A 230,686-nucleotide genomic window follows, 5' to 3' on the forward strand; every position below is an offset into this window, starting at 1 on the left:
GCCATACTTTCAGCATGAGTATTCGGCCGTTGGATGGAGTGCGGGTTCTCGAGCTCGGGAATTATGTCGCCGCGCCCACAGCTGGACGTATTCTGGGCGACTTCGGTGCCGAGGTGATCAAGGTGGAGCGGCCGGGGACCGGGGACGAGCTGCGGAATTGGCGGTTGTACGGGGGTGATACCTCGATGCTGTATCGCACCGTCAACCGCAACAAGAAGTCGATCGTGCTGGATCTGCGGACCGAGGCGGGGCGGGCGGTGGTCCTGGAGCTGGTGAAGCAGTGCGATGTGCTGTTGGAGAATTTCCGGCCGGGGATGTTGGAGAAGTGGGGTTTGGGGCCGGAGGTGCTCGAGGCCGCCAAGCCGGGGTTGGTGATCACGCGGATCTCCGCGTACGGGCAGACGGGGCCGATGGCGGCGCGTCCGGGGTTCGCGGCGGTGGCCGAGGCCGTGGGTGGGTTGCGGGAGCTGGTGGGTGACCCGGATCGGCCGCCGGTGCGGGTGGGGGTCTCGATCGGTGATTCGATCGCGGGTATCTACGCCGCGTTCGGCACGGTGATGGCGTTGTTCCAGCGGGAGCGGGTGAGTGGGGCGGTGCCGCAGGCCGAGCGGATCATCGATGTGGCGCTCAACGAGTCGATCCTGTCGGTGATGGAGTCGCTGGTTCCGGATCATCTCGCCTACGGGATCACCCGGGAGCGGGTGGGCGGTCGGATGGAGGGGATCGCGCCGAGCAACGCCTATCCGACCAGCGACGGGTACAGCATCATCATCGGCGGCAACGGTGACGCCATCTTCCAGCGCTATATGAAGGTCATCGATCGGCCCGATCTGGCGACCGATCCGGAGCTGGCCGACAACGCGGGTCGGTGGCGTCATCGCGAGCGGCTGGACGCCTCGATCGCGGAGTGGACCGTCCGACACACCCGCGAGGAGGCGCTGAAGCTGCTCGACGCTGCGGCCATCCCGTGCGGGCCCATCTACACCGCCGCCGACATCGTGGCCGACGAGCAGTACCGCGCACGCAATATGATCCAGACGTTCCCCGTGGACGTGGGCGAGCCCGAACCCAAGCAGGTGGGGTTTCCCGGCATCGTCCCGGTCATCGGGGACGAGTCGCTGCCGATCCGGAATGTCGGCCCCGACCTCGGCGAGCACACCAGAGAGGTGCTCGGCGGGTTGCTCGGAATGACCGAGGACCAGATCGACGCGCTGGAGGCATCGTGACGAGACGAGTACACGGCAGACGCCGCCCACCGGTGCGCAGCAAGTGGGAACCGCGCGGCCCGGGCCATGTGCGTCCGACCGTGCATCCGACCCCGGCCAGTGTCGGTGACAAACCCTGCGGCGGGGTCATGTGTGTGCCGCATCAGGAGCCGGAGCAGCGGCGATGACGGCGCCGCTGCTGCGCGATGTCACCCTGCGTGACGGGTTGCAGCTCACCGGCAAGGTGTTGCCGACCGAGCACAAGGTCGAGGTGGTCCGGCGGCTGTTGGCGGCCGGGGTGCCCGCGCTCGAGATCGGTTCGATGGCGCGGCCGGATCTGGTGCCGCCGATGGCCAACTCGCTCGAGCTGATCGCCGCGCTCACCCCCGAGGAACTGGCGAAGTGCTGGGTCTGGGTGGCCACGCCACGCCATGTGGAGAAGGCCGCCGAGGCGGGCGCGCGCAATTTCCAGTACTGCTTCTCGGTCTCCGACGCGCACAACAAGGCCAATATCGGCCGCGACACCGAGACCTCGGTGGCCGCGATGCCCGACGCGATCCGCCTCGCCGAGCAGGTGGGCGGCCAGCTCCAGCTGTGTCTGGCGACCGCGTTCACCTGCCCGTTCGACGGCCCGGTCGACCCGGAGCGGGTGCTGGCCATCGCCCGCGACCCACGCACCGAGGGCGCGGCCGACATCGTGCTGGCCGACACCCTCGGCCAGGCCCATCCCGGCCAGGTGAGCGCGCTGGTCACCGCCGTGCGCGAGCAGACCCCGCCGCGTCGCATCGTCTTCCACGGTCACGACACCTGGGGGATGGGCGTGGCCAACACACTGGCCGCCGTCGCGGCGGGCGCGGGCATGGTCGACGGCGCGCTCGGTGGGCTGGGCGGCTGCCCGTTCGCCCCGGGTGCCAGCGGCAACACCGCTTCCGAGGACATCCTCTTCGCCACCCGCCCGGACTGGTTCACCCCCGAGCGGCTGGCGAGCCTGGTCGGTCTCACCGAGGAACTGCTCGGCGAACTGGGCGAACCGAACCGTTCCCGTGCCGCCCAGGGCGCGCGCTCGGAGGCGGCGGCGTTCGAGTGGGTCATCCGGTAGGTCTCGGGGGAAATCCGGATGGCGCGGTGCGGCACCGCCCGCCAGACTGGACACCATGACTTCACACCCCATGGGGACCGAGGCCGTCGACCCGGCGGCCGTCACCGAGCCCGCGGCCGCAGCGCTGGATCTGGTGAAGCTGTACGGCACGGGAGATACACAGGTCAAGGCGCTGGACGGGGTGTCGGCGGAGTTCGCCAGGGGCGAGTTCACCGCGATCATGGGCCCGTCCGGCTCGGGCAAGTCCACCCTGATGCACTGCCTGGCCGGGCTCGACAGCGCCAGCTCCGGCGAGGTCCGCATCGGGGACACCGCGCTGACCGGGCTGTCCGACAAGCAGATGACCGCGCTGCGTCGCGACCGGATCGGCTTCGTGTTCCAGGCGTTCAACCTCGTCCCCACGCTGACCGCGCTGGAGAACATCACCCTGCCGCTGGACATCGCGGGCCGCAAGGCCGACCAGGACTGGCTCGACACGGTGGTCAAGCGGCTCGGTCTCGGCGACCGCCTCGACCACCGGCCCTCGGAGCTGTCCGGCGGCCAGCAGCAGCGCGTGGCCTGCGCCCGCGCGCTGGTCGGCAAGCCGGAGATCATCTTCGGTGACGAGCCGACCGGCAACCTGGACTCGCACTCCTCCGGCGAGGTCCTCTCCATTCTGCGCGCCTCGGTCGACGAGTTCGGCCAGACCGTCGTCATCGTCACCCACGACCCGCGCGCGGCCTCCTACGCCGACCGGGTGGTCTTCCTGGCCGACGGCCGCATCGTCGACGAGCTGCGCGATCCCACCCAGGACTCGGTGCTGGACCGGATGAAGGCGCTGGAGACCAAGTGAGCACCGATGTCACGCGCGGCGGGGGCAACCCCATGCGCAAGGTCGCGCTGCGCAATCTCGCCGCGCACAAAGTGCGCCTGGCGCTGACCCTGCTCTCGGTGGTGCTGGGCACTGCCTTCATCTCCGGCTCGTTCGTCTTCACCGACACCCTGCAGCGCACCTTCGACAGCATCTTCGAGGGCCAGGCCCAGGGTGTCGACGTGCGTGTCGGGCCCGAGGCGCAGCAGTCGCTGGGCGTGCCGACCAATATCGTCGCCGCGCTGGCCAAGACCGAGGGCGTCGCGCGGGTGGCACCGGCGGTCAACGGCCCGGTCGTGCTGCTCGAACCCGACGGCAAGAAGGCCGTGCAGACCGGGGGAGCGCCGAGTTTCGGCCTGTCCTACCTGCCGCCGGAGAAATCCGTCGAGGACCCGCAGACCTTCGTCGCGGGCGCACCGCCCGCCCGGCCGGGGGAGATCGCGCTCAACACCACCGGCGCGGAGAAGGCCGGGTTGCAGGTCGGCGACAAGACCAAGGTGCTCATCCCGTCCAAGGGCGACCCGTTCGAGGTGACCCTGAGCGGCATCTACGAGATGCCCGGCACCGAGGGCGGCGGCGTGCTGGCGGTGATGTTCACCGAGGCGCAGGGCGTCGAGCTGTTCACCGACGGCACCCACGTCGCCTATGCCGATATCGCCGCCGCGCCGGGCACCTCGCCCGACGAACTGCGCGACCGCCTGGCCGCCGGACTGCCCGACTACAAGGTGCAGAACGCCGACGAGGTCCGCGCGGACATGAAGAAGCAGATCTCCGAGGCGCTCACCTTCATCAACTACTTCCTGCTCGCCTTCGGCGCGATCGCGCTGATCGTGGGCACCTTCATCATCTACAACACCTTCTCGATGATCGTGGCCCAGCGCCTGCGCGAACTGGCCCTGCTGCGCGCGATCGGCGCGAGCCGGGCACAGGTCGGGCGCTCGGTGGTGTCGGAGGCCGTGGTGATCGGCCTGATCGGCAGCGCGCTGGGGCTGGCCGCCGGTATCGGGTTGGCCTTCGGGCTCTCGGCGCTGCTCAACGCCTTCGATCTGGGCCTGCCCACCGGTTCGCTGACGGTGCTGCCGCGCACCGCGATCGTGGCGCTGCTGGTCGGCTTGATCGTCACCGTGGCCAGCGCCTACGCCCCCGCCCGCCGCGCCGCGAAGGTGCCGCCGGTGGAGGCCATGCGTTCGGAATTCGCCAGCGCGGGCGACTCGCTGCGGCTGCGGACCGTGCTGGGCGCGGTGCTGGCGGTGGTCGGTGGCGTGCTCGTCTACGTGGGCGCGCAGGGCACGGGCAAGGGTGCCGCGGTGACGGTCGGCCTCGGCGCGCTGGGGCTCATCCTGGCCGTGCTGCTCGCCGCTCCGGCGCTGTCGCGGCCGATGGTGCTGGTGCTCGGCGTGCTCACCCGGCCGTTCGGCGCGATCGGTCAGATGGCACGCAACAATGCCGTGCGCAACCCGCGCCGCACCGCCGCCACCGCCTTCGCCCTGACCCTCGGGCTCATGCTGGTCTCGGCGATCGGCATCCTCGGCGCCTCGGCCAAGACGAGCGTCGGCGTGCTCATCGACAAGGGCGTGAAGGCCGAGTACGTGCTGGCCGGACCGCAGATGATCGGTGCCCCGATCGGCGCGGTGGACGCGGTGCGCACCGAGGTGCCCGGGATCAGCGATGTGACCGGCATCCGGGTGGTCGCGTTCAAGGTCGACGGCGATCAGGTCGGCGCCACCTCGCTGGACGGCCCGATCGACCCGGTGATGGACGTCGACATGGTCGGTGGCAGTTCCACCGTGGCCGAACGCGGCGTGCTGGTCGGGCAGACCGAGGCCGACGATCGCGGCTGGAAACTGGGCGACAAGGTCGAGATCACCAGCCTCGACAACAAGAAGCTCGAGCTCACCGTCGGCGGGATCTACGCCGACAACCCGCTGCTCGGGCCGATGGTCGTCGACCCGGGCGTCTACGAACAGCTGATGCCGCCGAGCCTGCGCACCAATATCTTCGTGCTGGTCAAGGCGCAGCCCGGCACCGATCTCACCGCCATGCGGACGAATCTGGAGAAGGCCACCGAGCCGTTCGTGGTGGTGCAGGTGCAGGATCACGAGGAGTTCAAGGGCGCGCAGGGCAAGCAGATCAACACCCTGCTCGCCATCCTCTACGGCCTGCTCGCGCTGGCCGTGGTGATCGCGGTGCTCGGCATCATCAACACCCTCGCGCTGTCGGTGGTGGAGCGCCGTCGCGAGATCGGCATGCTGCGCGCGGTCGGCACCCAGCGCGCGCAGGTGCGCCGCACGATCTACCTGGAGTCCATGCTGATCGCCATCTTCGGCGCCATCGTCGGCCTGGTCCTCGGCATCGCGCTGGGCGTCGGGTTCCTGCGCACCCTGCGCGATCTGGGCATCGACCAGATCACCATCCCGTGGTCGCAACTGGTGACGGTGCTGATCGCCTCGGCGGTGGTGGGTGTGCTGGCGGCGGTATGGCCGGGTATCCGGGCCGCGCGGACGCCTCCGTTGGCGGCCATCGCGGATCTGTAGACGGGAAGCCCTTCGCCCCGCACTGCCAGCCGGTGCGGGGCGAAGCGCGTATCCGGTGCCCGCGTGCGTGAGGAGGCGCCCGGCGTGCGTGAGGAGGCGCCCGGCGTGCGTGAGGAGGCGCCCGGCGCCGAGCTGGTCGGCAGGCTGTGGCGGCGGTGGCCGATGGTGTGCGAACGCGGGCCGAACCGCCGGAGTTCGTGTGCCGTCGGTCAGGCGGGGTAGCGGTCGATCCAGGTGTTGGGTGGGCGGCCGTGGTCGTCCTTGGGTGGGTTGAGGCCGAATTCGGTGCAGTAGTCGGTGGCGAGGCGGTGCAGGACCGGTCCCGCGTCGACGGTGTTCGACCAGCGACGTGGCAGCGTGGGGCGGCCGTAGCGGGCGCCGAGGAGGCTGCCCGCCAGGGAACCGGTGGCGTCGCTGTCACCGGAGTGGTTGATCGACAACAGCAATCCGGTGCGGACGATCTCGTGGGCGGGGCCGCCGAGCGTCTCGGCGGCGAGGATGGCGAAGACGGCGATGGCGAGTGCCTCCGGGCCGATCCAGCCCTGGCCGAGGGTTTCCAGATCCTCCGGTGTCGGCGCCCGGCCCGCCCTGGCCAGACGCGCCGCCAGCCCGCTGGCCGCCTCGAGCGCGGCGGAGGTCTCCTCGTGACCGGGGTAGCCCGCGAGTTCACCGCGCGCCCGGTCGAGCGCGGTGGCGGTGTCGGCACCACGCGTGAGCTGGTAGATCAGCGCGGCCAGCGTGCCCGCCGGTAACCACCCGCTCGGATGACCGTGCGTGAGCGCGGCGGTGTCACAGCCCAATTCGAAGATGGCGCTCAGCGCCGCCCCGCTCCGGTCGGCCGCGTACCCGAATCCGCACGGCGCCGCCCGCATCACCGCGCCACTGCCCTTGGAACCGTTGACGGGCCGCTCCCTGGTGCCGAGCGGATCGGTCGGCGCCCCGCGCTCGGCGGCCCGCCGCAGCGCCGTGTACACCGAATTCGCCAGTCCCCGTTGCTCGACCAGCTCGACATGCCTGCTCAAGGTGCTGAACAGCGGCACCGGCTGCTCCGGCACCTCCTCGACCTGCCCGCGCAACCACACCAGCATCCCCTGCTGCAACAACCCCAGCGTCGCCCCGCCGACCCCATCGGCCCTGGCCCGCACCGATCCCCGGATCAGCGCCTCGACCGTGAACGCCGTCAACTGCGTCTCCTCCGAGATCCGCAGCACCGCGGGGTCGGTCAGCCCGGCCGCGCCGTACTCGCCCCGGATCTGCCGCAGCGACCGGTTCTCCACCGGCGCACCGAGCGCGTCACCGACCGCCCCACCCAACAGACACCCGTGCACGGCATCGAGCCAGGCCGGAGCCGCGTCACGATACCGATGCGCCGCCCGCGCGAAACGGTGTTCGCCACTCCCCGAGGAGGTGCCGACCGCCGCGGGCCGCGGGGTGGGTGTCGCGGGCCCGCCAGCGGTCGAGCGGGCGGTGGCCGCGTTGGCGGGCCTGGCGTTCGAGTCGTGGGTGGCCGCGCCCGTGGGCCGCATGTCGGCGTCTTCGGTGCCCGCGTTGGCGGGCTGGGCGTTCGGGTCTCGCCCGGCCGCGCCGGTGGACCGAGGGTTGGGGTCGCGAGTGGCCTCGTTGGTGGGGCGGGCGTTGGGGGCGTGGGTGGCCTCGTTGGTGGGGCGGGCGTTGGGGGCGTGGGTGGCCGCGCCGGTGGAATGGGCGTTGGGGGCGTGGGTGGTCGCGCTCGGGGCGGTGGTGGCCAGGCGGGCGTGGTCGTGGGGGGTGGGTCGGAGGTCGGGGTGGGGGCTGGGGCGGGTGCGTAGGGCGGTGGTGAGGGCCGTGGCGAAGTCGGTGCAGGTGGGGAAGCGGTGGGTGGGGTTCTTGGCCATGGCCTTGGCCAGGACGGCGTCGACCGCGGTGGGCAGGGTGGCGCGATGGGTGCTGGCCGGGGGCGGCGGGGCGTTGAGGTGGCCGAGCATGACCGTGGCGGGGTTGGGGGCGTCGAAGGGGCCGGTGCCGGTGAGCAGGCGGAAGACGGTGCAGGCCAGGGAGTATTGGTCGCCGCGGCCGTCGAGCGGTGCGCTGCTGAGCTGTTCGGGGGAGGCGTAGGCGATGGTGGCGGTGAACTGGCCGGTGCGGGTCAGGCCGCCGGTGTCGTCGAGGAGTTTGGCGATGCCGAAATCGGTGAGCAGCACCCGCTCGTCGAAACCGGCGCCCACACCGGCGGTGCGCGAGAGCAGGATGTTGGCGGGCTTCACATCCCGGTGCAGCACGCCCTGGCGGTGCGCGTAGTCCAGCGCGCTCGCGGTCTGGGCGACGATCTGCGCGATCCGCTCGGCCCCGAACTCCCGCACCGGCACCGCCGCCGCGTCGACCCCGTCGACGAACTGCATGGCGATCCACAACCGGTCCTCGTCCATCCCGCGGTCGTAGACGGTGATGATGTTGGGATGGTCGAGCTGGGCCACCAGATCGGCTTCCCGCTCGAACCGCGCCCGGATCTCGAAGTCGGTGAACAGATCCCGGTGCATGAGCTTGAGCGCGGTCAGCCGAGGCAGCCGCCGGTCGCGGGCCGCGTACACCGCGCCCATCCCGCCGCGTCCCAGCTCCCGCTCGATGACGAACCCGGCGAACACCTCCCCGTGCCGCAACATCGCCTCACCCCGTTCACCGAACTCGATCGTTCGCAGCCTAGTTGGCCACGGCCGGGAACGCTCCCGAGTCCGGTGCGAACCGATCAGACCGCCGGGGCGTGGGTGTCGGCCCAGCGGGTGATGTCGCCGCGATCGAGCGCGGTGGCCAGCAGATCCGGGAATTTGTCCGGGGTGCAGGCGAAAGCCGGGATGCCGAGGGCGGCCAGCGCCGCCGCGTTGTCGCGGTCGTAGGCCGGGGCGCCCTCGTCGGAGAGCGCGAGCAGCACCACCACCTGCACGCCCGCCTCCTTCATCGCGTTCATCCGCCGCAGCATCTCCTCGCGCACCCCACCCTCGTAGAGGTCGGAAATCAGCACGAACAGGCTGTCGGTGGGGCGGGTGATCAGCGACTGCGAGTAGGCGATGGCGCGATTGATGTCGGTGCCGCCGCCGAGTTGGGTGCCGAACAGCACGTCCACCGGATCGCTGAGTTGCTCGGTGAGATCGACGATCTCGGTGTCGAACACCACCAGCGAGGTCTTCAACGACCGCATCGAGGCCAGCACCGCCCCGAACACCGACGCGTAGACCACACTGGCCGCCATCGACCCCGATTGGTCGATCGCCAGCACCACATCACGCTGGATCGCCTGCGCCTTGCGGCCGTAGCCGACCAGCCGCTCGGGGACCACGGTGCGCTGCTCGGGCAGGTAGTTCGCGAGATTCTTGCGGATGGTGCGGTCGAAGTCGATGTCGCGCAGCTTGGGCCGATGCGTGCGCGCGGCCCGGTTGATCGCCCCCGACACCGCCGCCACCGTCTTGGCCGCGATGCGCCGCTCGATCTCGCGTACCACCTTCTCCACCACCATCCGGGCGGTGGCCTTGGTGGTCTCGGGCATCACCCGGTTGAGCCCGAGCAGCGTGCCCACCAGGTGCACATCGGGTTCCACCGATTCCAGCAGTTCGGGTTCGAGCAGCAGTTGGGTGAGGTGCAGCCGCTCGACCGCGTCGCGCTGCATCACCTCGACCACGGTCGCCGGGAAGTAGGTGCGGATATCACCGAGCCAGCGCGCGACCCTCGGTGCCGAACCGCCCAGGCCGCCGGACCTCTTCTGCGATCCGGTGGACTCACCGGTGTTGTAGAGCGCGGCCAGTGCCTGATCCATCGCCTGGTCGGCGCCGCCGGACAGGCCGCCGAGCTGTTCCTCGGCAGCGGTGCCGAGCACGAGACGCCAACGGCGCGACTGGGTTTCGTCGAGATCGGTCATGCGTGGTGCTCCTGGTCGTCGAGCGGGAAGCGGTGCGGAGGAGGCGCGCCGGGGCCCGGGCGTCGCCGGGTCTCAGGTCCGCGCGGGACCGGTGTCGGGGCGGTCATCCGGCGGCACCCAGGATCGCGGTCGCGGCGTGCAGCGCGAGTCGGCCGCGAGCCGGGTCGAGGGAGGTGGTGTTCTGCGGGGTGGCTGCGGTGGTGCCGGTGTCGCGCAGGGCCTGGCCGATGGCGCGACGTTCGCCGGATTCGAACGAGCCGAAGGTGCGGCGCAGCAGCGGGAGGGTGGCGACGAACTGGTCCTCGGCCAGGTCACGGAGCCATTCATCGATGCGCCGCAGCAGTTCCCGGTCGTGTACCAGCAGCAAGCCGCGGCCGCCGAGGAAGCCGTCGATCCAGGCGGCCTTGGCGGCAGGGGTGTTGCCGACGGACAGGGCCGCGGCCAGGCGGCGCGCGGAATCGGCGTCGTCGATGCGTTCGGCGTCGCACAGCAGGCGGACCGCGCGGCCCGCGATGGCGCCGTGCACGTCGTCGCGGTCGGCGACGCGGTGCAGTGTCGCCAGCCATTCGGTGCTGGCATGCTCGTCGTCGCGGGTGCTGATCGCGGTGTGCGCGGCGTCGATCTGGGCGCGCAGGGCCTCGGCGGCGTCGGTGTCGAGGCCGGTCACCGCGCCGGGTAGACCGGCGCAGATGCGTACCAGCAGCCCGTCGGCCACATGGGCCAGGGCCTTGGTGTCGGTGCCGCGCACATCGCCGTAGCGCAGGGTCCGGGTGAGGCCGGGCAGGGCGGTGAGCAGGTGGGTGACGTCGTGGTCGAGGGCGGCGGCGGCCTCGAGCCGGGTGATCAGTCCGTCGGTGGCGCCGCCGAGATCGGCCAGCAGCGCCAGCTCGAGTGCTTCGGCCAGCGCCGAGACGGTGACGTCGTCGCGGGCGGCGGTGTCGAGGATCTTGGCCTCGGCGGCCGTGCGCAGCGTCGTGCCCCAGACCGCGGCCTCCACGATCCGGACCTCGAACTCCGGTTCCCAGCGCAGCGCCCAGGTCTCCCGGAAGGTGCCGGTGTTGCGGGTCTCGCCGACTGTCGGTGTGCCCCAGTCGATCCCGAGCAGCCGCAGCCGGTGCAGCAGGTGCGAGCGTTCCACGTCGCGGTCCTTGCGCAGGTCCAGGTCGACGGTGCGCGCCAACGCTTCCTGCTTGAGGCGCAGCGTCTTGATCCGGGCCCGCAGGTCCGCGGCCAGCGGCACGGTGGGGGTGTCCTCGGGGACGCCACCGAGGGTTTCGCCGACCACCAGTTCGTCGATCACCAGACGCAGCATGGTCTCGTCGCCGCCGCACATCACCGAGCGCACGGCCTCGGTGACCTCGGACAGGCCCGCCAGCGGCCGCCCGCGCAGCGCCGCGAGGGTGTCGGCCAGCCGCACCGCTTCGATGATGTGCGCGCTCGACACCGGCAGATCGTGGGCCCGCAGCACCCCGGCGACCTTGGTGAGCCACCGCGCCACCGGCCGCTCGGTCTCGCTGAACAGGTGGTGGTACCAACCCGGCGAGGTGACGCCCGCGCCGTAGCCCGACCCTGCGGCCAGGCGCGAATGCGTCCACGGCACCCAGGTCAGCGCGGCCTTGGTCTTGGGCAGCCCCTTGAGCAGCCGGGTGTCCGGTGCCGCCGGTCCCAGCGGCCCGGTGAGCGCGGGCGCGTGCCACGCACCGCACACCACCGCCAGCCGCTGGGCTCCACCCTTGAGCACCTGCCGCATGGTCTGGCGCATGTGCGCTTCGCGTCGCAGGGTGTGCTGGTCGACGACCAGTGGCGCGAATTCCCTTGTCGCCGCAGCCTGTCCCGCCTCGATCGCAACGCTCGGGTCGGCGTCGGCCACTTCCGGCGGTTCGACGGCCGACGGCTCGGCGACGGTGGGGTCCGCCTCCGGGGAGACCGGGGCGTCCTCGCGCAGGGCGGCCATCGCCTCGGTGATGGCGTCGAACGCGGTGCTGTCGGGGACGGATTCGACCACCGAGTCCCACCAGCGTTCGGCGTCGTCGTAGCCCGCGGCGGCGGCCAGGGTGCCCAGCGGGTCGGTGCGGTCGCCGCGCTCGGCATCGTCGGCGGCGAGTACCTGGGACGCGGGCAGGTCGCAGAAGCGGACCGGGACGCCGTGCTCGACGCCGTAGCGCAGGGCCTGCCACTCCGGGGAGAACACCGCGAACGGCCAGAAGGCCGCGCGGGCGGGCGAATCCGGGACGTAGGCCAGCAGCGCGACCGGCGGGGCCATCGTGTCGGCGGCGACGAACCCGACCAGCGGATCGGCATCGGACGGCCCCTCGATGAGGATCGCGTCCGGGCCGAACTCCTCGAGCGCGTGGCGCAGGGAGCGGGCCGAGCCGGGACCGTGATGCCGGATGCCGAACACCCGTGTCACCGGTGTGTCGTGCGGCGGTTTGGTGGTGCCGTCGTCTGTCTGTTCACTCATCGAAACCCCATCGGTGCTGTGCGTCCGTCCTTCCCTGCGGTGTGCGGGGTCAGCTGGCGATCTCGCGGCAGGCGCGGTAGAAGTCGGCCCAGTCGGGACGCTCGCGGACCACGGCTTCGAGGTATTCGGTCCAGATCACCGAGTCGGCGACCGGGTCCTTGATCACCGAGCCGAGCACGGCGCCCGCGATATCGGAGGCGCGCAGCACCCCGTCGCCGAAGTGCGCGGACAGCGCCAGACCGTTGGTGATCACCGAGATCGCCTCGGCCGTGGAGAGCGTGCCCGAGGGCGACTTGAGCTTGGTGCGGCCGTCGGCGGTGATGCCCGAGCGCAACTCGCGGAAGACCCGGACCACGCGCCGCACCTCCTCGGCGGCGGCGCGCACGGTCGGCAGCTCCAGCGCGGCGCCGAGCTGCTCGACCCGGCGGCTCACGATGGCCACCTCGGAGTCCTCGTCGGCGGGCAGCGGCAGCACCACGGTGTTGAACCGGCGGCGCAGCGCCGAGGACAGATCGTTGACGCCCCGGTCACGGTCGTTGGCCGTGGCGATCACATTGAAGCCCTTGGCCGCCTGCACTTCCGCGCCGAGCTCGGGCACCGGCAGGGTCTTCTCCGAGAGCACCGTGATGAGCGCGTCCTGCACATCGGAGGGGATGCGGGTGAGTTCTTCGATGCGGGCGATGGCGCCGGTGCGCATGGCCGTCATCACCGGCGACGGCACCAGCGCGGCGTCGCTGGGCCCCTCGGCCAGCAGGCGCGCGTAGTTCCAGCCGTAGCGGATGGCCTCCTCGGCGGTGCCGGAGGTGCCCTGCACGAGCAGCGTGGACTCCCCGCTGACCGCGGCCGAGAGATGTTCCGACACCCAGGTTTTCGCGGTACCGGGCACCCCGAGCAGCAGCAGCGCGCGATCGGTGGCCAGGGTCGCGACGGCGACCTCCATGAGCCTGCGCGGGCCGACGTACTTGGGTGTGATCACCGTGCCGTCGTCGAGGGTGCCACCCAGGACATAGGTGACCACCGCCCACGGCGACAGCTTCCACGACGGCGGCCGGGGCCGGTCGTCGACGCGGGCCAGGGCGGCCAGCTCGTCGGCGAAAGCCTGTTCGGCGTGCGGGCGCAGCAGGGTGGTGGTGGCTTCGGCAGTGGTCATCGGAGCTCCTCGAGCATGGTCGCGCGATCGGTGAGATCGTGGGCGAGTCGGTGGAAGGCCTGTTGCCAGGCGGGGTCGTCGGTGGTGTCGGCCAGCGCGGTGACCCGGCTGGCCAGGGCGACGGGCAGGTGCACGCCCGCCGCGGTGAGCAGGGCGCGATCGGCGTAGACGCCCGCGTTCGCGTGAGGTTGCCGGGCGGTGGTGCGGGCCCGTTCGCCGAGCAGTCGGAGCACGTGCGCCGCGACCCGCTCCGGCCACGGGTGCGCGAGGCCGGGCAGGATCGCGTGCAGCTCGGTGAGCTGATGGGCGTCGAGATCGAGGATGTGCGCGATCCGGTCGTCCTGGCCGAGCAGGGTGAACAGTTCGCGGCGGCGCAACACGGCCTGTTCGGTCGGTGTCGCGCGCCCGAACAGTTCCCGCGCCCAGACGTCGTCGCCCGCGGCCAGCGCGGCATCGACCCAGCCGTCGACGATCACCTTGGCGTAGCGCGCGGGCAGCGTGGTCGACAGGGCGGCGGCCGCCGTCTCGGCGGTGGTGCCGGTGCCGAGGATGCCCGCCCACGCGGACAGCGGCGTCGCGGCGATCACCTGGTGCAGCGTCTTCTGGGTGGCGTCGCCGCTGTCCCAGCGCAGGGTGGGCTGGTCGGTGCCGTCGGTGATGCCGTCGCGGCGGGCGCGCGCGTCGACCTCGGTGGGGACCTCGACGACCAGCGCGCCGTCCTCGCCCACCCGGACCCACGCTGTCAGTCGCGCCGTCATCCGCGCGCCGAAGGCCGCATTCGGCAGTCGCGCCAGCAACCCGGTCGCCGTCCGCCGCACGTCGCCGCGTCGGTCGTCGAGCGCGCGTTCGAGCAGCGCCTCGTCGGCCGGGCTCAGCTCGATCCCCACCAGCTCGAGCAGCTCGGCCTTGACCGGGCCCGATTCCTTCGACCACGCGGCGGTGAGCACCTCGAGCGCCGTGGCGGCGTCGGTGCGACGCAATTCCCGGAACCAGTCCTTGCGCTCGCCCGCCGTCCCGAACAACCAGATGTCGTGCCCCGCCGGAGCCTGGTCGTCCGAGTCGGATCGGCCGGTGCCGATCGCGGTGGTGCCGAGCGCCGAGTCGAGGATCTCACGGTCGACGGGGAACTCGTCGACCAGCTTGGCCCACGCGGGGTTACGGGCGGCGAGCCAGCGGCCCCGCCTGCCCGCGAGCCGCAGCAGGTTGCCACGCAGGCTCGTGTCGGCGGCGGCCGCCGACAGCGCCTGGACACACAGCACATCGGGCAGTCGGAAGTCGGAAGGAGCTGCCGCGGCGAACCATTCGGGCAGGAACGGCGACTTCTCGGTGAGCAATCGACTCAGTCGGGCCGCAGCGCGCGACGGCAGCAGTGCACGCGGATCGTCCTGGGCGGGAGCGGGTTTGGCGGCAGCGCCCGGCACCCGGCCCGCGCGCAGGTAGAGGTCTTGCAGCGCGGCCGTGTCGAGCAGGCGCGTCGCGGGCTCACCGGAGTGCTGGGGGAGCGCGGTGGACACCGCCGCGTCGAGGCGCAGCCCGTCGACCCCGCGCCGGGCGGTGCCCATCAGCGCCACCGAAACCAGTTCGGCCAGTGCGGGAGTCGCGGTGGTGACGCGGGGGAACTCGGTCTCCAGGTCGCTCACCTCACCGGCGCTGAGCACCGAGATCGGATCGAAGCCCTCGGCACCCCATTCACCGGTCACCGTTACCGGATGACCACCCGCCACCGCGACCAGCCGCCACGGGTGCGTGCCCGGGGGCAACGGCAACGCCACTCCGTCGGTGTCGACCAGCTGCCAGCCGTGCTCGTCGAGCACGGGGACCACGTCGGCGAGCACGGCGGGCCAGGACCGCAGCCACGGATCCCGACCCAGCGCGGCGGCGTAGGCGTCGAGCGCGGCGTCGATCGACGTGCCACCGACGGCGGGCACGGTGGTGAACGGTTCCGGCACGCCGTGACGGGTACCGAAGTGCGCGCGCAGCGGCGCCGGACCGGGATAGAAGTGCAGGTCGGCGTCGACCTCACAGCCCGGGGCGGGCACCTCGCCGGGGAAAGTCGGGGTGCCGAAGGAATGCTCCACCAGCAGGGCCCAGCGGCCACTGGTCCGGCCGCGCAGCCAGGTGCGGCGGGTGTGGAGACGTTCCTCCTCGCCGACCCGCATCCCGAGCACCGACCAGCGGTCCCGCACGGCGGGTTCGGCCAGCACCGACTCCGCCTGCACGGGATAGCCGACCTGGGTGCGCACACCGGCCTGGAGAGGTTCGGGCAGGGCGTCGAGCGAGCGATGCGCCCGCACCAGCAGGTGCAGGCGGGCGTACTCGCGCAGCAGCACCTCCGGCCAGTGCTCGGTGGTGACGGTCGCGGTGGGCAGCCTGCGCAGGGCCTCGGCGACGCGCGGTGCCTGCGCGTCCACCATGCGGGCCGCGATGGTCTCGAAGGCCGCGTAGGAGCGGTCGGACTGGGCCAGGCCGGTGCGGATCTGGTCGGTGAGCCACACCTCCAGCTCGGTGAGACCCGCCGACACCCGGCCGCGCCGTTGCTCGATGGTCGCCTGCGACGGCACCTTCGCCGCCTTGGGCGCGGCGGGCGCGGCCGCCTTGGCCGCCCGCCCGGCCAGCCACTGCGCCGCGAAATCGGCGGGTTCGGTCGCCGCGGGCACCGTGCCGCCCGCCCAGGCGAGCAACAGCGACAGTGCGTGCTTGCAGGGGAACTTGCGGCTCGGGCACGAGCACTTGTACGCCGGACCGGCCAGATCCACGATCGTCTGATATGGCTTGGCGCCGCTGCCCTGGCACAGGCCCCACACCGCACCGGCCGCGGTGCCGGTCTCGCGCCAGCGACCGGCCAGCTTGCGAGCGGCAGTCAGCGAGCTCGCGTCGGGTGCCAGCGCGCGGACCTGATCCTCGGTCCACGGCGTCTGCGCTTCGGTCATCGGTTCCCCCGTTCTGTGTCGCCGAAATATCTACCGGAGCACACTGACAATTTCCGGTCCCCGCGGAGAACCGCCTGGAAAACGTTGGTGCGACGGCAGATTCACGCGCTCGGACTTGCCGTGAACAGTGATGTCTGGCATTCTGACCTGTTCGGCTCGCCCGGACCGCCCACGCCGCTCGACGGAGCGTATCGCGGGTGTGAGCACCTCATCGAGCTGCCCGCCGGGGTGGGCGAGGGGTGGACATCGAGGGCCCGCCGAGGTTCCGCGATGGCCATTCCACTCCCGCGGGCAGATTCGCTGGGGCCCAAGGCATCCCCTGGGCGAACGCCCGGCGATCGGGTAGCGTTCCTGGCAGGGTCACGGCGCCCGGGCAACCTGGTCGCCGCATTGCGCGCGGGCGCGAAGGGGGTTGTCGGTAGTGTGCTCCGATCGGATCGCCGAGGTGGTCGCGCGCGAGCTCGCCGCCGATCCGGCTGTGGAGGACCGGGTCGCCGAATGCGTGCTCGCCGCGCTCACCGAACGCGACGGCGCGGCGCACCCCGCGGAGGCGGGCGACACCGGCGTGTTCCTGCGCGCGATCACGGTGCACGGCTTCCGTGGCATCGGCCCGACCGCCACGCTGCGCCTGAATCCCGGTCCCGGTCTCACGCTGGTCGTCGGCCGCAACGGTAGCGGCAAGTCCAGTTTCGCCGAGGCCGCCGAATTCGCGCTGACCGGGGGAAACCGCCGCTGGGACGGTCGGTCCACCGCCTGGCGGGAAGGCTGGCGCAACCTGCACGAGCCTGATCTGGCGCGGATCGAGGTGGATCTGCTCACCGCGGGCGACGAACCCGACCGCACCATCGCGACGTACTGGGCACCCGGCTCCGATCTATCCGAGGCGCGCTGGACCGAACGTCGGGGCGAGGCCGCGCCGGTACCCATCGACCCGCGCGGTAGACGCAGGCATCTCGAGCTGTACCGCCCGTTCCTGTCCTACAGCGAGCTCGGCGCCCTGGTCGACGGCAAGCCGAGCGACCTGTTCGACGCCCTGCACCGCCTGCTCGGCCTGGACGACCTGGCCGCGGCCGCCGAACGCATCCGCCTGCGCAAGCTGGAACTCGAACGCGCCGTGAAGGATTCGCGGCAGTCCCGCACCGACCTGCTCGCCGACCTCGCCGAGGTCGACGACGATCGTGCCCGCCGCGTCGCCGAACTCCTGCGCGCCCCCGAAGCGGATCTCGACGCGGTGGCCGCCGAGGTCTCCGGCTCCGCGCTGGGCGCCGACGAGCTGCGCGCGCTGCTGCGGCTGACCCTGCCCGACCCGGCCCTGGTCGCCGCCGCCACCGACCGGCTCGCCGAGGCCACCGCCGACCTGGCCCGCCACGCCACCACCGACGCCGAAGCCGACCTGCGCGTCCTCGACCTGCTCACCCGCGCCCGCGACCACGCCACCGCGAGCGGCGCGTGCCCGTGTCCGGTCTGCGGACGGGGCGATCTCGACACCGCCTGGCTCACCGCCGTCGACGACGAGATCACCCATCGCGGCCGGGAACTCACCGCGCTGCGTGCGGCGCGCACGGAATTCGACGACGCCCTCACCGCCGTCCGCGTCCACCCGACACCGGTTCCGCTGGAACTGACGGTCGCGGAGACGACCGCCGACCGGGCTGTGGCGCCGCGCGAACCAGTGTCCGCGGCGGCATCGTCGGCCATGGTCCCAGGCCCGTCGCACCGGGACGAGTCCACCGCGACGGGTGCCCTCGAAGCCCGTGCCGAGGTGGTGCGGCGGAGGTGGTCGGCGTGGGCGGCGCTGGCGGCGGCGGACCCCGGAGACGACCTCGCCGCGCGGGTACGCGACACCTACACCGCACTCGTCACGGAACTGGCGGCGTTGCACGAGCACGCGCGGGAAGAACTGGAGCGTCTCGATGCGGTGTGGTCGCCGCTGGTGCCCCGGATTCTCGCCTGGCTCGATCCCGCGCGGGCGGTCTCGGCCGACGCGGGGGAACTGCGGGTGGTGAAGAAGGCCGCCGACTGGCTCAAGTCGGCGACCGCGACCATCCGGGGCGAGCGGATGCGGCCGCTGGAGAGCACCGCGCGCTGGGTGTGGAGCACGCTGCGGCAGCAGAGCAATGTGGAGTTGGGCGCGATCCGGTTGCAGGGCAGCGCGGGCACGGCGCGACGGGTGCTGCTGGATGTGACCGTGGACGAGGTGGACGGTGCGGCGCTGGGGGTGATGAGCCAGGGTGAGCTGCACGCGCTGGGGCTCTCGCTGTTCCTGCCGCGAGCCACGGTGGCGCACAGCCCCTTCCGCTTCGTGATGATCGACGACCCGGTGCAGGCGATGGACCCCGCCAAGGTCGACGGACTCGCCCGCGTGCTCGCCGAGGTGGCGGCGACCCGGCAGGTGGTGGTCTTCACCCACGACGAACGCCTCGCCGAGGCGGTACGCCGCATGCAGCTCGACGCCACCGTGCTCGAGGTGCAGCGCCGGGACCGCTCGCTGGTGGAGGTGCGGGTCACCGGTGACCCGGTGCGCCGCTATCTCGACGATGCCCGCTCGCTCGTGCGCACCCCCCAGTTGCCGCCCGCCATCGCCGACGAACTGGTCGCCACCTGCTGTCGCTCGGCCATCGAGGCGGCCGGGCTGGCCAAGGCCCGCCACGAACTGCTCGCCCGCGGCCTCGACCATGCCGAGGTCGAACGGCGCGTGCGCAATGCCCACACCACCCGCGCCATGATCACCCTGGCGATCATGGGCCCCGGTGCCCGCGTCGACGACCTGAACAAGCACCTGTCCGCCGTCGGCGGCCGCTGGCTGGTCGGCGTCCTGCGCGACGCCACCGCGGGCGCCCACGTCCCCATCGACCGCCCGATGCGCGAATTGATCAGCGACACCGAACGTTTCATCACCTGGCTCCGCGCCCACGAACCCACCCTCACCCGCTCATGAACAGCGACAACGGCCCGCGCGCGCTCGTGTCCGGTGGCGGGCAGCATGCACCGGTGTCCGGCGGTGATGACCCGCGTGCGTCTGCGTTCGGCGGCCCTCGCGTCGAGTCCGTGGCGCGACGCGTACGCGCTGGTGGCGAGGGTGGAGTCGCGTGAATCGGCGGGGCAGGCCGACCCGGGCGAAGTTCGTTCGGCGGCCGTCGGTGGGGGAGCGGCTCGACGCGGCGGAACACCTGTTGGCGGGGGCTGTGCCGGATGCGGGGGGTGTGTGGTCGCGGGCGGTGGCGTGGATTCTGCGGTTGGCGCTCGAGCAGGCCGTCGACGAATTGTGGGCGCAGATCGCGCCGGAACTCATGCGGTGTCCGATGCGCGCCCAGTTGCTCGCGCTGCGCGTGTACGCCGGACCGGAGACCGCGGGGCAGGTCGGGGCGCTGTGGGCGGCGCTGTCGCGGGCAGCCCACCACCTCGACTACGAGATGGCGCCCAGCGTCACCGATCTGAGCCGCTGGCGCGACCAGACCGCCGACCTGGCCTCGGCCCTCGCGCTCGTCCCGCTGGCCCACCAGCCGTTCGGCTGAGACAGCGGGCCGGGTCCCCCAACGAGCTGCCCCGGTGTTCCGGCAGGATGGGCCCGTGGCTGATCCGAAACCGTGTCCGTGCCGTCGCGGCGAACCGTTCGACCAGTGCTGCGGCCCGATCCTGGCCGGGGAGCGGGCGGCCGCGACCGCCGAGACCCTGATGCGCTCGCGCTACACCGCGTTCGTGGTCGGCGACGTGGACTACCTGCGGCGATCGTGGCATCCGAAGACCCGGCCCGCCGCCCTCGCACTCGACGCCGACCAGCGGTGGCTGTTCCTGGAGATCGTCCGGACCGAGCGCGGCGGCCCCTTCGACGACAACGGCACCGTGGAATTCGTCGCCCACTACCGGCTCGACGGGACGCGCGAGTCCCTGCACGAGGTCAGCACCTTCGTCCGCGTCGACGGGGCGTGGGTGTACCTGGACGGCACGTTCCAGGACTGACGAGGGGGATACTGCACCCATGCCCCGCATCGCGATCGAATACTGCACCCAATGCCGCTGGCTGTTGCGCGCGAGCTGGATGGCGCAGGAGCTGCTGAGCACCTTCACCACCGAGCTCGGTGAGGTCGCGCTGATCCCCGGGGAGGGCGGGATCTTCCGTATCACCCTCGACGGGGAACAGCTGTGGGAACGCAAGGCCGACGGCGGTTTTCCCGAGATCGCGGTCCTCAAGCAGCGCGTGCGCGACCGCATCGCCCCCGACCGCGACCTCGGCCACAGCGACCGGCGCGACTGAGACCGGGCCTCAGCAGCACCCGCCGCCACCGCAGCAGCCGCCCCCGGCGGGACGCGGTGCCGGGGCGGGCGCGGGGGCCGAACCACGACCGACCGCCGCGAAGGTGGTGAGCAGTTTGACCGTGTCGTCGTGACCCGCCGGACACGACGCCGGATCGGACGACCGCGCCATCGGACGGCTGACCTCGAACGTGTCGCCGCAGGAGCGGCACCGGAAGCTGTAGTTCGGCATCGGCCCAGTGTAGGCACGGGGTTGGGATCACCGTGCGCTGAAGCCTTCGCCGCGACCGGCGCGCTCCGTACCGTGATCGGTCAGTAGTGACGGCGAGGTGTGTGGCACATGACGAACAGCAGTGCGGGGGCGGTCTTACAGGCGGTGCTCGCACTGGGCTCGGCGCCGCGCAGCATCGTGGCCAAACGGGCGGGGGTGTCCCCGGCGACGGTGACCTGCCAGAGTCGCGCCCTGCTCGACGCGGGGCTGCTGGTGGAACTGCCCGAGACCTCGGGACCCGGCGGCGTCGGCCGCCCGCACAGCCCGATCGCGCTCGACAGCGCGGGCAATGTGGTGCTGGCGGTGCACATCGCGGCCGCGCAGAGCACCGTCGCGGTGGTCGACATCGCGGGCACCGTGCTGCACAGCGAACAACTCCCGCATCGCACGCTGGCCCCCTACGACATCCTCGACACCGCCATCGAGCGGGTGAACGCGGTGGCCGACGGCCTCGACGACAGCGTGCGCGTCCGTGGCCTCGGCGTGGCCATCGGCGGCCGCGTCGACACCACCACCGGCTCGGTCATCGACCACTCCTACCTGCGCTGGCGCGACATCCCCGTGCGCGAGTACTTCGCTGCCCGCACCGGGCTGGCGGTGAGCGTGGACAGCCACACCCGCGCGCTCATGCACGCCGAACAGCTCTACGGGCATCTGCGCGAGACGGCCAGTTCGATCGTGCTGTTCGTGGGCAATGTCATCGACGCCGCCTTCGCCGTGCACGGCCGGGTGCACTACGGCCCGCACTCCGGGGCCGGGTCGGTCGCCCGCCTGCTCAGCGCCACCGCCGGTCCCACCACCGACCTGGCCGACCTGGGCGATCAGGCGCTGCTCACCAGGGCGGGCGGGCAGCACGCGACCGTTCCCGACCTGGTCGAGGCCGCGGCGGCGGGCGGACCCGAACAAGCGTGCTTCCTCGAACGCGCCGAGGCCATGGGCGCGGTCGCGGCGGCCCTGATCGACCTGCTCGACCCGGAGGCGCTGGTCCTGGTGGACCGCGGTCTCGGTCGCGTGCCCGGCCTGCGCGACGCCTACGACGACGCGGTACGCGCGCATTCGGTGATCGGCGGGAACCCGGCCGAGGTGATCGTGGAATCGGCGTTTCCCGGCCAGGTACTGATGATGTCGGCCGCCGGGGTGGTGCTGCACGAGCTGTTCCGCGACCCCTTGGCGCCGGTGGCCGCGCAGGCGGTTTGATTCGTGGTTATTTTAAGGCGGTCGAATATTGACCGGAATGGCCTCGGAAAGCGACAGTTGTCGGCATGAACAGAATGCACACCGGCGACGTCCGGGAAATTCCGGGCGCGCGGTGTTGTCGCGGTTCGAATTCTCAGCGCACTATTCCGACGATTCGATCCGAGAAATCATCATGCGTAAAACTATTCGACGAATAGCTCTGCTCGCCGCCGCCACTTCGCTGCTGGCCGTTTCCTGCGCCACGGGCGACGAGGACAATTCCGCGCTCACCGCGCCGCTGCCCACCACCGTGCCGCCGGGTGTCTCGCTCGCCGTCGCCGCCAATACCGCCAAGGTGGCGCTGACCGCCTCCGGCGAGCTGGGCAAGCTGCCGTTCACGGTGTCGTCGTGGCCCGCGGTCCAGGCGGGTCCGGACGTGATCCAGGCGTTCCGCGGCGGTTCGGTCGACCTGGCCACCAACGCGGGCATCCCGCCGATCCACGCCCACGCCACCGGGCTCGATGCCAAGATCGTCGGCGTCAAGGTGCGCACGACGCCGCTGTACAAGCTGGCCACCGCGCCCGGGTCCAACATCAACTCCGTCGCCGACCTGCGCGGCAAGAAGATCGGTTTCTCCCCGGGCCAGGCACAGGGGCTGGTGGTGCTGCGCACGCTCAAGGCCGCGGGCATCCGCACCGACGAGGTGCAGCTCGTCGAGCTGTCGAGCACCAAGTTCCTCACCGCGTTGCAGGCCAAGGAACTCGACGTCGCCCCGCTCGGCGAGCCGTCGCTGACCAAGTACCTCGACAAGTACGCCAGCGAGGGCGCGACCGGCGTCGAGACGACGGCGGTCGACGCGCTGAGCGTGCTGTGGGCCCCGACCGCGGTACTGCGCGACGAGAACAAGGCCGCCGCCGTCGCCGAATTCGTGAAATTCTGGGCGCGTGGCGAAGTGTGGGCGTGGGAACACCCCGACGAATGGATCGACGCGTACTACGTGAAGGACCAGTCGGTGTCGGTGGCCGACGGTAAACGCATTCTGACCACCGTCGAACAGCCGTATTTCCCGGAGAATTGGGACGAGGCGATCTCCTGGGAACAGGAAACGATCGATCTGGTGACCAGCGCCGGATTCTTCGGTAAGTCGTTCGACGCCGAGGAGCTGTTCGATCGGCGCTTCGAGAAGATCGCCTACGAGGCGGTCGCGGCGCCGTACCGCAACAAGGGGGCGTGATGACCATCGCCCTGCCCCGTGCCGCCGCCACGGTCGGCACCCCCACCGACGACGGCTTCGTCGAACGCCGCACCCTGCGCAGGCTGGGTCTGCGCAAGGCCGTGCCCGCCGCCCGCCTGCTCGGCGTGGTGCTGATCCTGGCCGCCTGGGCCGGTGGCGCGGTGTTCGGACTGATCGACCCGCGCAAGCTCTCCGCGCCGTGGACCGTCCTGCAGACCGGCTGGGATCTGACGGTGAACGGCTCGCTGTTGGAGAACCTCGGCGTCTCGCTGCAACGTGCCATGCTCGGCCTGGTCATCGGCGTGCTCATCGGCACCACCCTCGCGGTGATCGCCGGACTTTCGCGCCTGGGTGAATCGATCATCGACGGCCCGGTGCAGATCAAGCGCGCCATCCCGACCCTGGGCCTGATCCCGCTGATGATCCTGTGGCTGGGCATCGGTGAGGAGTTCAAGGTCGTGCTCATCACGCTCGGCGTGATCGTGCACATGTACATCCAGACCCACGCCTCGCTCACCACGATCGACCAGAAACTGGTGGAACTGTCCGAGGTCCAGGGGGTGTCGCGGGCGGAGTTCATCCGCAGCGTGGTGATCCCCGGCTCGCTGCCCGGCTTCTTCCTGGGTCTGCGGCTCTCGGTGACCAGCGCGTGGCTGGTGCTGATCGTGGTCGAGACGGTCAACGCGACCGACGGTCTCGGCAAGATGATGACCAACGCCCAGAACTACGGACAGGCCGATGTGATCCTGGTCGGCCTGGTGGTCTACGGCGCGTTCGGCCTGATCTCCGACTCGGCGATCCGGCTGCTGGAACGAAAGGTGCTGTCATGGCGACGCACGATCGCGGGCTGAGCGAGGCGAAGGTCGCCGGTGTGGCGGTGCGCGGGCTGACGCGCCGCTTCGGTGAGCGCACCGTCCTGGACTCGATCGACCTGACCATTCCGGCGGGCCAGTTCGTGGCCCTGCTCGGCCGCAGCGGTTCGGGCAAGAGCACGCTGCTGCGGGCCCTGGCCGGACTCGACTACGACGTCGACGGCAGCGGCACCCTGCGGGTTCCGGCGAAGACCTCGGTGGTGTTCCAGGATTCGCGGCTGCTGCCCTGGCAGCGGGTGCTGGCCAATGTGCTCTACGGCCAGCCGCGCACCCGGCGCACCGCCGCCGAACAGGTCCTGGCCGAGGTCGGCCTGGCCGGACGCGAACGGGCCTGGCCCAGCGAACTGTCCGGTGGTGAGCAGCAGCGGGTCTCGCTGGCCCGCTCACTGGTCGGCGAGCCCGATCTGCTGCTGGCCGACGAGCCCTTCGGCGCGCTCGACGCGCTCACCCGCATCAAGATGCACGCGCTGCTGCGCGACCTGATCGCCCGGCACCGGCCGACCGTCCTGCTGGTCACCCACGATGTCGACGAGGCGGTCGCCCTGGCCGACCGGGTGCTCGTGCTCGACGAGGGAAAGCTGTCCGTGGACACCCTCGTCGATCTGCCCGGCGGCCGCGACGCCAGCCTGCCCGCCTTCCAGCGCGTCCGACGCACCCTGCTCACCGCGCTCGGTGTCGCCGACGACGTCATCCTCGAACCCGCCACCGTCGCCTGATCCTTCGACGGCGCGGCCCGAAAGGCACATCCATGTCCGAGAAACACCTGCACCTCAACGCGTTCCTGATGTCGGTGGGTCACCACGAGGCGGCCTGGCGGCTGCCCGAGAGCGACCCGCACGCGCACACCGACATCGACTACTACGTCAAGCTCGCGCAGACCGCCGAGCGCGGCAAGCTCGACTCGATCTTCTTCGCCGACAGCCCCGTGCTGATGGGCGATCCGGGCCGCAGGCCCAGCGGCAAGCTCGAGCCCACGGTGATCCTGACGGCCGTGGCCGTGCAGACCAGCCGCATCGGTCTCATCGCCACCGCGTCCACCAGCTACAACGACCCCTACAACCTGGCCCGCCGGTTCTCCTCGGTGGACTGGGCCAGCAACGGGCGGGCCGGGTGGAACATCGTCACCACCGCCGGTGGCGACGCCGCGCGCAACTTCGGCCTCGACGACACCCCCGAGCACAAGCTGCGCTACGAGAAGGCCGCCGAGTTCGTCGAGGTCGCCACGAAACTGTGGGACAGCTGGGACGACGACGCCGTGCTGGCCGACAAGGAACTCGGCATCCACACCGACGCGTCCAAGGTGCGCAAGATCCTGCACCACGGCGAACACTTCCGGGTCGACGGTCCGCTGAACGTGCCGCGCTCCCCGCAGGGCTATCCGCTGCTGGTGCAGGCGGGGTCCTCGGAGGACGGCAAGGAGTTCGCCGCCCGCTACGCCGAGGCCGTGTTCACCGCGCAGCAGACCCTCGAGGACGCCAAGGCGTTCTACACCGATCTCAAGGCGCGCACCGTCGCCGCGGGGCGCGATCCGGAGACCATCAAGATCCTGCCCGGCATCGTCCCGATCATCGGCGACACCGAGGAGGAGGCCAAGGCCCTGGATGCCGAACTGGCCCGGCTGATCTCGCCGGAGTACGCGCGCAAGCAGCTCGCCGACCGGTTCAAGCTGCCCATCGACGAGCTCGACCTCGACGCCGAGCTGCCCGAGGATCTGCCCACCGAGGACGACATCGAGGGCGCCAAGAGCCGCTTCACCCTCATCGTGAATCTGGCTCGCCGCGAACGGCTCACCCTGCGCGAACTGATCGCGCGCCTGGGCGGCGGTCGTGGTCACCGCACCTTCGCGGGCACCGCGGTGCAGGTCGCCGACGCCATCGAGGACTGGTTCCGGCAGGGCGCGGCCGACGGGTTCAACATCATGCCCGCCGTGCTGCCCTCGGGCCTGGAGCGTTTCGTCGACGAGGTCGTCCCGATCCTGCAGGAGCGTGGCCTGTTCCGCACCGAGTACACCGAGACCACCCTGCGCGGCCACTACGGCCTCGCCCGGCCCGCCAACCAATTCGACACCGCGGACGCGCTCGTGGCCGCCCGATGAGATCGGATTGGATCCGCTACCTGGTCGGTCGCTGTCTCGAGCACCGGCGGCTGGTGATCATCAGTTACGCCGGTGCGCTGGCGGCGGCGCTGCTCACCGCGGCGCTGCCGCTGGTGGTGCGGCACGTGGTCGACACCCTCAGCGCCACCGCCGCCTCGGTGGCGCCGTGGGTGGTGCTGCTGCTGGTGCTCGGCGGGGCGCGGTTCGCCGCGTCCTACGCGCGGCGGGTGGCGTCCTCGGAACTGTCGCTCGGGGTGCAGCACGACCTGCGCCGTGACCTGTTCGCGGCGCTGCTGCGCTTGGACGGACGCGAGCAGGCCCAGCTGCGCACCGGGCAGGTGGTCAGCCGGGCCATCACCGATGTGACGCTGATCCAGATGTTCCTGCAGCTCATCCCGATGATCGCGGGCAATGTGGCGCTGCTGGCGGCGGTGCTGGTGCTGATGACGGTGATGTCACCGGCGCTCACGGTGATCGCGCTGCTGGTGCTGCCGGTGCTGTGGATCGTCACCCGGCGCAGCCAGCGTCAACTCTTCCCGGCCAACTGGGACGCCCAGGCCCGCGCGGCCGAGGTCGCCATGCGGGTCGAGGCGGCGGTGGCGGGCGTGCGTGTGGTGAAGGGGTTCGGACAGGAACGCTACGAGCTCGACCAGCTCGGTGACAGCGCCCGCACGCTGTACCGGTCGCGGCTGCGGGTCGCCCGGATCACCAGCCGGTTCACCCCGCTCGTGCAGGCGATCCCGGCCGCCGGGCAGGCGCTGGTTCTCATCGTCGGCGGGCTGTTGGCGTTGCGGCAGGCCGTCACGCTGGGCACCTTCCTCGCGTTCATGACCTACCTGAGCGCCTTCGTCGGGCCGGTGCGGCAGTTCTCGATGCTGCTCACCGTGAGTCAGCAGGGCAAGGCGTCGCTGGACCGGGTGCGCGAGGTGATCGAGGCGCCGGGCGACGAGGTACGCGCCGCGCCCTCGCCCGCGACTGCCGCGTCCGGCACCGCGCCGCCGCCGACGATCGAATTCGACGGGGTCCGTTTCGGTTTCGACGACACCCCGATCCTCGACGGGCTCGACCTGCGGATCGGCTCCGGCGAGACCGTCGCGATCGCCGGTGGCGCGGGCAGCGGCAAGACCATCCTGGTGTCGCTGGTGCCCGCCCTGCTCGACCCGGACGCCGGTGCCGTGCGCTTCGACGGCGTCGACCTGCGCGCGCTGCCCGATCCACGCGCCCAGGTGGCGATGGTCTTCGAGGACACCCACCTGATGGCCGACTCGATCCGGGCCAATGTCGCCTACGGCAAGCCCGAGGCCACCGACGAGCAGGTCTGGCACGCGCTGTACCTGGCCGCGGCCGACGGCTTCGTCCGGGCCCTGCCCGAGGGCCTCGACACCACCATCGGCGAACGCGGGCAACGGCTCTCGGGCGGGCAGCGTCAGCGCATCGCGCTGGCCCGCGCCCTGCTCACCGACGCGCCGGTGCTGGTCCTCGACGACGCCACCTCCGCCATCGACGCCCAGGTCGAGGAACTGATCTACCAGCGCGTCGGCGCCGAACTGCGCCAGCGCACCACCATCGTGGTCGCGCACCGCATCTCCACGCTGGCACTGGCCGACCGGGTGGCCGTGCTCGACGGCGGCCGCGTCGCCGAACTGGGCACTCTGCGCGAACTGCAGCACTCCGGGGAGCTGTTCCGCGCGCTGTTCACCCCGCCCGAGGTGGTGGGGATCGGCGCCGATCCGCAGCGTGAGACCGACCGGGTGGCCACCGCGGAACTGTGGGTGGCCCCCGAGGTCGACGAGGACGACGACCGGACCATGGAACACCTGGCCAAGGCGTTCGCCCGACGCTCGGCGGGCGCACCGGCCGGTCCCGGCGCGGCGGGCGGCGGCGGCATGATGGCCAGCGCGCCACCCAGCGGTGACATCGTCGCCCTGCTGGAGAAGCTGCCGCCGGTCTCCGGCGAACCCGAGGTCGACGAGTCGTTCTCGCACACCCCCGACACCGCCTTCTCGCTGCCCCGGCTGCTGCGCCCGTTCACCTGGCCGCTGCTGGCCGGGCTGGGGCTGGTCGGGCTGGACGCCATCGCCCAGGTGCTGATCCCGTTCCTGGTGCGCTACGGCATCGACCACGGCGTGCTGGCCGGGGCGCGGGACGTGGTGCTCGGCGCGGCGGCGCTGGCGATCGCGGTGGTGGTGATCGACTGGGCGATCAGTGTGGCCCAGGTGCGCGTCACCGGGCGGGCGGGCGAACGCCTGCTCTACGGGTTGCGCGTGAAGACCTTCGCCCACCTGCAACGACTCGGCCTGCAGTACTACGAGCGCGAGCTCGGCGGCCGGATCATGACCAGGATGACCACCGACGTGGACGGTCTGTCGGCCTTCCTGCAGACCGGCCTGGCCACCGCGCTGACCAGCACCGTCACCATCGCGGGCGTGGTCGCCGCGCTGCTGGTGATCGATGCCGGGTTGGCCGTGGTGGTGCTGGCGTTGCTGCCCGTGCTCGCGGTGGCCACCGTGGCCTTCCGGCGCGCCTCGATCCCGGCCTACAACCTGGCCAGGGAACGGGTCAGCGCGGTCAACGCCTACCTGCAGGAGAACGTCGACAACATCACCGTCACCCAGGCGTTCCGGCGCGAGGCGGTCAACCAGACCGAGTTCGAGCGCCGCTCCTGGGCCTATCGCACGGCCCGGCTGCGCTCGCAGGTGCTGATGGCGGTGTTCTTCCCGTGCATCGAGCTGATGTCGGTGATCGCCACCGCCGCCGTGCTCGCCGTGGGCGTGCACCAGGTGCGCGACGACCTGCTCACCGCGGGCACGCTCATCGCGTTCCTGCTCTACATCGAGCTGCTGTTCGCGCCGATCCAGCAGCTCTCGCAGGTCTTCGACAGCTACCAGCAGGCCGTGGTCGGCGTCGACCGGATCGGGGAGCTGCTGCGCACCCCCGTCGACACCCCCGAGGCCGACGATCCGCTGCCGGTCACCCGCCTCGACGGCGCGATCGAGCTGCGCGCGGTGAGCTTCGCCTACGCCACCCGCGCGGAGACCGTGCTCGACGGGCTCGACCTGCGGATCGAGCCGGGACAGAAGGTCGCGCTGGTCGGCGAGACGGGCGCGGGCAAGTCCACGCTGGTCAAGCTGCTCGCGCGGTACTACGACCCGACCGAGGGCGCGGTGCTGGTCGACGGTGTCGACATCCGCCGGTTCCGGCTGCGCGACTTCCGCAAACGGCTCGGCGTGGTGCCGCAGGAACCGTTCCTGTTCGGTGACACCGTGCGCGAGGCCATCGCCTACGGGCGGCCGGAGGCCGAACCCGCCGAGATCGAGTGGGCCGCGCGGGCGGTGGGCGCGCACGAGATGATCGCCGCGCTCGAACACGGCTACTACCAGTCCATCGGCGCGCACGGGCGCAGCCTGTCGGCCGGGCAGCGCCAGCTGCTCGCGCTGGCCAGGGCCCAGCTCATCGACCCGGACATCCTCATCCTGGACGAGGCCACCGCGTCGCTGGACCTGGCGACCGAGGCCAGGGTGCGCGCCGCCGTCGACGTGCTGACCGCCGGTCGCACCACCCTGGTGGTGGCGCACCGGCTGGCCACCGCCGCCGACGCGGATCTGATCGCGGTGGTCGGGTCGGGGGCGCTGGTGCAGGTCGGTACGCACGCCGAGCTGCTCGCGGTGGACGGCCCGTATCGGCGATTGTGGGCCGCCTACGTGGGCGACGAGCCGCAGCGTATTTCCAGCTAACCGGCGTGGGGTCGGCTGCCGTCCGGAGGGGGTGCTCCGGACGGCAGCCGTTTTTGTGGGAACGGGGGTGGAAAACCGTCGGTCTACCGGTTGAATCGGGTTTCTCCAGTGTTGCGTGGAGTAACAGTTACCTGCGGGATTGTCGCGTTGCGGGCACGTTCGGGGTCGGCGCACGTACGCTAGTAGTGAGTCACCAGGTGCTGTGACCCACGGAGCTAATCCACAGGCACCCGTGCGGTCGCACCGGCTAGGAGGTGTGCGATGAGCATTTCGCCCGAGATCGAGCCCGCGGTGCGGGCGCCCGAGGCCGAACCGGTGGCGCACACGCAGGACGGAACCGTCAGCGGAATCTGGGACGGGCCGGTCGCGGTGTGGCGCAGCATCCCCTACGCCGCCCCACCCGTCGGACCGCACCGCTTCGCGCCCCCGCGCCCGCCCGAACCCTGGGACGGCGTGCGCGACTGCGCGGTCTTCGGCGAGATCGCGCCGCAGGCCATGGGCGCGATGGTGCCCGTCGACTCGGATCTGCGGATGGGCGAGGACTGTCTGTGGGTCAATGTCTGGTCGCCGCGTCCCGAACCCAGTGAGGACGAACCGCGCCCGGTGATGGTGTGGCTGCACGGCGGCGCCTACTGCCTCGGCACCGCCGCGCAGACCATCTACGACGGTCGCAAGCTCGCCGAGGCCGGTGACGTGGTGGTGGTCTCGGTGAACTACCGGCTCGGGGTGTTCGGCTTCCTCGATCTGTCCTCGTTCGGTGAGCGGTTCACCGCCAATCTCGGGCTGCGCGACCAGTTGGCCGCGCTGGCCTGGGTTCGCGACAACATCGCCGCCTTCGGGGGTGATCCGGGCAATGTGACCGTCTTCGGGGAGTCCTCCGGCGCGGGGTGCGTCACCGCGCTGCTCACCTCGCCCGCCGCGTCCGGGTTGTTCCACAAGGCGATCGCCCAGAGTCCGCCCGCCACCACGGTCTTCGGACAGGAACGCGCGGCCGTGGTCGCCCAGCGCTACCTCGAACTGCTCGAACTCGGGGCGGGCGAGGCCGATCGACTGCTGGAACTGCCGCTCGAGCGGCTCGTCGAGGTCGGCGCGGTGCTGTTGGACGAGGTGCCCACCCGGGAACCGGGCAGGCTCGCGGCCGCGCCGGTGGTCGACGGGGATCTGCTGCCCGGCTATCCGATCGACCGCTTCCAACAGGGACGTTCGCATCGGGTGCCGCTGCTGATCGGCACCAATCGCGACGAGGCCTCGCTGTTCCGGGTGCTGCGCTCACCGATCATGCCGGTGACGCCGGACACGGTGAACGCCATGCTGCGCGATGTGGCCGCCTCGCATCCGGAGATGTCACCGGAGCGGATCGCCGAGATCACCTCCGCCTACCCGCACCTGGCGAAAACCCGGGGCGCGCTGGCCATGTCGACCGACGCGGCGTTCCGGATGCCCGCGGCCTGGGTGGCCGAGGCGCACGCGCAACACTCACCGACCTGGATGTACCGCTTCGACTACGCCACCCCGATGCTCAAGGCGGCCCGCGTCGGCGCCGGTCACGCCACCGAATTGCCGTACGTCTTCGGCAATTTCGGCACCCTCAACCACGACCCGACCTTCTGGCTGGGCGGCCGCAAGGCCTCGGTCGCCGTCTCGGGCCGCATGCAACGCCGCTGGCTCGCCTTCGCCGAACACGGCGTCCCCGCCGCCCTCGACGGCTCCAAACACTGGCCGCACTACCGCCCCGCCGCCCGCACCACCCTGCTCATCGACACCATCGACCGCGTCGTCGACAACCCCGACGCCGACCTCCACTCCGCCTGGGGCGACCAAGCCGTCGGCTTCAGCTAGCCGCTCAGACGTCGGTGGAGAAGCGGATGCCGCCGTCGGGGATTTCCACGCCGGGCCAGACGCGGGCGCCGCGCAGGAGTTCGCAGCGGGCGCCGACCTGGGCGCCGTCGCCGATGACGCCGTCGCGGACCAGGGCGCGGGGGCCGATGCGGGCGCCGAAGCCGACGATGGAGCGTTCGACGGTGGCACCGGCTTCGACGACGGCGCCGTCGAAGATGACCGCGCCGTCGAGGCGGGCACCGGCGCCGATCTCGGCCCCCCGGCCGACCACGGTGCCGCCGATGAGCAGGGCGCCCGGCGCGACACCCGCTCCCGGATGCACCAGGGACTCGCCCCGCTGACCCGGCAGGGCCGGGGAGGGGGCGATACCGCGGACCAGGTCGGCCGAGCCGCGCACGAAGTCCTCGGGAGTGCCCATGTCGCGCCAGTAGGAGGCGTCGACGTGGCCCTGCACCCGGGCGCCCTCGGCCAGCAGCGCGGGGAAGACCTCGCGTTCCACCGACACCGGGCGACCAGACGGGATCTTCTCGATGTACTCGCGCCGGAACACGTAGCAGCCCGCGTTGATCTGGTCGGTCGGCGGATCCTGGGTCTTCTCCAGGAACGCGGTGACCCGGCCGTCGGCGTCGGTCGGCACACAGCCGAAGGCGCGCGGGTCGCTGACCCGGACCAGATGCAGGGTGACGTCGGCGTTGGACTTCTCGTGGGTGTCGAGGATCGCGCCCAGATCGGTGCCGCCGAGGACGTCACCGTTGAAGACCATCACATTGTCCGCGCGCAGCTTGGGCAGCACATTGCGGATGCCGCCGCCGGTGCCGAGGGGCTCGGTCTCGGTGACGTACTCGATCTCGAGCCCGAGCTCGGCGCCGTCACCGAAGTGCTCCTCGAAGACCTCGGCCTTGAACGAGGTGCCCAGCACCACGTGGGTGATCCCGGCCTCGGCGATGCGGGCCAGCAGGTGGGTCAGGAAGGGCAGCCCGGCCGTCGGCAGCATCGGCTTGGGCGCCGAGAGGGTGAGCGGACGCAGCCGCGTGCCCTGTCCGCCGACGAGGATGACCGCGTCGGTGCCTGAGTTGCCTGCCATCGAGTTTCCCCTGTTCACAGTGAACGGCGTCTCGCTCAGACGCCAGCTTCATTTTTGCCTGCCTCGACGCCCTACGTGGTTACGCAGGCTGCCGCCTCCGGGCGCTGACGAGTCAGGCAGTGCGCGCTTTCTCGCGCAGCGCCGATCGAACCGCAATCCTGGAGCGAACCGCAAGTCCGGCCCGCAACGCGCCCCGCAACGGGGCCTGCCACCAGTGCGGATGCCGGTCGGCCTGGAAGCGGTAGGCGCTGGCGTGATGCGCCGGGAGCATGATCTCCGGGTGCTTGCCCGCGGCGTGGCCCTTGGCGTGGGTCACCTCGGCGTCCGGGACGAACACATTGTGCCAGCCCGCCTTGCCCATGCGGTCACCGAAGTCCACGTCCTCCATGTACATGAAGTAGCGCGAGTCGAAGCCGTCGATGGTGTCGAAGGCGGCCCGGCGCACCAGCAGGCACGAACCCGACAGCCAGCCCACGATCCGCTCGGAGACCTGCTCGTTCTCCTGGCGATACCGCACCGACCAGGGGTTCTTCGGCCAGATGCTGCCCAGGATCGCGTGACCGGCACCGTCGGCGAGGCCGGGGACCCGGCGCGCGGACGGGTAGACGCTGCCGTCGGGCTCGCGCACCATCGGGCCGATCGCGCCCGCGCGCGGCCAGCGCTGGGCGGCCGCGAGCATGATGTCGATGGAATCGACGCCCCACCGGATGTCCGGGTTGGCCAGGATGACGAACTCGACCGATGGATCGATCTCGGCCACGGCCCGGTTGATGGCACCGCCGTAGCCGATGTTGCCGCCGGTGCGCAGCAGCCGCACGTGCGCGTTGGCCTCGGCGACCAGTTCGGGCACACCGTCGGTGGACCCGTTGTCGGCCAGGATCACCTGCGGCTTCTCGCTGGTGGCGTCGGCCAGGGTGGTGATGAAGTGCTCGAGGTGCTCGCCCGGTGAATAGGTCACCGTGACGACCGCGAGGCTCGCGGGGGCTGGAGAATCGGCTGCGTCGGCTGCGTTCACGACTGCGGAGCCTAGTCGGACAACGCGCGCAGTGTGGCGGTGAGTGCGGAACGCCAGGGCCGCAGCGGGGTGAGCCCGGCCGCGTTCCAGGCCGCCGGGGACAGCACCGAATAGGGCGGGCGCGGTGCGGGTCTGGGGAAGGCCGCGGAGTCGCACGGCAGGACCCGGGCGGGGTCGGCGCCGAGCTCGGTGAACACGGCGACGGCCAGGTCGAACCAGGTGGCGGCCCCGGCATTGGTGGCGTGCGACACACGCGGAGCGTCCGGCCGGGTGCTCAGTTCCAGCAGGGCGGCGGCCAGGTCGGCGGCGCTGGTGGGGGAGCCGAGCTGGTCGTTCACCACGCTGACGGTCTCGCGTTCGCGTTCCAGCCTGCGCATGGTCGCGACGAAATCCCCCTCGACACCGGAGTACACCCACGCCGTGCGCACCACCTGCGTGCCCGGATACGCGAGCGCGGCCCGCTCGCCCGCCAGCTTGGAGGCGCCGTAGACGGTGGCGGGGCCGGTGGGGTCGTCGGGTTCGTAAGGGGTGTCGGCGGTGCCGGGGAAGACGTAGTCGGTGGAGACGTGGATGAGCCGGGCGCCCGCGTCGGCGCAGGCCGCGGCCAGGACGGCGGGGCCGGTGGCGTTGACGGCGAAGGCGGCCTCGCGATCGGTCTCGGCGGCGTCGACGGCGGTGTAGGCCGCGCAGTTGAGCACCACCGCGCCGGGGGTGAGCACGGCGTCGACGGCGGCCCGGTCGGTGATGTCGAGTTCGGCGCGGCCCAAGCCACGCGCCGCCGGTGCCAGTCGCAGGATTTCTCGCCCCAGCAGACCACGCGCGCCGGTTACGATCAGGCGGGCGGGGTCGGGGAAATCGACGTTCACGCGGCAAGTCTGGCACGCCGGGACACCTGCGGTTCGGCCCGACTGTGGTAACTGTTGGTTAGCCTGTGATGGCTGCCGGGCGAAGGGGTTGTGCGGGGAGTTCGTCGAGAGGATGCGCGAGTGCGAGAGTCGACACGGCCGCCAGCGGTCAGCACCCCGATGGGGACGGTGGGTCCGGCCAAACTCATGGTCGCGATCTCGGCCGTGCTGGTGCTGGCGCTCACCGGATTCGCCTGGCGCAGTGTCGACAACCTCATCGCCAACATCGATCGCATCGGCGGGCTCGGCCTGGGCGGCGAACGCGACGGCGCGGTCGACATCCTTCTCGTCGGCGTCGACAGCCGCACCGACGCGCACGGCAACCCGCTGACCACCGCCGAGCGCAACATGCTGCACGCGGGCGACGAGGTGGGCACCAACACCGACACCATCGTGCTGGTCCGCGTCCCCAACGACGGCCGCTCGGCCACCGCCATCTCCATTCCGCGCGACTCCTACGTCGACGTGCCGGGCCAGGGCAAGGCCAAGATCAACTCCGCCTACGGCGCCACCAAGGAGACCGAACGCGCGAAACTGCTGTCCAAGGGCAGTTCCGAGGCCGAGGCCGAACGGGAGTCGACCAAGGCGGGTCGGCAGGCGCTGATCAAATCGGTGGCCACCCTCACCGGCATCACCGTCGACCACTACGCCGAGGTCAGTCTGCTGGGCTTCGTGCTGCTCACCGATGCCGTGGGCGGCGTCGAGGTGTGTCTGAACGAGGCGGTCGACGAACCGATGTCGGGTGCCGACTTCCCCGCCGGGCAGCAGCGTCTCGACGGTCAGCAGGCCCTGAGCTTCGTGCGGCAGCGACACGGATTGCAGCGCGGTGACATCGATCGCATCGTGCGTCAGCAGGTGTTCATGGCCCAGCTGGTCGGGCAGCTGCTCAATGCCAAGGTGCTGGCCAATCCGGGCAAACTCAGCGATATCAGCGAGGCGGTCGGGCGCACGGTGGTGCTCGACGACGACTGGGACGTGCTGGCGTTCCTGCAGCAGCTCAAGGACCTCTCCGGCGGCAAGGTGGAGTTCGAGACCATCCCGGTGGCCGATCTCAACAGCATGACCCAGGCGGGCGAATCGGTCGTGCGGGTGGAACCGAAGAAGGTCCAGGCGTATGTGAGCGGGCTGGTCGGCGAGGAGCCCGAACCCGCCGACCAGACCCCGAAGGTGGACCCGTCGACGGTGACGGTCAGCGTCTACAACGCGGGCGGCGCCACCGGCCTGGCGGCAAAGGTCTCGACCGCGCTCACCGGCAAGGGTTTCACCGAGGGCACCGTGGGTAACTACACCGGTGGCAGCGTGAGCTCGAGCCGAGTCCTCGCCGCCGATACCGCCGATCCGAAGGCCGCCGCGGTGGCCGAGGCGCTCGGTGGTCTCACCGTCGTCGCGGATTCGTCGCTGTCGGCGGATACGGTGAGCGTTGTCCTGGCGAGCGACTACTCTGGTCCCGGCTCGAGCGCGGCGAGCATGTTCGACATCGACTCCTCGTCCTCCACGGCGACCGCGACGCCGGTACCGCCCGCCCCGCCGATCGACGCTGGCCAGAACGGACCGAAATGTGTGAATTGATCCATGCGTGAGCCGAATTCGACGCTGACCGACATTCTCCTCGACCCGATCCTCGAGCGTGACCCCGCTGGCCCCCGCGTCACCTGGTACGACGACGCGAGCGGCGCCAGGATCGAGTTGTCCGGTCTCACGTTGGCCAACTGGGCGGCCAAGACCGCCAACCTGCTGCGCGACGAGTTCGCGCTCAGCCCCGGTGCCAGGGTCGCGGTGCTGCTGCCCGCGCACTGGCAGACCGCCGCGGTGCTGCTCGGTTGCTGGTGGGCCGGTACCGAAGTGGTGCTCACCCCCGATCCCGACGCGGACCTCGCGCTGGTCACCCCTGACCGGCTCGACGACGCCGACGGGGTCGGCGAGGTGGCGGTGCTGTCGCTGGACGCCATGGGCACGCCGGTGCGCGACCTGCCGCCCGGTGTCACCGATTTCGCGACCGCGGTGCGGGTGCACGGTGATCAGTTCCGGCCCGGCGGTTTCCGCGCGGCGCTGGACGGGCTCTCGGTCGGCGAGGTGCTCGACGCGGCCAGGAAGTCGGCGCAGTCGCAGGGCATCGCCGCCGGGGACCGGGTGCTGTCGAGTACGCCGTGGGAGACGGTCGAGGAACTGGTCGACGGTTATCTCGCCGTGCTGTACGCGGGGGCGTCGCTGGTGCAGGTGGTCAATCCCGATCCCGCCGCGGTGGCCCATCGCGTCTCGACCGAGCGGGTCACGGTGCAGCGCTGACCCGTCCGGCCGCCCGTCGCCCCGGTAGGTACCCGCCCCGCACCGGCTTCCCCGCTCCTTCCCGGACCGGCGCCCTCCCTCCTACCCAGGTATAGGCCGGGCTCCTTCCCTGGGACGTGTCGTGTGTCACAGGCTGTCGGTACCGTGGATGACACGTTCGACACGAAGGGGTGGCGATGATTCCGCGGTACTGGTGGCGATGGTCGGCCGAGCACGGGGCGCCCCGTGCGATTCTGCGGTGGCGTACGTGGCGCCGCGATCCCTTCGCGATCCTGCTCAGCGGCGAGCGGGGCCTGAATGATCCCTATCCGCTGATCGACGAGCTGCGTGCCGAGGGCGGTCTGCGCCGCACGCCGCTCGCGTACGTCACCTTCGAGCACGCCCAGGTGCGAGCCATCCTGCGCGACAACCGCTTCGGGGTGCGTCCGGCGATCACCCAGGACGTCCCGGCGCCGTGGCGCCGCCGCGCCGACGCCGCGGCGGTGCCGCCGAACCCGGTCGAGCCGCCCTCGATGCTGGTGATCGACCCGCCCGAGCACACCCGGATGCGCAAGCCGGTGGCCTCGGCGTTCACCCCGCGCGCCATCGCCCGGCTACGGGACCGGGTGGAGGTGGTGACCGCCGAACTGCTCGACGCCATGCCCGCACACGGCTCGGTCGACCTGATCACCGATTTCGCGGCCAGGGTGCCCATCGCGATCATCGCCGAGATGCTCGGGTTCCCGGCCGCCGACCGCGAACTGTTCCTGCGCTGGGGCGACCGGGTCACCCCGCTGCTCGACATCGGCACCTCCTGGCGCACCTATCGCGCCGCGCTGGCGGCCATCGAGTCCATGGACGACTACCTCGCCGCCCACATCGCCAAGCTGCGCGAGGAGCCCGGCGAGGACATCCTGTCCACCCTGGTCACCTCGGGCGAGCTGAGCCTGCCCGAGTTGCAGGCCAGCGCCAGCCTGCTCATGGGGGCGGGCTTCGAGACCACGGTGAACCTCATCGGCAATGCCATCGCGGCGCTGTCGGCCAATCCCGACCAGCTCGCCCTGGCCCAGGCCGATCCCGACCTCTGGCCCGCCGTGGTGGAGGAGACGCTGCGCTTCGACCCACCCGTGCAGACCACAGCCCGCCAGACCCTCGAGGATGTCGAGATCGATGGCGTCCGCGTCCGCGCCGACAGCACGGTCATCCTGTCGCTGGCCGGGGCCAACCGCGACCCGGCGGTCTTCGCCGACCCGCACCGCTTCGACATCACCCGACCCAACGCCAAGGACCACGTGGCCTTCAGCAGCGGCATCCACTCCTGCCTCGGCGCCAGCCTGGCCCGCATGGAAGCCGTGCACGCCCTGCGCGCCCTCTACGAGCGCTACCCGAATCTGCGCCTGCGCGGCGAGCCCACCCGGCGCAACCTGTTCACCCTGCACGGTTACGAACACATGCCGGTCGACCTGGGCCCCATCGCCCGCACGTCGGCTCCGGACGACTTGGCGGGAGTCGCGCGGCGAGGGTGAGCGCCGGGCCCGAGCGCTAGGCTCCCGCGCGCCAGCGGTAGCGGGTCTTGGGCCTGCCCGCGCGGCCGTAGTCGGCGCGACGCTCGGCCAGGCCATCGTCGGCGAGCTTCTCCAGATACCGCCAGGCGGTGATCCGGGAGACGCCCACGACCGCGGCCGCGTCGGTGGCGGTGATCCCCGACTCGGCCGAGCGCACCGCGCGCGACACCTCTTCGAGGGTGTGCTGCACGACGCCCTTGGGCGCCCCGGCGCGCTGGTCGGCGGTGCGCAGGGCGCCCAGCGCGCGGTCGATGTCGTACTGCGACAGCGCCGCCTCGCCCGCGGGCAGGGCGGTGTCGAAATCGCGGTAGCGTTCGAGCTTTTCGCGGAAGGCGGCGAAGGTGAACGGCTTGAGCAGATACAGCACCACGCCGTGCGCCACCGCGTTGCGCACCATGGTCAGCTCGCGCGCGGAGGTGATGGCGATGACGTCGGGGCGCGGTTCCAGGGCGTTGAGCGCCGCGGCGACCTCGAGGCCGCTGATGTCGGGCAGCCCGATGTCCATGAGCACCAGGTGGAACGGCTTGTCCGCGTCGATGGCCTCGGCGGCCAGGGCCAGCGCGTCGCGTCCGGTGTGCGCGACCCCGCCGGTGACGAAACCGTCGAGCCGTTCCAGATAGGCCCGGTGGGCCTGCGCGATCAACGGCTCGTCCTCGACGATCAGGACGCGGATCATGGCTTCTCCCTCAGCGGAATACGAACGATGACCGCGCTGTGTGGTGCGGCCGTGGTGGTGATGGCACCGCCGTGCCGGTCGACGAGGCGGTGCACCAGCGCCAGGCCCAGCCCGGCGTGGTCGGATTTCGTGGTGTAGCCGCGTTCGGCGGCGCGCACGAACATCTGGGCCGACATCCCCGGTCCGCTGTCGGCGACGCGGACCACCAGGTCACCGTCGCGGTGGCGTACCGACACCTCGACCCGCTTGTCCACGGTGCCCGCGGCGGCGTCGATGGCGTTGTCGACCAGATTGCCGACCAGGGTGACGGTCTCCTGCGCGGAGAGCGGATCGGTGGAGTCCAGCGCGGTGTCCTCGGTGATGGCCAGGCCCACCCCACGTTCGGCGGCCTGGTCGACCTTGCCGAGCAGCAGCGCGGCCAGCGCCGCGTCCCCGACGGCGGCCAGCAGCCGGTCGATGAGGACCTGGGAGAGTTTGAGCTCCGCGGTGGCGAAGGCGACGGCTTCCTCGGGCTTGCCCAGTTCCACCATGGTGACCACGGTGTGCAGCCGGTTGGCCGACTCGTGGGCCTGCGCGCGCAGCGATTCGGCGAAGCCGCGCACCGAGTCGAGTTCGCCGAGTACCGCGCGCAGTTCGGTCTGGTCGCGGATGGTGAGCACGGTGCCGATCTCCTCGCCCTCCCAGGTGACCACGTCCTGGTTCACCAGCAGTACCCGGTCGGTGGTCACGTGGGTCTCGTCGCGCACCACACCCCAGCGCATCTGCTGTAGCGAGATGGGCAGGTTGCTGCGGTGTACGGGGCCGTCGGGCAGGTCGAGCAGGGTGCGGGCCTGGTCGTTGACCACCTCGGCGGGCCCGGCGTCCGCGCCGAAGACCACCAGCCCCTCGTGCACCGAGTGCAGCACCGCGTCGTGGTGCTCGTAGAGCGCGCGCAGTTCCTCGGGCGCCAGGCCGTGGGTCTGGCGTCGCAATCGGCGGCTGAGCAGGAACGAGGAGAAGGCCGCCAGCGCGAGCCCGGCCGCGGAGACCCCGAGGATCACCGGCACCTGCGAGGCCACCTGGGTGCCGATCTTGGCGCGGGTCACCCCGGCCGAGACCAGCGCCACCACCTTGCCGTTGTCCAGTACCGGGGTGACCGCGCGGATGGAGGGGCCCAGCGTGCCGGTGAAGGTCTCGGTGAAGGTCTGCCCGGCCAGCGCCTTGTCGATATTGCCGACGAAGGGTCGGCCGATCATCTCGGGGGTGGTGTGGGTGAAGCGGGTGCGGTCCGGGGCCATCACCACGATGAAGTCCATGCCGGTGTCGGCGCGGATGCGTTCGGTGGTCGGTTGCAGCAGCCCGCTCGGGTAGGGCGAGTTCACCGCGGCCAGCGTGGAGGGGGAGCGGGCGACGGTCACCGCCACGTCGCGGACCTGCAGGGTGGTCGCCACATCGTGGTCGTGGCGCGCGTCGAGCACCGCCAGCACGGTTCCCGTGCCGATCATCAGTGCCAGCACCACCAGCTGCCAGACGAAGGCCTGCCCAGCGAGCGACAGCCGTCCTCGTCGCATCGTGTGTCCGACCTCGTTCCTCGATGTTCCAGAAACGCGACCCTACCGACTGGTTGTGTTGCGCGGCGACCTTCGCCCCGATAACGACCTCCGACCCCGGACACGCCGCGGGCCCCGCGACGCTCGCGGGGCCCGGCGCTACCTCGGTGACACGGCCTCACGCGGCCGCCGCGACCGCCCGCCGCGCGGTGACGGTGCGGTGCTCGAGCAGCAGCAGGCCGCCGGTGATCGCGACCAGCAGCGCGGTGAACCCGTGCACGCCGAAGGCGGTGGCGGCCGAGCCGTGCCGGGCCAGCACGGTGAGCATGTCGCCGACCGGGACCAGCGCGATGACCAGCGTCACCAGACCGAGCGCGAAACGCTGCCGCGCCACCAGCAGGGTGATGATGAGCAGCCCGGAGACGATGTCGCGCACGCCCTTGAGGTTCAGGAAGGCGGTGGCCTCGCCCTCGGGCCAGGTGGGCAGGCCGAAGCCGGGCGCGATGGTCTCGGGGGTGATCACGTAGTTCAGGCCGACGTAGAGGATGAAGGCGGCGCCGATCAGGGACAGGACGGTGGCGATGCGCGAGACGTTCATGGGGTGCTCCTGCAGTTCAGTACGTCGCTCGAAAATCTAGCGGCGCTAGGTGATGAGAAGAACGATAGCGCGGCTACCGCCTCTTGTCTAGCATTGCTAGAATTTCGAGCATGAGTACTCAGACGCGCAAGGAACGGGAACGCGCCGATCGTCGTCAGCGCATCGTCGACGCGGCCAGGGAACTGTCCTCGGCCGACGGCTGGGACGCGGTGACCATCCGCAAGCTCGCCGACCGGATCGAGTACAGCCAGCCGGTGCTCTACAGCCACTTCGCGGGGAAGGCCGCCATCGTCGGCGCCGTCGCCCTGGAGGGCTGCGTCGAACTCACCGCCGCGCTGCGCCGCGCCCACGACGCCGCGCGCACCCCGCGCGAGGTGATCGACAACATCGCCCGCGCCTATCTCGATTTCGCCGACGCCGACCCCGCCCGCTACGACGCCATGTTTGTGCTCAACACCGACCTCACCTTCGGCCTGGACGCCCCTCAGCCGCTGCGCGACGCCTTCGCCGCGCTGGAGGCGATGTTCCGCGGCACCGCCGAGGGCGACGAACTCGGCGCCCGCACCGAGGACGCCTGGAGCGCCCTGCACGGCCTGGTCACCCTCGACCGCAGCGGCCGACTGCGCCCCGAACTGCGCGAACGGCGCATCGAACTGCTCGTCGACATGTGGGCCACACTGCACTGAGCCCTCAGCCGGTGACCACTGTCTCGTCGGCGGTCCCGCGCGGTCCGCGTAGGTTGGAGACAGCAACTGGATCCGTCGAGCTGGGAGGACGCCGATGGCGGAGGTCGTAGTAGTCGGCTCCGGCCCGAACGGCTTGGCCGCCGCGGTGATCGCGGCCAGGGCGGGGCTGTCGGTGCGGGTGCTCGAGGCCCAGCAACAGCCGGGCGGCGGCTCCCGCACCGCCGAACTCACCCTGCCCGGCTTCCACCACGACGTCTGCGCGGGCGCGCACCCGATGGCCCTGGCGTCCCCGTTCTTCCGCGCCTTCGATCTGGCCGCGCACGGCGTGGAACTGCTCGCGCCCACCGTCTCCTACGCCCATCCGCTCGACGGCGGCGTCGCCGGACTGGCCTGGCGCAATCTCGAATCCACGGTGGCCGATCTCGGCCGCGACGGCCCGGCCTGGCGCTCGCTGTTCGCCCCGCTGGTCGAGCACTGGCCCGACGTGGTCGAGCTGGCCATGTCGGACCTGCGGCATCCGCCGCTGCGGATTCCCACCGGCGTGCGCTTCGGGCTGCGGCTGCTGGAACAGGGATCGCCGCTGTGGAACAACCGCTTTCACGACGACATCGCGCCCGCGCTGCTGACCGGAGTGGCCGCCCACGCCATCACCGTGCCGCGCGCGCTGCCCGCCGTGGGCGCCGCGCTGCTGCTGGGCACCCTCGCGCACGCGGGCGGCTGGGCGATCCCGCGCGGGGGCAGCCAGGCGATCCCGGACGCGCTCATCACGGAACTGGAAAGCCTCGGCGGCGAGGTGGTCACCGGCCATCGCGTCGACGACTTCGCCGAACTCGCCACGGCGCGCGCGGTCCTGTTCGACACCTCACCCGCCGAATTCCTGCGCATCGCGGGCGACCGTCTGCCCGAGCGATACCGTCACCGCCTCAACCACTTCCGCTACGGCGGCGCCGCCTGCAAGGTCGATTTCGCGCTGTCGGGTCCGGTGCCGTGGGCCGCGCCCGGCGCCGACCTCGCGGGCACTCTGCACCTGGTCGGCACCCGCGCGGAGGCGATGACAGCCGAACGGCAGGTCGCCGCGGGACGATTCGCCGAGCGCCCGTACGTCCTGGCCATCCAGCCCGGCGTGGTCGACGACACCAGGGCCCCGGCCGGTCAGCACACCTTCTACACCTACGCCCACGTCCCCAACGGTTCCGATCGCGATATCAGCGAGACCGTCATCGCCCAGGTCGAGCGGTTCGCCCCCGGTTTCCGCGATCTCATCCTGGACACCCACGTGCGGCCCGCCGCGTTCATGCCCGCCCACAATGCCAACTACGTCGGCGGCGACATCTCCGCGGGCGCGATGACCCTGCGCCAGACCGCCTTCCGCCCGCTGGCCCGCTGGAACCCCTACGCCACCCCGATTCCCGGCAGCTACCTGTGCTCGTCGTCGACTCCGCCCGGTCCCGGCGTGCACGGGATGTGCGGCCTGCACGCCGCCGGGCACATGCTGCGCACCAGGTTCGGGGTCCGCACCGACCCGCTGGACCTGCTGCGCGGCGCGTCCCCGTCCTACCGCCGCACCGGCTGATCGCGGCCCGCCCCCGATCCGAACGCGCTCGCGCTGATCAGGCCAGGTCGGGGTGGCTGCCCGGCCGGATCATGTCCGGCTCCAGGTAGACCGTGCCGGTATTCGGCGCCACCTGGTGGATCCGCTCGTCGGCGGCGTCGATGGCGGCGCCGACTTCGGCGATATCGAGCCCCGGCCGCAGGGCGATCTTGGCGTTGACCAGCACATCGCTGGGCCCGAGGTACTGGGTCTGCATCCGGATGACCCGCACGATCCTCGGGTCCGCGAGCAGCGCGGCGCGGATCGCCTCGTTCTCGGTGGCCGTCACGCCCTCACCGATGAGCAGGCTCTTGGTCTCGATGATCAGCACGATGGCATTGCAGCCCAGCAGCAGACCGATGCACAGGGTGCCCACGCCGTCCCACACCGGATTGTCGGTGAGCATCGTCAAGCCGACCCCGCACAGCGCGAACACCAGACCCAGCAGCGCGCCCGCGTCCTCGAGCAGCACCACCGGCAGTTCCGGATTGCGGGTGTGGCGGATGAAATGCCACCACGAGTGCTTGCCCTTGAGCGGGGCCGACTGTTTGCGCGCGGTCCGGAAACTGGCGCCCTCCAGCACCATCGACACCAGCAGGATCACGATCGCCACCGTCGGCGATTCCAACTGCTCCGGGAAACGGATCTTGTGGATGGCCTCGTTCACCGCGAACAGGCAGCCCATGGTGAACAGCACCAGCGCCACCACGAACGAATAGAAGTACCTGTTGCGCGAATACCCGAACGGGTGCAGCGCGTCGGCGGGCTGACCCGCCCGCTTGCGCCCCACCAGCAGCAGCGCCTCGTTGCCGGTGTCGGCCACCGAGTGCACCGCCTCGGCCAGCATCGACGACGAACCGGTGATGAACGCCCCGACGAACTTCGCGATCATGATCCCGGTGTTCGCCCCGAGCGCCGCGAGAATCGCGATCGCGCTGTCTTCGCCCTCGGCCGCCATACCCGGCGACGCTACCCGCCGACCCACGCCCGCCCGCCTACCTCAGGCGCTGTGTCGACCGATCGCAGTTCTCGGTTAAGGGCCGAGAACCGCGGCGCCAGCCGCAAATGTCACTGCGTCCGGTAGAGGTCCGGCTCCAGGTAGATCAGGCGGGCGGTCGGGACCGCCGTGCGCACCCGCATCTCCGCCGCGTCGATCGCCTCGGCCACCCCGGCGATGTCCAGCCCCGGCGCGATCGCCACCTTGGCCGCCACCAGCATCTCCTCCGGCCCCAGGTACTCCGACTTCAGGTGGATCACCGAGGTGATCAGCGTGCCGTCGACCAGGTTGTCGCGGATGGCGCGGTCCTGTTCCGGGGTGGCGCCCTCGCCGATGAGCAGGCTCTTCATCTCCACGATCAGCACGATCGCGATGAGGCCGAGCAGCACACCGATGGCCAGGGTGCCGATGCCGTCGTAGATGGGGTCGTCGGTGACCACGGTCAGGCCGACGGCGGCGAAGGCGATGACCAGACCGATCAGCGCGCCGGTGTCCTCGAGCAGCACCACCGGCAGCTCGGGACTGCGCGAGTTGCGGATGAACCGCCACCAGCTCGCGGAACCCTTGAGCGGCTTGGACTCCCGCACCGCGGTGAGGAAACTGAAGGTCTCCAGGCCGATCGCGATACCGAGGATGACGATCGCCACGATCGGCTGACTCAGTTCTTCGGGATGCTGGATCTTGTGGATGCCCTCGTAGATCGCGTACACCGAGCCGAGGGTGAACAGCACCAGCGCCACGACGAAGGAATAGAAGTACCGGTTGCGTCCGTAGCCGAACTGGTGCAGTTCGTCGGCGTCCTTGGCCGCGGCGCGCTGCCCGAACAGCAGCAGACCCTGGTTGGCCGTATCGGCCACCGAGTGCACCGCCTCGGCCATCATCGACGCCGATCCGGTGATCGCCGCGCCGACGAACTTCGACACCGCGATCCCCGCGTTGGCCGTCAACGCGGCGATGATCGCCTTCTTACCACCACCAGCCGACATTTCCGCCCGCCCTTCCGCTCCGCTGAACACGTTCGTGCCCGCAACAGCCTAGGCGGCGCGCGGCGATCCGCGCGCTCCGGCTCAGTGGCCGGTGCCCACGCAGGCGTTGAACAGCTGGGCGGGTCCGCGCACCGCGCGAGCGCGGATGTCGGTGTCGGCGGCCGAGATCCAGGCCGCGCTGCCCCGCTCGACGGTGAGCGTGCGCCCGTTCTGGGAGAGTTCGACGGTGCCCGCGGTGCACAGCACGATGCCGGGACCGGCGTCGGCGAGCATCACCGCGTCACCGTCGGCGGGCAGATCGAAGCGGCACAGCGCGAATTCCGGTGCGGGCGTGCGATACCGCACCCCACCGTCGGGGCCCGGCTCCGGCTCGATCACCGGCAGGTCCACGGGCTCGAAATCCAGGACCCGCAGCAGTTCCGGCACGTCGACGTGCTTGGGGGTGAGTCCGCCGCGCAGCACATTGTCGGAGTTGGCCATGATCTCCACGCCGACCCCGCGCAGGTAGGCGTGCAGGTTCCCGGCGTCGAGGAACAGGCCCTGGCCGGGTTCGAGGGTGAGCCGGTTGAGCAGCAGCGCGGCCAGCACACCCGCGTCGCCGGGATATACCTCGGCCAGCTCCAGCGCCGTGCGCACCTCGGCCGCGAACGGTCGCGGACCCCGCACCGACAGATAGCGCACACAGCCCTCGAGCACCGCGGGCAGCAGCGTCGACAGCGCCGCGGCGGGCAGGGTGATCCAGGTGGTGAACAGGGTGCGCAGCCCGGCCGAATCGGGCTGGGCGGCGAGCAGTTCGGCGTAGACCGACAGGCCGGGCACGTCGAGCGCGCGCAGCAGGTCGACGGTGCGGCGCGGATCGCGGAACCCGGCCAGCGCCTCGAAGCGGTCCAGCGCGACGACCAGTTCCGGTTTGTGGCTGTCGTCGCGGTAGTTGCGCATGGGCGAGTCCAACGGCACGCCGGTGCGGTTCTCCCGCTCGAACCCGGCTTTGGCCTGCGCCGAGCTGGGGTGGGCCTGTAGCGACAGCGGTTCCTCGGCGGCCAGGATCTTCAGCAGGAACGGCAGCCGGGTGCCGAAGGTGTCCGCGGCCGGGCCGAGTTCGCGGATCGGGTCGGCCGAGACCACCTCGAGCAGCGAGTGCTTGCCGTCGACGGTCTTGACGTGGGCGGGGTCGGCCGGGTGCGCCCCGAACCAGAGTTCGGCCTCGGGATGGGCCGAGGGCACCGGGCGGCCGCACAGCTGAGCGAGCGCGGTGCGCGATCCCCAAGCGTAAGAACGCAGCGCACCAACGAGTTCCTGCACTAGTAGCGTCCCCCGTCGTGGAATCGGTCCGGGTCGGGCGCGGTCGCGCCGCGCGCCTCCAGGAGTCGGAGATAGGCCGCCGCCATGTCCAGGCGTAGTGCCAGCACGGCCAGCTGCTCGATCTCGCTGCCGTGCCCGCCGCCCGCCGCGGAGGTGGCCGCGGCGCTCTCCGGGGTCGGGGTCTTGCCGGGCTCGGCGAGATGGGACTGCAGCACGTCGACATCGGCGTGCACCAGATCAGCGTCGACCAGGCCAGCGCCAGCGCCGTCGAAGACCGCCAGTTTGCGGCGCGCGGCGGCCTGGTCGGGGTGCACGCTCAGCGCGAGGACGCGCACCCGGTCGACCGGGGCGGGTCCGTCGAGTTCCTCGTCGTGGAACAGCGGATCGAAGCCGGGCGCGGTGCTGCCCGCGGCCTCGGTGAGCCTGCCGATCGAGGCGACGGCGTCGGCCAGGTCGGCGGCCGCGGCCAGTGTGCCCGCCGACTGCAACAGCACCTCGGCGCCGTGCCCGGCCAGCTCGACGGCGGCGGGGGAGTCACCGGCCAGCACGACGCCGACCCCGTGCATCCGCGCGGCCAGCGTCTTGGCCGGATTGTGGAAGACCTCGTTGTGCGGGCCGTCGCGCAGCGCCTCGGCGTCGAGCATGTCGGCCAGTTCGGTGAGATCGGGCGTGGCGGGCACGCTGCGTTGGGCGTCGACGGCGCGCAGCACCGCGATGCCGATCGCGAGGAAACGCAGCAGGCGGTTGTGACCGAGCACCGGAACCCGCGGTTCCAGCACGATCGCGCGACCGGCGGCGACCGCGCGCAGCGGTCCCTCGTTGGGCGCGGCCACGATCACCTCGGCGCTGCGGCGCAGGGCGCGGTCCACGGCGTCGATCAGACGCGGGTCGCCCGCGTCGTCACCCGCGACGAGCACCACGTCGAGCGGACCCACCCAGGGCGGCAGCGCGGTGACCGACACGATCGGCAGCCCGGCCCGGTCGCCCAGGGTGGCCACCAGCAGGCCAGCGGCCCTGGCGGCCCGGCCCGACCCGGTGACCAGCACCAGGCTGCGCGGACGCAGATCGGCCAGGCGTTCGGTGAGCGCGGTCTCGGCGACCGCGGCCGCCGTCGCCCGCACCTGGGCGCCGCCCGAGGCCGCCGAGCGCAGGGCACCGCCGGTGTCGGCCGCCTCCAGCGATGCGGCATCGTCGAGGTCGAATACCGGTGTTCCAGCGATCATCGCCGAGTCCACCTCCCCTCATCGCACCGTGTCGTCTGTGATTCCACTATTCCAGTCAGGCGCGGACGATGGTGAGATTCCCGGGACCGACCATGCGATTCCACCTGCACTGGTTTCATCTTCCCGCATCAAGCGCGGACGATGCCCAGGATCTCGGTCACGATGGCGTTTACTTCGGCCTGCGATCCGGCCTCGACATTGAGCCGCAGCAGCGGTTCGGTGTTCGACGCGCGCAGATTGAACCAGGCGTGCCCGCCCAGGTCGACGGTCACGCCGTCGAGCCGGTCCACCGATTCGGTGCGGTCGGCGAAGGCGGCCAGCACGGCCTCGGTGCGCTCAGCGGCGTCGGCGACGGTGGAGTTGATCTCCCCGGAGGCCGCGTAGACGTCGTAGGCGGCCATCAGCTCCGAGACCGGACGCTGCCCCTCGCCGAGGGCGGCCAACACGTGCAGCGCGGCCAGCATGCCCGAGTCGGCACCCCAGAAGTCGCGGAAGTAGTAGTGCGCGGAGTGCTCACCGCCGAAGACCGCGCCGGTGGCCGCCATCTCCTGCTTGATGAACGAGTGTCCGACGCGGGTGCGCACCGGCTTGCCGCCCAGTTCCTCGACCAGCTCGGGCACCGCGCGCGAGGTGATCAGATTGTGGATGACGGTGGCGCCGGGCTCCTTGGCCAGCTCGCGCTGGGCCACCAGCGCGGTGATCGCCGAGGGCGAGACCGGCTCGCCGCGCTCGTCGACCACGAAGCAGCGGTCGGCGTCGCCGTCGAAGGCCAGGCCGATGTCGGCGCCGCTGCTGCGCACCAGCGCCTGCAGGTCGACGAGGTTCTTCGGGTCGAGGGGGTTGGCCTCGTGGTTGGGGAAGGAACCGTCGAGCTCGAAGTACAGCGGCACGATGGTGACCGGGCCCAGGGTGCCCAGCACGGCCGGGACGGTGTGGCCGCCCATGCCGTTGCCCGCGTCCACGGCGATGGTCAGCGGGCGGATGTCGTCGAGATCGACCAGTTCGCGCAGGAAGCTCGCGTAGTCGGCCAGCAGATCGGTGCTGGTGGCGGTGCCGGGGGCGCCGTCGTAGGCGGGCACGCCCGCGACGACCTCGGCGGCGATGGTGGCCAGCCCGGTGTCCTGACCCACCGGCAGCGCGTTGGCGCGGCACAGCTTGATGCCGTTGTAGCGGGCCGGGTTGTGACTGGCGGTGAACATCGCGCCGGGACAGCCGAGCTTGCCGGAGGCGAAGTAGAGCTGGTCGGTGGAGGCCAGGCCGATGTGCACCACATCCAGGCCCTGGGCCAGCACGCCGTCGGCGAAGGCCCGCGACAGCTCCGGCGACGACTCGCGCATGTCGTGACCGATCACGATCCGGGTGGCGCCCTCGGCGCGCATCAGCCGGGCGAACGAGGCGCCCACATCGGCGACGAACTCCGCGTCGATCTGTTCGCCCACCACCCCGCGGACGTCATAAGCCTTGATCACGGCGTTCACGAGTTCGCCAGAGCGCGCGACAGTCGTCATGACACCTACCCTAAACGGCGCAGTGACCTGATAGTGACCAGGCACCCACCCGAGCGCATTTCGCGCGAGCCCGGCCTACGGATCGGGCAGGACGCGTAGATGCCCGCGGCGGCCGGTGCGGCCCGTGCGCGGGGGTGACGACTCGGCGTAGCCCGGCTGGTCCGGGTCGGCGGGGCGGCGGCGTAGGCCCGCCTCGCGGACGGCCTCGGCCAGGGCGGTGAGATCGTCGTCGTCGGGGGAGCTCGAGGAGAAGCCGCCTTCGTGGCGCACCAGTTCCCAGCCCTTGGGGGCGGTGATGCGGCAGGCGTGGGTTTCGCACAGATCCCAGGAGTGCGGTTCGGCGACGGTGGCCAGCGGTCCGACGACGGCGGTCGAGTCGGAGTACACATACGTCAGCGTCGCTACAGCCGGGTTCTTGCAGCCGGGTCGGCAGCAACGACGCATGGGGATCACGATGTCGAGGTTAACCCTCCGGCTCGCAAAAGGGGATACGGACACGCCCTCATTCGGGTTCCGGATCGATCAGATCGGGGTCCACACCGAGGTAGGTGGCGATCTGTTGGACGAGCACCTCGCGCAGCAGTTCGACCAGATCGTCGGGGTCGGCCGCGCGCAGTTCGAGCGGTTTGCGGAACAGCACCACCCTGGCGCGGGTGGCCGCGCCGTGCCGGTCGACACCGGCGGGAATCAGCCGCGACAGCGGCACCGGGCCGTCGGCGACCACCTCGTCCGGCCAGGTGACCGAATCAGGGTGCAGCGGGCGGATTTTCGGAACATCGTCGACGGCGATGTCGAGTTTGGTGAGCCGGTCGTGCCAGCGGGTGTCCAGCGGTGCGAAGGCCTCGAGCACCAGCCGGTCGAACTTCTGCCCCCTGGTGCGCCAGGCCGGTACCGTCGGCGGGAGCATGGGGCCTCGGACACCACGGCCGCGGCGGGTCACCGATCGTGCGGTGGGCGCCGGGAAATGACGCCGGGAGCGTGCCATCGTCTTCTCCGCCTCTCTCGCGTGTACTGGGTGGTACCCGCGTCGGCGCCGAAGACCTGCGACGCGACTACTGGGCGTTCGCCCGGAGACACCGACGTACTGCGCCTGCGTGTGCTCCGGGCCAGGCCTCAGAGTCTACTTTCGAACTATTCTCTAACCGATTCCGCGCTTCAGCCTGCGGCGCTCTCGTTCCGAGAGACCTCCCCAGATGCCGAAGCGTTCGTCGTGCGCCAGTGCGTATTCCAGGCACTGGTCACGTACTTCACAGCCCATGCAGATGCGCTTGGCCTCACGCGTCGAGCCGCCCTTCTCGGGGAAGAACGCCTCGGGATCGGTCTGAGCGCACAACGCGCGTTCCTGCCACTGCTCTTCGATGGATTCGAACATCTCGTCGAAGCCCGTCACGACCAGACTCAGCCGGGGCGCCGCGACTTCGGTGACCACGTCCGGTTCCTGCCAGCTCACCTCGGCGCAGACAGCATGAGCTGCGCCTGCTGTGGAATCGGTCGGCGAGACCATATCTTCGGTCATCGTTCCGCCTCCTCACTATGTGTTAGCGCAGAATGATTCTTTCCGTCGGAGGGATTCGAATCCCGACGGCACAACACCGCGACGTCGTCTCGCGGGCTTCCCCGAACCTGTCCTCCGGCGAGCCAACACCCTCTCGCAAACGCCCCCGCGCTATGCCTTCTCGCGGTGACCGGAATGACATGTCTGTGATTAGACACGCCGCACTTACGCGTGGTCAACCCGCCGTCACCCTTCCGTTACACTCCGGACCCGCCTTTCGTGTTGATCTTGTTATGTGCTGTGGCAAATGACCAGCAACTTCCCTCTTCCTCGGCGCCGGAGCACCCCCGTGTCACCACTCACTAGGCTGTGATCTCGTGACTGCACAACACACGGTGCGCGAGCCCGAGATCGTCGTTCTGGTCGGCGGCGTCGGCGGTGCCCGGTTCCTCCAGGGCGTCCGGCGACTGCTGCCCGACGCCGACATCTCGGCGATCGTCAATGTCGGTGACGACGTGTGGATGCACGGCCTGCGGATCTGTCCCGACCTCGATACCTGCATGTACACCCTCGGTGGTGGCATCGATCCCGAGCGTGGCTGGGGCCACGCGAACGAGACCTGGCACGCCAAGGAGGAGTTGGCCAAGTACAACGCCCAGCCCGATTGGTTCGGTCTGGGCGATCGCGACATCGCCACCCATCTCATCCGCACCGAGATGCTGCGCGCCGGATACCCGCTGTCCGCGGTCACCGAGGCGCTGTGCAACCGCTGGCAGCCGGGCGTGAAGCTCATCCCGGCCACCGACGATCGGTGCGAAACCCACGTCGTCGTCAGCGATCCCGACAACTCCGGCGAACGTCGCGCGATCCACTTCCAGGAGTGGTGGGTGCGCTACCGCGCGGCGCTGCCGAGTCATGGTTTTGCCTCGATCGGTGCCGAACAAGCCTCTCCGGCACCGAATGTGACCGAAATCATAGCCTCCGCCGACGCGGTGTTGCTGGCCCCCTCCAACCCCGTCGTGAGCATCGGCGCGATCCTCGCGGTGCCCGGTATCCGGGGCGCGCTGCGCACCACCGAGGCCAAGGTCGTTGGCCTGGCGCCGGTGATCGACGGAAAGCCGTTGCGCGGCATGGCCGACCAGTGTCTGTCGGTGATCGGCGTGGAATCCACCGCCGAGGGCATCGGCCGCCACTACGGCGCCCGCTCGGCCACCGGCATCCTCGACGGCTGGCTGGTGCACTCCACCGACACCGCCGACGTGCCCGGGGTGGAGGTGCGCAGCGTGCCGCTGCTGATGAGCGATCCCGACGCGACGGCCGAAATGGCCCGCGCCGCACTGGAACTGGCGGGAGTGAAGGTATGAGCGCGCCGTCCGACCACGCCGCGGGGGAGTTGCGGATCCTGCCGGTCACCGGATTGCCGGAGTTCCGGCCGGGCGACGACATCGCCGAACACCTTGCGGCACAAGCGCCGTGGCTCGCCGACGGTGACGTCGTGGTGGTCACCAGCAAGATCGTGTCCAAGGCCGAGGGCCGCATCGTCACCGCGCCGACCGACCCCGAGGAACGCGACGCCGCCCGCCGCGTGCTGGTCGACCAGGAGGCGGTGCGGGTGCTCGCGCGCAAGGGCCGCACCCTGATCACCGAGAATCGGATCGGCATCGTACAGGCCGCCTCCGGGGTGGACGGCTCCAATGTCGCCGAGGGCGAACTGGTCCTGCTGCCCACCGACCCCGACGCCAGCGCCAAGGCGCTGCGGGCCGCGCTGGCGACCCGCCTCGGCGTGGACGTGGCGGTGGTCGTCACCGACACCATGGGCCGGGCCTGGCGCAACGGCCAGATCGACGCGGCCATCGGCGCCGCGGGCCTGCGGGTGCTGCACGACTACGCGGGCGCGGTCGACGGACAGGGCAACGAACTGTTCGTCACCCAGGTGGCGATCGCCGACGAGCTGGCCGCCGCGGCCGACCTGGTGAAGGGCAAGCTCGGCGGGGTCCCGGTGGCTGTGGTGCGCGGGCTGCCGATCGACGACGACGGTTCGAGCGCGGCGGCCCTGCTGCGCGGCGGTGTCGACGACCTGTTCTGGCTCGGGACCGCCGAGTCGATCGAGATGGGCCGCAAAGAGGCTGTGCCACTGCGTCGTTCGGTGCGCGCCTTCGCCGCCGAGCCGGTGGACCCGGAGCGGATCAGGGCCGCCGTCGCGGTCGGTCTGACCGCGCCCGCCCCGCATCACACCCACCCGGTGCGCTTCGTCTGGCTGCGTGACCCGGCCAAGCGCGCCGCGCTGCTCGAGGCGATGGCCGACAATTGGCGGGCCGATCTCACCGCCGACGGACTCGACCCCGAGCGGGTGGAGCGTCGGGTGGCGCGTGGGCGGATCCTGTTCGACGCGCCGGAGGTGATCATCCCGTTCTGCGTGCCCGACGGCGCGCACGACTACCCCGACGCGCGCCGCCAGGCCGCCGAGCGCACGATGTTCACCGTCGCGGTCGGCGCGGCCGTGCAGGGCCTGCTGGTGGCCCTGGCCGCCGACGGCCTGGGCAGCTGCTGGATCGGCTCGACGATCTTCGCCCCGGAACTCACCCGCGAGGTCCTGGATCTGCCCGCCGACTGGAACCCGTTGGGCGCCATCGCCATCGGGCATCCGCTCGAGGAACCCACGCCCCGCACCGTCGGCGCGCCCGGCTCGGGCCTGGTGGAGCTGTGAGCGCGGAGTCACTGCACGCCTCGGCCACCGAGCTGCTCACCGCGTGGAAACCCGAAGCGCGCCAGGATCATTCGCTGCGCGAGGCGATGCTCGCCTTCCTCGGCTCGGCCCCGAACGGCTGCCTGCGCGAACACGCGCCCGGCCACATCACCGCCTCGGCGATCGTGCTCTCCCACGACCGCCGCGAGGTACTGCTGACGCTGCATCCGCGCGTGGGCCGGTGGATCCAATTGGGCGGGCACTGCGAACCCGGCGACGAGACCGTCGCCGATGCCGCGCTGCGCGAGGCGGTCGAGGAATCCGGCATTCCGGACCTGGTCCTCACCCCCGGCCTCTACGCCGCGCAGGCCCATCCGATCACCTGCTCACTCGGCGTGCCGACGCGGCATCTGGACCTGCTCTTCGAGATCGTCGCCCCGCCCGGCGCGGTACCCGTCCGGAGTGCCGAATCGACGGATCTGCGCTGGTGGCCGGTGTCCGGGCTACCACCCGGCGCGGACGTTCTGCTGGTGTCATAACCGGTCTCTGACCGGACTCGAAAGACGGTCGCGCCCACCCGGGCGTGACCGTCTTTTCGTTATCTGGCCGTTGCAACTTTACAAATCTGCGGATTTGTCTAGACGCCGGACAATTCGGGCCCTATCGTCTGTGACAGAGAGTTACGCACATCACAGCTGTGAGATGTGCCTCAGAAGGAGACGACGATGTCGACCGATGCCAACACGTCCGAGCAGCGGGTCGCGCCGCCGCAGTGGCGTGATTCCAAGCGTTATCTCTGGCTGTGGGGATTGTTCGCCCCGACCGGCCTGTTCACGATCGCGATCCCGCTGATCTGGGGTCTCAACCAGCTCGGCTGGCACCGGCTGGCCGAGGTGCCGTTCTGGCTGGGCCCGGTGCTGGTCTACCTGGTGATCCCGCTGGCCGACCTGTTCTTCGGCCCCGACGGCGACAACCCGCCCGACGAGGTGATGGAGTACCTGGAGAACGACAAGTACTACCGCTATCTGACCTACCTGTACCTGCCGTTCCAGTACGCCTCGCTGATCTTCGCCTGCTACATCATCACCGCCGACAACCTGCACTGGCTCGGGTTCCCCGGCGGGGCCAATGTGGTCGACAAGATCGGCATCGCCATCAGTGTGGGCATGATCGGCGGCATCGGCATCAACACCGCGCACGAGCTCGGCCACAAGAAGGTCGACCTGGAGCGCTGGCTGGCCCGCATCGCGCTGGCCCAGTCGTTTTACGGGCACTTCTACATCGAGCACAACCGCGGCCACCACGTGCGCGTCGCGACCCCGGAGGACCCGGCCAGCTCGCGCATCGGCGAGAGCTTCTGGGCGTTCTGGCCGCGCACGGTCTGGGGCAGCCTGCGCTCGGCCTGGCATCTGGAGAAGGACCGGCTGGCGCGGCTGGACAAGAGCCCGTGGACGTGGCGCAACGACGTGCTCAACGCCTGGGCCATGTCGGTGGTGCTGTGGCTGGGCCTGATCGCGGTCTTCGGCATCGAGGTGCTGCCGTATCTGATCCTGCAGGCGGTGATCGGCTTCAGCCTGCTCGAGTCGGTGAACTACCTCGAGCACTACGGTCTGGTCCGGCAGAAGACGCCCAGCGGGCGCTACGAGCGGCCCGCGCCCACGCACAGCTGGAACAGCGACCACATCGTCACCAACATCTTCCTCTACCACCTGCAGCGCCACAGCGACCATCACGCCTACCCGACCCGGCGCTACCAGACCCTGCGCAGCTGGGACGGCGCGCCCAACCTGCCCAGCGGCTACGCCAGCATGATCCTGATCGGCTATTTCCCGCCCATCTGGCGCCGGGTCATGGACAAGCGGGTGCTGGCGCACTACGACGGTGACGTCACGCGCGCGAACATCGAACCCAAGCATCGCGACAAGGTGCTGGCGCGGTACGGAACGGAGAATCCCGCATGAGTTCTTATCGGTGCCCGGTCTGTGATTATGTCTACGACGAAACGAAAGGTGCCCCGCGCGAAGGTTTTCCGGCAGGCACGCCATGGGCCTCGGTGCCCGACGACTGGTGCTGTCCGGACTGCGGGGTCCGGGAGAAGATCGACTTCGAGGCAGTAGGAGTTCCGCAGTGACCCCGTACAAGCTCTACCAGTGTGCCCAGTGTGGTTTCGAGTACGACGAGGCGCAGGGCTGGCCCGACGACGGCATCGCCCCCGGCACCCGCTGGGACGACATCCCCGAGGACTGGACCTGCCCGGACTGCGGCGCCCGCAAATCCGACTTCTTCATGGTCGAGATCGAACGTTCGTGAACGTGGCGGGAACGCCGCGCGCGGGTCAGCGCGTCCCGTACCAGGAGGCGCCGCGCGAACTGCTGCGCACCTCGGTGCTGGACGGCATGCGCGACCTGCTCACCGAACGGGACTGGTCCAAGATCACCCTCGGTGACGTCGCGGCGCGGGCCGGAGTCAGCAGGCAGACGCTCTACAACGAGTTCGGCTCGCGCTCCGGCCTGTCCCAGTCCTACGCCCTGCGGCTGGCCGACGAACTCGTCGACCACGTCCGCGAGGCGCTCGACGCCCACGTCGGCGACGCCCGCGCCGCCATCCGGGTCGGCATGACCGGCTTCTTCCTGGCCGCGGGCGCCGACCCGCTGGTGCGTTCGCTGCTGGCCGGGGAGATGAAGCCGGACCTGCTGCGCCTGATCACCCTGGACGCGGGCCCGCTGCTCGAACACGCCACCGCGCGGCTGGCCGAGGTCTTCCAGCACAGCTGGGTCGACGCCACCGACACCGAGGCCGACGTGCTCGCGCACGCGCTGGTGCGCATCGCCCTCAGCTACATTCCCAATCCGCCGGTCCCCGAGCGCGACGCCCCCGCCGAGATGAGCGCGCTGCTGGGTCCCTACGTGGAGGCGATCGTGCAGGTACGCGGCATCCGGGACCCAAACGGTGAGCGGAATCACTGAGACATCTCACGGGCTCTGATTCGCCACTGTGTAACCGTCACCACGTTTAGGAAGCTGCGGCTGTGTAACGCGCCTACGGTCTGTCACTATTTCACTCGGTCGGCGAATGGTCTTTTTTACAGCGGAGCGGGTGTGCAAACGGTTGGCAAACCGGGGGGTTTTCGTGATCCCAAACGGTATCTCTGGGCTCTAGGGTTGATCGCTCCGGCGTGCGCGCTGTTGCCTTCCCAGCTCGTGTACCGCACCGGTGCCGAGGTGTTCTGGTGGATCGGGCCGGTCATCGTGCTCATCGCCATTCCGGTGCTGGACTGGATCGTGGGCGAGGACGGCAACAATCCGCGCGACGAGGACTACGAGGCGCTCTCCGCCGACCGGTACTACCGGTGGTGCACCTACCTGTTCCTGCCGATCCAGCTGATCGGTCTCGGCATCGCCTGCGCGATGTGGGCCGGGGACGATCTCGACGTCGTCGACAAGCTCGGTCTGGCCGCCACGGTCGGTTTCGTGAGCGGCATCGGCATCAACGCGGCCCACGAATTGGGGCATCGCGTGGAGCGTGCTGAAAGATTGCTGTCGAAGATCGCGCTCGCCCAGTCGGCCTACGGGCACTTCTTCGTCGAGCACAATCGGGGCCATCACGCCCGGGTCGCCACGCCGGAGGACCCGGCCAGCGCGCGGCTGGGGGAGTCGCTGTGGGAGTTCTTGCCGCGCAGCGTGATCGGTGGCTTCCGCTCGGCGGTCGAACTCGAGGGCGCGCGCCTGCGCAGACAGCGCCGCCGCTGGTGGAGCCCGCGCAACAACATCCTGCAGGCGTGGGCGATGAGCGCGGTGCTGTTCGGTTCGCTGACGCTGGCCTTCGGTCCGTCGATCCTGCCGTGGCTGGCGCTGCAGGCCGTCGTCGGTGTGGGTCTGCTCGAGACCGTGAACTACGTCGAGCACTACGGACTGCTGCGCGCCCGCAAGCCCAACGGCCGCTGGGAACGCTGCTCCCCGCGCGACAGCTGGAACTCCGATCGCCTGGTCACCAACATCTTCCTGTTCCATCTGCAGCGCCACAGCGACCACCACGCCAACCCCGGCAGGCGCTACCAGACGCTGCGCAGCACCAGTGAATCGCCGCAGCTGCCCGCGGGCTACGCCACGATGATCCTGCTCGCCGCCGTCCCGCCGCTGTGGCGGGCGGTGATGGACCCCAAGGTGGCCGCCCACTACGGCGGCGACCTGACCCTGGCCAATGTCGCGCCCACCAAGCCGCGGCGTTTGCTGGCCCGATACCGCGCCGCGGCCTGACCGGCGCCCGCACGGGACCGGGGAACAGGCACGCGGTCAGGCGGTAGCCTTGCCTCGGTACTGACTACCAGGAGAGGCTGATGACGACCTCAGAACTTCCCGCGCGCACCGAGCTCACCGCTGACGTCCGCAACGGCATCGATTACAAGGTGGCAGATCTCTCGTTGGCCGAATTCGGCCGCAAGGAGATCCGCCTCGCCGAGCACGAGATGCCCGGCCTGATGGCGCTGCGCCGCGAATACCACGATGTGCAGCCGTTGCAGGGTGCCCGGATCTCGGGTTCGCTGCACATGACGGTGCAGACCGCCGTCCTGATCGAAACGCTCGTCGCGCTGGGCGCGGACGTGCGCTGGGCCTCGTGCAACATCTTCTCCACCCAGGACCACGCCGCGGCCGCGGTCGTCGTCGGCCCGCACGGCACCGTCGACGCGCCCGAGGGCACTCCTGTCTTCGCCTGGAAGGGCGAGACCCTGGAGGAGTACTGGTGGGCGGCCGAGCAGATGCTCACCTGGCCGAACGAGCCCGCCAACATGATCCTCGACGACGGTGGCGACGCGACCATGCTGGTGCTGCGCGGCGCGCAGTTCGAGCAGTCCGGTGTGGTGCCGCCCGCCGACGAGGAGCACTCGGCCGAGTACACGGTCTTCCTGAACCTGCTGCGTGAGCGGTTCGAGACCGACAAGGGCAAGTGGTCGGCGATCGCGGAGTCGGTCAAGGGCGTCACCGAGGAGACCACCACCGGCGTGCTGCGGCTCTACCAGTTCGCCGCGGCGGGCGAGCTGGTGTTCCCGGCGATCAACGTCAACGACTCGGTCACCAAGTCCAAGTTCGACAACAAGTACGGCACCCGCCACTCGCTCATCGACGGCATCAACCGGGGCACCGATGTGCTCATCGGTGGCAAGAAGGTGCTGATCTGCGGCTACGGCGATGTCGGCAAGGGCTGCGCGGAGTCGCTGGCGGGCCAGGGCGCGCGCGTGCAGGTCACCGAGATCGACCCGATCAACGCGCTGCAGGCGCTGATGGACGGCTACGACGTGGTCACCGTCGAGCAGGCGATCGGCGAGGCCGACATCGTCATCACCTCGACCGGTAACAAGGACATCATCACCCTGGACCACATCCGGGCGATGAAGGACCACGCGATCCTGGGCAACATCGGCCACTTCGACAACGAGATCGACATGGCCGCGCTGGAGCGTTCGGGCGCGACCCGGGTCAACATCAAGCCGCAGGTCGACGAGTGGACCTTCGGTGACACGGGCAAGTCGCTGGTCGTGCTGTCGGAGGGCCGTCTGCTCAACCTGGGCAACGCCACCGGCCACCCCTCGTTCGTGATGTCGAACAGCTTCTCCAACCAGGTCATCGCGCAGATCGAGCTGTGGACCAAGCCGGAGCAGTACGACAACGAGGTCTACCGCCTGCCCAAGCACCTCGACGAGAAGGTCGCCAAGATCCACGTCGAGGCCCTGGGCGGCACGCTGACCAAGCTCACCAAGGACCAGGCCGAGTACATCGGCGTGGACGTGGAGGGCCCGTACAAGCCCGAGCACTACCGCTACTGAGTTATCGGAGCGCTGGCGCGCTCGAGTTCGCGGCCCCTTGCGTCCCGCCGATCAGGCACCGTTGCTTGCTCCTTCGTCGCCTACACAACGGCACCTGATCGGCGGGACGGCCGCGAACAGGCCGACTTCGTCGGCCTGCCCCTCCTCGAGGTCGGGGTATGCGCGGGGCGGCTGCCGGGTAGTCTCACCGTTCATGGGCGTACTGATTGCGGTCGAAGGGCTCGACGGGGCCGGTAAACGGACGCTGATCGACGGGCTGGTCGCCGAGCTGTCGGCGAAGGGCCTGCGGGTCGGCAGCCTGGCCTTCCCGCAGTACGGCCGGTCGGTGCACGCCGACCTGGCCGCCGAGGCGCTGCGCGGCGGCAACGGCGACCTGGCGGGCTCGATCAACGCCATGGCCATCCTGTTCGCGCTGGACCGCTCGGCCGCCTCGGCGGAGCTGTCGAACCTGTTGGACGCCAACGACATCGTCGTCCTGGACCGCTGGGTGGCCTCCAACGCCGCCTATTCGGCCGCCCGCGCCGACCAGGACGCCGACGGCGAAATCGTCGCGTGGGTCGGCGATCTGGAGTTCGGCAGGCTGGCCCTGCCCCCGGCCGACCTCACCGTGCTGCTCGACGTGCCCATCGAGGTCGCCGCCGAACGTGCCCGTCGCCGTGGTGAACTCGACGACGCCCGCGCCCTGGACGCCTACGAACGCGACGGCGGCCTGCAGCGGCGCACCGGCGCGGTCTATCGTGAGCTGGCCGACCGCGATTGGTACGGCCGGTGGTGGACATACCGATCCGATGACGACAGGCCCGCACTGCTCACCCTCTGCACGGAAATCTTTGCCGGATAAGGTTGGATACGGCGACGGGTTCACACCATTAATGGCGTGGCGGCCCGATCCTGGCCTGGGAGATGACAACATAGGACTATGAAGCCCAAGATTCTGGTCGTCGACGACGATATGGCACTCGCTGAGATGCTGACCATCGTCTTGCGCGGGGAAGGGTTCGACCCGCACGTGGTCGGCGACGGCACGCAGGCCCTGTCGGCGGTGCGGGAGATCCGCCCCGACCTGGTGTTGCTGGACCTGATGCTGCCCGGCATGAACGGCATCGACGTATGCCGCGTGCTACGGGCCGATTCCGGTGTCCCGATCGTGATGCTCACCGCCAAGACCGACACGGTCGACGTGGTGCTCGGTCTGGAGTCCGGCGCCGACGATTACATCGTCAAGCCGTTCAAGCCGAAGGAACTCGTCGCCCGCGTGCGCGCGCGTCTGCGTCGCACCGAGGACGAGCCCGCCGAGCTGCTCTCCATCGCCGACATCGTCATCGACGTGCCCGCGCACAAGGTGACCCGCGGCGGCGCGCAGATCTCGCTCACCCCGCTCGAGTTCGACCTGCTGGTCGCGCTGGCGCGCAAGCCGCGTCAGGTGTTCACCCGCGAGGTCCTGCTCGAACAGGTGTGGGGATACCGGCACGCCGCCGACACCCGCCTGGTGAACGTGCACGTGCAGCGACTACGCGCCAAGGTCGAGAAGGACCCGGAGAACCCGGAGATCGTGCTGACCGTCCGCGGCGTGGGTTACAAGGCCGGACCGCCGTGATCGGTCGCTGTGAGGCGCCCCGGTGACCGAGAGTTCCCCGCCGCGCCTACCAGCGGACGATCCGGACCGGGGCGGACGGGTGCAGTCCGCCGTCGCCCAGGTGCGGCAGTGGGTGGACCCAGTGCTGGCGTGGTTCCAGACCATCGGGACCGCCCTCGGTCATCTGTGGCGACGCTCGCTGCAGCTGCGCGTCATCGTGTCCACGCTGACGCTGTCGCTGATCGTCATCACGATCCTCGGGGTCGTGCTCACCGGTCAGATCACCGACCGGCTGCTCGAGGCCAAGATCAACGCGGCCGTCGAGGAGATGGATCGTGCCCGCAGCACGATCGAGAACATGCTCTCCGGCGTGCACGACGCGAACAGCCAGCAGCAACAGCTGGCCGACGCGCGCGCGGCACTGTCGAGTCGGGGCGGGACCGGCCAGTCGACCGGTGCCGCGGGTAGCTTCGACACCGCGCTGGCCATGGTCGGCGGCACCCCGCCGCAGGAGATCACCACCGCCCTCATCACCGAGGTGCCGCCGGAACTGCGCCGCTTCGTGCAGCGCAACCAGGTCTCCTACCAGTTCACCACCGTCGCCGACCCGGACGGCTATCGCGGGCGGGCGCTGATCATCGGCAGCCCCAGCGCCGAGGTGGCGACCCTGGAGATCTACCTGATCTTCCCGCTGGCCAGCGAGGAGTCGAGCCTGTCGCTGATGCGCGGCACCATGCTCATCGGTGGTGTGGTGCTGCTGGTGCTGCTGGCCGCCATCACCGCGCTGGTGACCAGGCAGGTGGTGCTGCCGATCCGGTCGGCGGCACGGATCGCGGGCCGCTTCGCCGACGGCAGGCTCAAGGAACGCATGCTCGTGCGCGGCGAGGACGACATGGCCCGGCTGGCGCAGGCGTTCAACGAGATGGCCGAGAGTCTGTCCAACCAGATCACCCAGCTCGAGGAATTCGGCAATCTCCAACGCCGGTTCACCTCCGACGTCAGCCACGAGCTGCGCACCCCGCTGACCACGGTGCGCATGGCCGCCGACCTCATCCACGGCTCCAGCGACGATCTCGATCCGGCGCTGGCCCGCAGCTCCGAACTGCTGGTCAACGAGCTGGACCGGTTCGAGGGCCTGCTCAACGACCTGCTCGAGATCTCCCGCCACGACGCCGGTGTGGCCGAGCTGCAGGTGGAATCGTTGGACGTGCGCATGTGCGCGCGGGCGGCGATCTCCACGGTGCGGCATCTGGCCAAGGAGGCCGGGGTCGAGGTCGTCATCGATCTGCCCGAGGACCCGGTGGTCGCCGAGGTCGACCCGCGCCGCGTCGAGCGCGTGCTGCGCAATCTGCTCGCCAACGCGATCGACCACAGCGAGGGCAAACCGGTGCTCATCCGGATGCGCGGGGACGCCGAGTCCAACGCGGTCGCCACCGTGGTGCGCGACCAGGGCGTCGGCCTGCGACCGGGCGAGGAGAAGCTGGTGTTCAACCGGTTCTGGCGCTCGGACCCCTCGCGGGTGCGCCGCTCCGGTGGTACCGGCCTGGGCCTGTCGATCAGCGTCGAGGACGCCAACCTGCACGAAGGCAGGCTCGAGGCGTGGGGCGACCCGGGCGTCGGTGCCAGCTTCCGGCTGCTGTTGCCGATGGTGCGTGGTCGTAAACTCGGGCCGAGCCCGCTCGCGCTGGAGCCGATGCTGCGCAAGGTCCCCGCGCTGCCCGAGGCCGAACCCGACGAACCCGACGCGGCGATCCCCGAACCCGGCGAGCGGCCGGGCGCACCGGCCGACGGGCAGACCGACGCCGAGCCCGGCGGGCCCGACGCCGACCCGACCTCGACCGAGACCGGAGACCGACAGACATGACGAAGGCGCGTGGTGTGTTCGCGGCGGCCCTGGCCGGGCTGCTGATCCTCACGGGCTGCGCGAGTCTGCCGGAGTCCTCCGCGCCGCAGGCACTGGGCACCATCAACCGGGCCCCCACCTCGGCGGGCCCGCCGCCGCCCACCCCCGGCCGCGACCCCGACCTGCTGGTGGGCGATTTCCTCACCGCCAGCGCCGACCCGGCCAACCGACACGGCGCGGCCCGGCAGTACATGACGACCGAGACCGCCAGCGAGTGGAACGACGAGGCGAGCATCACCATCGTCGACCGGCCCGACATCCTGCGCGAATCGCGGTCGGCGGACAAGGCCGGGTACGTCATCCGCGCCCGCAAGGTCGGTGAGCTCGGCAGCGACGGCAGCTATCGCGCCGTCGAGGGCATCCTCGAGAACAAGATCGAGATGAGCAAGCTCGAGGGGGAGTGGCGCATCACCGACCTGCCCGACGGCGTGGTCACCGATTCGAACTCCTTCGACAAGTCCTACCGCCGCTACGTGCTCAACTACATCGAACCGGGCAACTCCGCGCTGGTCCCGGACCCGCGCTGGCTCTCGGCCTCGCGCGGCGAACTCACCGAGCGGCTGATCGGCCTGCTCGGCGCGGGCCCGCAGGCCGCGATCGCCCCGGTGGTGCGCAACGAGCTCGCCCCACCGGTGGCGGTGAAGGGCCCGATCACCAAGGCCGACAACGAACCGGGCGAGGTCGGCGTCGGCATCGGCGGGGTGCGCGTCGACTTCAGCGGGGTCGGCAATCTGGGCCAGCGGGAACGCGAACTGTTCGCGGCCCAGGTGGTGATGACCCTCGCGGGCGCCGACATCCTCGGCCCGTACGTGCTGCTGGCCGACGGCAAACCCCTCGACGAGCGATTCCCCGACGGCTGGTCGGTCGCCGATGTCGACCAGTACAGCGCCAGCGCGCCCGGGCAGAGCCGGGTCGGGCTGCACGCGGTGCGCAACGGCACCCTCGTGCAGGTGACGCCCGACGGCATCATCACCCCGAGCGGTTCCTTCGGGGAGGCCACCAACCTGCAGTCGGTCGGCATCTCCGCCGACGGCCAGTTCGTCGCCGCGGTCGCCGACACCGGCAGGCCCGAGTCCGAACCGGGCCGCACCCTGCTGATCGGCAACTACGGCGCCAAGGCGTTCGGCGTGGCCGAGGGCATGAGCATCGCGCGGCCGTCCTGGACCGCCGACGGCGGCGCGGCCTGGACGGTGATCGACGGCGAGCGGGTCATCCGCGCGGTCACCGATCGCGCCACCGGCAATGTCTCGGTGGAACCGGTGGAGACCGCGGGGCTGCTCGAGGGCACCGGCGCGCCGCGACTGCCGATCACCGAGGTCGCGATCTCGCGCACGGGGGTGCGGGCGGCGCTGATCGCCGACGGCAAGGTCTACGTGGCGGTCGTCGAGCGCCGCCCCGACGGCAAGTACGCGCTGACCTCCCCGGTCCCCGTGGCGGTCGGCCTGAGCACCAAGGTGGTCTCGCTGAGCTGGATCACCGGCGACACCCTCATGGTGGCCCGTGAGGGCAATGTCGACCCGGTGCTCACCGTCTCCATCGACGGCTCCCAGCTCACCCCGATGACACCGCAGAACCTCACCCCGCCGGTCCGGGTGGTGACCGCGGCGCCCACCACCCAGTACGTCGCGGACTCGCGCGCGGTGCTGCAACTGCAGACCGCCGACCCCGCCCGCAACGACCGCTTCTGGCGCGAGGTGCCCGGCCTCACCGGCGACAACGTCGTCCCCGTGCTGCCCAACTGAAACCTGTCGGACCCCACGGTCATACTCGCTCGCTATGAGAGCGCTGCTGGATTTGGTGTTGCCCGCCTGCTGCGGCGGCTGCGGTCTGCCGGGGTCGTCCTGGTGCGTCGACTGCGCGGCCACCCTCGCTCGCGCGCCGGTGCGGGTCCGACCACGCACCGACCCCGGTGTGCCGTGCTGGACCCTCGGCCCGTACGCGGGGCCGGGGCGGCGCGCGGTACTGGCCGCCAAGGAGCGTGGTCGCCGCGATCTGGCCGAACCCCTCGGCGCGGCGCTGGCCCACGCCCTGGCCCGGCTGCGCGCCCCGGACCGACCCCTGATCCTCGTGCCCGCCCCCACCAGAGCCGCCGCCGCCCGGCGTCGTGGCGGCGATCCGGTGGCCCGCGCGACGGCGGTCGCGGCGGGTTGGCTCATCGATTGCCGGAGCGTGCCGCTGCTGCGGTTCGGGCGTGGTGTGCGTGACTCGGTCGGTTTGACCCGGCAGGAACGGGCACACAATCTGTACGGCCGGATCATCGCCGCTCCGGTCGCCGCCCCAGCAGCCCCGATCGGCGCGAATGCCGAGGTAGTTCTGGTCGACGACGTGTTGACCACCGGGGCCACCGCCCGCGAGTCGGTGCGCGTTCTTGGCCGAATCGGGGTAGTTCCGCGTGCCGTTTTGGTGACGTGTGCGGCTTGACGGGGCGAAATTTGCGTGAACAGTGGCGCGCTTGCTCATGTCGGACTAGCGTCGCGATCACACACCGATCCACTAGCTCGGGAGGTGGGGCCGCGGAAATCTGGTGCCGGGCGATTCCCGATCGGCACAGCTCAATCTCGCCGCACACGAGCGTTTGCGTGCGGCCATTATCCGGGAGGTACGCGTGACGACTTCTGCACGGACATCAGTGCGAGATGCTGACCCTACGGCACTGCTGGACGGTGCCAACGACACGACCGGATCCGAAACCCCACACGCTGAAGTGGTGGTCTCCGGTCGCAACGTCGAAATCCCCGACCACTATCGAATTCACGTCGCGGAGAAGCTCGCTCGCCTCGAGCGCTTCGACCCGTCGATCTTCCTGTTCGATGTGGAACTCTTCCATGAACGCAACCGTCGTCAACGCAAGGCCTGTCAGCGAGTGGAGATCACCGCGCGCGGGCGTGGACCGATCGTGCGCGCCGAGGCGTGCGCCGACAGCTTCTACGCCGCGCTCGAATCGGCCACCCAGAAGATCGAGAGCAGGCTGCGCCGCGCCAAGGACAAGCGGCGCGTCGTGCACTACGGCGACAAGACGCCGGTCTCGGTCGCGCAGGCCACCGCGACGCTGGTGGACGATTCCCTGTTCACCGCGCCCAACGGCGCCGAGGCCCATGCCCACGGCGAGGATGTCGAGGACCAGACCGGTCCCGGACACATCGTCCGCACCAAGGTGCACGCCGCGACGCCGATGTCGGTCGACGACGCGCTCTACCAGATGGAGCTGGTGGGGCACGACTTCTTCCTGTTCCACGACCGTGAGACCGACCGTCCCTCGGTCGTCTACCGCAGACACGCCTTCGACTACGGCCTGATCCGGCTGGCCTAGGTTCGACGCGCGATTCCGGGCACCCGTCACCGCGGGTGCCTGGTCCGTGTTCAGCCGAAGGTCTCGTAGTGCACGGCCTCGGTGAGCGCGCGGCCGCATCGCCAGCCGAATCGTTCCAGGTCGGGTACCCGCTGGAACTCCCGCACCGGCCCCACGCACAGCCACGCCACCGGCCTGATCCCGGCGGGCAGCGCGACCAGCTCGGCCAGGAATTCCGGATCGTAGAACGACACCCAGCCCACGCCCACCCGCTCGGCGGTCGCCGCCAGCCACAGATTCTGGATCGCGAGCACGGTCGAGTACACCCCGGTCTCGGGCACGGTCGCCCGGCCCAGCACCTGCGGTCCGCCGCGCCGGTCGTCGTGGGTGACCACGATGCCGGTGCCGCTCTCGACGACGCCCTCGATCTTGATCGGGTCGAAGGTCTCGGCCCGCTCGGCGGGCAGCGCGTCGCGGAACTCGACCCGCTTGTCGGCGACGTGATCGGCGAAGCGCCGCAGGGTCTCGGCGCGGCGCACCACCACGAAGTCCCACGGCTGCGAATTGCCGACACTGGGCGCGCGGTGGGCGGCGTCGAGGATCCGCCAGAGCGTGTCGTCGTCCACCGGCTCCCCGGTGAACTCGGCCCGGACATCACGACGCAGACGGATCGCGTCGTAGACGCTCAGCTGATCGGCAGACACGCCGATCAGTGAACCTCGAGCCGTCAGGCCATCGACCGGCGGGCCAGCTTGCGCCCGGCGGCCAGCGCGGTGCGCAGCCCGCGGCGACGCCCGGTCACCGGGTCGACGGTGGCCACGGTGTTGCCGCCGAAGAAGCGCTCCGACTTGGTCTCCGGCGCGTCGTCGGAGGTGTGGCGCAGGTACTTGTTGGGCAGTGACAGCTTGAGGATCGTGCGCCAGGACTTGAAGTACTGCACCGGCAGCGACCCGGTGGTGTAGGGCAGGTCGTACTTGTCGGCCAGCTCGCGTACCCGCACCGCGATGTCGGCGTAGTGGTTGCTCGGCAGGTCGGGGAACAGGTGGTGCTCGATCTGGTGGCTGAGGTTGCCGGTCATGAAGTGCATGACCGGGCCGCCGGTGATGTTGGCGCTACCGAGCATCTGCCGCAGGTACCACTCACCCTGGGTCTCGTTCTCGATGTCCTCCTTGGTGAACTTCTCCGCGCCGTCGGGGAAGTGGCCGCAGAAGATCACCGCGTTGGTCCACACATTGCGCACCACGTTGGCGGCGAAGTTGGCCGTGAGGGTGGAGAAGAACGAGGGGCCGGTGAGCAGCGGGAAGATCAGGTAGTCCTTGGCGGCCTGCTTGCCGATCTTCTTGAGCACCAGCTTGCGGTCGGCGTCGAACTGCTGCCACTCCGGGGAGTCCTTGGTCCACTTCTTCTTGGCGACCTTGCCCAGCTCGAGGTGCTGGATCGCGACGCCGTACTCGAACAGCGCCTGCAGCAGGAAGTTGTAGATCGGGTTGCCCAGGTAGAACGGCATCCAACGCTGGTCGCGGGTGACGCGCAGCAGGCCGTAGCCGATGTCGTCGTCCATGCCCAGGACGTTGGTGTACTTGTGGTGCAGGAAGTTGTGGGTGATCTTCCAGTGCGCCGAGGGGCCCGCGTTGTCCCATTCCCACGAGGTGGAGTGGATCTCCGGATCGTTCATCCAGTCCCACTGCCCGTGCATGACGTTGTGCCCGATCTCCATGTTCTCGATGATCTTGGCGGTGCCGAGCAGGGCGACTCCGGCCAGCCAGGCCGGGGGCAGGAAGCTGGCGAACAGCACCGTGCGGCCGCTGATCTCCAGCGCGCGTTGTAGCCGGATGACATTGCGGATATACCGCGCGTCCGACGCACCCCGGGAGGATTCGATCTCCCGGCGGATCGCGTCGAATTCCGCACCGAGTGCTTCGACATCCGCCGCGGTGAGGTGCGCGTATTCCTTGACATCCGAGATCGCCATGGCGGTTACAGTACCGTAAGTTACGAGAGCGTAGGTTGGCGAATTCTGGCCCGGATTGTGTGATAAGTCCTATTGAAAAATCGAGATGGAGATGTTATCTCGCCCGGCCGAGTCGCTGAGCGAGCTTGTGCCGCAACGCGACCCGCTCCCCACGCGCCCGCTCACCCAGCGCCCGCTGTGCCTCGCGCAAGGCCAGCTTCTCCTGCCGCGCCCGCGCCTTGAGTGCCGTCTTGGCCTCGCGCAGCACCTCCTTCTCGTGCCGCGCCTTCACCTCGAGGGTCACCTTGGCGTCGTGCAGCGCCGAACGCAGACCGAACCGCTTGCCGGTCTCGGGATCCACCCGCAGCGCCTCCGGCAGCGTGATCCCGGCGAACTTGCGCTCCGAGGAGGTCTCCGGGGCGTCGTCGGCCGTCCGCTTCAGGAAACGGTCCGGCAGCGCCAGCTTGTGGATGGTGCGGAACGCCAGCAGATACTGCTTGCCCAGCGAACCGGTGGTGTAGGGCAGGTCGTACTTGTCGCACAGCTCGCGCACCCGCACCGCGACCTCCGGATACCGATTGCTCGGCAGATCCGGGAACAGGTGGTGCTCGATCTGGTAGCAGAGATTGCCGCTCATGAAGGCCATCACCGGACCGGCCTTGAAATTGGCGCTGCCCAGCATCTGGCGCAGATACCACTCACCCTGGGTCTCGCCGTCGAGCTGCTCGATGGTGAACTTCTCCGCGCCGTCGGGGAAGTGCCCGCAGAAGATCACCGCGTAGGCCCACAGATTGCGGATCAGATTGGCGGTGGTGTTCGCCTTCAGCGTCGACTTCCAGGCCGGGCCGGTGATCGCCGGATACAGGACGAAGTCCTTGACCACCTGACGGCCCGCCTTGCGCGCGAAGTCCTTGTTCGGCTCCGAGAGCAGCTGCGTCGGCGGCACGCCCGCCAGCTGCTTCTCGATGCTCAGATCGTGCAGCGCGATCCCCCACTCGAAGGTGGCCGCGAGCAGCAGATTCGCCGCGGGCTGCACCAGGTGCTTGGGATGCCAGGTCTCGTCACGGGTCATCCGCAGGATGCCGAAACCGAGATCCTCGTCCTTGCCCAGCACATTGGTGTAGGTGTGATGGGAGTAGTTGTGCGCCCGACGCCACTGCGCCGAGGTCCCGGTCATATCCCACTCCCAGCTGGTGGAATGGATCTCCGGATCGTTCATCCAGTCCCACTGGCCGTGGCTCACATTGTGGCCGAGCTCCATGTTCTCGATGATCTTGGCCACCGACATCAGCGCGGTGCCGCTCAGCCAGGCCCAGCGATTACGGCTGCCGAACAGGATCGCGCGGCCCGCCACCTCGAGACCGCGCTGGGCGGCGATGGTGCGACGGATGTAGCGCGCGTCGCGCTCACCGCGGGAGGTCTCCACCGAGCGGCGGATGGAGTCGAGTTCTTTCCCCAGGGTCTCGATGTCGGCCGCCGTCAAATGGGCGAAAGCCTGAATATCGGTGATGGCCACCGAGGTCCTCTCTGTCGGTCGGCGGCTGGTGCCGCGTGTTCTCGGCCCTGGCGGGCCTCGATTCTTCCCTCCCGCCGGGTACTCCTTCGTCGCACCCTCTGGTCAGTCCAGAATCGAGGCGGGCCGAGAACCGGCGGCTACGCCGCTGTTCTCGGCCCGATGTCACACGCATGGCGCACGGTAGGCCCAGCCCAGCCACTGTCGGCCGTCATCGGCCGATGCATGCTTCGAGGGTACCTGGTCACCAGCGAGAAGGGGATCGCTCAGATGTCGAGGGTGCAGTCTCCCGCCGCCGCGGAGATGCACGTCTGCACCTTGTCGCCCGGCTGACGTTCGTCGCCGTTGCGCAGGTCGCGGGCGTGTCCCGCCGAGAGGGTGACCACGCAGGTCTGGCAGATGCCCATGCGGCAGCCGAAGGGCAGTTGCACGCCCACCGACTCGCCCGCCTCGAGCAGGCTGGTGGCGCCGTCGACGGTGAGGGTGCGCCCGGTGGTGCCGAAGGTGACGGTGCCGCCCTCGCCGATGGCGGAGCGTTCCACCTCGAAGCGTTCGATGTGCAGCTTCTCGCCGATTCCGGCGGCCTTCCAGTGCGTTTCGATGGCGTCGAGCATCGGGGCGGGGCCGCACGCCCAGGTCTCGCGCTCGCGCCAGTCGGGGTAGAGCTCGTCCAGGCTGGCCAGCGAGAACAGGCCGTGGGAGTCGGTGAGCTGCAGGTGCGAGACGAAGCTGGGGTGCTTGTCGTGCAGCGCGCGCAGCTCGGCGCCGAACATCACATCGGCGTCGGTGGGGGCGGAGTGCACGTGCACCACATCGGTGACGCCGTCGCGGCGGTCCATCGTGCGCAGCATCGACATCACGGGGGTGATGCCGCTGCCCGCGGTGAGGAACAACACCTTGGCCGGGGGCGGCTCGGGGAGCACGAACCCGCCCTGGGGCGCGGCCAGGCGCACGATGGTGCCCGCGGCCACGCCGTTGACCAGATGACCGGAGAGCTTGCCCTCGGGCATGGCCTTCACGGCGATGGAGATCAGCCGCTTGCTGCCCTCACCGGTCCAGTCCGGCGGACAGGTCAGCGAGTAGGAACGCCAGTTCCAGCGGCCGTCGATCAGGATGCCGATGCCGATGTACTGGCCCGGCTGGTAGCGGAAGTCGAAGCCCCAGCCCGGCTTGATCACCAGGGTCGCCGAGTCGGCGGTCTCCTTCTGCACCTCGACGATGCGCCCGCGCAGCTCACGCGCCGACCACAGCGGGTTGGCCAGGTGCAGGTAGTCGTCGGGCAGCAAGGGGGTGGTCACCCGGGCGACCGCGCCACGCAGCACGTTCAGCTTGCCGCCGCGATCGGCGACCTGCGCGGCCGGTGCTTCGAGCCATTCCCGGAACTTGTTCATGACCATGCTTGCCGTGTTCTCCCTGTGCGCCTGGCGAGCTTCGGTGGGGCAGCTCGCTCGAGGCCAGGTTACGGCATCGTAGGTTTCCCGGCAGTGGCGCCGGGGCACGAGCGCGACGGTCAGTGGGATGTCACAGCAAATCGAGCAGGAAAGGCAGTTCCTGAGTCGCGTACCAGGCCAGCTGATGGTCCTCGGCGTCCCCGAGGACGAACTCCGCGTCGGGATCGCCCAGGTCGGCGGCGTCGATCACGTCCACGGCCTTGGCGACCTGGGGTTCGGCCTCGGCCAGGTCGACATGCACCGAGGCCACCTTGTCGTAGGTCACCGGACCGGCCAGCTTCACCACCGCGTCGTCCAGATCGGGCCGCAGTTTCGCGCCGGTGACATCGGCGGCGATCACCGCGCGCCGGTAGATCGGGCTGCCCGGGTCGGTGGCGGCGGACTCGTCGTCGGGGTCGGCGTCGCCGTCGCGTTCGGCGGCGAGCAGGCGCAGCGAAGCGCGGGCGGCCTCCTGCATCGCCACCTCGGCGAGCTCGTCGTCGTCGCCCGCGGCGTAGGCCTCGCGCAGGGCGGGGGTCACCGCGAAGGCGGTCGCGCCCAGCGGGAAGATCTCGCGCTCGTCGACCAGCGCGCGCAGCATCGGGATCGTCGCCGGGATATAGACGCGCATCTTGCCGTTCTCAGAGACAGGCACCGAGCAACTCCTCCATCGATTCGTGCACCGAGGCCGCGAGGACGTCGATGTCGGCCATGGCGTCGCGGTCGGCGTTGAGTCCGTAGAAGACCTGACCGTCGTACGAGGTGAGTCCGAAACTCAACGTCTGATTGCGCAGCAGCGGCGATACCGGATACATCTCCAGCATGCGCGCCCCACCGATGTACATGGCGGTCTGTGGTCCCGGCGCGTTGGTGATCACCAGGTTGAACGTGTTGTCGGCGAAGGTACTCGCCGCCCGCACACTCATCGCGTGCAGGCTCGCCGGAGCGAACCCGGCCAGATGCACCAGCGTGCGCGCCCGCACCCGCTTGCGCGCGCGACCCGCGGCGTCGGTGGCGTGGGAGATGTGCGACAGGCGCATCGTCGGATTCGGTTCGCCCACCGGCAGATCGATGAGGAACGAGGACACCTCGCTGGCCGGGGTCAGCTGGTTGTCACCGTCGACGTAGACCGACATCGGCACCACCGCGCGCAGATTCGTCGACTCCACCAGCGCCTCGTTGCGCGAGAGCAACCAGTTGCGCAGCGCCCCGGTCACCACCGCCAGCACGGTGTCATTGATCGAGCAGTCGAAGTGGCGCCGGATCTTGCGGTAGTCCTCGAGGTCGGTGCGCACCACGTCGAAGCGGCGGCTGCGCGAGGTGCGCGCGTTGAGCGGGCTGTCCGGGGCGCCGGAGGTGGCCGCGCGTACCGCGTTGGCCGCGGCCTGCATCGCCATCCGGGTCCCGCGGACCACGCCGAACGCGCTCGAACCGGCGTCGCGCATCACCTCGTAGGCCTCGCGTGGCTGCGCGGCCAGCTGCGAGAGCGCCCCAGCCAGCAGTTCCACGTCGGTGGGTTCGCGCGGCGCGCGCCAGGCGTCGTCGGCCAGTTCGCGGGGCAGCGGGCTGTTGTCGAGGATCACGTGCCCGATCTCGAGCGCGGTGTCACCGTCGACCAGCGCCGAATGCGACTTGGTGAACACCGCGCTGCGCCCGTCGGACAGACCCTCGATCAGATACATCTCCCACAGCGGACGGCCCTGGTCCAGCGGGCGCGAGGCCAGCCGGGCGACCAGGTCGTAGAGCTGTTCGTCGCTGCCGGGACCGGGCAGCGCGGAGCGGCGGATGTGATAGCTGATGTCGAAGCGGCTGTCCTCCACCCACACCGGCCTGCCCATGGCCAGCGGGATCTCGCGCACCTTGCGGCGGTAGCGGGGGACCAGCGGCAGCCGGGATTCCACCAGGTCGATGAGGCGTTCGTAGTCCAGGGCCGGGCCGCTGACCCCGGGCGCGGTGTTCCGCAGGATCGCTAGAGAGCCGATGTGGATCGGGTTGCTGCTCGATTCGAGCCGGTAGAACGACGCGTCCTGCGGCGTCAATCTCGTGATCACGCGCTCCGCTGCTCCTTCCGGCGCCGTATCCGCAGATCGGGCACGCGCTACATCCTACGTCACACCAGGTGAATCGCGGTGCCCGGCAATGCGGCTCGGCGGGCGCCGTGACCTGGGCCGATGACAGCGCCTGGTACACCGGGCACCGGTGCACCCTGCCGGGTACGGTGGTCTGCGGACTACCATGGCCCACAACACTGTGGCTCACCAGCCGACCCACACTTCGACCAGAGGACTGACGAGACCCGTGCCTGCGCTGACACTGACGAGGTTGCTACGGATTGGTGAAGGCCGCATGGTCAAGCGGCTGTCGAACCTCGCCGACGAGGTCATCGCGTACGGCGAGGAGATCGAACAGCTCACCGACGACGAGCTGCGCGCCAAGACCGACGAGTTCAAGCAGCGCTACACCGACGGCGAAACCCTCGACGACCTGCTGCTCGAGGCGTTCGCGGTGGCTCGGGAGGCGTCCTGGCGGGTGCTCAACCAGAAGCACTACAAGGTCCAGATCATGGGTGGCGCCTCGCTGCACCTGGGCAACATCTCGGAGATGAAGACCGGTGAGGGCAAGACCCTGACCTGTGTGCTGCCCGCGTACCTCAACGCGATCTCCGGCGAGGGCGTGCACGTCGTCACCGTCAACGACTACCTGGCCAAGCGTGACGCGGAGTGGATGGGCCGCGTGCACCGCTTCCTCGGCCTCGAGGTCGGCGTCATCCTGGGCGGCATGACCCCGGCCGAGCGTCGCGTGGCCTACCACGCCGATGTCACCTACGGCACGAACAACGAGTTCGGCTTCGACTACCTGCGCGACAACATGACCCACTCCCTGGACGATCTGGTCCAGCGCGGGCACAACTTCGCCGTGGTCGACGAGGTCGACTCCATCCTCATCGACGAGGCCCGCACCCCGCTGATCATCTCGGGCCCGGCCGATGCCTCGTCCAAGTGGTACGCCGAGTTCGCGCGCATCGCGCCGCTGCTGAAGAAGGACGTCCACTACGAGGTGGACATCAAGAAGCGCACCATCGGTGTGCACGAGGCGGGCGTGGAGTTCGTCGAGGACCAGCTCGGCATCGACAACCTCTACGAGGCCGCCAACTCGCCGCTGGTGAGCTACCTGAACAACGCCATCAAGGCCAAGGAGCTCTACACCCGCGACAAGGACTACATCGTCCGCGACGGTGAGGTCATCATCGTCGACGAGTTCACCGGCCGCATCCTGGTCGGGCGCCGCTACAACGAGGGCATGCACCAGGCGATCGAGGCCAAGGAGAAGGTCGAGATCCAGCCGGAGAACCAGACCCTGGCCACGATCACCCTGCAGAACTACTTCCGCCTCTACAACAAGCTCTCCGGCATGACCGGTACGGCCGAGACCGAGGCCGCCGAGCTGCACTCGATCTACTCGCTCGGTGTCGTCCCGATCCCGACCAACAAGCCGATGGTCCGCAAGGACCAGGCCGACCTGATCTACAAGTCGGAAGAGGCCAAGTTCAACGCCGTCGTCGACGACGTGGTCGAGCGTCACGAGAAGGGCCAGCCGGTCCTGATCGGTACCACCAGCGTCGAGCGCTCGGAGTACCTGTCCAAGCAGTTCACCAAGCGCGGCGTGGCCCACTCGGTGCTCAACGCGAAGTTCCACGAGCAGGAAGCCCAGATCATCGCCGAGGCCGGTCGGCCCGGCGCGGTCACCGTCGCCACCAACATGGCCGGTCGTGGTACCGACATCGTGCTCGGCGGCAACGCCGACATCATCGCCGACATCCTGCTGCGCAAGCAGGGCCTGGACCCGGTGAACACCCCCGACGAGTACGAGGCCGCCTGGCATTCGGCGCTCGAGCAGGTCAAGAAGCAGACCGAGGACGACGCGGAGAAGGTGCGCGAGGCCGGTGGCCTCTACGTGCTGGGCACCGAGCGGCACGAGTCGCGTCGTATCGACAACCAGCTGCGTGGTCGCTCCGGCCGTCAGGGCGACCCGGGCGAGTCCCGCTTCTACCTGTCGCTGGGTGACGAGCTGATGCGCCGCTTCAACGGTGCCGCGCTCGAGGCCATCATGACCCGCCTGAACCTGCCCGACGACGTGCCGATCGAGGCCAAGATGGTCTCCAAGGCCATCAAGAGCGCGCAGACCCAGGTCGAGCAGCAGAACTTCGAGATCCGCAAGAACGTCTTGAAGTACGACGAGGTGATGAACCAGCAGCGCACCGTCATCTACGGCGAGCGCAACCGGATTCTGCGTGGCGAGGACATGGAGGGCCAGGTCCAGAACATGATCACCGACGTGGTCACCGCCTACGTCGACGGCGCCACCGCCGAGGGTTATGTCGAGGACTGGGATCTGGACAAGCTGTGGGGCGCGCTCAAGACGCTGTACCCGGTGAGCCTGGACGCCAAGGAACTCGCGGGCGAGACCGCCACCGGTGACGCCGGTGAGCTCACCCGCGACGAACTGCGCGAGGCCCTGCTCGACGACGCGCACACCGCCTACGAAAAGCGCGAGCAGGAGATCGACGGTCTCGCGGGCGAGGGCGCGATGCGCAACCTCGAACGCCAGGTCCTGCTCTCGGTCCTGGACCGCAAGTGGCGCGAGCACCTCTACGAGATGGACTACCTCAAGGAGGGCATCGGCCTGCGCGCGATGGCCCAGCGCGACCCGCTGGTCGAGTACCAGCGCGAGGGCTTCGACATGTTCGCCGCGATGCTAGAGGGTCTGAAGGAGGAGTCGGTCGGCTTCCTGTTCAACCTCCAGGTCGAGGTCCAGCAGCCCCAGCCCGAAGGCGTCTCCATCGACAAGGGCCTGCGCTCCCCGGTCGGCGCCCGCCCCCAGGACGCGGCCCCCACCCCCCAGGCCCCGCCCGCCCTGCGCGCCAAGGGCATCGACGAGTCCACCCCCCGCGGCCTGAACTACTCGGGCCCCGCCGAGGACGGCCGCGCCGAATCCCACTCCGACGCCCAGGAATACGGCGGCCGCCAACAGGCCCCCCGCCGCTCCCGCCGCGAAGCCGCCCGCGCCGAATCCAAGGGCAAGCGCCGCCGCTGAACTAGTTCCCTGACGAAGGCCCCCACCCCGGTGGGGGCCTTCGCTCGTTCCACCCACCCCGCCATACACGCGCCATGCATGTGTTCCTACATGCATGGCGCATGTACTATTGCATGCATGGTTGCCCTGCAGATCCGCGACGTTCCGGAGCCCCTGCGTGACCAGTTGGTCGCGCTGGCGCAGCGTCGCGGCCAGTCCCTTCAAGCTTTCCTGTTCGACCTCATCCGCGACGAGGCCCGCCGCCAGGACAATCTCGCCGTGCTCAAACAGTTCAGCCCCGCCACCTGGGATATCGCCTTCCCCGCCCACGACATCCAGGTCGCCCTGGATGCCGAACGCGCCGAACGCGATTCGGCCCTGACCGATCAGGAGGCCGCCGAGTGATCGTGGTCGACGCCTCGGTCTTCGCCCACGCCCTCCTGAACCCCGGCCCCCTGGGCGAACACTGCCGCACCGCCCTCGAAGCCGACAACCGCTGGATCGCCCCCCAACATTGGACCATCGAGGTCCTCTCGGTGATCCGCTGCTTCACCCGAGCGGGCACCCTCACCCCCGACCAAGCCACCCATGCCGTCACCGCCTTGGAAAAGCTCGACCCCGAAGTCCCCATAACCCGAGTCCTGGTCCCCAGAATCTGGCAACTCCGCGACAACCTGACCGCCTACGACGCCGCCTACGTAGCCGCCGCCGAAGCCTACGGCTGCGAACTACTCACCACCGACACCCGATTGGCCAACGCCCCGGGAATCACCTGCCCAGTACGCGTCCTGCGCTCCGAAGACTGATCCGCACCCGCCGCGAAGCCGCCCGCCCTACGGGCGGTGCAGCGCGTCGAGGGTGATCGCCAAGGTGACCGGACTGTCCAGGACCAGCGCGGTGCGGTGGACGCGGTGCGGCATGTACCGCATCCCGGACCAGTCGAGCCGGTACTCCTCGATCCGGTCGATGAGTTCCCAGCTCTTGTCGAAGTGGACGATCAGGTAGACCGGAATGCCCGCTCGGGCGTAGAGCTGATGCTTGACCCCGATGTCACTGTCGACCGTTGCCCGCGAAGCGACTTCAGCGACCAGAACGATGTGCTCGCGCACCGTGTTGACGTCGTACGGCTCGCAATCCCGGACGAAGACATCGGGATACCGGTATTGAGTCGGTGGTCCGCGGATTCGTCCTCCGCATCGGCGAATCGGACGGCGACATCGGACCCGACCCGCAGACAGGGACCGGCCGGATCACGCGCGTCTTCGAGTGCGGAGGCCAGGCGACGCACCACCCGACCGTGGGCGTCGGTCTGCGCCATCGCGCGCACGACGAGCCCATCGACCACCTCGAAGTCGCCGAAGGCGCTGCTGAGCGCCTCGTCGTCGCGGGCGGGCTCGAGCCTACCCGCAACCGGACGGCCCACCACGGCGCTACCGGTGTGGTAGATGTCGAGCGTGATCGAACGGTGGCGGGGGATCGTCCTTCTGGTGTGTGTCGGTGTGGTGTTGAGCGGGTGTTCGCTCCAGCGGGCATCACCGTTCGATGAACGGGTGGAGGTGTTCGCCGACCTGCCGGAGACATGTGCCGGGATCGATGCCACCGTGGCGGACAGCCTGCGGCTCTTCGGCGGCGGACTACCCAGTCCGGAGCGTGGGCTCACCGGAGACCCGCGATCGGACGGCAGCACCGGGCAGTCCCTGCGCTGCGTGCGAACCTTCGAGAATCCGGTCCCCGCCGGTACGGCGATGCCGTCGCGGGGTGCGATGCGGCGATCGGTGGTCGTCTCGTTGTGGCGGAGCCCGTCGGCACTCCGGGTCGGGGAAACCACGAGACCGATCGCGCCCGACACCGCGAGTTCGGAGATCGTCGTCGCCCCCACCGCATTGCCCGGTGTCGGCCATGACGCGATCACATGGGTGGAACGCATAGGCGACGGCATCGTCGCGGCACGTGCCGAGGCGACGATCGACAATCTCACCATCGACATCGAGACCCGGGGCGCAGACTGGTCGAGTTCGTTCCCGGTCAGCGACTCACCTGAGCTGCGTACCGATCTGCTCGCCGGAGCCGCCGCTCTCGTGACCGCGATGGCGGCAGCGCTACCGACACAGCTGTCACGCACCACGATCGGCGCCTATGCGTGGCTCCCCACGCCCTCGACCACGCGAGCGGCCGTCGCCGCGGAACCGTCGATCGACGCTTGGGATCCCTGTAGCCTGGCCGGTCCGGCCGCCGCAGCCGGTGTCACCGGCGCGGCTGAGCGGTCCGGCAGGCCCGATTCCCGCCACTGCTCGTGGGAGACCGACTGGGGAACTCTCGAGATCGACTCGGCAGCAGCTCTTTTCGAGCGCACTGTCTATTCTCCCAGCCGCTACGCCGAGCCGGAACCGGTCGCGTTCGGCACGCGGAACGCGATCCGCGTGGTGTGGGAGTCCCGGAGCCCATACTTCTGCGTCCTCGCCTTCGACACCCCGTTCGCGACTACCGCGGGGCGCTCGGTGGGTGTCGTCACCTTGCAGATCACCGATAACCGCTCCACCTCACCCCGGCAGGCTTGCGACAGGCTCACGTCCATCACCACCACTCTGGCTTCCCACCTTCCGTCCCCGCGCTGATCTGCTACCGCGGGGATATGCTGTCGCGCCGCGGAATCCGGCTCTGCGAGGGCCAGGCCGGGGTCGGTGTGGTAGAAGACGTACGGGTGGAGGTCTTTTCGGCTGTGCGCCTGGATGTGATGTGGTGGAGAAGGCGGTGGAGGCCTCACTGCGAACGGTCGGTGCGGCGGTGTTCGATCCCGAGGCGCATCTGCAGGTCGCCTCGGGAGGTGGGAGTCATGATCTGCAGTGTGGGGTGACGTTCGAGGATCCGATTCCCGCCGGTGATCTCTCCGCGGGGAGCCCGATGTCGCGCTCGGTGACGATTCGTCTCGCGGTGAACAAGACCGGCAAGCCCGTGGACGAACAGAAGGCGCTGGTCGACTACGACCATCTCACCGCGGATGCTGTCGTAGGCCCGGAATCCGTGGCCGGAGTCGGTCAGGATTCGATGGTCTGGACCGAGGCCGAGGACGGTGTGGCGTCGGTTCTCACCAAGACCAGGATCGACAACCTGTGGATCGATGTCGAGGCCTCGGGGCGGAACTGGCAGGGCGACAACGCCTTTCCCTCCGAAGACTCACCACAGCTGCGCGCCGACCTGCGCGCCGCGGCCGATGCGCTCACCCCGGCCCTCGCCACGACGCTGCCGCCGTCGCTCCCGCGCACCGAACTCGGTCGACGGGAGCAGTTGCCGGATCCGACGATTCCCGCCACCGCGCCACCGCCGGATTTCGCGAGCTGGGACCCTTGCGCGCTCGCCGGAGCGCGCGCCGAAGCGGCGGGCCTTCCGGCAGAGCCTCACGACCGGAGCCCTGACGACTCCCGGTGTAGTTGGCGCACGACAGAGTTCGATCTGATGGTCGAAGCGGACCACCAGGGATTCGTGCGCAGGTACTTCGATCCCGGTCACTATCGTGACCCACGTCGAATCTCCCTCGCGGGTCGCGACGCGCTGCGGTTGCTCTGGAAAGACAGCGAATACCACTGCCTGCTGGCGTTCGACACCCCGTTCGGCATTCGCGACGACGGTCTACGCATGGGTTCGGTGAAGATCGAGATCTCCGTCCGGGACCCGAAGTCCACGGACCAGAACTGCGCCACCCTGACCCGCGTAGCGGAATCCCTGGTGCCGTCGCTCCCCGCCGACCGCTGAGCTACGACGCCCGGTGGATGGGGTGGACGCGGGACAGGGCGCGTTTGGCTTCGGCGAGGGAGATGAGTTGGTCTTCGTCGTCGATTTCGGCGACGGCCGCTTCGGCCCATTCGCGTAGGAGGGTGGAGACGCCGACGCGGCGTTCGTCGGCGAGGTCTTTGAGGCGGGAGTGCAGGCCGAGGGGTAACCGGATGGAGGTGGTCACCATGATGTCCTCGTTGGCGGGGAGGCGGGGTGGGGCGTCGGCGGGCGTGTCGGAGAAGCTCAGCCGGTCCATGAAATCGGCGAGCTCTTCCTTGCTGGACGGATAGTCCTGATCGCTCATGATCGATTCCCACTTTCCCACTGCTCGAATTGCGCCAGTTCCTCGGCGCGCATCGCGCGTGCGCCGATGATCACCCACGTCCAGTCGTCGCGCTGCCGTGTGACCACGATCAGCGGGCGTCCGGCCGTGGTGCGCCCCCACACCGTCAGTACGGCCACCCGACCGTCGAAGGCCGGGCGTGGCCACCGTTGTGACGCTGCGAGGACCTGCCGAACCTCGCGGGGTTCGATGCCGATCAGGTGAGCGATCGCCCAATCAGGCCACTCGAAACCCATCAGTCCATAATACGCATGTAGTACCACCGGGCGGAAGCGCCACCGGCGCACGCGCGGTTACGCTCGCGGGAGCCGGTTGCCGAGGAAGGGGAGGCCGCGAAGGTGCCTACCGAGGTGGTTCGCCCGCTGTCGGCCTCGGAACGGTGGTTCTGGCTCGTCGATCAGCTCTCCCCGGCCAACTGTGTGGTCCGGTTGCGGGTGCGCGGGGCGATCGGCCCGTATCGCCTGGAGGACGCGGCCGCGGCGGTGGTCGCGGAGTTCCCGCTGCTGCGCACGGTCGTCGCCGACGGCCCGTGTTTCGTTCCCTCGACCGACCCGCACCTGCCGGTCCTGCACCGCGTCGTCGCCGACCCCGACGACTGGCACGCGGTCTTCGACGAGCAACTCGCCGAACCGGTCGACCTCACCACCTCGCCGGGCCGCGTCATCGACTTGGCGTGGCGCCCGGGCACTTCCGAGGAACAGCACGACCTGATCCTGGTGCTCTCGCACGTGTTGCTCGACGGCCGATCGATGGCCGCGCTGGGCTGGCGGCTGCTCGCCCACACCTTCGGCGCGCGACCTCCGGCTGCCTCGCGACCGCCGATCCCGCCGCCCGACGACCTGATCCCGCGCCTCCACACCCGCCCGCTGCGCTGCCTGCGCACCAACCTCACCGGTCAACTCACCGCGCTGGCCCGTCGCGCGGTCGGCCTGCCCGGCACCGCGCCGCCGCTGCCGGTGCGTCGCACCCGCACGGTGCCGCGCACGATCGACCGCGACGACCTGCGCGCCCTGCGGGCCCGGTGTCGCGAATCGGGCGTCACCGTCAACGCGGCCCTCGCGGCGGCGCTGGCCCACGCGCTGGGGGAACTGAGCTCGCGCGCTGCCGGGGTGGCCGGGATCGGCATTCCGGTGGACGTGCGGTCTCGGCTGGAACCGCCCCCGGACGACGACGAACCGGGCATGTTCACCGCCGTGGTCCCCACCTTCGTCCCGTTCGGCCCGCCGCACTCGGTCTGGGACGCCGCCCGCGCGGCGAAGACCCAGCTGACCCGCCGCCTCGACCGCCACGCCGACCTCACCGCGCTGGCCGCCATTCGCTACGGCTGCCCCCGTTCCCTCGAATCCGGCAGGCGCACCATAGAACTCATCGACCGCCGCGCCCCCTGGAACGTCACCCTCAGCAACCTCGGCCGACTCACCCCGCCGCCCACCCCCGAACCGATGGACCTCACCGCCCTCACCGTCGCGGGCACCAACTCCTGCGCCAGCGCCCTGACCGTCGCCGTCGCCACGCTCGACGACACCCTGTCGATCACGTTCTGCTACGTCGAGGACATGCTCCCCCACACCACCATCGAAACCCTGGCCACGAACACCCTCCACCTACTCACCACCGAGGTGGTCCACCCTTGATCGGCCGTGACCCGGATGCCGGAAGGGGTGCCCTCGATCGACCATCGCTCGGACAACCGGGAATGTGGCACCCGATCGGCCGTAGCCCGGAGGCCGGGAGTGGTCGGGCTGTGGCCTGGACGCGGGAGGGGGCGTGCCCGGACTTCCCAGCGGCCCACTCGGGCACGGTGGCCCACTCGGGCCCGGCGGGGCGGCCCACTCACGCGAGCAACGCCCGCACCATCTCCCGCAGCGCCCCCCGATCGGGCTTGTTCGTCCGCCCGCTGACCGGAATCCGGTCGACCACCACGATGTCGTCGGGCACCGCGGACACGTCGATGATCTGCGGCAACCGGGCACGCAGCAGCTCGGCCAGATCGCCCGCGTCCGGTTCGGCGACCACGGCCAGCACGATGCGTTCGTCGCCGACCTCGTCGGCCAGCCCGACCATGATCGCCTCGCGCACCCCCGCGATCGCGGTGATCACCGGTTCGTAGAGCCCGGGGTAGATATTGGTCTTGCCGCGGATCATCATGTCTTTCTTGCGGCCGGTGAGCACGAGTTGGTCGCCGTCGAAGCGGGCCAGGTCACCGGTGGCGACCTCGCGCAGCGGCTCGTGGCCGAGGTAGCCGCGGCACAGGTTCGGACCGGCCAGCACGAGTTCGCCGTCCTCGGCGATCCGCGCGTCCACGCCGCGCACCGGGGTGCCGAGCAGGTCGCCGTCGTGGGCGAGCTTGGCCGCGCCGGTGGCGACGGCGACCGGCAGGATCTCGGTCATGCCGTAGATGGCGAGGAACTCGGTGTCGGGCAACGACTTCTGGGCGCGACGCAGCAGGGCGGTGGTGACCGGCGCGCCCCCGAGAGCGACCTGTCGCAGGTGTGGTGGCGTGCTGAGGTCCCCGGCCTCGAGGGCGTCCAGGGCGACGGCCAGGTCGGCGGGGGTGTAGAAGGCGTGGGTGGCGCTGCGCAACTGGGCGGTGAAACGCACCGGATCGATGTGGGTGCCCAGGCGCGGATACCGGGGCAGGGCCCAGCGCGCACCGGCCATGAGCGCGGGCAGGCCCATCATGAGCTGCTCGGTGTGCAGGAACGCGCCCGGCGCCAGGCTGGTGCGTCCACCCATCGCGGCGAGCCCGGCGCTCAGCGAGGCGCGGGTGTGCACCACGGCTTTGGGCTCGTCGGTGGTGCCGGAGGTGAACACGATGAGCGCGTCGGCCTCGGGATCGATCGGTGGCAGGGCGGGTTCCTCGCCGCCACCGGTGAAGCGGCGCAAGGGTTTCGAGCCCAGGGGGGTTCCCGGTAACCAGGGACCGCTGTGCAGGTGACGCACCGGCAGCGCGCCGAAACGGGGGAGCGAGAGCCCGCGCCTGCGGCCGAGCCCCGCCAGCGGACCGCTCACCGCGTACAGCAGCGATTCCGTTGCGGCCCAGGTCGGTTCGACCAGGGACACCCGAGAGGCGAACAGTTCCGGGCCGACACCCGGGTCGACGAAGACGATGGTGCCGCCCGCCGCGATCGTCCCGAAGATCAACAGCACCGACGACACCCCGGGCCGGATCGAGAACAGCATCCGATCGCCGGGCCGGAACCCGGCCACCCGCAGATTGTGCGCCACCCGCCCGACGGTCTCGACCAGTTCGCGATAGGTGAGCGCGCGCTTGCCCACGGTCCCGATCGCCGAGGCGTCGGGGAACCGGTCGGCGTGCGCGGCCAGCCGGGCCAGGAAATCGGTGGTCACGTCACATTCCCCCTCGGTCCTGCCGTCTCACCGGATATCGACGACGTCGGGACGATAGCGGTGATCGGCGTACCAGGCCAGTGTCTTACGGATTCCCCAGGCGCGCACCCGCCGATTCGAGCCGTGCACGCGCACGTCCCTGCGCAGGCCGTAGTCGGTGGTGATGGTGCGCACGGCATTGACCAGGGCGCGATCCTCGTGCAGGTCCTCGATGGCGGTGCGCGGGAAACCGCCTGCGGCCGTGTACAACTCGGCGGTGATCGCCATATTGCAGCCCGGCGTCATCACGTACGGACCGAGATACTTCGGGTCCCGGTTCCCCGAGCGCACCTTGCCGAAGGCGGAGGCGACCTCGAGGGCGACCCGGATGATCGTGCGGTCCAGCCAGGACACCCCCTCGTCGGTACGCGGGATCAGCTGGCCGCTCACCAGGCGCAGGCCGGAGGCGAAACCGGCCCTGATCCGCGCGGTCCAGTCGGGTGCGGGCAGGCAGTCGGCGTCGGTGCGGGCCAGCAGGGTGGCGCCCTGGGCGATGGCGTAGCGCATGCCGGTGTCGGCGGCGGCGCCGGTGCCCTTCTGTGCCTCGGAGATCACCTCGATGCGCGGCACCGGATGGATCGCGGCGAATTTCTCGACGATCTCGACGGTGCGGTCGGTGGAGTTGTTGTCCACCACGACCACCGTGAAATCGGTGTCACGTTGGGCGGCAACGGCTTCCAGTGTCGCGGTGATGCCACGTTCTTCGTCGAAGGCGGGGATCACCACCCAGAGTTCGGTCATGGTGGGCCCTCCAGCAGTCGATCGAGTCCGCCGGTCTCCTCGACCCAGGCGTGGAAACGGTCCAGGCCGGTGGGGAAGGTGATCTCCGGTCGGAAACCCAGCTCGCGTTCGGCGCGCGAGAGGTCGTAGGTGGCCGAGCGGGTGACCAGCGCGACCGCGTAGCGCGACAGCGGCGGCGTCCACCGCTGGGCGACCGCCGGAATCCGCCAGACCGTCTCGATCGCGGCCAGCGCGCCACCGAGTACGGGCGCGGGCAGGGCGATGCTCGGCGCGGCCAATCCGAAGCGCTCGGCCACCGCGTCCAGCGTCGGCCACACCGGCACCGGCTCGGCGTCGGCGACGAAATACGCACGGCCACCGATGTTCTCCGCCGTCAGCGCCAGCGCCACCGCCTGCACGAGATGGTCGATGTAGCACAGCGACGCCCATACCTCACGGCCACCGGACAGGTCAGGCAGCCGACCGGCCCGCAGTTTCGCCAGCAGGTGGATGACGGGGCCGCTGCGGTCACCCGGACCCCACACCGCGCGCGGACGCAGGGAGCAGGTGGTGAACTCCGGGGTATCGGCGGCGAGCACCAATTGCTCGGCGACGGCCTTGGTCTCGCAGTAGCTGTTGAGGAACTTCGTCGGATACGGGACCGTCTCGTCGATGTCGAGCTGATCGCCGCCGTCCGGTGCCATCAGCGCGCTCGGGCTGCCGAGGAACACGAACCGCGCGACCCCGGCCGCCGCGGCCTCCTGCATCAGCCGATCCGTCCCGGCCACATTCACCGCGAAGAACTCCGCGGGCCGCCCGAACTCCCCGAGCAGCGCCGCCGCGTGCACCACCGCCTGGACCCCGGAGACCGCGCGGGCCAGCGCCGCCGCGTCCCCGAGATCGGCCACCGCCACCTCGACCCCCTCGGGCGCGCTCGCGCGATCCCGCACCATCGCCCGCACCGGCACCCCACGCGCCACCAGCCCGCGCACGACCGCCCCACCGACGAACCCGCTCGCCCCCGTCACCAGCACCGTCATCGCGCCACCCTACGACGACACCCCGACAGGATCGCCGACCCCCGGCGTCGGCCAGCGCGAGCCGACGACATCCCCTCGGCGCGCGAGCGCCCAGTGGTGTCGCGCGAGCCCGGCCGGGTGCTCATCGGGGGTCGAGGGTCTTCCACCAGGTCGCGCCGAGCAGCATGGTCATGGCGGTGGCCCGGCCGGGGGTGATGCCGCGCTCGGCGGCCTCGCGGCGGGCGGCGGGCACCTGGGCGGCGTGCACGACGACGCTCAGGAACGCATCGATCCAGAAGATCACCCGCAGCGGGCGGGAGCGGAACGGGCGGAGCACGCCGACGGCCAGGAAGATCCAGCCGATGATCGGGATCGAGCGCAGCGCGAGCACCAGGGTGCGGTCGGGCACCTGCGCGCGATGCCGGGCGGCCCCGGTGCGCGCGGGCCGCACCGTCCAGGTGTCGTCGTCGACCAGGTCGGGAACGGCATGCATCGGTCGGCTCGGCTTGGTCACTGCACTCCCAGTCCTCGGTAGGTCACGGCCGCCGCGGTCGGTCCGCCGTCGGCGGCCACGAACAGCAACGGCCGCTCGGTCGCTCCGGCGTCCCTGGCCGCGACGAACGCGGCGGTGAGCGCGGAAGTGTGGGCGTCACCGGCGAAATCGTCGGTGATCACGGTGTCGATGCCCAGCTCGGCGGCCAGCGACGCGGCGAAATCCGGGGTCGGCTTGCCGCACAGCAGCACCACCCGCGCGGGGTCGATGTCGTCGGCGGCCAGCGCCTCGCGGGCCGCGGCGGCCGCGTGCTCGACGAGTTCGGCTGTGCCGGTGGCGAGTTCGACGGTGAGCGAGGATCGACCCTCGGCGCCCATGGCCGAGAGTGTGACGTAGCCCTGCGGATCAGGCAGCGTGTCACCGGCGCTCACGTGCACGCCGCCGAAACCAACTGCGTCGCTGTGGTTCTCGAGCACGAGTGCCGCACCTACCGGCTCGAAGGCGAAATCCGCGTCGGCCCGCTGGGACGGGTGCGCGTCACCACTGACCACGACCACGTGGCCGGTGGGCAGATCGGCCAGCAGCGAGGACGCCACCCCGACCGCGTTGACCAGCCCGCACGCGCCGTTCATCAGGTCGAACGACAGGCACGGCAGCTCTCCGGCGCGATAGTCCAGCCCGATCCCGGCGGCCTGCTGGATCAGCGCCGCCACCGCCGGTTCCACGAGGTTCGCGTCGCGGTACACCCCGACATTGATGAGCGCGTCGACCTGCTCGGTGGTACAGCCCGCGCCGGTCAGCGCGGCACGCGCGGCCTCGGCCGCCTGACCCACCGAGCTGACGCCGCCGGACTGCGTGACGGCCGAAGAAATGATGATTCCCATACTGTCCTATACCCGAAGTTCGCCGATTGTCACCGACAGGAACCCGGCGACCACCCCGGAGGCGGCGGGCACCAGCAGCACCCTGGACCCCGGCGCGATCAGTCCCTGGCGCAGCGCGTCGTGCAGCACCACGAAATGCGAAGTGGAGGCGGTGTTTCCGTACCGGTCGAGCACGGCCAGCTTGGGCGGCATCACCGCGTCGAACTCGCGCTCGGCGATCTTGTCGATCAATTCGACGGCGGGACCGCTGAATTGGTGATGGATCAGGTAGTCGTAGCCCTCGTCGGCGAAGCGGGAGCCGCGCGCGGCGAGGAACTCGCGCTGGCGCGTGGTCCACAGCAGGTAGCGCGATTCGTTGTGCATGGCACGGTTGTCGGTGTAGAGCGCGACGCCGGGGCCCTGATCGCTCGGCATGCCCAGGCACAGTTTCGCGAAGGCGGCACTGGTGTTGAGCTCCACGTAGTCCAGGCCGGGCCCGTCGGTGCCGTCGAGCACCACGGCCGCGCCCGCGTCACCGACGGTGAGCGAGGCGAACTGCGGGTCGTACTTCTGCGAGATCTCGCGCACCGCGGTGTCGGAGATCGGGGTGATGCACTCACCCGAGACCACCAGGCCCCGTCGTACCGCGCCGGAGCGAATCATCCTGTCCAGCACCAGGACTCCGGTCATCATCCCGGCACAGGCATTGGAGACGTCGAAGTGGATCGCGCGTCGGGCACCGAGCGCGTTGCGCAGCATGAGCGCGAAGGAGGGCTCCAGGCAGAAGTCCTCGCCGCGAGTGCGGGTGATCGAGCAGGAGATGATCACATCCAGGTCGGCGGCCTCGTAGCGGGAGTTCGCCAGTGCGCCGCGCGCCGCCGCCAGCGCGATGGTGAAGGAGTCCTCGTCTTCGGCGCGTACTCGCCGCGCGCTGACGCCGCTGACCTTCTCCAGATCCAGCGGCGCGTCGACAGCGAGCTGGCGCATCAGCTCCGCGGTGGTCACTTCCCGAGTCGGCAGATACGCACCGACAGCTTCGATTGTCGAGTTCACCATGGCATTCACACTTCTCCGATATCGCGCGAGGGACAGCCCGCCCTCCGCGCATCCCGCCGATCCTAGTCACAGATCTTCACTATTCGGTCACGGTCGGCTAGATTCTGCCGGGGTGTGGAGTGCCGCTCGTCGTCAGGAACTCGTTCTTCTCGCCGCAGGTCAGCCGTGGCTACCGGGGTTACTGCTGCTGGGCCGGGTGGCGCGGCCGATCCGTAAGGTCCCTGGACTGGGCTGGTTCGTCGCCGATCCGCTCGTCGCCCGCCAGATCTACAACGACAGCACCCACTTCAGCATCGTCTCCGAGGGCGCGGCCGGGCACTGGTGGGCCCAGGTCATCGGGGAGTGGGTCGAGGACCTGTTCGAGGGGCCCGGTCACACCGCGCTGCGGGCCAAGGTGCGCGACCTGTTCACCCTCACCCACACCGATGCCCTGGTCCGCCGGGTGATCGGGCCCGATCTCGACGATCTGCGCGACCGGCTGGCCGCGGGCGAGACCGTCGACATCGCCACCCGCGCGCAGATCCTGGTCGGACGCAGCGTCTCGGACCTGGTCGGTATGCGCCCGGTCGACATCGCCGCGGCCATCGGCGGTGACCCCGACGCCGATCAGGACGCGCTGTTCCTGCGGCTGTTCCACCATGTCGAAGAGCTGGTCAACCTGGGTTTCGGCACCATGGCCTCGACCACACTCGACCCCGTCGCGGTGGCGCGGGCCAGGGAACTGGCCACCCAGCTGGCCGTCAATGTGCCCGACGCCTACGCCCGCGCCGACCCCGACACCACGCTGGGCCGCTGCCGGGAACTCGGGCTCGAGGTCGAGCACGCGGCGGGCCTGGCCATTCTCATGGCGGTGGCGGGCACCGACACCCTGGCCAGCGCCATGACCCGGATGGTCGCGATCCTGCACGACACCGACCAGCACCGCGCGCTGCTCGCCGCGCCGGACCGGATCGGCGACACGGTGCGCGAGACGCTGCGGGTTACCAGTCCGGCCTATCTGGTCGGGCGCTCGGTGACCGCCGATGTGCGCGTCGCCGACCGGGATCTGCGGGCGGGCGAGCACGTCAAGATCCTCACCTGGACGATCAACAACGCGGTCGGCGAGTTCCGGGTGGACCGCGACTACGTCCCCGAGACCCGTCAGCTCTGGTTCGGCGGCGGCAGGCACCTGTGCCTGGGCGCCCAGCTCGTGCATTCGGAACTGACCGCGCTGCTCGAAGCGCTCACCGCGGCGGGTCGGCCGTGGGAGATCGTCGAACGGAAGTACCGCCGCAAGGTCTTCATCCCCACCTACCGGACACTGCGCATCCGGCTGACCTGACACGGCGAAAACCCCGCCCACCAGGGTGGACGGGGTCTTGCCAGCGCGCGGGACTACTGGTTCTCGGGCGCGTTGATGCGGTTGTTGAAGCCGATGCCGACCACGATCGCGGCGGGCACCCCGGTCAGCACCAGACCGGCGGCGGCACCCAGCGGGATGCCGATGGCCGCACCGGCGAGGCACCCGGCCAGACCGGTGGCGCCACCGAGATCGAGCACCGGGATGCCCAGCACCAGGCCGCCGATACCGCCGATGACGCAGCCCGCGCCACCGCCGACCAGCGTGCCCACCAGGGTGCCGATCGAGGTGATGATGCCGAACTGGGTGGCCGCGGCGGAGACGGCGTCGTCGAAGGCGTCCTGGCGCACGACGGGCTTGACCGCGGCCGGGCGGGCCGCGGCGGCCTCGGTGCGCGGGGTCAGCAGCGCGCGGGTGCCGTCGATGGCGGCGTCGATCGGGTACTCGAGATCGTCGATGGTGTAGGCCAGCGGCAGCGCGGCGACGACATTGCCCTGGTCGTCGCGGACCTGGAACTGGTTGTTCTCGGTGGTGAGCGAGCCCGCGTCGGTCTCGACGAACACCGCGTCGCCCTCGATGCCGGTCTTCCAGTTGATGCCGGGCAGCACCTGGTTGACGCCCTGCTGCACGCCGTCGAGGAAGGCGGGGATCGGGGCGGGCGCCGGAGCGGCGTGCGAGGTGCCGGTGGCGACACCGAGCGCGGCGATGACAAGTGCGGAGGTTGCGGCAACCTTGCTGAACTTCATGAATGCAGTCTTTCCCTCAATGGCGGTGCTCCGGGAGGAGCGCAGGCCCTCGATCGAGCACCCATGAGCAAGTGTCCAACTGAATGTTGCCGAAAAGTAACTTAAAATGTCCTGAGAGGCCGAAACGGACAGTGATCTGCGTCATCGCCGGTGAAATTCATGTGCCGGGAATGGCTTTCGGGCGAATTTTCCGGATCGTGATCTAGGGCACGTCAGGATTCGGTCAGGTGGAGTCGCCGGGACAGATCCGAGGCGAACACCTGTTCGGGATCGACCGCGGCACGGACCCGTCGCCATTGCTCGAGCCGGGGATACATGGCCGCGATCATGGCGGGCGAGGTGCGCGAGTCCTTGGCGAAATAGAGTCGCCCGCCCGCGCTCAGCACCCGCTCGTCCAGGTCGGCGCACATCCGGTCCAGACCGTCGGCGAGGGCGAAGTCCAAGCTCAGCATGTATCCGGGGTGCGGCCAGGACAGCGGCGCCGGGTTGCTCGCGCCCATCCGCTTGAACACGTTGAGGAAGGAGTGGTGGCCGGATTCGGCGACGAACCGCACGGCGTCGGCGAGCTGGCGCTCGGCGCCGAACGGCATCGAGAACTGGTACTGCAACCACCCGCGACGCCCGTAGGCGCGGTTCCATTCCCCGAGCAGATCCAGCGGGTGATAGAACTGCGTCAGATTCTGGATTCGGCCACGGGCGCGGCGCGGGAACAGTCGATGCGCCGCCTCGGCCGCGATCCGCGTGGTGACGCTGTTGACCATTCCGTTGGGGAAGATATCGGGCACGGTGAACAATTGCGGCGCATCGAAATTCAACGGTCGGTGTCGCAAATTCACCGGCAATTGATCCACGGTGGCCAGCGAACCCCGGCTGAATCCGGCGCGACCGAGTTTCGGTCCGGTGGAAATGGTGTCGGGCACCGACATCGAATAGTCGTAGCCGTCGTCGGAGCCGTTGGTGAGCAGTTCCATCGTCTCGTCCAGATCGCGGGTGCGGTCGTTGTCGACGAGGAAGTACGCGGTCTCGGTGTGCTTCAGGCGGATTCGCGCGCCGGTGACGATGCCGGTGAGGCCCATGCCGCCGACCGTGGCCCAGAACAGGGCGGCGTCGGGGCCTTCGGGGGTGAGCGTGCGCAGCGAGCCGTCGGCGGTGAGCAGGTCCAAGGAGACGACGTGGTTGCCGAAGCTGCCCTGCGAATGATGGTTCTTGCCATGGATATCCGAGGCGATCGCGCCATCGATGGTGACCTGCCGGGTGCCGGGCAGCACCGGCACCCACAGCCCGTGCGGCAGCGCCCGGCGCATGAGGGTGTCCAGGCTGACGCCCGCGTCGAGGTCGACGATGCCGCTGTCGGGGTCGATGTGGTGGATGCGGTCCAGCGCGGTCATGTCGACCACCAGGCCGCCCGCGTTCTGCGCGGGATCGCCGTAGCTGCGGCCGAGTCCGCGCGCGATCACCCCGCGCGGTCCGGCGGTGCGGACCCGTTCGGCGATCACCGCGAGGTCGGGGGTGCGCAGCACCTCGGCCACGGTCGGCGCGGTCCGGCACCAGCCGGTCAGGCTGCGTCGGGTGGTGCGGGATTCCTGCGGCGCGAAAGTCACAGGGGCTCACGCTAAGAGCGTTTCCTGAGACCTACCTGAGGTTATCGTGCGGTTTCTGCGGAGATGCACTCAGTGTTTCCGCACCCGTCTCGGTCACTCGCGAGCAGACGACGTCCGATGCACTCAGTGTTCCCGCGCCCGTCTCCGTCACTCGCGAGCAGGCGACGTCCGATTCGCTCAGTGTTTCCGCCCGCATGTCGGTCACCCAGGTGCAGGCGATGTCGAGGAGGGCGTGGTCGTGGCTGATCAGGACGACGCCGAGGCCGGTGGTGGCGCGGTCCATGATCAGGCGGATGACGGTGGCGGTGGTGGCGGCGTCGAGCATGGCGGTGGCCTCGTCGAGGATGAGGTAGCGCGGGCGTTGGGCCAGGGCGCGGGCGACGCAGGCGCGTTGGAGTTGGCCGTCGCTGAGGGCGTGGGGGCGGCGGTCGAGCAGGTCGGGGGTGAGGCCGACCTCGGCGGCCAGGGCGGGCAGGTCGGGGGTGGGGCCGCCGCGGATGACCGCGGGTTCGGCGATGATCCGGGCCAGGGTGAGCTGGGGATTGGTGGCGGCGCGCGGTGATTGGAAGACCATGGCGACCGCGCCGCGCTGGTGGCGCGGGGGCTTCCCGTCGCAGGTGATCCGGCCCGCGGTGGGGGTGAGCAGTCCGGCGAGCGCGCGGGCCAGGGTGGTCTTGCCCGAGCCGGAATCGCCGGTGATACCGACGATTTCGCCGGGAGCGACGCGCAGGTCGACCTCGCGCACGACCGGGGTGGCCGGGTCGTAGCCCACGGTGACGGCGTCGGCAGCGAGCATCATGGCCTCGGTTCGCGGATCAGGCGCTGGTCGCGGCGGGCCAGGGCGGTGGGTGTGCCCGCGTAGGGGCACAGCTCGGACAGGTTCGTCAGCGGGCGCGGTGGGTGGGGCAGGGGGCGCAGGCCGCGTTCGGGGAGGGCGGCGAGCAGGTCGCGGGTGTAGTCGTGCCAGGGGTCGTCGAGGACCTGGGTGGCGGGGCCGACCTCCATCAGCCGGGAGGCGTACATGATGGCGAGGGTGTCGGCGATCCCGGCGCGCAGCAGGTGCGCGAGGTCGTGGGTGATCAGCAGGACCGCCGCGCCCTGGTCGGCGCAGTCGCGCAGCAGGGCGCCGATCTGGTCGGTGCGGGCGCGGTCGAGACCGGCGGTGGGTTCGTCGGCGACGATGACCGCCGGGTCACCGGCCAGGGCCGCCGCCACGGCCGCCCGCTGGGCCATGCCGCCGGACAGCTCGTGCGGGAACTTCCCGAGGGCGGTGGGTTCGAGTCCGGCCCTGGTCAGCAGGTCGGCGGGATCGTGCCCGGTGCCGAGCGCGGCGATGGTCTCGGTGAGCTGGGAGCCGATCGTGCGCACCGGGGTGAAGTGGGTGCCCGGTGACTGCGGGACCAGCGCGATGTGGCGGCCCCGATACGGCTCCCGGTCGGCGAGGATGTCCAGGCTCCGGTCGGCCAGCTCGAGGCGGACCGACCCGGTGGTGACGGCCCTCGGGGGCAGCACGCCCAGGATCGTGCTCGCGACGATCGACTTGCCGCACCCGGATTCGCCCGCGAGCGCGGTCACCGTGCCCGCTGGGATCTCCAGGCAGACCTCGGTGACGGCGTGCACCACCTCACCCGGTCGGACGGGAATCCGCACGGTCAGGTCTTCGATGGTCAGTCCGGTCATCGCGGCATCCTCGACGGTGTCGGCGGCAGCAGCAGGGTGCGTAGCGAGGACCCGGCCACGGCCACCGCCACCGTGGTCAGCACCAGGAATCCGGCCGGGAACAGCAGCGTCCACCAGCCGCCCAGCAGTAGTGAGGTGCGTGCCTCGGCGAGCAGGGTGCCCAGGCTCGGTTCGTGCGGGGGTAGGCCGAAACCCAGGAACGACAGGGTCGATTCGTGCCAGATGGCATGGGGCAGCAGCAATACCACCGCGATCAGGGCCTGCGGAGCGACGGCGGGCAGCAGGTGCGTGCGCAGCAGGTGGGTGCGGCGCGCGCCCGCCAGCACGGCCGCGGCGACGTAGTCGCGTTCGCGCAGGCTCAGGCTCTCGGCCCGCACGATGCGCGCCACCTGCACCCAGTGGGTGAGCCCGATCGACAACACCACCGCCGCCACATTCCCCCGGAACAGCGCCACGATGACGATGCCCAGCAGCAGATGCGGCAGCGCGTTGGCGGTGTCGGCGCAACGCATGATCACCCGGTCCACCCGGCCACCGGCCAGCGCCGACACCGCACCGACCAGCACGCCCAGCAGGGTCGACAGCGCCGCCGCGCACGCGGCGACGATCAGTGAGGTGCGCAGGGCCGCCGCGATCCGGACGAACAGGGATCGCCCGGCGGCATCGGTGCCGAACCACCACTGTCCCGACGGGGCCTGGCGGGCGGTGGCGAAATCGGTCAGCCGTTCGTCGACTCCGGCCAGCCACGGCACCAGCACCGCGTAGGCCACCACCGCCAGCAGCACCGTGAGCGCGGCGTAGAGCCGCCGCCGCTCAGCCATCGGCCCGCACCCGGGGATCCAGCAGCACCACCGCGACATCGGCGAGCAGCGACCCGAGCATGACCGCGCAGGTGATGCCGACGGTGAGCACGGCCAGCAGCGCCATGTCCAGATCCTGGGCCGAGCGCACGAACGCCCCGGCGATGCCCGGCCACGAGAAGATCTCCTCCACCAGCACCGCACCCACCACCACCTCGGGCAGCCGGACGCCGAGAATGGTCACGAACGGCGCCAGCGAGGTGGGCAGGATGTGCCCGCGGGTGATGGTCGCGGTGTCGATACCCCGGGTCGCGGCACCGACCACGAAATCCTCGGCGCGGTTGCCCGACACCGATTCACGCACCGCCAGCAGCAGCCACGGCAGTTGCGACAGGGCCAGCGCGGCGGCGGGCAGCACCAGATGTCGCAGCACCTGGGCGAGATCCGGATCGGCGCCCGCGTCGGTGAGTCCGGCGGGCGGAAGCCAGCCCAGCCCCACCGCGAACAGCGCGATCGCGGCCAGCGACACCACGAACGGCGGCAGCCCCTGCAACATCACGCAGACCGCCGCGACCGCCTTGTCGACCGGCCCGCCCCGGTGCATTCCCGCCCACGCGCCCACACTCAGCGCCAGCACGACGGCCACGGTCATCGCGACGACCACCAGCAGCATCGTCCACGGAAGTCGTTGGGCGAGTAGGCCACCCACCGGCTGGGAGAATCCGCGCGAGACGCCGAGGTCGCCGTGGATCAGGTCGGCGAGCCAGCGCCCGTAGAGCTGGTACCAGGGGGCGTCCAGGCCCAGCTGCTCGGTGAGCAGGGTCCGGTCGGCCGCGCTGGTCGACTCGTAGCGCGAACCCAGATAGCCCACCAGCGGATCGAACGGCGACACCGCCGCCGCCGCGAACAGCGCCGCCGACACCGCGATCAACACGGGCACCAGCACGAGTACCCGCCTGCCGACCATGGCCGCGATCCCGCGCCCGCGCCATCGGCCGCGTGTCACCGGCGCGACCAGGTCTGCAACGACCACCACGGACCCCAGGTGACGCCGTGCGCGTGCGGTTCCAGAATCGGGCCCGAGGTGTTCCAGTCGGCGTCCTTCAGCACATAGGTGTGGTCCAGATGCACCAGGAACACGTGGCTCGGGTCCTGGATGTAGCGGTTCTGCACCGCCCGGTACGCGCTTGACCGCACCGCCGGATCGCTACTGCGGCGGGCGATGTCGAGCTGGGCGTCGATCACCGGATCGTCGGTGCGGCTGGCGTTGTCGTACGGGCTGCCGAGGTCGGCCGAGGGGGAGTGCAGGGTGTTGTAGACCTGGGTGTCGGGGTCGTAGGGCTCGTCACCGCCGCCGAGCAGGATGCCGTCGCGGGTGATGCGTGGCTCGATCCGATCCCACGACAGCGCCGCCAGATCCACCTCGACCCCCACCTTGCGCGCGTCGGAGACGAAGGCCAGCGCGAGATCGCGACGCAGGGTGTCGGTGGAGTTGTACATCACCGTGAACCGTGCGCGCACACCGTCTTTCGCGCGCACACCGTCGGCCCCCGCGCGCCATCCGGCGGTGTCGAGAATCTGCTCGGCGCGGGCGCGATCGAAGGCGAACACGGCGGTCGGGTCGTGCGCGTCGCCGTAGACCTCGGGCAGCGGTGTGTAGGCGGGTCTGCCGTGGCCGCCGAGGATGTTGTCGATCATCGCTTGCCGGTCGACCGCGTGATTGAGCGCCAGCCGGATGGCCGGATCGCCCGCCACCGGGTCGGCGGCGGGCATCGACACCCCGCGCCAGTCGGCGGAAGTGTTGGACCGCACCGACATTCCCGCGCGCCCGTCGAAGGTGGCCGCCAGAAGTGGAGGCAGTGAGGTGCCGTCGAGTTCGCCCGCCGCCATGCGTTGGGCGCGGGTGTTGTCGTCGGGGACGTAGAGCAACGTCAGGCGTTTGACCGAAGGCGCTCCGCCCCAATAGTTCTCGTTCGCCTCGAAGATCGCTCGGGTCGGTTCCAGCGTGGTGAGCCGGTAGGGGCCGGTGCCGATCGGGGCGGCGTTGAGCGGGGATTCGGTGGCCGGGCCCGGCGTCGCGACCGATTCCGACGGCACGATCCCGATCAGCAGTTTGGTCGGGAACGCGGCGTAGGGGTGACGCAGGGTGAACCGCACCGCGTGCGGGTCGAGGGCCTCGACCTCCTCGATCATCGAGTACGAGGACCGCACCTCCGAGGCCGACGCGGGGTCCAGGATCGCCCGGTAGGTCGCCACCACGTCGGCGGCGTCGAACTCCGAACCGTCGCTGAAGCGCACGCCCCGGCGCAGCGGCGCGGTCCACACCGTGGCATCGGCGTTCGGTGTCGGCGCCTCGGTGGCCAGCGCGGGGGTGAAGCCGGGCAGGCCGGTGCCGCCGCTCAGGCGCAGCAGGCCGTCGTAGACCTTCGCCTCCCCGGCCGCGCCGTACCCGGCCACCGGGTTGTAGCCACCCAGCTCGTAAGCGTCGGCCAGCACGATCGCGTCGGGCGACCCATTCTGCGGCGCCCCGCAGGCGGACAGTGAGATCGCCAGCGCGAGCGCCGCTCCCAGCGTGCACAGCGGCCTGACCCCGAACATTCCCACGCGCCCAACTCCTGTTTATCTGAACAGATGGACAGATGATAGGGGAGCTACACTGAACCCCGCCATGGGAGAGCCACGCACGCTGGACGGATCGCCGGTCGAACTCGGCCGCCGGGCGATCGGTGACGTCGAGATCCGGGCCTGGGCGCAGCGCTTCGACCTGCTGTCGGACCCCAGCCGCCTGGAGATCCTGCTGTGCCTGCACCGGGCGCCGGGCATCAGTGTGGGGGAGCTGGCGGCCGCGCTCGGCCGCAACGAGAACGCGATCTCCCAGGCGTTGCGGGTGCTGCGTCAGGAGGGCTGTGTCGTGTCCACCCGGTCGGGTCGCACGGTGACCAACCGGCTCGCCGATCCGGTCATCCACGAGATCCTGCACACCATCGGCGCCCAGCACGCCTGAGAGTCGGTGCGGCTCAGTCCGATCCGGGACGCACGATCATCAACACCACCACGGCGGTCCACAGCAGGTTGTAGATCCCGGCCAGCATGGACAGCTGACGCAGGCGCGTGCCGTCGTCGGGTTCGGCGAGGGCGAGCCGCTGGAGCGGGTGGATCTGCACGGCGAGCAGTCCACCGGCGATCGCGGTGGTGATCATGGCGGTGGTGATCCAGATTTCGTTCATCCGGCCCTGGATGGTCGCCAACACGATGCCGATCACCGGAACGATGATCGCGAGTTTGGCGTAGTTGCCGGTGATGCGGTGCATCGCGACCGCCACCGACCGGGAGCGCACCGACTCCGGGTCCGGCGCCGCGTCGGTGACCGGCGCGTAGCGCGGGAAGAGGCTGGTCGCGACCGCCGACCCGCCCACGAAGACGATGCCAGCCACCACGTGCACCGACAACAACAGATGTTCCACCGACCTGCTCCCTCCGACCTTCAATGTGATTGAAGCCTAGCTCGAGCTTCAGGGATGTTGAAGGTCGGATCGGTTATCGGTCTCGGGGATCGGGTGGGGCCGCGCCGGTGAAGGCGGCGATCAGGGCCGCGCCGACCTCGCGCTGGATGGGGTCCGCGTCCGGGCCGAACATCCGGGTATCGACCTCGGTCACCACCGTGCGGGCCCGGCCGAGCAGCCGGGTGCCCTGGGGCGTCAGTTCGATCACCGAGGCCGATCCCGCCCGTGCCGTCCGGTCCCGGACCAGACCCGCCGCGACCAGCGCCTTCACCGCGGTGTGCACACTCTGCACGCTGGTCCCGGACATGCGCGCCAGCTCGCTGAACGAGGCTCCCGGCAATCCGTTGATGTGCCCCAGCAGTCCCAGCCGCGCCACCGTCAGGTCCAGTGGCGCCAGGGCCGCCGCCAGCTCGCCCTCCACCCGCCTGCACAGGGTGATCACCAGAATCGTCGGGCTCAACAAGGGTCCGGATCGCGCGTCGTCGGTGCTCACCGCCTCATTTTCCCGCACGGGTGGGGTGGTGCTCGCCCCGGCGCGGCACAACGACCGTGGGGCCCAGCGGCGCACGCTGGGCCCCACGGTCGTCGCGGGTCTACTTCAAGGCGACGCGGACGCCGTTGGAGAAGGCCGAGTCGTGGAATTCGACGGCGGCGGGAACGGTGCCGGTGGGGACGTCGAAGACCAGAACCATGGAGACCTTGTTGCCGGGGTTGATCTCGGCGGTCAGCTGGTCGTTGACATTGATCTCGGCGGTGGTGTCGTTGGCGAACTCGCGGCCCTGGTCGTCGATCAGCTTCTGGTTGGAGCCGAAGTACTGCTGGGCGACGTTCGAGGTGTTGGCGACATCGACGTAGACCAGGATGAACTCCCCCTGGGCGGTCTTCTGCAGGAACTGGTTGTCACCGACGGTGGTGACCGGCGGGTCCACCTTGGTGACGGTGAAGCTGAACTTGCCGTCGCGGACCTCGGTGCCCGCGGGAGCGGCCGAGGTGCGGCTCTGCTCGTTCTTGGCGACCTCCTCGGCGGCACTGCCGATCAGCGCTGCGCAGCCGCCGAACAGCGCCAGGACGACGAGGACGAAGCCGCCGAGTACCCACGGCCAGACCCGCCGCTTGCGCGGGGGCTGCGGGTAGTAGGGCTGCTGCGGGGCGGCGGGGTACTGGGGGTTGGACATGACGTTCTCCTTGTGCGGGGGCACGGCTGATCGCGACCGCTGTGGGCCGTCGACCGCGGGGTGCTCGATAACGGGAATGGATGACGAAAGAAGTTGATGCACAACATCTTTCGAGCCTGTTGACTGCGCTGGCCGGTGGTTGCCGCGCCGTTGAGAAGGACGCTACACCGCCCGTCATGAGAACGCAACAGGAGAACAATGTTTTCAGCGTGAATGGTGAAAACATGTGTACTGGATCCTGGGGAAGTCAATGAAGGTGTGTATCGTCAACCTCGACACGAGGAGACCCATGCCAGACTCGACGCCCACCGTCGCCGCCGCCGAGATCTCCCGGCTGGCCGGTGTCACCCGCGCGACCGTCAGCAACTGGCGGCGCAGGCACGCCGATTTCCCCGCCCCCGTGCCGGGCGGCTCCGAATCCCGGCCGCTGTTCGACCTCGCCGAGGTGCGGCAGTGGCTGCGCGGACACGGGGTGACCGCCGCCGACTCACCGGTGCAGCGGCTACGCACCCTGCTGCGCGCCGAGGTCGCGCCCGAGGACGTCGCCGCGCTCATGACCTTCGTCGCCGATCCCGCCGACCCGGCGGGAGACGCGGTGCGCGCGGCGGTGCGGGACGCGATCGGTGAGGTCGGGGTGCGACAGACGCTGGCGGTGCTGGCCGAACGCGGGCTCGACGGGCCGAGCACCGGTGTGTACCCCACCGACCAACCGGTGGCGGCGCTCATGGCCGCACTACTCGCCGTCACCGGCACACCCGAGTCCGTCCTCGACCCGGCCTGCGGTGGTGGCGCGTTGCTGCTCGAGGCGGCCGGGGTCGGCGCGACCCGGCTGGCGGGGCAGGACATCCTGCCCGTGCAGGCAGCCCGCGCCGCCGCGCTGCTCGCCACCCTGGCACCGGAGGCCGCCGCCGACATCCGCGCGGGGGACGCCCTGCTCGCCGACGCGTTCCCCGATCTCGAGGTCGACGGTGTGCTGGCCAATCCGCCCTATACGCAACGGGATTGGGGTGCCGACGAGCTGGCCCTGGACCCGCGCTGGGCGTACTCGGTGCCCCCGCGTGGGGAGTCCGAACTGGCCTGGGTCCAGCACGCGCTCGCGCACCTGCGCGCGGGCGGGACCGCGGTGCTGCTGTTGCCGCCCGCCGTGGCGGCGCGGTCGTCGGGGCGGCGGATTCGCATGGAGCTGTTGCGCGGGGGCGCCCTGCGCGCGGTGATCGCGCTGCCGCCGGGGGCCTCGACGCCACGTCAGGTGGGTCTGCAACTGTGGGTGCTGCGCAGGCCCGAAGCGGGGCACGTCACCGACACGCTGCTGTTCGCCGACACCACGCGGCTGCCGAATCCCGGTGGTGAGCAATCGAATTGGCAGCTGATCAGCGAGACCGTCGTCGCGTCGCTGGGTGCGTTCGAGCGCGGTGACGACCAGGCGGCCACGGTCGCCGACGTGACCGCCGTGGTCCGGGTGATGGATCTGCTCGACGACGATGTCGACCTGACGCCCGCGCGGCAGGTGCGCGCCGCCGTCGACCCGGACAACGCGGCCGCCGCCGCGCACACCGCCATCGCGCTGCTCGGGGAGAACCTGACCGGCCTGCGGGAGGTCGCCGAGACGGTGCGGGACTGGACCTCCGCGCCGGGCACGGTGTGGCGGCACGTGGCCGTCGGCAATCTCGTCGCGGGCAAAGCGGTGCGCATCGTCGCCGGAGCCGCCGAGGGCGCCGCCGACCCCGGGCGCCCGGTGCTGACCGGACACGATCTGCTCGACAGCCGCCCACCCTCCGGTCTCACCACGCCCGGCGCCCCGGCGGGGGAGCCGATCGAAGCCGGGGACGTGCTGGTCTCGCGTCTGCGCGACGACCACGGCGCGGCTCAGGGCGCTCGCGTCGCCGAGGACGCCGATGTCGGCGCCGTCCCCGGTCCGGGCGTGCTGGTCTTCCGCACCGATCCCGACCGCGTCGACCCCTGGTTCTTCGCCGGTTTCATCGGCAGCCCCGACAATGCCACCGCCACCTACGGCACCACCACCATCCGCCTCGACCCCGCCCGCCTGCGCATTCCCCTGCTCCCGCTGGCCGACCAGCGCCGCTACGGTGCCGCCTTCCGCCGCCTGCACCAGCTCCGCGTCGCCGCCCGCACCACCGCCGACGCCGCCCGCGTCGCCGCCGACCACCTCGCCACCGGCCTCACCGCCGGTGCGCTGGAACCACCCGTCGGCTGACTCCCGCCTCGCGGCATCAGGATTCGCTGCGCGGGGTCGGCTGGAGGCGCGTCCGCCCTCGGAGTTGTCGCGTGTGCGCGGGTGGATCGGCGGCGGCTCGGTGGGGGCGAGGCAGTATCGTGCTCTGGTCCGTAGCAAGCGTCGGTCCGGGGGTAGCTGGGTGCGCGAGATCATCGACGACCGGTACGAGATCACCGGCGCGCTCGGGGCCGGGGGCATGGGACAGGTGCTGCTCGGCTACGACACGGTGCTGGACCGGGCGGTGGCGGTGAAGCGGATCGCGGTGCGCCAGTTCGCCTCCCGCGACGATCTGGCCGCCGAGTTCGTGGCGCGGTTCCGGCGCGAGGCCAGGGTCACCGCGCGCATCCGGCACCACGGCGTGCCGCAGGTCTACGACGCGGTGCTCGACGCCAGGGCCGACAGCGTCTACCTGGTGCTCGAACACATCGACGGGACGACACTGCGCGACTACCTCGCCGGGCTCGGGGCTGCCCTGCCGGTGGAGGTCGCGGTGGCCATCGGGGCGCAGATCGCGACGGTGCTGTCCTACGCGCACGCGTTGCCGGTGGTGCATCGCGACCTCAAACCGGCCAATGTGCTGCTCACCCGTGACGGAGTGGTGAAGGTGATCGACTTCGGGATCGCCGCGCTGCTCGACGGGAGCACCAGTCGGATCACCCGCACCGGCTCGGTACTCGGGACGGCGGCGTACATGTCACCGGAGCTGGTGAACGGGCAGGAGGTGGGGCCGCGCGCCGACCTGTACGCGCTCGGTTGTGTGCTGCACGAGATGTGCAGTGGGCGCAGGGTATTCGAGGCCCGCTCGGATTTCGACGCCTACAACCGGCACCTCACCGACACTCCGACCCCACTGCGCGCCCTGCGCCCCGAGATCCCCGCCGCGCTCGAGGAAATGGTCCTCGACCTGCTCGCCAAGGACCCGTCCGAACGGCCCGCCTCCGCCCAGGAGGTCTACCGGCGGTTGCTGCCGTTCCTGCCCGCGCCCGGCGCGCCCGCCGCCGCGCTGCCACCCGGTCAGCCGGACCCCACCCGGATCTACCGATGCCCCAACCCGCCCGCCGATCTCGAATCCCCGGCTCCGGCGCCCACGCATCGCGCGGCGCGGCAGGCGATGACCGAGGCGGGCCACCTCGGTGACGCCGCCGCCCGCTACCGCGAACTGTGCGCCCTCGGCCGCTACGCGCAGGCCGCCGAGGCGCTGCTCGCCGTGGTCGACGAGGTCGCCCGCCGCTACGGCCCCGACGGCACCGAAGCCGGTGACCTGCACCGCGATATCGCGCTCGCGCTCGCGCAGAGCGGGGAACAGCGCCGCGCGCTGGCCGAATGGGAGCGGGTGGAAGCCATCGAACTGCGCGTGGGCGGACCCAAGAGCGCGCGGCTGCGGCGGGCCCGCGTCGCCGCCGTGGGCTGTCGGGCCGTGCTCGGCGAGCTGTCCGCCTCGGCCGCCGTCGACGAGCTGTACCGCCTCTTCGGCGAGATCCGGGGCACCGACGCCGAATTCGGCGAGGACGGTATCCGCCTGCGCCTGGCCATCGCCGAATGGCTGCCCGCCGCCGGTGACCGCACCCGCGCCGAACGCTTCCTCACCCAGCTGCGCACCGACCTCGAGATGCTGCGCCCCGCCGACGACCCGGTCCGCCGCCGCGTCGAGGAACTGTCCGCCGAACTCCGCCGGTGACCGCGATCCATCCGTGGCAGGGGCGGTCCGGTGGGGTCGCTATCGGCGCCCGCCGAGCATAGTTCGGGCTACGGGCAGTGTCGGTGGGTCGGAGTAAACTCCTCGCATTCGCCGACGGGGGAGCGCGTCGGCCATCGGGTGCGCCTCGCGCGGGTGCGCGGAAGTGGAGTGCGTGCGGTGCGGTGGATGGGCAAATTCGGCTGGCTGGTCGGGTTGCTGGTGGGGCTGTTCTTCGTGCTCTTGGGCACGGTCGGCTACTTCACCGGGATCGGCAACGGCGACGCCGTCGAGATCACCCTGGCTGTCGGCTTCTTCGTGTTCGGCACCGGTGTATCGCTCACCACCATCTGGCAGCTCGCGCTCGGCGACCGCCGCAACAGGCGAACCTTCGCGCCCCATCCGAGCCGGTCCGTGCCCCCGCAGCCCGACCGTGCGCCGCAGCCGTACACGCCGCCCGACCACGCGCAGCAGCCCTACCCGTCCACTTCGCAGCCCGAGATCGCGCAGCATCGGTACCCGTCCGCGTCGCCGCCCGATCCCGTGTGGCAGCCGTACCCGGCGACCTCGCAGCCCGATCTTGTGCCGCAGCCCTATCCGCCCGCGCCGCACGAGTATCCGCAGCGTCCGGAAGCGGCGTCATCCCGACCGCAGGACGCGCCGGTCACTCCGGCTCGGCCCATTCCGCAGGCGCACTACGCCCCGCCTCCGGCACCGCTCGGCGCGGCGACCGTCGCGCAGACTCCGGACTGGGTGCTGCGTACGCGCAGCGCCCAGCACTGGCTGCCCAGTGGCATCCCGTACGCGAGCGCGCCGACCGGAGCGCTCGGTGCCCCGGTCGATCTGGATCGCGACAGCGCCGCCACCATTCCGGTGCGCATCCGTGAGGCGGTGCGCGAGACCATCGCGATCGAGGGGCCGATCGAGCGGGGGGTGCTGGTGGCGCGGGTCGCGCAGCGGTTCGGGGTGCGCGCGCCCTCGGACAAGCAGCAGATCCGGGTGCTCGGCGAGGTACCCGAGAGCCTGATGCGCGCCACCTCGCTGGGCGTGTTCGTCTGGCCCTCCGACCTGGACCCGGGCAGTTGGCGGGGCTTCCGGTTCACTCCGCCCACGGTGTCGCGACCGATCGAGACCATCTGCGCCGAGGAGATCGTCAACGCGATCACCCATGTGGCGCAACGGGATCGACACAGCTTCGACGACATCGTGTGGGCCACCCTCACCCAGTTCGGGCACGACCGCACCGGGGCGGCCGAGGACCGGATCGAGGCGTGCTTGAACCTGGCCGTGCGCCGCGGCCGTCTGGCGTGCGATGCCGACGGCCGCTATCGCGCGCTGGTTTAGGCGGGCAGGGCGGGGCGGGTGCGGGCGTGCACGACCTCGGGCGAGACGGTGACGATGTCGCACACGGCGAGCAGCCGCTCGGGCAGGTCGTGGTCGAAGTGGGCCAGGCCCGCGGTCACCACGGCGGCGGCCTCGGTGCTGGCGACCACCTCGAGCAGTTTGCCCAGGGGGTCGAGGGTGCGCTCGCTGAAGACCACGGTCTTGGTACAGCGGTAGCCCATGCGCTCGGCTAGCGAACGGATCTGCGTTTCGTCCCAGGATTGGGCGACACCCGAGATGTCGCGGCGCAGATAACCGATCGCCGGTGGCTTCATGGGCATGACGGTACCGGCGCGCGGTGTCCTCATCGTGAACGCGAGCGAACGCGAGTCGAATTCGCAATCTGACCAATGCTCATTTCTGAATTTGATCCGGTGGGGTGCCCGCGCGTGATCTACTGCTGCCACCTCGGGCGGATCGACGCCTCGACGACGTGGTCGAGGGCGCCCGAAGCTATCTGGAGACAACGATGGTGAACACAACAGTGCAGCGTGCGGCCGGATCGCTGGCCGCCTTCGCGGTGGCGGCGGGTTTCGCGGTGGCCGTGATGCCGGGGACCGCCGCGGCCGCGCCCGGCTCGATCAGCTGGAGCGACGGCAACAGCAAATTCACCAGGACGGTGTCGAACACCAATCCCGTCGTCGGTGACACGGTGACGGTGACGACCAAGTTCGAGCGCACCGGCATCCCGGTCGAGTACATCTACTCGATCAAGGACCTGCACCCGGCCTGTCTGACCCCGGTGCCGGGCTCGGCCAAGATGTCGGGCGACGCGGTGTCCATCGACACCTCGTCCTCGGACTGGATCCGCGCGGAGTTCGGGATCACCAAATACCCGGTGTACCCGAACATCTCGCCGAAGTCGCAGACCTTCGAGATCCAGTACACCGTGGGCGTGAACTGTGCCCGCGACACCCCGCTGCCGACCTCCATGCACTACGGCGGCTCGCTCGGTGACGGCACCTACCAGGGCAAGGGCCCGGCCATCACGGTGTCCAGCGACGCGGTGTCGAGCACCTCGATCACCGACGTGACCGGCGCCCAGGTGGGCAAGGCGGTGACGCTGGAGGCCAGCGTGTCCCCGGCCGCGGCGGGCGGGACGGTGCAGTTCAAGGCGGGCGACAACGTCCTGGGTGACATCCCGGTCGGCGCCAACGGCAAGGCGTCGATCGTCTGGACCCCGGGCGCGCCCGGCGCGTACACGATCGGGGCGACCTTCTCCGGTCGCAGCGGCGTGGCCAGCTCCTCGACCACCAAGGTGGTCACCGTGGCCGAGCTGCCGACCGATCCCGACCCGGGTGACGGCGGCGGCACCGGCACCGGTTCGTTCGGCTTCTAGGCCGACGCCCCGGCACGGAACCGGTTGCTACCAGGTCTCGTTGGAGATCAGCGCGGTGAGCAGTTGGCGGATCGCGGCGACGCGACGTTCCGTGCCGGGGAGGCGGTCCAGGGCGCACTCGGGGTCCGCGGGTGGGCCCAGGTGGGTGCAGCCGCGGGGGCAGTCCTCGATGGCGTCGGCCAGGTCGGTGAACGAGGCGATCACGTCGTCGGGGGTGATGTGGGCCAGGCCGAACGAGCGCACGCCGGGGGTGTCGATCACCCAGCCGCCCTCGGGCAGCGGCAGCGCCACCGACTGGGTGGAGGTGTGCTTGCCCTTGCCCACTCCCGAGACCTCGCCCACGGCCCGATAGGCATCGGGGACAAGACGATTCACCATCGTCGACTTGCCGACACCGGAGTGCCCGATGAGCGCGGAGAGTCGGTCCTCGAGGATCTCGCGGACCGGCTCGATCGGGTCGTCGATCCCGGCGTAGATGATCTTCAGATCCAGACCTTCGAAGGCCGCGGCGAACGCGGACTCCGCCACCAGATCACGCTTGGTGAGCACCAGGATCGGTTCCAGCCCACCGGCGTACGCGGCGACCATCGCCCGCTCCACGAAACCGGTGCGCGGCGGGGGATCGGCGAGGGCGACCACGATGAACAGCTGTTCGGCGTTGGCGACGACGATGCGTTCGAACGGGTCGGTGTCGTCGGCGGTGCGGCGCAGCACGGTGCTCCGGTCGGCCACGCGCACGATCCGGGCCAGAGTGTCGGGCTTGCCGGTCAGGTCGCCCACCACGTCGACCTGATCGCCGACCACGATCGGGGTGCGGCCCAGTTCCCTGGCGCGCATGGCGACGATACGGCGCTCGGCGTCACCGTCGAGCACACAGCCCCAGCGGCCGCGATCCACCGAGACCACCATGGCGGCCTCGGCGTCGCTGTGCTGCGGGCGGGTCTTGGTGCGGGGGCGCGAGGCTTTGCCCGGACGCACCCGGACGTCGGATTCGTCGTAGCTGGCTGCGCTGCGGCCGCGGCGGCTCAGCGCACCGCTCCCTCACCCGATAACGCGGAGGACAGCATCTGCTCCCACAGCGCCACGAAGGTCGGCAGGGTCTTGGCGGTGGTGCCGATGTCCTCGATCTCCACACCCGGCACGCGCAGGCCCAGAATCGCGCCCGCGGTGGCCATCCGGTGGTCGGCGTAGGAGTGCCACCGGCCGCCGTGCAGGGGCGCGGGGACGATCTCGAGCCCGTCCTCGGTCTCGGTGACATCGCCGCCGAGCTTGTTGATCTCGGTGGACAGCGCGGCCAGCCGGTCGGTCTCGTGCCCGCGCAGGTGCGCGATGCCGCGCAGGTAGGACGGCGAATCGGCCAGCGCCGCCAGCGCGGCGACGGTGGGGGTGAGCTCGCCGACGTCGTGCAGGTCGATGTCGATGCCCGCCAGGCGTTCCGGGCCGCGCACGGTGAGCACATTGTCGAACACGCGCGCCTCGGCACCCATCCGGACCAGGATCTCGCGGATCACGTCACCGGGCTGGGTGGTGCCGCGCGGCCACATCGGCACGCTCACCTCACCGCCGGTCACCGCGGCCGCGGCCAGGAACGGGGTGGCGTTGGACAGGTCGGGCTCGATCTCCCAGTCCACCGCGCGGATCGGGCCGGGCGAGACGCTCCAGGTCTGCGCGCTGCGCGAGTCGGCCGGGGTGGACACCGCCACGTCGGCGCGGCGCAGCATCTCCACCGTCATCTCGATGTGCGGCATCGAGGGCAGCTGCTTGCCGTCGTGGTGCACGGTGATGCCCTGCTCGAAGCGCGCGGCCGAGAGCAGCAGGCCGGAGACGAACTGCGAGGAACCCGAGGCGTCGATGGTGACGGTGCCGCCGCGCAGGCTGCCGGTGCCGTGCACGACGAACGGCAGGGCGTCGCCGTCGACGTCGAGGCCGAGGGCGCGCAGGGCGTCGAGGATGGTGGACAGCGGGCGGTGGCGGGCCTGTTCGTCACCGAAGAAGGCGACGTCGCCGGTGGCCAGGGCCGCGGCGGGCGGCAGGAACCGCATGATGGTGCCCGCCAGACCGCAGTCCACGGCCGCGCTGCGCAGCGGCGCGGGGGTGACCTCGAGGGTCTCCGCGTCACCGGTGATGCCGGTGCCCAGCGCGCGCAGGGCACCGATCATCAGGTCGGTGTCGCGGCTGCGCAGCGCGCCGGTGAGGGTGGAGGGCCCGTCGGCGAGCGCGGCCAGGATGAGCGCGCGGTTGGTGATGGATTTCGAACCGGGCAGGGTCACGGTCGCGTGGACGGGGACCTCGATATGGGGCGCTGGCCAGAAACTCACCCGCCCATCCTCTCTCATGTGCGGTCCGGATACACCAGTGGCGGGCAAATCGGCGTGGTCGGGTGCTGTGCGTCACCCGGAGTTGTCGGTGTCCGGTGCCAAGATGGGGATATGTGTGGACGATATGCGACGACCACCAATCCGGCCCGGCTCGCCGCGGACCTCGACGCCGTCGACGAGACCGGCCTCGACTCCGCGCAGCCCGACGCGGGCGTCAGCTACAACGTCGCCCCGACCAGCCAGGTGCTCACCGTGGTCGAGCGCCACGAGCACGGGGAGCCCGACGACGATCCCCGCTTACGTCTCCGGCGGATGCGCTGGGGCCTGATCCCGTCGTGGACCAAGGCCGCGGAACCGGGCGTGCCCGCCAAGGGCAGGCCGTTGTTCAACGCCAGGGCCGACAAGGCCACCACCTCGCCCTCGTTCCGCGACGCCGCCAAGCACAAGCGCTGCCTGGTGCCGATGGACGGCTGGTACGAGTGGCTGGTGGAATCCGCGCCCGCCGAGAAGGGCAAAGCGGTCAAGCGCCCCTTCTACATGTCGCACGCCGACGGCTCGCCGCTCTACATGGCGGGACTGTGGTCGGTGTGGCGCGACCGCGACCAGCCCGACGCCGATCCACTGCTGTCGTGCACGATCCTGACCACCGACGCCGTGGGCGAGCTGGCCGAGATCCACGACCGCATGCCGCTGCCCATGCCGCGCGAACACTGGGACGCCTGGCTCGACCCCGATCACCCGGCCCCGGCCGAACTGCTGCTGCCGCCGTCGGCGGCCGAGGTCGCGACCATCACGGCGCGCCCGGTCTCCACGCTGGTCAACAATGTCCGCAACAACGGGCCCGAACTGTTGGCACCGGAGTCCGGCGACGGGGGCCGCCTCGCCCGATGAGCCCGCTCACCGCGCGCCGATTCGCGATCGATCTGGAACCGCTGCGGACCAGTCCCGCGTTCCGCACCCTGTTCGTGGCCCGCACGATCTCGGTGTTCGGCATCGGATTCCTGGTGGTGGCGTTGCCGATCCAGGTGTATCAGCTCACCGGGTCCACCGCGACCGTCGCGGCGGTGGCGACCGTCATCGGGGTCTCGGCCTTTCTCGGCACCCTCGTCGGCGGGACCGCCGCCGATCACTTCGACCGGCGCACCGTGATCGTGGCCTCGCGCGCCGGGGCGACCCTGGGGTTCGCCGCGCTCGCGGTGAACGCGATGTTGCCCGAACCCCGGCTGTGGGTGATCCTGCTGTGCGCCGTCGTCGACGGGTTGACCGGCGGCATCTCCGAGACCGCGCTGGTCGCGGCGATGCCCGGACTGATCCCGGCCGACAAACTGGCCGCGGGCGCGGCACTCATGGCCCTGACCGCCGACCTCGGCTCGATGGCCGCGCCCGCGCTGGCCGGGGTGCTCATCGCCTGGCTCGATGTCGCCGCCAACTATTGGCTCGCGGCCGCCGCGAGCCTGGTCACGACGGTGCTCATCGCCCGGCTCGGGCGGATGATCGCCGAGCGCGGGCACGACGAGTCACCGCTGCGGGCGATGCTGTCGGGCTTCCGGTTCGTGCTCGGGCACCGGATCGTCGGGGCCGTGCTGCTCACCGGGTGCGTCAGGATGCTGCTCTCGGGCTGGACGGTGCTGGTCCCGGCCTATGTGCACGAGGTGCTGCACGGGGGAGAGGCGACAGTGGGTCTGCTGTTCGCGGCCCCGGCGGTCGGCGCGGTACTGGGTTCGCTCACCTCGGGGTGGACCGGGTCCATCCGTCGGGGCGGTCAGGTGATCTTCGTGGCGACGTTCGTCTCGGCGGCGGGCATCCTCGGCGCGGGGCTGGCCGGGGCGACCGCGGTGGTGTTCGCTGGGCTGCTCGCGCACGGCGCGGGCCGGGTGGTCAGCGACATCACCCGCTTCGCGGTGGTGCAGAGCGAGACCCCCGACGCGTTCCGTGGCCGGGTCTCCGGTCTGTGGACCGCCCAGCTGACCATCGCGCTGTCACTGGGCGCGGTGCTGGCCGGGCTCATCGCCGAGGCCGTGCCCACCCGCGCGGTCTTCCTGGTCTACGGCGCGGGCGGCTGCGCGCTGACGCTGCTGCTGTGGTGCCTGCTCGCCACGCTGCGCGGGCACCACAGCCACGCGGTGATCAGCGCGCCGCGGTGATCGCCGACAGCTGCGGGGTGATCCGCTCCAGCGCCAAGGCCAGCGACTTCGGGGTGCCCGCCGACAACGCCAGGATGGCCGGATCGTTCTCCGGCAGCATCAGCGCCCGTCCGTCGCGCACCACCGCCAGCGAGTTGATCAGGGTGTCGTTCTCCAGATCGGTGAACGGCAGGGTGATGGTGGTGAACAGCGCGGCCTGGGCGTCGAGATCGCCGACCCGCTCCACCGGCACCTGCGCGAAGAACCCGGAGCTCTGCAAGCGGGTGACCGCGGGATTGGGCACGAAGCCGAGCTCGGCGAAGAAGTCGAAGCGGGCGTCACCGGGCAGGTAGGCGCCGTAGGCGGTGCCGAACTTCGCCGCGTAGACGAAGGTCTTGCCCTCGAACTCCGGATGACCCGCCCGCACGGCCTGCTGCGCGGTGGTGGTCTCGAGCACGAGCTTGTCGGCCTCGGCGCGCTTGCCCAGCGCGGCACCGATCAGCCGGGCCTGGGTCTGCCAGTTGACCGCGTAGTCGCCGGTGTCGTCGGGCGCGGTGACCACGGGGGCGATCTTGCTCAGGTTCGTGGTGATGTCGTCGTCGGCCTTGGCCCGCACGTTCAGGATGAGATCGGGTTTCAGTTCCTCGATCTGCTGCATGTTGAACTCACCGGCGCTCTGCGAGGACAGCAGTTCCGGGCTGGCGGTTCCCATGGCCGCCACGTCCCACTCGCCGACGCCCTTGGTATCGGCGCCGAAGTTCATCCAGTCGTAGATCGCGACCGGCGGCACCCCCAGCTCCGCGGCGACCGCGCCGTCGGACCAGCCCAGCGCGACCACCCGCGGCTGCGCGGGCAGCGAGAAGCCCGGGGTACCGTCCGGGTCGTTGAACACCTCGTGGGTGTCGTTGTCGGATTTCACGCACGCGGTCGAGGTCAGGATCATGCTCGCCAGTACCGCGACGATCACGCTGATACGCCGTTTCGACATGGATCTCCTTCTTCCCGGTTGAGTGCCCGGCCCGGACACGTCAGCTCTGCTCGACCCGGACCGCACCCTGGGCCAGGGGCACCACCAGCGGGGTTCCGGTCTGCGGATCGGCGATGACCTGCGAATACACGCCGAACACCTGGTCGACCAGGTCGGCGGTGATGATCTCGCCCGGCGGCCCGACGGCGAGGATCTCCCCGGCCCGCATGGCGATGATGTGGGAGGCGTAGCGCGCGGCCTGGTTGAGGTCGTGCAGCACGGCCACCAGGGTGGTGCCGCGGCGATTGAGTTCGGTGCACAGTTCGAGCACCTCTATCTGGTGGCCGAGGTCCAGGTAGGTGGTGGGCTCGTCGAGCAGCAGGATCGGGGTCTGCTGGGCCAGCGCCATCGCGATCCACACCCGCTGTCGCTGCCCGCCCGAGAGCGCTTCGACCCGACGCGTGGACAGCTCGGTCAGCCGGGTGACCTGCAAGGCGAAATCGACCGCGTGCTGATCGGCGTCGGTCCACTGCCGGAACATCGTCTGGTACGGGAACCGCCCGCGCGAGACCAGATCGATGATGGTGATCCCCTCCGGCGCGATGGACTGCTGCGGCAGCAGACCCACCTCCCTGGCGAACTCCTTGCCGCCGAACCCGGCGACCGCGCGTCCGTCGAGCAGCACCGTGCCGTGCTCGGGGCGCAGCAGCCGCGACAGGGTGCGCAGCAACGTCGACTTGCCGCAGGCATTGGGCCCGACGATGACGGTGAACGACCCGTCGGGCACCACCACATCCAGATCGGCGATGACGGTGCGGTCGCCGTAGCCCACCCGCAGTCCGCTGCCGGTGAGCCGCCCGTCGGTGGTCGTCGTGTCGGTCACGGCCGTGCCTTTCGGGACTGGGCGAGCAGGAGGAACAGCAGGTAGAGCCCGCCGAGCGAGGTGGTCACCACACCGACCGGCAGCTGGGTCTCGGGCGCGAGGATTGTGCGGGCCACCGCCTCGCTGGAGACCAGCAGCGTCGCCCCGACCGCCGCCGAGGTGACCAGCGGAATGCCCGCGCTGGGCGTGATCCGCGCCGCCATCTGCGGGGCGACCAGCGCGACGAAGGCGATCGGCCCGGCGATGGCGGTGGTGGCCGCGGCGAACCCGACGCCGATCACCAGCAGCAGCACCTGGGTGCGCGCGGTGTCGACGCCCTTGCTCGCGGCAGAGTCGGTGCCCAGCTCGAACATCCGCATGCGCGGGGCCACCACGATCAGCGCGGGCACCAGCACCGCCAGCGTGACGAACACCGGGATGGTGTCGGTCATCGTGAGATTGCGCAGGTTGCCCATGCCCCAGGCGGCCGCCACGCCCGCGTTCTGCACGTCGGAGGTGGCGATGAGATAGCCGTTGAACGACAGCAGCATCGCCGAGACACCGATGCCCACGATGATGAACCGGTAGTTGCCGGTGCCGCCGCGCATGCCGAGGAAGTACACCACCACCGCGGTCGCCAGACAGCCCAGCAGCGCGCCGATCGTCGCCCCGCCGGAGCCGAGCCCGAGCACCAGCATGGCCACCAGCGCACCGGTATTGGCGCCGGTGGTGAAGCCGATGATGTCCGGGCTGCCCAGCGGATTGCGGGTGATGGTCTGGAAGATCGCCCCCGACAGCGCGAGCGAGGCGCCGCCGAGGATCGCGGTGACGACCACCGGCAGCCAGGTGGCGACATGATTGGCCGGGGCGCCGGAGACCTGCCCGGTCAGCACCCGCAGCACCTCGACGAAGCCGAGTCCGGGCGTGCGGGTGGTGCTCGCGCCCAACGACCAGACCCCGACCACGGCGGTGACCAGCACCAACGCCACGGTGATCAGCACCGCGACCAGGTCCACCCGCAGACTCAGTCCGAGCCGGGGCACGCGCAGGAACCGCACCCGGCTCGGCCAGCGGGCCCGGGTCGGGGTGTTCGCGGTGGTCACCATTGCGAGCCCTTCTCCTTGCGCGCCAACCAGATCAGCACGGGCGCGCCGAGGAACGCCGTCACCATGCCGACCGGTAGTTCGCTCGCGGTGGCCACGCGGGCCAGCAGATCCGAGCCGACCAGCACGATCGGCCCGACCACCAGGCACAGCGGGATCATCCAGCGATGGTCCGGACCGACCACCATGCGCACCGCGTGCGGCACCATCAGCCCGACGAAGGTGATCGGCCCGACCGCCGCCGTGGCCGCCCCGCACAGCACCGTGATCACCACGAACCCGGCCGCGCGCACCGCCGTCACCGGCACGCCGAGGGCGTTGGCGCGATCGTCACCGAGGGCCAGGGCGTTGAGATAGCCGGTCAGCGCCACCGCGCCGACCAGTCCGAGCAGCACCAGCAGCCAGGTGGCCGACAGTTGCGGCCAGCCGCGTCCGTCGAGGGTGCCGATGAGCAGGCCGCGGATGGCGTCGAAGGTGCGCGGATGGATCATGGTGAGCGCGAACGCGAGTCCGCTGAGCATGGAGGCGATGGCGACACCGGTGAGCACGAGTTTGGCCGGACTGGCCCCGCCCACCCCGCGCGAACCGACGAAATAGACCAGCACCGAGGCCGCGAAGGCGCCGCCGAGCGCCCACCACAGGTAGTCGGTGCCCGAGGCCCCGACCAGCACCGAGCCCAGCACCATGGCGAAGTACGCGCCGGAGTTGACGCCGAGGATGCCCGGGTCGGCCAGCGGATTGCGGGTGAGCCCTTGCATCACGGCCCCCGCCACCCCCAGCGCGGCGCCGACCAGCGCGGCCAGCAGTGTGCGGGGTATTCGCTGCTCCCGGATCACCCCGAGGGTGGTCGGCGTGCCCTCGTCGAACAGCGCCGACCACGCCTCGCGCACGGTGAAATCGCCACTGCCGACGAACAACCCACCGGCCAGCAGCACGATCAGCACCGCTACCAGCAGGATCAGGGCCGCGGACCGGGACAGCGTAGTCCGCGGGGCGGTGGGGGTGGCTCGGGACACAGCGATGGATCCTCGCTTCGCAACGCTCGCCGATGGTGGCCGGGAACGTTGCTGCCACCGCTCGCAGTTAGTTTAGCCTCAGATTAACTGGCGAGGGCGCAACCACGCGGGAATTCACAGCGTGCAGGGCACCGAATCGGTGGCGATGTTCAAGCCGCACTTGATGATGCCGGTGGCCAGGTCGATGAGTTCGGTGGCCACACCGCCGCCGAGCTTCTCGGCCTTGTCGGCCTGTTCGTTCTCCTCGGGGTGGGCCTGCGGCGAATTCTTCGGGGAGCCTTGGCCGTTGAGCGGGTAGTCGCCCGGCTCGGTGGGCGCGGACGGGGCCACCGGTGGAATGGCGGTGGCGGGCGCCGCGAAGGCGACGGCGCCGAAGGTGAGGACAAGAGCACCGGACAGGGTGGCGATCGTCGAACGAGTGGACATTTCTCGCATCACATCCTCGGGTCGAATCGGTCGTACCGGGCAGGGAATGCGTCCCGAGGAGATTCGGAACCGACCCCCCGCGCGGATGGTCAGCCGGTGATGTCGGCCGTCACCGCGCCGCTCGCACGCACCAGATCGGCGGGGGCGAGCTCGATTTCCAGACCGCGCCGACCCGCGCTGCACAGCACCCGATCCCAGCCCAGCGCCGACGCGTCGAGCACCGTCGCCAACCGCTTGCGTTGGCCCAGCGGCGAGACCCCGCCCAGCACATAGCCGGTGGTGCGCTCGGCCTTGGTCTTGTCGGCCATCGCGGCCTTCGGCGCGCCCAGTGCCGCGGCGGCCGCCTTCAGCGCGAGCTTGGCGGGCACCGGCAGCACCGCGACGGCCAGCGCGCCGGTGGACAGCTCGATCACCAGGGTCTTGAAGATCTGCTCGGGCCGCACGCCCAGCGCGTCACCGAGCGCGTCCACGGCCTCGGCGCCGAAGGACGCCGCGCGCGGGTCGTGGGTGTAGGCGTGCACCCGGTGGACGATGCCCGCGGCGGTGAGTGCCTTGATCGCAGGAGTGGACGCGGCTGCCATGACTGCTCAGCCTAGTGGCGCACGCAACCGGAAATCGCTCCCGAACGGGAACACCCGCGCGGGACCATCGGTTGCACTCTGGTGACGAGCCCACCCGCCGAGCGATGCGAAGGAGAGATAGTGACAGTGCTGCTCGAGGAGCGTCCCATCGCCGCGCGGGGTGCGCGATTGCCTTCCGATTCCACCGAGCCGGTAGATTCGGCTACTACGGCGATCGAAGGGATTGGTGTGACGAGCGACGACGACGTGGAGTCCGGCGCAGAAGTCGACGAAGCCGAGCTGGCGGCGCGGTTCGAGCGCGACGCGCTCCCGATGCTGGACCAGCTCTACGGCGCCGCCCTGCGGATGACCAGGAACCCGGCCGACGCCGAGGACCTGGTGCAGGAGACGTACGTCAAGGCCTTCCAGGGGTTCAAGTCCTTCAAGGAGGGCACCAACCTGCGGGCCTGGCTGTACCGCATCCTCACCAACACCTACATCAACTCCTACCGCAAGAAGCAGCGTCAGCCCGCGCAGTACCCGACCGACGAGATCACCGACTGGCAGCTCGCGGCCACCGCCGAGCACTCCTCGACCGGCCTGCGCTCGGCCGAGGTGGAGGCCCTCGACGCCCTGCCCGACGACGAGATCAAGGCCGCGCTGCAGCAGCTGCCCGAGGAATTCCGGATGGCGGTGTACTACGCCGACGTCGAGGGCTTCCCGTACAAGGAAATCGCCGACATCATGGGCACCCCGATCGGTACCGTGATGTCGCGGCTGCATCGCGGCCGTAAGCAACTCAAGGGTTTGCTCGCCGACGTGGCGCGCGAGCGTGGATTCGACCGTGGGGAACGCCAGGAGGTTACGAAATGAGCGACCCCGATATGGAGATGGACTGCACCGCCGTACTCGCGGACGTGTGGCTCATGCTCGACGGCGAATGCGATCAGGCCACCCGCGAGCGCCTGCAGCAGCACATGGACCACTGCGGTCCGTGCATCGAGGCCTACGGCATCGAGGAGAAGATCAAGGGTCTGCTCAGCCGCAAGTGCGGTGGTGAGCACGCTCCCAAGGGGCTGCGCGACCGGCTCAAGCTCGAGATCCACCGGTCGATCACGGTCACCAGGATCGAGACCACCGAGGGCTGAGACCCACGGCACACCGACACAGAAAAGGGGCACCCGAGGGTGCCCCTTTTCCTATCCGAACCAAGCTCAGGCGTTGGGCCGCTTGCCGTGGTTGGCTGCGTTGCCCTTGCGGCTGCGCTTCTTACGTCCACGCTTACCCATCGGTAGCTCCCTTCTGTGGGTCCTCCCCGCCGGAGCGCGGAGCACAATCTGATCGACAGCCATTGTTTCATGTGTGATCGGCGGGACGTCGCGCAGCGTCCGCCTTGACGACGGAGGCGGCGCCTCGGAAGGTGAGATGTTGAGATGTTGAGGTGTCATTCGTGGCCTCGACCGCAGTGAAGCGGGCCTACCGGTACCGGTTCTATCCCACTCGCGAGCAAGAGCAACAGCTCGCTCGAACATTCGGCTGCGTCCGTTATGTCTACAACCGGGCGCTCGCCGAGCGTTCTCGCGCGTGGATGCACGAGCATCGGCGGGTCGACTATGTGGAAACGAGCAAGATGCTCACCGCGTGGAAACGCGAGCCAGGTACCGAGTGGCTCGCCGAGCCGTCGAAGGGGCCGTTGCAGGCTGCCTTGCAGAACCTGCAAGGTGCGTTCGACAAGTTCTGGCGTCAGCAGACGGGATACCCGAAGTTCAAGCGAAAAGGGCGGTCGACCGAGTCGGCCACCTACTTCGCGAACTGCTTCACCTACCGTGACGGGCGCATCAAGCTGGCCAAACAGGCCGATCCGTTGTCTGTCGTGTGGTCACGCCCGTTGCCGGAGGGCGCCCGACCATCACAAGTCACCGTGTCGAAGGACGCTGCGGGTCGCTATCACGTGTCGATTCTGGTCGAGGAACTCGTAGCCGACCTTCCCGGCTCCCCTGAGGCGATCGGCGTGGATGCCGGGATCAGTAGCCTCTATACGTTCTCAACAGGGGAGAAGGTACCCAACCCCCGGTACGGGGAGCGGGATCGTGCGCGGTTGGCCAAGGCGCAGCGCGCGTTGTCGCGCAAGCGGAAGGGGTCCAGCAATCGGGCGAAGGCCCAGCTGAGGGTGGCCAGGATCCATGCCCGCATCGCCGACTGTCGGCGTGACCACCTGCACAAACTCTCCACTCGATTGGTGCGCGAAAACCAAGTGATCGCCATCGAGGACCTGAGTGTGCGTAACATGGCCCGCAATCGTCGTCTGGCGCGTTCCATTTCGGATACCGGCTGGTCACAGTTCCGGGCGATCGTGGAGTACAAGGCGCACTGGTACGGGCGGACTGTGGTCGCTGTCGACCGGTTCTATCCCTCGTCCAAGTCGTGTTCAGGGTGTGGAGGGATCGTCGACGAGTTGCCCTTGCGCATACGCGAGTGGAAATGCGGGTGCGGTCTGGTCCATGATCGGGATATCAACGCCGCGAAGAACATACGTGCCGTCGGGCTGGCGGCGCTCGCCTGTGGAGATGGTGTGAGACCGTCCCGCAGCTGATGCGGGGAGGCGACTGTCGATGAAACAGGAACGGCCTGTCGTGAGACAGGCAATCACGGCCCTCCGGGGCCGGGAGGAAGCCAATGGCTGTAGCTTCGGCACAGACATACTGCCATCGCCTGCCGACGATGGCTCAACAGACTAACGAACGGGGTGTCATGCCTGAAGAAGTGCGCGCGGAGATGGTCTCGACCGTGCTCGCTGTCGAGGTGGCGGTGGGTGAGCATGTCCAGGTCGATCAGACGCTGGTGCTGCTCGAGTCGATGAAGATGGAGATCCCGGTGCTCACCGAGATCGAGGGTGACATCACCTCGGTCGACGTCGCGCCGGGTCAGGTCCTACAGGCGGGCGACCTGATCGCCACGATCGCCTAGGCCTGGCGAAGGGAACAAGCGGTAGATCCCCGTGGCAACACTGAGCGAGCTCCTGGCCGAACACACCGACCTTCCCGGCATGGCCGTGGACCATCTGCAACGGGTGGTGGGCGATTGGCAGTTGCTCGCCGACCTCTCGTTCTCGGATCTGCTGCTCTGGGTGGGGGCGGGTCCGGTCGCCGAGGGCGCCGACGTGGTGTGTGTCGCCCAGATCCGGCCGACGACGGCGCCCACCGTCCATCTCGACGACAAGGTGGGCACCACCGCCTCGCGCACCGATTTCCCGCAGGTGTTCGACGCGCTGCTGGCCGGTGAGCCGGTGCGCACCGACACCGAGGTCGAGGTGAGCGGGGTCTATCACCCCAGCCCGATGCACGCGGTGCGCGAGGCCATCCCGGTGCGCTGCGGCGAGGACGTGATCGCGGTGCTCAGCCGCGACTCGGACCTGCAGCGCTCGCGGGTGCGCAGCACCCTGGAGACCGCCTACGTCTCCTGCGCCGACGACCTGTGCCGGATGATCGCCGACGGCAGTTTCCCCACCCCGGAGGATCGGGCCGCCACGCACTCCAGCCCGCGCGCGGGCGACGGCTTCATCCGGCTCGACACCGACGGCATCGTGGTCTACGCCAGCCCCAACGCGCTGTCGGCCTATCACCGGATGGGGATGCAGGCCGATCTGGTCGGCCAGGATCTGGCCGTCACCACCCGCTCGCTGATCACCGACCCGTTCGACGCGCAGGAAGTCGTCGCCGACATCCAGGCCGCGCTGGCCGGGCGCACCGGCAGGCGCATGGAGGTCGAGGCGCGCGGCGCGACGGTGCTGCTGCGCACGCTGGTGATGCGGCCCGGTGGCGAGCTGGCCGGGCCCGCGGTGCTGGTGCGTGATGTCACCGAGGTGAAGCGGCGCGACCGCGCGCTGCTCAGCAAGGACGCCACCATCCGCGAGATCCACCACCGGGTGAAGAACAATCTGCAGACCGTCGCGGCCCTGCTGCGCCTACAGGCGCGCCGCACCGAGAACCCGGAAGCCCAAGTGGCGCTGACGGAATCGGTACGCCGGGTCACCTCCATCGCCTCGGTGCACGAGATGCTGTCGATGTCGGTGGACGAAGAGGTCGATCTCGACGAGGTCGTCGACCGGCTGCTGCCGATCATGGCCGACGTGGCCACCGTGCACACCGCGCGGATCAAGGTGCGCCGCGCGGGTTCGCTCGGGGTGTTCTCGGCCGAACGGGCGACGCCGCTGGTGATGGTGCTGACCGAGCTGGTGCAGAACGCCATCGAGCACGCCTTCGACGCGGGCCAGAACGGCACCGTGACGATTCGTTCGGAGCGCTCCGCGCGCTGGCTCGACGTGATCATCAGCGACGACGGCCGGGGCCTGCCCTCCGGCTTCAGCCTGGAGAGCTCCGACCGGTTGGGGCTGCAGATCGTGCGCACGCTGGTCACCTCGGAACTGGGCGGCTCGATCGGGTTGCATCCCGGGGCCGAGGTGGGGACCGACGCGGTGCTGCGGGTGCCGCTGGGCCGTCGGTCGGCGCGCTGAAAAACGCTGTAGGGCAACAATAAACCCGGCACCGCGAGGTGCCGGGTTCTCAACATGCGTTACCGGGCCGGGGCTGGATGGCCCGGCAACGCCTCCCGCGTCGACTAGACGGAGGTTCGCGTACGGGTGCGCGCGTTGCGCCGCTTGAGCGCGCGACGCTCGTCTTCGCTCATTCCACCCCACACGCCCGCGTCCTGTCCGGACTTCAGGGCCCACGACAGGCAATCGGCAGTGACGGGGCAGCGGGCGCAGACCAGCTTGGCATCGGCAATCTGCGCGAGCGCAGGACCACTGTTACCCACCGGGAAGAACAGCTCGGGGTCCTCATCGCGACAGATGGCCTTGTGGCGCCAGTCCATTCCTCTGCTCCTTTGCGCGGGCACCCCAAAGGGCACCTCTGGTTAGTGGATCGTTCACTTGTGCGACTCGAATGTTTCCGCACGGTTGCTTGTGAATGCTTTCACGAACACCGTAGATGTCAATAGGTGTCCGGCGCACCGTGGGGGAGATCACGCTCTAGCGGACCCACAAGGGGGACCTGCCCGGTCCTTTGTACTCGCGTCCGCGGATTTTCGCAGCGCAACCGGGAGATTTTTCTAGGTCCGCGCAGGCGGAGCGGGTTCGGGAGCAACCACATCCAGCACCCCGGGTACCGATGTGAAATGCACCATCTTGCGTTTTCCGATGTAGTCGCCATCGATTTGCAGGCCGATCTCGGAGCCGGTGTCGATACGCACCGACGGCACGTCGTCGGCCCGAAAGAGCACGGGAGACTGCGGATTTCCGTGCTCGGCCAGCAACTGCCGAGCAAGCAGCAGAGTTCGGGGCACACTCATCGACCGCACCGCGAACACCCCGAGCCCGGATTCGAACGTCGTCGTGGGATTGGTACGGACCGGACGGTCCTCCAGATAGGTCCACGGGCTCGAATTCGTGACGAAGGCGTAATACACCCGCTCGATCGGATCATGACCGGGCACCTCGACGACCACTTCCGGCTCACGCCGCCGCGCGCGGAAGAACTGACGCACCGTTGTCCGCAGATAGCGCGCGGGCGTGGCCGTGCGACCCTTCGCCCGCGCCGCGTCGATCGCCTCGCACACATCGGCGTCCAGACCCACGCCCGCGCTGAACGTGAACCAGCGATCATCGGCCAGACCCAACCCGATACTGCGATCGGCGTCACGACCCAGCAGATCGATGAGCTGATTGGTCGCCGTCACCGGATCGGGGGAGATACCCAACGCACGGGCGAACACATTGGCCGAACCACCCGGAATGATGCCCAGGCGCGGCCGCCACACCTGATCGTCGGCCACCTGCGGCAGCGGCAGGAACCCGTTGATGGTCTCGTTGACCGTCCCATCGCCGCCGTGCACGACGATCAGGTCCATTTCCTGGGTCGATGCCCACTGCGCCAATTCCGCCGCGTGACCGCGATGCTGGGTGTGCGCAACCGTCAGCTGCGTTCGGCTCTCCAGCGCGTGCGCGAGCAGATCGCGCGTGGCGGGAGTGGTCGAAGTGGCATTCGGATTGACGATGAGCAGCGTCCGCACTGTGTTTATCTTGCCGCGCCTGCGGCGCGGCGGGTTCGCGGCCCCCTTGGCCGGGCCGCGAACGGCCCCTCCCTAGGGGTCGGGGGTGCGGGGTGCGTTCGTTGTGAGGGGTTGGGGGTCCGGGGGTGCGTTCGTTGTTGTGAGGGGTGGGAGGTGGTGGGGGTGTTCGTCGTAGGGTGGGGGGGTGGTTGAGCCGGAGATGACCAAGGGTGACGAGCAGCGCGGTGGCGAGCGGGTTCCGGGTGGTATTCCGGGGACCGTGCGGGCGGCGGGGGTGCTGGTCACGCTGGAGGGGTTGCTCGGGGTCGGGACGGCGATCGTGTTGATCGTGCGGGCGGCGACGGGGCACGATCAGTCGGTCGCCAGTGGCATCGGGACCGCGATCTGGTTCGGGGTGCTCTTCGGTGGGGTACTGGCGGCGGGTATCGGGTTGCTGCGGGGCAAGCGGTGGGGGCGGGCCATCGCGGTCATCGCGCAGGTGCTCATGCTGCCGGTCGCGTGGTCGTTGCTGACCGACTCGCATCAGCCGCTGTGGGGCAGCCTGCTCGCGGTGGTGGTGCTCGGCGCGCTCGGCGCGCTTTTCGCCCCTGCTACGAGTCGCTTCATGGCTCTCGATTACGGCGAACTTCCGGAGGAAGACGAGCACCGTCGCTGATCAGGTCGTGGCCGCTCGCAGCGCCTGACGGCACAGGTGGTCGGCTCGGCGGGTGGTCTCGGGCTGGCGGAACCCCTGGGTGAGCGCCAGGACCTGCGCGCAGGCGGTGTCGAGGTCGATGAGATGACCGACCGAGACGAACAGCGGTTTCACCTCGTCCCTGGTGCGCAGGGCGCGCCCGACGATCTCTCCGTCCAGGAGCACGTCGGCGGTATCGCCCCGACGGGGCCCGGGATCGGTGTACTCACCCCACACCGATTTGGCCACGCCGATGGTCGGAATGCCGGTCAGCAACCCGACATGACAGGCCAATCCGAAGCGGCGGGGATGCGCCAGGCCCTGGGCGTCGCACACGAGCAGATCGGGGATAGCGGTGAGCATTTCCAGGGCGGCGACGGTGGCCGGGAGTTCCCGGAAGGCGAGCAGTCCGGGCACATAGGGAAATGTCGAAATTCCGTGCGCGACGGCCGATTCCACTGTTTCCCCGGTGACCATATCGAGAATGACGGCAGCGGTCGCGACGGTGCCGTCTTCGTGATATGCCGAATCAATTCCGGCGGCGGTCCGGAATTGCGGTGGCGCGGGATTCTCCGCGCGCACCCGCGGGCGCAGCGCGTCCTGCAGGGCGACGGCCTGCGCCGCGGTGCGCGGCCAGACGCCCGGTGACTCGATCCGCATCTCAGTTCGCCGTCGCCGCCAGCGCCGCCAGTTCGGGCCCGGCCAGCCGGTAGCCGATCCACTCGTCCTGTGCCGCGGCGCCGAGGGCTTCGTAGAAGGCGATCGACGGGGTGTTCCAGGTGAGCACCGACCAGGACACCCGGCTGTAGCCGTGACGCACGGCCTCGGCGGCCAGCGCCGCCACCAGCGCGCGGCCGAGGCCGCTGCCGCGCGCCGCCGGGCGGACGTAGAGGTCCTCCAGGTAGATCCCGTGCACGCCGTCCCAGGTCGAGTAGTTCAGGAACCAGATCGCGCAGCCCACCACCGCGCCCTCGTGCTCGGCGACGTGCGCGAACAGCGCGGGACGCGTTCCGAACAGGGCCGTGCGCAGCTGGTCGGTGGTCAGGGTGCACTGCTCGGGCGCCTTCTCGTAGGCGGCCAGTTCGTGCACGAGCTCGACCATCGCCGCCACATCGGCGGGTGTGGCGCGGCGCACGCTCATCGGGTGCCCTCCTCTAGCGGTTCGGTGCGGGCGGTCAGGTTGTGGCCCCAGATGCTGCGGGCGTCGTGGTCGAAACCGAGCACGCTCAGCGCGCCGGTGGACAGGGCGAAGCGGCGGCCCTCGGTGACGGCGAACTCGGCCCAGCGCGCGATCAGCACCCGCGAGAAGTGCCCGTGCCCGACGAACACCACATCGCGCTCGGCCAGGATCGGTTCGGCCCGCGCGAGCGCCCGGTCGGCCCTGGCGCCCACCTGCTCGGCGGTCTCGCCGCCGGGGACGGGATGGGTCCACACGGTCCAACCGGGGACGGTCTCGCGGATCTGGGCCGTCGTGATGCCCTCGTAGTCGCCGTAGTCCCACTCGACCAGATCGTCGTCGACGTGCGCGGGCGACAGCCCGGCCAGTTCGGCGGTCTGCCTGGCGCGCAGCCGGGGGCTGGTGAACACCAGCGGATCACGCAGCTCCAGCGATTTCAGCACCGGTGCGGCGGCGCGGGCCTGCGCCTCCCCGGCGGGGGTCAGCGGCAGATCGGTGTGGCTGGTGTGGCGTCGCTGACGCGACCAGGTGGTTTCGCCGTGGCGCAGCAGGACCAGTCGGGCCTCGGGTACGGACATGGGTCCATCATGGCAGGCCGCCGAGCGCTCAGCCGAGCGCGTAGAGGGCACCGCCGCGTCGCTCGAACACCGTCGGGCCCAGCACCGCGGTGGAGATGGTGCCCCCGGCATAGTCGGTGCGCTGGACCGGAATCCGCTCCACGGTCTCGCCGGTACCCACGTCCACGGCCAGCACGGCGTCGGGCACGGGGACGAGCAGCCTGCCCGCCATCAGCGCGGGCGTGCCGAGCGCGTCGGGGACGGTCCACACCGGTTGCAAGGTGCTGGTGTTCAACGCCGTCAGGCTGGTGCCGGTGAACACGTAGACGGCCGAACCGATCCGGGTCAGCGTGGTCTGGTCGGTCCACGGCGCGGCCAGCGGATAGGACGCGATCTCGTTGCCGTTGCCGTCGTGCACGGCCAGCCGGGCGGGCAGCCCGAGGCCGGTGGCGGTGGGTTCGGTGGGCGGGTAGTAGACGGCGACCTTGTTGTCCGACACCGCGACCACCCGCACCTCGGGGGCGTCGGCGCCGGGCGCGGTGAGCACGTGCGAGCCGTACTCCTCCGGGTCGGTCGCCTCCTTGGGCGCCGGATTGAGCACGGTCAGCCGCTCGGTGGCGTCACCGGGGCAGCGTTCGAGCACCGCCAGCCGCGAGGAACTCGACGCCGCCGAATGCAACGCGCAGCCCGAACGCGGCTGGGTATTGGGGTTCACCGGGGCGTCGACATAGCCGTACTCGAGGGTGCGGACCAGATCCGAACGCCACATCTCCAGCCGCTCCGAGCCCAGCGCGAGCAGGTAGGTGCCGTCCCCGGTGACGCGGATGTCGTCGTCCATGTAACTGCTGCGGGCCACCCTGCGCTGCCCGGTGTCGGCCTCGAGCATCACGCTCTGACTGCATCCGCGCTGGTCACGATAGGTGGCGATGACCGCGCCGTACTGCGACTGCACCGCGCACAGCGGCATGTCCCGGCGATACCACCACAGCTGCTCCCCGGTACGCGGATCGCGTCCGCTCACGGTGCCGTCGTCCCCGGTCACCGCCACATTCCCCGAGACCAGCGCGCGACTGCTGGAACTGTCGGCCGCGTGCCAGAGTTCGCGCAGCCCGGTGGGCAGGGTGGTCGCGGCGGTCACCGACGGCGCCGCGGCCGTGGCCACCACGGAATCGGTCCCGGTGGCATCGGCCCGGGCCCAGACCACGATCGCCGCCACCAAGACGGTGACGGCGATCGCAACTGCGGCAAAGATATCGGCGCGCGTCCGCCGCTCAGGTGCGAGCACGAGCTGAGTTTATTGGAGCGCTGGCGCGCTCGAGGTCGCGGCCCCTGGGGGCCGGGTTTGTTGGAGCGCTGGCGCGCTCGAGGTCGCGGCCCCTGGGGGGCCGCCGGTCAGGCACCGTTGCTTGCTCCTTCGTCGCCTACGCAACGGCGCCTGACCGGCGGCCCGGCCGCGACCGGCCACTGCGTGGCCGCCGCTCCTCGGGGTCGCGGGTGCGGGGCTGGGAGTGCGGTCATGGCGGGTTCTCCCAGCAGGGTGTGGTGTTGTTCAGGCGTCGACGGTGGCGGCCGTGTCGGCCGTGGTGTTCGCCTCGGTGGGCTTGCGGCGGCGTCGGCGGCGGGCGGGCTTGGGCTCGGTGGCCTCGGCGTTGGCTGGGGTGGACGTGGTGTCCGCCGGTGTGGGGTCGGCCGCGTCGGTGGTGGCTGTGTCGCCGGTGGTCGTCTCGCCCGACTGGTCGGTGGGCTTGCGGCGGCGACGGCGCCTGCGGGCGGGCTTGTCGCCCTCGGTGGTGTCCTCGGCGGGGGTGTCGGTCGTGGCCTCGGTGCCCTCGGTCGCGGGGGCGTCGGCCTTGCCGCCGCGGGTGCGGCGGCGGGTGCGGGTCGACTTGGGGCGCTCGGGGCGCTCCTCGACGACGTCGTCGTCCTCGCGGACCGGCTTGGGCTTGCGGATCACGCCGGTGACGCCCTCGGGGATGCCGAGGTCGGAGTACAGGTGCGGGGAGCGGGAGTAGGTCTCGGCGGGCTCGGGGATGCCGAGGCCGAGAGCCTTGTCGATGGACGCCCAGCGGTGCAGTTCGTCCCAGTCGATCAGGGTGATCGCGACGCCGGTGCGTCCGGCGCGGCCGGTGCGGCCGATCCGGTGCACGTAGGTCTTCTCGTCCTCGGGGCACTGGTAGTTGATGACGTGGGTGACGTCGTCGATGTCGATACCGCGCGCGGCGACATCGGTGGCCACCAGCACGTCGATGGTGCCCTTGCGGAACTTGGTCAGCGCCTTCTCGCGGGCGATCTGGCCCAGGTCGCCGTGCACCGCGCCGACCGCGAAACCGCGCTCGGCCAGGTCGTCGGCCACCTTCTGCGCGGTGCGCTTGGTGCGGGTGAAGATCATCGTGGCGCCGCGGGACTCGGCCTGCAGCACGCGCGCGACCAGCTCGCTCTTGTCCAGCGCGTGCGCGCGGTAGACGAACTGCTCGGTCCGGTCGTGCACCGCGGAATCGTTGGCCAGCTCGGCGCGGATGTGCGTCGGCCTGGTCAGGAACGTGCGGGCCAGGGTGATGATCGGGCCCGGCATGGTGGCCGAGAACAGCATCGTCTGACGCTTGTCGGGGACCATCGACAGGATGCGCTCGATATCGGGCAGGAAGCCCAGATCCAGCATCTCGTCGGCCTCGTCGAGCACCAGCACGCCGATCTTGCCGAGGATCAGGTGGTTCTGGTTGGCCAGGTCCAGTAGTCGGCCGGGGGTACCGACCACCACGTCGACGCCCTCGCGCAGCGCGGCGATCTGGGTGTCGTAGGGGCGGCCACCGTAGATGGCGGCGACCTTCAGCGAACCCTGGTGGTTGGACAGGTACTTGCTCGCGTTCTCCAGATCCTTGGTCACCTGGATGCACAGCTCGCGCGTCGGCACGATGACCAGCGCGCGCGGGGTGCCGTCGAGCGGGGTGGTGCCGGTGTCGGCGGTGGCGATGCGGTGCAGCAGCGGCACACCGAAACCGAAGGTCTTGCCCATACCGGTGCGGGCCTGACCGATGAGATCCTCACCGGCCAGCGCCAGCGGCAGGGTGAGTTCCTGAATCGCGAAGGTGCGTTCGATACCGATCTCGCCGAGCGCGCGCACGATTTCTTCGCGCACGCCCAATTCGGCGAAACTCGGGGGTACGTGGGTGTTGTCCAGTTCGGCCGTCAGGAGGGTGTCGGTGAGACCGGGTTCCTGTTCGACAGTGATCTTGCTCAGGGTTCGTGCCTTCCTCGTCATCGCATCTCGCACGCACGAGGTGGGGCGGGCCGGTCGGCCCGCGACGACCACATATCCGCCTGTGATACTCGCCGGGCCCTCGCCGATCGCGGATTGCGTCATCGGCGCGGCACATCGGCGATGCGGATTCGGTGCGCGCACATTTTCTGTGGACATCGCCGCTGCCCACCGCGCTGTGGCCGGTGGCGCGCCGCGCCCGTGGAGTGCGCCGGGGCGGCGGAATTAGCGTTGTCCACGGAGATTGTAGCGTGATAATGTGCGCAATCCGAATTTCGACGTGGCTGAATGCCGCGTGAAAACAGCGTGCGCGCAGGTGGAACCCGGTGGCGATGGTGTGTCACAGCGCAATTCACCCGACGCGGATTTCGCGCGTGTCTCCCGTTGTAATGGAGCTCACTTGGTACCGCCGGTACCGGGTGTGAGACATTTCGAGGCGTGAGCATCACCGACACCGTCACCACGGCCGCCCGCAACGCGTGGGCACTGAGCTTCGGCTCCGGCATCGAGCCCGTCGACCCGGCGCCCTCGACCGTGCTGTGGGACGAGCCGCATCGCCTGCTGCGTCGATACGACACCGAATTCCAGTCCGCCGCAAGTGATTCCGCCGTGCTGCTGGTGCCACCGCTGGCCGCCCCCGCCACCTGTTTCGATCTGCGCCGCGACCAGAGCCTGGCGCGCTACCTGGTGGAGACCGGCCGCGCGCCCTACCTGATCGACTACGGCGACATCACCTTCGCCGACCGTCGCATGGGCTTCGAGGACTGGATTCTCGACATCCTGCCCGAGGCGATCCTGCGCACCAGCGCCGATCGCGGGGGCGCCCCCGTCGATCTCGTCGGGTGGTCGGTCGGCGGCATGTTCTCTGTGCTCGCCGCCGCGGCGAACACCGCGCTGCCGATCCGCTCGATCACCGCCGTCGGCGCCCCGCTGGATTACGACAAGATGCTGGGCATTCCGCAGCTGCGCGCGGTCGCGAACCTGACCGGTGGCCGGGCCACGACTGCCTTCGTTCGGGCCGCGGGCGGTATTCCGGCCCCGCTCACTCGCATCGGCTACCGCCTGGCCGCCTTCGAACGCGAATTGCAGCGCCCGATGTTCATCGCGGGCAATATCGCGCGCACCGAGACGCTGGCCAAGATGGAATCCATCGACCGCTTCCAGTCGTCGATGCCCGGCTACCCCGGCCGCTTCTACAACCAGCTGTGGGGCCGGATGATGCTGGCCAACGACATCGGCAACGGCAAGCTCGAACTGCGCGACCGCACCGTCGAGCTGTCGCGGGTGCAGGTGCCGGTGCTGCTGATCGGCGGCACGTCCGACGTGATCACGCCCAAGGCCGCCGTCGAGGCCGGATTGCGCACGCTCAGCGGCGCACCCTCGGTGACCTACGAGGTTTGCCCGGGCAGCCACCTGGGCATCCTGACGGGTCCCGACGCGCGCGAGAGCACCTGGGCGCACCTGGACAAGTTCCTGGCCGAACGCGATTGAGCGCCGATCGGGACTAAGGTTGGACCCATGGGAGCCCAGACCTCTGCCGCGCCGGATGTTGCCTCGACCGAACCGCTCGCCGCGGACCACCAGGGGGTGACCGAGCTGTTCGCGGTCCTCGCCTACGGTGAGATCTCCGCGTTCTACCGCCTCGCCGAGGAGGCCAAGCTCGCACCGAGCCTGCGTGGCCGGGTGGCCGTGGCCAAGATGGCCGCCGCCGAGCTCGCGCACTTCGAGACGCTCGAGGCCGCGCTGAGCGCTCGCGGCGCCGATCCGGAGACCGCCATGCGCCAGTACGAGGGCGCGCTGGACTCCTACCACGCCTCCACCGACCCCTCGACCTGGCTCGAGTCGATGGTGAAGTTCTATGTCGGCGACGGTCTGGCCGCCGACTTCTACACCGAGATCGCCGGGGCGCTGCCCGCTGAGGTCGCCGAGGTGGTCCGCGATGTGCTGGCCGAGACCGGGCATTCGCAGTTCGTCGTCGACGAGGTGCGCGGTGCCGTGGCCGCCAGCCGCTCCGAGCGCGACCGCCTCACCCTGTGGGGCCGCCGCCTGCTCGGCGAGGCGATCACCCAGGCGCAGTACGTGATGGCCCAGCGCGACGAGTTGGCCGAGCTGGTGCTGGCCGCCACCGGCGACCTCAACGGCATCGCCACCCTGTTCGACCGCATGCAGGAACGTCACGCGGCCCGGATGGCCGAACTCGGGCTGTAGGGTCGGGGCGGGTTCTGGGCGTGCCCGGTGAGTTACCCGTGTTCGCGCGAGATCAGGCGATCGTTGTCAGCCGCACGGGTGGGGACGAGGCGGAGATCCGGGGTGCGGGCCGCGGCGGTTCGCGGTAGCCAGATCACGACTTCCTGATCGAGGTCGGCGGACAGGGTCTGCACCGTGAAGGTCAGGGTGCCGAGGGTGGGGTGTTCGACACCGAGCAGGGTCGGGATGTCCTCGGCCAACCGGTGCGGCTGCCAGCGCCGGGCGAATTCCGGTTCGGCGCACAGGGTTTCGATGACCGAGGCGACGCGTTCGTCGTCGGGACGGCGCAGTCGGGTGCGGGCCAGGTCGTCGGCGAGGCGGTCGGCGAGCTGGGGCCAGTCGGTGACGGTGGTGCGCGCCAGCGGATGCCGGAAGGTCCACACCGCCAGATTCACCTCGTCGGGATCGTCGAGCAGGCCCAGTGGCGCGGCCAGTTCGGCCCACGCGCTGTTCCAGGCCAGCACCGCCGCGCGCGGGCCGAGTACGAACGCCGGGGTGGGGGCGAGCGCGTCGATGACCCCGCGCAGCGCGGTGGGTACCTGGTCCAGGGCCGGGTCGAAAGCGGTGCTCGGGCAGCGGTTCTCGCGGCCCGCGGTCACCGCCAGCCAGCTGAAGTGGCCGCGTTCGGTGTCGTTGAAGCGCAGCGCGGTGGCCAGCGCGTCGACCACGGCCATCGAGGGGTTGGTGTCGCGGCCCTGCTCGAGCCGGGCCAGATAGTCCGCGCTCACCCCGGCCAGCACCGCGACCTCCTCGCGACGCAGCCCCGGGGTGCGGCGGCGGCCGCCCGCGGGCAGGCCGACGTCCTCGGGACGCAACTCCCCGCGCCGGGCCACCAGCAGTTCGGCGAAGGGGGAGCGGCCGGGCTGTTCGGTCATGTGTGCGTCCGCCATCTCTCGATCGTGCCCGGTCCCCGGGCCGCTAGCCACGCCCTGCCAGGTCCAGGATAACGGCGGTGTGGTTAGCGGACCGTGGTCCGTTCAGGCTGGGGAGCATGACTTCCTCGACACAGACCCAGCAGCTGAAGACCGGATCCTGGGCCCTGGACGCCCACCACTCCTCGGTCGCGTTCACCATCCGCCACCTCGGCATCGCCAAGGTGCGCGGCGGCTTCACCCGCTTCGAGACCGAGTTCGTCGTCGACGAATCCGGCGCGGCCACCCTGGCAGCCACCATCGAACTGGACTCCTTCGACACCGGCAACCCCGACCGCGACGCCCACATCCGCACCGCCGACTTCCTCGACGTCGCCAACCGACCCACCCTCAGCTTCCGCTCCACCCAGCCGGTGCGCGTGGCCGAGAACTTCACCGTGGTCGGCGAGGCCACCCTCGGCGCTGTCACCCAGCCGCTGACCCTCGACGTCGAGTGGGGCGGGCTGGCCGATTTCGCCGACGGCACCCGGCACGCGGGCTTCTCGGCCACCGGCACGATCAAGCGCACCGATTTCGGGGTCGGCGCACCGCTGCCGGGCATGCTCGCCGACAAGGTCGCGATCGAACTCGAGATCCAGCTGATCGAACCCGCCTGACCCGTTCGCTCACAGCGCAGATAGGCGTGTCACCGGCCCGGCCTCCCTGCATTAGCCTGGAACCCGACAACACAGGACTCTTACGTTCGGAGGTTGGCCGTGGAGGTCAAGATCGGTATTTCGGATAGCCCGCGCGAGCTCGTCATCAACAGCGCGCAGAGCCCTGACGAGATCGAGGCGCTGGTGTCCGAGGCGCTCGGCGGCGGGAGCGGTGTCGTCTCGCTCACCGACGAGAAGGGCCGCAAGTTCCTGATCCAGTCCGCGAAGGTCGCCTACGTGGAGATCGGCTCGCCCGCCGCGCCCCGCGTCGGCTTCGCCACGGTCTAGCGTTCCACCGAAAAGCCCCGCGCCGGTTCCGGTCGCGGGGCTTTTCGGTGTCGAGGGGTGTTACTGGATCGGGTGCAGCGGCACATGCTTGAGGCCGCCCCAGGCCAGCGCGACGGTGGTGTCGACGGCCTCGTCCTTGGGGATCGGGCGGTCGGCCTCGAGCCAGTAGCGGGCGGTGAACTGGCTGGCGCCGACCAGGCCGACGGCCAGGATGCGGGCCCGGTACGGGTCGAGGCCGGAGTCGTGGGCGACCAGGTCGAAGACCGCGTCCACGCATGCCTCGGTGGCCTGCTCGACGCGGCGCTGCACCTGCGGCTCGGAGGTGAGGTCGGACTCGAAGACCAGGCGGAAACCCTGCATCTCGTTGTCCACGAAATCGAAGTACGCGGCGACGGCGGCCCGCACGCGCTGCTTGTTGTCGGTGGTGGAGCGCAGCGCCTGGCGCACGCTCGACACCAGGATGTCGACGTAGTTCTGCAGCACCGCCAGGTACAGCTCCAGCTTGCTGGCGAAGTGCTGGTAGAGCACCGGCTTGCTGACACCGGCCACCTGGGAGATCTCGTCCATACCGGCGGCGTGATAGCCCCGCTGCACGAAGACCTCGCTGGCCGCCAGCAGCAGCTGCTGACGCCGTTCGTCCCTGGGCATACGGGTGCCGCGCTTGGACGGGACCGTCTCCGGCACCGATCGGCGCGAGGTCATGCGGTCCACGAGGTCAGTCATCTCGGCTCTCTTTGTCGTTGCCCCCGGGCCGAGGGTGTGCGGTCCAGGTTTCCCACGAACGATACTCGCCCGGTGTTCCCACGGAGTTTCGCCCTGGAAATGTAGTACCAGCCCACGCCGTTCGCCGGGCCGTAACCGGCCGATCTGGTCCGGCCGCCCGACGGGCGGGGTTGCGGGCTGTGAGAATCTGGTGTGGTGACCGACCGACCGGAACGACCATCCGGCGGCGGGCGCGATGTCGCTCGCCCCCCGCAACCCACCGAGTCCGGTTCCGAGACGTCGGCGTCTGAGGGGCGGGAACTGCAGGTCTACGACCCGCTCGGGCTGTATCAGCCCGCCGACCGATCCCGTCAGCCGCTGCGGGCCCGCTGGGATCCCACCCAGCCCGACAACGGCAGGCCCCGCAGTCCGCAACGCGACGCCAAGAAGCAGAGCGCGATCGGTCGGTTCGTCTCCACCTACGGCTGGCGCGCCTACGCGCTGCCGGTGCTGCTGGCGGTGACCGTGCTGGTGATCGTCGACGCCGTGCGCGCGGTGCCGATGCCAGCCCCCGCCGACCCCGGTTTCGGTGCGCTGAGTCCGAATCGGGCCGAGTCCGGCATCATCGGCGCCCCGCCGGGCGGGGACGGGAAGTTCCCCGCGGATCTGCCGCTGGGCGCGCTGCCCGAGGGCGGCGCCTATGTCGAACGGGCGGCGGGCACCTGGCGCGTCGTGCCCGGCACCAGTCCCCAGGTCGGGGCCGGGACCGAACGGGTCTTCCGCTACACCGTCGAGGTCGAGGACGGCATCGACACCGCGCCCTTCGGCGGCGACGCCGCGGTGGCCACCATGGTCGAGACCACCCTGGCCAACCCCAAGAGCTGGACCCACGACACCCGCTTCGGCTTCCAGCGCATCGACGCGGGCGAGCCCGATTTCCGGCTCTCGCTCACCTCTCGCGACACCACCCGCAACGCCTGCGGCTTCGAGATCCCGATCGACTCCTCCTGCTACAACGCGGGCCTGGACCGCGTGGTGCTCTCCGAGGTGCGCTGGGTGCGCGGCGCGCTGGCCTTCGACGGCGACATCGGTTCCTACCGGCAGTACCAGATCAACCACGAGGTCGGCCACGCCATCGGCTACCACAGCCACCAGCCGTGTGAGAGCGACGGTGGGCTGGCGCCGATCATGATGCAGCAGACCTTCGGCACCAAGAACAACGACATCGCGCTGCTCGACCCGCACGGTGTGGTCCCCGCCGACGGCAAGACCTGCCGGTTCAACCCCTGGCCGTACCCGAGGGGCTGACATCGCGACCGATACGTCACCATGGTTGGGGAAGAACAGGACGGTCGGCGACGTTGTCACCACTGCCAACCCCCACGGTTTTCGGCCGCCTCGCCGCCGAGGGCCGAGTCGTAACGGCGAAGCCGGAGAATCGGTCCTCGGCGGCGAGGTTACGAGGCCGAAAACCCGCGGCGCCAGCCGCAAAAAAACACAGGAGCTTGTGACGTGTCTACAAACGGGTCTCTCCCGCCGCTGGTCGAACCGGCCGCGGAGCTGACCAAGGACGAGGTCGCCCGCTACAGCCGTCACCTGATCATTCCCGATCTCGGTGTCGACGGGCAGAAGCGGCTCAAGAACGCCAAGGTCCTGGTGATCGGTGCGGGCGGACTCGGTTCCCCGGCGCTGCTGTACCTGGCCGCGGCCGGTGTCGGCACCCTGGGCATCGTCGAATTCGACGAGGTCGACATGTCGAACCTGCAGCGCCAGGTCATCCACGGCGAATCCGATATCGGCCGCTCCAAGGCCGACAGCGCCCGCGACTCCATCCTCGAGATCAACTCCGGGATCGACGTGCGCCTGCACAAGATCCGCCTGGAACCCGACAACGCGGTCGAACTGTTCGCCGAGTACGACCTGATCGTCGACGGCACCGACAACTTCGCCACCCGCTACCTGGTCAACGACGCCGCCGTGCTGGCCCACAAGCCGTACGTGTGGGGCTCGATCTACCGTTTCGAGGGCCAGGTCTCGGTGTTCTGGGAGGACGCCCCCGACGGTCGCGGCATCAACTACCGCGACCTGTACCCGGAGGCCCCGCCGCCGGGCATGGTCCCCTCCTGCGCCGAGGGCGGCGTGCTGGGCGTGCTGTGCGCCTCGATCGGCTCGGTGATGGTGACCGAGGCGATCAAGCTGATCACCGGCATCGGTGAGACGCTGCTGGGCCGTCTGATGGTCTACGACGCCCTGGACATGAACTACCGCACCATCAAGCTGCGCCGCGATCCGGAACGGCAGCCGATCACCGAACTGATCGACTACGAGGCGTTCTGCGGGGTGGTCTCCGACGAGGGCATGGCCGCCGCGGCCGGGTCGACGATCACCGCCGCCGAGCTGAAGGATCTGCTCGACGCCGACAAGGTCGAGCTGATCGACGTGCGCGAGCCGGTCGAGTGGGACATCGTGCACATCGAGGGCGCGACCCTGATCCCCAAGGACCGCATCCTCTCCGGTGAGGCGCTCTCGGAGCTGCCCCAGCACAAGCCGATCGTGCTGCACTGCAAGACCGGTATCCGCTCGGCGGAGGCTCTCGCGGCGCTCAAGCGCGCCGGTTTCGCCGATGCCACACATTTGCAGGGCGGGGTCGTGGCCTGGGCCAAACAGGTCGATCCCTCGCTGCCGGTCTACTGATCCACCGCTCGACCTCGCCGTTGATTGCGGCGAGGTCGCAAAGTGGGGTGGGCCAGCGTGGCTTCGGGTATCCCGGGCGAACCCGGGGTTACGGTACGGCCGTGACCACAGTCGAACCTCCCGATCATGTGCGCGCCACATTCGGACTTCGCGAAGTGACACCCGTCCCGCTCGGGGACTGGGACGGTGGCTGGCGATTCGGTGACGTGGTGCTGAGCCCGGTGGCCGATCACGCGCGCGCCGCGTGGTCGGCGAAGGTGCGCGAGACGCTCGCGGTCGACGGTCTGCGGGTGGCGCGCCCGGTGCGGGCCACCGACGGCCGGTACGTGGTGTCGGGCTGGCGGGCCGACACCCATGTCGACGGGGCGCCCGAACCGCGCCACGACGAGGTCGTCTCGGTCTCGCTGCGCCTGCACAAGGCCACCGCCGAGCTGGATCGTCCCCGGTTCCTGGTGCAGCCGCCGGTCGCGCCGTGGGTCGATGTGGACGTGTTCGTCGCCGCCGACCGTGCGGCCTGGGAGACCGTCCCGCTGCGCAGTCTGCGCGCGGGTGGTGTGCCGATCGCCGCGACGCCCGACGGGCAGCGCAGCCTCGAACTCATCGGTCAGCTGGCGACGCTGCGCAAGCCGATCCGCACCCCGAATCAGCTGGTGCACGGCGACCTGTTCGGCACCGTGCTGTTCGCCGGGGCGCACACCCCCGGCCTCACCGACATCACCCCGTACTGGCGCCCCGCCGCGTGGGCCGCGGGTGTGGTGGTGGTCGACGCGCTGGCCTGGGGCGGGGGTGACGACGGCCTGCTCGACCGCTGGTCGACGCTGCCGGAATGGCCGCAGATGCTGTTGCGCGCCTTGATGTTCCGCCTCGCCGTGCACGCCCTGCACCCGCGCTCCACCCCGGAGGCGTTTCCGGGCCTGGCCCGCACCGCCGACATGGTCCGTTTGGCGCTGTAAGGGCGAAATGCGCGCATCGTGACCGATGGGTCAGATGTTGTTTCAAAACCGTTGAGACCCAACGTTTCCTGCGCCCGCGCGTGCTATCTTCATCGAGCATCGCCGCCATGTGTCCTGCGCTGGACCGGGGGACCCGCGCGGCCCGTCACGAGCGGTGAGGATTGCTGCGGGTGAGAATCCAGCCCAGACAACAGATTCTGGACATTTGGAGCGCCATGCTCTCGGCCTGCTACCGGGACGGCACCTGGCACTGGGACGGCGTCCTCGGCGCGAACTCGATCAGCGATTCCGAACAGCTGCTGTGCCTGCTCTATCCGGCCACCGAGATCGAGAGCTTCGCGCTGGACCGGCCGGAATCGATGTCGGACGACGTGCGCGAGGTGCTCGGCGCCTTCGGCGGCCCGGCGCGGATCGGTATCACCATGATCGGCCTGCTCGAGGAATACCTGCACCGCAACACCGACGCCGACGGCACCCCGCGCTTCGACGCGGGCAGCTATCTGCGCCCCGCCGGTGGCGCCGAGCCCACCGACGCGCAGCTGGCCATCGAAGTGGTGGACAGCTATTCGATGGCGGTGACGCTGTGCCTGGCCGGACTCGGCTTCGCGCGGGTGTTCGACCGCTGGGCCGACACCGAGCGCCGCACCGACATCAACGACCGCCTCGAGGTGCTCGCTGCCGGGCTCTCGGACCGGCTCACCCTCGCGATGACCGGCCTGATCCGCAGTTTCGTGGTCAACACCGTCTCGGTGCGCTCGTCCTCGGGGCGGGCCATGCTCGCCATGCTCAATCAGTCCGGCGCGCCGGAACGCACCGTCCTCGAGGCGGCGCGGGTCAGCCTGGACCGGGTGCGCTCGCGGCTGCGCACCGACGTGAAGCTGGGCCGCACACCGCACACCGACTTCGCCGACGACGATCAGCTCTTCGAATGCGGCTGGAGTTGGGGTGTGGTGCAGGACGCCGACCCGGTGGCCTTCGACGATCGCGAGGTCGCGCAGGTCACCGGCATCGCCGATCCGCGCCCCTACCTGTACTTCACCGTCGTTGCCCTCGACGGCATCAACGACATCCTGTCCCAGCGCACCAGAGAACTCGACCTGCTCAACCCCGAGCAGCAGCGTCTGGCCGAGGCGCTGCGCCTGCGCTGGGACCTCACCCAGCGCTACTGGTCCACGGTGGCGCGCTTCGGTTCCGGGCGTTGGCCGCTCGAGGACATCCCGTGGCGCACCTCCGACGGCGAGGAGTCCGACTACTTCTCGCTCATCGTCTCGGCGGTGCTCATCCAGGAACTCATCGCCCGCACCGCCTCCGACGACGACCTCACCCGCGCGGTCGCCATCTTCGACGAGCTCTCGCGGCGCGGCCGGATCAAGAGCAGGCCCACCAAGGCCGACCCGGCGGTGGCCCTGCACGACCCCGGCGTGCGGATGGTGCTGCGCGGCACCGAGAAGGTCGACGGCGGTGGGCCGCAACTGGAATGGATCGTCTCCGACTTCGCCACCGTGCTGCTCAAGCGCGCGCTGCAGGCCGCCCAGCTCTCCGGCAACATCGCCGCGCGCGATCAGCTGATGGAACTGGCCAAGACCGTGATGGACCACCTCGACCGCCGGGTGATCGCCGAGGGCGAGGCGCGCGGACTCTGGGACGACCCGGCGGTGATCTTCGGTGGCACCCACCGCGAACGGCCGTCCTGGTATCTCACCGAGCGCATGGTGGAGTGCCTGGTGGCCGCCGACCGCACCTTCCGCGAGACGCCGCTGCGCTCGACCGCGATGGTCAACCGCGCCGTCGAGATCCTCAACGAGGCCGAGCATCTGCTCAATCAGGAGATGCTCGAGGTGAGCATCTCCGACTCCTCGGCCAACCGGCTCTCGCTGGACCGGATCGAGCAGCAGCTCGCCAGGGCCCGCGCGCTGATCAACACCCAGCCGGGCACCTCGTTCACGCTGGCCTCGGCGGCCCTGATCGAGCTGGACCGCCTGGCCTTCGCGCGCTCCGACGCGATGAGGAGTATCTGAGCCGATGATCGTGTTCGCCACGTCCGACAAGGGCGGGACCGGCCGTTCGGTCACCAGCTGCAATCTGGCCTACCGGCTGGGGATGCGCGGGATGAGCACCGCGTACGTGGATTTCGACTTCGGCTCGCCCACGGCGGGCGCGCTGTTCGAGATCAGCGCCGTGGAGCGCGGCGCCACCCAGGGCCGGGGCCTGCACGCGTATCTGCGCGGCGAGATCAGCGATCCGCAGCGTCTGGACGTGCGCGCCAGCACCGACCGCGACGCGCTGCGCAGTCAGCGCTCGCGCGGCGGCAAGCTGGTGCTGCTGCCCGGCGACGAGGGCGGCGGCGAGGCCATGGAGGCCAACAATCCGGCCGTCGTGCGCCGCTGTGTGGACCTGCTGCTCGAACTCGACGCGGCGTTCAAGGTGGTGATCGTCGACCTGAGTTCGGGGCGTTCGGTGGCCATGCAGATCGCGCTCGAGGCCACCTCGCCCAAGTACATGCCCGACAAGCAGGTGTGCTGGCTGCTGTTCCATCGCTGGACGCGTCAGCACATCGTGGCCGCGCACGGTCTGGTGCGCGGGCCCAAGGGTCTGCTGCGCACCGCGACCACCGATCTGGGCGGCCGTCCGCTCTACACCGAGGACGAACTGCTGCAACGCATCCGGTTCGTGCGCACGGCGGTGCCCTCGCTGCTGGACCAGTCCGCGGCGGCCAGCGGACCGCAGGCCGCCTGGCTGCTGCGACAGGACGCGGCGCTGCGCTCGCTGGCCGCCGAATACCGGCTGGGCCAGGGTTCGCTGCTCGGCGACACCCCGGTCGAGCCGGTGCTGCAGTGGCGCGAGCAGATCGTCCTCGACGCCGATGTCAGCGCGGGCATCGCCAACCGCGAGACCGTGGACGCGTTCGAGGGGCTGGCCAGGAAACTGGTCGACCCCGACACCTGGGTGCCGATCGACAGGCGGATCTGAGGCCATGGACTCGTTGTTCCAGGAGGCGACGGCGGTCACCCGGGTGGAATCGGTGGCCATGTCGCATGTCTCGCTCGAGGTCGGGCACTTCTCGATGGACGAGCTGGCCAACCGGCCCGCCGCCATCCGCGCCCAGTTCCAGCGGGTCGCGCCGCTGGTGAACGCGTTCACCGAGATCGCCCGCGACGAGTTCGCCGAGCGCGCGGGCGGACGCTCGCGGGTGCGGGTGAGCACCTGTTTCCTCGTCGACGACTACTTCCGCGGCGGCACCGACCCGCGCGAGATCCTGCCCGCCTTCCTCGACACCGCCGAGGAGTGCGGCATCCGGATCGACTACCTGGGCCGGGAATCCGGGTGCGCGACGGTGCCGCGCCGCGACGGCAGCGGCGGCGCGATCGACCTCGCCCAGGTGGTCGCCGACATGGTGGTCGCCGAACCGCTCGAGGACTACACCGGCCGCAGGCCACCCACCAGCGAACTCGGCTGGCTGGCCAACGGCCGCCGTTCCAGCGACGACGAACGCCGCGACGCCATGGACCTGCGCGATTACGAACCGCCCCAGGAACTGAGCAGGCGCAACCACTCGATCTTCCTGGATGTGGAGATGTGGCGGCGCGAGCCCGAGACCGGCGACCCGTACTGGTCGTGCCCGTTCCTCGCCTCGGTCTGGCAGCTGCTGCGGCTGGGCATGGTGCGCTTCGAGGGCCGCCGGGTCGCCGAGCCCGCCGACTTCCGCGACTGGCGCGCCCAGGAGTGGCCCGACACCTGGGCGCTGCTGCCCTCGGTCATGCAACTGCGTGACGCGGCGCCGTTCGCGGCCTTCCGCTCGGTGTCGGTGCTGCCGAAACGCTATCTGGGCATCGAACATTCGGTGCAGCAGATCCTGGACCACCTCGATATCGACGCCGGGGTCGCCGCCGTCTACGCCCAGCGCGCGCAGGAGAACCGGATCACCCCCACCGACCGGATCAGCGAACGGCTCGCGCACTATTTCCTCTGCGCCGAGTGACCGGCCGGTACGCTGCGACGATGGAACCGCACCCTCCGGTCTCGGCGGTGCTCGGCGAGGTTCGCACCGCCCTGCTGCCCGAATCCGCGGCGCTGAGCCGTGGTTCGGCGGCCGAGCTGATGGCGCTGGTGCACGGGCGGCCGGTGCGCTCGCGGGAGCGGCCGGTCATCTGGGCGCAGTCGCCGGTGGTGGTGGAGGGCATCGACTGTCGCTTCGCCACCCCGGATCAGCGCCGCGTCAGGGCGGTGGGCACCGTCGCCGCGCGGGCCTCGGTGGTGGGCGGGCGGATCATGCAGAGTTCGGCGGCGAGCACGGTGGTGCCCGCCGCGTCGGATCGGCGGCGGCAGTGGGTGCACTATCTGAGCAGACCCGGCGTGGCCGAGGTGCTCACCCGGGTACCCGCGAGCCTCGGCGCGGAACTGGCGGCGGGCTTTCTCGTGGTGCGGGATTCGGCCACCGACACCTTCGACCCCGGCGCGGTCGCCGCCCGGCTGGCCACCCGGGTCCGACGCAACCCGATGCTCGACCAGAACCCGCCGCTGCACACCCCCACCACCCGGCTGCGCTGGGCGGCGCGGGTGCGCGAGGGCAGCGGCGCCACCATGACCATGACCCTGCACCCCGGCGAACTGCGCACCGCCGATTTCGTCGTCGGTGATCTCGCCGAACTGGCTGCCGTGCAAGCCTTCTGCGATGATCTGGCCCTGCACGACTGGCTGCTCACAGTGCTCACCGAGGTGATCGACGAGGCCGAGATGTACGAACTCTCGCGCACCCCCGTCGACCAGGTGATCAGCCCGCTGCTCGAGCATCTGGTCCACCTGTGGATGCCCGGCGCGGCCACCCCGCCACCCCTGCGCGGGCTGTGGGACATGCTCGAGGCCGACCCCGGCTTCAGCAGGCAGTGGCACGCCCGCGTCGGGCAGCTGCGCGACCGGCTCGCCGTGGCCACCCTGGCCGCGCTGAACCGGGTGAGCACTGTCTGGTGATCACAGCCGGAACAGCTGACGCACCAGCAACGCGAAGAACACCGAGATCGACACGATGCCGGTGTAGGCCTCCACGGTGAGGATCACCCGCGCCACGGTGCCGGTGGTCTCGACGTCCTGGTAGCCCAGCGGGTTGAGGAAACTGATGAACCCGAGGTACATCGCGATCCCCACACTGGTCTGCGAGGTCGCCACCACCGCGAGGGTGAACACCGCGATCTGCGCGGCGATCCAGCCCAGCAGCCGGAACGGGCGATAGCCGTAGCCGCACAGCAGATCCGAGGTGCGGCCCATGATCCGGCCGCGCCGGGTGGGATCGGCCAGTGTGCGGGCCCTGGCCTGGCTCAGTCCGCAGCGGTCCTGGCCACGGAAGTCCTCGGTCGCCGTGTGCAGGCGGTAGCCCTGACGGAAGGCCAGGGCCGCGTGCGCGGGTAGCCGGGCGCGCAGCAGATGTTCGCCGATCTCCTCGTAGACCTCGGCGAGCAGGGTGTCCTGGGTGCGGCTCAGGCGCAGCGGTCCGCGCGTCTCGACCTCGGCGGCGAACAGGGCGCTCAGGGTGGTGGTCAGTTGCAGGTCCTCGCCCGCGGTGCGCAGCCGGGCCGGATCGGCGGCGCCGTAGAGGTGGTCGAAGACCAGGCTGTCCCCGGCGCGGCGGCTGGTCGGCGGGGTGTAGCTGAGCAGGATGGATTCGACCTGGTGGTTGAAGTCGTCGAGCAGTGCGTGTTCGTCGGTCGCGCCCGCGCCGCGCCGGAACTCGGCGATCTCGGCCGCGAAGGCGTCGGCGTGGCGGTGGATCAGGTTCGTCTTGGCGGCGACGAAATCACTGAGTTGCCGCTGTTCGGCGTATTCCATGCTCTTCCCCCGATTCTCGCCGCGTCAGCCGCCGGGCGGCGCGTGGCCGCCCTTGCGCCAGCGCGGATCCCAGCGATCCATCGGCGGCCAGCGATCCGGGGCGGGCGCGAGCCAGTGCACCAGCAGCTCACGGGGTTCCCCCGCCCCGAAGTACTGGTCCTCGTAACCGGCCCAGGTGAACCCCGATTCCTTGTACAGATTCGCCGCGGGCGCGTTGGACGGGCGCACGGTGATGAACACCGCGTCCACCTCGTCGGCCCGGCAGCCCGCCACCGCGCGGTCCAGCAGCAGCCGCCCCAGACCACGACCCCGGCAGTGCGCCGCCACCGCCAACCCGATCAACCACGCGCTGCGCGCGGGCCCGACCGCCACCAGGGCGTATCCGCACACCTGACCACCCAGATCTGCCACCACCCAGTGCGATCCGTGCACGTCGAACAGCTGCCGCAGCGCGAAGTACGGGTAGGCGAGCGGCTCGAATTCGCTGGATTCCAGCTCGGCGATGGCGGGCAGGTCGTCGACGACGGCAGACCGGAACACCGGTTCGGTCACCCTGTCCGAGATGTCCAATGACCCGCTCACCTCTGCCGCCCCGATGCGATGTTCACCTCCCAGGGTAAGGGCAGCGTCGGTGACGAGGCCACAAACCAGTGCGAAAAGCGTTGGTACACAGCGTCGTACTGCTGCGGACAGCCGAAAGCCACGTCCGGCGAGGAGGTTCCGGACGTGGCTTTCGGGGAAGGGGATCAGACTCCGGCGTAGGCCAGCGAGGGCACCCGGTCGGTGGCGAAGCTGGTGCGCAGGTAGCACCACCAGGTCACCGCGGCCATCACCAGGAACACCGCGGCGTAGGCCCAGAAGGCGGGAGCCATGGTCTTCAGGTGCACATTCGACAGGCGCAGTGCCTGCTGGAGTACGAAGCCACCCGCGGCGCCGACCGCGCCGATGACGCCGATCGCCGCACCGGCCTGGCGCTTGGCCGAGATGGTGGCCTCGGCGATGTCCATGCCGTGTTCGGAGGCGTACTTCTTGGCGGTGGCGCTGAAGATCGACGGGATCATCCGGTAGGTGGAGCCGTTGCCGATGCCGGTCAGCACGAACAGCACCAGGAACGCGCCCAGGTAGAGCGGGAAGCTCTTCAGGTCGACGGCGAGCACGATGAACGCGACCGCGACCGCCATGCCGCCGAAGACCAACGCGGTGATCTTGGCGCCACCGCCGATCTTGTCGGCCACCCAGCCACCGAACGGACGGCTGAACGAACCCACCAGCGCGCCGAGGAAGGCCAGATTGCCCAGCGTGGTGATCCAGCCGATCGAGGCCAGCTCGGGGAAGGTGGCCTTGATCAGGGTGGGGAAGGCGAAGGAGAAGCCGATGAACGAACCGAACGTGCCGATGTAGAGGAAGGCCATGATCCAGGTGTGGCGGTTGGTCAGGGCCAGCTTGTAGGACTTGCCGTCGGACTTCGCCGCGGTGATGGAGTCCATGAAGTACAGCGCACCCACGGTGGCGACCGCGATGAACGGCAGCCAGAACAGCACCGCCAGGGTGATGCCGAAGCGGTAGCCGCCCGCGTCCTTGGCCATGATGTGGGTGCCCAGGGTGATCAGCAGCGGCACGATCAGCTGGGTCTGCGCGACACCGAGATTGCCGCCCGCGGCGTTGAGGCCCAGCGCGGCGCCCTTCTTGCCTTCGGGGAAGAAGAACGAGATGTTGGCCATCGACGAGGAGAAGTTGCCGCCGCCGACACCGGCCAGCGAGGCCAGCACGAGGAACACCCACAGCGGCGTGCTCGGCTGGTTGACGAAGTACAGGATGCCCAGGGTGGGGATGAACAGCATCGCCGCGCTGAACACGGTGAACGCGCGCCCGCCGAACCTCGGGACGGCGAAGGTGTAGGGGACCCGCAGGGTGGCGCCGACCAGGGTGGGCACCGAGGTCAGCAGCAGGGCATTGCTCACCGCGGTCGGGTTGCCCTTGCCCAGTCCCTCCAGGAACACGAACCCGGCCGAGCCCATGGCGGTGACGATGGAACCCCAGATCACCCAGATGCTGAAGCCCAGATTCTCGGCGAACACCGAGAACCACAGGTTCTTGCGGGCGGTCTGTTTCCCGCCCGCCTCCCAGAACGCCGGGTCGTCGGGATTCCACTGGGTCAGCCAGCGGCCCTTGCGCTGATAGTCGAACGACGGGGCTTCCGTCTGCTGGCCGGTGGCGGCGATCGCGGTCATCGGCTTCCTCTCGATCGGGCTCGACAGCGCCACATCGCTTTTCGAAGGAGTGCGACGCGCTGTCTGCGGGGTCGAGACAAACGGTAGAAGCCGGTTGTTGCGTACCCGTGGCCGCAGGTGACGTTCCCGCCAACTCGACCTCACCGCGCGATTCGCGCGCGGTGACCGATCGGTTACCTGTCGGGATACTCGGCCAGCAGCGACCCGAGGAAGCAGCGGGTGGCCTGCATGGCGCGCTCGGCGTCGCCGTCGATGACGGCCTGCACCAGTTCGGCGTGCTCGGTGTCGTAGGCGTCGTCGGAACGCGCGGTGCGCGCGTGGATGGCCTGCTCGATGATGGGCAGCAGCGAGTCGTAGAACTCCAGATACACCGCGTTGTGGCTGGCGACCACGATCGCGCGATGCAGCTCCACGTCGGCGGCGATGGCCACCGGGTCGGGTTCGGCCCAGTCGCGGTCGCTGCGCTGCGCCAGCAGCCGCCGCAGGGTGGCGATGTCGGTGTCGTCGCGGCGGCGCGCGGCCAGCCCGGCGGCGGTGGTGTCGAGGGCCTGGCGCAGTTCGAGGATGTCGCGTTCCTGGGCGTCGGCGAAATACTTGGCCAGGGTGCCCCCCACCTCGGAGGTGGCGATCACATAGGTTCCCGAGCCCTGGCGTCGTTCGAGCATGCCCGCGTGCACGAGCGCCTGCACGGCCTCGCGCACGGTGTTGCGCCCGGTCCCGGTGAGCTCGGTGAGCTCCGGTTCGGTGGGAATTCGTTGACCCACGGGCCAACGGCCGGAACGGATTTCGGTCCGAAGCTGTTCGGTGACCTGGGCGATGAGGCTGGTTCGCCGGACGGGTTGCACGTGAGCAAGGGTACTTGGCCGCCTCGGCGCGTTCTCGGTGCCGGACTCCGGGGCGGGGAGATTGCTCACAGTCGCTTGGCTCTGGTCATCGGGTCATCCTATGATTTCTCGGTGCCGCCACTCCATGAATCCGCTACCGCCCCGCAGCTGCGTGACCTCGAGCCGGAGGTCGTCGTCGACGAGGGGCGGATCAGTCGTCGATCGTTGATCGAGGGGCGGCTGCTGGTGCTCGCGGCGATCGTCATGTCCGCGCTCACCCTGCGTGCCGCCGTCACCGCGTTCAGTCCGTTGGCCGAGAGCATCGGCGCCGATGTCGGGTACGGGACCGCGGTCGTCGGGGTGTTCGGCATGTTGCCGACCGTCATGTTCGGCTTCGCGGGGCTGCTCACGCCGGTGCTGGTGCGGCGTTTCGGGCTCGAGCGCACGGTGCTGCTGGCCATGGTGCTGGCCGGGACCGGGTCGCTGGTGCGCGCCTTCGCCCACGGCACGGGGGAGCTGCTGGCCTTCTCCGCGGTGGTGCTGCTGGGCATGGGTATCGGCAATGTGGTGATCCCGCCGCTGGTCAAGCGCTATTTCGCCGACCGGCTCGCCGCGATCAGCTCGCTCTACATCGTCATGGTGCAGTTGAGCACCGTCATTCCCGCGTTCGTCGCGGTGCCGCTCGAGCAGGCGCACGGCTGGCGCATCTCCCTGGGCGTGTGGGCCCTGGTCGGCTTCGCCGCCGCGGTGCCGTGGCTGTTCGTGCTGCGCGACCGGGAGGGCCGCGACAAGCACGACGTCACCGCGCTGCCCGCCGAATCCTCCGCCGCCACCACCGCGATCTGGCGTTCGCCGCTGGCCTGGGGCATGGCCGCCATGTTCGGCATGACCTCGCTGACCACCTACGCCATCTTCGCCTGGCTGCCCAAGATCCTGTCCGACGCGGGCGCCAGCGCCGGTTTCGGCGGCAGCATGGTCGGGCTGTTCGCGCTCATGGGTCTGATCCCGGCGCTGGGCGCGCCGACCGTGGTCTCGCGGATGCGCAATCCGTTCCCGGTGGTCGTGGGCTGTGTGGTGCTGTTCGTCGCCGCCTTCGCCGGGCTGTTGATCGCGCCGATGGGCGCGCCGGTGCTGTGGGTGATCCTGCTGGGTCTGGGCCCGAGCACCTTCCCGATGGCACTGACCCTGATCAATCTGCGCACCCGCACCCCGCAGGGCTCGGCCGCGCTGTCGGGTTTCACCCAGGGCGTCGGCTACGCGCTGGCCAGTGTGGGCCCGCTGCTGTTCGGCATGCTGCACAGCTGGACCGGCGGCTGGCTGATCCCGTTCGAGATGCTCGGCGTCGCGCTGGTGATCCTGCTGATCGGCGCCTGGCAGGCGTGCAAGCCACGCATGCTCGAGGACTGCCCGCCGTTGCGTTTCGGCGCGCGCGCGAGGTAACCCACCACAATCCGGCGACTCACGTTTAGAGTTGCCGGATTGTGCGTTGCGGGTAATGCTGTGTAGATCACACCCTCACGGGGGGGTTCGCGCGAATTCCGCCGCTTCCTTACCTGCGGAAATCGTTGTGTCACATGCCGGAAACAAACGACTCGATCTCACCCCGACAATCCGCGAATGGTGAGAAACCGTTGATTCGCGCGACATTTCCCGCAGCATTTCGGCAATACCGATTTCCTACCGTTGGGCCATCGCACTTTTGGGAGGCCCAACTTGAGCACGCTGAAGCGTAACCACGACATCGAGGTATGGGATGCCGAAGATGTCGCGGCCTGGGAGGCCGGTGGCAAGGACATCGCCAAGCGCAACCTGATCTGGTCGGTGATCGCCGAGCACGTCGGGTTCTCGGTGTGGTCGATCTGGTCGGTGATGGTGCTGTTCATGCCGACCGACAAGTTCGGCATCGACGCCGCGGGCAAGTTCTTCCTCGTCGCCATGCCGACGCTGGTCGGCGGGTTCCTGCGGATTCCCTACACCGTGGCCACCGCCCGCTTCGGCGGCCGCAACTGGACGATCTTCAGCGCGCTGCTGCTGCTGGTGCCGCTGCTGCTGACCCTGTACTTCGTCACCCAGCCGGGCACCTCGTACACGACCTTCCTGATCGTGGCCGCCTTCGCCGGTGTCGGTGGTGGCAACTTCGCCTCGTCGATGACCAATATCAACGCCTTCTACCCGCAGCGGCTCAAGGGCTGGGCGCTGGGCATGAACGCGGGCGGCGGCAATATCGGCGTGCCGGTCATCCAGCTGCTCGGTCTGCTGGTGCTGGTCACCCTCGGCGGCGACTACGCCTACCTCATCTGCGCGATCTACCTGGTCTTCGTCGGACTCACCGCCGTCGGCGCCGCGCTGTACATGGACAACCTCACCAACCAGAAGGCCGACCTGTCCTACATGGGCAAGGCCCTGCGGGTGCCGCAGTCGTGGGTGATCGCGTTCCTCTACATCGGCACCTTCGGTTCGTTCATCGGCTACAGCTTCGCCTTCGGCCAGATCCTGCAGATCAGCTTCAAGGCCGGTGGTGACACCGCCGCCCAGGCCGCCATCCACGCCGCCTCGATCGCGTTCATCGGTCCGCTGCTCGGTTCGCTGGCCCGCCCCTACGGCGGCAAGATGGCCGACCGGGTCGGGGGCAGCAAGGTCGCGCTGGGCACCTTCGGCGCCATGATGGCCGCCACGCTGATCGTCATCGCCGCCTCGACCATGGCCGACCGCAACAACGGGGTCGCCTCCGGCGCCACCATGACCGTGCTGGTCATCGGCTTCATCGCGCTGTTCGTGCTGTCCGGTTTCGGCAACGGTGCCGTCACCAAGATCATCCCGTCGGTGTTCGAGGCCAAGTCCAAGAGCCTGCCGCTCCCGCGTGCCGAGCAGGCGGCCTGGTCGCAGAACACCGGTGGCGCCCTGATCGGCTTCGTCGGCGCGATCGGCTCGCTCGGTGGCGTCGGGATCAACATGGTGCTGCGCAGCTCGTATGCGAGCACCGCCTCGGCCACCACCGCGTTCTGGGTGTTCCTGGCCTTCTACGTGGTCTGCGCGATCGTCACCTGGACGGTGTTCCTGCGCCGTCCCCGCCCGTCCTCCGACTCCGATGTGGTGGTCGAGGCCGAGTCCCTGGTCCTCGAGGCCGAAAACACCGCTTCGTCGGCCACTTCGTCGGCTCGCCGCTGACAACCGACCATCACAAGGAGGTCCCTCCCATGAACAGCACTCGCAAAACAGTCGTCGTGGTCGGCCACGGCATGGTCGGACACCGTTTCGTCGAGGCCCTGCGCGCCCGCGACGAGGCCGGACAGTGGCAGGTCGTGATCCTCTCCGAGGAGAAGCTGCCCGCCTACGACCGCGTCGGCCTGTCCTACTACGTCGGTGCCTGGGACCCCTCGGCGCTGGCGCTGCCCGGCAACGAGTACGTCGGCGACGACCTGGTCGACCTGCGACTGGGCCAGCGCGGCGCCGCGATCGACCGCGCGGCCAAGACCGTCACCACCTCCACCGGTGAGGTCGTCGCCTACGACGCGCTGGTCATGGCCACCGGCTCCTACGCCTTCGTGCCGCCGGTCCCCGGCCACGACCTGCCGGAATGTTTCGTCTACCGCACCATCGAGGACCTCGACGGCATCCGGGCCGCGGCCGAGGCCGCCGGGCCCGGCGCGCACGGCGTGGTCGTCGGCGGTGGTCTGCTCGGGCTGGAGGCGGCCAACGCGCTGCGCCTGATGGGCATGACCCCGCACGTGGTGGAGTTCGCGCCCCGCCTGATGCCTGCCCAGATCGACGACGGCGGCAGCTCGGTGCTGGAGAAGCTCGTCGCCGACCTCGGCCTGAACGTGCACACCGGTGTGGGCACCGCCAATATCGAGCAGGCCGACGGCGGGTTGAAGGTGACCCTGTCCGACGAGTCCGTCATCGACGCCTCGCTGCTGGTGTTCTCCGCCGGTGTCCGCCCGCACGACGCGGTCGCCCGGGAAGCGGGCCTCGAGCTCGGCGCGCGCGGCGGCATCCTCACCGACCTGTCCATGGTCACCTCCGACCCCGACATCTACGCCGTCGGCGAGTGCGCGGCCATCGAGGGCGTCTGCTACGGCCTGGTGGCCCCCGGCTACACCACCGCCGAGATCGTCGCCGACCGCCTGCTCGGCGGCGAGGGCGAGTTCCCCGGCGCCGACATGTCCACCAAGCTCAAGCTGATGGGCGTCGACGTGGCCTCCTTCGGTGACGCGCACGCCACCACCGAGGGCGCGCTCTCGGTCGTGCTGCACGACGCCGCCAAGGGCACCTACGCCAAGCTGGTCGTCTCCGACGACGCGCAGACCCTGCTCGGCGGCATCCTGGTCGGCGACGCCACCGCCTACGCGGCGCTGCGCCCGCTGGTCGGCCGCCCGCTGCCCGCCGACCCGGCCTCGCTGATCTCCCCGGCCGGTGCCGAACTCGGCGCCGACGCGCTGCCCGACGACGCCCAGATCTGCTCGTGCAACAACGTCGACAAGGGTTCGATCTGCGGCGCGATCGCCGAGGGCGCCTGCGATATCGCCCAGGTCAAGAGCTGCACCAACGCCGGTACCTCCTGCGGTGGCTGTGTGCCGATGATCAAGAAGCTGCTCGAGCAGTCGGGCGTGGCGATGTCCAAGGCGCTGTGCGAGCACTTCGAGCAGTCGCGCGCCGAGCTGTTCGACATCGTCGCCGTCACCGGCATCCGCACCTTCTCCGACCTGATCGCCAAGCACGGCAAGGGCACCGGCTGCGACATCTGCAAGCCGACCGTCGCCTCCATCCTGGCCTCCACCTCGAGCGACCACATCCTCGAGGGCGAGCAGGCCGCGCTGCAGGACACCAACGACCACTTCCTGGCCAACCTGCAGAAGAACGGCACCTACTCGGTGGTGCCGCGCATGCCCGGTGGCGAGGTGACCGCCGAGCAGCTCATCGTGATCGGCGAGGTCGCCAAGGAGTTCGGGCTCTACGTCAAGGTCACCGGTGGTCAGCGCATCGACCTGTTCGGCGCCACCGTCGACCAGCTGCCCCCGATCTGGCAGCGCCTGGTCGACGCGGGCATGGAGTCCGGCCACGCCTACGGCAAGTCGCTGCGCACGGTGAAGAGCTGCGTCGGCTCCACCTGGTGCCGCTACGGTCAGCAGGACTCGGTCGGCATGGCCGTGCTGCTGGAGAAGCGCTACCGCGGCCTGCGCTCGCCGCACAAGCTCAAGCTGGCCGTGTCGGGGTGTGCCCGCGAATGCGCCGAGGCGCGCGGCAAGGACGTCGGCGTGATCGCCACCGAGAACGGCTGGAACCTCTACGTCGGCGGCAACGGCGGCCTGACCCCCAAGCACGCGGTGCTGCTGGCCGGTGAGCTCGACGACGAGACGCTGATCCGCTACATCGACCGCTACCTGATGTTCTACATCCGCACCGCCGACCGCCTGCAGCGCACCGCGCCCTGGCAGGAGGCCCTCGAGGGCGGCATGGACTACCTCAAGGCCGTCGTGTGCGACGACAGCCTCGGCATCGCCGCCGATCTCGAGGCCGCCATGGCCAAGCACGTCGACGGCTACAAGGACGAGTGGGCCGCGGTGCTCGAGGACGAGAACAAGCTCTCGCGCTTCGTCTCGTTCGTCAATGCCCCTGACGAAACCGACCCCACGATCTCGTTCGACGACAGCGGCGAGCGCAAGGTTCCCGTGCTCCTGGGCCTTCCCCCCATGCCGGTGGGTGTCGGGTCCGACACAGCAGCAGCCGGGAAATAAGCGCTTAACCCTGCGGAAACAGGGCGCCTGTACCAATGGGTAAGGCGTTCGGAGGAGGAACCCGATGACCGTAATCGACACACCCACCATCTCCACGGAGACGACCACCGGCTGGACCCAGGCCTGCCGACTCGACTTCCTGATCCCGGGCCGCGGCGTTGCTGTCCTGCTGAAGGGTGGCAAGCAGGCTGCCCTGTTCCTGCTCCCCGACGGCACCCTCGCCGCGGTCGGCAACATCGATCCGTTCGGTCGGGCCGCGGTCATGTCGCGCGGCATCGTCGGCGATCGCGGCGGCCAGCCCGTCGTCGCCTCGCCGCTGCTCAAGCAGGCGTTCTCGCTGATCGACGGCCACTGCCTCGACGACGCCACCCAGTCGCTGCCCGTGTACGCGGTGCGCCTCGACGGTGGCGTGGTGTCGGTGTCGAACGAACCGGTGACTTCATGACCTCTCCGATCGACAGCGGCCCCTGCCTGGCCGGGTTCACCATCGGCGTCACCGCCGCCCGCCGGGCCGAGGAGTTCGGCACCCTGCTCACCCGTAAGGGCGCGACCGTGGTCTCCGCCCCCGCCATCCGCATCATCCCGCTGGCCGACGACACCGAGCTCGAGCGCGTCACCGAACAGCTCATCGCCGATCCGCCGCAGATCACCGTCGCCACCACCGGCATCGGTTTCCGCGGCTGGATGGAGGCGGCCGAGGGGTGGGGTCTGGCCGAGGTCCTGCGCGACACGCTGTCCTCGACCCGCATGCTGGCCCGCGGCCCCAAGGCCAAGGGCGCCATCCGCGCCGCCGAACTGCGCGAGGAATGGTCGCCCGCCTCGGAGTCCTCGGCCGAGGTGCTCGACCATCTGCTCGCCGAGGGCGTGGAGGGTGTGCGCATCGCGGTGCAGCTGCACGGCGCGACCACCGAGTGGGAGCCGGTGCCCGACTTCTGCGAGGTGCTGCGCTGCGCGGGCGCCGATGTGGTTCCGGTCCCGGTGTACCGGTGGGAACCGCCCGCCGACCGCGGGCCGATGGACACCATGATCGAGTCGATCGTGGCGGGCAGCCTGGACTGCGTCACCTTCACCAGCGCGCCCGCGGTGGCCTCGATGCTCATGCGGGCCAAGGAGACCGGCCTGCTCGAGTCGGTGCTGCACGCGCTGCGCGGTCGGGTGCTGGCCGCCTGCGTCGGCCCGATCACCGCCGCGCCGCTCGAGGAACTCGGTGTGCCGACCACCATGCCGGGCCGCGCCCGGCTCGGTGCGTTGGCCCGGCATGTGGCAGAGGAACTGCCGCGTCGCGCCAACCGCATCTACGCGGCCGGTCATCTGATCAGCGTGCGCGGTGGCTGCGTCGTCGTCGACGGTGAGGTGCGCTCGCTGGCACCCGCGCCGATGGCGCTGATGCGCTCGCTGGCCCGTCAGCCCGGCCGGGTCGTCTCCCGCGAGGACCTGCTGGCCGCCCTGCCCGGCGGCGGGGACGACACGCACGCCGTGGAAACCGCCATCGCCCGGCTGCGCGCCGGACTCGGCACCCCCAAGGCCATCCAGACCGTCGTCAAGCGCGGCTACCGGCTGGCCCTCGACGCCGCCGACTGCGCCGACACCCCCGTGCGTCCGCCGGTCCAGCCGCCGCACGCGGCGGGGATCGGCACCCCCGCCCGGTCACCGCGCGCGGTGCAGCCGATCGGAGTGTGGTGAGTACCGCGCGGCCGGGAGATCCGGCCCTGGTGCTCGTCGCGCACGGCACCCGCAGCACACGCGGGGTGGAGATGATCGCCGCGCTCGCCGAGGCGGTCGCCGTGGAACTGGGCGCCCAGGCCGACGGCGGGGCACCGAACGCGGCCCTGCGCACGGCCTTCGTCGACGTGCTCGGCCCGTCGCCCTCGGAGGTGCTGCGCGATCTCGACGGTCCCGCCGTGGTGGTCCCGGCCTTCCTGGCCTCGGGATACCACGTCTACCAGGATGTTCCGCGCGAGGTCGCCGAGAGCGGGCACTGCTCGGTCGCGGTGACCGCCGCGATGGGCCCCGACCCGGCCCTGGCCTCGATCATGGGTGTGCGGTTGCGCGCGGCGGGCTGGCAGCCGGGCGACGCGGTGGTCTTCGCGGCCGCCGGGTCCTCGGATTCGCGGGCGCGCCAGGACGTTCGGCGCGCGGCGGGCATGCTCGCCGAACAACTCGGCACGCCGGTCCGCATCGCCTACGTGGCCACCGGCTCGCCCCGGGTGCCCGAAGTCGTCGCCTCGCTGCGGGAATCGGGCGCGCGCAAGGTCTTCATCGCGTCGTATCTGTTGGCGCACGGCCTGTTCCACCAGCGCCTGCACGACGCGGGCGCCGACGGCGTCGCCGAGCCGATCGGCGTGCACCCCGCGGTGGTCCGGCTCATCGCCGACCGCTACCGCAGCGCCGCCCGCGAGCTGGTCCGCGCCCGCGTGCGCTGACCGCGTCCCGTCCGCCGGGTGGACGTCCGGGTCACGGGTCGGCCGGTGTCGGTCCCGGCCGATAGAGTGGGCCCGGACTTCACCAGGAGGGGACAGATATCGTGCCGGATTCGTCGGCGGACCACACGCATCCACAGCCCGAGGATGAGCTGACGTCGTACCCCGACGCGATCCCGGCACCGGCACCGCCGTCTTCGTCCGACGGTGCGCCAGCCCCCGGGCTGGTGAAGCCCTCAGCTGATGGTGCGCCAGCGCCGTACGCGAGTTCGCCTGCGGCCCAGCCGTACTCACCTGACGGTGCGCCGGTGCCTCATCCGGGCACGCCCGCGTCGCCGTACGCACCGGCAGCGCCGCCCTACCCGGCCGCGTACCCCGCCGGGATGGCGGCGCCCTACGCACCGGGCGTCCCGTACCCCGGACAGGTCGGCGGGCCCCTCGATCCGACCATTCCCCGCGAGCTGCCGTCGAACGTGCAGAACGCCTTCTACCTGATGCTGGCGGGCGCGGTCGTCACCCTGCTGGGCCTGGTCTACTCGTTCACCGTCATGGACCAGACCCGCGGTGAGGTCATGGACGCCTCCGGCGGCGTGCTGCGCGGGTCCGATCTGGACCTGGTCATGTCCGTGACCATGGGGGTCGGGGTGGGGACCTCGCTCATCACCGCGGGCCTGTGGGTCTGGATGGCCTTCGCCTGCCGGGCGGGCAAGAACTGGGCCAGGATCACCGGCACCACCTTCTTCGGGATCAACCTGGCGACATTCCTGTTCGGCATCCTGGCCGGGGCACTGACCGGCAGCCTCACCCTCGCGCACCTGTTCGGTGGCGTCGGCATCGCCATCGGCCTGGCCACGGTGATCCTGCTGTGGACCGGCCCGGCGAAGCCGTATTTCGCCCCCGCCCCGTCCTTCGGCTACCAGCCCTACCCGGGCCACCCCGCTCCCGGACCGTGGTGACGTCCGCCCGACACCTCGCCGGAAAAAACTTCGGAGAACTCCGAGGGATGTGTCGAGAGCGCAGAATCAGCTCCGACCGAAGGGTGACAGTCAAACCCGCACTCATCCCCAGGAGCACATCATGTCCGTCACGACCTTCCTCTGGTTCGACGCCGACGCCGAAGCGGCGGCCCAGCTCTACACCGCCACCGTGCCGAACTCGCGCGTCACCGAGACCACCCGGCAGGCCGACGGTTCGGCCTTCGTGATCGAACTCGATCTCGACGGCCACGCCGTCACCCTGATGAACGGCGGTCCGGGTCATCCGCACAGCGACGCCGCCTCGCTGCAGGTCATCGTGGATTCCCAGGCCGAGATCGACCGGATCTGGGACGCGCTCACCGAGGGCGGCGAGCCGGGCCCGTGCGGCTGGCTCACCGACCGCTTCGGTGTCGCCTGGCAGGTCGTGCCCGCGGTCCTGCCGAAGCTGATGGCCGGGGAACCCGCGCGCGTCATCGCTGTCGGCACCGCCCTGCGCACCATGTCCAAGCTCGACATCGCCGCCCTGCAGGAGGCGCACGACCGGGCCTGACCCCGGAAACGACGACGGCCGCCGCGGATCGGTAGTTCCGCGGCGGCCGGGTCGGCGGGGGAGGGGAGTCAGCCCGCCGAGCCGGTCAGCAGTCCGCCCAGATCGGCCGAACCGGTCCCGCCGCCGCCACCGGGCGTGGTCGGCTTGGCCGAGACCTCGACGGTCACCGTCTTGGAGCTGATCAGCTCCTGCACGGCCTTGATCTCGTGCGACCCGGTGGTGGTCGGGGTCCAGGTGATGGTGGCCTTGCCGTCGGAGACCGAGACCGGTTCGCCGATCTGGGTGCCGTTGTCGGTGAAGGTCACCTTGAACAGGAACGAGGTCGCGGTGACGTCGGCGGTCACGGTGTAGGCCGTGCCCACGTAGTGGGTGCTGCCGCTGACCGTGATGCCCTGGACGAGGGCCGAGGCCTGCGGTGCGGTGAGGATCGCCGCCGCGGCGACCGCGGTGAATGCCGTGAGGCCGAAACCGGCCCGGCGCGCCTGATAGGTCTTCATTGTCGTTCTCCTGTTCGCGCTGACCACTGCTGTGGTGTCGCGACAGTAGCGAGCCGTTTCCCCCGCCGTCCCGGAAACAGAAAAACGCATGTTTAAAAATATTTCCGGCCGGGCAGGCGCAGGTGACACCCGATTTCACCCGGAGGGGGTGAGGTGCGCGATCGGACCGGCGCCGACACTGGGTGACATGTCGACGTCCGGACCTCTCCGCTACCAGTTCGTCGTCGAGGGCGAACTCACCGAGCGCGTCCTCGCGGCATTCCCGGAGCTGCGCCGAAGTTCGCATTCGGCCACCGGAACCACCACCCTCTACGGCGTCGTCCCCGACGCCACGGCCATGCGCGGCGTCCTCGCCCGCCTCGACACCTTCGGCCTCACCCTGCTCGGGATGTCCCAGCTGCCCGACTGACCAGCGCCCCGCGTCGATGGCGTCGATCTGATAACGAGCCAGCGCACGGGCCCGGACGGGCAAACACGCAGCCTCCGATTCGCCTACCGTCGAGCTCGGCGACCACCCGCGCGCGGCGCGGTGAACAGCGAGTTCAGGAGGGTGCGGATGACCATGTCGTCGGATTCGCTGGAACTTCGCGGTGGCAGCCCGGCGGTAGCTGTGAGCGGCGCGACCATCCCGGAACTGTCCTTCGCGCCGGTGCGCTGCCCGGCCGCCTGCGCCCGCCTCGACCGCGCGCTGGCCGCCCCCGGACACACCGTCCTGCTGTGCGGCCCGGCCGGGAGCGGCAAGACCGTGACCCTGGTCGACTGGGTGACCCGCGCGCCGCGCGCCCGCGCCGTGCCGGTGGCCTGGCTGTCGGTCCTCGACCATCCCGACGACCTGCTCGCCGCCCTGGCCGGACTGCTCGACCGCACCCTGGTCCCCGACGGCGGCCTGCGCACCCCGATCGAACGCGCCGCCGATCTCGTCGCGATCCTGGCGGCGAACGCGCCGACGGTGCTGGTCATCGACGACGCCCACCTGCTCACCGACCCGCTGGAACTGGCCGGACTGGAATACCTGCTCGCGCACCTGCCCGCCCACGTCACCGCCCTGGTCGCGGGCCGTTTCGACCCGCCGCTGCGCTGGCACACCCTCGACCTGGCCGGACGACTCACCCGCATCGGCGGCGCGGAACTGGCGCTGTCCCCGCAGCGGGTCGCACAGCTGCTGGCCCAGCACGGCTGCCGCCTCGACGACGCCGAACTCGCCGTGGTGCACACCCTCACCCGGGGCTGGGCCGCGCTGGTCCGCATCGCCGCGATCTACCTCTCGGCCAATGCCGAGGACCGCGACACCGCGCTGACCGCCCTGGCCCGCCCCTCGCACGCGGTGGCCGACTTCCTCGTCGCCGAACTGCTCGGCTCGCTGCCACCGGCCACCCTCGAGTTCCTGCTCGCCACCGCGATCCCCACCCAGTTCTGTCTGCCCCTGGCCGAGGACCTGGTCGGCGAGGACGCGGCGCGCATCCTCGACGACCTGCTGCGCGCGAACTTCCCGCTGCACACCGTCGCCCACGGCGGCGAACTCTGGCACACCTACCACCCGCTGCTGCGCGCCTACCTGCTCGCCGAGGGCGCGCACACCCGCCCGGAACGCGCATCGGCCCTGCATCGTCGGGTGGCCGAGTGGTTCGCCGCGGCCGCCATGCCCGCCCCGGCCCTCGAACACGTCCTCGCCGAACCCGGCGCGCCCGGCCTGGTCGACTTCCTGCGCGAATGGGGCCTGCGGATGGTGCTCGACGGCACCGGTCAGCTGGTGCTCGCCGCCGTCGACCACCTGCCGGAACTGGCCGAGGACACCTATCTGCGCCTGCTGCGGGCCGCCGTCGCGGTGGAGGCGGGCGACATCGCCACCGCCGAGGTGTATCTGGAGGCCGCGCACATCGGCGCCGGACCCGCGTCGCGGATCGTCCCGCCCGGGTGGATCGACGCGCTCGATCTCGCGGTGAGCGCGGGAGTCGCGGTGCTGGTGGGTGATTCGTCGTCCGCGCGCTGGCCGCTGCCCGGCGCGACCGGTCAACCCGACCTCGACTGCTACGCGGGCCTGCACTGCGGCACCGCCCAGATCAGCGCCCGCGAGCTCGACAGCGGCACCGCCGCGCTGCGGCACGCCATCGTGCACGCCGAGAACGCGGGACTGGGCCGGGTGGTGGTCCGTGCCAGAACCGGGCTCGCCCTGGCGGCGGGCACCGCCGGGCGGGTCGGTGAATCGCGGGCGCTGGCCGCGCAGGCCGTCGAGAGCGCCGCCCGCTACGACCTGTCCGGTGAGGCCGGGATCGCCCGGGTGGTCGCCGCGTACGGCGCCTACCAGCAGGGTCTGGATCTCCCGCGCCCGCTGCCGAGCCTGCCCGCCGCCGAGCGCGAGACCTGTCTGCCCGCCCCGCTCCGGCAGGCCGCCATCGTCACCGCCCTGCTGAGCTTCCCCGACGCCTCCGACCGCGCGGCCACCGCGACGGCGTTGAGCAGGCAGGTGCACCGACTGCTCGACGAGTCCCCGGCCCTGCTCGGCACCGGCCGCACCCTGCTCGACGTGGTGTGGCTGCTGCTGCGCGTGCAGGCCCGCACCGAGGCGCAGCAGCTGATCGACCACGCCCTCCGTGTCCTCGGCCCCACGCCCGAGACCACCCTGGCCGAGGCCGGACTCGCCGTCTACACCCATCGCCCCGCGGCCGCGTTGCCGCTGGTGGAGCCCCTGCTCGGCCGGGTGGCGCCCGACCTGTCCGGCGGTGGGGTGGTCACCGGGTGGCTGCTGGTCGCGGTCGCCGCCGACCGGCTCGATCGCCCGCGCAAGGCCGACGAGGCGTTCGAGCAGGCGCTCACCCACGCCTGCGCGGAGGACCTGGTGCGCCCGTTCCTCGACGTGCCGGGCGCGCTGGAGGTCCTCGACCGGCTCGGCGGCCGCTTCGGTCGCTTCGACGCCTTCGTGGCCCGGGTGCGCGCCCAGCGCGGCGTGATCGAGGGCGCACCGCAACTCACCGAGACCGAATTGGTCGTGCTGCGCCAACTCCCCTCCGGCATGACCGCTGTCAGTATCGCCGGTGACCTGGGCGTCTCGGTGAACACCGTGAAGACCCACCTGCGCGGCATCTACCAGAAACTCGGCGTGAACGCCCGCGCCGAGGCCATCGCCACCGCCAGGGGCCTGGGTCTGCTCTGAGTCGCCGGAACCCGGTTACCGGGTGCGCTACAGTAGAAACCCGACCACAACCGTTGCGCCCGCCGATAGTGGCGGACCAGCTCGGGGAACTCCTGGCGCATCCGCCGTGAAGACACCCCCCTCGAGCGAGTTCACCAGCCGCGACAGCGCGACCTTCGGCGGGAAGTTCACCAGTAGGTGCACGTGGTCGGCTTTGCCGTTGTACTCGACCAGCTCGCACTCGAAGTCCGCGCACACCGCCGCCAGGATCTGTTCCATGCGATCCAGGTGCTGTGTCGAGAACATTGGATGCCGACAGTAGTGTTGGATCGTGCAGCTCCGGTACAACTTCCGCGTCTACCCGACGCCGGGTCAGCGGGCATCGCTGGCGCGGGCGTTCGGTTGCGCGCGGGTGGTGTACAACGACGGACTGCGCATGCGGCAGCAGGCCCGTGCGGCAGGGTTGCCGTACGTGAGCGATGCCGAGCTGTCGAAAGCGTTGACCACCGTCAAGAAGACCCCGGAACGTGCTTGGTTGGGCGAGGTGTCGTCGGTGGTGCTGCAACAAGCGCTGGCCGATCTGAACACCGCCTACCGCAACTTCTTTCAGTCGGTGATGGGGAAACGCAAGGGTGCGCGGGTAGCGCCGCCGAGGTTCCGGTCCCGCAAGGACAACCGGCAAGCGATCCGGTTCACGCGTAACGCCAGATTCGCGGTCACCGCGGGCGCGAAGCTGCGTCTACCGAAGATCGGCGACCTGAAAGTCGTGTGGTCGCGGGAACTGCCCTCGGCCCCGTCGTCGGTCACGGTTATCAAGGACGCGGCGGGCCGGTACTTCGCGTCGTTCGTCGTGGAGACCGTTACCGAGGCGCTGCCGCAGGTCGATTCCGAAGTCGGTATCGACTTGGGTTTGACCACGTTCGCGGTCCTGTCGGATGGCAAGACGATCGCCTCGCCGAAGTTCCTGCGTCAAGCCGAACGTAAACTCCGCAAGGCGCAACAAGCGTTGTCGCGCAAGCGGAAAGGGTCCGCGAATCGGGCCAAGGCTCGGATCGCGGTCGCCAAGGCGCACGCGAAAGTGGCTGACACACGCCGGGACTGGGCGCACAAGCACTCGACACAGATCATCCGCGACAACCAAGCGGTGTATGTCGAGGACTTGTGTGTGAAGGGTCTGGCTCGGACCCGGTTTGCGAAGTCGGTTCATGACGCGAGCTGGGGCATGTTCACCGCCATGTTGGAGGAGAAAGCGAACCGGTACGGGCGGCACTTCTCGAAGGTGGACCGCTGGTTCCCCTCGACCCGGCTGTGTTCGGTGTGCGGGGTGGTCGGCGAGAAGAAGCCGTTGCACGTCCGGGAATGGACATGTACGTGTGGCATCAGCCACGACCGCGACTTGAACGCGGCACGCAATATCCTCGCGGCCGGACAGGTCGAGAGGTTAAACGCTTGTGGAGGGGCTGTGAGTCCAGCCGCTTAGCGGCAGGCGAGCCCCGGTGAAACAGGAACCCACCGACAGCGGCGATCAGGGTCGCTAGTAGGAATCTCCCGCCTTCGGGCGGGAGAGGATGTCAAGCTGTGGCTCACGTCATTCGGGCCGGGGCGGCGATCGCGGGCCGGGCGACGGCACGCGCGATCCCGATGGAGCAGAGCATGACCGATGTCGTAGACCCGCAGCAGCTGGCGGCCCGGGTCGCTGCGGGCCTGACCGCGCCCGGCGCCCCCTTCGAGCTCACCGTCGAACCCGTTCTCGGCGTACCGATTCCGGTGCTGGCCCACCGTCGCCGCAGTCTGCGCGAACTCCTCGAACACTCGCTGTGCTGGGGCGAGCGCGACTACCTGGTCACCGAGGACCGCCGCCTGTCGTTCACCGACCACGCCGCCGCGGTCGCCGCCCTGGCCACCGCGCTGGCCCGCCGCTACGGCGTGGGCAAGGGCGACCGGGTCGGCATCCTGGCCGCCAACGGCCCCGACTGGGTGATCGCCTTCTGGGCCGCGCAGTGTCTGGGCGCGATCCCGGTCGGCTACAACGCCTGGTGGGCCCCGCCGGAGATCGCCTACGGCCTCGACCACACCACCCCCACCGTCGTGATCGCCGACGCGAAAAGGGCCGCGCGCCTGGCGGATACGGGCACCGCGATCCCCGTCCTGACCATGGACGCCGACCTGCCCGCGCTGATCACCGACTTCGCGGGCGCCGAACTCCCGAATACGCCTGTCGCCGAGGACGATCCGGCCGTCATCCTCTACACCAGCGGCACCAGCGGCAGGCCCAAGGGCGTGGTTCACTCCCACCGGAACATGGTGGCCGTCAGCGACTATCACCGATTCACCGACGCGATGCTCGCCTCCTTCACCGGACGGTCGGTCGGCGACGGCCCCAGCGAACGCCGCTACCTGGTCACCGCCCCGCTGTTCCACATCGCCAGCCTGCACAATCTGGTGGTCCCGCGCCTGGTCGCCGGTGCCGCGGCGGTCTTCCCGCACGGCGCGTTCGAGGTGGGCCGGGTGCTGAGCCTGGTCGACCGCGAACGCGTCACCAACTGGGCCGCCGTGCCCACCATGGCCTCGCGCCTGCTGGAACACGATGTCGCCCACCACGATCTGTCCTCGCTGACCGCCCTCTCGCTCAACTCCGCACCGACCTCCCCTGCCCTCCTGGCTGCCCTGCGCGCGAAGCTCCCGTCGCTGAACCTCTCGCTCACCACCAGCTACGGCCTCACCGAGAGCGGCACGGCCGCCACCGTCGCCACCCCACTGGACCTGGCCGCCGACGACGCCTCGGTCGGCCGACCGATCTTCGGCGTCGAGGTGCGCGTCCGCGACGCCGACGGCACCGTCCTGCCCGACGGCGTCGAGGGCGAGATCTGTATCCGCAGCCCGTACGTCATGCTCGGCTACTGGCACGACGAAGCGGCCACCGCCCGCGCGATCGATGCCGAACGCTGGTTGCGCTCCGGCGATTTCGGCACCATGACCGACGGCCGACTCACCGTCTCCGGCCGCCGCACCGACCTGATCCTGCGCGGCGGCGAGAACGTCTATCCGGTCGAGATCGAGAACGTCCTGAGCGAGCACCCCGCCGTCACCGAATGCGCCGTCTTCGGCGTCGCCCACCCCGACCTCGGCCAGGAGGTCGCCGCCGTGGTGGTCGCCGAGTCCGGCGCGATCACTCCGGACGAGCTGCGCGCCTTCGTCGCGGCCCGGCTCGCACACTTCAAGGTCCCCGCCCACTGGCGCCTCACCACGGACCCGTTGCCGCGCAATGCGACCGGTAAGGTGACCCGCCGCAATCTGACGGTCTGAACGCCCGATCCCGGCGTACCTGTGCCGATGTCCGCGGCCAGGCGTGGGGCGGCCCCGTGTGTGCGCCGGTATCCCGATCTGCCACGCTCACCAGTGTCCTTGTCCACGGCCGAGAGGACGCGACATGCCGGACGCGAACCGGATCACCTGGGGCAAACCCCGCAAGCCCACCGACGCCGACCGCGACGCCCTGCGCGCCGACCTGCTCGCCAAGGCCCGCGCCGTGCGCGCCGACGGCTGGGCCGCCCACCGCGACACCTGGCCCGCGACCCAGGTCGCCGTGGTCGCCTACCTGCTCGGCGACACCGAGGTCCTCACCGAACTCGAGGAAACCGACGCCACCGTGCTGAGCCGGTTCGCCGCCGACCTCTACGGTTTCGTCGGCGGCCGCAAGGACAACGAGAAGGGCCTGGTCGACACCCAGGCCTGGTTCGACACCGTCCGCAAGGCGCTCGGCCCCGCGTGAGCCGTGGTCAGGCCGGAGCGCCGGGCCGCAGCACGCAGCGGGTGGTGCTGTAGATGGTCGGCACGCACTCGTTGCAGTGCGTGCACAGCGACGGTGTGTCCGCGTCGGTCTGCCAGCGGCGGATCAGATCCGGCTCGCGCAGCAGCGCGCGGCCCATGGCGACGAAGCCGAACCCGTCGTCGATGGCCTGCTGCGCGGTCGCTCGGTCGGTGATGCCGCCGAGCAGGATCACCGGCACCGTCAGCTCGTCGCGGAACCGCGCGGCCTTCTCCACGAGATAGGCCGGGCGATAAGGGTATTCGCGCAGGAACTGCTTGCCGACCAGGCGGAAGCCCCAGCGCACCGGGATCGGTAGCGTCTTGGCGAAATTCGCGCGTGGGGCGTCGCCACGGAAGATGGCCATCGGGTTGAGCAGGGAACTGCCCGCGGTGAGTTCGATGGCGTCGACCGCGCCGTCGTCCTGCAGCCAGCTCGCCACCTGGAGCGACTCCTCGATCGAGAGGCCGCCGCGCACACCGTCTTCCATGGTGAGCTTGGCGGTCACCGCCATGGTGTCACCGACCGCGTCGCGCACCGCGCGCACCAGTTCCCTGGCCACCCGCGCCCGGTTGACCAGCGGTCCGCCGTAGTCGTCGCGGCGTCGGTTGAGCATCGGGCTCAGGAACGCACTCGCCAGATAGTTGTGCCCGAGATGCACCTCGACGGCGTCGAACCCCGATTCCTTCGCGAGGCGGGCCGCGCGCGCGTGCGCCGCCACCACCTCGGCGATGCCGAGCGCGTCGGGAGTCTTGGTGAACCGCATCCCGAGCGGATTGAACATCCGACTCGGCGCCAGCGCGGGCGCCCCGTTGGACCGGGCATTGGCCACCGGCCCCGCGTGCCCCAGCTGCGCGCTCACCGCCGCCCCCTCGGCGTGCACCGCGTCGGTGAGCCCGCGCAGCCCGGGCACCGCCTCCTCGCGCATCCAGATCTGATGCCGATCGGTCCGCCCACCCGGCGCCACCGCGCAGTAGGCCACCGTCGTCATCCCGACCCCGCCCGCCGCCACCTCCCGATGGAACTCCACGAGTTCCTCGGTCACCAACGCCTCGGGCGTGCGCCCCTCGAACGTGGCCGCCTTGATCACCCGATTACGCAGGGTGAGCGGACCGAGAACCGCGGGTGCGAGGACATCGCTCATGTCCGAAAGTGAAACACGTTCCAGTTCTGTCCGGCAAGGGGTGCGACCCGCTCAGTGGACGGTCACCAGCGATCCGGGGTGACCGGGGCGTCCCACGCCTTGGCGAAGCGGGTCTTGTCCTTGGTCTCCACTTCCTTGCGGCGATAGACGATGTAAGGGCGGGTGAGGTAGCCGACGGGGGCGCTGAACATGTGCACCAGGCGGGTGTAGGGCCAGGCGAAGACCAGGGCGAGCACGACCAGGCCGTGCAGCTGGAAGGTCCACGGCACGCCGACCATCAGACCCGGCTCCGGGCTGATCGAGAACAGGCTGCGGAACCAGGGCGAGACGGTCTCGCGGTAGTTGTAGGTGCCCCACAGCAGGTTGGAGCCCCAGGTGTTGAGCAGCCCGGTGACCAGCGCCAACGTGAGCAAGGTGTACATCAGCACGTCGTTGCGGCTGGTGTTGGTGCGCACCGCCGGGATGACCAGCCGCCGGTAGCACAGGATCGCCACCCCGGCGACCACCATGAGCCCCGCCACCGACCCCGCGCCCACGGCCAGCAGGTGGTAGGCGTGCTCGGAGATCCCCACCGCGTGTGTCCACGACTCCGGGATCAACAGGCCCATCACATGCCCACCGAACACCCCGAGCATGCCGAAGTGGAACAGCGGACTGCCCAGCTGCAACAGCTTGGACTCGTAGATCTGCGAAGACCGCGTCGTCCACCCGAACTGGTCGAACCGGTACCGCCAGACATGGCCCAGCACAAAGGATGTCGCGGCGATGTAGGGCAGGATCAGCCACAGGCCTTCGGGAACGGGAATGGTGGCGTTCATCGTCGGCCTTCCGTGGCGTCGAACAGCGAGGGGTCCATGGCGAAGGGTTCGAGACCGACCTCTTCCTCGGGCGGTCCCTGAGCGGCGAGTTCGGTGATGCGGCGGCGATCGGCGGTGGTCACCGGCGGGAGGGTCTGGAGCACCGCGGCGAGCACGCCCGCGTAGGGAGAGTTGTTGTCGCCCAGCGACAGTCGCAGCAGTTCGAGCACCGGCACGTGCTCGCCGAGCAGCCGTTCGCCGCCGATCGGGTCGACGGTGGCGGCGAATTCCAGCAGCACCGGCAGGTGGTCGGGCAGTTCCTCGTCGCCGAGTTCCACCCCCGCCTGGCGGTAGGCGTGCTTGAACCGCAGCAGCGCCATACCGCGCTTACGAGTGTCGCCGTAGGCGTAGAAGGTCAGGTGCAGGCTGGCCCGGCGGCGCAGGTCGAAGGTCTCGACATAGCGCTGCGCGACCTCGATGGCCGGGGTGTCGCGCAGGTAGGTGAGCACCGCGTCGAAGTGCACCCGCACGTCCTCGGGCAATTGAGTTGCGGCGGAAGTGATCCGTGCGAGCAGACTCAGAGTCTGCTCGCCGGGGTAGTCCAGCAGCAGGGCCGCCAGCCGCCACACGATCCGGCGATCGTGCTCGGCCATGACGGCGACCGGCTGCGGGCGACGGCGGATCGAGAGCAGGCTCATCGGTGCTCCCCCGCGGTCTCGCGCTGGTGGGCAGCGGCAGGGCCCCGGGCCGCGCTCATTTCGCCGCTCCGCTGACGGCGGCGTCGGTGGCAGCGGCGCCGTTGCCGCTACCACCGGATCCGGCGCCGTTGCCGGAATTCCCCTTGCCGTTCGCACCGTTGCCGTTGTGCCCGTTGCCGTTTCCGGTGGGCAGGAGCCCCGAGGTGGATCGCCCGTCCCAGTTGAGCAGGTTGATCCGCCCCGACTTCTCCTCGGGCGCGGCCTGATTCGTGTCGGCCAGCGAGAACTTCTCCACCACCTGGTCGAACGCGGTCATGCCCGGTCCGCCGTCGGTGTCGAGGCTGCATCCGGTCGCCAGCGAATCCAGCTCGTGCGCACGGGATGTCGCGCCGGACGGGATCACGTAGCGGTGCTCGTACTTGGCGATGGCCAGCAGTCGGTACATCGCCTCGATCTCCTCGGGCTCGAGCCCGATCGAGGGCGCGATGTGCTCGGCGGGTTCCTCGCCGAGGTTCACCGACCGCATGAAGGCGCGCATCCCGGCCAGTCGCTGTAGCGACGCGCGCACCGGCCCGATCTCACCGGCGGTGAACAGTTCGGCCAGGTACTCGATCGGGATGCGCAGCGCGTCGATGGCGCCGAACAGATTGCCCGCGTCCTCGCCGTCGTGCCCGGTCTCGGTGAGCACGTCCACCACCGGCGACAGCGGCGGCACGTACCAGACCATCGGCATGGTGCGGTATTCCGGATGCAGCGGCAGCGCCAGCTGGTAGTCCACGATCAGCTTGTAGACCGGCGAATCCTGCGCGGCGGCAATCCATTCCGGCGAGATCCCGGCCTTCTCCGCCTCAGCGATGACGCGCGGGTCGTGCGGATTGAGGAACACCCCGAGCTGCGAGGGGTACAGGTCCTTGGTGTCGGTGACCTGGGCCGCCTCGAGCACCGCGTCGGCGTCGTAGAGCATCACGCCGATGTAGCGCAGCCGCCCGACGCAGGTCTCCGAGCACACCGTCGGGATGCCCACCTCCACGCGCGGGTAGCAGAAGGTGCACTTCTCGGCCTTGCCCGTCTTGTGGTTGAAGTAGATCTTCTTGTACGGGCAGCCGGTGATGCACTGGCGCCAGCCACGGCACTTGTCCTGGTCGACGAGCACGATGCCGTCCTCCTCGCGCTTGTAGATCGCGCCCGAGGGGCACGACGCGGCGCAGGAGGGGTTGAGGCAGTGCTCGCAGATGCGCGGCAGGTAGAACATGAAGGTCTCTTCGAACTCCAGTTTCACCTTGTCCTCGAGCTTGCCGAGCAAGGGGTCCTTGCCGACCGCCTCGGGACCCGAGCCCAGGTCGTCGTCCCAGTTGGCACCCCAGGTGACCTTGGTGTCCTCGCCGGTGATCAGCGACTTGGGCCGCGCGACGGGCGTGGTGTCGGTGGGCGGGGAGGCCAGCAGGTTGTCGTAGTCGTAGCTCCACGGCTCGTAGTAGTCCTCGACCGTGGGCAGATCCGGGTTGGCGAAGATGTTCATCAGGCGCTTGAACCGTGACCCCGACTTGAGGGTGAGCTTGCCGCGCTTGTTCAGCGTCCAGCCGCCCTTCCACTTCTCCTGATCCTGGTACTGGCGCGGATAGCCCTGTCCCGGACGGGTTTCCACATTGTTGAACCAGACGTATTCGGTACCGCCACGGTTGGTCCAGGCCTGCTTGCAGGTCACCGAGCAGGTGTGACAGCCGATGCACTTGTCCAGGTTCATCACCATGGCGAGCTGAGCCATTACGCGCATGTCAGTACTCCACGTTCTGGTTACGTCGACGGATCGTGGTGACCTCATCGCGCTGGTTTCCGGTGGGCCCGTGATAGTTCAGGGCGAAGGACTGCTGGGCGTAGCCGCCGATCAGGTGCGAGGGCTTGATCAGCACCCGGGTCAGCGCGTTGTGGATACCGCCGCGCTTGCCCTTGGCTTCCTTCGTGGTCTGCTCGGTGCCCTCGATGCGCGGCACGTCCACCGCGCGGTCCTGCGCGTGGTACATGAATACGGTGCCCTCGGGCATGCGATGCGAGACGATGGCGCGGGCCACCACGATGCCGTTGCGGTTGGTCGCCTCGATCCAATCGTTGTCGGCCACACCGATCTTGGCGGCGTCGCGATCCGACATCCAGATCGTCTGCCCGCCGCGCGAGAGCGTCAGCATGTGCAGGTTGTCCTGGTAGGCCGAATGGATCGACCACTTGGAGTGCGGGGTCAGGTACCGCACGGTGACCCCGCCACCGGCCACATCGCCGATCGAGGGTTCGCTGAACAGCGCGGTCATGTCCAGCGGCGGCCGGAAGATCGGCAGCTGTTCGCCGAGTTCGATCATCCAGTCGTGGTCGAGGTAGAAGTGTTGACGCCCGGTGAGGGTGTGCCAGGGCTTGCTGCGCTCGACATTGATGGTGAACGGCGAGTACCGGCGCCCACCGGACTCGCTGCCCGACCACTCCGGCGAGGTGATCACCGGGACGGGCCGGGCCTGGGTGTCGGCGAAGGTGATCTGCTTGCCCTCGGCCTCGGCGGCGAGGTCGGCCAGTTCGGTGCCGGTGCGCCGTTCCAGCGCCTCGAAGCCCTCGACCGCGAGGCGGCCGTTGGTGGTGCCCGACAGCGCCAGGATGGTCTCCGCGGCGAAGGTGTCCTTGGCCAGCGAAGGCCGCCCGGCCGCGACCCCGGAGACCACGGTGCCGTTCTTGCCCGCCAGGTAGGCCACCTCTTTGTCGGGGTAGGTGGTGATGCCCTTGGTGGTCACGCCCAGGGTGTCGACCAGCGGGCCCAGCGCCGCGAGCTTCTCGGCGATCTTGGTGTAGTCGCGTTCGATCTGCACGATCTTGGGCATGGTCTTGCCCGGAATCGGTTCGCACTCACCGGCTTTCCAGTCCAGCACCTTGCCGCCCGCCTGCGCCAACGCGTCGGGGGAGTCGTGCTGCAAGGGCACCGCCACGATGTCCTTGCGCGTGCCCAGGTGCTTCTCGGCCAGCCAGGAGAACCCGCGCGCGATCCGGTGGAACGCCTCGAAGTCGGTCTTGGCCTCCCACGGCGGGGAGATGGCGGGGGAGAAGGCGTGCACGAACGGGTGCATGTCGGTGGAGGACAGGTCGTGCTTCTCGTACCAGGTGGCGGCGGGCAGCACGATGTCGGCGAACAGGGTGGTGCTGGTCATGCGGAAGTCCAGCGCCAGCAGCAGATCCAGCTTGCCCTCGGCACCCTCCTCCCGCCATTCCAGCTCTTTCGGGCGCACGCCGGTGGCGTCGGTGGTCTGCAGATTCGAGCCGCAGCCGAGCAGGTGCTTCTGGAAGTACTCGTTGCCCTTGCCCGAGGAGCCGAGCAGGTTGGCCCGCCAGACGGTGAGCACGCGTGGGAAGTTCTCCGGGGCGTCGGGGTCCTCGCAGGCGAAGCGCAGGTCACCGGATTTGAGTTGGGAGACAACGTGTTCGGCCGGGGTTTCGCCCGCCGCCGCGGCCTCGTCGGCGAGGTCGAGGGGGTTGCGGTCGAAGGTGGGGTAGCTCGGCATCCAGCCCAGGCGCGAGGCCAGGGCGATATTGTCGGCGGCCGTGCGCCCGGCGAAGACGCCCTTGCCCAGCGGCGAGGCGAAGGAGTCGGAGGTGAACGGGTCGTAGCGCCACTGGTCGTTGGTCAGGTACCAGAACACGGTGCCCTGCATCTGCCGCGGCGGGCGCTGCCAGTCCGCCGCCGAGGCCAGCGTGGCCCACCCGGTCACCGGACGGCACTTCTCCTGACCGACGTAGTGCGCCCAGCCACCACCGTTCTTGCCCTGGCAGCCGGTGAGCAGTGTGAGGGTGAAGAAGGCGCGGTAGATCTGGTCGGAGTGGAACCAGTGGTTGGTGCCCGCGCCCATGAGGATCATCGAGCGGCCGCCGGAACGTTCGGCGTTGTCGGCGAATTCGCGCCCGACGCGCGCGGCCTGCACGGCGGGCACACCGGTGATGCGTTCCTGCCAGGCCGGGGTGTAGGGGGAATCGGCGTCGTCGTAGCCCTTGGCCCACTCACCCGGCAGACCCTCGCGGCCCAGGCCGTACTGCGCCAGCAGCAGATCGAAGACGGTGGTGACCCGTTTGCCCGCAACGAGTTTCGTCGGCACGCCCCGCAGGATGGTGGTGGCCGTATCGGTGTCGAAGCGCGGCAGGGCGATCGTGGCGGGGGCTTCGTCGGAGTGACCGAGCAGGGTGAGCAGCGGGTCGACACCGTCGAGGTCCAGGTTCCACTTGCCGGTGTCGCCCTCTCCGAAGCGATGGCCGAGAGAACCGTTGGGCACCACCGGATTTCCGGCCTGATCCAACAGCACCGGCTTGTGCTCGACACTCTCACCGGTGTGGCCCAGATCGGCGGCGGTGAGGAACTTGCCGGGCAGGGCGCGTTCGTCTCCGTCGGGGCCCTGATCCGCCTCGTCGAGGCAGATCAGGTACGGCAGGTCGGTGAAACGCTTGATGTAGTCGGTGAACATCGGGGTCTGCTTGTCGAGGAAGAACTCCTTGAGCACCACGTGCCCCATCGACATCGCCAGTGCCGCATCGGTTCCCGGCCGCGCGGCCACCCACTCGTCGGCGAACTTGGTGTTGTCGGCGTAGTCGGGGGAGACCACCACGACCTTCTGGCCGCGATAGCGCGCCTCGGTCATGTAGTGCGCGTCGGGGGTTCGGGTCACCGGGACATTGGAGCCCCACATGATCAGATAGCCCGCGTCGAACCAGTCGGCCGACTCCGGCACGTCGGTCTGGTCACCGAACACCTGCGGCGAGGCCACCGGCAGGTCGGCGTACCAGTCGTAGAACGAGAGCATGTAGCCGCCGAGCAGCGAGACGAAGCGCGCACCGGTGGCATGGCTGACCATCGACATGGCCGGGATCGGCGAGAACCCGGCGACCCGGTCGGGCCCGTACTTCTTGATGGTGTGCACGTGCGCGGCCGCGGCGATCTCGGCGGCCTCCCACCACTCGGCCCGGACGAAGCCGCCCTTGCCGCGCGCGGTCTTGTAGGTCTTGGCCTTGACCGGGTCCTCGACGATCGACTCCCACGCCAGCACCGGGTCCTTGAGCTCGATCTTGGCCTTGCGGTACAGATCCAGCAGCGCGCCGCGCACATACGGGTAGCGCACCCGGGTCGGGGAGTAGGTGTACCAGGAGAACGAGGCGCCACGGGGGCAGCCGCGCGGTTCGTATTCGGGCTTGTCCGAGCCCACCGAGGGATAGTCGGTCTGCTGCGATTCCCAGGTGATCACGCCGTCCTTGACGTAGATCTTCCAGGAACACGAGCCGGTGCAGTTCACGCCATGGGTGGAGCGCACCACTTTGTCGTGCGACCAGCGGTCACGATAGAAGGCGTCGGCGTCACGGCCGCCCACCTTGTGCACCGACCGGTGGTCGGCGGAGACCTCGCCGCGCTGGAAGTACTTACCGAGGTTCAGCAATGTGTCGCCGAAATCGGTGGGCGACGGACCATGAGTGCGCGAATTAACCACGACGCCCCCTTCGAGCTGTGCAAATCGGGCTGTTGTTGGCCACTGTAAAGAGGGGCGGTGATCCCGCAAAACCAACTTTTCACATCCTCGTTCGGGCTGCTGTGAGGTGTGAGGCGGGCGAAATCTCGCGGTCACGGACGGGTCGGGGCGCGCGCCCGGCGAATCGGGGCCGACCTGGGTGAATGGTCGGCGAGCAGGCCCGACGCGGCCGTCGGAGAGCCTGGCCCCGGCGCTGCGGTGATGCTTCGGAAACGCTTGCTTCTCGGGCGGTTTACATTTGTTTACACAGCCGGGATGTCCGCTGAACAGGTCCGATGTGACCGCCCGCACATCGTGGCGGGTGCTGGACGCGCTGATCCGGGGGTCGGCGCGGGGTCGCCCGTCGGGCACCGGCGCGGAATTCTATAGCATTGCTGGATGGAAGGAATTGAAATCCTTTCAATTCGGTACCGCGCAGCGATTTTCGTGCTCACGCGCCCAGTTGCCCACCGATAACTAACCAAATGGCGGCGCGTCAATATAAAGAAACGGCATCTATTCCGTACGGTGCGTGGATCATGGTTGAACCGTCATCGAGGATGGGCCGGTGCAGACAGGGAGGGTTGGGGTGATACCGAAGTCGACGTCCGACGGTCCGGCGGGGCCACCGAGACCGCCGACGCTCGGGGGGTTGCTGCGGCGGCTTCGCGACGATCGGCGGATTTCCCGCGAGAAACTGGCCTTCGCGGCCGGAGTCAGCTCGAGTTACATCACGCATCTGGAAAGCGGGGACCGCGACCATCCGACGCGCGCGGTGCTCGAGGCGCTGGTGCGCTATCTCGATCGGATCACACCGGTCAGCGATATCGAGCGCAGGCACCTGTTCGATCTGGCCGGGCTCGCGCCGGTGGACAATCCCACCGTCGAGGATCTGCGCGCCGAGATCAACGTCGAGATGCGCCGCACCCTGGCCCTGCAGGAGCCCGATCTGGCGGCCTACGTCGACACACGGTGGAATGTGCTGGCGGGCAACGAGTCCTACGATCGCGCGTTCCCCGGCCTGGTCGAGGACGTCAACATCCTGCGCTGGTTCTTCGGCAACCCGCTCTCGCGCAAGGTGATGGTGGAGTGGGAGAAGGAGTCCACGCTCACCGTGCACTGGCTGCGCGGGCTGATCGGTCAGCAGGGCGGCGGCGACTGGGCCACCGACCTGCTCGACGAACTCGCGCAGTACCGCGACTTCCGGCGCATCTGGGACGACGGCGACACGGTCTACGGTCGCGAGCACACCGCCATGCGGCTGTGCGACCTGCACACCGGCGAGTACTACACCGTCGACGTCCAACTCTTCCGCCTCGACTCGGTCGCCTATCCCGGCCGCATCCAGTACTACCTGGGCGTGCGCGGCCCCGACCACTAGATCCCGGCGACCGCCACCGGCCGCGGCGCGCACGGCACGCACGTCGACACCAGCCCCGCCAGCATCGTCGCGACCTGTTCGGGATGGGTCAGCGCGGCGCCGTGCCCCGCCCCGGCGATGGTGCGCACCGCCCCGGCCCCGGCCAGCCCGGCCGCCAGCCGCGCGCACTTGTCGACGGTGCTGTTCTGGTCGTGCTCGCCGCGCAGCACGAGCGCGGGCACGGTGATCTCGCCCAGGCGTTCCGTCACCGCATCGCGGTCGACGAGGCACCGGGCGGCCGGGCGGATCGCGGTGCGGTCGGCGGCGAGCCACCGGTCGATCCACGGCCGCCACACCGCCGGGTCGTCCCCGCCGATCAACCGGGGCGCCAGACCCTCGGCCAGCGGCGCCAATTCCCCTGTCCCGCACCAGGCGTCGAAGAAGTCCTCGTAGTCGGCGGCTTCGGCGGGCGTGCACGCCTCGGCCTCGGTGTCGAGCAGGGCGAGCCCGGCGACGCGGTCGGGGGCCAGCAGCGCCAGGCGCAAGGCCGCGTATCCGCCCTGACTCATCCCACCGACGATCGCGCGGTCGATACCGAGCGCGTCCAGCACCCGTACCCCGTCGGCGGCCAGATCCCAATAGTCGAATCCGGGCGGCTCACCGTACCCGGTCCGGCCGTGCCCACGCGCGTCCCAGGTGACCACATTGATATCGGTGTGCCCCAGGATCTTCCGGATCGGATCGAACATCGACGCGTCCATCAGGAATCCGTGCGCCAGCAGCACGGTGGGCCCGTGGACGGCGCCCGTGCGGAAGTGGACGTTCACCGACCCGGAGTGCACGAAAGGCATGGCCGAAACATACAAGCCCGTCGGTGCCCGCGACACGGTTGCCGAGAAATATGTGACCGCCTGTCGCGTGTACTTCCGGAGGGGTGATCGCACTGGCCAGTGGTGGTATCCGCGCCGCGACGGGGATCTGGGAAACGTCGTCAGCGGTCGACGATGACGACGCCGACCTCCTGGAGTCGCGGTAGCACCTCCGGCGGGAACAGCCCGCGCGGCAGCACCAGCGGGGCGGCCCCGTACTTCACCACCGCGCAGTCCGCGCGCAGGGTCACCTCGGCGACGTTCGAGTACGGCACCCGCAGCAGGAAGGTGGCACCGGCCAGCACCATCGCGTCGGTGCCGAACTGGGCCGCCAACCCACTGCTCGCGGGCAGCATCCCCTGATACTGACGCACGGCGTTCGCCGACGGCCGACGCATCCAGAACCGCACCGCCAGCACCCACAGCACCGCGCCGACCAGCGCCGACAGCGCGCCGGGGACGCCGTATTCGAGTCCGCCGAACGCGCAGACCTCGAGCAGCACGAGCACGATCGCGAGCCGACCCGGCGTCCGCCGGTACGGCTCGAGACGCCGCGCGACGGTGAGCCGGTGCGCGGTGTCGGCCGCGATCACCAGCTGCGCCTGCGGGCGCGGCAGCCGGGGCATCGGCGGCAGCGGGGCCGGGCGTGGTGCGGCCCCCGGGTCGACGAGCCGCCGCAACTCCGCCAGCGGGTCGTCGGCGAACAGCGCCCGGGGCAGCGCGACGTGCCGGTTGTCGAAGCCGAGATCGACGACGCGGCGGGTGGCTCTGACGGAGCCGATTCGGTCGTAGCCGATCCGGGTGCGTGACGCGCCGTCGGCCAGGTCGAGCGCGTCGGCGCCGAGCGCGAGGGCGCAACTACCACCCGTGACATCGGACCGGGACACGGCACGGTACTGGCGACGCAACGAGAAGTACGTGGCGACGAGGACGTACACCGCGACCACGGCCTGGATCACCAGGATCTGCTCGCCGGAGAGCCCCAGCCAGAGCAGCACGATCGTGCTGGTCGACACGGCGATCGCGAGGATGATCGCCACGTGGCGGGGCGCCGCGCGCAGGGCGGTGTACCGGGCGAGCTGTGCGGCGGTGCCCGGTGTCGGCGTGACGCTGGCGTCCGGCGCGTCGATGCCGGGGATCGCGGGGGCGGGTTCGGTGAAGGGATCGGTCTGTGGCGGGGCGGATTCGAGCCCTCGCCCCTGGTCGTTCACGGGAGCACACTATGCGGTCGGGGCTCGCGGTGCGCGGTCATCGGGTGGTGATCGAGAGTCCTCGCTGTCGCAGCCAGGTGACGATCTGCTCGGGGAACAGCGCCCGGGGCAGAGTGGAGATCTCGCCCGTGGTGAGGCGCAGGACGGCGATCTCGGGATGCAGGTCGATGGCGGCGATCTCGGTGTAGCGGTGGCGCCGCAGGTGCGTCGAGGTCTCGCAGACCACGGCGTCCGCGCCGAACTGGGTCGCCAGGACGGCGCCCGGAACAGCATGGCGCACACTGCGTCCCGCGTCCGGCCCGGGCGAGTGGACGATGCGGTAGACGGTGTAGGCCGTCGCGGCGGCGAACAGGATCGGGACGGTCGTCCACACCGGCCCCAGGTACCAGCCGAAGCCCGCGGTGGCGAACACCGTGGCGAGCGTGAACCGGATCAGCACCGCGGGCTGGGCGATCCGCACCCGCAGATCGCCGGTGAACAGCGCGCGGGCGGTGGTGTCGTCGGCGACCAGCCGCGCTTGCGGCTCCAGCAGCGTGGGCAGCGGTGGCAGCGGCGGCGGACCGCCCGGCCGGGGATTATCCCGATGCCAGATCAGGTGACGCAGATGCTCGGCCATCGGCGCCGGGAACAACTCGCGCGGAAAGTTCAGCCGCAGCGCGCTGTCCACGTGCAGCACCACCACCGCGCCGGACGTGCGGACCGCGGTCACGCGCTCGTACCCCACCCGCACATAGGAATAGGCATCGGCGACATCGAGCGCGTCGGGCCCGAGTTGCACGGCCATCACCGCCCCCGGCGCGCAGATCACCGCGAAGGACCGCCGCAACCGCCGCCGCGCCACCACATAGCTGAGGGTGGGCGCCCCGACCGTGAGCGCGGCCACCGCCGCCACATGCAGCCACAGCCCCAGCACCACCGCGATCGGAAGCAACACCAGTAGCGCCCCGACCATCGCGATCAGCGGACCGGGACTCAGCGCGACCCGCAGCGCACCCCGGTGGGCCAGCCGCGCCGCCGTCCCCGGGGGCGCGGCGAACACGGTATCCGGGCGTGGTGGGAGAGGGAGCTCGGGCGCTGGGTGCGTCAACCGATCATCGACGGTCGACACCGGCGCCGGGTGGGTGAACCCGGTGTCCGGGCGCGGTGGGAGTGGGAGTTCGGGCGCCGGGTGAGTGAGCCGATCGTCGACGATCGACACCGGCGCCGGGCGGGTGAACCCGCCGTCCGCACCCGGTGTGGTCGGCCGGTGGGCGTAGGGCGTCTCGTGGGCGTGGCCGGGTGCCGGGTGGGTGTACGGGTCACCCGGCGTGGGGACCGGCGGTGGGTAGTGGGACAGGTCGTCTTCGCCGGTGGTGGGTGGACCGGGCAGGGTCATCGGGCGCCGACCTGGATGTCGGCGAAGGAGCTCACCCAATGATGCGGTGGCCGTGGGTCGTTCGGCTCGCCGGGGCGGTGGACGCCGATCACCTGCCAGCCCGCGGTGACGGCCGCGTCGAGTTCGTCGGGGTGGTCGGACAGGAACAGGATCTCCCCGGCGGGCACCAGGATGCTCTCGGCGATGAGGTCGTAGGAGGAGGGTTCGCGCTTCGGGCCCGCGCTCACCAGGTCGTAGTGGCCCGCGATCAGTCCGGACAGGTCGCCGGGCTCGGCGAAGGTGAACCAATCCCGTTGATTGCGTTCCGATCCCGAGGAGTACACGTACAGCGTGAGCCCGGCGTCGTGCCAGGCGCTCAGGGCGGGCGCCACGTCGGCGAAGAAGCGTCCGTGCAGCGCGCCCGCGCGGAAGCCCTGCGCGCAGATGGCGCCCTGGGCGGCCTTGAGCGGTTCGGCCTTCACATCCGATTCCAGCCAGCCACGCAGGATTTCGGCGACCCGCGCGGGGTCGGCGTCCGGCTCCCCGGCGAGCTCGCGGGTGGCGATGAGCACCGGATCGGCCGCGCCGCCGGTGTTTTCGGCCAGCCAGGCGGGCAGCCGGGCCGCGGTGTAGCCGTAGAGGTCGGTGCGGACGGAGTCGGTGGGGCTCGTCGTGCCCTCGATGTCGAGGACGATCGCCCGCGTCACGAGGCGGCGAGCAGGGCGTCGAGGGTGGGGAAGCCCGCGCTGATCTTGTCGCCGGTGAAGTCGCCGACCCAGCCGTCGGCCTCCTCGAAGAAGCGGATGGCGATGAAGTCGGGGGTGGTGCCCATGTCGAACCAGTGCAGGGTGCCCGCGGGCACCGAGAGCAGATCGCCCGCCTCGCAGACGGTGGCCAGCACCGCGTCGCCCAGGTGCAGGTAGAAGCAGCCGCGACCGGCGGCGAAGAAGCGCACCTCGTCCTCGGCGTGGCGGTGCTCGTCGAGGAACTTGGCGCGCGCGCCCGCGGCCGTGGCGGGCCAGTCGGGATTGTCGGCGTCGGGGTGGATGCGGGCGATGTCGATGTGCTGGTAGCGGCCCGATTCGTTGAGTTCGGCGATCTGCGGGGCGTAGTGCGCCAGCAGGGTCTCGGAGTCGGTGGTGGCGGCGTCGTCGCGGACGGGCCAGTGCGCGTAGGCGATGCCGTGCTTCGCCAGTTCGACGCCGATCTCGGCGGGGTCGGTGGTACGCACTCGCACCTCGGTGGCGTCGTCGGCGGCCATCACTTGCAGCAGGGTCATGTGTCTATCCGATCTCGGGAGGCGAAGCGGCGGTGGTGCGTCCGGTGCGGGCGATCAACTCGCACAGGGCTTCCAAGCATTCGGCGCGGTCACGCGCCTGGGACAGCGTGTCACCCCAGGTGGTGATCCCGTGCCCGGAAATGCACAGAATCGGTGGGGCGGTGGGATTCTCGCGCAGGAATGTCTCGATATCGTCCCCGATGCGCGGCACCTCCGGCCAGTTGGGGAACACCGGGATATCGATGGACGACGGATCGGCCACACCGAATCCCTTGAGCAGTTCGAACCCACCGACCGGCACGGTGCGCACGACCTCGGCCGAAGGCACGGCCGTGGTGGCGAACGCGGTGGCGAAGGGGGAGTGCACGTGCACCACGGCCCGCGCGTCGGTGGTGCGGTAGACGGCGGTGTGAATGCTGGTCTCGGCAGAGGGTTTCCGATCCTGCCCCGGATGCGCGACGGTGTCGGCCACCCGCACCAGCACCGTATCGCGCTCGCCCAGTTCACCTTTGGACAATCCGCTCGCGGTGATCAACGCATCGTCCCCGACACGCACCGAGATGTTCCCCGCTGTCCCCGGCATCCACCCGCGCTCGTAGAGCTGCCGCGCGATCGCGGCGATCGCCCCGCCCCGCGCGGTGGCGACGATCGCGCGTCCGGAGGGGTCGAAGCGGTCCGCATTGCGGTAGACCACACCGTTTTCCGTGACGACGGCGGTGACCAGGTCGGTGGGCGTGACGTCGAAGGCGGGGTTGAAGACCGCGGTGCCCGCGGGGGCGGTTTCCACGCCGCCGAAGCCGGTGACCTCCCCGGCCGCGCGCTGTTCGACCACGATGCGGTCGCCGGTGGGCATGGAGGTGTCGCGGGTGGATTCCGGGGCGACCACGATGAACGGCAGGCCGTGATGGCGGGCGGCCAGGGCCAAGGCGAAGGTGCCGATCTTGTTGGCGACGTCGCCGTTGGCGGTGATCCGGTCGGCACCGACCAGGACGGCGTCGACCTGGCCGGTGGCCATGGCCCAGGCGGCGGCGGAGTCGATGGTGAGCCGGTGCGGGATACCCGCCTCGGCGAGTTCCCAGGCGGTGAGCCGGGCACCCTGGAGCAGCGGTCGCGTCTCGTCGACGAGCACATCGGCCACTGCGCCCCGGTCGTGCAGCACACGCAGCGCGCCGATCGCGGTGCCGACCGCGCTGGTGGCCAGGCGACCGGTGTTGCAGTGCGTGAGCAGGCGCAGCGGCCGGTCACCGCACAGGCGCTGCACCAGATCGGCGGCGTGCGTGGCGGCGGCCAGGTTCCCCCGCCCGTCCTCGGCGAGCAGGTCGAGAGTCTCGGCCAGCACGGCGTCCGCGCCCTCGGCGATCCGAGTCCGGACGCGCTCGACCGCCCACGCGAGATTCACCGCCGTCGGCCGCGCCGCCGCGATCCGATCGGCATCGGCCTGCGCCGCGGCCACATCGACCAAGCCCCCGGAACCCGGCGCTCTGGTGTGGGCCCTGGTCGCGATGACGACGCCGAACGCGCCCGCGATCCCGATCGCCGGAGCGCCGCGGATCGCGAGCGTTGTGATCGCGTCGATCACCTGGTCCACGGTCTCCAGGCGCAGTTCACGCGCCTCGTGTGGCAACCCGCGCTGGTCGATCGTGAGCAAGGCTCCGTCGTCCCAGGTGAGCGAGCTGTCGTCCATCGGCGTCCTTACCTCGTGTCCATCCATCGTGCCTGGTAAACGGTATCCGACCAGCCCCCGCCCCGAAGCCCGGGCCCAGCTCGCGGGGACTATTCGGCGACGTATTCGGCCTCGCGTTCGACGGCGTCGATAGTGGCTCGCGGGACCTGGATGGGGCCGGGGGTGTAGGTGACGGCGCGGAGGGCGCCGGTGTAGCGGAAGGGACCGCGCCGTTCGCGCAGGTCCCACGAGACGGGGCCGCGCGCGTCGACGCCGACCGAGATACCCGTCCACGGCGCCATGCCGACGAGCTGCACCTGATCGGTGAGTTCGGCGACCGCGACCCCGTCGATCTCGAGCACGAAATCCCACCGCAGGTGCGGCCGGATCGCCGCCCGCACGGTGATCTCACGAGCACCGCGCGGCACCTTCGCGGACGCGGCCGCGTAGCGCCCGTAGCTGTTGACGCCGAACACGACCTCGCCGCCCTCGACATAGAGCAGATAGCCACCGAGCGGATCACCGTGCGCCACGAGCACACCTTCGTCCCCGTCGCGGAATCCCTCGTGCACGGCCGCATCGGTGCTCGCCTCGGCACGGCGGCCGGTGAGGTCGGCGGTGATGGTGAAATCGCGGTAGGCGATGAGGCGCTGGGAGCGGTAGCGCTCCAGGGTCGGGGTGCCGGGGAGCAGGCGGACCGGGGCGGCGAAGCGGGCTTCCTCGGGACGGCGACGGAACAGGTCGGCGCGGGTGAGGAGCGGGAAAACCGTGTTCGCCCAGGCGGATTCGTCCCAGGCGGCGGCGAGTTCGGCCGCCTTGTCCGGGTACCGCGCCGACAGGTCGTGCAGTTCGGTGGGGTCGGCGCGCACGTCGAAGAGTTGCCAGTTCGGGGCGTCGATGTCGGCGTCGGCCTCGTGCAGCGAGAGCAGTTTCCAGCCGTCGCGGTAGAAGCCGCGGTGGCCGGTCATCTCCGAGTACTGCTCGGTGTGCCGGGTGGGCGCGGCGGGATCGCGCAGCAGCTCGGCGGCCGAGACGCCGTCGAAGTCCTTGGCGGGCAGGCCGTTACGCACGGTGGGCCGCTGCAGTCCGGCCAGCTCGAGCAGGGTCGGCGCCAGGTCGGTGACGTAGGCGTATTCGTGCCGGATCCCGGCGTCGGTCTCGGTGCGCGGCAGCCCCTTCGGCCAGGAGACGACCAGCGGTACCCGCACCCCACCGGCGAAGGTCTGGCCCTTGTAGAAGCGGAACGGCGTGTTCGACGCCTGGCCCCAGCCGCGCGGGTAGTGCACGCCCAGCTTCGCGGTGCCGATCAGGTCCTCGTCGTGGGGCACGTCGCCGATCCACTCCGGATCGTCGATGTGGGCGAACTCGGCGAAGTAGGTGCGGGTGCCTTCCGGCCCGCCCTCGGCGGTGCCGCCGTTGTCGGAGGTGAACACGATGATGGTGTTGTCGAGCTCGCCGAGGTCCTCGAGCAGGTCGACGATGCGGCCCAGGCTCTGGTCGATGCTGTCGACCATGCCCGCGTACACCTCCATGTACTTGGCGTAGCGGCGCTGCTCGTCGGCCGAGAGCGAATCCCATTCCGCGGCTTCGTAACCCGGCTCGGTATTGCGCGGCTTCTGCTGGGTGCCCGGCGGGAACAGGCCCTGCGCGAGCTGCTCGGCGAACCGCTTGCGGCGCAACTCGTCCCAGCCCTCGGCGTAGCGGCCCCGGTACTTGGCCTGATCCTCGGGCTTGGCCTGGAGCGGACCGTGCATGGCGACATGCGCGAAGTAGAGGAAGAACGGCTTGGTGGCGTCGTGGGCGCGCAGGTCCTTGATGTAGGACAGCGCCTTGTCGGTGAGATCGTCGGTGAGGTAATAGCCCTCCGGGTATTCCTCGACATCGACCACCGAGCTGTCGGAGACCAGCTGATTCGGATAGTAGAAGGAGTTCAGGCCCTCCAACGAGCCGTAGTAGCGGTCGAAGCCGCGCTGGGTCGGCCAGGAATCGCGGTGCGCCGCCGGGTTCATCGTGGCGTCGCGGACCAGATGCCACTTGCCCACCGCGTAGGTGGCGTAGCCGTTGTCGCGCAGGATCTCCGGCAGGGTGAGCACGTCGTCGGCCAGTTCCAGGCGCAGGCCGGGGTAGCCGGGGTCGGCGTTGGCGACGAAGCCGAAACCCGCACGGTGGGAATTGATCCCGGTCAGCAGCGCCGCGCGCGAGGGCGAGCACAGCGGGGTGGTGTGGTAGTTCGACAGCCGCACGCCCCGGGCGGCCAGCCGGTCCAGCGTCGGGGTCTCGATCTCGGAACCGAACGGGCCGATATCGCTGTAACCCATGTCGTCGACGAGGACGACGACGATGTTCGGCGCACCGGCGGGAGCGGTCGGCGGAGAGGTCCAGCGCGGGGACGATTCGGCGGACGTGCGACCGACCGTGCCGTCGAAGGATTCGTAACCACGGGCATGGGAGGGGACTGGCATACTCGCAGTAAATGCGGAATTCCCGCAGGTCACCAGGGTTATATGCACGGTGCGCGCAATCGGTGACCGCTCCGGGCACACCTTGTTAGCGTTCCAGCCATGCCCACGAACCAGCGCACGCAGGACTCGTCCCGCTGCTGTTCGTGTCGCGTTCCGCGCGGCTGAGCGGCCGCTGGTGTGCGGCCGTGTCGAGCCGACTGTTCCCCTGCCCTGCCGGTGCGCGTGCGCGCGCCGAATCCTCGAGGATCCTCACGATGAGCTCTACCCCCGGTGGCTTCGACCGCCGTAACTTCCTGCGCGCCAGCGGTATCGCCGCGGCCGCCATCTTCGGTGGCGCGGCGCTGGCGGCGTGCACCTCGGCCGTCCAGGAGCAGAAGGCGGGCGGTGACGACGCCACCCCGGTGCGCGGCGGCACCCTGAAGGTGGGCATCCGTGACGACCTCGCCCCCGCGAACCTGCTCACCAACACCGGCGCCACCCCGGTGCTGATCGGTCTGGTCTACGAATCGCTGATCCGCTACCCCAACGACAAGCTGGAACCGCAACCGCTGCTCGCGAAGTCGTGGCAGCTGGCCGCCGACGGCCGCTCGCTGAGCCTGGACCTGCGCGAGGACGTCACCTTCCACTCCGGCCGCCAGTTCACCGCCAAGGACGTGGAGTTCTCCCTCCGCACCTACGCCGACGCCAAGTGGTCGGCCCAGCTGCGCAGCACCGCCGCGGCGGTGACCGGTTTCGACATCGTCTCGCCGACCCGGATCGTGCTGACGTTCGCGCACCCGCTCAGCAATGTCTACGACCTGCTCGACACCGTGCCCATCCTCGACAGCGAGAGCATCGACCAGCTCGGCAGCGGCGAGAAGTACATCGGCACCGGCCCGTTCGAGTTCGTGCAGCGAGTGCCCAACTCGCAGATCGTGTTCGAGAAGAACCCCACCTACCGCGTGCCCGACCGCCCGTACCTGGACCGCGTCGAGGTCTCGATCATCCCCGACCCGCAGGCGCTGCTCAACGCCCTCAAGTCCGGTCAGATCTCGCTGGCCAGGGAGCTCAACTACCGCGACACCGAGAACCTGGCCAAGTCCGGCGGCTACCAGGTGCACGAACTCGAGGGCGCCGAACTGCAGGCGTACGTGGGCGTGAACGTCACCGAACCCGCGCTGGCCGACGTACGCGTGCGCCAGGCCATCGCCTTCGCGCTGGACCGCGAGCGCATCATCGCCGAGGTGTTCCGTGGCTCGGGCTACCCGCTCAATGTGCCGTGGCCGAAGAACTCGCCCGCCTACGACGAGGCGCGCAACACCCGCTACAGCCGCGACGTGAGCAAGGCCAAAGCACTGGTCGCCCAGGCCGGTAAGCCGCCCACGCTGCCGCTCACCTTCGCCCCCGGCTACGACGAACTCGCCCAGATCGTGCAGGCCAACCTCGCCGAGGCCGGGATCGAGGTCACCCTGGACCCGGTCGACGGTGCCACCTTCGTCAAGCAGCTCACCGGCCAGCAGTTCCGTGGCCTGTGGGTCACCGACCACTCGTGGGCCCAGTTCGTGCCCTCGACGCTGACGGTGAGCGCCTACCCGTTCAACGCCCGCCGCAATGCCTCCCGCTACGACTCGCCCGCCTACACCGCCGCCGCCGACGCGGCCTGGCAGCTGTCGCAGGGCACCGGTCCGGAGGCCGTGCGCGCCTTCCAGGCGGTCAGCGACCAGCTGCTGGAGGGCTTGTTCCTGATCGAGATCGGCGTGCGCTACCAGCAGTTCGCCGGGTCGAACAAGGTGCACGGATTCGGCTGGACCAAGCGCAGGGAGACCCTGCTCACCGACACCTTCCTGTCATGACGCGCTACGTGCTGCGTCGGCTGCCCTCTGCCCTGCTGGTGCTGTTCGGCGCCTCGGTGCTGATCTTCCTGCTGCTGCGCCTGGTGCCCGGCGATCCGGCCACCATCCTCGCGGGCAACGACGCCACCCCGGAGTCGATCGCGGCGATCCGCCACCAGCTGGGCCTGGACCGGTCGATCCCGGTGCAGTACCTGAGCTGGCTGGGCGATCTGTTCACCCTCGATCTGGGCCGCTCCTACATCATCGGCGGGCAGATCACCGACCTGGTCGGGCGCGGCCTGACCAACACCCTCGTGCTCACGGTGAGCGCGCTGGTGCTGGCCGTGGTGGTGAGCCTGGCGGTGTCGCTGGCCTCGGTGCTGTGGCCGAGCAAGTGGTTGAACAGCGTTGTCGCCGCGGCCAATACGGTCGCGGTGGCGCTGCCGACCTTCGTGGTGGGCCCGCTGCTGGTGCTGGTGTTCGCGGTGGCGATTCCGGTGCTGCCCGCCGGTGGTGTGCCACCCGACGGCTTCATCGCCCGGCCCGACATCGCCGTGCAGTACCTGCTGCTGCCCGCCATCTGCCTGGCCCTGCCGGTCGCGGCCGCGCTGACCCGGTTCCTCACCGAATCGCTGCGCACCGAACTCGGCAAACAGTATGTGCTGACGGCCCGTTCGCTGGGTGTCTCGCACCGCGAGATCGTCACCCGGGGCGCGCTGCGCAACGCGCTGCCGACCATGCTCACCGTGCTCGGCCTGCAGACCGGGCAGCTGCTCGGCGGTGCCGTGCTGGTGGAGGCGGCGTTCGTCTGGCCCGGTATCGGGCAGCTCATCGAACAGGGCATCAGCCGCCGCGACTATCCGGTGGTGCAGGTGCTGTTGCTGCTGTCGGTCGCGGTGTTCGTGACCATCCAGCTGCTCACCGACATCGCCCACGCCTGGCTGGACCCGCGCATCCGCATCGGAGGACGGGCATGACCGCGACGAAAACCGCACCGGTCCCGGTGGATTCGCCCCGGCGCGCGGGTCCGCTGGCCGCCCTGGGCAAGGGTCAGGGGCTCGCCGGAGTGCTGCTGATCGCGGTGATCGCCCTGCTGGGCGTCTTCGCCGGACTGCTCACCTCCTACGACCCGCTCACCCAGATCCCCGGCGCCAACCTGCTCGGCCCGAGCGCCGAACACTGGCTCGGCACCGACCACCTCAACCGCGACGTGGCCGCGCGCGTGCTCGCCGGAATCCGCATCGATCTGCTGATCGTGCTGATCGCGGTGCCGATCGGCGCGGTGGTCGGCTCGGTGGTCGGGTTGATCGCCACAGTGAACCCGTGGGCCGATGTGGCCGTGCAGCGGACCTTCGACCTGATCCTGGCCTTCCCGGCCCTCATCTTCGCCATCGCGCTGGCCGCGATCACCGGACCCGGCTGGCACGCGGTGGTGATCGTCATCGTCGCCACCGAGATCCCGCTGTTCGGCCGCCAGATCCGCACCGCGGTGCTCGCGGTGCGCGAACAGCCCTTCGTCGAGGCGTCGGAGGTGATCGGCGCCGACACCTGGTGGACGCTGCGCAAGCACGTGCTGCCCAATGTGCTCGAACCGCTGGGTGTGCAGTTCGCGCTGTCGCTGTCGATGGCGGTGTTCATCGAGGGCGCGATGAGTTTCATCGGCATCGGGGTGCGGCCGCCGCAGCCCTCGCTGGGCGCGCTCATCGGCGAATCGATCGCCAATCTCGACGCCAATCCGTGGATGGCGATCGGACCGCTGACCGTGGTGGCCGGGCTGACCCTCGGCTTCCTGTTGATCGCCCAGGCCCTGGGCCGGGCAAGGAGGACAGCATGAGCACCGCGTCGGAACCGGTCCTCGACATCGAGGAACTGTCGGTGACCTTCGGCCCGCGCACCGTGGTCGACCGGGTGAGCCTGCGGGTGCACCGGGGCGAGGTGGTCGCGCTGGTCGGTGAGTCCGGGTCGGGCAAGTCGCTCACCGCGCGCTCGGTGCTGGGCCTGCTGCCCGACACCGCCTACGCGACGGGCTCGGTGCGGCTGGCGGGCACCGAGGTCGTCGGCGCCACCGAGACCGCGCTGCGCGCGCTGCGCGGCACCGAGGCGGCCATGGTGTTCCAGGAACCGCAGACCGCGCTGAACCCGGTGCAGAAGATCGGTACCCAGCTCACGCAGGCCCTGCGCGCGCACGGGGTCACTGACAAGGCCGCCGCCAGGGCGCGCGCGATCGACCTGCTCGCCGTCGTCGACCTGCCCGAACCCGAACAGCGCCTCGACTGGTACCCGCACCAGCTCTCCGGCGGACAGAAGCAGCGGGTGGTCATCGCGCTGGCCCTGTCCGGTGACCCGGCCCTGCTCATCGCCGACGAACCGACCACCGCCCTGGATGTGACCGTCCAGACTGAGATCCTCGACCTGCTGCGCACCCTGCAACGCGAGCGCGGCACGGCCACGCTGTTCATCACCCACAATCTCGGCGTGGTCGCGGAGATCGCGGACCGGGTGGTGGTGATGAACGCGGGGCGCGTGGTCGAGGAACAGTCGGTGTTCGGGCTGTTCGCCGAGCCGGGGGAGGAGTACACGCGCACTCTGCTCGCCGCGGTGCCCCGGCTGCCCGCGGTCTCGGTGCGGGGTGGGGTTCGCGCGGCCGATACCGGGACCGCGCAACGGGTCGTCGTCGAGAAGGACGGTGGGGCGGACGCGTCCGCGGAGTCGGACGACGCCGAGGACACCGGCGCGAGTGGCGCTCCAGCGGATACGGTGGCGGCTGACGAGCGGGAGGCAGGAGGTACCGCCGACGCGGCGAGCGCTGATGGTGTGGCGCAGCAGGATTCGGCGGCCGACGGTTCGTCGGATGACCCGGTGCCCGGGGTGCGTGGCCTGCTGCGGCGGGTGGTGCTGCGGGGCCCCGCGGTGGTCGCGGAGAAGGGCGGCGGCACCGGCGAAACCGAGTACGCGGACGTTCTGCGGATCGACGAATTGTCGGTCGTGTACCCCGGCAGTCACGGTGGTGCGGAATTCCCGGCGCTGCAGAACATCTCGCTCGAGCTCGGGCCGCGCGAAGTGCTCGGGCTGGTGGGTGAGTCCGGCTCCGGCAAGTCCACGCTCGGTCGCACGGCGCTGGGGCTGGTGCCCGCGACCTCGGGAACGGTGACCCTGCAAGGTGTTTCGCTGGCCGGGTTGTCCCCGCGGGAGCTGCGGGGGTTGCGCAAGCATGTCGCACTGGTGCATCAGGATGTGAGCGCCTCGCTCGATCCGCGACGCAGTGTCGAGGACGCGATCGGGGAGCCGCTGCGGGTGCACCGGGTGGCCTCGGGCGCGCTGCTGCGGTCGCGCGTCGGAGATCTGCTCGAATCCGTCCGGCTGCCACGGGATTACGCGCAGCGGCGACCGGGAGAGCTGTCCGGTGGGCAGCGTCAGCGGGTGGCGCTCGCGCGGGCGTTGGCCCTGGCGCCCCGGCTGCTGGTGGCCGACGAGCCGACCAGCGCGCTCGATGTCTCCGTGCAGGCCCAGGTGCTCGACCTGTTCGCCGACCTACGCGCCGAATACGGCTTCGCGAGCCTGTTCATCAGCCACGATCTGGCGGTTGTGCATCAGGTCGCCGACCGGGTTGTGGTGCTGCGGCAGGGCCGGATCGTCGAAACCGGCGAGGTGCGCGCCGTGTTCGCCGCACCGGCTCAGGAGTACACCCGCCGCCTGCTCGACGCGGTGCCGGTCCCCGATCCGGCGACGGCTCGGCGGGGGCGGGACGAATCCGAGGCGACCGCGCTGACGCGGGTCGGGGCCTGACGTGGACGAGCCGCCGGAAACAGTTCCGGCGGCTCGTCGACACACGGATATCAGAGATGGCCGGGGCGGCGCGGTTCACGCCGGTCGTCCTGGCCGCGCCGGTCGTCCTGACCGGCTCGCGTGCCGCCCTGCATGTTCTCGCCCTGCTCCTGCCGCTGTTGCTGCTGCTGGCGCGGCATCTGCTTGGGCATCTTCTTAGGCGTCTTCTTCGACTTGTCAGCCATTCTCCACACGGTCCTTTCCGAGGGATGAGTAATTCGCCTAATGCACGTCCGACGCGGTCCGTCTTCATGGTGCAGGGCGGGCTACGCCTGACTGGATCCACGATAGGCATCGATACGGTGCAGGGGAACAGTTGGCGGCAAAATAGGGTCCCTACCTGCGCGAAAGCGGCGTGTCCAGGCGTGCGGAGGGCTCGCTCAGCAGGGGAGCGGGAGGAATTCGACGCGGTCGCCGTCGGCGGCGTGCGCACCGACGATCACCAGGCCGTCGTAGTCGATCAACCCGGCCAGATGCGCGGTGCGGACCTTCGCCTCGCCGAGCCAACCACCCTCGGCGCCATAGCGAGCCGGGGTGATCCGCTGGACCGGGCCCGCGATGGCCGCGGCATTGTGCAGCGGGCCGAGGATCGCGCGCGGCGCGGGCGCTCCGGTGCGTCCGGCCACGATCGCGGGTGTCAGGGCGAGCAGTACGGCGACGGCGGCGAACGGGTTACCGGGCAGGCCGAGAACCGTTGGACCCGAAGGGAGTTCGGTGACGATCGTCGAACCACCCGGGCGCAGTGCGAGTCTGGGCACCAGGACGCGCGCGTCGGCGCGGGCCAGGGCGGTGCGCAGCTGGTCGGCGGCACCGCCACCGGTCGCGCCGACCACCACGATCAGATCTAAACCCTCGGTGGCGGTGAGCATCTCGTCGAAGCCGTGTTCGGTGTCGCGCAGGTGTACACGGTCGACCACCCGCACGCCGAGTCCGGCCAGCAGGTCGGGGAGTATCGGGCCGATCGAGTCGCGGGTTTGTCCGGCTTGCAGGGGGCCGGTGGCGCGGATCTCGTCACCGGTCATCACGACGCGGGCGCGCACCGGGCCGCGCACCTCGGCGGTGGTGACCTCCACCGAGGCCGCCGCCGAGCGCAGCGCCGCGCTCACCCGGGTGCCCGCGGTGGCGACCACGTCGCCCGGGTGCTGGTCTTCGCCGCGTGCGCGGATGTCACCGCGGACGGGGGTGTCGGGTCGGCGGGCGAGATGCTCGCCGGTGAGCATGGCGAACTCGTCGCGCAGCACCGAGGTGGTGCCCTCGGGCACGTGCGCGCCGGTGGCGATGCGGACCGCCTCGCCCGGACGCAGTCCGGTCGGTCGGGCCCCACCGGCGAAGCCGATGTCGCGGCGCAGGACCCAGGGGCCGTCTCCGGCGACGGCGTAGCCGTCCATCGCCGACACGTCGAAGCGGGGCAGCGCGTCCGCGGCGATCAGCGGGGCGGCCAGCGCGGCGCCGGTGACCTCGCCGAGCGCGGCCTCGTAGGCGATCAGCGGGGTCGACTCGGTCGCGAGCACGGCCCTGGCCTCGGTGAGATCGAGACGGGTGGTGGCGCGTTCGGCGGCCAGGCGGGCGCGGGCGCGGCGGACCTCGTCCTCGGTGTCGCAGTCGCCGGTGTCGGGGAGCTCGACCAGCAGGGAGTCGGCGGGGACGATGGCCTTCATGGGCTGATTCACCGGCGAATCCAGCGCGGCCAGGGCGGCGGCGAGCGCGGTGCGCCGCCACACGCCGACCAGGTATTGCGGGCGACCGGCGGCGTCGATGGCGAAGACGGCCTCCGCGTCGGATCCGGCGGCGTGGCGCAGCAATTCGTCGATGGCGTCGGCGGTGAGGAACGGCATGTCGGCGGCGAGGACCACGACCCACGGCGCGCCCTCGCGAGGCAGTGCGGCCAGGCCGCTGGCGATCGCCGCCACCGGCCCCGATCCCGGCGGCGCCTCGCGCACCTGGCCGATGGTGCTGGCCAACTCGGGGCGATGCGGCCCGACCACGACGACCGCCCCGCACTTGCCCACCGCCTCCAAGGCCACCGTGAGCATGGAGCGTCCACCGACCACGATCGCGGGTTTGTCCACCCCGCCCATCCGGCTGGCCCGCCCACCGGCGAGCACGATCGCCTCGGCGGCGGTCATCGGCGGAATCGGAATCGCGGGATCAGCACGTCTTCGATGCTAATCCTGTGCGGCCGAGAAGCCCCGCCGCACACCCTGGCCCGCGTGCCGGTCCGGGCCGTGCCGAGGACCGGCGTCGGGTTCGGGTCTCACAGCCGGGCGGTGCGCAGGTCGACGCGGCCGTCGGTGATGGGGACGCCCTCCTCGGCGAGGAGGCGGAGTTGGCGGGTGGCCAGGTGGGCGGCGGGGCGGCCGGAGGCGCCGAGGACGCGGTGCCAGGGGAGGTCGGCGGAGTCGGTGCGCATGATCCAGCCGACCGTCCGCGCCGAGGACAGGCCAGCGGCGGCGGCGATGTCGCCGTAGGTGGCGACCCGGCCGGGCGGGATCGCCGCGACGAGCGCGCGGACCCGTTCGACCTGCTCCTCGGTGGTGGCGGCCATCGCCTCAGAGCACCGCGGTGATGAGCGCGGCCGTCTCGGCGGGGCGGGCCAGCGGGATCATGTGGTCGCAGTCCCACTCGTGGGCGGTGAGCCGGTCACCGAGCCGCGCGGCGAGGGCGGTGCGGAATTCGGCGCTCACATACGGCGGGTTCACCTGGGTCGCCCGCACCAGCACGGTCGGTAGATCCTCAGGTGGGAGCACGGCCGGGCGGGCGAGCTGACCCCAGTACGAGGTGATCGCGGGCTGGAACATGCGCCAGCCGACCCGCCCGTGCGCGGTGGGCACCAGGTGCTCGTCGAGCTCGCGTTCCAGCACGGCCGGGTCCACCTCGTCGGGACGCCAGTCGCCGTTGCGCTTGTCGGCCCTGGCCTCGGCGACATCGGTGTAGTCGGGCGAGGCGAGATTGGCCGCGGCGATCTGCTCGATCAGCTTCGCGTCGACGCCCTGCGCCGGATCCAGCAGCACCAGCGCGCGCACCAGCTCGGGGTGTCGACGGGCCAGCCGGATCGCCGAGGCGCCACCGAAGGAATGCCCGACCACCACGACCGGACCGGTGGTCTCCGCGCGCAGCAGCTCGGCGAGATCGTCGACGATCGTCTCGAAATCCCACGGCGGCAGCGAGGTGGAGCGGCCGTGTCCGCGCAGGTCGGGGGCCAGCACACGGGCCTGCGGCAGGTGCTCGGTGGCGAGGGTTTCCCAGCGGTTGCCGTGGCCGGTCAGACCGTGCAGGGCGAGGACGACGGGACCGTCGGCGGGGCCGAACCGGTGCACATGAAGCGGGGACACGACTGCCATTCTGGCCGCTCGCGAGCCGTGGCGCAGCACGTCCCCCGCGTGGGGTGGCGGTGGTGTGTCGGAGGGGTCTGTTGCAATAGCCGATGTGGTGCGATCGGATAGCTCGGTGCGACTTGTGCGCCGAACGACACGGGCGCCCCGGCCGCGGGCCTGGGGCGCCGCTGTGCGCGCGCTGTTCGACGAACAGGCCCAGCCAGCCCCGTCCCGACCGGGGTGGTCGCCGTGGCAGGTGCTCGGCGGGCCGGGCACCGGCAAGACCGCGCTGCTGGTCGACCTGGTCACCGCCCGGATCCGTGCGGGCGCCGACGCCGAATCGGTCCTGGTCCTCACCCACACCAAACACGCCGCCGCGGCCCTGCGTGACGCGATCACCACCCAGCTCGGCCCGCACGCGGGCGGGGTTCCCGGCGCCAGCCGCGAACCGATGGTGCGCACCCTGCACTCCTACGCCTTCTCGGTGCTGCGCCGCCACGCCGACCTGCACGGCAACCCGCCGCCGCGTCTGCTCACCGGCGCCGAACAGGACGCCGTGCTGCGCGAGATGCTGCGCGGGGACCTCGACGACATCGAGCGCGGCGCCACCGGCCTGTGGCCGCCGCGCCTGCACCCCGCGCTCGCCCTCGGCGGTTTCGCCGAGCAACTGCGCGACCTCATGCTGCGGGCCACCGAACGCGGCCTCGGTCCCGAGGACCTGATGGCGCTGGGCCGCGAACACGACAACGACGCCTGGATCGCCGCTGGCCGGTTCTTCGAGCGCTACGAACAGGCGTCCATGCTGCGCTGGTCGGTCGGCGTCACCGCGCCGGAGGCCACCGCCCCGGCCCTCGACGCCGCCGAGTTGGTCGGCGCGGCCCTCGACGCGCTCGCCGGTGACCGCAATCTGCTCGCCGCCGAACGCGACCGCATCCGCTACCTGCTCGTCGACGACGCCCAGCACCTGGACCCGCAGGCGGCGCTGCTGGTGCGCGCGATCGGCAGCGGCCCGGCGAGCACTGTCGTCACCGGCGATCCCGACCAGAGTGTGTTCACCTTCCGCGGCGCCGACCCGGCCTTCCTCACCGACCTCGAGACGGCCCCGCGCCGCCGGATCGTCCTGCGCCACAACTACCGCAGCGGCGATCCGATCCGTCTCACCACCGCCAGGATCGCCGCGCGGCTGCCGGGCAGTGCGCGTCATCGGGTGCTGCCGGGTCAGCGGGTCGAGGCGCCCGATGATGGTGTCGGCGAGGAGGATTCGTCCTCCTCCGACACCGGCCTGTTCGACGAGGGCGATCTGCGCGCGCGGGACACGGCGTCGGCTGAGGACGACGTGCGTGGGCCAGGGAGCGGTGCGCTCGAGCCGTCCACGGTGCCAGGAGTCGACGGGGGTGTGTCGTCCACGGCAGGGGACGTGCGGTTCGCGCAGACCCACGAGATCGAGGCGAGTGTGCGGGTGCGGGTGTTGGCGACCGCCGCCAAGGAGGCGGCGCTGATCGCCGATCATCTGCGGCGCGCGCACCTGACCGACGGTGTGCCGTGGTCGGAGATGGCGGTGATCGTGCGCTCGGTGCCGCTGTCGCTGGCGCCGCTGCGCCGGGCGCTGCTGGCGGCCGGGGTGCCGGTGCGCAGGCCCGCCGTGGCCGAACCGCTGGCCCGGCGGCGGGGCGCGGCGTGGATGGTGCTGGCGCTGCGGGTGCTGCTGGCCGGTGACCCGTCGCGGCCCGGCTCGCGGCGTGCGATCGACGCGGTGTTCTCGCCCGAGGACGCGATGGACCTGCTGTCGGGCCCGCTCGGTGGCGCCGACCAGATCGCGCTGCGCCGGTTGCGGCGCGGGGTGCGGCGCGGCGTGCTCGACCTCGAACGCGCCGGGCTCACCGATTCCCCCGCCGAGGACACCGAACAGTTCCTGCTGTGGGACGAAACCCCGCCGCCCCCACCGGAACTGCCCGATCCCGACCCGCTCGACGACGAGTGGCTCCCGCCCGAACCCGATCCGGACGACCCGCTGCGTCCCGACCCCGAACCCGCCTGGGACACCGCCGAGGACCTCCCCGACGACATCGATCTCCTCGACGCCGAAACACCGCCCACCGCGACCCCTCTCGTCGCGGGCCCACCCCGGCCCGCGCCGGAACCGCCCGCCGTGCCGCTCATCGACCAGTCCTCGGCGGAGATCCTGCGCGACCTGATCGTCGGGATCGGCGAGCAACGCCTGCTCGACCGGCTCACCGAAGTCGAGGCCGCGCCCCTGCACCGGGTGCTGCGCGCGGTGCGCAAAGCGGAGGAGACCCGTTCCAGGGGACAGGGTCTCGAAGACGTGCTGTGGACCCTGTGGACCAGTTCGCGGCTGGAACGGCGCTGGTTCCGGCAGTCCCGGCGCGGTGGCGCGGCGGGTATGCAGGCCGACCGTGATCTCGACGCGTCCGTCGAGTTGTTCGACGCGGCGGCGGGGTACGTCGACCGGTTGCCGCGCGCCAGTATCGAGGGCTTCGTGGAATACCTGCTGCACCAGCAGATTCCGCAGCAGGGCCGACCGCTCACCGCCGAGGGCGAGGCGGTGTCCCTGCTCAGCGCGCACGCGGCGGCGGGCCGCGAGTGGGAGGTGGTGGCGGTGGCCGCCGTGCAGGAGGGCATCTGGCCCAACCCCCGCGCGCGCGGCACCCTGCTGCACACCGAGGACCTGGTGGACCTGGTGGCCGGGGTGGACCCGGGCGCCACCACCAGCCGCGCCGCGCCGATCCTCGCCGAGGAACGGCGCCTACTGCTGGTGGCGTGCAGTCGCGCGCGCCACTCGCTGCTGGTGACCGCCGTCGAGTCGGCGGCGGGCGACCAGGACCTGGTGCCCTCGCGGTTCCTCACCGAACTGCTCGGCGACGACGACACCGGCGAACCCGGCGCGCTGCCGGTCGCCGATCCCGGCCGCGCCCTGGTGATGCACGCCCTGGTCGCCGAATTGCGCGGCGTGGTCTGCGATCCCGGCGCCGACGCCGACCGCCGCGCCCGCGCCGCCCATCAACTGGCCCGGCTCGCCGACGCGGGCGTGCCCGGCACCGACCCCGACGACTGGTACGGCACCGCCGAACTCAGCTCCCGGCGCGAACTGTGGGACGACGACGATTCCCCCATCGGCCTCTCACCGTCCACGGTGGAACTGCTGCGCACGTGTCCGCTGCGCTGGGCGCTGGAACGTCACGGCGGCACCGACGGCGACAACCCGCACGCCCTCAAGGGCAATCTCGTGCACACCCTGGTGCAGGCGCTGGCCGGTGACGTGCCCGAGGCGCAGGTACGCGCCGCGCTGGACCAGGCGTGGAAGGCCGTGGACCCGGCCACCGGCTGGCACTCGCGCCAGGAACTGCGCCGCACCGAGGCCATGCTGGAGACCTTCCTCGCCTGGGTGCGCAACACCCGGGGCGAACTCACCCAGGCGGGCGTGGAGGTGCCGGTGGACTGCGTGCTGCCCGCCCGCGCCGAGGGCGAACGCGCGGTGCGCATCCGTGGGCGGATCGACCGACTGGAACGGGATGCGCAGGGGCGCTTCGTCATCGTCGACGTGAAGACCGGTAAGACGCCGGTCAGCGCCAAGGACGTCGCCGAGCACGCGCAGCTGGCCACCTATCAGGTCGCCGCCGCGACGGGCGCGCTCGAGGAGGACGAGGAGGCCGACGCGGGCGAGCCCGGTGGCGCGCGCCTGGTGTATGTCGCCAAGCGGCACAACAAGACCGGCGCCACCGAACGCGAACAGACCGCCCTCGACGCCGAGGGACTCGACAAGTGGCGCACCACGATTCACGACGCCGCGGCCGCCACGCGCGGGCCGGAGTATCTGGCGGTGCGCAACGACGGATGCAGGCACTGCCCGGTGACGGGCAGCTGCCCGGTGCAGGACACCGGACGGCAGGTGACCGACGAGTGAGCGGCGTGCGCGTCACCCCGCAGCGGCTGGCCGACGCGCTCGGTCTGCCCCCGCCCACCGACGAGCAGGCGGCCGTCATCGCGGCCCCGCCCGGGCCGACGCTGGTGGTGGCCGGGGCGGGCGCGGGCAAGACCGAGACCATGGCCGCGCGCGTGGTGTGGATGGTGGCCAATCAGCTGGTGGCCCCCGACGAGGTCCTCGGACTCACCTTCACCCGCAAGGCCGCCCAGCAGCTCACCGCCCGCATCCGCACCCGGCTGGCCCGGCTGGCGGGCGCGCCGCTGCTGCGCGAGATCGACCCGAGCGGGGCGTTGCGCACGGTGATCGCCGGGGCCGAACCCGAGATCAGCACCTATCACTCCTACGCGGGCAGGCTGCTCACCGCGCACGGTCTGCTGCTGCCGGTGGAACCCTCGGCCGCGCTGCTCACCCAGACCCAGCTCTGGCAGCTCGCGCACGAGGTGGTGCGTGCCTGGGACGGCGACCTCGACACCGACCGCACGCCGGTCTCGGTGACCGAGGCGGTGCTGGCACTGGCCGGTCAGCTCGCCGAACACCTGGTGGAACCCGAACAGTTGGCCGAGGCGCACGCCGAGCTCGAGAAGCTGGTCTTCACGCTGCCGCCGGGCCCCCGTCAGAGGGGCGGACCGAAACAGGCACTCCAGGACATCGTCACCGCCCAGCGCGAACGCGTGGCGCTGCTCCCGCTCGTCCGCCAGCTCGACGAGGCGCTCAACCGCCGCGGCGCCCTGGACTTCGGCTCGCAGATGTCGCTGGCGGCGCGCCTGGCCGTCGACCATCCCGAGGTCGCCGCCGCCGAACGCGCCCGCTTCCGGTTGGTCCTGCTCGACGAATACCAGGACACCGGCCACGCCCAGCGCGTCCTGCTCTCCGCCCTGTTCGGCGACGCCCGAGCGGCCCGACCCCACCACCCCTCGCCACCCACCCGGCGCCGCGCCGCCGAACCCACCCCACAGACCGACACTCTCTGGCCGACGGACGACCCCGACCAGCAGGTTCCCGGCGACACGTCCAGCATCGATGCCGCGATGCGCGACCGACCAGGGCTCGGCTCCGCCGCGGGTCACGGCCAGGACGGCGGCGTACCGACGGGCGACGACACGGAGCGATCCCAACCGGGCACCGCGCAGGTCAAGGCGCACGGGCCCTCGCTCGCGGTGACCGCGGTGGGTGACCCGATGCAATCCATCTACGGCTGGCGTGGTGCCTCGGCGGCCAATCTGCCGCGCTTCGCGACGGACTTCCCTGCGGCGCCGGGGGTTCCGGCGCCGGTCCTGCCGCTGCTGACGAGTTGGCGCAATCCCCCCGAGGCGCTGGCGCTGGCGAATCTGGTGGCCGATCCGCTGCGGGTGCGGGCGCGGGCGGCCGGGGGCGCGACGGTGGACGCGCTGCGGGCCAAACCCGCGGCCGAGGCCGGGGTGGTCGAGTTCGCCGTCACCGAAACCATTGCCCAGGAACGGGACTGGGTCGCCGCGCGTATCGCGCGTGAGTGGTCGCTGGCCCGGGAAGCCGAGAAGGAGCCACCCACCTCGGCGGTGCTGATCCGGCGCAATGCCGACGCGGCACCACTCGCGGAAGCCTTGCGCGAGCAGGGGTTACCGGTGGAGATCGTCGGGCTCGGTGGGCTGCTGGCCACGCCCGAGGTCGCCGATATCGTCGCCACGCTGCGGTTGATCGCCGAGCCGGGCACCGGCAGCGCGGCCGTGCGGATCCTGACCGGGGCGCGCTGGCGCATCGGTGTCGCGGACCTGGCGGCGCTGTCACGGCGGGCGCGGATGCTCTCGATCGGCAGCCTGTCCGGTGACACCGCCACCGCCATCACCGACGCCGCCGGTCTGGCCTCGGCGCTGCGCGAGGTCGCGCCCGAACCCACCGAGCAGGCGGGTCTGGCCGACGCCATCGCCGATCCCGGTGCGCCGGACCAGTATTCGGAGGCCGGATACACGCGCATCGTCGCGCTGAGCGAAGAACTCGCCGCCCTGCGCGAACGCAGCGGGCAGCCGCTGGTCGAACTCGTCGCCGATGTCGAGCGCACCATCGGTGTCGGCGTGGAGACCCAGACCCGGCGGGCCATCGCCGGTGGCGGCGCCGGACGTGAGCACCTGGACGCCTTCGCCGATGTCGTCGCGGGGTACGCGGCCGACACGCGCGCCTCGCTGAGTGGTCTGCTGGCGTTCTTCACCGCCGCCGAGTCCGTCGAGAACGGTTTGGAGCCGGGCGAAGTGGAGGTCGCGCGCGACCGGGTGCAGATCCTCACCGTGCACGCGGCCAAGGGGCTGGAGTGGGAAATCGTCGCGGTGCCGCACGTGAGTAGTTCGGTGTTCCCCTCGAGCACTGCCCTGAGCACCTGGCTCGGCGCGCTCGCCGAACTGCCCACCACCCTGCGCGGCGACCGCGCCCAACCCGACGCCGCCGAAGGCGTACCCGTCCTCGACCTCACCGGCCTCGCCGACCGCACCGACCTCGAGCGCGCCATCGTCGCCCACAAATCCGCGCTCAAGGCCCGCAGGCTCGACGAGGAACGCCGCCTGTTCTATGTGGCGCTCACCAGAACCGAACGGGTCCTGCTGGTTTCGGCCTACCACTGGCCCGAGACCGGCAGCTCCCCGCGCGGTCCCTCGGAATTCCTGCTCGAGCTGAAACAGGCCGTCGACGACCCCGGCAGCCCGGCCTTCGGCGCGGCCACCCTCGCCCGCTGGGACGACCCGCCCGCCCCCGACGCGGTCAACCCCTTCGCCGACAACCCGCCGACCGCCCCGTGGCCGCGCGACCCCCTCGGCGCCCGCCGCGATCCCGTCGAGCAGGGCGCCGCACTGGTGCGCACCGCCCTCGACCAGCTCCGCGACAGCCCCGCCGAACCCGCCCCCGAGGACGACGACCCCGACGGCTGGGCCACCGACGTCGACGCCCTGCTCGCCGAGTTCACCGCCGCCGAACTCGCCGACCAGCAGGTGGAACTGCCCGGCCAGCTCCCCGCCACCGCCCTGGTGGAACTGCGCGCCGACCCCACCCGCCTCGCCGCCCGCCTGCGCCGTCCGCTGCCCTACCCCCCGAACCCGATGGCCCGGCGCGGCACCGCCTTCCACGCCTGGGTCCAGCAGTGGTTCGGCACCGACCAGCTGCTCGGCCTCGAGGAACTGCCCGGTGCCGCCGACGGCGCCGCCGAACTCGGCCGCGCCGACCAGGAACTCGCCGCCATGCAGGCCGCCTTCCGCCGCTCACCCTGGGCCCACCGCAACCCGATCGACGTCGAGGTCCCCTTCGAGACCAGCATCGCGGGCACCGTCATCCGTGGCCGGATGGATGCCGTCTTCGCCGAACCCGGCGGCCGCTGGCTCGTCGTCGACTGGAAGACCGGCGCCGAACCCGGCCCCGCCGACGAACCCGCCGTCGCCGTCCAACTCGCCGTCTACCGCCTCGCCTGGGCCCGCCTCATGGCCGCCCGCACCGGCGAGACCGAGGCGAAGATGCTCGAACGCGTAGGCGCCGCCTTCCACTACGTCCGCACCGGCCGCACCATCGCCCCACCCGCTCTCGCGGGCCCCGCCGAACTGGCGAGCCTGATCCACGACGCCGCGCCGGAAAAGATCGACACCGATCGTCGCGAACCGCACTGAGCCGATAGTCTGGCGACGCCGACCGGCAACCCCGAGCGGTCTCTTCCGGGTTCTCGGCCGCCTCGATTCTGGACTGACGGAGCGAAGGAGCGCAGCGACTGAGCGGAGGAGGGAAGAATCGAGGCCCCCAGGGCCGAGAACCCCGCGGCGCCAGCCGCCAAACAACACAGGAGCGCTTGGATGTTCGGTGACTCGCGCACCCAGGTCGGGCTGGGGAGTAGTCCCGACTACGCGCTGGTGGGTCTGCTGCGGATTCCCGCCGCCCAGAACAGTCCCTGGATCTCGCTGGCCCGCCGCGTCCTGTTCGCCGTCCTGTTGCTGTTCACCGCCGCGACCGTGGTGTACGTGGGCCGCGACGGTTATCACGACAACAGCGGCGACGAGCTGTCGTTCCTCGACGCCATGTACTACGCCACCGTCTCGCTGTCGACCACCGGCTACGGCGATATCGCCCCGGTCACCCCGTCCGCGCGCCTGGTGAACACGATCGTCATCACCCCCCTGCGCATTCTGTTCCTGATCGTGCTGGTCGGCACCACTCTCAGTGTGCTCACCGAACGGTCGCGGCAGGCGTTCAAGATTCAGCGATGGAGGCACACCGTGCGCAACCACACCGTCGTCGTCGGTTACGGCACCAAGGGACGCACCGCGATCGACGCGATGGTCGCCGACGGGGTCCAGCTCTCCGACATCGTCGTCGTCGACACCGACGCGGTCGCGCTGGAGGCGGCGGCCGGGGTCGGGCTGGTCACCGTGCACGGCTCGGCGACCAAGTCCGATGTGTTGCGGCTGACCGGGGTGCAGCGCGCGTCGGCGGTGGTGGTGGCCACCAATCGCGACGACACCGCCGTGCTGGTGACGCTGACCGCGCGCGAACTGAACAAGACCGCCAAGATCTCGGTGGCGATCCGCGAGGCGGAGAACACCCATCTGGTGCGGCAGTCGGGCGCCGATTCGGTGGTCGTGTCCTCGGAGACCGCGGGCAGGCTGCTCGGTATCTCGACCACCACGCCGACCGTGGTGGAGATGATGGAGGACCTGCTCACGCCCGAGCAGGGCTTCGCCGTGGCCGAGCGCGAGGTGGAACCGCAGGAGGTCGGGGGTTCGCCGCGGCATCTGAGCGACATCGTGCTGGGTGTGGTGCGCGGTGGTGAGTTGATCCGGGTGGGCGACGCGAAGGTCGACGCGCTGGAGACGGGCGACAAGCTGCTCTACATCCGGCACACCGGCAAATAGTCGCGGGTCGCCGGAGCGGCTAGGCTCGACGGTGTGTCGTTCCGGCTGAAAGACGTTCCGCTGCTGTCGCGTTCCACCATCGATCGGGCCGAGCACGTCCGGCTCGATCCGGACGCGTTGCGCGAGGGGTGGGGCAAGGCGAGGGTGCTGCGTGTCGACGCGCGCGGCAAGGTGCGTGTCGAGGGTTCGGGTGTGGTGCTCGACGCGGCGTTGACCGTGGCCGAGGAGCCGGGCGCCGGGGCGGTGTTCCTCGGTGTCGTGGAGGGTGCGCATCTGTGGGCGGTGCGTGAGCCCCGACTGGACGGGACCCTGAAGGATCTGCGCGCGCTGGGCGCGGTCGACGATTTCACCGCCGACCTGCTGGCCACGGCCTACGCTCTGCTCAACTGGCACGACCGTGCCGGATTCCACGGCGGCGACGGCACCACCACCATCTCGGCGCGCGGCGGCTGGTCGCGGCTCACCGAGGCGGGCGAGGAGGAGTTCCCGCGCATCGACCCCGCCGTGATCTGCCTGGTCCACGACGGTGCCGACCGGGTCCTGCTGGCCCGCCAACACACCTGGCCCGCCACCATGTTCTCGCTGCTGGCGGGCTTCGTGGAGGCGGGGGAGTCGCTCGAGCACTGCGTGGAACGCGAGGTGCGCGAGGAGGTCGGCGTCGACCTGCGCGAGATCGAATACCTCGGCAGTCAGCCGTGGCCGTTCCCGCGCTCGCTCATGGTCGGCTTCGCCGCGGTCGGCGATCCCGCCCAGGAACTGGTGTTCTCCGACGGCGAGATCGCCGAGGCGCACTGGTTCACCCGCGACGAGGTCCGCGCGGCCCTGCGACTCGGCGACTGGTCAGCCGACGCCACCGACGCCCGACTGCTCGTCCCCGGATCCATCTCCATCGCCAGGACCATCATCGAATCCTGGGCTGAGGTATAGCGGGTTCGCGGTCCGCTGGGATTACGCCTGGGCGGCGAGGGCCTGTTTGACCGCGGCCAGGGACGGGTTGGTGGCGGTCGAGCCGTCGCGGTACTTGATCGTGGGGACCACGTGGTTGCCGTTGTTGACACTGCCGACGAACTCGGCCGAGGCGGGGTCGTCCTCGATGTCGATCACCTGGTAGGTGATGCCCGCTTCGTCGAGCTGGGTCTTGAGGCGGCGGCAGTAGCCGCACCAGGTGGTCGAGTACATCGTCAGATCGGGGGTTGCTTCAGTCACGCGATGTGCAACGCGTGAGGTGGTCGTGGTGTTCCTGACCGGGCGCGCGGGCCGGTGAGCGGGCACGACGGGGAGTTGTCGGCGGGCGCTGTCATGATGGTGCGCGTGCCAGCACTCGATCTCAGCGTCCTCGACCCGGAACAGGCCGCCGCGGTGCGGGCGCCCCGGGGGCCGGTGTGTGTGCTCGCGGGTGCGGGCACCGGCAAGACCAGGACCATCACCCATCGCATCGCGCACCTGATCGCGGGCGGGCACGTCAAGCCCGATCAGGTGCTGGCGGTCACCTTCACCGCGCGGGCGGCGGGGGAGATGCGCGGTCGGCTGCGCGCGATGGGGCTGGGCGGGGAAGCCGGGCAGGTGCAGGCGCGCACCTTCCACGCCGCGGCGCTGCGCCAGCTGCGCTATTTCTGGCCGCAGGTGGTCGGGGACGTGCCCTGGCAGCTGCTCGACAGCAAGTTCCCGGTGGTCGCGCAGGCCGCGCACCGCGCGGGACTCGGCACCGCGACCGAGATGATCCGCGACCTGCTCAGCGAGATCGAATGGGCCAAGGCCTCGCTCATCGCCCCCGAGGACTATCCGGCCGCCGCCGCGCGCCACCACCGCGACGCCCCGGCCGAGGCGACCAGGGTCGCCCAGGTCTACGCGGGCTACGAGTCGGCCAAGACCTCCGCCGACGGCCTGCTGCTCGACTTCGACGACCTGCTGCTGCACACCGCCGCCGCGCTGGAGGACTATCCGGCCGTGGCCGACGAGTTCCGCGGCCGATACCGCAGCTTCGTCGTCGACGAGTACCAGGACGTCACCCCGCTGCAGCAGCGCGTGCTCGACGCCTGGCTGGGCGATCGCGACGATCTCACCGTCGTCGGCGACGCCAACCAGACCATCTACTCCTTCACCGGCGCCACCCCCGACTACCTGCTCGATTTCTCCCGCCGATTCCCCGACGCCACCGTCATCCGGCTCGAGCGCGACTATCGTTCCACCCCGCAGGTGGTGTCGCTGGCCAACCGGGTGATCGGCGCCGCGCGCGGCCGGATCGCGGGCACCCGGCTGGCGCTGATCGGGCAGCGCGCCGACGGCCCCGAACCGGAATTCGCCGAGTACCCCGACGTGCCCGCCGAGGCCGCCGACGTGGCCGCCCGGATCAAGAAGCTCATCGCCGCGGGCACTCCGGCCGCCGAGATCGCGGTGCTCTACCGGATCAACGCCCAGTCCGAACCCTTCGAGCGGGCGCTGAGCGCGCGCGACATCGCCTTTCAGGTGCGTGGCGGCGAGGGGTTCTTCCAGCGGCCGGAGGTGCGCCAGGCGGTGCTGGCGCTGCGCCAGGTCGACGCGCGCGACGACCTGCCCGACGAGGCCCGCGCTGGCGCCGAACTGATCACCCTGGTCCGCGCCGCGCTGGCCCCGGTCGGGCTCACCACCGAGGAACCCGTCGGCGCCCAGGCCAGGGAACGCTGGTCCTCGCTGCTGGCGCTGGTGCAGCTCACCGAGGAACTCGTCGGCCACGACGACGAGATCGACCTCACCGGGCTGCTGCGTGAACTGGCCGCCCGTGCCGAGGCCAAGCATCCGCCCACCGTCGACGGCGTCACCCTGGCCTCGCTGCACGCGGCCAAGGGGCTGGAATGGGACGCGGTGTTCCTGGTGGGTGTCAGCGACGGGACGCTGCCCATCCAGCACGTCCTCGGTGACGACGGCAAGGCCGTCGACCAGGCGGCGCTGGAAGAGGAGCGCAGGCTGCTCTACGTGGGCGTCACCCGTGCGCGCGAGCACCTGATGATCTCCTGGTCGCTGGCCCGCACCGAAGGCGGACGCCGGGTACGTCGGCGCTCGCGCTTCCTCACCGGCCTCGTCCCCGACGAGTCACCCGCCTCGCGGATCGCGACCGCCGCCACCGGCGCCAGGGACGACGACGGCAAGCGCCCGCTGTGCCGGGTCTGCGCCAAGCCGCTCATCGGCACCTACGCCACCATGCTGGGCCGGTGCAGGCGCTGCCCGGCCGAACTCGACCAGGATCTGCTCGACGCGCTGAAGGAATGGCGGGCCGAGAAGGCCGAGGTGCTGCGGGTGCGCGACTTCGTCGTGTTCACCGACACCACCCTCACCGCGATCGCCGAACAACTGCCCGCCGACGACGCGGCGCTGGCCTCGATCGCGGGCATCGGCCCGAAGAAGATCGAGCAGTACGGGGCCGACGTGCTCGCCATCGTGTCGTCACGTTTGCGGGCAACAACACAAAACCGCAGGTAGAAAATAGGTTGTTCGGTTCTCGATCATTGCCTATGGTGGAGAACACGCACCGAGAGTGATCTCGGTGCGCGGTAATTATCAGCACACGAGTTCAGGAGGGAGGCAGTCAGATGAACAGCAACACCACATTGTTCGCGATGGGCAATCGCGCGCTGGTGAACGCGTCCATGGTTTCCGCCTCCCGGGGGGTCCTCGCTCTGCAGGGGACCGGTCTGTCCGGCGTCGATACCACCGCTGTGCCGATGACTCTCGTGCATCAGCACACCGCGATTCGTCTCCAGGGCAAGCCCAGCGTGGGTTGGCAGCCGACCGCCATCGCGGCGTCGGCAGCTCCGGCCGACGAATTCGGGTACGCGCCCGATTTCGGCGGCGCAATCCGCCTCCGTGTCCACCCAGCGACCGTGCTCAGGTCTCGACAGCAATGTCGAACTAGGTAGGGAACTCCTCCCAGACCTCCTGGCCACGGATCGCGAGAAGCGAATCCCGTGGCCTTTTTCTTTCGGCTCTTCCGCCGCAGGCCCCGGGTTCGCACACCGAACACCACGACTGCAAACGAGCTGAAGGAGAACGACGTGTTCACCGCCCAGGACTGGCCGAGCGCCACTACTGACGTGACATGCCGCACCGTGGCGTCCCTGCCCTGCCGCGCCGGAAACCCCGATCTGTGGTTCGCCGAGAGCCCCACCGATCTCGAGCAGGCCAAGGCGCTGTGCGCGTCCTGCCCGATCCGCAAGACCTGCCTGACCGCGGCCATCGACCGCGCCGAGCCGTGGGGTGTGTGGGGCGGTGAGATCTTCGACCAGGGTGTCGTGATCGCCCGCAAGCGCCCCCGTGGCCGCCCGCGCAAGGTCGCGATCCCGGCATGATCGCGGGAAAAGGGTTGTACCGCAAGCGAACCGCTCACCGAGTTCTGGTGGGCGGTTCGTTTGTCATGTGCGCGGGCCGCGTCTGACGGTGCGGCCGTCGGCGACGGCGAGGACCAGCGTGGTGGTGTCCGGGGAGTGCGCCCACCACCGGTGTTTCTCGCCCGCCCGGCAGTAGTAGGTGTCGCCGGGACCGAGTTCGTATTCGGTACCGTCGGCGACCAGCGAGATGCGTCCGCGCACGACGTGGATGATCTCGTCGGCGCGATGCGTGAAATCCCGGTCGCCCCGGTCGGTTCCGCCGGTGAACTCGAGCGCGCGCAGGTCGCGATCGCCGTGGACGAGCGCGCGCACGGTGCCCGCGCCGGGATCGGACTGGGCCAGCGCGGTGTTCTCGTCCGCGCGGACCAGCGGGGCCGGTGCGGTGTCGTCGGCGGCGGCCAGCAGCGCGGTGGCCGTGGTGGACAGGGCGTCGGCGATCTGTTGCAGCGAGCGCAGGCTGGTATTGGTGTGGCCGTTCTCGAGCTGGCTCAGGAACGACGGGGACAGGCCGGTGTCGGCGGACAGGCGGGCCAGGGTGAATCCCGCGGCGCGGCGTCGATCGCGGACGACGGCCCCCAGCTGGGTGTTGCGGACGTGCTCGCCCAACCTCTCGCCCTCCGTCCTCGCTCGTGCTGTAGCAGTGACTGTAGTGACGGCCGTGCGGCCCGCGCCCGGCCCGCCCGCGCCAGCAGTCCTCCGACCTGGGCGTGAGCGGGTTTCGCGCACCCTGATCCGAACCGTTCCGCTGTCGCTCACCTTACTGAATATTCAGTGGCATCGAATTTTCAGGAGAGGCGGCATGGAACAGAACACCCTCAAGCGCCGGGGCATCGGCCTGATCGGCAGCGATCCGGAGCTGGCCTCGCCCGGCTACACGCTCTACGCGCCCCTGGCGGGCGACGGCCGGGTCGACCTGGTCGATCTCGACGGCGAGATCGCGCACCAGTGGCAGCTGCCGTACCGGCCGGGCAGGCACGCGCGTGTGCTGGCCGACGGCAGCCTCGCCTACAACGGCCTCACCCTGGCCCGGCCGCCGCTGTTCGCCATGTGGCGCAAGTACTCCGGCGGTTCGATGGCCCGCTACGACCACACCGGCACCCTCCTGTCCGAGGTCCGCGACGACCTACAGCACCACGACGCGCACCACTACGACGACGGCAGCGTCCTCTACGCCGCCGTCGAGCCGCTGACGGGTGCCGACGCGGCCCGCGTCGAAGGCGGTGTGCCCGGCACCGAGGCCGACGGAATCGTCTGGTCCGACGTGATCCGCGAGGTGGACCCCGACGGCGGCCTGCGCTGGGAATGGCGCGCCGTGGAACACCTCGATCCCGCGGAATTCGGCCTCCAGCCGCACTATTGGCGCGAGCACTGGCCGCTGATCAACAGCGTGCACCCGCTCGACGCGCACACCGTGGTCGCCAGCCTGCGCAGCGTCTCGGCGGTGATCCTGATCGATCGCCGCACCGGCGCGGTCACCACCCTGGCCGACCGGAGCGTGCTCGCCCAGCAGCACCACGCCACCCCGCTCGGCGACGGCCGGATCCTGGTGTTCGACAACGGCACCTTCCGCACCGGCGAATCGGTGACCTACAGTCGCGTCGTCGAGATCGACACGGCCACCGGCGAGATCGGCTGGACCTACCAGGACTCCCCGCGCGAAGCCTTCTTCACCCCCTTCATGGGCGGCGCGCAACGGCTGCCCAACGGCAACACGCTGATCACCGAGGCCGCCTTCGGCCGGATCTTCGAGGTGACTCCCGACCGGCGGATCTGCTGGGAGTACGTGGTGCCCTCGTTCACCGAATACCCCGATCCCGACACCGCGCGAGTGTTCCCCGGCATCTCCAACGCCATCTTCCGCGCCTACCGCTACCAGGCCGAGGAGCTCCCGTGGCTGCGGTGAGCGAGTCGACGGTGGCGCCCGTCGACGAGATCCCGCCCGCCGGAAGGGCGTTCGCTGGCGCGTTGCAGCACCTGGTGGTGATGATCGCGATGCCGCTCACCTCGGTGCTGTTGATCAGCCGCAGCCTGCACCTCGACGACGACGCGGCCCGCGCCCTGCTCTGCGGTGCGCTGCTGTTCAGTGGCATCGGTACCCTCCTGCAATCGAGCGGACGCTACGGACTCGGGGCCGGGCTGCCCTTCGTGATGCTGCCCGGTGGCGCGGCGGTGGTGCTGTTCATCCAGATCGCGCAGACCTACGATCCGGCGACCGCGACCGGCGCGGTCCTGATCACCGCCGTCGCCGGGATCGCGCTGGTCCCGGTGGCACGGCGGCTGGTGCGGTTCCTGCCCATGGTCGTGATCGCGAGCATGATCCTGGTGATCGGGGTCAACCTGGTGAAGGTCGGCGCGAACCTCATCACCTCGGCCGATGACCCCACCCCGATCCGTTCGGTCGGCATCGCGGGCGCGACCATCGTCGCGACCGTGCTGGCCCATCGGTTCCTGCCCACCGGCTGGCGCCGGGTCTCGGTCCTGATCGGCATGGGCATCGGCACCGCGCTGGCCGCCGCCCTCGGCCAGTTCTCCCTGCAACCCGGCGGCGCCGTGGTGCAGCTGCCCGACCCCTTCCTGTTCGGCACCCCGCACTTCGATCTGCTCGCCGCCCTGCCGCTGCTGGTGTTCAGCATCGGCTCGATGGCCGAGGCCACCGGTCAGACGGTGCTCAACGCCCAGGTCGTCGGCAAGTCGATCGACACCGCGCCCACGGTCGGGCGCACTATTCGCGGTGACGCGGTGACCTCGCTGCTGTCCGGCCTGTTCGGCGGCCCGACCATGGTGACCAGCGGGGAGAACATCGGCCTGATCCGGCTCACCGGCGTGCGCAGTCGCTATGTCACCGCGCTGACCGGTCTGCTGCTGATCCTGGCCGCCTTCCTCGCCCCGATCGGCCGGATCGTCAACTCACTGCCCGGCCCGGTCGTCGGTGCCACCGCGGCCGTCGTGTTCGCCACCATCATCGCCTCGGCGATCGGCCTGTTCCGCCAGGTCGATCTGGACGACGACGCCGCCCTGCTCACCACCACCGCCGCGCTCACCGCCGGTCTGCTGCCGATCCTGGTGCCCGGGCTCTACCGCGGTTTCCCCGACGATCTGCGTCTGCTGCTCGGGAGCGGGGTCACCATGGCCGCCGTGGTCGGCGTCGCGGTGCACCTGCTGTGCACCCTCGGCAGGCGCCGGGCGTCGGAGAGCTAGGACGCGCGTTCGGCCCGGAAGCCGGGCACCCAGGTGCGGACCAGGTTCATGAAACCGAGCTCGGCGTCGAGCTGGGCCAGGATGCCCACCGAGCCACCGAGCACCCGGAAGATCATCAGGTGCTGCGGCGGAAGTTGTAACGCGCGCGCGGTTTTCATCTCCGGGCTGGAGAACTCCGAGGCCTTGCCCGCCACCCGCTGCATCCAGCGGCGGGTGAAGTGGAAGGTGTCGGTGCGGATCGGATCGCTGAACGGACGCAGATACGCCTCGATCTCCTCGTGGGTCACCGTGCGGCCCGGGATCACCCAGCCGTGCTCGTAGAGCAGTTCGGTGAGCTCCTCGTGCCGCTCGTCGACGGCCAGCGCGAGCATCCGGCCGAGGATCTCGGGGAAACCGTCGGGCATCGGCGCGCAGGCGCCGTAGTCGAGCACCGCGAGCCTGCCGTCGCCCAGGATCAGGAAGTTGCCCGGGTGCGGGTCGCTGTGCAGCAGCCCGGCCAGCTCCGGAGAGGAGAAGTGGAAGGTGCCCATGAGCTCGGCGATCCGGTTGCGCTGGGCCCGGGTGCCCTCGGGGTCCTCGGCTCCGGCCTTGATCAACGCGGAGACCGGGGTGCCGTCGAGCCACTCGGTGACGATCACCTTCGGCGCGCCCGCCACCACCTTGGGCACCACGATGTGCGGGTGTCCGTCGAAGGCGGCGGCGAAGCGGCGCTGGTTGGCGGCCTCGGTCCGGTAGTCGAGCTCCTCCTCGGTGCGCTCGGTGATCTCGGCCAGCAGCGGCTTCACATCGGCGCCCGGGATCACCGAGGACAGCAGGCCGGTCATCCGTGACAGCGTCTTCAGGTCCGCGCGCAGCGCCTCGTCGGCGCCCGGGTACTGCACCTTCACCGCCACCGCGCGCCCGTCGGACCAGACCGCCCGATGCACCTGACCGATGCTGGCCGAGGCCGCCGGGGTGTCGTCGAAGGACTGGAACCGCTCCCGCCACTTGGTGCCCAGCTGCTGGTCGAGCACCCGGTGCACGGTGGCGGCGGGCATCGGCGGCGCGGCGGCCTGCAGCTTGGTGAGGGCCTCGCGGTAGTGCTCGCCGAACTCCTCCGGGACCGCGGCCTCCATCACACTGAGCGCCTGGCCGAACTTCATCGCCCCGCCCTTGAGCTCGCCGAGCACGGTGAACAACTGCTCGGCGGCCTTCTGGTTCAGCGTCGCGTTGATCTCCTGCTTGTCACCGCCGACGAGCTTCTTGCCGAAACCGACGGCGGCTCGTCCGGCGATGCCGAGGGGAATCTTGGCCAACTTGGCATTGCGGCTGGAACTGCGGCGCACGATCTCGGACACGTTACCCATCATGGCCGAACCCCTGCCCTGTGTGCCATGGGAATGCTCACACCTCATCGCCGGGCCTCCGATTCCCGGCCGCCCAGCTTCCGGCAGCCGCAGTCCGGATGCGGTGACCACGGCCGTCGCCGCACCTGGTGGGTGTCCAGGTCCAGTTCCAGGGTGGCGTCGAGGGTGCCGGGCAGCCGGTTCGGCGAACACGCGACGATCGCCTCGAGCTCGTTCATGGTCAGCGCCGTGATGGCGGCGATCCCGGCGGGGGAGGCGTGCCCGGTGCGGCCGAGCAGTTGGGCGGCCAGATGCGGCCAGTCGGCGTCGAATCCGGTGCGGGTCAGATCGGCGCACCGCAGGCAGCTGGTCTCGCCCGGCAGCACCAGCGGCCCGACCACGCCGACACCGTCGCGTACCCGCACCTGCAGGTGCGGCACCCGGCGCAGCACCAGGTCCACCGACAGGCGCGGATCGACCATCAGCGCGTCGGTGAGCACCACCAGATCGCACCCCGACGCCCCGACCGGCCGTTCGGAACGGTACTCGCGGGAGCGGGTGGGCCGCAGGCCCATCCGACGCAGGCCCATCGCCACCGCGTCCGAGAGCGGACCGAGCCCGTGCACGGTGATGTCGCGGATCCTGGCCTGTTTTCGTTCCGGTTGCAGTAGCAGACCCGCGCGCTCGATCGCGGCCAGCAGGCTGCTCGCCTGCGTGGCGTCGATCCCGAATTCAGCGGCCCGCCAGATGATCTGCGGTCGGGACTGCATCCCGTCGAGCAGACGCAGGAACGCGAGCACGGTGCCGGTGTCGAGTGCGGTCGTCTCGAGCAGCAGCGCGCGTTCGGGGTCCCAGCCCAATTGGACGGTGCCCGACGGTCGAACCAGGGTGGTGACGCGGGGGTGGAGCATCGGCCCGCGCAGCGGCGTCGTGATGGTCATGCCAGAAGTATCGGCACCCACCCGACGCCGGACGGTCGCCGAAAGCCGAGTTATCCACAGGTTTTCGGCGTGTCGTCCGCGTCAACGGCGATTGTGGACAACTCGTGTCGTCCCAGTTCACCACCGCGAGTCGGCACCGGGCTCAATGCTCGAAGCCGTGTCGCCGCACCGGTTTCCGAAGATTTTTCGCGGCACCGGTTGCGCGCACCCGCTCAGTGGTCTCCGGCGCCCGCGTCCGGGTCGTCATCGGACTTGCCGCGCTCGGCCTCGTCCCGCTCGCGCGCCTCGGTCTCGGCCAGCTGCGCCAGCGGATCGTCGAAAGCGCCGGTGCCGCCGCCGATCACGGAATCGATGAAACCGGCGGGAGCGTCGAGGTCGCTGGAGTCGGGCAGCAGGTCGGGGTGGGCCCAGACGCCGTCGCGGCGGTCCACGCCCGCGTCGACGGTGAGCCTGCGCCACAGCGCCGCGGCCTCGCGGACCTTGCGCGGGCGCAGTTCCAGACCGACCAGGGTGGCGAAGGTCTGCTCGGCCGGACCACCGGTCGCGCGGCGGCGACGCAGTGTCTCCGACAGGGCGTTCGCGCCGGGCAGGCGTTCACCGACCGCGTCGGTGACCACCACGTCGACCCAGCCCTCGATCAGCGCCAGCAGCGTCTCCAGCCGTTCGAGCGCCTGCTTCTGCTCGGGGGTGGTCTGCGGTTCGAAGGTGCCCTGCGACAGCAGTTCCTCGAGCTTGGACGGATCACTGAGCATCATCGGGTCGATGCCCTGGGCGGCCTCCTCCAGCGCGGAGAAGTCCATCTTGATGCCACGGGCGTAGTCCTCGACCGCGCCGAGCACCTGCTGACGCAGCCACGGCACGTGCGCGAAGAGGCGCTGGTGGGCGGCCTCGCGCGCGGCCAGGAACACCATGATCTCGCTCTCGGGCTGCTCGAGTCCCTCGCTGAACGCCGAGATCGCCGTGGGCAGCAGCGCCGCGGTACCCGCCGGGCCCAGCGGCAGCCCGATATCGGTGGAGGTCAGCACCTCCTTGGCCAGCTGACCCAGCGCCTGGCCGAGCTGCGAGCCGAAGGCCAGCCCGCCCATCTGACCGAGCATGCCCACCATCGGCCCGGCGAACTGCTTGGCCTCCTCCGGCAGCTGCGCGGTCCACATCCCCGAGATCGACTCCGCGACCGGATCGCACAGGCGCTTCCAGGTGGGCAGCGTCTCCTCGATCCAGTCGTTGGCCGTCCACGCCACCGTCTTCGTGGCGCCCGCGGGCAGCACGGTGGCGCCGTCGAGCCACAGTTCGGCCAGGTGCGCGGCGTCGGTGACCGCCGTGGTGGTGCCCGAGGCGATCGGCGCGACCGACGCGCCGAGCTGCTGACGGGCCAAACGTTTGGCCACGTCGTAGTTCACCGGGCCCGACTGACCCCCGCCGGGGCCCATGCCCTGACCCATCCCGCTGATCATCTGCCCCAGCTGGGTCAGCATCTGACCCAGCTGCGAGGGGTCGAACCCGCCCGCGCCCGCGGCGCCGAACCCGAACGGGTCGGATCCGCCGGGGCCGTTGCCCTCGTCGCGACGCTTGCCGGACTCGTCGTCGTCGCGGTTCGAGAAGCCGAAGGGGAGATCGCTCATACCTCTTACGTTACGCGGGACCCCCGGGGCCTCGGTGTTCGCGGATCGCGAAATCGCGCCACACGCGGACGCGGCAAAAGCGTGCCACTGCCGTCGGTCGCCCCGGTCGATCACTACTGTGGGCGGAGTGAATCGCCGGATCCTCACCCTGATCGTCGCCCTGGTTCCCGTCCTCGTCCTCGGCGTGGTCGGCAGTGTGGTCACCGTGCCGTTCGTGGCGCTGGGCCCCGGCCCGACCTTCGACACCCTCGGCGAGGTCGAGGGCAAACAGGTGGTGGACGTCACCGGTGCCCCCGTGGACCCGACCACCGGTCACCTCAACATGACGACGGTCTCGGTGCGCGACGGGATCAACCTGTTCGAGGCGTTCGGCTTCTGGGCCAGCGGCGAGCACGGCCTGGTGCCCCGGTCGGAGGTCTACCCGCCCGATATCCCGCGCGAACAGGTCGAGAAGTCCAATCAGCAGGACTTCAAGAACTCCGAGACCAATGCCGAGGTCGCTGCGTTGCACTTCTTGAAGATGCCGACCGTGGTGCTGGTGCGCGGGGTCCTCGAGGAAGGCCCCGCCAACGGTGTCCTCGCCGACGGCGACGAGCTGATCAGTATCGACGGCACCCCGATCACCAGCCCCCAGCAGGTGGTCGACCACGTCGCCGCCAAGCGTCCCGGTGACACCGTCTCGGTGGTCTACCGTCGCGGCGACGGCGAGCACACGGCCGCGATCGTGCTGGCTGAGCTGCCCGACGAGCCCGACAAGCCCTACATCGGTGTCGGGCTGGGCGAGGGCGGACGTCCGCCGCTGCAGGTCGAGTTCAATCTCGCCGACATCGGTGGCCCATCGGCGGGCCTGATGTTCAGCTTGGCGCTGATCGACAAGCTCTCGCCCGGTGAGCTCAACGGCGGCCGGTTCGTCGCGGGGACCGGCACCATCGACCAGGCGGGCAAGGTCGGCCCGATCGGTGGCATCCAGTACAAGATGATCGCCGCGCGCGAGGCGGGCGCGGAGACCTTCCTGGTCCCCGCCGACAACTGCAACGAAGCCCGCCAGCGCGCGCCCGAGGGTCTGCGGCTGGTCAAGGTCGACACCCTCGACAGCGCGGTGACCTCGCTGGCCGACATCGACGCGGGCCGGGAACCCGTCAGCTGCGGCTGATCACTCCAGCGTGTGGTGCAGGGCCTCGACCAGGCCCGGGGCCAGGTTCGGGTAGGTGCGCAGGTCCAGGTCGCCGAAGCCGTCGTCGTCCTCGGGACGGATCTGCAGCAGCACCAGTGACGAGCCCTGGCGCAACACGCCCGCGATGAGGCGCGCGTCGCGACGGCCGGGGTGGGCGTGGGCCGCGGCGCGCCCGGCCGCGTCGGCGGCATCGTCGTCGGCCAGCAGCGGCACCAGCGCCTCGTCCAGATCGCTCTCGGCGTCCGGCGGGAGCACCACGATCTCCTGCACCAGCACGCAGCCCTCGACCGCGGGCGGCCAGGTGGTGGTGGCGAGGAATTCGTCCAGGGCCATCGAACCGCCGGTGATGTCGTCGGGGAACGCCTCCTGGGCGATGGGGGTGAGCTCGCTGCCGTCGTCGAGCTGATCCTGCAGATCGGGTTCGGCCGCGGCCAGGTCGGCGGTCGGCACCAACGCGAACATCTGCGGCGGATTGCCCCAGCCCTCGGCGTCGGTGAACTCGACGACCTCGCGCACGCAGCGGGCGAGGAGAACTTCGGCGTGCTCGTCTTCGGTCACCTGTCCATCCAATCATTTTCGGCCCTGCCACTTGCACGGTGTCCGATTTCCGTAGAGTGGGCGCCAACGGTCCGTCTTCGGGCCATCCGCAACATCGGACTGCGGTGTCTGCGCCGATCACCGGCGCGCACATCGCCGGAGCAGGAGAGTGGCACCGTGGGCATGCGGCCCCCCACCGGCTTACCTTCGTTGTCCCGACGCAGCCGTGTGCTGCTGGTGACGGCAGTCGTCCTGGCGGCGCTGCTGCTGCTCGGGCCCCGGATCGTCGACGCCTACACCAACTGGTTGTGGTTCGGCGAGGTCGGCTATCGCAGTGTGTATCTCGGCGTGTTGCGCACGCGGCTGATCCTGTTCGTCGTCGTGGCGCTGTTCGTCGGGCTGGTGGTGTGGGCGGCGCTGCTGCTGGCCTATCGCTCGCGCCCGGTGTTCGTGCCGGTGGCCGGACCCAACGATCCGATCGCGCGCTACCGCACGACGGTGATGAGCAAGCTGCGCCTGTTCGGCGTCGGCATCCCGGTGCTGCTTGGCCTGCTCTCCGGGCTGGTCGCGCAGTCGAACTGGGCGACGGTGCAGATGTTCCTGCACGGCGGTGACTTCGGTCAGCAGGACCCGCAGTTCCATCTCGACGTGGGCTTCTACGCCTTCGATCTGCCGTTCTACCGGATGGTGCTGAACTGGCTGTTCGTCGCCGTGGTGATCGCCTTCTTCGCGAACCTGGTGACCCATTACGTCTTCGGCGGGCTGCGCCTGGCCGGGCGTGAGGGCACGCTGACCAGGGCCGCGCGCGTGCAGCTGGCGGTGCTGGCTGGCATCTTCGTGCTGCTCAAGGCGGTGGCCTACTGGTTCGACCGCTACGACCTGCTGTCGAGCACCCGCAAGGAGCCGACCTTCGGCGGACCGTCGTTCACCGACATCAACGCGGTGCTGCCCGCCAAACTCATCCTGCTCTCGATCGCGGTGATCTGCGCGATCGCGTTCTTCGCCGGAATCGTGCTGCGTGATCTGCGGGTGCCCGCGATGGCGGCGGCGCTGCTGGTGCTGTCGTCGATCCTGGTCGGCGCGGTGTGGCCGATGGTGGTCGAGCAGTTCTCGGTGCGCCCCAACGCCGCCGACAAGGAGAGTCCGTACATCGAACGCAACATCATGGCCACGCGCCAGGCGTACGGGATCACCGACGACAAAGTCGAGTATCAGGACTATCAGGGCGAGTCCAAGAAGAGTCCGCTCGAGGTCCCGGCCGACGCGGCGACCATCGGCAACGCCCGTCTGCTCGACCCGAACATCCTCTCGCCCACCTTCACCCAGCTCCAGCAGCGCAAGAACTTCTACGGCTTCCCCGAGTCGCTCGACATCGACCGCTACACCCTCAACGGGTCGGTGCAGGACTACATCGTGGCCGCGCGCGAGCTGCATCCGGAAGCGCTCTCGGGCAACCAGAAGGACTGGATCAACCAGCACACCGTCTACACCCACGGCAACGGCTTCGTCGCCGCGCCCGCCAACCGGGTGAACAAGCCGCAGTCCGACGCCCAGAGCGCCTCGGGCGGCAGCGATTCGGGCTACCCGCTGTTCATGGTGAGCGACCTGTTCACCAAGAAGGAAGACCAGCAGATCAAGGTCGACCAGCCGCGCATCTACTACGGCGAGCTGATCGCGCAGTCCGATCCCGACTACGCCATCGTCGGCGCGACCGACGGGCAGGCTCCGCGCGAGTACGACTCCGACCAGGCCTCGTTCACCTACGACGGCAGCGGCGGCGTCCCGGTGGGCAACTGGTTCAACCGGCTGGCCTTCGCGGCCAAGTACGCCGAGCGCAATATCCTGTTCTCCTCGGCCATCGGTGACGAGTCCAAGATCCTCTACAACCGTGGTCCGCGCGAGCGGGTGCAGAAGGTCGCCCCATGGCTGACCACCGACGGCAACGCCTACCCGGCCGTCGTCGACAAGCGCATCGTGTGGATCGTCGACGCCTACACCACGCTGGACAAGTACCCCTACGCCCAGCCGACCTCGCTCGACGGTGCGGTCGAGGACAGCATCGACAAGAAGACCGGGCGCGTCATCCCGCGCAAGGAGGTCAGCTACATCCGCAACTCGGTGAAGGCCACTGTCGACGCCTACGACGGCACCGTCACCCTGTACGAGACCGACTCCACCGACCCGGTCCTCAAGGCCTGGCGCGGGGTGTTCCCGGACGCGGTGAAGTCCGAGAGCGAGATCTCGCCCGAGCTGCGTTCGCACTTCCGCTACCCGGAGGACCTGTTCAAGGTCCAGCGCGACATGCTGACCAAGTACCACGTGGACAATCCGCGGGAGTTCTTCACCAACAACGCGTTCTGGTCGGTGCCCAGCGATCCCACGATCGAGGGCGGCACCTTCAACCAGCCGCCGTACTACGTGCTGCTCGGTGACAAGAAGACCAACAAGCCGGTGTTCAACCTGACCTCGGCGATGGTCGGCTACAACCGCCAGTTCCTCTCGGCCTACATCTCGGTGCGGTCCGATCCGGAGGGCTACGGCAAGTTCACCGTGTTGCAGCTTCCGGTGGAGACACAGACCCAGGGTCCGCAGCAGACCCAGAACTCGATGACCACCGCCGACGCGGTGTCCCGGGAGAAAACCCTGCTGTCGAACTCGAACAAGATCCGCTACGGCAATCTGCTCACCCTGCCGGTGGCCGACGGCGGCATCCTGTACGTGGAACCGTTCTACAACGAACGCAACACCGGGTCCTCGACGTTCCCGCAGCTGCTGCGCGTGCTGGTGAGCTACCGCGACGCGGCGGGCAGTGTGAAGGTCGGCTACGCGGCGACGCTGGCCGAGGCCCTCAACCAGGTGATGCCCGGTGCGGGCGCGCTGGCCACCCCGTTCGGTGGTGACCCGGCGCTGAAGCCGAACCCGGGCACGCTGCCGCCGGTCGATCCGGGCACCACGCCTGAGCCCGGCGAGACCACGCCGCCCGCCGGGACGACGACACCGCCCGCGGGGTCGACCGCCCAGGAGGCGGCGGCCGCGGAGCTCAACCGCAAGATCGACGCGGTCCGCGCGGCCATGCGGTCGGGCAACTTCAGCGATTTCGGTAAGGCGCTCGAGGAACTCGACGCCGCCGTCCAGGCCTACCAGGACGCCGGAGGACGCTGACCCGTCACACACGAAGGGCCCCGCCGGATGGCGGGGCCCTTCGTGTGCAGGGGGAGAGGTGGTTCTAGCCGCCGATCTGGGCGATCAGCGGGGCACTGGCGTCGAGCAGGTCCTGGTACTGCCCGGTGACGCCGTACTGCTCGGCCAGGCCGCGTCCGGCGGCGGTGGCCTGGTCGACGGCGGCCTTGAACTCGTTGGGCGCGGCGGCGGGCAGCTCGACAGCCGGAGCTTCCTCGACCACGGCGGGCTCGGGCTCGGAGACCCCGGCCTGCAGGTAGCGGCCGCAGTGCGGCCAGGCGCCGATGCCCTGGCTGGCGAGCACGTTCTCCGCGACGCGGATCTGCTCTTCCTTGCTGGCCGTGTGCGCCGAACCCTGGCCGCCGTTGGCCGCCCAGGTGCTCTGCGAGAACTGCAGGCCACCGTAGTAACCGTTGCCGGTGTTGATGCCCCAGTTGCCACCGCTCTCGCACTGGGCGACGCCGTCCCAGTTGTGGGCGGCGGCGGAGGCGGTGCCGGTGGCGAGGCTGAACGGAACGGCAACCAGGGCGCCGGTCACGGCGGCGACGCCGAGGGCTCGGGTGCGGAATTTCCGGATCTCAGTCATGGGGGAGACGCTAACCAAGAAATCCATGACGATCACATCTTGATAACGGGTCAATTCTGTGAACGAAACAGACGTCTTTTCAATGTTTGCGCTGGATATCCCGGGGGAATAGTTGCATACCGGTCAGTCTGTTACCTCTTCGTTATGTGGTCGAGATCACCGTGAAATCGTGACCCCGGTCACCGAATTCGACTGATCCGGAGCCGGTGGTGAGTTTTAGGTGACGTACATCACATGCGATGGTCTTCGCGTGCCCCCGGCGCCGCCCAAGATCGCCTTCGGTCCCCGAAAAAGCCGGGTTGACCAGCCGATTTGGCATCAGCGCTCACCCGTGTGTAATGTTGTATTCACCGACGCGGGGTGGAGCAGCTCGGTAGCTCGCTGGGCTCATAACCCAGAGGTCGCAGGTTCAAATCCTGTCCCCGCTACAAAGATAAGGCCCGGAACCACCAGGTTCCGGGCCTTCTTCTTGTCACCGGCCGGTCAAGACCGACGCAATGTCACCTCGAAGCCCTCGGTGGTGCGCAGGGTGAATTCGGCGGTGTTCGAGGTCGCCATGATGTTGGCGGCGCGGTCCGCGCCGGTGACGCGCTCGACGACGGCGCGCAGCGCGGGGGACAGGGCGTTCCACCGGTCCTCGGGGGATTGCAGCAGGCCGTGATAGACGCGCGGGGTGTCCGACAGGCCGTCGGGCTGCCAGCCGAAGCGGGGCGTGCTCGCCAGGAACATGCTCAAGTCCGTGCATTCGGCGCGCAGGCACAGCCGCATCGGCATCACGTCGTCGGCGTAGTCGTAGTCGCGCAGGCTCATCGTCCAACCCGCCGGATCGCGATGGTCGTAGCCGACGCCGGTGGGCGGGGCCAGGGTCAGGCCGGAGGTGTCGCCGGGACGATTGTCGAGCGGATCGGCGGTCAGCGGGCGGTCGGTGGCGGTGAACGACCAGGCGTCGTCCTCGATCGGCTTGTGCCAGTACCCGGTGCGGCCATCCCGGCGACCCTCCACCCGCAGTTCGCGCTGTTCGGAGCGACCGCCGGTGGTGTGCACGCTGATCGTCGAGGTGATCTCGCCGGGGATCTTCGGCTGGCGCACCCACGCCGGGGGCGGCAGATGGATGCCGGTGTACTGCGGGAAGAACGGACGCAGGAATTCGAATTGCCCGACCCAGGCGTCGAAATTGGTGGGTGCCTCCGCGCGATCGGGTTCGTCGCCATAGGTATAGGAGAAGAACAGAGTGTCGGCGCCGGAGATGTCGAAATCCCAGAGCCGGGTGAACATGTCGCCGTATTCGTTGATCACGAACGTCTGCGAACCGGACGCGCTCAGATTCACGGCCTGGAACCGGCCGTCGAGCGGGCCGGGCAGCTCGTAGCTGTAGTCGTCGGCGAACTCGGGCTGGTTCGGGTGCAGCGGATCACTGCCGGGCAGCCACGGATCGAGGATGTGGATGCGATCGCCCTCCGGTGACAGCACGAACACCGTGGTCACCCCGGCACCGCCGACCGGCTGCTGCTTGCCGGTCGGATCGGTCCAGAAACCCTGCTGACGGAACGGGATCAACTGCACGTACTCCGGATCCAGCCACGACAGACTCCACGCGCGTGAGGCGGGCCGGACCCGCGTGCCGGTGGGGTCGAGCCAGATGGGCGAACCGAAACGGGCGGTCCACCACCACAGTTCAGGAGTCTGATCGGCCAGGTCCATGGTGAACACCCGGCCGCCCGGCACCACCGCGACCAGCCTGCTGCGATCCACCGAGATCGAGCTGATGTGCCCGCGCAGGCAGTTGGGCATCGGGGCGATCCGCCAGCCCGACTCGCCCTCGAAGGCCTTCACATAGAGGTTCCCGTCGAGCAGCGCGTACTGCCAGGCCTCGTTGAAACCGCCGCTGGGGGTGCGCATCTCGATGCGGGCGGGCAGCCGTTGCGCGACCCCGGCGGGTGCGAGGGGCATGGTCAGCAGGCCGATCCCGGTATTGGGGAAGTGCATGGGCAGCGGCCAGGCGCCCGCGCGGCCGGGCAGGGTGAGCGCGGCGCAGCTCAGCGGCTCGGGCAGCACGCCGAACGGCCACCACTCGTCGGCCACCGCGGCAGGGCTCGTGGCCACCGTCGCCACGGCCAACGCGGCCGCCACCACCCCGGACCAGCCTCGACGCATCAGCGATCACACCTTTCGTCCACCGGGCCCGGACACTCCGGAACCTCGGGCAACACGCAACGATGTGGGGTGGATGCACCCCGATGACCAACGGCGGCTCGATCCGGTGAACAGCGCTGTGGGGCCGCCGAATCGACCGAACCGTACCAGCACCGGTCATCGCGCAGCCATCGAACACGACGAAGCCTGCCCGCGGTGGGGCGGGGGTGGTGAGATCAGAGGGCGCGACCCAGGACCGTGCGCAGATGGTCGACGTCGGCGGGCGCGTTGTCGAGCAGGATCGCCGTGCACAGCCCGTCCGCGGCGGCCACGAGCGTCGCGACGGCGCCCGGGTCGTCGGTGAGGGTGGCGCCGAGCTCGGCGATGTTGTCGCGCCAGCGGCGCGCGACCGGGCGCAGGGCGGGGCGGCGGGCGGCCATCGTCGCCAGTTCGCGTTCGGCCAGGGCGCGCTCGCGGCCGGGGCCGCCGGTCTCGGCGATCAGCGCGGCCAGACCGGTGAGCTTGTCGCCGTCACCGTCGATGATGGTCCTGATCCGGGCGGTGTATTCGTCGGCGACGGTGGTCAGGGTGGCGACCAGCAGGTCGTCGAGGGTGGCGAAGTAATAGGTGCTCAGCGAAGTGGTGATGCCCGCCTGCTTCGCGACAGTGCGATGGGTGACACCGGCCGCGCCGTCGCGGGTGACCACGGCGAGGGTCGCCTCGATGATCTCGGCACGGCGCTTCTCGCCACGTACCCGGCGGCCATCGACGTGCTCGTCGGCCATGTCACCTCCTGCTCGCTGACCGACAGGGTAGTCGGACCATCGTTCAAATAGTGACGTCGTGCCGCTCGTGTCCGAGCCGGGGGACGTGGCGAAGCAGGCGCAGGCACAGTACGGTCGTGGCGGCGATGGCGACCCCGGCGACCAGGGCGGCCACGTTCAGGCCGGTGGTGAAGGCCAGGCGCGCCGCCGCGACGGTCTCGGCCGGAAGGTCCTCGGCGAGGGCGATCGTCGCGCCGAGACTGTCTTCGACGGCGGCCGCCGATTCGGGGGAGAGGCTCGCGGGTGTGTCGACCCGGGCACGATAGACCGCCGCGGTCAGGCTGCCGAGCAGCGCGACGCCGACCGCGATGCCCAACTCCTGCACGGTTTCCGACATCGAGGCCGCCGAACCGGACTTCGCCGCCGGTGCCGCGCCGACGACGATGTCGGTGCCCAGCGCCGCGAGGGCGCCGAGGCCGAGATAGACGAACGCGAATCCGATCGCCACCGCCACCTGGTCGTCGAGTCCAGCGGTGGCGAGGAGCCCGTAACCGATCAGCGAGACGCCGAGGGTGGCGCCCATGAGCAGGCCGGGGCGGACACGCCGGGCGAGCAGCGGCGCGCCGACCGCGGCCGCGAACATCGCCAGCGCGGGCGGTCCCATCCACAGCCCGGCCGTGAACGGGGTCAAGCCTTCGACCAATTGCAGGTACTGGGTGACCAGATACATGGCGCCCCCGACGCCGACCAGCCCGATCAGGAGTACGAGCAGCGCGACCGTGAAGGCCCGGTCGGCGAACAGCGACATGTCCAGCAGCGGATCGCGCAGACCCCGCTGACGGCGCACGAACACCGCCCCGGCCGCGATACCCGCCACGGCGAGCACCACCGGGACACCGCCGATACCGTGGGCGGCGATGTCCTTGACCGCGTAGATCACCGGCAGGATCGCCGCCAGCGACAGGCCGACGCTGATCGGATCGAGCCGACCGGCGGCGGGATCGGCGTACTCGGGCAGCAGGACGGGCGCGCCGAGGACGACGACCACCGCGACCGGCACTGCCAACAGGAATGCCGCGCCCCACCAGAACGCGTCGACCAGCACCCCGCCCACGACCGGCCCGGCGGCCATCCCGAGGGCGAACATGGTGGCCCACACCCCGATCGCCACCGCGCGCTGGCGGCTGTCGGGGAACATGTTCGAGATCAGCGACAGCGTCGACGGCATCAGGGTGGCGCCCGCGACGCCGAGCAGGGCCCGCGCGAGGATCAGCGCCTCGGCGGTGGGCGCGAACGCGGCGAGGACCGAGGCGGCGGCGAAGGCGAGCACGCCGATCGTCAGCAGTCGGCGTCGGCCGATGCGGTCGCCCAGGGTGCCCATCGTGATCAGCAGCCCGGCGATGAGGAATCCGTAGGCGTCCATGATCCACAGCAGTTGCGTCCCCGAGGGCGCGAGGTCGGTCGCCATGGTCGGGGCCACGAGGTAGAGCACGGTCACGTCCAGTCCCAGCAGCACCGTCGGCAGGGCCAACAGTCCCAGCCCCGCCCACTGTTTCGCGCCTGCGTGCATCGACAACTCCCGGTTCGCCGCCATGTAGTTGAACGATAGTACAAATAGAACCATCGTTCAACTAGATGTCCGGCGGCGCGATCGACGAAGGCCCGGAACCGAGTGGGTTCCGGGCCTTCGTCGGGGCGGTCAGGCGTCGAGGTCGCTGGCGACGAGTTCGGCGATCTTGTCGAGGGTGGGCTGATCGTCGCTGGTGACGACCACTTCGGCGCCCTGGGCGGCGCCGAGGGTCATGATCATCAGGGCCGAACCCGCGTCGACCGGGTCGCCACCGACCAGGCCGATGGTGACGGGAACGCCTGCCGCGCCGACGGCTTCGGCGATCAGCGCGGCGGGGCGGGCGTGCAGGCCGACCGAGGAGCCGACGGTGACGGTGGTGCTGGCCATGGGATATCTCCTTGTGTGCGAGTGGAACTACGCGGTGGTGGGGACGGGGGAGGCGGTGCGGACGAACTGTTTGGCGAGGGTGACGCAGACGGCGGCGACGACGGTACCCACCAGCAGCGAGACCACGAACCAACCGACATGGCCCATGGCGAAGAACACGAAGATCCCGCCGTGCGGCGCGCTGAGGGTGACGTCGGTGGCCATCACCAGTCCGCCGGTGATCGCGCCGCCGACCATCATCGACGGCAGCACCCGCAGCGGATCGGCCGCGGCGAACGGGATGGCGCCCTCGGAGATGAACGAGGCGCCCAGCAGCCAGGCGGCCTTGCCGTTCTCGCGTTCGGCCTCGGTGTAGAGGCGCGGGCGCAGCACCGTCGACAGGGCCATCGCCAGTGGCGGCACCATGCCCGCGGCCATCACCGCGGCCATGATCCGCAGCGTCGCCGGATCGGTGACCGACAGTCCGGCCACCGCGAACGAATACGCGGCCTTGTTGACCGGGCCGCCGAGGTCGAAGCACATCATCACGCCCAGGATGACACCGAGCGCGATCGCGGAGGTGCCGGACAGGCCGTTGAGCCAGTCGGTGAGCCCGTTGGTCACCGCCGCCAGCGGCTTGCCGAGCAGCACGAACATGGCCACCCCGACGATCAGCGAGGCCAGCAGCGGAATCACCACCACGGGCATCAACCCGCGCGCCCACACCGGCACCGGCAGCTTCGCGACCCCGAGCGCCGCGAACCCGGCGACCAGACCACCCACCAGACCGCCGAGGAAACCCGCCCCGACGAACACCGCGATGGCACCGGCGGTGAAACCCGGCGCCAGGCCGGGCCGATCGGCGATCGCGAAGGCGATGTACCCGGCCAGCGCCGGGACCAGGAAGGCGAAGGCGAGCGCGCCGATCTGATAAAGGACGGCACCGAAGTAGGTGGCCAGGCCGCCGTCGGGGAGATCGGTGAGCGAGTTGTCCAGCACGATCGTCTTGGCGGTGTCGGAGATCTCGTAGCCACCGAGCAGGAAGCTCAGCGCGATGAGCAGCCCGCCCGCCGCGACGAACGGGATCATGTAACTCACGCCGGTCAGCAGGATCTGGCGCAGGCGCGTGCCCCAGCCGATGCCCTTGGCCGCCTGCTCCGGGCCGGGCGCGGTGCCACCGACCGTGGCGGCGCCGGGTGTGGTGCTCGCGGTGACGGCCTCGGCGATCATCGCGTCGGGTTCGTTGATGGCGCGTTTGACGCCCGACTCGACCACCGGCTTGCCCGCGAAGCGGCCCCGCTCCTTCACCCCCACATCGGTGGCGAAGATGACGGCGTCGGCCGCGGCGATGGTGGCGGCGTCGACGGTGTCGCCCCCGCTGGAGCCCTGGGTCTCCACGGTCACCTCGACCCCCGCCCGCTTCCCGGCGGCGACCAGGGAGTCGGCGGCCATATAGGTGTGGGCGATGCCGGTGGGACAGGCGGTGACGGCGACGATCCTGCGGCGAGGTCCCGACGTCCCGGACTGCTTGTCGGTGGAAACCGCACCAGCCGCCCCGTCGGTGCTGTCGGCCGTAGCCGAACCGGAACCGGTTGCGGTGGCACCGGATTCGTCCCCCGCGCCGCCCGCCCGTGACTCGACGGCGCCGGGTACGGCTGTGCCTTCGGCTCCGGTTGCGGCAGCCGCCTCGGTGCCGCCGGTGGCGGCGGTTCCGGTGCCTGTCGTGGCAGCGCCTGCGGCCCGGTTGCCAGGGGTGGCTGGTGGGGCGATGACGTCGTCGACCAGTGCGACGATCTCGGCCGGGGTGGTGGCCGATCGCAGGCTCGCGACGAAGTCGGGGCGGACCAGCGCGCGGGCCAGGGCGGACAGCAGTTTCATGTGTTCGGCGCCCGCGCCGTCCGGGGCGGCGATGAGGAAGACCAGGTCGGCGGGGCCGTCCGGGGCGCCGAAGTCGACCTTCGGGGCGAGGCGGGCGAAGGCCAGCGACGCCGTGGTGACGGCGGCGACGCGGCAATGCGGGATGGCGATGCCGCCGGGGAGTCCGGTGGCCGACTGTGCCTCTCGGGCCAGCGCGGCCGTGCTCACCGCGGTGGCGTCGCTCGCCCGTCCGGCGGCGGCGAGCGTGTTCGCGAGGGCGGTGATGACCGCGTCCTTGTCGGTACCCAGGTTCGTGTCGAGGGTGATCAGGTCGGTGGTGATGATCGAAGCGGCCATCGTGGTGTCTTTCGGGAGTGGGGTGGTGCGGGGTCGGCGGAATCAGTCGGCGCGGGTTGCGGGTGGGGTGGTCGACGGGTCGACGCTGGTCGGCCCCGGTGCTTGCACCCCGTGGCGCCGTTCCGTGGCGGCGACCAGCGGCACTGCGGTGACCAGGTCCAGCGCGATATCGGCGGCGGTCGGCAGTTCGGTGCCCGGCAGGGCCGTGGCGGCGCTGCCGTAGGCGACGGCGTGACGCAGCCGGTCCGCCGGACTCGCACCGGTGAGGTCGGCGAGCAGATATCCGGCCAGTGCCGAATCTCCCGCGCCGACGGTGCTGCGCGGCACGATCGGCGGCGCGGCGGCGAACCAGGCGCCCGCGCCGGTGACCAGCACCGCCCCCGCCGCGCCGAGCGTGGCGAGCACCGCCCCGACACCACGGTCGAGCAGGGCCGACGCGGCCTCGGCGGCGGCCGTCGGGTTCTCCAGGTCGAGTGGATCGCGGCCGGTGAGCTGGGCCAACTCGTCGGTGTTCGGCTTGACGAGATCGGGTGTGCCACCCGGGGATTCACCGAAGAGCGCGAGCAGCGGCGCGTCGGAGGTGTCCACGGCGAGGCGCGGTCGACCACCGTGCGCGGTCCGGCATTGCGACAGGGTGGCGACGAGCCGGGCATACCAGTCCTCGGGCACACCCGGCGGCAGGGAGCCCGACAGCACGATCCACTCCGCGTCGGCGGCCAGCTCGACCAGCAGTGCGGTGAGGGCGGCGAGATCGGGCGCGGTGAGCGGGCGGCCCGGTTCATTGATCTTGGTCGTGGTGCCGTCGGTCTCGGCGATGGTCAGATTGGTGCGGGGTTGGCCGGGCACCGCCACGGTGCGATACGCGATGTCCGCCGCGCGCAGGCCGCTCACCACCGGGTCGTCGTCGGTGCCGGGCAGCACCGCCAGCACCGGTACGCCGTCGCTGGCGACCACACGCGCCACATTGACGCCCTTGCCGCCGGGATGGGAGACGACCCCGCTCGCTCGGTGCACCTGCCCGCGTCGCAGCGGCTCGGTGAGCGTCACCGTCCGGTCGACGCTCGGATTCGCGGTCAGCGTGACGATCATGCGAGCACCACCTGGATACCGGCGGCGACCAACTCCGCGTGCGTGCTCGGCGGAATATCGGAGTCGGTGACGAGCACGTCGATGTCCTCGACGGTGCCGAAGCGGACGAAGTCCTCGCGGCCGATCTTGCCCGTGTCGGCGACGACCACCACCCGGTCTGCCGCGGCGATCATCGCGCGTTTCACCGCCGCCTCCTCCGGATCGGGGGTCGACAGGCCGTGGCGCAGGGTGAGCGCGTTGGTGCCGAGGAAGGCGACGTCGACCCGCAGCTCGCCGAGCAACCGCAGGGTCTCGGCGCCCACCGCCGCCTGGGTGACTCCGCGCACCCGCCCGCCGAGCAACTGCACCCGCACCCCGGCGAAACCGGTGAGCCGGGTGGCGATCGGCAGGGAATTGGTGACGGCGACGAGGTCCAGGTCGGCGGGCAGAGCCGCGGCGACGCGGGCGGTGGTGGTGCCCGCGTCGAACAGCGCGCTGCCGCCCGCGGCGGGCAGGAACGGCAGGGCGCTCGCGGCGATGCGGTCCTTCTCGGCCGCGCGGGTGCCCTCGCGTTCGGCCGTGCCCAGCTCGATGGTGGTGAGCGCCCCCGCGCCGACCGCGCCCCCGTGCACGCGCCGGATCAGCCCGAGCCGGTCGAGGACCGCCAGGTCGCGGCGCACGGTCTCGGTGGTCACCCCGTACCGGTCGGCGAGCTCGGCGACGGAGACGCGTCCGCGGTCCCCGATCATGGCCGCGATCGCCTGCTGCCGTTCCTCGGCGTACATGGGTTCCTCCTGCTCAGTGAATCTGTACTCATGTTGTTTTATGCCCGTTTATGTGGCTTTGTCAATGGATTTTCGTGAGCCGAGTCACAATCGTTGCTGAGGTGAACGTGTCGGTCATCACCCCGCCGGGCGACCCGTGACCGGTATCACCGCGAGAAGCGATGCAGGTCAACGGGATTCGGAGGAGTCGTCACGTCGCTGTTACGCGCCCCGTCGGCGATCGACACGTCCGCGGGTGAGGCTGACCCGCATGAGGCGATTCGCAGTGCGACCCCGTGTCACGGCGCTGGCCTGCGAGGTGTGCGGGCGGTTGCCGCATCCCCGGCGCAGACGGCTGGCGCTGGCCAAACTCGCGGCGGTGTTCCCGGTGGAGCTGGCGCTGCACGCGCTGGTCATCCACCTGCACCCGCCCTATCTGCTGACGGTCGCGCTGCTCACCGTCATCACCACCATCCTGGTGATCTGGGTGGTCGAGCCCTCGGCCATGCGCGTGCTCGGCAGCTGGCTGCACGGTCCCGAGCTACGCCACCGCGACCGGATCGACGGGGCGCCCGCGCTGTGGCGCCTGCGGGTGCGGCTGGCCGACCGGCCCGGCGCCCTGGAAACGCTGGCCAAACAGCTGGCCCAGCGCGAGGTCAACATCCTGACCGTGCACGTGCACCAGCTCGAGGACGCGGTACTCGACGAACTCGTCGTCGCCGCGCCCGCCGACGTCACGGTGCACAGCATCACCTCGGCCGTGGTCCAGGCCGGTGGTTCGGGGGTGCGGGTGTGGCCCGCCTCGGTGCTCTCGCTGATCGACGGGCAGACCAAGGCGCTCACGATCGCCGCGCGCATCGTCGGCGATCCGGACGAATTACCCTTGGCCGTCGCGGAACTGCTCGGGGCGAGCTATCTGGCGCCCGGCACCCCCGCTGGCGCGGAGACGGCCGAGGGCACGGTGTTGACGCTGCGCGGGGAGGAGCGACGGTGGGAATTCGCCCGCCCGGACGAACCGTTCACGCCCGCCGAGATCGCTCGCGCGCACCGGCTGGCGGATCTGGCGGCGCTCACCGTCCGGCGGCGCTGAGGCTCAATCGAATCCGAGATCGGCGGTGAGCGGATCGCGCAGGGCGCCCTCGGCCGCGCGCAGCCGGTCGGTGACGGAGGTGAGCAGGTCCATGGAGTCCTGGGAAAGGCCGAGGGCGAGCCGGGTCAGCCGACGGGTGGCGGCGCACTTGATGCGCTCGGCCAGCAGGGCGTCCGGGTCGGCGGGTGCGGCCGAGTGTTCGACGACGGTCACGACAGGGGCACTCACAATCTCGGAACGCGCTGGGAGGATACGCGGCTGCCTACTTTCGAGTATGACGCACCTTACATCCACCCTGCGGTCCATGACCCCCGGCAGGCATGGGAAAGTTCAGCGATGAGTCAGTTCGCCGACTATCAGAACGAGATCTACCTGGCCGCCCTGGGTGGTGTCCAGCCCGATTTCCCCATGGACTACGCCACCCTCGAGCGCAAGGCCGCGGCCGCGCTGCCCGAGACCCTGCTCAATTACATCGCCGGTGGCGCGGGCGACGAGCTCACTCAGCGCCGCAACGCCGAGGCGTTCGCCGACTGGGGTCTGGTGCCGCGCATGCTGGTCGGCGCCACCGAACGCGACCTCACCGTCACCGCGTTCGGCCACACCTTCGCCAGCCCGCTGTTCCTGGCGCCGGTCGGGGTGATCGGCCTGGTCGGCGAGAACGGGCACGGTGATATCGCGGTGGCGAAGGCGTCGGCGGAAACCGGTGTGCCCGCGATGTATTCGACGCTGATGGAGGACCCGCTCGAGGACGTGCGTCCGCACGCGGGCGACACCCCCTCCTTCTTCCAGCTCTACACCCCCAAGAATCGCGAGCTGGCCGAGAGCCTGGTCCGTCGCGCCGAGGCCGCGGGCTACGCGGGCATCACCGTCACCCTCGACACCTGGGTGCCCGGCTGGCGCCCGCGCGATCTGGCCAGCGGCAACTTCCCGCAGCTGCGCGGCCACGTGCTGAAGAACTACACCAGTGACCCGGTGTTCCAGCAGATGGTCGGCTCCGACGACCCCAAGCTGATCGTGCTGCACTGGATCGCGACCTTCGGCAACTCGCTGACCTGGGACGATCTGACCTGGCTGCGTTCGCTGACCGAGCTGCCGATCATCCTCAAGGGCATTTCCCACCCCGAGGACGCCCGCAAGGCCATCGATTTCGGCGCCGACGGTATCTACTGCTCCAATCACGGTGGGCGCCAGGCCAACGGCGGGCTCAGCGCGCTGGAGACCCTGCCCGATGTCGTCGCGGCCTGCGACGACCGGGTGCCGGTGCTGTTCGACTCCGGAGTGCGCTCCGGCACCGATGTGGTCAAGGCGCTGGGCCTGGGCGCGACGATGGTCGGTATCGGCAGGCCCTACGTCTACGGTCTGGCGCTGGGCGGGGTGCGCGGGCTGGTGCACGTGCTGCGTGGCTACGCCGCCGAGGCCGACCTGCTCATGGCCGTCAACGGCTATCCGAACGTGGCCGCGGTGCGCGCGAACATCCGGCCGACCACCCGGGGCAACGCCGCGCGCGGCTGAGCCGACGGGCCCCGGACACCCGCGGCGGGAGCGGTTTTCGGGGCCCGGTGACGGGCTCGGGCGGAACATGTCGGTGCCGTGCGGCATCATCGGTGCACACCACGCAGATATACGCACCAACCTCCCGGAGTCCACGATGTCCTCGCCGAGCACCAAGTCCGCGTCCCGCCGATCCGCCCCGCAGATTCTGTCCGAGGCCGAGCTCGCGCGCATCGCGGGCGAGCTGGCCGAGGGCAAACCACCGATGGTGTGGTTCACCGCCGCCGCCGTCGGTGTGGCCGAAGGGAAGTCGGGCAAGGTCGTCGCGCTGGGCGACCCGGCCGACGGTGACTTCCTGCAGGTACGCCCCACCGGTTCCAAAGATGTGCTCTCGTTCGGCCCGAGCGAAGTGACGCTGACCAAACCGGCTCGTGGCGCCGCCGCGGCGCCGAGCAATCGAAAGGACACCACCGTGACCCAGCCGTCGACCCAGCCGAGCGCCGCCCCGACGCCGCCCCGGTCGCTCGCGCCGGTACCCGACGCGGCGCCGACGCCCGCGGCCAAGTCGACTCCAGCCGCCGCGCCCGCCGCGCCCGCGCCCGCCGCCCGTCCGGCCAAGGCGCCCGCGGCGCGCAAGGCCAAGGCGCCCGAGGTGACCGTCACCCTCACCGGGACCGCCGACGGGGAGTGGACCGTCGATGTGGTCAACGGCAAGAAGCGCAGTGTGAAGGGGATGGCCGTCACCAGCGCGGCGGTCGCGCAGGCGGCCAAGATCCTGCACCCGGAGGTCGCCGAGGTGGTCGCCGGAATCCTGGAGGCGGCCAGGGGCGCCCAGCAGCAGAAGGTCGAGCAGTTGCAGGCCGAACTGGAGGCGGCCAAAAGGCTCCTCGCCGAACTCGGTGACTGACTGACGGCCCTCGCGCCCCGGCTACACCGCCGTGCTGGTCGGCTTCGCGGTGTGGAGCAGGCTGGGGCGCAGGGGCTTTCGGAGATCGTCGTGGAAGGCCAGGCCGAGCCCGTACTCCTTCGCGTGGTACATGGCGGCGTCGGCGCGGCGCAGCAGGTCGTAGATGGTGGTGTCGGTGGGCCGGGTGGTCAGACAGGCCACGCCGATGCTGGCGGTGACGGGGATCTCGCCGCAGCTCAGGTCGAACGGGCGGACGAAGGCGCCGAGCAGCTGTTCGGCCAGGACGGCGGCCTCGGCTCTGGTGCGGGGTGCGAGCACCACGAACTCGTCGCCGCCGTAGCGGGCCGTGACGTCGGCGCGGCGGGTGGTGCGGCGGATCCTGGAGGCGGCGTTGGCGATGAGTTCGTCGCCGACGGCGTGGCCGTAGCTGTCGTTGACACGTTTGAAGCCGTCCAGGTCGATGAACAACAGGCACAACGGTTTTCCGGCCCACTCCGCGCGGTGTCGGTGCGGGGCACGCAGCAGCGCGCCGCGGTTGAACAGGCCGGTGAGCAGGTCGTGGTCGGCCTGGTACTGGGCGCGGCGTTCGCTGCGCAGGCTGCGGGCGATGGCGCGCTCGCTGCGCACCAGCACACCCACCAGCAGCAGGGTGAGCAGTAGGCCGATCACCACCCGATCGCCCGGTCCGAGATCGGCGCCGACCACGCTCACCAGCGACGCGGCCACCAGCGCCACGGCGATGGCGCCCGCGCGCCTGCGGGAACGGTGGGGATGCACCTCGCCGACGTGGTACAGCGTGCCCATGCTGGGTTGCAGCGCGGCCAGCCCGGCGAGCAGATACGCCCATTGCTGCGGCACCGCGGCCAGCTCGCTGTCGATGACGAGTGTGCCCGCCGCCGCGAGACTTTCGGTGAGCCCGCCGACCAGCACGGCGACCATCGCCGCCTGCAGCAGCCGCAGCGAGGTCGCCGAACCGACCACGGTGGCCAGCGAATGCGCCAGCACCGTCAGCAGGACCGCGTGGACCACCGGATAGCTCGCGGCGAAGGACGTGTCGAGCCCGATGCCGTGACGCAGGATCGGGGAGATCAGGAAGGTCCACGAAGCCAGCAGCGCGCTGAGCCCGATGAGGGTGGAATCCAGCCACAGATCCCGCGCGTTGCCGAAGCGGCGCGGTTGGAGCCATCCCACCGCCGCGATCCCCAGGCACAGGTAGGCGGCCAGCGTGCACAGGTCGTCGGCCGGGTGCCAGGCCGCGTGCACACCCAGCTCCCGAATCGCGGTGCCCAGGGCGAACAGTGGCACGGAGGCGGCCAGCAGGTACCAGGGCGCCCGATGGACGGGGCGATGCCGACGCAGCCCGTAGCCGATCATCGCCAGGCTGCCCGCCACGATCACGATGAGCAGCGAGAACGACAGCGGCCGCGCGCCGAGCAGTGGGGCGAGCAGGACGGCCCCCGCCGCCCCGAGCGGTACCGCGTACCACCGCAGGCTGCCGTGGCGTGTCTCGCTGATGGTCATCAGCCCCCCTCGTCCTGCTAACCTGCGCACGCGACAAGCGCCGATCGAACGTGTGGCCGGTGGATGCTCGCGAGTTCCGGTCGAGGAGCACCGGGTGGTGTTGTCCGAGCGAAATCCCCAGCCGGCTCGCGCCGACGCTCAAAACTTGACAACTCCGTCGATCATGACACGTTCGACGGCGTGTTGTCGCCCTGTTGTCCGGTTTGCCGGATACCGATTTCGCCCCGAGAGAAGGGACTGCCGTGGACAGGTGGATCGCGCCGGGCCGGGTGAACATCATCGGCGAGCACACCGACTACAACGACGGCTTCGTCCTGCCGATCGCGCTGTCGCTCGGCGTCGTCTGCGCCGCCGAGGGCCGTCCCGATCGGCGGGTCCGGCTCACCTCCGCGCAGCGGCCCGGCGAGACCGTCGACCTGGCGCTGGATGATCTTGCGGCACAGCGAGATCGGCTACCTGGCTGGGCACGGTATCCGCTCGGGGTGGTGCACGAGTTCGGTCGCCGTGGGCACACGCTCGATGGCGTGCGCCTAGACCTCGACGGCGCCGTGCCGATCGGGGCCGGGCTGTCGTCCTCGGCCGCCCTGTGCTGCGCGGTGACGCTCGCGCTGCGCGACCTGTTCGCCCCCGAACTGGGCGAACGCGCCCTGATCGACATCGCCCGCGCCGCGGAGAACCGCTTCGCGGGAGTGCCGACCGGCCTGCTCGACCAGTCGGCCTCGATCCTGTGCACCGAGGGCCACGCGCTGTTCCTCGACGTGCGCGCCTTCACCGCGGCGAACGACATTGCCACCGAACAGATTCCGTTCGACCTCGCCGCACACGACCTGACGCTGCTGGTCACCGACACCGGTCACCCCCACGACCTGTCCGACGGTGGGTACGCCGAACGTCGCGCCCAGTGCGAGGCGGCCGCCACCGCGCCGGGGCTGCCGTCCCTGCGCGACGCGACCACCGACGATCTGTCCCGTCTGGCCGACGAGGTGTTGCGGCGCAGGGCGACTCACGTCGTCACCGAAAACGCCCGCGTCCGCGCGGTCGCCGAACGGTTGCGCACGGGTGCCGACCCGCGTGTCGTCGGACCACTGCTCACCGCCTCGCACGCTTCGCTGCGTGACGATTTCGAAGTCTCCACGCCCGCACTGGATCTCGCGGTCTCCGCCGCCCTGGACAGCGGCGCACACGGCGCCAGGATGATCGGCGGCGGGTTCGGCGGCAGCGTCCTGGCCCTGATCGACAGCCCGGCGACGGAGCGTGTCCACACCGCGATCCTGGACCGTTTCGCCGCCGCGGACCTCGCCGCGCCGCGCGTGTTCACCGTCGAACCCGCCGCTGGGGCACGCAAACTGGAATGAGCGGTTGCCGCATCGGCCTGGCCGATTCCTGGGACGACATCGCCGCCCGGCGCGCACAGTAGAAGTACCACACTGTTCGACGGGCACCGCCGCACGACGACGCTACGGCTCCGCGCCCGGTTCGAGGGCAGGAGAAACACGCTGTGCCACTCGCCGTTTCCACCACCACACTCGACGCCTCGGCCCTGCGGCTCGACGCCGCACCGGTCGACTACGCGCTGGTCGCACTGTATTTCGTCTTCGTCCTCGGGATCGGACTGATCGCCCGGCGCCGGGTGTCCACCAGTGTCGACTTCTTCCTGTCCGGTCGTTCGCTGCCCGCCTGGGTGACCGGGCTGGCGTTCATCTCCGCCAATCTGGGCGCGGTGGAGATCATGGGCATGTCCGCCAACGGCGCCCAGTACGGGTTTCCCACCTTCAACTACTTCTGGATCGGCGCCGTCCCGGCCATGCTGTTCCTCGGCGTGGTGATGATGCCGTTCTACTACGGCTCCAAGGTGCGCTCGGTGCCGGAGTTCATGCGCAAGCGGTTCGGCACCGGCGCGCACCTGGTGAACGCGTTGAGTTTCGCGCTCGCGCAGGTGCTGATCGCGGGGGTGAACCTCTATCTGCTGGGCACCATCGTCAATGTGCTGCTGGGTTGGCCGCTGTGGATCTCGGTGGTGGTCGCCGCGGCGATCGTGCTGTCGTATGTGACCCTCGGCGGGCTCTCGGCCGCGATCTACAACGAGGTGCTGCAGTTCTTCGTCATCGTGGCGGCGCTGCTGCCGTTGACCCTGGTGGGCCTGCATCGCGTCGGCGGCTGGGATGGTTTGCGCGACAAGGTGACCGCGTCACCGGGTGGCGCCGATCAGCTCAACACGTGGCCGGGCAACGCGATGAGCGGGTTCACCGACAACTTCGCTTCCATCCTCGGCATCGTCTTCGGCCTGGGCTTCGTGCTCTCCTTCGGCTACTGGACGACCAATTTCGTGGAAGTGCAGCGCGCTTTGGCGACCCACTCTATCTCGGCCGCGCAGCGCACCCCCATCATCGGTGCCTATCCGAAGATGTTCATCCCGCTGATCGTGGTGATCCCGGGCATGATCAGCGCGGTCCTGGTTCCGCCGATGATCGAGTACAAGCAGCAGGTGTCGGCGAATCCGGACTTCGAGGGCGAGGTCACCTACAACCAGGCACTGCTGTACCTGATGAAAGAGGTGCTGCCCAACGGGCTGCTCGGGGTGGGTTTGGCGGGTCTGCTCGCGGCCTTCATGGCGGGCATGGCGGCCAATGTGTCGGCGTTCAACACCGTGTTCAGCTTCGATCTGTGGCAGCAGTACGTGCGCAAGGACCGCCCCGACGGCTATTACCTGCGGGTCGGTCGGCTCGCGACCGTGGGCGCGACGGTTGCGGCCATCTTCACCGCGTTCATCGCGGGCGGCTTCAGCAATATGATGGACTACCTGCAAACGCTGTTCAGCTTCTTCAACGCGCCGCTG

At 70.3% G+C, this 230,686-nt stretch carries 203 protein-coding genes and 1 tRNA gene (1 of these 204 only partly in view); 102 read left to right on the forward strand and 102 right to left on the reverse strand.

Features of this window, described 5'->3' with window-relative positions; translation table 11 throughout:
* Positions 1–14: 14 nt before the first annotated feature.
* The 5 genes from QC180_RS14770 to QC180_RS14790 all read left to right on the forward strand — a co-directional run bounded on the left by QC180_RS14770 (position 15) and on the right by QC180_RS14790 (position 5,910).
* A complete protein-coding gene (locus QC180_RS14770; protein WP_278263305.1) occupies positions 15–1,226 on the forward strand; it encodes a CaiB/BaiF CoA transferase family protein in 1,212 nt (403 codons plus the stop codon).
* A gap of 163 nt (positions 1,227–1,389) precedes the next feature.
* Positions 1,390–2,304, forward strand: coding sequence for a beta/alpha barrel domain-containing protein (locus QC180_RS14775; protein ID WP_278263306.1), 915 nt, complete (start codon positions 1,390–1,392; stop codon positions 2,302–2,304).
* 55 nt (positions 2,305–2,359) lie between these two features.
* On the forward strand, positions 2,360–3,136 hold the full coding sequence (locus QC180_RS14780) for an ABC transporter ATP-binding protein (RefSeq protein WP_278263307.1): 777 nt from the start codon (positions 2,360–2,362) through the stop codon (positions 3,134–3,136).
* A 32-nt stretch (positions 3,137–3,168) separates the two neighbouring features.
* Complete coding sequence (locus QC180_RS14785; protein WP_278263658.1) at positions 3,169–5,688, forward strand: ABC transporter permease; 2,520 nt, start codon at positions 3,169–3,171, stop codon at positions 5,686–5,688.
* A 63-nt stretch (positions 5,689–5,751) separates the two neighbouring features.
* Complete coding sequence (locus QC180_RS14790; protein ID WP_278263308.1) at positions 5,752–5,910, forward strand: hypothetical protein; 159 nt, start codon at positions 5,752–5,754, stop codon at positions 5,908–5,910.
* Here the strand turns inward: QC180_RS14790 and QC180_RS14795 are convergent.
* The 5 genes from QC180_RS14795 to QC180_RS14815 all read right to left on the reverse strand — a co-directional run bounded on the left by QC180_RS14795 (position 5,898) and on the right by QC180_RS14815 (position 16,115).
* Positions 5,898–8,327 carry an ADP-ribosylglycohydrolase family protein gene (locus tag QC180_RS14795; protein WP_278263309.1) on the reverse strand — a complete coding sequence of 810 codons (2,430 nt, stop codon included), beginning with the start codon at positions 8,325–8,327 and terminating at the stop codon, positions 5,898–5,900. The two genes, QC180_RS14790 and QC180_RS14795, sit on opposite strands and share 13 nt — an antisense overlap.
* An 83-nt stretch (positions 8,328–8,410) precedes the next feature.
* Positions 8,411–9,574 (reverse strand): VWA domain-containing protein, encoded by a 1,164-nt coding sequence (locus QC180_RS14800; RefSeq protein WP_278263310.1) that lies wholly within the window; start codon positions 9,572–9,574, stop codon positions 8,411–8,413.
* Positions 9,575–9,677: 103 nt separating this feature from the next.
* The gene (locus QC180_RS14805; RefSeq protein ID WP_278263311.1) at positions 9,678–12,035 is read right to left on the reverse strand and encodes a DUF5682 family protein; all 2,358 of its coding nucleotides are present in this window, start codon (positions 12,033–12,035) and stop codon (positions 9,678–9,680) included.
* Positions 12,036–12,084: 49 nt separating this feature from the next.
* Positions 12,085–13,185 (reverse strand): ATP-binding protein, encoded by a 1,101-nt coding sequence (locus QC180_RS14810; RefSeq protein ID WP_278263312.1) that lies wholly within the window; start codon positions 13,183–13,185, stop codon positions 12,085–12,087.
* On the reverse strand, positions 13,182–16,115 hold the full coding sequence (locus tag QC180_RS14815) for an SWIM zinc finger family protein (RefSeq protein WP_278263313.1): 2,934 nt from the start codon (positions 16,113–16,115) through the stop codon (positions 13,182–13,184). The genes QC180_RS14810 and QC180_RS14815 overlap by 4 nt, the downstream gene beginning before the upstream one ends.
* A 421-nt stretch (positions 16,116–16,536) precedes the next feature.
* Between QC180_RS14815 and QC180_RS14820 the strand changes: the two genes are divergently transcribed.
* The 4 genes from QC180_RS14820 (at position 16,537) to QC180_RS14835 (ending at position 20,370) form a co-directional block, all read left to right on the forward strand.
* Positions 16,537–19,053 (forward strand): AAA family ATPase, encoded by a 2,517-nt coding sequence (locus tag QC180_RS14820; RefSeq protein WP_278263314.1) that lies wholly within the window; start codon positions 16,537–16,539, stop codon positions 19,051–19,053.
* A 280-nt stretch (positions 19,054–19,333) separates the two neighbouring features.
* Entirely contained in the window at positions 19,334–19,630 is a 297-nt protein-coding gene (locus tag QC180_RS14825) for a hypothetical protein (protein ID WP_278263315.1), read from the forward strand.
* Positions 19,631–19,685: 55 nt separating this feature from the next.
* Entirely contained in the window at positions 19,686–20,075 is a 390-nt protein-coding gene (locus QC180_RS14830; protein WP_278263316.1) for a YchJ family protein, read from the forward strand.
* Positions 20,076–20,094: 19 nt separating this feature from the next.
* Positions 20,095–20,370, forward strand: coding sequence for an Rdx family protein (locus QC180_RS14835; RefSeq protein ID WP_278263317.1), 276 nt, complete (start codon positions 20,095–20,097; stop codon positions 20,368–20,370).
* A 9-nt stretch (positions 20,371–20,379) separates the two neighbouring features.
* Here QC180_RS14835 and QC180_RS14840 read toward each other — a convergent pair whose 3' ends face one another.
* Complete coding sequence (locus QC180_RS14840; RefSeq protein ID WP_278263318.1) at positions 20,380–20,601, reverse strand: FmdB family zinc ribbon protein; 222 nt, start codon at positions 20,599–20,601, stop codon at positions 20,380–20,382.
* A 108-nt stretch (positions 20,602–20,709) separates the two neighbouring features.
* Here QC180_RS14840 and QC180_RS14845 point away from each other — a divergent pair, with 108 nt between their 5' ends.
* The 7 genes from QC180_RS14845 (at position 20,710) to QC180_RS14875 (ending at position 31,590) form a co-directional block, all read left to right on the forward strand.
* On the forward strand, positions 20,710–21,837 hold the full coding sequence (locus QC180_RS14845; RefSeq protein WP_278263319.1) for an ROK family protein: 1,128 nt from the start codon (positions 20,710–20,712) through the stop codon (positions 21,835–21,837).
* Between the two features lie 172 nt (positions 21,838–22,009).
* A complete protein-coding gene (locus QC180_RS14850; RefSeq protein WP_278263320.1) occupies positions 22,010–23,050 on the forward strand; it encodes an ABC transporter substrate-binding protein in 1,041 nt (346 codons plus the stop codon).
* Positions 23,050–23,901 (forward strand): ABC transporter permease, encoded by an 852-nt coding sequence (locus QC180_RS14855; RefSeq protein WP_278263321.1) that lies wholly within the window; start codon positions 23,050–23,052, stop codon positions 23,899–23,901. Before QC180_RS14850 ends, QC180_RS14855 begins: the two co-directional genes overlap by 1 nt.
* Positions 23,877–24,638 (forward strand): ABC transporter ATP-binding protein, encoded by a 762-nt coding sequence (locus QC180_RS14860; RefSeq protein WP_278263322.1) that lies wholly within the window; start codon positions 23,877–23,879, stop codon positions 24,636–24,638. Before QC180_RS14855 ends, QC180_RS14860 begins: the two co-directional genes overlap by 25 nt.
* Positions 24,639–24,670: 32 nt before the next feature.
* Positions 24,671–26,017: an LLM class flavin-dependent oxidoreductase gene (locus tag QC180_RS14865; protein WP_278263323.1), complete on the forward strand. Its 1,347-nt coding sequence runs from the start codon at positions 24,671–24,673 to the stop codon at positions 26,015–26,017.
* A complete protein-coding gene (locus QC180_RS14870) occupies positions 26,014–29,751 on the forward strand; it encodes an ABC transporter ATP-binding protein (RefSeq protein WP_278263324.1) in 3,738 nt (1,245 codons plus the stop codon). The genes QC180_RS14865 and QC180_RS14870 overlap by 4 nt, the downstream gene beginning before the upstream one ends.
* A 261-nt stretch (positions 29,752–30,012) precedes the next feature.
* A complete protein-coding gene (locus QC180_RS14875) occupies positions 30,013–31,590 on the forward strand; it encodes a carboxylesterase/lipase family protein (protein WP_278263325.1) in 1,578 nt (525 codons plus the stop codon).
* A gap of 4 nt (positions 31,591–31,594) precedes the next feature.
* Here the strand turns inward: QC180_RS14875 and manB are convergent, their stop codons facing one another.
* From manB to rfbD, 3 genes are all read right to left on the reverse strand, one after another.
* Positions 31,595–32,674 (reverse strand): mannose-1-phosphate guanylyltransferase, encoded by a 1,080-nt coding sequence (gene manB, locus QC180_RS14880; protein WP_278263326.1) that lies wholly within the window; start codon positions 32,672–32,674, stop codon positions 31,595–31,597.
* Between the two features lie 112 nt (positions 32,675–32,786).
* A complete protein-coding gene (locus tag QC180_RS14885; RefSeq protein ID WP_278263327.1) occupies positions 32,787–33,689 on the reverse strand; it encodes a glycosyltransferase family 2 protein in 903 nt (300 codons plus the stop codon).
* Between the two features lie 11 nt (positions 33,690–33,700).
* Positions 33,701–34,555: a dTDP-4-dehydrorhamnose reductase gene (gene rfbD / locus QC180_RS14890; protein WP_278263328.1), complete on the reverse strand. Its 855-nt coding sequence runs from the start codon at positions 34,553–34,555 to the stop codon at positions 33,701–33,703.
* Positions 34,556–34,714: 159 nt separating this feature from the next.
* Between rfbD and QC180_RS14895 the strand changes: the two genes are divergently transcribed.
* The 3 genes from QC180_RS14895 to QC180_RS14905 all read left to right on the forward strand — a co-directional run bounded on the left by QC180_RS14895 (position 34,715) and on the right by QC180_RS14905 (position 38,385).
* The gene (locus QC180_RS14895) at positions 34,715–36,163 is read left to right on the forward strand and encodes an LCP family protein (RefSeq protein WP_278263659.1); all 1,449 of its coding nucleotides are present in this window, start codon (positions 34,715–34,717) and stop codon (positions 36,161–36,163) included.
* 3 nt (positions 36,164–36,166) lie between these two features.
* A complete protein-coding gene (locus QC180_RS14900) occupies positions 36,167–36,880 on the forward strand; it encodes a TIGR03089 family protein (RefSeq protein WP_278263329.1) in 714 nt (237 codons plus the stop codon).
* A 176-nt stretch (positions 36,881–37,056) separates the two neighbouring features.
* Entirely contained in the window at positions 37,057–38,385 is a 1,329-nt protein-coding gene (locus QC180_RS14905; RefSeq protein WP_278263330.1) for a cytochrome P450, read from the forward strand.
* 16 nt (positions 38,386–38,401) lie between these two features.
* On the opposite strand, the gene QC180_RS14910 is transcribed toward QC180_RS14905, so the two are convergent.
* From QC180_RS14910 to QC180_RS14920, 3 genes are all read right to left on the reverse strand, one after another.
* The gene (locus QC180_RS14910) at positions 38,402–39,100 is read right to left on the reverse strand and encodes a response regulator (protein ID WP_278263331.1); all 699 of its coding nucleotides are present in this window, start codon (positions 39,098–39,100) and stop codon (positions 38,402–38,404) included.
* The gene (locus tag QC180_RS14915) at positions 39,097–40,650 is read right to left on the reverse strand and encodes a sensor histidine kinase (RefSeq protein WP_278263332.1); all 1,554 of its coding nucleotides are present in this window, start codon (positions 40,648–40,650) and stop codon (positions 39,097–39,099) included. Before QC180_RS14915 ends, QC180_RS14910 begins: the two co-directional genes overlap by 4 nt.
* 157 nt (positions 40,651–40,807) lie before the next feature.
* The gene (locus QC180_RS14920) at positions 40,808–41,227 is read right to left on the reverse strand and encodes a DUF4267 domain-containing protein (RefSeq protein WP_278263333.1); all 420 of its coding nucleotides are present in this window, start codon (positions 41,225–41,227) and stop codon (positions 40,808–40,810) included.
* Positions 41,228–41,337: 110 nt separating this feature from the next.
* Here QC180_RS14920 and QC180_RS14925 point away from each other — a divergent pair, with 110 nt between their 5' ends.
* A complete protein-coding gene (locus tag QC180_RS14925; RefSeq protein WP_278263334.1) occupies positions 41,338–41,913 on the forward strand; it encodes a TetR/AcrR family transcriptional regulator in 576 nt (191 codons plus the stop codon).
* Positions 41,914–42,007: 94 nt separating this feature from the next.
* Complete coding sequence (locus tag QC180_RS14930) at positions 42,008–43,486, forward strand: phytoene desaturase family protein (RefSeq protein WP_278263335.1); 1,479 nt, start codon at positions 42,008–42,010, stop codon at positions 43,484–43,486.
* A 37-nt stretch (positions 43,487–43,523) separates the two neighbouring features.
* On the opposite strand, the gene QC180_RS14935 is transcribed toward QC180_RS14930, so the two are convergent.
* From QC180_RS14935 to QC180_RS14970, 8 genes are all read right to left on the reverse strand, one after another.
* Entirely contained in the window at positions 43,524–44,462 is a 939-nt protein-coding gene (locus QC180_RS14935) for a cation diffusion facilitator family transporter (protein ID WP_278263336.1), read from the reverse strand.
* A gap of 110 nt (positions 44,463–44,572) precedes the next feature.
* Positions 44,573–45,487, reverse strand: a complete 915-nt coding sequence (locus QC180_RS14940) for a cation diffusion facilitator family transporter (RefSeq protein WP_278263337.1) — start codon at positions 45,485–45,487, stop codon at positions 44,573–44,575.
* 81 nt (positions 45,488–45,568) lie between these two features.
* Positions 45,569–46,789, reverse strand: a complete 1,221-nt coding sequence (manA, locus tag QC180_RS14945; RefSeq protein WP_278263338.1) for a mannose-6-phosphate isomerase, class I — start codon at positions 46,787–46,789, stop codon at positions 45,569–45,571.
* On the reverse strand, positions 46,789–48,012 hold the full coding sequence (locus QC180_RS14950; RefSeq protein ID WP_278263339.1) for a tobH protein: 1,224 nt from the start codon (positions 48,010–48,012) through the stop codon (positions 46,789–46,791). Before QC180_RS14950 ends, manA begins: the two co-directional genes overlap by 1 nt.
* 128 nt (positions 48,013–48,140) lie before the next feature.
* Positions 48,141–49,520, reverse strand: a complete 1,380-nt coding sequence (locus QC180_RS14955) for a phosphomannomutase/phosphoglucomutase (RefSeq protein WP_278263340.1) — start codon at positions 49,518–49,520, stop codon at positions 48,141–48,143.
* Between the two features lie 75 nt (positions 49,521–49,595).
* On the reverse strand, positions 49,596–49,964 hold the full coding sequence (locus QC180_RS14960; RefSeq protein WP_278263660.1) for a DUF3499 domain-containing protein: 369 nt from the start codon (positions 49,962–49,964) through the stop codon (positions 49,596–49,598).
* A gap of 58 nt (positions 49,965–50,022) precedes the next feature.
* On the reverse strand, positions 50,023–50,505 hold the full coding sequence (locus QC180_RS14965) for a metallopeptidase family protein (RefSeq protein WP_278263341.1): 483 nt from the start codon (positions 50,503–50,505) through the stop codon (positions 50,023–50,025).
* Between the two features lie 153 nt (positions 50,506–50,658).
* Positions 50,659–50,892, reverse strand: coding sequence for a WhiB family transcriptional regulator (locus QC180_RS14970; RefSeq protein WP_085999665.1), 234 nt, complete (start codon positions 50,890–50,892; stop codon positions 50,659–50,661).
* A 500-nt stretch (positions 50,893–51,392) separates the two neighbouring features.
* On the opposite strand from QC180_RS14970, the gene cofD reads away from it, so the two are divergent.
* The 15 genes from cofD to hpf all read left to right on the forward strand — a co-directional run bounded on the left by cofD (position 51,393) and on the right by hpf (position 66,311).
* On the forward strand, positions 51,393–52,379 hold the full coding sequence (cofD, locus tag QC180_RS14975; protein WP_278263342.1) for a 2-phospho-L-lactate transferase: 987 nt from the start codon (positions 51,393–51,395) through the stop codon (positions 52,377–52,379).
* A complete protein-coding gene (locus QC180_RS14980; RefSeq protein ID WP_278263343.1) occupies positions 52,376–53,722 on the forward strand; it encodes a coenzyme F420-0:L-glutamate ligase in 1,347 nt (448 codons plus the stop codon). The genes cofD and QC180_RS14980 overlap by 4 nt, the downstream gene beginning before the upstream one ends.
* Complete coding sequence (locus tag QC180_RS14985) at positions 53,719–54,240, forward strand: NUDIX hydrolase (RefSeq protein WP_278263344.1); 522 nt, start codon at positions 53,719–53,721, stop codon at positions 54,238–54,240. The genes QC180_RS14980 and QC180_RS14985 overlap by 4 nt, the downstream gene beginning before the upstream one ends.
* A 186-nt stretch (positions 54,241–54,426) precedes the next feature.
* Positions 54,427–55,662, forward strand: coding sequence for an alkane 1-monooxygenase (locus QC180_RS14990; protein ID WP_278263345.1), 1,236 nt, complete (start codon positions 54,427–54,429; stop codon positions 55,660–55,662).
* Positions 55,659–55,832, forward strand: coding sequence for a rubredoxin (locus QC180_RS14995; protein ID WP_278263346.1), 174 nt, complete (start codon positions 55,659–55,661; stop codon positions 55,830–55,832). Before QC180_RS14990 ends, QC180_RS14995 begins: the two co-directional genes overlap by 4 nt.
* Positions 55,829–56,011, forward strand: a complete 183-nt coding sequence (locus QC180_RS15000) for a rubredoxin (RefSeq protein ID WP_278263347.1) — start codon at positions 55,829–55,831, stop codon at positions 56,009–56,011. The genes QC180_RS14995 and QC180_RS15000 overlap by 4 nt, the downstream gene beginning before the upstream one ends.
* On the forward strand, positions 56,008–56,667 hold the full coding sequence (locus tag QC180_RS15005; RefSeq protein ID WP_278263348.1) for a TetR/AcrR family transcriptional regulator: 660 nt from the start codon (positions 56,008–56,010) through the stop codon (positions 56,665–56,667). Before QC180_RS15000 ends, QC180_RS15005 begins: the two co-directional genes overlap by 4 nt.
* A 132-nt stretch (positions 56,668–56,799) precedes the next feature.
* The gene (locus QC180_RS15010) at positions 56,800–57,957 is read left to right on the forward strand and encodes an alkane 1-monooxygenase (protein ID WP_278263349.1); all 1,158 of its coding nucleotides are present in this window, start codon (positions 56,800–56,802) and stop codon (positions 57,955–57,957) included.
* A gap of 80 nt (positions 57,958–58,037) precedes the next feature.
* A complete protein-coding gene (gene ahcY, locus QC180_RS15015; RefSeq protein ID WP_278263350.1) occupies positions 58,038–59,522 on the forward strand; it encodes an adenosylhomocysteinase in 1,485 nt (494 codons plus the stop codon).
* Positions 59,523–59,715: 193 nt separating this feature from the next.
* Positions 59,716–60,363, forward strand: coding sequence for a dTMP kinase (locus tag QC180_RS15020; RefSeq protein WP_278263351.1), 648 nt, complete (start codon positions 59,716–59,718; stop codon positions 60,361–60,363).
* Positions 60,364–60,441: 78 nt separating this feature from the next.
* Entirely contained in the window at positions 60,442–61,119 is a 678-nt protein-coding gene (mtrA, locus tag QC180_RS15025; RefSeq protein WP_019048752.1) for an MtrAB system response regulator MtrA, read from the forward strand.
* A gap of 124 nt (positions 61,120–61,243) precedes the next feature.
* Positions 61,244–62,962 carry an MtrAB system histidine kinase MtrB gene (gene mtrB / locus QC180_RS15030; protein WP_278263661.1) on the forward strand — a complete coding sequence of 573 codons (1,719 nt, stop codon included), beginning with the start codon at positions 61,244–61,246 and terminating at the stop codon, positions 62,960–62,962.
* A complete protein-coding gene (gene lpqB, locus QC180_RS15035) occupies positions 62,959–64,743 on the forward strand; it encodes an MtrAB system accessory lipoprotein LpqB (protein WP_278263352.1) in 1,785 nt (594 codons plus the stop codon). The genes mtrB and lpqB overlap by 4 nt, the downstream gene beginning before the upstream one ends.
* A 34-nt stretch (positions 64,744–64,777) precedes the next feature.
* Positions 64,778–65,422 (forward strand): ComF family protein, encoded by a 645-nt coding sequence (locus tag QC180_RS15040; protein ID WP_278263353.1) that lies wholly within the window; start codon positions 64,778–64,780, stop codon positions 65,420–65,422.
* A 184-nt stretch (positions 65,423–65,606) separates the two neighbouring features.
* A complete protein-coding gene (gene hpf / locus QC180_RS15045; RefSeq protein ID WP_474646450.1) occupies positions 65,607–66,311 on the forward strand; it encodes a ribosome hibernation-promoting factor, HPF/YfiA family in 705 nt (234 codons plus the stop codon).
* A gap of 50 nt (positions 66,312–66,361) precedes the next feature.
* Here the strand turns inward: hpf and bluB are convergent, their stop codons facing one another.
* The 6 genes from bluB to QC180_RS15075 form a co-directional block, all read right to left on the reverse strand.
* Positions 66,362–66,994 (reverse strand): 5,6-dimethylbenzimidazole synthase, encoded by a 633-nt coding sequence (bluB, locus tag QC180_RS15050; RefSeq protein WP_278263354.1) that lies wholly within the window; start codon positions 66,992–66,994, stop codon positions 66,362–66,364.
* 23 nt (positions 66,995–67,017) lie between these two features.
* Entirely contained in the window at positions 67,018–68,262 is a 1,245-nt protein-coding gene (locus QC180_RS15055) for a fatty acid desaturase family protein (RefSeq protein WP_278263355.1), read from the reverse strand.
* Between the two features lie 94 nt (positions 68,263–68,356).
* Entirely contained in the window at positions 68,357–69,757 is a 1,401-nt protein-coding gene (locus QC180_RS15060) for a fatty acid desaturase family protein (protein ID WP_278263356.1), read from the reverse strand.
* A 263-nt stretch (positions 69,758–70,020) separates the two neighbouring features.
* The gene (locus QC180_RS15065; RefSeq protein ID WP_278263357.1) at positions 70,021–71,151 is read right to left on the reverse strand and encodes a ferredoxin reductase; all 1,131 of its coding nucleotides are present in this window, start codon (positions 71,149–71,151) and stop codon (positions 70,021–70,023) included.
* 124 nt (positions 71,152–71,275) lie between these two features.
* A complete protein-coding gene (locus QC180_RS15070) occupies positions 71,276–71,815 on the reverse strand; it encodes a DUF6912 family protein (protein WP_278263663.1) in 540 nt (179 codons plus the stop codon).
* A 10-nt stretch (positions 71,816–71,825) separates the two neighbouring features.
* On the reverse strand, positions 71,826–73,235 hold the full coding sequence (locus QC180_RS15075) for a WS/DGAT/MGAT family O-acyltransferase (protein WP_278263358.1): 1,410 nt from the start codon (positions 73,233–73,235) through the stop codon (positions 71,826–71,828).
* A gap of 247 nt (positions 73,236–73,482) precedes the next feature.
* On the opposite strand from QC180_RS15075, the gene secA reads away from it, so the two are divergent.
* The 3 genes from secA to QC180_RS15090 all read left to right on the forward strand — a co-directional run bounded on the left by secA (position 73,483) and on the right by QC180_RS15090 (position 77,063).
* On the forward strand, positions 73,483–76,278 hold the full coding sequence (secA, locus tag QC180_RS15080; protein WP_278263359.1) for a preprotein translocase subunit SecA: 2,796 nt from the start codon (positions 73,483–73,485) through the stop codon (positions 76,276–76,278).
* 117 nt (positions 76,279–76,395) lie between these two features.
* The gene (locus QC180_RS15085; RefSeq protein WP_278263360.1) at positions 76,396–76,662 is read left to right on the forward strand and encodes a hypothetical protein; all 267 of its coding nucleotides are present in this window, start codon (positions 76,396–76,398) and stop codon (positions 76,660–76,662) included.
* On the forward strand, positions 76,659–77,063 hold the full coding sequence (locus tag QC180_RS15090) for a type II toxin-antitoxin system VapC family toxin (RefSeq protein WP_278263361.1): 405 nt from the start codon (positions 76,659–76,661) through the stop codon (positions 77,061–77,063). Before QC180_RS15085 ends, QC180_RS15090 begins: the two co-directional genes overlap by 4 nt.
* 27 nt (positions 77,064–77,090) lie before the next feature.
* Here QC180_RS15090 and QC180_RS15095 read toward each other — a convergent pair whose 3' ends face one another.
* The gene (locus tag QC180_RS15095) at positions 77,091–77,495 is read right to left on the reverse strand and encodes a Uma2 family endonuclease (protein ID WP_347567329.1); all 405 of its coding nucleotides are present in this window, start codon (positions 77,493–77,495) and stop codon (positions 77,091–77,093) included.
* Positions 77,496–78,140: 645 nt separating this feature from the next.
* On the opposite strand from QC180_RS15095, the gene QC180_RS15100 reads away from it, so the two are divergent.
* Both QC180_RS15100 and QC180_RS15105 read left to right on the forward strand, forming a co-directional pair.
* A complete protein-coding gene (locus QC180_RS15100; protein ID WP_278263362.1) occupies positions 78,141–78,872 on the forward strand; it encodes a hypothetical protein in 732 nt (243 codons plus the stop codon).
* 136 nt (positions 78,873–79,008) lie between these two features.
* Entirely contained in the window at positions 79,009–80,007 is a 999-nt protein-coding gene (locus tag QC180_RS15105) for a hypothetical protein (protein ID WP_278263363.1), read from the forward strand.
* A gap of 1 nt (position 80,008) precedes the next feature.
* Here the strand turns inward: QC180_RS15105 and QC180_RS15110 are convergent, their stop codons facing one another.
* Together QC180_RS15110 and QC180_RS15115 are read right to left on the reverse strand one after the other, a co-directional pair.
* A complete protein-coding gene (locus QC180_RS15110; protein ID WP_278263364.1) occupies positions 80,009–80,332 on the reverse strand; it encodes a hypothetical protein in 324 nt (107 codons plus the stop codon).
* Positions 80,329–80,607 (reverse strand): hypothetical protein, encoded by a 279-nt coding sequence (locus tag QC180_RS15115; protein WP_278263365.1) that lies wholly within the window; start codon positions 80,605–80,607, stop codon positions 80,329–80,331. The genes QC180_RS15110 and QC180_RS15115 overlap by 4 nt, the downstream gene beginning before the upstream one ends.
* 114 nt (positions 80,608–80,721) lie before the next feature.
* Here QC180_RS15115 and QC180_RS15120 point away from each other — a divergent pair, with 114 nt between their 5' ends.
* Positions 80,722–82,005, forward strand: a complete 1,284-nt coding sequence (locus QC180_RS15120) for a phthiocerol/phthiodiolone dimycocerosyl transferase family protein (protein WP_278263366.1) — start codon at positions 80,722–80,724, stop codon at positions 82,003–82,005.
* Between the two features lie 199 nt (positions 82,006–82,204).
* Here QC180_RS15120 and QC180_RS15125 read toward each other — a convergent pair whose 3' ends face one another.
* The 6 genes from QC180_RS15125 to QC180_RS15150 form a co-directional block, all read right to left on the reverse strand.
* On the reverse strand, positions 82,205–83,722 hold the full coding sequence (locus QC180_RS15125) for a class I adenylate-forming enzyme family protein (protein WP_278263367.1): 1,518 nt from the start codon (positions 83,720–83,722) through the stop codon (positions 82,205–82,207).
* Between the two features lie 27 nt (positions 83,723–83,749).
* On the reverse strand, positions 83,750–84,502 hold the full coding sequence (locus QC180_RS15130; protein WP_278263368.1) for a glycosyltransferase family 2 protein: 753 nt from the start codon (positions 84,500–84,502) through the stop codon (positions 83,750–83,752).
* Positions 84,499–85,521 (reverse strand): NAD-dependent epimerase/dehydratase family protein, encoded by a 1,023-nt coding sequence (locus QC180_RS15135; protein ID WP_278263369.1) that lies wholly within the window; start codon positions 85,519–85,521, stop codon positions 84,499–84,501. The genes QC180_RS15130 and QC180_RS15135 overlap by 4 nt, the downstream gene beginning before the upstream one ends.
* Positions 85,522–85,642: 121 nt before the next feature.
* Entirely contained in the window at positions 85,643–85,993 is a 351-nt protein-coding gene (locus tag QC180_RS15140; protein WP_278263370.1) for a hypothetical protein, read from the reverse strand.
* 17 nt (positions 85,994–86,010) lie between these two features.
* Complete coding sequence (locus tag QC180_RS15145) at positions 86,011–86,877, reverse strand: beta-ketoacyl-[acyl-carrier-protein] synthase family protein (protein ID WP_278263371.1); 867 nt, start codon at positions 86,875–86,877, stop codon at positions 86,011–86,013.
* Positions 86,878–86,883: 6 nt separating this feature from the next.
* Positions 86,884–87,861: a 3-oxoacyl-ACP synthase III family protein gene (locus QC180_RS15150; protein WP_474646451.1), complete on the reverse strand. Its 978-nt coding sequence runs from the start codon at positions 87,859–87,861 to the stop codon at positions 86,884–86,886.
* A 163-nt stretch (positions 87,862–88,024) separates the two neighbouring features.
* Here QC180_RS15150 and QC180_RS15155 point away from each other — a divergent pair, with 163 nt between their 5' ends.
* Positions 88,025–89,233, forward strand: a complete 1,209-nt coding sequence (locus QC180_RS15155; protein ID WP_278263373.1) for a cytochrome P450 — start codon at positions 88,025–88,027, stop codon at positions 89,231–89,233.
* Positions 89,234–89,286: 53 nt separating this feature from the next.
* On the opposite strand, the gene QC180_RS15160 is transcribed toward QC180_RS15155, so the two are convergent.
* The 7 genes from QC180_RS15160 to QC180_RS15190 form a co-directional block, all read right to left on the reverse strand.
* On the reverse strand, positions 89,287–89,997 hold the full coding sequence (locus tag QC180_RS15160) for a DUF8020 domain-containing protein (protein ID WP_278263374.1): 711 nt from the start codon (positions 89,995–89,997) through the stop codon (positions 89,287–89,289).
* Positions 89,998–90,209: 212 nt separating this feature from the next.
* Positions 90,210–91,598 (reverse strand): decaprenylphosphoryl-beta-D-ribose oxidase, encoded by a 1,389-nt coding sequence (locus QC180_RS15165; RefSeq protein WP_278263375.1) that lies wholly within the window; start codon positions 91,596–91,598, stop codon positions 90,210–90,212.
* A 31-nt stretch (positions 91,599–91,629) separates the two neighbouring features.
* Positions 91,630–92,397 carry an ABC transporter ATP-binding protein gene (locus QC180_RS15170; RefSeq protein WP_347567327.1) on the reverse strand — a complete coding sequence of 256 codons (768 nt, stop codon included), beginning with the start codon at positions 92,395–92,397 and terminating at the stop codon, positions 91,630–91,632.
* The gene (locus tag QC180_RS15175) at positions 92,394–93,278 is read right to left on the reverse strand and encodes an ATP-binding cassette domain-containing protein (RefSeq protein ID WP_278263376.1); all 885 of its coding nucleotides are present in this window, start codon (positions 93,276–93,278) and stop codon (positions 92,394–92,396) included. Before QC180_RS15175 ends, QC180_RS15170 begins: the two co-directional genes overlap by 4 nt.
* Positions 93,275–94,099, reverse strand: coding sequence for an ABC transporter permease (locus QC180_RS15180; protein WP_278263377.1), 825 nt, complete (start codon positions 94,097–94,099; stop codon positions 93,275–93,277). Before QC180_RS15180 ends, QC180_RS15175 begins: the two co-directional genes overlap by 4 nt.
* Complete coding sequence (locus tag QC180_RS15185) at positions 94,092–95,123, reverse strand: ABC transporter permease (RefSeq protein WP_474646464.1); 1,032 nt, start codon at positions 95,121–95,123, stop codon at positions 94,092–94,094. Before QC180_RS15185 ends, QC180_RS15180 begins: the two co-directional genes overlap by 8 nt.
* Positions 95,081–96,676 (reverse strand): ABC transporter substrate-binding protein, encoded by a 1,596-nt coding sequence (locus QC180_RS15190; RefSeq protein WP_278263666.1) that lies wholly within the window; start codon positions 96,674–96,676, stop codon positions 95,081–95,083. Before QC180_RS15190 ends, QC180_RS15185 begins: the two co-directional genes overlap by 43 nt.
* 70 nt (positions 96,677–96,746) lie before the next feature.
* Here QC180_RS15190 and QC180_RS15195 point away from each other — a divergent pair, with 70 nt between their 5' ends.
* Complete coding sequence (locus QC180_RS15195) at positions 96,747–97,082, forward strand: ArsR/SmtB family transcription factor (RefSeq protein WP_278263378.1); 336 nt, start codon at positions 96,747–96,749, stop codon at positions 97,080–97,082.
* A 13-nt stretch (positions 97,083–97,095) separates the two neighbouring features.
* Here QC180_RS15195 and QC180_RS15200 read toward each other — a convergent pair whose 3' ends face one another.
* From QC180_RS15200 to QC180_RS15210, 3 genes are all read right to left on the reverse strand, one after another.
* Positions 97,096–97,542, reverse strand: coding sequence for a hypothetical protein (locus QC180_RS15200; RefSeq protein WP_278263379.1), 447 nt, complete (start codon positions 97,540–97,542; stop codon positions 97,096–97,098).
* Positions 97,543–97,615: 73 nt separating this feature from the next.
* Positions 97,616–98,074: a MarR family winged helix-turn-helix transcriptional regulator gene (locus tag QC180_RS15205; protein WP_278263380.1), complete on the reverse strand. Its 459-nt coding sequence runs from the start codon at positions 98,072–98,074 to the stop codon at positions 97,616–97,618.
* A gap of 100 nt (positions 98,075–98,174) precedes the next feature.
* Positions 98,175–98,756 (reverse strand): DUF4352 domain-containing protein, encoded by a 582-nt coding sequence (locus tag QC180_RS15210; protein WP_278263381.1) that lies wholly within the window; start codon positions 98,754–98,756, stop codon positions 98,175–98,177.
* Positions 98,757–99,045: 289 nt separating this feature from the next.
* Between QC180_RS15210 and QC180_RS15215 the strand changes: the two genes are divergently transcribed.
* The 3 genes from QC180_RS15215 (at position 99,046) to QC180_RS15225 (ending at position 104,011) form a co-directional block, all read left to right on the forward strand.
* On the forward strand, positions 99,046–100,971 hold the full coding sequence (locus tag QC180_RS15215) for an N-6 DNA methylase (RefSeq protein WP_278263382.1): 1,926 nt from the start codon (positions 99,046–99,048) through the stop codon (positions 100,969–100,971).
* 160 nt (positions 100,972–101,131) lie between these two features.
* Entirely contained in the window at positions 101,132–102,670 is a 1,539-nt protein-coding gene (locus QC180_RS15220) for a serine/threonine-protein kinase (protein WP_278263383.1), read from the forward strand.
* Between the two features lie 186 nt (positions 102,671–102,856).
* Entirely contained in the window at positions 102,857–104,011 is a 1,155-nt protein-coding gene (locus QC180_RS15225; protein WP_278263384.1) for a hypothetical protein, read from the forward strand.
* Here QC180_RS15225 and QC180_RS15230 read toward each other — a convergent pair.
* Complete coding sequence (locus QC180_RS15230; RefSeq protein ID WP_278263385.1) at positions 104,008–104,325, reverse strand: hypothetical protein; 318 nt, start codon at positions 104,323–104,325, stop codon at positions 104,008–104,010. The two genes, QC180_RS15225 and QC180_RS15230, sit on opposite strands and share 4 nt — an antisense overlap.
* A 194-nt stretch (positions 104,326–104,519) precedes the next feature.
* Here QC180_RS15230 and QC180_RS15235 point away from each other — a divergent pair, with 194 nt between their 5' ends.
* The gene (locus QC180_RS15235) at positions 104,520–105,389 is read left to right on the forward strand and encodes an Ig-like domain-containing protein (RefSeq protein WP_278263386.1); all 870 of its coding nucleotides are present in this window, start codon (positions 104,520–104,522) and stop codon (positions 105,387–105,389) included.
* A gap of 27 nt (positions 105,390–105,416) precedes the next feature.
* Here the strand turns inward: QC180_RS15235 and rsgA are convergent, their stop codons facing one another.
* Together rsgA and aroA are read right to left on the reverse strand one after the other, a co-directional pair.
* Positions 105,417–106,418 (reverse strand): ribosome small subunit-dependent GTPase A, encoded by a 1,002-nt coding sequence (gene rsgA / locus QC180_RS15240; protein WP_278263667.1) that lies wholly within the window; start codon positions 106,416–106,418, stop codon positions 105,417–105,419.
* Complete coding sequence (aroA, locus tag QC180_RS15245) at positions 106,415–107,725, reverse strand: 3-phosphoshikimate 1-carboxyvinyltransferase (RefSeq protein ID WP_278263387.1); 1,311 nt, start codon at positions 107,723–107,725, stop codon at positions 106,415–106,417. Before aroA ends, rsgA begins: the two co-directional genes overlap by 4 nt.
* A gap of 93 nt (positions 107,726–107,818) precedes the next feature.
* On the opposite strand from aroA, the gene QC180_RS15250 reads away from it, so the two are divergent.
* Together QC180_RS15250 and entS are read left to right on the forward strand one after the other, a co-directional pair.
* The gene (locus QC180_RS15250; protein ID WP_278263388.1) at positions 107,819–108,598 is read left to right on the forward strand and encodes an SOS response-associated peptidase; all 780 of its coding nucleotides are present in this window, start codon (positions 107,819–107,821) and stop codon (positions 108,596–108,598) included.
* Positions 108,595–109,851 (forward strand): enterobactin transporter EntS, encoded by a 1,257-nt coding sequence (gene entS / locus QC180_RS15255; RefSeq protein WP_278263389.1) that lies wholly within the window; start codon positions 108,595–108,597, stop codon positions 109,849–109,851. Before QC180_RS15250 ends, entS begins: the two co-directional genes overlap by 4 nt.
* Here entS and QC180_RS15260 read toward each other — a convergent pair.
* The 6 genes from QC180_RS15260 to ybaK form a co-directional block, all read right to left on the reverse strand.
* Positions 109,835–110,818 (reverse strand): ABC transporter substrate-binding protein, encoded by a 984-nt coding sequence (locus QC180_RS15260; protein WP_278263390.1) that lies wholly within the window; start codon positions 110,816–110,818, stop codon positions 109,835–109,837. The two genes, entS and QC180_RS15260, sit on opposite strands and share 17 nt — an antisense overlap.
* Positions 110,819–110,858: 40 nt before the next feature.
* Positions 110,859–111,680, reverse strand: coding sequence for an ABC transporter ATP-binding protein (locus tag QC180_RS15265; protein ID WP_278263391.1), 822 nt, complete (start codon positions 111,678–111,680; stop codon positions 110,859–110,861).
* Positions 111,677–112,765, reverse strand: a complete 1,089-nt coding sequence (locus QC180_RS15270) for a FecCD family ABC transporter permease (RefSeq protein ID WP_278263392.1) — start codon at positions 112,763–112,765, stop codon at positions 111,677–111,679. The genes QC180_RS15265 and QC180_RS15270 overlap by 4 nt, the downstream gene beginning before the upstream one ends.
* Entirely contained in the window at positions 112,759–113,778 is a 1,020-nt protein-coding gene (locus QC180_RS15275; protein ID WP_278263393.1) for a FecCD family ABC transporter permease, read from the reverse strand. Before QC180_RS15275 ends, QC180_RS15270 begins: the two co-directional genes overlap by 7 nt.
* A gap of 114 nt (positions 113,779–113,892) precedes the next feature.
* Positions 113,893–114,204 carry a hypothetical protein gene (locus QC180_RS15280; protein WP_278263394.1) on the reverse strand — a complete coding sequence of 104 codons (312 nt, stop codon included), beginning with the start codon at positions 114,202–114,204 and terminating at the stop codon, positions 113,893–113,895.
* 89 nt (positions 114,205–114,293) lie between these two features.
* Positions 114,294–114,785, reverse strand: coding sequence for a Cys-tRNA(Pro) deacylase (gene ybaK, locus QC180_RS15285; protein ID WP_278263395.1), 492 nt, complete (start codon positions 114,783–114,785; stop codon positions 114,294–114,296).
* A 228-nt stretch (positions 114,786–115,013) separates the two neighbouring features.
* On the opposite strand from ybaK, the gene QC180_RS15290 reads away from it, so the two are divergent.
* On the forward strand, positions 115,014–115,637 hold the full coding sequence (locus QC180_RS15290; RefSeq protein WP_278263396.1) for a sigma-70 family RNA polymerase sigma factor: 624 nt from the start codon (positions 115,014–115,016) through the stop codon (positions 115,635–115,637).
* Entirely contained in the window at positions 115,634–115,912 is a 279-nt protein-coding gene (rsrA, locus tag QC180_RS15295; RefSeq protein ID WP_278263397.1) for a mycothiol system anti-sigma-R factor, read from the forward strand. Before QC180_RS15290 ends, rsrA begins: the two co-directional genes overlap by 4 nt.
* A 66-nt stretch (positions 115,913–115,978) precedes the next feature.
* On the opposite strand, the gene QC180_RS30355 is transcribed toward rsrA, so the two are convergent.
* A complete protein-coding gene (locus tag QC180_RS30355; protein ID WP_022597109.1) occupies positions 115,979–116,053 on the reverse strand; it encodes a 50S ribosomal protein bL37 in 75 nt (24 codons plus the stop codon).
* Between the two features lie 176 nt (positions 116,054–116,229).
* Here QC180_RS30355 and QC180_RS15300 point away from each other — a divergent pair, with 176 nt between their 5' ends.
* The 3 genes from QC180_RS15300 to QC180_RS15310 all read left to right on the forward strand — a co-directional run bounded on the left by QC180_RS15300 (position 116,230) and on the right by QC180_RS15310 (position 119,277).
* Entirely contained in the window at positions 116,230–117,357 is a 1,128-nt protein-coding gene (locus tag QC180_RS15300; protein ID WP_474646465.1) for an RNA-guided endonuclease InsQ/TnpB family protein, read from the forward strand.
* A 158-nt stretch (positions 117,358–117,515) separates the two neighbouring features.
* Complete coding sequence (locus QC180_RS15305) at positions 117,516–117,731, forward strand: biotin/lipoyl-binding carrier protein (RefSeq protein ID WP_278263399.1); 216 nt, start codon at positions 117,516–117,518, stop codon at positions 117,729–117,731.
* A 31-nt stretch (positions 117,732–117,762) separates the two neighbouring features.
* Entirely contained in the window at positions 117,763–119,277 is a 1,515-nt protein-coding gene (locus QC180_RS15310; RefSeq protein WP_278263400.1) for a sensor histidine kinase, read from the forward strand.
* A gap of 104 nt (positions 119,278–119,381) precedes the next feature.
* Here the strand turns inward: QC180_RS15310 and QC180_RS15315 are convergent, their stop codons facing one another.
* Both QC180_RS15315 and QC180_RS15320 read right to left on the reverse strand, forming a co-directional pair.
* Entirely contained in the window at positions 119,382–119,636 is a 255-nt protein-coding gene (locus tag QC180_RS15315; RefSeq protein ID WP_022567051.1) for a WhiB family transcriptional regulator, read from the reverse strand.
* Between the two features lie 237 nt (positions 119,637–119,873).
* Entirely contained in the window at positions 119,874–120,833 is a 960-nt protein-coding gene (locus QC180_RS15320) for a diacylglycerol/lipid kinase family protein (RefSeq protein WP_278263401.1), read from the reverse strand.
* A gap of 199 nt (positions 120,834–121,032) precedes the next feature.
* On the opposite strand from QC180_RS15320, the gene QC180_RS15325 reads away from it, so the two are divergent.
* A complete protein-coding gene (locus QC180_RS15325; protein ID WP_278263668.1) occupies positions 121,033–121,488 on the forward strand; it encodes a hypothetical protein in 456 nt (151 codons plus the stop codon).
* On the opposite strand, the gene QC180_RS15330 is transcribed toward QC180_RS15325, so the two are convergent.
* The 5 genes from QC180_RS15330 to QC180_RS15350 all read right to left on the reverse strand — a co-directional run bounded on the left by QC180_RS15330 (position 121,489) and on the right by QC180_RS15350 (position 126,499).
* Positions 121,489–122,166 (reverse strand): endonuclease V, encoded by a 678-nt coding sequence (locus QC180_RS15330; RefSeq protein ID WP_278263402.1) that lies wholly within the window; start codon positions 122,164–122,166, stop codon positions 121,489–121,491.
* Position 122,167: 1 nt separating this feature from the next.
* Entirely contained in the window at positions 122,168–122,647 is a 480-nt protein-coding gene (locus QC180_RS15335; RefSeq protein WP_278263403.1) for a GNAT family N-acetyltransferase, read from the reverse strand.
* A complete protein-coding gene (locus QC180_RS15340) occupies positions 122,644–123,261 on the reverse strand; it encodes an acid phosphatase (RefSeq protein ID WP_278263404.1) in 618 nt (205 codons plus the stop codon). Before QC180_RS15340 ends, QC180_RS15335 begins: the two co-directional genes overlap by 4 nt.
* Positions 123,262–123,289: 28 nt before the next feature.
* Positions 123,290–124,525 (reverse strand): Rv3212 family protein, encoded by a 1,236-nt coding sequence (locus tag QC180_RS15345; RefSeq protein ID WP_278263405.1) that lies wholly within the window; start codon positions 124,523–124,525, stop codon positions 123,290–123,292.
* A 264-nt stretch (positions 124,526–124,789) separates the two neighbouring features.
* Positions 124,790–126,499: a DEAD/DEAH box helicase gene (locus QC180_RS15350; protein WP_278263406.1), complete on the reverse strand. Its 1,710-nt coding sequence runs from the start codon at positions 126,497–126,499 to the stop codon at positions 124,790–124,792.
* 435 nt (positions 126,500–126,934) lie between these two features.
* Here QC180_RS15350 and QC180_RS15355 point away from each other — a divergent pair, with 435 nt between their 5' ends.
* On the forward strand, positions 126,935–127,987 hold the full coding sequence (locus QC180_RS15355; protein ID WP_278263407.1) for an alpha/beta fold hydrolase: 1,053 nt from the start codon (positions 126,935–126,937) through the stop codon (positions 127,985–127,987).
* 27 nt (positions 127,988–128,014) lie between these two features.
* On the forward strand, positions 128,015–128,704 hold the full coding sequence (locus QC180_RS15360) for a ferritin-like fold-containing protein (protein ID WP_278263408.1): 690 nt from the start codon (positions 128,015–128,017) through the stop codon (positions 128,702–128,704).
* A gap of 32 nt (positions 128,705–128,736) precedes the next feature.
* On the opposite strand, the gene QC180_RS15365 is transcribed toward QC180_RS15360, so the two are convergent.
* Complete coding sequence (locus tag QC180_RS15365) at positions 128,737–129,633, reverse strand: helix-turn-helix transcriptional regulator (protein ID WP_278263409.1); 897 nt, start codon at positions 129,631–129,633, stop codon at positions 128,737–128,739.
* Positions 129,634–129,734: 101 nt separating this feature from the next.
* On the opposite strand from QC180_RS15365, the gene QC180_RS15370 reads away from it, so the two are divergent.
* Together QC180_RS15370 and QC180_RS15375 are read left to right on the forward strand one after the other, a co-directional pair.
* Positions 129,735–130,271: a YceI family protein gene (locus QC180_RS15370; RefSeq protein WP_278263410.1), complete on the forward strand. Its 537-nt coding sequence runs from the start codon at positions 129,735–129,737 to the stop codon at positions 130,269–130,271.
* Positions 130,272–130,370: 99 nt separating this feature from the next.
* Positions 130,371–130,598 carry a DUF3107 domain-containing protein gene (locus QC180_RS15375; RefSeq protein WP_278263669.1) on the forward strand — a complete coding sequence of 76 codons (228 nt, stop codon included), beginning with the start codon at positions 130,371–130,373 and terminating at the stop codon, positions 130,596–130,598.
* 60 nt (positions 130,599–130,658) lie between these two features.
* On the opposite strand, the gene QC180_RS15380 is transcribed toward QC180_RS15375, so the two are convergent.
* Positions 130,659–131,321 (reverse strand): HTH-type transcriptional activator FasR, encoded by a 663-nt coding sequence (locus tag QC180_RS15380; RefSeq protein WP_278263411.1) that lies wholly within the window; start codon positions 131,319–131,321, stop codon positions 130,659–130,661.
* A 195-nt stretch (positions 131,322–131,516) separates the two neighbouring features.
* Here QC180_RS15380 and QC180_RS15385 point away from each other — a divergent pair, with 195 nt between their 5' ends.
* The 7 genes from QC180_RS15385 (at position 131,517) to QC180_RS15415 (ending at position 139,915) form a co-directional block, all read left to right on the forward strand.
* Complete coding sequence (locus QC180_RS15385; RefSeq protein WP_474646452.1) at positions 131,517–132,608, forward strand: DUF3152 domain-containing protein; 1,092 nt, start codon at positions 131,517–131,519, stop codon at positions 132,606–132,608.
* A 204-nt stretch (positions 132,609–132,812) separates the two neighbouring features.
* Positions 132,813–133,994 carry an adenylyltransferase/sulfurtransferase MoeZ gene (moeZ, locus tag QC180_RS15390; protein WP_278263412.1) on the forward strand — a complete coding sequence of 394 codons (1,182 nt, stop codon included), beginning with the start codon at positions 132,813–132,815 and terminating at the stop codon, positions 133,992–133,994.
* A 101-nt stretch (positions 133,995–134,095) separates the two neighbouring features.
* Complete coding sequence (locus QC180_RS15395; protein ID WP_278263413.1) at positions 134,096–134,947, forward strand: TIGR02569 family protein; 852 nt, start codon at positions 134,096–134,098, stop codon at positions 134,945–134,947.
* A gap of 170 nt (positions 134,948–135,117) precedes the next feature.
* On the forward strand, positions 135,118–136,965 hold the full coding sequence (locus QC180_RS15400) for an SCO2524 family protein (RefSeq protein WP_278263414.1): 1,848 nt from the start codon (positions 135,118–135,120) through the stop codon (positions 136,963–136,965).
* 4 nt (positions 136,966–136,969) lie between these two features.
* The gene (locus tag QC180_RS15405; RefSeq protein WP_278263415.1) at positions 136,970–137,917 is read left to right on the forward strand and encodes an SCO2523 family variant P-loop protein; all 948 of its coding nucleotides are present in this window, start codon (positions 136,970–136,972) and stop codon (positions 137,915–137,917) included.
* 4 nt (positions 137,918–137,921) lie between these two features.
* Entirely contained in the window at positions 137,922–138,926 is a 1,005-nt protein-coding gene (locus tag QC180_RS15410) for an SCO2522 family protein (RefSeq protein WP_278263416.1), read from the forward strand.
* A 20-nt stretch (positions 138,927–138,946) separates the two neighbouring features.
* Complete coding sequence (locus QC180_RS15415; RefSeq protein WP_278263417.1) at positions 138,947–139,915, forward strand: SCO2521 family protein; 969 nt, start codon at positions 138,947–138,949, stop codon at positions 139,913–139,915.
* On the opposite strand, the gene QC180_RS15420 is transcribed toward QC180_RS15415, so the two are convergent.
* The 4 genes from QC180_RS15420 to QC180_RS15435 form a co-directional block, all read right to left on the reverse strand.
* The gene (locus tag QC180_RS15420) at positions 139,916–140,767 is read right to left on the reverse strand and encodes a hypothetical protein (RefSeq protein ID WP_278263418.1); all 852 of its coding nucleotides are present in this window, start codon (positions 140,765–140,767) and stop codon (positions 139,916–139,918) included.
* Positions 140,768–140,791: 24 nt separating this feature from the next.
* A complete protein-coding gene (locus QC180_RS15425) occupies positions 140,792–141,307 on the reverse strand; it encodes a GNAT family N-acetyltransferase (RefSeq protein ID WP_278263419.1) in 516 nt (171 codons plus the stop codon).
* Between the two features lie 206 nt (positions 141,308–141,513).
* Positions 141,514–142,998, reverse strand: coding sequence for an MFS transporter (locus QC180_RS15430; RefSeq protein ID WP_278263420.1), 1,485 nt, complete (start codon positions 142,996–142,998; stop codon positions 141,514–141,516).
* A gap of 173 nt (positions 142,999–143,171) precedes the next feature.
* On the reverse strand, positions 143,172–143,843 hold the full coding sequence (locus QC180_RS15435; RefSeq protein WP_278263421.1) for a FadR/GntR family transcriptional regulator: 672 nt from the start codon (positions 143,841–143,843) through the stop codon (positions 143,172–143,174).
* A 243-nt stretch (positions 143,844–144,086) separates the two neighbouring features.
* Between QC180_RS15435 and QC180_RS15440 the strand changes: the two genes are divergently transcribed.
* From QC180_RS15440 to QC180_RS15475, 8 genes are all read left to right on the forward strand, one after another.
* The gene (locus QC180_RS15440) at positions 144,087–145,262 is read left to right on the forward strand and encodes an MFS transporter (protein WP_278263671.1); all 1,176 of its coding nucleotides are present in this window, start codon (positions 144,087–144,089) and stop codon (positions 145,260–145,262) included.
* Positions 145,263–145,535: 273 nt separating this feature from the next.
* On the forward strand, positions 145,536–146,990 hold the full coding sequence (locus QC180_RS15445) for a nitrate/nitrite transporter (protein ID WP_278263422.1): 1,455 nt from the start codon (positions 145,536–145,538) through the stop codon (positions 146,988–146,990).
* A gap of 29 nt (positions 146,991–147,019) precedes the next feature.
* A complete protein-coding gene (gene nirB, locus QC180_RS15450) occupies positions 147,020–149,557 on the forward strand; it encodes a nitrite reductase large subunit NirB (protein ID WP_278263423.1) in 2,538 nt (845 codons plus the stop codon).
* A 64-nt stretch (positions 149,558–149,621) separates the two neighbouring features.
* Positions 149,622–150,002 carry a nitrite reductase small subunit NirD gene (gene nirD / locus QC180_RS15455; RefSeq protein WP_278263424.1) on the forward strand — a complete coding sequence of 127 codons (381 nt, stop codon included), beginning with the start codon at positions 149,622–149,624 and terminating at the stop codon, positions 150,000–150,002.
* Positions 149,999–151,240, forward strand: a complete 1,242-nt coding sequence (locus QC180_RS15460) for a uroporphyrinogen-III synthase (protein WP_278263425.1) — start codon at positions 149,999–150,001, stop codon at positions 151,238–151,240. The genes nirD and QC180_RS15460 overlap by 4 nt, the downstream gene beginning before the upstream one ends.
* Positions 151,237–151,980 carry a sirohydrochlorin chelatase gene (locus tag QC180_RS15465; RefSeq protein WP_474646453.1) on the forward strand — a complete coding sequence of 248 codons (744 nt, stop codon included), beginning with the start codon at positions 151,237–151,239 and terminating at the stop codon, positions 151,978–151,980. The genes QC180_RS15460 and QC180_RS15465 overlap by 4 nt, the downstream gene beginning before the upstream one ends.
* 380 nt (positions 151,981–152,360) lie before the next feature.
* On the forward strand, positions 152,361–152,933 hold the full coding sequence (locus QC180_RS15470; RefSeq protein ID WP_278263427.1) for a hypothetical protein: 573 nt from the start codon (positions 152,361–152,363) through the stop codon (positions 152,931–152,933).
* A 121-nt stretch (positions 152,934–153,054) separates the two neighbouring features.
* Complete coding sequence (locus QC180_RS15475) at positions 153,055–153,504, forward strand: VOC family protein (protein WP_278263428.1); 450 nt, start codon at positions 153,055–153,057, stop codon at positions 153,502–153,504.
* 68 nt (positions 153,505–153,572) lie between these two features.
* Here QC180_RS15475 and QC180_RS15480 read toward each other — a convergent pair whose 3' ends face one another.
* On the reverse strand, positions 153,573–154,001 hold the full coding sequence (locus QC180_RS15480; protein ID WP_278263429.1) for an Ig-like domain repeat protein: 429 nt from the start codon (positions 153,999–154,001) through the stop codon (positions 153,573–153,575).
* Positions 154,002–154,188: 187 nt separating this feature from the next.
* On the opposite strand from QC180_RS15480, the gene QC180_RS15485 reads away from it, so the two are divergent.
* Both QC180_RS15485 and QC180_RS15490 read left to right on the forward strand, forming a co-directional pair.
* On the forward strand, positions 154,189–154,410 hold the full coding sequence (locus QC180_RS15485) for a hypothetical protein (RefSeq protein ID WP_278263430.1): 222 nt from the start codon (positions 154,189–154,191) through the stop codon (positions 154,408–154,410).
* A 147-nt stretch (positions 154,411–154,557) separates the two neighbouring features.
* On the forward strand, positions 154,558–157,152 hold the full coding sequence (locus QC180_RS15490) for a winged helix-turn-helix domain-containing protein (RefSeq protein WP_278263431.1): 2,595 nt from the start codon (positions 154,558–154,560) through the stop codon (positions 157,150–157,152).
* Between the two features lie 27 nt (positions 157,153–157,179).
* On the opposite strand, the gene QC180_RS15495 is transcribed toward QC180_RS15490, so the two are convergent.
* Positions 157,180–157,410 carry a transposase gene (locus QC180_RS15495; RefSeq protein WP_474646454.1) on the reverse strand — a complete coding sequence of 77 codons (231 nt, stop codon included), beginning with the start codon at positions 157,408–157,410 and terminating at the stop codon, positions 157,180–157,182.
* A gap of 52 nt (positions 157,411–157,462) precedes the next feature.
* On the opposite strand from QC180_RS15495, the gene QC180_RS15500 reads away from it, so the two are divergent.
* The 3 genes from QC180_RS15500 (at position 157,463) to QC180_RS15510 (ending at position 160,903) form a co-directional block, all read left to right on the forward strand.
* On the forward strand, positions 157,463–158,611 hold the full coding sequence (locus QC180_RS15500) for an RNA-guided endonuclease InsQ/TnpB family protein (RefSeq protein ID WP_278263432.1): 1,149 nt from the start codon (positions 157,463–157,465) through the stop codon (positions 158,609–158,611).
* 173 nt (positions 158,612–158,784) lie between these two features.
* Positions 158,785–160,437, forward strand: coding sequence for a steroid-24-oyl-CoA synthetase (gene casG, locus QC180_RS15505; RefSeq protein ID WP_278263433.1), 1,653 nt, complete (start codon positions 158,785–158,787; stop codon positions 160,435–160,437).
* Positions 160,438–160,561: 124 nt separating this feature from the next.
* Positions 160,562–160,903: a hypothetical protein gene (locus QC180_RS15510; RefSeq protein WP_278263434.1), complete on the forward strand. Its 342-nt coding sequence runs from the start codon at positions 160,562–160,564 to the stop codon at positions 160,901–160,903.
* A gap of 7 nt (positions 160,904–160,910) precedes the next feature.
* Here the strand turns inward: QC180_RS15510 and QC180_RS15515 are convergent, their stop codons facing one another.
* From QC180_RS15515 to QC180_RS15535, 5 genes are all read right to left on the reverse strand, one after another.
* A complete protein-coding gene (locus tag QC180_RS15515) occupies positions 160,911–162,083 on the reverse strand; it encodes an NADH:flavin oxidoreductase (RefSeq protein ID WP_278263435.1) in 1,173 nt (390 codons plus the stop codon).
* Positions 162,084–162,145: 62 nt separating this feature from the next.
* On the reverse strand, positions 162,146–162,901 hold the full coding sequence (gene narI / locus QC180_RS15520) for a respiratory nitrate reductase subunit gamma (protein ID WP_278263436.1): 756 nt from the start codon (positions 162,899–162,901) through the stop codon (positions 162,146–162,148).
* Positions 162,898–163,578, reverse strand: a complete 681-nt coding sequence (gene narJ / locus QC180_RS15525) for a nitrate reductase molybdenum cofactor assembly chaperone (protein ID WP_278263437.1) — start codon at positions 163,576–163,578, stop codon at positions 162,898–162,900. The genes narI and narJ overlap by 4 nt, the downstream gene beginning before the upstream one ends.
* Positions 163,579–163,633: 55 nt before the next feature.
* Positions 163,634–165,343, reverse strand: coding sequence for a nitrate reductase subunit beta (gene narH / locus QC180_RS15530; RefSeq protein ID WP_278263672.1), 1,710 nt, complete (start codon positions 165,341–165,343; stop codon positions 163,634–163,636).
* A gap of 10 nt (positions 165,344–165,353) precedes the next feature.
* Complete coding sequence (locus QC180_RS15535) at positions 165,354–169,076, reverse strand: nitrate reductase subunit alpha (RefSeq protein WP_278263438.1); 3,723 nt, start codon at positions 169,074–169,076, stop codon at positions 165,354–165,356.
* Positions 169,077–169,746: 670 nt separating this feature from the next.
* Between QC180_RS15535 and QC180_RS15540 the strand changes: the two genes are divergently transcribed.
* Positions 169,747–170,475: a helix-turn-helix transcriptional regulator gene (locus tag QC180_RS15540; RefSeq protein WP_278263439.1), complete on the forward strand. Its 729-nt coding sequence runs from the start codon at positions 169,747–169,749 to the stop codon at positions 170,473–170,475.
* On the opposite strand, the gene QC180_RS15545 is transcribed toward QC180_RS15540, so the two are convergent.
* The 7 genes from QC180_RS15545 to QC180_RS15575 form a co-directional block, all read right to left on the reverse strand.
* Entirely contained in the window at positions 170,472–171,305 is an 834-nt protein-coding gene (locus QC180_RS15545; RefSeq protein ID WP_278263440.1) for an alpha/beta fold hydrolase, read from the reverse strand. The genes QC180_RS15540 and QC180_RS15545 overlap by 4 nt on opposite strands.
* 140 nt (positions 171,306–171,445) lie before the next feature.
* A complete protein-coding gene (locus QC180_RS15550) occupies positions 171,446–172,534 on the reverse strand; it encodes a hypothetical protein (protein ID WP_278263441.1) in 1,089 nt (362 codons plus the stop codon).
* A 37-nt stretch (positions 172,535–172,571) separates the two neighbouring features.
* Positions 172,572–173,909 carry a hypothetical protein gene (locus QC180_RS15555; protein ID WP_278263442.1) on the reverse strand — a complete coding sequence of 446 codons (1,338 nt, stop codon included), beginning with the start codon at positions 173,907–173,909 and terminating at the stop codon, positions 172,572–172,574.
* The gene (gene mtnC, locus QC180_RS15560; protein WP_278263443.1) at positions 173,906–174,595 is read right to left on the reverse strand and encodes an acireductone synthase; all 690 of its coding nucleotides are present in this window, start codon (positions 174,593–174,595) and stop codon (positions 173,906–173,908) included. Before mtnC ends, QC180_RS15555 begins: the two co-directional genes overlap by 4 nt.
* Positions 174,592–175,167 (reverse strand): 1,2-dihydroxy-3-keto-5-methylthiopentene dioxygenase, encoded by a 576-nt coding sequence (locus QC180_RS15565; protein WP_278263444.1) that lies wholly within the window; start codon positions 175,165–175,167, stop codon positions 174,592–174,594. Before QC180_RS15565 ends, mtnC begins: the two co-directional genes overlap by 4 nt.
* A gap of 4 nt (positions 175,168–175,171) precedes the next feature.
* Complete coding sequence (mtnA, locus tag QC180_RS15570; protein WP_278263445.1) at positions 175,172–176,851, reverse strand: S-methyl-5-thioribose-1-phosphate isomerase; 1,680 nt, start codon at positions 176,849–176,851, stop codon at positions 175,172–175,174.
* An 89-nt stretch (positions 176,852–176,940) separates the two neighbouring features.
* Positions 176,941–179,292, reverse strand: coding sequence for an arylsulfatase (locus QC180_RS15575; protein ID WP_278263446.1), 2,352 nt, complete (start codon positions 179,290–179,292; stop codon positions 176,941–176,943).
* 254 nt (positions 179,293–179,546) lie between these two features.
* Here QC180_RS15575 and QC180_RS15580 point away from each other — a divergent pair, with 254 nt between their 5' ends.
* Genes QC180_RS15580 through QC180_RS15595 form a run of 4 tightly spaced genes read left to right on the forward strand, consistent with a single transcriptional unit; the run spans position 179,547 to position 184,889 of the window.
* Complete coding sequence (locus QC180_RS15580; protein WP_278263447.1) at positions 179,547–181,124, forward strand: ABC transporter substrate-binding protein; 1,578 nt, start codon at positions 179,547–179,549, stop codon at positions 181,122–181,124.
* Entirely contained in the window at positions 181,121–182,080 is a 960-nt protein-coding gene (locus QC180_RS15585) for an ABC transporter permease (protein WP_278263448.1), read from the forward strand. Before QC180_RS15580 ends, QC180_RS15585 begins: the two co-directional genes overlap by 4 nt.
* Positions 182,077–182,937: an ABC transporter permease gene (locus tag QC180_RS15590; RefSeq protein ID WP_278263449.1), complete on the forward strand. Its 861-nt coding sequence runs from the start codon at positions 182,077–182,079 to the stop codon at positions 182,935–182,937. The genes QC180_RS15585 and QC180_RS15590 overlap by 4 nt, the downstream gene beginning before the upstream one ends.
* Positions 182,934–184,889 (forward strand): dipeptide ABC transporter ATP-binding protein, encoded by a 1,956-nt coding sequence (locus QC180_RS15595; protein WP_278263450.1) that lies wholly within the window; start codon positions 182,934–182,936, stop codon positions 184,887–184,889. Before QC180_RS15590 ends, QC180_RS15595 begins: the two co-directional genes overlap by 4 nt.
* A 50-nt stretch (positions 184,890–184,939) precedes the next feature.
* On the opposite strand, the gene QC180_RS15600 is transcribed toward QC180_RS15595, so the two are convergent.
* From QC180_RS15600 to QC180_RS15615, 4 genes are all read right to left on the reverse strand, one after another.
* Positions 184,940–185,113, reverse strand: a complete 174-nt coding sequence (locus QC180_RS15600) for a hypothetical protein (RefSeq protein ID WP_278263451.1) — start codon at positions 185,111–185,113, stop codon at positions 184,940–184,942.
* 195 nt (positions 185,114–185,308) lie between these two features.
* Positions 185,309–187,054, reverse strand: coding sequence for an NTP transferase domain-containing protein (locus QC180_RS15605; protein ID WP_278263452.1), 1,746 nt, complete (start codon positions 187,052–187,054; stop codon positions 185,309–185,311).
* A gap of 128 nt (positions 187,055–187,182) precedes the next feature.
* Positions 187,183–187,473 (reverse strand): MGMT family protein, encoded by a 291-nt coding sequence (locus QC180_RS15610; RefSeq protein ID WP_278263453.1) that lies wholly within the window; start codon positions 187,471–187,473, stop codon positions 187,183–187,185.
* A 4-nt stretch (positions 187,474–187,477) separates the two neighbouring features.
* Positions 187,478–188,269: an alpha/beta fold hydrolase gene (locus QC180_RS15615; RefSeq protein WP_278263454.1), complete on the reverse strand. Its 792-nt coding sequence runs from the start codon at positions 188,267–188,269 to the stop codon at positions 187,478–187,480.
* Between the two features lie 115 nt (positions 188,270–188,384).
* On the opposite strand from QC180_RS15615, the gene QC180_RS15620 reads away from it, so the two are divergent.
* The 4 genes from QC180_RS15620 to nudC all read left to right on the forward strand — a co-directional run bounded on the left by QC180_RS15620 (position 188,385) and on the right by nudC (position 197,965).
* Positions 188,385–192,164, forward strand: a complete 3,780-nt coding sequence (locus QC180_RS15620; protein WP_278263455.1) for an ATP-dependent helicase — start codon at positions 188,385–188,387, stop codon at positions 192,162–192,164.
* Entirely contained in the window at positions 192,095–195,802 is a 3,708-nt protein-coding gene (locus tag QC180_RS15625) for an ATP-dependent helicase (protein ID WP_278263456.1), read from the forward strand. Before QC180_RS15620 ends, QC180_RS15625 begins: the two co-directional genes overlap by 70 nt.
* A gap of 180 nt (positions 195,803–195,982) precedes the next feature.
* The gene (locus QC180_RS15630) at positions 195,983–197,038 is read left to right on the forward strand and encodes a potassium channel family protein (protein ID WP_278263457.1); all 1,056 of its coding nucleotides are present in this window, start codon (positions 195,983–195,985) and stop codon (positions 197,036–197,038) included.
* A 33-nt stretch (positions 197,039–197,071) separates the two neighbouring features.
* Positions 197,072–197,965 (forward strand): NAD(+) diphosphatase, encoded by an 894-nt coding sequence (nudC, locus tag QC180_RS15635; RefSeq protein WP_278263458.1) that lies wholly within the window; start codon positions 197,072–197,074, stop codon positions 197,963–197,965.
* Between the two features lie 21 nt (positions 197,966–197,986).
* Here nudC and QC180_RS15640 read toward each other — a convergent pair whose 3' ends face one another.
* The gene (locus QC180_RS15640) at positions 197,987–198,217 is read right to left on the reverse strand and encodes a mycoredoxin (RefSeq protein WP_278263673.1); all 231 of its coding nucleotides are present in this window, start codon (positions 198,215–198,217) and stop codon (positions 197,987–197,989) included.
* 120 nt (positions 198,218–198,337) lie between these two features.
* Here QC180_RS15640 and QC180_RS15645 point away from each other — a divergent pair, with 120 nt between their 5' ends.
* The 3 genes from QC180_RS15645 (at position 198,338) to QC180_RS15655 (ending at position 201,360) form a co-directional block, all read left to right on the forward strand.
* The gene (locus QC180_RS15645; RefSeq protein ID WP_278263674.1) at positions 198,338–200,494 is read left to right on the forward strand and encodes an ATP-dependent DNA helicase UvrD2; all 2,157 of its coding nucleotides are present in this window, start codon (positions 198,338–198,340) and stop codon (positions 200,492–200,494) included.
* A gap of 110 nt (positions 200,495–200,604) precedes the next feature.
* Positions 200,605–200,931: a hypothetical protein gene (locus QC180_RS15650; RefSeq protein ID WP_278263459.1), complete on the forward strand. Its 327-nt coding sequence runs from the start codon at positions 200,605–200,607 to the stop codon at positions 200,929–200,931.
* 135 nt (positions 200,932–201,066) lie between these two features.
* Positions 201,067–201,360, forward strand: a complete 294-nt coding sequence (locus QC180_RS15655) for a WhiB family transcriptional regulator (RefSeq protein WP_474646455.1) — start codon at positions 201,067–201,069, stop codon at positions 201,358–201,360.
* Positions 201,361–201,423: 63 nt separating this feature from the next.
* Here the strand turns inward: QC180_RS15655 and QC180_RS15660 are convergent, their stop codons facing one another.
* Positions 201,424–202,005 (reverse strand): helix-turn-helix domain-containing protein, encoded by a 582-nt coding sequence (locus tag QC180_RS15660; protein WP_278263460.1) that lies wholly within the window; start codon positions 202,003–202,005, stop codon positions 201,424–201,426.
* 193 nt (positions 202,006–202,198) lie between these two features.
* Here QC180_RS15660 and QC180_RS15665 point away from each other — a divergent pair, with 193 nt between their 5' ends.
* Together QC180_RS15665 and QC180_RS15670 are read left to right on the forward strand one after the other, a co-directional pair.
* The gene (locus QC180_RS15665; protein WP_278263461.1) at positions 202,199–203,302 is read left to right on the forward strand and encodes an aryl-sulfate sulfotransferase; all 1,104 of its coding nucleotides are present in this window, start codon (positions 202,199–202,201) and stop codon (positions 203,300–203,302) included.
* Positions 203,290–204,597, forward strand: a complete 1,308-nt coding sequence (locus QC180_RS15670; RefSeq protein ID WP_278263462.1) for a uracil-xanthine permease family protein — start codon at positions 203,290–203,292, stop codon at positions 204,595–204,597. Before QC180_RS15665 ends, QC180_RS15670 begins: the two co-directional genes overlap by 13 nt.
* Here QC180_RS15670 and QC180_RS15675 read toward each other — a convergent pair.
* The 3 genes from QC180_RS15675 to QC180_RS15685 form a co-directional block, all read right to left on the reverse strand.
* Entirely contained in the window at positions 204,594–205,943 is a 1,350-nt protein-coding gene (locus QC180_RS15675; protein ID WP_474646466.1) for an ABC1 kinase family protein, read from the reverse strand. The genes QC180_RS15670 and QC180_RS15675 overlap by 4 nt on opposite strands.
* A 44-nt stretch (positions 205,944–205,987) precedes the next feature.
* Positions 205,988–206,863, reverse strand: coding sequence for a TOMM precursor leader peptide-binding protein (locus QC180_RS15680; RefSeq protein ID WP_278263464.1), 876 nt, complete (start codon positions 206,861–206,863; stop codon positions 205,988–205,990).
* 212 nt (positions 206,864–207,075) lie between these two features.
* A complete protein-coding gene (locus QC180_RS15685; protein WP_278263465.1) occupies positions 207,076–208,485 on the reverse strand; it encodes a zinc-dependent metalloprotease in 1,410 nt (469 codons plus the stop codon).
* A 127-nt stretch (positions 208,486–208,612) separates the two neighbouring features.
* On the opposite strand from QC180_RS15685, the gene QC180_RS15690 reads away from it, so the two are divergent.
* Positions 208,613–209,638 carry a YlbL family protein gene (locus tag QC180_RS15690; protein WP_278263466.1) on the forward strand — a complete coding sequence of 342 codons (1,026 nt, stop codon included), beginning with the start codon at positions 208,613–208,615 and terminating at the stop codon, positions 209,636–209,638.
* Here QC180_RS15690 and QC180_RS15695 read toward each other — a convergent pair whose 3' ends face one another.
* Positions 209,639–210,217, reverse strand: a complete 579-nt coding sequence (locus QC180_RS15695; protein WP_278263467.1) for a PPA1309 family protein — start codon at positions 210,215–210,217, stop codon at positions 209,639–209,641.
* 156 nt (positions 210,218–210,373) lie between these two features.
* Between QC180_RS15695 and QC180_RS15700 the strand changes: the two genes are divergently transcribed.
* On the forward strand, positions 210,374–213,358 hold the full coding sequence (locus QC180_RS15700; RefSeq protein WP_278263468.1) for a UPF0182 family protein: 2,985 nt from the start codon (positions 210,374–210,376) through the stop codon (positions 213,356–213,358).
* Between the two features lie 64 nt (positions 213,359–213,422).
* Here QC180_RS15700 and QC180_RS15705 read toward each other — a convergent pair whose 3' ends face one another.
* A complete protein-coding gene (locus QC180_RS15705) occupies positions 213,423–213,962 on the reverse strand; it encodes a transglycosylase family protein (RefSeq protein WP_278263469.1) in 540 nt (179 codons plus the stop codon).
* Positions 213,963–214,316: 354 nt separating this feature from the next.
* Here QC180_RS15705 and QC180_RS15710 point away from each other — a divergent pair.
* A tRNA-Met gene (locus QC180_RS15710) sits at positions 214,317–214,390 on the forward strand.
* A 55-nt stretch (positions 214,391–214,445) separates the two neighbouring features.
* On the opposite strand, the gene QC180_RS15715 is transcribed toward QC180_RS15710, so the two are convergent.
* The 7 genes from QC180_RS15715 to QC180_RS15745 all read right to left on the reverse strand — a co-directional run bounded on the left by QC180_RS15715 (position 214,446) and on the right by QC180_RS15745 (position 222,862).
* Positions 214,446–216,116, reverse strand: a complete 1,671-nt coding sequence (locus QC180_RS15715; protein ID WP_278263470.1) for a hypothetical protein — start codon at positions 216,114–216,116, stop codon at positions 214,446–214,448.
* A 215-nt stretch (positions 216,117–216,331) separates the two neighbouring features.
* The gene (locus QC180_RS15720) at positions 216,332–216,880 is read right to left on the reverse strand and encodes a TetR/AcrR family transcriptional regulator (protein ID WP_278263471.1); all 549 of its coding nucleotides are present in this window, start codon (positions 216,878–216,880) and stop codon (positions 216,332–216,334) included.
* A 43-nt stretch (positions 216,881–216,923) separates the two neighbouring features.
* Positions 216,924–218,453: an MFS transporter gene (locus QC180_RS15725; RefSeq protein WP_278263472.1), complete on the reverse strand. Its 1,530-nt coding sequence runs from the start codon at positions 218,451–218,453 to the stop codon at positions 216,924–216,926.
* A 105-nt stretch (positions 218,454–218,558) separates the two neighbouring features.
* Positions 218,559–218,816: an HPr family phosphocarrier protein gene (locus QC180_RS15730; protein WP_278263473.1), complete on the reverse strand. Its 258-nt coding sequence runs from the start codon at positions 218,814–218,816 to the stop codon at positions 218,559–218,561.
* A 27-nt stretch (positions 218,817–218,843) separates the two neighbouring features.
* Complete coding sequence (locus tag QC180_RS15735) at positions 218,844–221,009, reverse strand: PTS fructose transporter subunit IIABC (RefSeq protein WP_278263474.1); 2,166 nt, start codon at positions 221,007–221,009, stop codon at positions 218,844–218,846.
* A 42-nt stretch (positions 221,010–221,051) separates the two neighbouring features.
* The gene (locus QC180_RS15740; protein WP_278263475.1) at positions 221,052–222,098 is read right to left on the reverse strand and encodes a 1-phosphofructokinase family hexose kinase; all 1,047 of its coding nucleotides are present in this window, start codon (positions 222,096–222,098) and stop codon (positions 221,052–221,054) included.
* Positions 222,095–222,862, reverse strand: a complete 768-nt coding sequence (locus tag QC180_RS15745; RefSeq protein WP_278263476.1) for a DeoR/GlpR family DNA-binding transcription regulator — start codon at positions 222,860–222,862, stop codon at positions 222,095–222,097. The genes QC180_RS15740 and QC180_RS15745 overlap by 4 nt, the downstream gene beginning before the upstream one ends.
* A 250-nt stretch (positions 222,863–223,112) precedes the next feature.
* Here QC180_RS15745 and QC180_RS15750 point away from each other — a divergent pair, with 250 nt between their 5' ends.
* Positions 223,113–223,931: an ACT domain-containing protein gene (locus QC180_RS15750; protein ID WP_278263477.1), complete on the forward strand. Its 819-nt coding sequence runs from the start codon at positions 223,113–223,115 to the stop codon at positions 223,929–223,931.
* 3 nt (positions 223,932–223,934) lie between these two features.
* Here QC180_RS15750 and QC180_RS15755 read toward each other — a convergent pair whose 3' ends face one another.
* Positions 223,935–224,144, reverse strand: coding sequence for a hypothetical protein (locus QC180_RS15755; RefSeq protein ID WP_278263478.1), 210 nt, complete (start codon positions 224,142–224,144; stop codon positions 223,935–223,937).
* Positions 224,145–224,267: 123 nt separating this feature from the next.
* Here QC180_RS15755 and QC180_RS15760 point away from each other — a divergent pair, with 123 nt between their 5' ends.
* Both QC180_RS15760 and QC180_RS15765 read left to right on the forward strand, forming a co-directional pair.
* On the forward strand, positions 224,268–225,443 hold the full coding sequence (locus QC180_RS15760) for an alpha-hydroxy-acid oxidizing protein (RefSeq protein ID WP_278263479.1): 1,176 nt from the start codon (positions 224,268–224,270) through the stop codon (positions 225,441–225,443).
* Positions 225,444–225,579: 136 nt separating this feature from the next.
* Complete coding sequence (locus QC180_RS15765) at positions 225,580–226,329, forward strand: DUF6319 family protein (protein ID WP_278263480.1); 750 nt, start codon at positions 225,580–225,582, stop codon at positions 226,327–226,329.
* Between the two features lie 21 nt (positions 226,330–226,350).
* Here QC180_RS15765 and QC180_RS15770 read toward each other — a convergent pair whose 3' ends face one another.
* Positions 226,351–227,850 (reverse strand): GGDEF domain-containing protein, encoded by a 1,500-nt coding sequence (locus tag QC180_RS15770; protein ID WP_278263481.1) that lies wholly within the window; start codon positions 227,848–227,850, stop codon positions 226,351–226,353.
* A 242-nt stretch (positions 227,851–228,092) separates the two neighbouring features.
* Here QC180_RS15770 and galK point away from each other — a divergent pair, with 242 nt between their 5' ends.
* Both galK and QC180_RS15780 read left to right on the forward strand, forming a co-directional pair.
* Positions 228,093–229,205 (forward strand): galactokinase, encoded by a 1,113-nt coding sequence (galK, locus tag QC180_RS15775; protein ID WP_278263482.1) that lies wholly within the window; start codon positions 228,093–228,095, stop codon positions 229,203–229,205.
* A gap of 143 nt (positions 229,206–229,348) precedes the next feature.
* Positions 229,349–230,686 carry the 5' portion of a sodium:solute symporter family protein gene (locus QC180_RS15780; protein ID WP_278263483.1) on the forward strand. It continues 378 nt past the right edge of the window, so 1,338 of the gene's 1,716 nt are visible here — the first part of the coding sequence; it begins with the start codon at positions 229,349–229,351; the stop codon falls past the right edge of the window.

Origin of the sequence: Nocardia anocheti, assembly GCF_029675105.1 — a bacterium.
GTDB lineage: Bacteria > Actinomycetota > Actinomycetes > Mycobacteriales > Mycobacteriaceae > Nocardia.

Coding starts and splice junctions, on each gene's coding strand:
- QC180_RS15610 (WP_278263453.1), bottom strand. CDS start 187,473: ATGGCCGCCACCACCGAGGAGCAGGTCGAACGGGTCCGCGCGCTCGTC.
- QC180_RS14780 (WP_278263307.1), top strand. CDS start 2,360: ATGACTTCACACCCCATGGGGACCGAGGCCGTCGACCCGGCGGCCGTC.
- QC180_RS14875 (WP_278263325.1), top strand. CDS start 30,013: ATGAGCATTTCGCCCGAGATCGAGCCCGCGGTGCGGGCGCCCGAGGCC.
- QC180_RS14785 (WP_278263658.1), top strand. CDS start 3,169: ATGCGCAAGGTCGCGCTGCGCAATCTCGCCGCGCACAAAGTGCGCCTG.
- QC180_RS15605 (WP_278263452.1), bottom strand. CDS start 187,054: ATGACCGCCGCCGAGGCGATCGTGCTCGCCGGTGGGCGGGCCAGCCGG.
- QC180_RS15135 (WP_278263369.1), bottom strand. CDS start 85,521: ATGACGGTGCTGGTGACGGGGGCGAGCGGGTTCGTCGGTGGGGCGGTC.
- QC180_RS15315 (WP_022567051.1), bottom strand. CDS start 119,636: ATGGACTGGCGCCACAAGGCCATCTGTCGCGATGAGGACCCCGAGCTG.
- QC180_RS15545 (WP_278263440.1), bottom strand. CDS start 171,305: ATGCCTTTCGTGCACTCCGGGTCGGTGAACGTCCACTTCCGCACGGGC.
- QC180_RS15730 (WP_278263473.1), bottom strand. CDS start 218,816: ATGGCCAGCACCACCGTCACCGTCGGCTCCTCGGTCGGCCTGCACGCC.
- QC180_RS15110 (WP_278263364.1), bottom strand. CDS start 80,332: ATGAGCGATCAGGACTATCCGTCCAGCAAGGAAGAGCTCGCCGATTTC.
- QC180_RS15765 (WP_278263480.1), top strand. CDS start 225,580: ATGTCCTCGCCGAGCACCAAGTCCGCGTCCCGCCGATCCGCCCCGCAG.
- QC180_RS15190 (WP_278263666.1), bottom strand. CDS start 96,676: ATGTTCGGGGTCAGGCCGCTGTGCACGCTGGGAGCGGCGCTCGCGCTG.
- QC180_RS14795 (WP_278263309.1), bottom strand. CDS start 8,327: ATGTTGCGGCACGGGGAGGTGTTCGCCGGGTTCGTCATCGAGCGGGAG.
- QC180_RS15070 (WP_278263663.1), bottom strand. CDS start 71,815: ATGCGCGTCTATATCCCGGCGACGATCCCGATGCTGCGCGCGCTGGTC.
- entS (WP_278263389.1), top strand. CDS start 108,595: ATGAGCCCGCTCACCGCGCGCCGATTCGCGATCGATCTGGAACCGCTG.
- QC180_RS15760 (WP_278263479.1), top strand. CDS start 224,268: ATGAGTCAGTTCGCCGACTATCAGAACGAGATCTACCTGGCCGCCCTG.
- QC180_RS15475 (WP_278263428.1), top strand. CDS start 153,055: ATGTCCGTCACGACCTTCCTCTGGTTCGACGCCGACGCCGAAGCGGCG.
- QC180_RS14990 (WP_278263345.1), top strand. CDS start 54,427: ATGTCGACCGATGCCAACACGTCCGAGCAGCGGGTCGCGCCGCCGCAG.
- QC180_RS15430 (WP_278263420.1), bottom strand. CDS start 142,998: ATGACCGCGATCGCCGCCACCGGCCAGCAGACGGAAGCCCCGTCGTTC.
- QC180_RS14955 (WP_278263340.1), bottom strand. CDS start 49,520: ATGACGACTGTCGCGCGCTCTGGCGAACTCGTGAACGCCGTGATCAAG.
- QC180_RS15405 (WP_278263415.1), top strand. CDS start 136,970: ATGATCGTGTTCGCCACGTCCGACAAGGGCGGGACCGGCCGTTCGGTC.
- QC180_RS15380 (WP_278263411.1), bottom strand. CDS start 131,321: ATGACTGACCTCGTGGACCGCATGACCTCGCGCCGATCGGTGCCGGAG.
- QC180_RS15065 (WP_278263357.1), bottom strand. CDS start 71,151: ATGGTCATGAACAAGTTCCGGGAATGGCTCGAAGCACCGGCCGCGCAG.
- QC180_RS15230 (WP_278263385.1), bottom strand. CDS start 104,325: ATGAAGCCACCGGCGATCGGTTATCTGCGCCGCGACATCTCGGGTGTC.
- QC180_RS15510 (WP_278263434.1), top strand. CDS start 160,562: ATGCCGGACGCGAACCGGATCACCTGGGGCAAACCCCGCAAGCCCACC.
- QC180_RS14995 (WP_278263346.1), top strand. CDS start 55,659: ATGAGTTCTTATCGGTGCCCGGTCTGTGATTATGTCTACGACGAAACG.
- QC180_RS15250 (WP_278263388.1), top strand. CDS start 107,819: ATGTGTGGACGATATGCGACGACCACCAATCCGGCCCGGCTCGCCGCG.
- QC180_RS14865 (WP_278263323.1), top strand. CDS start 24,671: ATGTCCGAGAAACACCTGCACCTCAACGCGTTCCTGATGTCGGTGGGT.
- QC180_RS14860 (WP_278263322.1), top strand. CDS start 23,877: ATGGCGACGCACGATCGCGGGCTGAGCGAGGCGAAGGTCGCCGGTGTG.
- QC180_RS15335 (WP_278263403.1), bottom strand. CDS start 122,647: ATGAGCGTGCGCCGCGCCACACCCGCCGATGTGGCGGCGATGGTCGAG.
- QC180_RS15225 (WP_278263384.1), top strand. CDS start 102,857: ATGGGCAAATTCGGCTGGCTGGTCGGGTTGCTGGTGGGGCTGTTCTTC.
- QC180_RS15270 (WP_278263392.1), bottom strand. CDS start 112,765: ATGGTGACCACCGCGAACACCCCGACCCGGGCCCGCTGGCCGAGCCGG.
- QC180_RS15495 (WP_474646454.1), bottom strand. CDS start 157,410: ATGGAACAGATCCTGGCGGCGGTGTGCGCGGACTTCGAGTGCGAGCTG.
- QC180_RS14980 (WP_278263343.1), top strand. CDS start 52,376: ATGAGCGCGCCGTCCGACCACGCCGCGGGGGAGTTGCGGATCCTGCCG.
- QC180_RS15140 (WP_278263370.1), bottom strand. CDS start 85,993: ATGCATGCCGTTCCCGACCTGGTCGACGACGACACCTGGACGGTGCGG.
- QC180_RS14840 (WP_278263318.1), bottom strand. CDS start 20,601: ATGCCGAACTACAGCTTCCGGTGCCGCTCCTGCGGCGACACGTTCGAG.
- mtrA (WP_019048752.1), top strand. CDS start 60,442: ATGAAGCCCAAGATTCTGGTCGTCGACGACGATATGGCACTCGCTGAG.
- narI (WP_278263436.1), bottom strand. CDS start 162,901: ATGAACGCCACCATTCCCGTTCCCGAAGGCCTGTGGCTGATCCTGCCC.
- ahcY (WP_278263350.1), top strand. CDS start 58,038: ATGACGACCTCAGAACTTCCCGCGCGCACCGAGCTCACCGCTGACGTC.
- QC180_RS15745 (WP_278263476.1), bottom strand. CDS start 222,862: ATGTACGCCGAGGAACGGCAGCAGGCGATCGCGGCCATGATCGGGGAC.
- QC180_RS15740 (WP_278263475.1), bottom strand. CDS start 222,098: ATGATCGTCACGCTGACCGCGAATCCGAGCGTCGACCGGACGGTGACG.
- QC180_RS15360 (WP_278263408.1), top strand. CDS start 128,015: ATGGGAGCCCAGACCTCTGCCGCGCCGGATGTTGCCTCGACCGAACCG.
- QC180_RS15145 (WP_278263371.1), bottom strand. CDS start 86,877: ATGGGAATCATCATTTCTTCGGCCGTCACGCAGTCCGGCGGCGTCAGC.
- QC180_RS15210 (WP_278263381.1), bottom strand. CDS start 98,756: ATGTCCAACCCCCAGTACCCCGCCGCCCCGCAGCAGCCCTACTACCCG.
- QC180_RS14770 (WP_278263305.1), top strand. CDS start 15: ATGAGTATTCGGCCGTTGGATGGAGTGCGGGTTCTCGAGCTCGGGAAT.
- QC180_RS14815 (WP_278263313.1), bottom strand. CDS start 16,115: ATGACCGAAGCGCAGACGCCGTGGACCGAGGATCAGGTCCGCGCGCTG.
- QC180_RS14775 (WP_278263306.1), top strand. CDS start 1,390: ATGACGGCGCCGCTGCTGCGCGATGTCACCCTGCGTGACGGGTTGCAG.
- QC180_RS15485 (WP_278263430.1), top strand. CDS start 154,189: ATGTCGACGTCCGGACCTCTCCGCTACCAGTTCGTCGTCGAGGGCGAA.
- QC180_RS15625 (WP_278263456.1), top strand. CDS start 192,095: ATGCAGGCACTGCCCGGTGACGGGCAGCTGCCCGGTGCAGGACACCGG.
- QC180_RS14835 (WP_278263317.1), top strand. CDS start 20,095: ATGCCCCGCATCGCGATCGAATACTGCACCCAATGCCGCTGGCTGTTG.
- QC180_RS15180 (WP_278263377.1), bottom strand. CDS start 94,099: ATGGCTGAGCGGCGGCGGCTCTACGCCGCGCTCACGGTGCTGCTGGCG.
- QC180_RS15600 (WP_278263451.1), bottom strand. CDS start 185,113: ATGGCTGACAAGTCGAAGAAGACGCCTAAGAAGATGCCCAAGCAGATG.
- QC180_RS15340 (WP_278263404.1), bottom strand. CDS start 123,261: ATGTCCGTACCCGAGGCCCGACTGGTCCTGCTGCGCCACGGCGAAACC.
- QC180_RS15235 (WP_278263386.1), top strand. CDS start 104,520: ATGGTGAACACAACAGTGCAGCGTGCGGCCGGATCGCTGGCCGCCTTC.
- QC180_RS15715 (WP_278263470.1), bottom strand. CDS start 216,116: ATGCGTCGAGGCTGGTCCGGGGTGGTGGCGGCCGCGTTGGCCGTGGCG.
- QC180_RS15650 (WP_278263459.1), top strand. CDS start 200,605: ATGAACAGCAACACCACATTGTTCGCGATGGGCAATCGCGCGCTGGTG.
- QC180_RS14960 (WP_278263660.1), bottom strand. CDS start 49,964: ATGCGTCGTTGCTGCCGACCCGGCTGCAAGAACCCGGCTGTAGCGACG.
- QC180_RS15330 (WP_278263402.1), bottom strand. CDS start 122,166: ATGCGGATCGAGTCACCGGGCGTCTGGCCGCGCACCGCGGCGCAGGCC.
- narH (WP_278263672.1), bottom strand. CDS start 165,343: ATGGCTCAGCTCGCCATGGTGATGAACCTGGACAAGTGCATCGGCTGT.
- QC180_RS14900 (WP_278263329.1), top strand. CDS start 36,167: ATGCGTGAGCCGAATTCGACGCTGACCGACATTCTCCTCGACCCGATC.
- QC180_RS15490 (WP_278263431.1), top strand. CDS start 154,558: ATGACCATGTCGTCGGATTCGCTGGAACTTCGCGGTGGCAGCCCGGCG.
- QC180_RS15590 (WP_278263449.1), top strand. CDS start 182,077: ATGACCGCGACGAAAACCGCACCGGTCCCGGTGGATTCGCCCCGGCGC.
- QC180_RS15350 (WP_278263406.1), bottom strand. CDS start 126,499: ATGACGAGGAAGGCACGAACCCTGAGCAAGATCACTGTCGAACAGGAA.
- QC180_RS14920 (WP_278263333.1), bottom strand. CDS start 41,227: ATGAACGTCTCGCGCATCGCCACCGTCCTGTCCCTGATCGGCGCCGCC.
- QC180_RS15575 (WP_278263446.1), bottom strand. CDS start 179,292: ATGCCAGTCCCCTCCCATGCCCGTGGTTACGAATCCTTCGACGGCACG.
- QC180_RS14910 (WP_278263331.1), bottom strand. CDS start 39,100: ATGATCCGCGTCCTGATCGTCGAGGACGAGCCGTTGATCGCGCAGGCC.
- QC180_RS15365 (WP_278263409.1), bottom strand. CDS start 129,633: ATGGCGGACGCACACATGACCGAACAGCCCGGCCGCTCCCCCTTCGCC.
- QC180_RS15640 (WP_278263673.1), bottom strand. CDS start 198,217: ATGTACTCGACCACCTGGTGCGGCTACTGCCGCCGCCTCAAGACCCAG.
- QC180_RS15460 (WP_278263425.1), top strand. CDS start 149,999: ATGACCTCTCCGATCGACAGCGGCCCCTGCCTGGCCGGGTTCACCATC.
- QC180_RS14895 (WP_278263659.1), top strand. CDS start 34,715: ATGGGGACGGTGGGTCCGGCCAAACTCATGGTCGCGATCTCGGCCGTG.
- QC180_RS14810 (WP_278263312.1), bottom strand. CDS start 13,185: ATGACCACTGCCGAAGCCACCACCACCCTGCTGCGCCCGCACGCCGAA.
- mtnA (WP_278263445.1), bottom strand. CDS start 176,851: ATGGACGACAGCTCGCTCACCTGGGACGACGGAGCCTTGCTCACGATC.
- QC180_RS15325 (WP_278263668.1), top strand. CDS start 121,033: ATGACCAAGGGTGACGAGCAGCGCGGTGGCGAGCGGGTTCCGGGTGGT.
- QC180_RS15020 (WP_278263351.1), top strand. CDS start 59,716: ATGGGCGTACTGATTGCGGTCGAAGGGCTCGACGGGGCCGGTAAACGG.
- QC180_RS14935 (WP_278263336.1), bottom strand. CDS start 44,462: ATGGCGGCCGAGGGCGAAGACAGCGCGATCGCGATTCTCGCGGCGCTC.
- QC180_RS15705 (WP_278263469.1), bottom strand. CDS start 213,962: ATGACTGAGATCCGGAAATTCCGCACCCGAGCCCTCGGCGTCGCCGCC.
- QC180_RS15170 (WP_347567327.1), bottom strand. CDS start 92,397: ATGATGCTCGCTGCCGACGCCGTCACCGTGGGCTACGACCCGGCCACC.
- QC180_RS14950 (WP_278263339.1), bottom strand. CDS start 48,012: ATGATCGCTGGAACACCGGTATTCGACCTCGACGATGCCGCATCGCTG.
- QC180_RS14870 (WP_278263324.1), top strand. CDS start 26,014: ATGAGATCGGATTGGATCCGCTACCTGGTCGGTCGCTGTCTCGAGCAC.
- QC180_RS14845 (WP_278263319.1), top strand. CDS start 20,710: ATGACGAACAGCAGTGCGGGGGCGGTCTTACAGGCGGTGCTCGCACTG.
- QC180_RS15410 (WP_278263416.1), top strand. CDS start 137,922: ATGGACTCGTTGTTCCAGGAGGCGACGGCGGTCACCCGGGTGGAATCG.
- QC180_RS14930 (WP_278263335.1), top strand. CDS start 42,008: ATGGCGGAGGTCGTAGTAGTCGGCTCCGGCCCGAACGGCTTGGCCGCC.
- QC180_RS15175 (WP_278263376.1), bottom strand. CDS start 93,278: ATGACCGGACTGACCATCGAAGACCTGACCGTGCGGATTCCCGTCCGA.
- ybaK (WP_278263395.1), bottom strand. CDS start 114,785: ATGGCAGCCGCGTCCACTCCTGCGATCAAGGCACTCACCGCCGCGGGC.
- QC180_RS15055 (WP_278263355.1), bottom strand. CDS start 68,262: ATGGCGATCTCGGATGTCAAGGAATACGCGCACCTCACCGCGGCGGAT.
- QC180_RS15615 (WP_278263454.1), bottom strand. CDS start 188,269: ATGGCAGTCGTGTCCCCGCTTCATGTGCACCGGTTCGGCCCCGCCGAC.
- QC180_RS14850 (WP_278263320.1), top strand. CDS start 22,010: ATGCGTAAAACTATTCGACGAATAGCTCTGCTCGCCGCCGCCACTTCG.
- nirB (WP_278263423.1), top strand. CDS start 147,020: ATGAACAGCACTCGCAAAACAGTCGTCGTGGTCGGCCACGGCATGGTC.
- narJ (WP_278263437.1), bottom strand. CDS start 163,578: ATGAGCCTGCTCTCGATCCGCCGTCGCCCGCAGCCGGTCGCCGTCATG.
- QC180_RS15130 (WP_278263368.1), bottom strand. CDS start 84,502: ATGACCGAACTCTGGGTGGTGATCCCCGCCTTCGACGAAGAACGTGGC.
- manB (WP_278263326.1), bottom strand. CDS start 32,674: ATGGCAGGCAACTCAGGCACCGACGCGGTCATCCTCGTCGGCGGACAG.
- QC180_RS14805 (WP_278263311.1), bottom strand. CDS start 12,035: ATGAGTGAACAGACAGACGACGGCACCACCAAACCGCCGCACGACACA.
- QC180_RS14965 (WP_278263341.1), bottom strand. CDS start 50,505: ATGGCACGCTCCCGGCGTCATTTCCCGGCGCCCACCGCACGATCGGTG.
- rsrA (WP_278263397.1), top strand. CDS start 115,634: ATGAGCGACCCCGATATGGAGATGGACTGCACCGCCGTACTCGCGGAC.
- QC180_RS15555 (WP_278263442.1), bottom strand. CDS start 173,909: ATGACCCTGCCCGGTCCACCCACCACCGGCGAAGACGACCTGTCCCAC.
- QC180_RS15215 (WP_278263382.1), top strand. CDS start 99,046: ATGCCAGACTCGACGCCCACCGTCGCCGCCGCCGAGATCTCCCGGCTG.
- QC180_RS15630 (WP_278263457.1), top strand. CDS start 195,983: ATGTTCGGTGACTCGCGCACCCAGGTCGGGCTGGGGAGTAGTCCCGAC.
- aroA (WP_278263387.1), bottom strand. CDS start 107,725: ATGAGAGAGGATGGGCGGGTGAGTTTCTGGCCAGCGCCCCATATCGAG.
- QC180_RS15720 (WP_278263471.1), bottom strand. CDS start 216,880: ATGGCCGACGAGCACGTCGATGGCCGCCGGGTACGTGGCGAGAAGCGC.
- QC180_RS15585 (WP_278263448.1), top strand. CDS start 181,121: ATGACGCGCTACGTGCTGCGTCGGCTGCCCTCTGCCCTGCTGGTGCTG.
- nirD (WP_278263424.1), top strand. CDS start 149,622: ATGACCGTAATCGACACACCCACCATCTCCACGGAGACGACCACCGGC.
- QC180_RS14925 (WP_278263334.1), top strand. CDS start 41,338: ATGAGTACTCAGACGCGCAAGGAACGGGAACGCGCCGATCGTCGTCAG.
- QC180_RS15685 (WP_278263465.1), bottom strand. CDS start 208,485: ATGAGCGATCTCCCCTTCGGCTTCTCGAACCGCGACGACGACGAGTCC.
- QC180_RS15680 (WP_278263464.1), bottom strand. CDS start 206,863: ATGACCATCACGACGCCGCTGCGCGGGCCGATGCTCCACCCCCGCGTC.
- QC180_RS15420 (WP_278263418.1), bottom strand. CDS start 140,767: ATGGAATACGCCGAACAGCGGCAACTCAGTGATTTCGTCGCCGCCAAG.
- QC180_RS15665 (WP_278263461.1), top strand. CDS start 202,199: ATGGAACAGAACACCCTCAAGCGCCGGGGCATCGGCCTGATCGGCAGC.
- QC180_RS15260 (WP_278263390.1), bottom strand. CDS start 110,818: ATGTCGAAACGGCGTATCAGCGTGATCGTCGCGGTACTGGCGAGCATG.
- QC180_RS14970 (WP_085999665.1), bottom strand. CDS start 50,892: ATGTTCGAATCCATCGAAGAGCAGTGGCAGGAACGCGCGTTGTGCGCT.
- QC180_RS15195 (WP_278263378.1), top strand. CDS start 96,747: ATGGGAGAGCCACGCACGCTGGACGGATCGCCGGTCGAACTCGGCCGC.
- QC180_RS15440 (WP_278263671.1), top strand. CDS start 144,087: ATGTCCGCGCTCACCCTGCGTGCCGCCGTCACCGCGTTCAGTCCGTTG.
- QC180_RS15160 (WP_278263374.1), bottom strand. CDS start 89,997: ATGAAGTTCAGCAAGGTTGCCGCAACCTCCGCACTTGTCATCGCCGCG.
- QC180_RS15085 (WP_278263360.1), top strand. CDS start 76,396: ATGGTTGCCCTGCAGATCCGCGACGTTCCGGAGCCCCTGCGTGACCAG.
- QC180_RS15725 (WP_278263472.1), bottom strand. CDS start 218,453: ATGGCGGCGAACCGGGAGTTGTCGATGCACGCAGGCGCGAAACAGTGG.
- QC180_RS14940 (WP_278263337.1), bottom strand. CDS start 45,487: ATGTCGGCTGGTGGTGGTAAGAAGGCGATCATCGCCGCGTTGACGGCC.
- QC180_RS15645 (WP_278263674.1), top strand. CDS start 198,338: ATGATGGTGCGCGTGCCAGCACTCGATCTCAGCGTCCTCGACCCGGAA.
- casG (WP_278263433.1), top strand. CDS start 158,785: ATGACCGATGTCGTAGACCCGCAGCAGCTGGCGGCCCGGGTCGCTGCG.
- QC180_RS15280 (WP_278263394.1), bottom strand. CDS start 114,204: ATGTCCACTCGTTCGACGATCGCCACCCTGTCCGGTGCTCTTGTCCTC.
- QC180_RS15480 (WP_278263429.1), bottom strand. CDS start 154,001: ATGAAGACCTATCAGGCGCGCCGGGCCGGTTTCGGCCTCACGGCATTC.
- QC180_RS15675 (WP_474646466.1), bottom strand. CDS start 205,943: ATGGGTAACGTGTCCGAGATCGTGCGCCGCAGTTCCAGCCGCAATGCC.
- QC180_RS15305 (WP_278263399.1), top strand. CDS start 117,516: ATGCCTGAAGAAGTGCGCGCGGAGATGGTCTCGACCGTGCTCGCTGTC.
- QC180_RS14855 (WP_278263321.1), top strand. CDS start 23,050: ATGACCATCGCCCTGCCCCGTGCCGCCGCCACGGTCGGCACCCCCACC.
- QC180_RS15565 (WP_278263444.1), bottom strand. CDS start 175,167: ATGACCCTGCTGCAAGTGATGGCCGCCGACGACGCCACCGAGGTGCGA.
- QC180_RS14915 (WP_278263332.1), bottom strand. CDS start 40,650: ATGCGACGAGGACGGCTGTCGCTCGCTGGGCAGGCCTTCGTCTGGCAG.
- QC180_RS15470 (WP_278263427.1), top strand. CDS start 152,361: ATGGCGGCGCCCTACGCACCGGGCGTCCCGTACCCCGGACAGGTCGGC.
- QC180_RS15595 (WP_278263450.1), top strand. CDS start 182,934: ATGAGCACCGCGTCGGAACCGGTCCTCGACATCGAGGAACTGTCGGTG.
- QC180_RS15040 (WP_278263353.1), top strand. CDS start 64,778: ATGAGAGCGCTGCTGGATTTGGTGTTGCCCGCCTGCTGCGGCGGCTGC.
- QC180_RS15115 (WP_278263365.1), bottom strand. CDS start 80,607: ATGGGTTTCGAGTGGCCTGATTGGGCGATCGCTCACCTGATCGGCATC.
- QC180_RS15580 (WP_278263447.1), top strand. CDS start 179,547: ATGAGCTCTACCCCCGGTGGCTTCGACCGCCGTAACTTCCTGCGCGCC.
- QC180_RS14905 (WP_278263330.1), top strand. CDS start 37,057: ATGATTCCGCGGTACTGGTGGCGATGGTCGGCCGAGCACGGGGCGCCC.
- lpqB (WP_278263352.1), top strand. CDS start 62,959: ATGACGAAGGCGCGTGGTGTGTTCGCGGCGGCCCTGGCCGGGCTGCTG.
- QC180_RS15735 (WP_278263474.1), bottom strand. CDS start 221,009: ATGGCCGCTTCGATCATCACCACCGACCTGATCACCCTCGACACGAAC.
- QC180_RS15750 (WP_278263477.1), top strand. CDS start 223,113: ATGAGGCGATTCGCAGTGCGACCCCGTGTCACGGCGCTGGCCTGCGAG.
- QC180_RS15370 (WP_278263410.1), top strand. CDS start 129,735: ATGACTTCCTCGACACAGACCCAGCAGCTGAAGACCGGATCCTGGGCC.
- QC180_RS15770 (WP_278263481.1), bottom strand. CDS start 227,850: ATGACCATCAGCGAGACACGCCACGGCAGCCTGCGGTGGTACGCGGTA.
- QC180_RS15515 (WP_278263435.1), bottom strand. CDS start 162,083: ATGAGCGATGTCCTCGCACCCGCGGTTCTCGGTCCGCTCACCCTGCGT.
- QC180_RS15415 (WP_278263417.1), top strand. CDS start 138,947: ATGGAACCGCACCCTCCGGTCTCGGCGGTGCTCGGCGAGGTTCGCACC.
- QC180_RS14800 (WP_278263310.1), bottom strand. CDS start 9,574: ATGACCGATCTCGACGAAACCCAGTCGCGCCGTTGGCGTCTCGTGCTC.